Source organism: Streptomyces sp. NBC_00271 (assembly GCF_036178845.1).
In the GTDB taxonomy this organism is placed as follows: Bacteria; Actinomycetota; Actinomycetes; order Streptomycetales; family Streptomycetaceae; genus Streptomyces.
This window is the reverse complement of sequence record NZ_CP108070.1, coordinates 7,803,342-8,034,027: the sequence shown is the minus strand read 5'-3', so window position 1 is coordinate 8,034,027 and position 230,686 is coordinate 7,803,342. Positions and strand designations below refer to the sequence as shown.

At 70.3% G+C, this 230,686-nt stretch carries 191 protein-coding genes, 5 tRNA genes, 1 pseudogene and 2 riboswitches (2 of these 199 only partly in view); of the genes and pseudogenes, 79 read left to right on the top strand and 118 right to left on the bottom strand.

Going from position 1 to position 230,686, the window contains the following annotated elements; translation table 11 throughout:
* Both OG798_RS36580 and OG798_RS36575 read left to right on the top strand, forming a co-directional pair.
* Positions 1–2,558: the 3' portion of a BTAD domain-containing putative transcriptional regulator gene (locus OG798_RS36580; RefSeq protein WP_328758334.1), read on the top strand. It extends 520 nt beyond the left edge of the window; only the last 2,558 of its 3,078 coding nucleotides appear in the window; its start codon lies beyond the left edge, outside the window; its stop codon occupies positions 2,556–2,558.
* 82 nt (positions 2,559–2,640) lie between these two features.
* Complete coding sequence (locus OG798_RS36575; protein ID WP_328758333.1) at positions 2,641–3,897, top strand: FAD-dependent monooxygenase; 1,257 nt, start codon at positions 2,641–2,643, stop codon at positions 3,895–3,897.
* Between the two features lie 12 nt (positions 3,898–3,909).
* Here OG798_RS36575 and OG798_RS36570 read toward each other — a convergent pair whose 3' ends face one another.
* Entirely contained in the window at positions 3,910–4,875 is a 966-nt protein-coding gene (locus OG798_RS36570) for a thiamine-phosphate kinase (protein WP_095852412.1), read from the bottom strand.
* 206 nt (positions 4,876–5,081) lie between these two features.
* Between OG798_RS36570 and OG798_RS36565 the strand changes: the two genes are divergently transcribed.
* Together OG798_RS36565 and OG798_RS36560 are read left to right on the top strand one after the other, a co-directional pair.
* The gene (locus tag OG798_RS36565; RefSeq protein WP_028802415.1) at positions 5,082–5,315 is read left to right on the top strand and encodes an Lrp/AsnC family transcriptional regulator; all 234 of its coding nucleotides are present in this window, start codon (positions 5,082–5,084) and stop codon (positions 5,313–5,315) included.
* A 20-nt stretch (positions 5,316–5,335) separates the two neighbouring features.
* On the top strand, positions 5,336–5,830 hold the full coding sequence (locus OG798_RS36560) for a DUF3515 domain-containing protein (RefSeq protein ID WP_095852413.1): 495 nt from the start codon (positions 5,336–5,338) through the stop codon (positions 5,828–5,830).
* A gap of 57 nt (positions 5,831–5,887) precedes the next feature.
* On the opposite strand, the gene OG798_RS36555 is transcribed toward OG798_RS36560, so the two are convergent.
* The 3 genes from OG798_RS36555 to OG798_RS36545 form a co-directional block, all read right to left on the bottom strand.
* Positions 5,888–7,045 (bottom strand): D-alanine--D-alanine ligase family protein, encoded by a 1,158-nt coding sequence (locus tag OG798_RS36555; RefSeq protein ID WP_095852414.1) that lies wholly within the window; start codon positions 7,043–7,045, stop codon positions 5,888–5,890.
* 137 nt (positions 7,046–7,182) lie between these two features.
* Positions 7,183–8,193, bottom strand: coding sequence for an NAD(P)H-dependent glycerol-3-phosphate dehydrogenase (locus OG798_RS36550; RefSeq protein WP_095852415.1), 1,011 nt, complete (start codon positions 8,191–8,193; stop codon positions 7,183–7,185).
* On the bottom strand, positions 8,190–8,996 hold the full coding sequence (locus OG798_RS36545) for a lysophospholipid acyltransferase family protein (protein WP_067371014.1): 807 nt from the start codon (positions 8,994–8,996) through the stop codon (positions 8,190–8,192). Before OG798_RS36545 ends, OG798_RS36550 begins: the two co-directional genes overlap by 4 nt.
* A gap of 145 nt (positions 8,997–9,141) precedes the next feature.
* On the opposite strand from OG798_RS36545, the gene cofC reads away from it, so the two are divergent.
* Positions 9,142–9,789, top strand: a complete 648-nt coding sequence (gene cofC / locus OG798_RS36540) for a 2-phospho-L-lactate guanylyltransferase (protein WP_095852416.1) — start codon at positions 9,142–9,144, stop codon at positions 9,787–9,789.
* A gap of 92 nt (positions 9,790–9,881) precedes the next feature.
* Positions 9,882–10,085, top strand: coding sequence for a hypothetical protein (locus OG798_RS36535; RefSeq protein WP_054235398.1), 204 nt, complete (start codon positions 9,882–9,884; stop codon positions 10,083–10,085).
* Between the two features lie 91 nt (positions 10,086–10,176).
* Here the strand turns inward: OG798_RS36535 and OG798_RS36530 are convergent, their stop codons facing one another.
* From OG798_RS36530 to leuC, 4 genes are all read right to left on the bottom strand, one after another.
* Entirely contained in the window at positions 10,177–10,836 is a 660-nt protein-coding gene (locus OG798_RS36530) for an HU family DNA-binding protein (protein ID WP_095852417.1), read from the bottom strand.
* Positions 10,837–10,974: 138 nt separating this feature from the next.
* The gene (locus tag OG798_RS36525; protein ID WP_054235400.1) at positions 10,975–11,205 is read right to left on the bottom strand and encodes a hypothetical protein; all 231 of its coding nucleotides are present in this window, start codon (positions 11,203–11,205) and stop codon (positions 10,975–10,977) included.
* 277 nt (positions 11,206–11,482) lie between these two features.
* Positions 11,483–12,076 (bottom strand): 3-isopropylmalate dehydratase small subunit, encoded by a 594-nt coding sequence (gene leuD / locus OG798_RS36520; protein WP_095852419.1) that lies wholly within the window; start codon positions 12,074–12,076, stop codon positions 11,483–11,485.
* A gap of 6 nt (positions 12,077–12,082) precedes the next feature.
* Positions 12,083–13,516 carry a 3-isopropylmalate dehydratase large subunit gene (leuC, locus tag OG798_RS36515; RefSeq protein ID WP_095852420.1) on the bottom strand — a complete coding sequence of 478 codons (1,434 nt, stop codon included), beginning with the start codon at positions 13,514–13,516 and terminating at the stop codon, positions 12,083–12,085.
* Positions 13,517–13,705: 189 nt separating this feature from the next.
* On the opposite strand from leuC, the gene ndgR reads away from it, so the two are divergent.
* Both ndgR and OG798_RS36505 read left to right on the top strand, forming a co-directional pair.
* The gene (gene ndgR / locus OG798_RS36510) at positions 13,706–14,422 is read left to right on the top strand and encodes an IclR family transcriptional regulator NdgR (protein ID WP_015036427.1); all 717 of its coding nucleotides are present in this window, start codon (positions 13,706–13,708) and stop codon (positions 14,420–14,422) included.
* Positions 14,423–14,714: 292 nt separating this feature from the next.
* The gene (locus OG798_RS36505) at positions 14,715–15,359 is read left to right on the top strand and encodes a MerR family transcriptional regulator (RefSeq protein WP_095852421.1); all 645 of its coding nucleotides are present in this window, start codon (positions 14,715–14,717) and stop codon (positions 15,357–15,359) included.
* An 88-nt stretch (positions 15,360–15,447) separates the two neighbouring features.
* Here the strand turns inward: OG798_RS36505 and OG798_RS36500 are convergent.
* The 10 genes from OG798_RS36500 to OG798_RS36455 form a co-directional block, all read right to left on the bottom strand.
* Positions 15,448–15,520 (bottom strand) — tRNA-Glu (locus OG798_RS36500).
* Positions 15,521–15,549: 29 nt separating this feature from the next.
* Positions 15,550–15,621: transfer RNA gene (locus tag OG798_RS36495), tRNA-Gln, on the bottom strand.
* A 33-nt stretch (positions 15,622–15,654) separates the two neighbouring features.
* Positions 15,655–15,727, bottom strand: a tRNA-Glu gene (locus OG798_RS36490).
* Positions 15,728–15,789: 62 nt separating this feature from the next.
* Positions 15,790–15,862, bottom strand: a tRNA-Glu gene (locus OG798_RS36485).
* Positions 15,863–15,904: 42 nt separating this feature from the next.
* A tRNA-Gln gene (locus OG798_RS36480) sits at positions 15,905–15,976 on the bottom strand.
* An 89-nt stretch (positions 15,977–16,065) separates the two neighbouring features.
* A complete protein-coding gene (locus OG798_RS36475) occupies positions 16,066–16,797 on the bottom strand; it encodes an HAD family hydrolase (RefSeq protein ID WP_183127152.1) in 732 nt (243 codons plus the stop codon).
* Between the two features lie 36 nt (positions 16,798–16,833).
* Positions 16,834–19,071 (bottom strand): FlgD immunoglobulin-like domain containing protein, encoded by a 2,238-nt coding sequence (locus tag OG798_RS36470; protein ID WP_328758330.1) that lies wholly within the window; start codon positions 19,069–19,071, stop codon positions 16,834–16,836.
* 172 nt (positions 19,072–19,243) lie between these two features.
* Positions 19,244–20,719, bottom strand: a complete 1,476-nt coding sequence (gene gltX, locus OG798_RS36465) for a glutamate--tRNA ligase (RefSeq protein ID WP_097224675.1) — start codon at positions 20,717–20,719, stop codon at positions 19,244–19,246.
* Positions 20,712–21,500, bottom strand: coding sequence for a fumarylacetoacetate hydrolase family protein (locus tag OG798_RS36460; RefSeq protein WP_067370995.1), 789 nt, complete (start codon positions 21,498–21,500; stop codon positions 20,712–20,714). The genes gltX and OG798_RS36460 overlap by 8 nt, the downstream gene beginning before the upstream one ends.
* Before the next feature lie 387 nt (positions 21,501–21,887).
* Entirely contained in the window at positions 21,888–22,076 is a 189-nt protein-coding gene (locus OG798_RS36455) for a hypothetical protein (RefSeq protein ID WP_067370993.1), read from the bottom strand.
* Between the two features lie 598 nt (positions 22,077–22,674).
* Between OG798_RS36455 and OG798_RS36450 the strand changes: the two genes are divergently transcribed.
* From OG798_RS36450 to OG798_RS36415, 8 genes are all read left to right on the top strand, one after another.
* A complete protein-coding gene (locus tag OG798_RS36450; protein WP_328758329.1) occupies positions 22,675–26,424 on the top strand; it encodes a nitrate- and nitrite sensing domain-containing protein in 3,750 nt (1,249 codons plus the stop codon).
* A gap of 9 nt (positions 26,425–26,433) precedes the next feature.
* Positions 26,434–26,847 carry a roadblock/LC7 domain-containing protein gene (locus OG798_RS36445; protein WP_010984127.1) on the top strand — a complete coding sequence of 138 codons (414 nt, stop codon included), beginning with the start codon at positions 26,434–26,436 and terminating at the stop codon, positions 26,845–26,847.
* Between the two features lie 111 nt (positions 26,848–26,958).
* The gene (locus OG798_RS36440) at positions 26,959–27,357 is read left to right on the top strand and encodes a DUF742 domain-containing protein (protein WP_054235411.1); all 399 of its coding nucleotides are present in this window, start codon (positions 26,959–26,961) and stop codon (positions 27,355–27,357) included.
* Complete coding sequence (locus OG798_RS36435) at positions 27,338–27,913, top strand: GTP-binding protein (protein WP_054235412.1); 576 nt, start codon at positions 27,338–27,340, stop codon at positions 27,911–27,913. Before OG798_RS36440 ends, OG798_RS36435 begins: the two co-directional genes overlap by 20 nt.
* A gap of 350 nt (positions 27,914–28,263) precedes the next feature.
* Positions 28,264–31,488 carry a sensor histidine kinase gene (locus tag OG798_RS36430; protein WP_179857051.1) on the top strand — a complete coding sequence of 1,075 codons (3,225 nt, stop codon included), beginning with the start codon at positions 28,264–28,266 and terminating at the stop codon, positions 31,486–31,488.
* Positions 31,489–31,498: 10 nt separating this feature from the next.
* A complete protein-coding gene (locus tag OG798_RS36425; RefSeq protein ID WP_030948713.1) occupies positions 31,499–31,912 on the top strand; it encodes a roadblock/LC7 domain-containing protein in 414 nt (137 codons plus the stop codon).
* Between the two features lie 94 nt (positions 31,913–32,006).
* Positions 32,007–32,597: a DUF742 domain-containing protein gene (locus OG798_RS36420; protein ID WP_095852426.1), complete on the top strand. Its 591-nt coding sequence runs from the start codon at positions 32,007–32,009 to the stop codon at positions 32,595–32,597.
* Positions 32,578–33,159 (top strand): GTP-binding protein, encoded by a 582-nt coding sequence (locus OG798_RS36415; RefSeq protein ID WP_026248371.1) that lies wholly within the window; start codon positions 32,578–32,580, stop codon positions 33,157–33,159. Before OG798_RS36420 ends, OG798_RS36415 begins: the two co-directional genes overlap by 20 nt.
* Positions 33,160–33,330: 171 nt before the next feature.
* Here the strand turns inward: OG798_RS36415 and OG798_RS36410 are convergent, their stop codons facing one another.
* Both OG798_RS36410 and OG798_RS36405 read right to left on the bottom strand, forming a co-directional pair.
* On the bottom strand, positions 33,331–33,525 hold the full coding sequence (locus OG798_RS36410; RefSeq protein WP_067370986.1) for an acyl-CoA carboxylase subunit epsilon: 195 nt from the start codon (positions 33,523–33,525) through the stop codon (positions 33,331–33,333).
* A gap of 57 nt (positions 33,526–33,582) precedes the next feature.
* The gene (locus OG798_RS36405; protein ID WP_328758328.1) at positions 33,583–35,172 is read right to left on the bottom strand and encodes an acyl-CoA carboxylase subunit beta; all 1,590 of its coding nucleotides are present in this window, start codon (positions 35,170–35,172) and stop codon (positions 33,583–33,585) included.
* Positions 35,173–35,667: 495 nt separating this feature from the next.
* On the opposite strand from OG798_RS36405, the gene OG798_RS36400 reads away from it, so the two are divergent.
* Positions 35,668–36,282 carry a YceI family protein gene (locus tag OG798_RS36400; protein ID WP_095852427.1) on the top strand — a complete coding sequence of 205 codons (615 nt, stop codon included), beginning with the start codon at positions 35,668–35,670 and terminating at the stop codon, positions 36,280–36,282.
* Positions 36,283–36,391: 109 nt separating this feature from the next.
* Here OG798_RS36400 and OG798_RS36395 read toward each other — a convergent pair whose 3' ends face one another.
* The 4 genes from OG798_RS36395 to OG798_RS36380 form a co-directional block, all read right to left on the bottom strand.
* Positions 36,392–37,087 carry a response regulator gene (locus OG798_RS36395; protein ID WP_095852428.1) on the bottom strand — a complete coding sequence of 232 codons (696 nt, stop codon included), beginning with the start codon at positions 37,085–37,087 and terminating at the stop codon, positions 36,392–36,394.
* Entirely contained in the window at positions 37,084–38,478 is a 1,395-nt protein-coding gene (locus tag OG798_RS36390; RefSeq protein ID WP_328758327.1) for a sensor histidine kinase, read from the bottom strand. The genes OG798_RS36395 and OG798_RS36390 overlap by 4 nt, the downstream gene beginning before the upstream one ends.
* 145 nt (positions 38,479–38,623) lie before the next feature.
* Positions 38,624–39,472, bottom strand: coding sequence for an ABC transporter permease (locus OG798_RS36385; RefSeq protein WP_328758326.1), 849 nt, complete (start codon positions 39,470–39,472; stop codon positions 38,624–38,626).
* Positions 39,469–40,404 carry an ABC transporter ATP-binding protein gene (locus tag OG798_RS36380; RefSeq protein ID WP_095852431.1) on the bottom strand — a complete coding sequence of 312 codons (936 nt, stop codon included), beginning with the start codon at positions 40,402–40,404 and terminating at the stop codon, positions 39,469–39,471. The genes OG798_RS36385 and OG798_RS36380 overlap by 4 nt, the downstream gene beginning before the upstream one ends.
* 214 nt (positions 40,405–40,618) lie before the next feature.
* On the opposite strand from OG798_RS36380, the gene OG798_RS36375 reads away from it, so the two are divergent.
* A complete protein-coding gene (locus OG798_RS36375) occupies positions 40,619–41,278 on the top strand; it encodes a class I SAM-dependent methyltransferase (RefSeq protein ID WP_267062914.1) in 660 nt (219 codons plus the stop codon).
* Between the two features lie 79 nt (positions 41,279–41,357).
* Here OG798_RS36375 and OG798_RS36370 read toward each other — a convergent pair whose 3' ends face one another.
* The 4 genes from OG798_RS36370 to OG798_RS36355 are packed head-to-tail and all read right to left on the bottom strand — an operon-like array spanning position 41,358 to position 45,191.
* Positions 41,358–41,720 carry a DUF4180 domain-containing protein gene (locus tag OG798_RS36370; RefSeq protein WP_095857753.1) on the bottom strand — a complete coding sequence of 121 codons (363 nt, stop codon included), beginning with the start codon at positions 41,718–41,720 and terminating at the stop codon, positions 41,358–41,360.
* A 50-nt stretch (positions 41,721–41,770) separates the two neighbouring features.
* Entirely contained in the window at positions 41,771–42,703 is a 933-nt protein-coding gene (locus OG798_RS36365; RefSeq protein WP_328758325.1) for an ABC transporter permease, read from the bottom strand.
* The gene (locus OG798_RS36360) at positions 42,700–44,250 is read right to left on the bottom strand and encodes an ABC transporter permease subunit (RefSeq protein ID WP_328758323.1); all 1,551 of its coding nucleotides are present in this window, start codon (positions 44,248–44,250) and stop codon (positions 42,700–42,702) included. The genes OG798_RS36365 and OG798_RS36360 overlap by 4 nt, the downstream gene beginning before the upstream one ends.
* On the bottom strand, positions 44,247–45,191 hold the full coding sequence (locus tag OG798_RS36355) for an ABC transporter ATP-binding protein (protein ID WP_267062911.1): 945 nt from the start codon (positions 45,189–45,191) through the stop codon (positions 44,247–44,249). Before OG798_RS36355 ends, OG798_RS36360 begins: the two co-directional genes overlap by 4 nt.
* A gap of 158 nt (positions 45,192–45,349) precedes the next feature.
* Here OG798_RS36355 and OG798_RS36350 point away from each other — a divergent pair, with 158 nt between their 5' ends.
* The gene (locus tag OG798_RS36350; RefSeq protein WP_095852435.1) at positions 45,350–46,540 is read left to right on the top strand and encodes a sensor histidine kinase; all 1,191 of its coding nucleotides are present in this window, start codon (positions 45,350–45,352) and stop codon (positions 46,538–46,540) included.
* Positions 46,537–47,340 carry a response regulator transcription factor gene (locus tag OG798_RS36345; RefSeq protein ID WP_328758321.1) on the top strand — a complete coding sequence of 268 codons (804 nt, stop codon included), beginning with the start codon at positions 46,537–46,539 and terminating at the stop codon, positions 47,338–47,340. The genes OG798_RS36350 and OG798_RS36345 overlap by 4 nt, the downstream gene beginning before the upstream one ends.
* Here the strand turns inward: OG798_RS36345 and OG798_RS36340 are convergent, their stop codons facing one another.
* A complete protein-coding gene (locus OG798_RS36340) occupies positions 47,341–48,387 on the bottom strand; it encodes an FUSC family protein (protein ID WP_267062909.1) in 1,047 nt (348 codons plus the stop codon).
* Between the two features lie 59 nt (positions 48,388–48,446).
* Between OG798_RS36340 and OG798_RS36335 the strand changes: the two genes are divergently transcribed.
* Positions 48,447–48,902: a MarR family winged helix-turn-helix transcriptional regulator gene (locus OG798_RS36335; RefSeq protein ID WP_217568403.1), complete on the top strand. Its 456-nt coding sequence runs from the start codon at positions 48,447–48,449 to the stop codon at positions 48,900–48,902.
* Positions 48,903–48,994: 92 nt separating this feature from the next.
* On the opposite strand, the gene OG798_RS36330 is transcribed toward OG798_RS36335, so the two are convergent.
* Entirely contained in the window at positions 48,995–50,341 is a 1,347-nt protein-coding gene (locus OG798_RS36330; protein WP_267062908.1) for a hypothetical protein, read from the bottom strand.
* Positions 50,342–50,529: 188 nt separating this feature from the next.
* A complete protein-coding gene (locus OG798_RS36325; protein WP_267062907.1) occupies positions 50,530–53,547 on the bottom strand; it encodes a glycoside hydrolase family 3 protein in 3,018 nt (1,005 codons plus the stop codon).
* Positions 53,548–53,874: 327 nt separating this feature from the next.
* On the opposite strand from OG798_RS36325, the gene OG798_RS36320 reads away from it, so the two are divergent.
* Entirely contained in the window at positions 53,875–55,743 is a 1,869-nt protein-coding gene (locus tag OG798_RS36320; RefSeq protein ID WP_121414933.1) for a ricin-type beta-trefoil lectin domain protein, read from the top strand.
* Positions 55,744–55,997: 254 nt separating this feature from the next.
* Here the strand turns inward: OG798_RS36320 and cimA are convergent, their stop codons facing one another.
* From cimA to ureA, 6 genes are all read right to left on the bottom strand, one after another.
* Positions 55,998–57,602 carry a citramalate synthase gene (cimA, locus tag OG798_RS36315; protein ID WP_095857756.1) on the bottom strand — a complete coding sequence of 535 codons (1,605 nt, stop codon included), beginning with the start codon at positions 57,600–57,602 and terminating at the stop codon, positions 55,998–56,000.
* Positions 57,603–57,886: 284 nt separating this feature from the next.
* Positions 57,887–59,206: an MFS transporter gene (locus OG798_RS36310; protein WP_121414934.1), complete on the bottom strand. Its 1,320-nt coding sequence runs from the start codon at positions 59,204–59,206 to the stop codon at positions 57,887–57,889.
* A gap of 87 nt (positions 59,207–59,293) precedes the next feature.
* Positions 59,294–59,830 (bottom strand): TetR/AcrR family transcriptional regulator, encoded by a 537-nt coding sequence (locus tag OG798_RS36305; protein ID WP_097227439.1) that lies wholly within the window; start codon positions 59,828–59,830, stop codon positions 59,294–59,296.
* An 80-nt stretch (positions 59,831–59,910) separates the two neighbouring features.
* On the bottom strand, positions 59,911–60,948 hold the full coding sequence (locus tag OG798_RS36300) for an agmatine deiminase family protein (protein WP_328758320.1): 1,038 nt from the start codon (positions 60,946–60,948) through the stop codon (positions 59,911–59,913).
* A 14-nt stretch (positions 60,949–60,962) separates the two neighbouring features.
* Positions 60,963–62,639, bottom strand: a complete 1,677-nt coding sequence (locus OG798_RS36295) for an urease subunit alpha (RefSeq protein ID WP_095852443.1) — start codon at positions 62,637–62,639, stop codon at positions 60,963–60,965.
* The gene (ureA, locus tag OG798_RS36290) at positions 62,636–63,409 is read right to left on the bottom strand and encodes an urease subunit gamma (RefSeq protein ID WP_257038241.1); all 774 of its coding nucleotides are present in this window, start codon (positions 63,407–63,409) and stop codon (positions 62,636–62,638) included. The genes OG798_RS36295 and ureA overlap by 4 nt, the downstream gene beginning before the upstream one ends.
* A gap of 143 nt (positions 63,410–63,552) precedes the next feature.
* On the opposite strand from ureA, the gene OG798_RS36285 reads away from it, so the two are divergent.
* Positions 63,553–64,986, top strand: a complete 1,434-nt coding sequence (locus OG798_RS36285) for a cytosine permease (RefSeq protein ID WP_328758319.1) — start codon at positions 63,553–63,555, stop codon at positions 64,984–64,986.
* On the opposite strand, the gene OG798_RS36280 is transcribed toward OG798_RS36285, so the two are convergent.
* The 4 genes from OG798_RS36280 to OG798_RS36265 form a co-directional block, all read right to left on the bottom strand.
* Complete coding sequence (locus OG798_RS36280) at positions 64,933–66,165, bottom strand: KamA family radical SAM protein (RefSeq protein ID WP_267062901.1); 1,233 nt, start codon at positions 66,163–66,165, stop codon at positions 64,933–64,935. The genes OG798_RS36285 and OG798_RS36280 overlap by 54 nt on opposite strands.
* A gap of 164 nt (positions 66,166–66,329) precedes the next feature.
* The gene (locus OG798_RS36275; protein ID WP_328758318.1) at positions 66,330–67,400 is read right to left on the bottom strand and encodes a hypothetical protein; all 1,071 of its coding nucleotides are present in this window, start codon (positions 67,398–67,400) and stop codon (positions 66,330–66,332) included.
* 213 nt (positions 67,401–67,613) lie between these two features.
* Entirely contained in the window at positions 67,614–68,702 is a 1,089-nt protein-coding gene (locus OG798_RS36270; RefSeq protein WP_121414937.1) for a branched-chain amino acid aminotransferase, read from the bottom strand.
* A 265-nt stretch (positions 68,703–68,967) separates the two neighbouring features.
* A complete protein-coding gene (locus OG798_RS36265) occupies positions 68,968–70,011 on the bottom strand; it encodes a 3-isopropylmalate dehydrogenase (protein ID WP_054234560.1) in 1,044 nt (347 codons plus the stop codon).
* 142 nt (positions 70,012–70,153) lie between these two features.
* Here OG798_RS36265 and OG798_RS36260 point away from each other — a divergent pair, with 142 nt between their 5' ends.
* Positions 70,154–71,722, top strand: coding sequence for a purple acid phosphatase family protein (locus tag OG798_RS36260; RefSeq protein ID WP_328758317.1), 1,569 nt, complete (start codon positions 70,154–70,156; stop codon positions 71,720–71,722).
* Positions 71,723–71,831: 109 nt separating this feature from the next.
* Here the strand turns inward: OG798_RS36260 and OG798_RS36255 are convergent, their stop codons facing one another.
* Positions 71,832–71,960 (bottom strand): hypothetical protein, encoded by a 129-nt coding sequence (locus OG798_RS36255; protein WP_095852449.1) that lies wholly within the window; start codon positions 71,958–71,960, stop codon positions 71,832–71,834.
* A 207-nt stretch (positions 71,961–72,167) separates the two neighbouring features.
* Positions 72,168–73,610 (bottom strand): DHA2 family efflux MFS transporter permease subunit, encoded by a 1,443-nt coding sequence (locus OG798_RS36250; RefSeq protein WP_121414939.1) that lies wholly within the window; start codon positions 73,608–73,610, stop codon positions 72,168–72,170.
* A gap of 66 nt (positions 73,611–73,676) precedes the next feature.
* Between OG798_RS36250 and OG798_RS36245 the strand changes: the two genes are divergently transcribed.
* The 3 genes from OG798_RS36245 (at position 73,677) to OG798_RS36235 (ending at position 77,036) form a co-directional block, all read left to right on the top strand.
* Complete coding sequence (locus OG798_RS36245) at positions 73,677–74,633, top strand: LysR family transcriptional regulator (RefSeq protein ID WP_267062898.1); 957 nt, start codon at positions 73,677–73,679, stop codon at positions 74,631–74,633.
* 105 nt (positions 74,634–74,738) lie between these two features.
* Positions 74,739–76,673, top strand: a complete 1,935-nt coding sequence (locus OG798_RS36240) for a glycoside hydrolase family 97 protein (RefSeq protein WP_328758316.1) — start codon at positions 74,739–74,741, stop codon at positions 76,671–76,673.
* A 156-nt stretch (positions 76,674–76,829) separates the two neighbouring features.
* Entirely contained in the window at positions 76,830–77,036 is a 207-nt protein-coding gene (locus OG798_RS36235) for a DUF5988 family protein (RefSeq protein ID WP_054234564.1), read from the top strand.
* A gap of 31 nt (positions 77,037–77,067) precedes the next feature.
* Here OG798_RS36235 and OG798_RS36230 read toward each other — a convergent pair whose 3' ends face one another.
* The 3 genes from OG798_RS36230 to OG798_RS36220 all read right to left on the bottom strand — a co-directional run bounded on the left by OG798_RS36230 (position 77,068) and on the right by OG798_RS36220 (position 80,632).
* Positions 77,068–77,931: an alpha/beta fold hydrolase gene (locus OG798_RS36230; protein ID WP_328758315.1), complete on the bottom strand. Its 864-nt coding sequence runs from the start codon at positions 77,929–77,931 to the stop codon at positions 77,068–77,070.
* Between the two features lie 93 nt (positions 77,932–78,024).
* Positions 78,025–79,656: an L-glutamate gamma-semialdehyde dehydrogenase gene (gene pruA, locus OG798_RS36225; RefSeq protein ID WP_095852454.1), complete on the bottom strand. Its 1,632-nt coding sequence runs from the start codon at positions 79,654–79,656 to the stop codon at positions 78,025–78,027.
* 49 nt (positions 79,657–79,705) lie between these two features.
* On the bottom strand, positions 79,706–80,632 hold the full coding sequence (locus OG798_RS36220) for a proline dehydrogenase family protein (protein WP_095852455.1): 927 nt from the start codon (positions 80,630–80,632) through the stop codon (positions 79,706–79,708).
* Positions 80,633–80,795: 163 nt separating this feature from the next.
* Here OG798_RS36220 and OG798_RS36215 point away from each other — a divergent pair, with 163 nt between their 5' ends.
* Positions 80,796–82,079, top strand: coding sequence for a PucR family transcriptional regulator (locus OG798_RS36215; RefSeq protein ID WP_373561026.1), 1,284 nt, complete (start codon positions 80,796–80,798; stop codon positions 82,077–82,079).
* 406 nt (positions 82,080–82,485) lie between these two features.
* Here the strand turns inward: OG798_RS36215 and OG798_RS36210 are convergent, their stop codons facing one another.
* Positions 82,486–83,073, bottom strand: coding sequence for a TetR/AcrR family transcriptional regulator (locus OG798_RS36210; RefSeq protein ID WP_099943455.1), 588 nt, complete (start codon positions 83,071–83,073; stop codon positions 82,486–82,488).
* A 97-nt stretch (positions 83,074–83,170) separates the two neighbouring features.
* Here OG798_RS36210 and OG798_RS36205 point away from each other — a divergent pair, with 97 nt between their 5' ends.
* Together OG798_RS36205 and OG798_RS36200 are read left to right on the top strand one after the other, a co-directional pair.
* Complete coding sequence (locus OG798_RS36205; RefSeq protein WP_328758313.1) at positions 83,171–84,736, top strand: MFS transporter; 1,566 nt, start codon at positions 83,171–83,173, stop codon at positions 84,734–84,736.
* Between the two features lie 792 nt (positions 84,737–85,528).
* Positions 85,529–88,495, top strand: coding sequence for a helix-turn-helix transcriptional regulator (locus tag OG798_RS36200; protein ID WP_413253585.1), 2,967 nt, complete (start codon positions 85,529–85,531; stop codon positions 88,493–88,495).
* A gap of 83 nt (positions 88,496–88,578) precedes the next feature.
* On the opposite strand, the gene serA is transcribed toward OG798_RS36200, so the two are convergent.
* The 6 genes from serA to OG798_RS36170 form a co-directional block, all read right to left on the bottom strand.
* Entirely contained in the window at positions 88,579–90,168 is a 1,590-nt protein-coding gene (gene serA / locus OG798_RS36195; protein WP_267062894.1) for a phosphoglycerate dehydrogenase, read from the bottom strand.
* Positions 90,169–90,537: 369 nt separating this feature from the next.
* Positions 90,538–91,536, bottom strand: coding sequence for a ketol-acid reductoisomerase (gene ilvC / locus OG798_RS36190; protein WP_067370909.1), 999 nt, complete (start codon positions 91,534–91,536; stop codon positions 90,538–90,540).
* Between the two features lie 115 nt (positions 91,537–91,651).
* Positions 91,652–92,182 carry an acetolactate synthase small subunit gene (gene ilvN, locus OG798_RS36185; protein WP_054234575.1) on the bottom strand — a complete coding sequence of 177 codons (531 nt, stop codon included), beginning with the start codon at positions 92,180–92,182 and terminating at the stop codon, positions 91,652–91,654.
* Positions 92,183–92,209: 27 nt separating this feature from the next.
* The gene (locus OG798_RS36180; RefSeq protein WP_095852462.1) at positions 92,210–94,066 is read right to left on the bottom strand and encodes an acetolactate synthase large subunit; all 1,857 of its coding nucleotides are present in this window, start codon (positions 94,064–94,066) and stop codon (positions 92,210–92,212) included.
* A 226-nt stretch (positions 94,067–94,292) separates the two neighbouring features.
* Positions 94,293–97,496 (bottom strand): putative bifunctional diguanylate cyclase/phosphodiesterase, encoded by a 3,204-nt coding sequence (locus tag OG798_RS36175; protein ID WP_443053919.1) that lies wholly within the window; start codon positions 97,494–97,496, stop codon positions 94,293–94,295.
* A gap of 197 nt (positions 97,497–97,693) precedes the next feature.
* Positions 97,694–98,635, bottom strand: coding sequence for a 2-hydroxyacid dehydrogenase (locus OG798_RS36170; RefSeq protein ID WP_267062892.1), 942 nt, complete (start codon positions 98,633–98,635; stop codon positions 97,694–97,696).
* A 76-nt stretch (positions 98,636–98,711) separates the two neighbouring features.
* On the opposite strand from OG798_RS36170, the gene OG798_RS36165 reads away from it, so the two are divergent.
* Both OG798_RS36165 and OG798_RS36160 read left to right on the top strand, forming a co-directional pair.
* Complete coding sequence (locus OG798_RS36165; RefSeq protein WP_095852465.1) at positions 98,712–99,719, top strand: aldo/keto reductase; 1,008 nt, start codon at positions 98,712–98,714, stop codon at positions 99,717–99,719.
* Positions 99,720–99,836: 117 nt separating this feature from the next.
* On the top strand, positions 99,837–100,988 hold the full coding sequence (locus OG798_RS36160) for a PQQ-dependent sugar dehydrogenase (RefSeq protein ID WP_328758311.1): 1,152 nt from the start codon (positions 99,837–99,839) through the stop codon (positions 100,986–100,988).
* 10 nt (positions 100,989–100,998) lie between these two features.
* Here the strand turns inward: OG798_RS36160 and OG798_RS36155 are convergent, their stop codons facing one another.
* The 14 genes from OG798_RS36155 to OG798_RS36090 all read right to left on the bottom strand — a co-directional run bounded on the left by OG798_RS36155 (position 100,999) and on the right by OG798_RS36090 (position 117,269).
* Positions 100,999–101,235, bottom strand: a complete 237-nt coding sequence (locus OG798_RS36155) for a DUF6191 domain-containing protein (protein WP_095852467.1) — start codon at positions 101,233–101,235, stop codon at positions 100,999–101,001.
* A gap of 38 nt (positions 101,236–101,273) precedes the next feature.
* Positions 101,274–104,357 carry a helix-turn-helix transcriptional regulator gene (locus tag OG798_RS36150; protein ID WP_328758310.1) on the bottom strand — a complete coding sequence of 1,028 codons (3,084 nt, stop codon included), beginning with the start codon at positions 104,355–104,357 and terminating at the stop codon, positions 101,274–101,276.
* Between the two features lie 104 nt (positions 104,358–104,461).
* The gene (locus tag OG798_RS36145) at positions 104,462–104,659 is read right to left on the bottom strand and encodes a hypothetical protein (RefSeq protein WP_095852469.1); all 198 of its coding nucleotides are present in this window, start codon (positions 104,657–104,659) and stop codon (positions 104,462–104,464) included.
* A 198-nt stretch (positions 104,660–104,857) separates the two neighbouring features.
* Complete coding sequence (locus OG798_RS36140; RefSeq protein ID WP_261689956.1) at positions 104,858–105,472, bottom strand: hypothetical protein; 615 nt, start codon at positions 105,470–105,472, stop codon at positions 104,858–104,860.
* Between the two features lie 64 nt (positions 105,473–105,536).
* A complete protein-coding gene (locus OG798_RS36135) occupies positions 105,537–106,103 on the bottom strand; it encodes a GNAT family N-acetyltransferase (RefSeq protein ID WP_328758309.1) in 567 nt (188 codons plus the stop codon).
* A 300-nt stretch (positions 106,104–106,403) separates the two neighbouring features.
* Positions 106,404–107,921 (bottom strand): Asp-tRNA(Asn)/Glu-tRNA(Gln) amidotransferase subunit GatB, encoded by a 1,518-nt coding sequence (gene gatB / locus OG798_RS36130; RefSeq protein ID WP_097224703.1) that lies wholly within the window; start codon positions 107,919–107,921, stop codon positions 106,404–106,406.
* Positions 107,922–107,937: 16 nt separating this feature from the next.
* Positions 107,938–108,180: a hypothetical protein gene (locus OG798_RS36125; protein ID WP_054234587.1), complete on the bottom strand. Its 243-nt coding sequence runs from the start codon at positions 108,178–108,180 to the stop codon at positions 107,938–107,940.
* The gene (gatA, locus tag OG798_RS36120; protein WP_095852471.1) at positions 108,177–109,682 is read right to left on the bottom strand and encodes an Asp-tRNA(Asn)/Glu-tRNA(Gln) amidotransferase subunit GatA; all 1,506 of its coding nucleotides are present in this window, start codon (positions 109,680–109,682) and stop codon (positions 108,177–108,179) included. Before gatA ends, OG798_RS36125 begins: the two co-directional genes overlap by 4 nt.
* 5 nt (positions 109,683–109,687) lie before the next feature.
* The gene (gatC, locus tag OG798_RS36115) at positions 109,688–109,984 is read right to left on the bottom strand and encodes an Asp-tRNA(Asn)/Glu-tRNA(Gln) amidotransferase subunit GatC (RefSeq protein ID WP_010984178.1); all 297 of its coding nucleotides are present in this window, start codon (positions 109,982–109,984) and stop codon (positions 109,688–109,690) included.
* 329 nt (positions 109,985–110,313) lie between these two features.
* Positions 110,314–112,560 carry a putative bifunctional diguanylate cyclase/phosphodiesterase gene (locus tag OG798_RS36110; protein ID WP_267062889.1) on the bottom strand — a complete coding sequence of 749 codons (2,247 nt, stop codon included), beginning with the start codon at positions 112,558–112,560 and terminating at the stop codon, positions 110,314–110,316.
* 260 nt (positions 112,561–112,820) lie between these two features.
* Positions 112,821–115,016 (bottom strand): NAD-dependent DNA ligase LigA, encoded by a 2,196-nt coding sequence (gene ligA / locus OG798_RS36105; RefSeq protein ID WP_095852473.1) that lies wholly within the window; start codon positions 115,014–115,016, stop codon positions 112,821–112,823.
* Positions 115,017–115,031: 15 nt separating this feature from the next.
* On the bottom strand, positions 115,032–116,027 hold the full coding sequence (locus tag OG798_RS36100) for a methionine synthase (RefSeq protein WP_095852474.1): 996 nt from the start codon (positions 116,025–116,027) through the stop codon (positions 115,032–115,034).
* Positions 116,024–116,722 (bottom strand): SDR family oxidoreductase, encoded by a 699-nt coding sequence (locus OG798_RS36095; RefSeq protein WP_095852475.1) that lies wholly within the window; start codon positions 116,720–116,722, stop codon positions 116,024–116,026. Before OG798_RS36095 ends, OG798_RS36100 begins: the two co-directional genes overlap by 4 nt.
* A 7-nt stretch (positions 116,723–116,729) precedes the next feature.
* Positions 116,730–117,269, bottom strand: coding sequence for a TIGR00730 family Rossman fold protein (locus OG798_RS36090; protein WP_095852476.1), 540 nt, complete (start codon positions 117,267–117,269; stop codon positions 116,730–116,732).
* 50 nt (positions 117,270–117,319) lie between these two features.
* On the opposite strand from OG798_RS36090, the gene OG798_RS36085 reads away from it, so the two are divergent.
* Positions 117,320–117,643 (top strand): DUF427 domain-containing protein, encoded by a 324-nt coding sequence (locus OG798_RS36085; protein ID WP_095852477.1) that lies wholly within the window; start codon positions 117,320–117,322, stop codon positions 117,641–117,643.
* Between the two features lie 88 nt (positions 117,644–117,731).
* On the opposite strand, the gene mnmA is transcribed toward OG798_RS36085, so the two are convergent.
* Positions 117,732–118,859, bottom strand: a complete 1,128-nt coding sequence (mnmA, locus tag OG798_RS36080; protein ID WP_097224705.1) for a tRNA 2-thiouridine(34) synthase MnmA — start codon at positions 118,857–118,859, stop codon at positions 117,732–117,734.
* A 296-nt stretch (positions 118,860–119,155) separates the two neighbouring features.
* Between mnmA and OG798_RS36075 the strand changes: the two genes are divergently transcribed.
* Together OG798_RS36075 and OG798_RS36070 are read left to right on the top strand one after the other, a co-directional pair.
* The gene (locus tag OG798_RS36075; protein ID WP_095852479.1) at positions 119,156–119,854 is read left to right on the top strand and encodes an N-acetylmuramoyl-L-alanine amidase; all 699 of its coding nucleotides are present in this window, start codon (positions 119,156–119,158) and stop codon (positions 119,852–119,854) included.
* Between the two features lie 261 nt (positions 119,855–120,115).
* Positions 120,116–121,609, top strand: coding sequence for a multicopper oxidase family protein (locus OG798_RS36070; RefSeq protein ID WP_257016570.1), 1,494 nt, complete (start codon positions 120,116–120,118; stop codon positions 121,607–121,609).
* 39 nt (positions 121,610–121,648) lie between these two features.
* Here the strand turns inward: OG798_RS36070 and OG798_RS36065 are convergent, their stop codons facing one another.
* The 3 genes from OG798_RS36065 to OG798_RS36055 all read right to left on the bottom strand — a co-directional run bounded on the left by OG798_RS36065 (position 121,649) and on the right by OG798_RS36055 (position 123,447).
* Positions 121,649–122,818, bottom strand: a complete 1,170-nt coding sequence (locus OG798_RS36065) for a cysteine desulfurase family protein (protein WP_261689950.1) — start codon at positions 122,816–122,818, stop codon at positions 121,649–121,651.
* Between the two features lie 109 nt (positions 122,819–122,927).
* The gene (locus OG798_RS36060) at positions 122,928–123,257 is read right to left on the bottom strand and encodes a DUF4190 domain-containing protein (protein WP_267062887.1); all 330 of its coding nucleotides are present in this window, start codon (positions 123,255–123,257) and stop codon (positions 122,928–122,930) included.
* A gap of 22 nt (positions 123,258–123,279) precedes the next feature.
* The gene (locus tag OG798_RS36055) at positions 123,280–123,447 is read right to left on the bottom strand and encodes a hypothetical protein (RefSeq protein ID WP_095852481.1); all 168 of its coding nucleotides are present in this window, start codon (positions 123,445–123,447) and stop codon (positions 123,280–123,282) included.
* Between the two features lie 143 nt (positions 123,448–123,590).
* On the opposite strand from OG798_RS36055, the gene OG798_RS36050 reads away from it, so the two are divergent.
* Complete coding sequence (locus OG798_RS36050) at positions 123,591–124,217, top strand: TetR family transcriptional regulator (protein WP_095852482.1); 627 nt, start codon at positions 123,591–123,593, stop codon at positions 124,215–124,217.
* Positions 124,218–124,264: 47 nt separating this feature from the next.
* Here the strand turns inward: OG798_RS36050 and OG798_RS36045 are convergent, their stop codons facing one another.
* Together OG798_RS36045 and OG798_RS36040 are read right to left on the bottom strand one after the other, a co-directional pair.
* Positions 124,265–124,651, bottom strand: coding sequence for a hypothetical protein (locus tag OG798_RS36045; RefSeq protein WP_097224706.1), 387 nt, complete (start codon positions 124,649–124,651; stop codon positions 124,265–124,267).
* A gap of 125 nt (positions 124,652–124,776) precedes the next feature.
* Complete coding sequence (locus OG798_RS36040; RefSeq protein WP_121418303.1) at positions 124,777–125,760, bottom strand: helix-turn-helix transcriptional regulator; 984 nt, start codon at positions 125,758–125,760, stop codon at positions 124,777–124,779.
* Between the two features lie 203 nt (positions 125,761–125,963).
* Here OG798_RS36040 and OG798_RS36035 point away from each other — a divergent pair, with 203 nt between their 5' ends.
* Entirely contained in the window at positions 125,964–126,545 is a 582-nt protein-coding gene (locus OG798_RS36035; RefSeq protein ID WP_121414952.1) for a TIGR03086 family metal-binding protein, read from the top strand.
* Here the strand turns inward: OG798_RS36035 and OG798_RS36030 are convergent.
* The gene (locus OG798_RS36030; RefSeq protein ID WP_121414953.1) at positions 126,538–127,398 is read right to left on the bottom strand and encodes a thioesterase family protein; all 861 of its coding nucleotides are present in this window, start codon (positions 127,396–127,398) and stop codon (positions 126,538–126,540) included. The two genes, OG798_RS36035 and OG798_RS36030, sit on opposite strands and share 8 nt — an antisense overlap.
* A 215-nt stretch (positions 127,399–127,613) precedes the next feature.
* Between OG798_RS36030 and OG798_RS36025 the strand changes: the two genes are divergently transcribed.
* On the top strand, positions 127,614–128,843 hold the full coding sequence (locus OG798_RS36025; RefSeq protein ID WP_267062886.1) for an alpha/beta hydrolase: 1,230 nt from the start codon (positions 127,614–127,616) through the stop codon (positions 128,841–128,843).
* Here OG798_RS36025 and OG798_RS36020 read toward each other — a convergent pair.
* Both OG798_RS36020 and OG798_RS36015 read right to left on the bottom strand, forming a co-directional pair.
* Positions 128,743–129,408, bottom strand: a complete 666-nt coding sequence (locus OG798_RS36020) for a trimeric intracellular cation channel family protein (RefSeq protein WP_267062885.1) — start codon at positions 129,406–129,408, stop codon at positions 128,743–128,745. The genes OG798_RS36025 and OG798_RS36020 overlap by 101 nt on opposite strands.
* Positions 129,409–129,455: 47 nt before the next feature.
* Positions 129,456–130,847 (bottom strand): M1 family metallopeptidase, encoded by a 1,392-nt coding sequence (locus OG798_RS36015; RefSeq protein WP_267062884.1) that lies wholly within the window; start codon positions 130,845–130,847, stop codon positions 129,456–129,458.
* 347 nt (positions 130,848–131,194) lie between these two features.
* Here OG798_RS36015 and OG798_RS36010 point away from each other — a divergent pair, with 347 nt between their 5' ends.
* A complete protein-coding gene (locus tag OG798_RS36010; RefSeq protein ID WP_147474161.1) occupies positions 131,195–131,716 on the top strand; it encodes a hypothetical protein in 522 nt (173 codons plus the stop codon).
* A 94-nt stretch (positions 131,717–131,810) separates the two neighbouring features.
* On the opposite strand, the gene OG798_RS36005 is transcribed toward OG798_RS36010, so the two are convergent.
* The 8 genes from OG798_RS36005 to OG798_RS35970 form a co-directional block, all read right to left on the bottom strand.
* On the bottom strand, positions 131,811–133,157 hold the full coding sequence (locus OG798_RS36005) for an ABC transporter ATP-binding protein (protein ID WP_328758303.1): 1,347 nt from the start codon (positions 133,155–133,157) through the stop codon (positions 131,811–131,813).
* 23 nt (positions 133,158–133,180) lie between these two features.
* Positions 133,181–134,275 (bottom strand): ABC transporter ATP-binding protein, encoded by a 1,095-nt coding sequence (locus OG798_RS36000; RefSeq protein WP_095852489.1) that lies wholly within the window; start codon positions 134,273–134,275, stop codon positions 133,181–133,183.
* Entirely contained in the window at positions 134,272–135,270 is a 999-nt protein-coding gene (locus OG798_RS35995) for an ABC transporter permease (RefSeq protein ID WP_095852490.1), read from the bottom strand. Before OG798_RS35995 ends, OG798_RS36000 begins: the two co-directional genes overlap by 4 nt.
* Positions 135,271–135,381: 111 nt before the next feature.
* Entirely contained in the window at positions 135,382–137,181 is a 1,800-nt protein-coding gene (locus OG798_RS35990) for an ABC transporter substrate-binding protein (RefSeq protein ID WP_095852491.1), read from the bottom strand.
* A 70-nt stretch (positions 137,182–137,251) separates the two neighbouring features.
* Entirely contained in the window at positions 137,252–138,259 is a 1,008-nt protein-coding gene (locus tag OG798_RS35985; protein WP_095852492.1) for an ABC transporter permease, read from the bottom strand.
* A 344-nt stretch (positions 138,260–138,603) separates the two neighbouring features.
* Entirely contained in the window at positions 138,604–139,413 is an 810-nt protein-coding gene (locus tag OG798_RS35980) for an enhanced serine sensitivity protein SseB C-terminal domain-containing protein (protein ID WP_095857763.1), read from the bottom strand.
* A 224-nt stretch (positions 139,414–139,637) separates the two neighbouring features.
* Positions 139,638–140,441 (bottom strand): enhanced serine sensitivity protein SseB, encoded by an 804-nt coding sequence (locus OG798_RS35975; protein WP_328758302.1) that lies wholly within the window; start codon positions 140,439–140,441, stop codon positions 139,638–139,640.
* A gap of 156 nt (positions 140,442–140,597) precedes the next feature.
* Positions 140,598–141,278, bottom strand: coding sequence for an AAA family ATPase (locus OG798_RS35970; RefSeq protein ID WP_095857764.1), 681 nt, complete (start codon positions 141,276–141,278; stop codon positions 140,598–140,600).
* Between the two features lie 168 nt (positions 141,279–141,446).
* A riboswitch (glycine riboswitch) is annotated at positions 141,447–141,547 on the top strand.
* A riboswitch (glycine riboswitch) is annotated at positions 141,548–141,659 on the top strand. It abuts the riboswitch before it with no gap.
* A 34-nt stretch (positions 141,660–141,693) separates the two neighbouring features.
* On the opposite strand from OG798_RS35970, the gene gcvT reads away from it, so the two are divergent.
* The 13 genes from gcvT to OG798_RS35905 all read left to right on the top strand — a co-directional run bounded on the left by gcvT (position 141,694) and on the right by OG798_RS35905 (position 154,940).
* Positions 141,694–142,812, top strand: coding sequence for a glycine cleavage system aminomethyltransferase GcvT (gcvT, locus tag OG798_RS35965; protein ID WP_267062881.1), 1,119 nt, complete (start codon positions 141,694–141,696; stop codon positions 142,810–142,812).
* Between the two features lie 128 nt (positions 142,813–142,940).
* Positions 142,941–143,318 (top strand): glycine cleavage system protein GcvH, encoded by a 378-nt coding sequence (gcvH, locus tag OG798_RS35960; RefSeq protein WP_067370840.1) that lies wholly within the window; start codon positions 142,941–142,943, stop codon positions 143,316–143,318.
* A gap of 13 nt (positions 143,319–143,331) precedes the next feature.
* Entirely contained in the window at positions 143,332–144,609 is a 1,278-nt protein-coding gene (gene glyA, locus OG798_RS35955) for a serine hydroxymethyltransferase (protein ID WP_095852495.1), read from the top strand.
* Positions 144,610–144,766: 157 nt separating this feature from the next.
* Complete coding sequence (locus OG798_RS35950) at positions 144,767–146,134, top strand: L-serine ammonia-lyase (protein WP_095852496.1); 1,368 nt, start codon at positions 144,767–144,769, stop codon at positions 146,132–146,134.
* Positions 146,135–146,337: 203 nt separating this feature from the next.
* Positions 146,338–147,297, top strand: a complete 960-nt coding sequence (locus OG798_RS35945; protein WP_328758301.1) for a D-2-hydroxyacid dehydrogenase family protein — start codon at positions 146,338–146,340, stop codon at positions 147,295–147,297.
* 9 nt (positions 147,298–147,306) lie between these two features.
* The gene (locus tag OG798_RS35940) at positions 147,307–147,561 is read left to right on the top strand and encodes a hypothetical protein (protein WP_328758300.1); all 255 of its coding nucleotides are present in this window, start codon (positions 147,307–147,309) and stop codon (positions 147,559–147,561) included.
* Positions 147,562–147,967: 406 nt separating this feature from the next.
* Entirely contained in the window at positions 147,968–148,951 is a 984-nt protein-coding gene (locus OG798_RS35935; protein WP_328758299.1) for an arylsulfotransferase family protein, read from the top strand.
* A gap of 85 nt (positions 148,952–149,036) precedes the next feature.
* The gene (locus OG798_RS35930) at positions 149,037–149,891 is read left to right on the top strand and encodes a DAPG hydrolase family protein (RefSeq protein ID WP_328758297.1); all 855 of its coding nucleotides are present in this window, start codon (positions 149,037–149,039) and stop codon (positions 149,889–149,891) included.
* Positions 149,892–149,959: 68 nt separating this feature from the next.
* Positions 149,960–151,357 carry an FAD-binding oxidoreductase gene (locus OG798_RS35925; protein ID WP_328758295.1) on the top strand — a complete coding sequence of 466 codons (1,398 nt, stop codon included), beginning with the start codon at positions 149,960–149,962 and terminating at the stop codon, positions 151,355–151,357.
* Positions 151,358–151,487: 130 nt separating this feature from the next.
* Positions 151,488–153,044 carry an acylphosphatase gene (locus OG798_RS35920; protein ID WP_328758294.1) on the top strand — a complete coding sequence of 519 codons (1,557 nt, stop codon included), beginning with the start codon at positions 151,488–151,490 and terminating at the stop codon, positions 153,042–153,044.
* 246 nt (positions 153,045–153,290) lie between these two features.
* Complete coding sequence (locus tag OG798_RS35915; RefSeq protein ID WP_095852500.1) at positions 153,291–153,848, top strand: glycoside hydrolase family 25 protein; 558 nt, start codon at positions 153,291–153,293, stop codon at positions 153,846–153,848.
* 119 nt (positions 153,849–153,967) lie between these two features.
* Positions 153,968–154,321, top strand: coding sequence for a hypothetical protein (locus tag OG798_RS35910; protein ID WP_121414965.1), 354 nt, complete (start codon positions 153,968–153,970; stop codon positions 154,319–154,321).
* A gap of 73 nt (positions 154,322–154,394) precedes the next feature.
* Positions 154,395–154,940 carry an MOSC domain-containing protein gene (locus OG798_RS35905; protein WP_095852501.1) on the top strand — a complete coding sequence of 182 codons (546 nt, stop codon included), beginning with the start codon at positions 154,395–154,397 and terminating at the stop codon, positions 154,938–154,940.
* Between the two features lie 2 nt (positions 154,941–154,942).
* Here the strand turns inward: OG798_RS35905 and OG798_RS35900 are convergent, their stop codons facing one another.
* From OG798_RS35900 to OG798_RS35885, 4 genes and pseudogenes are all read right to left on the bottom strand, one after another.
* A complete protein-coding gene (locus OG798_RS35900; protein ID WP_328760119.1) occupies positions 154,943–155,614 on the bottom strand; it encodes an NADPH-dependent F420 reductase in 672 nt (223 codons plus the stop codon).
* 60 nt (positions 155,615–155,674) lie between these two features.
* Positions 155,675–156,097: pseudogene (locus tag OG798_RS35895) on the bottom strand (FCD domain-containing protein); the annotation flags it as partial.
* Positions 156,098–156,277: 180 nt separating this feature from the next.
* Positions 156,278–156,490 (bottom strand): EF-hand domain-containing protein, encoded by a 213-nt coding sequence (locus tag OG798_RS35890; protein ID WP_095852504.1) that lies wholly within the window; start codon positions 156,488–156,490, stop codon positions 156,278–156,280.
* Positions 156,491–156,538: 48 nt separating this feature from the next.
* Positions 156,539–157,453, bottom strand: a complete 915-nt coding sequence (locus OG798_RS35885; RefSeq protein WP_328758293.1) for a helix-turn-helix domain-containing protein — start codon at positions 157,451–157,453, stop codon at positions 156,539–156,541.
* A 49-nt stretch (positions 157,454–157,502) separates the two neighbouring features.
* On the opposite strand from OG798_RS35885, the gene OG798_RS35880 reads away from it, so the two are divergent.
* Positions 157,503–158,135 (top strand): GNAT family N-acetyltransferase, encoded by a 633-nt coding sequence (locus tag OG798_RS35880; protein WP_179436430.1) that lies wholly within the window; start codon positions 157,503–157,505, stop codon positions 158,133–158,135.
* 3 nt (positions 158,136–158,138) lie between these two features.
* On the opposite strand, the gene OG798_RS35875 is transcribed toward OG798_RS35880, so the two are convergent.
* From OG798_RS35875 to OG798_RS35845, 7 genes are all read right to left on the bottom strand, one after another.
* Positions 158,139–158,747: an ADP-ribosyltransferase gene (locus tag OG798_RS35875; RefSeq protein WP_095852507.1), complete on the bottom strand. Its 609-nt coding sequence runs from the start codon at positions 158,745–158,747 to the stop codon at positions 158,139–158,141.
* 90 nt (positions 158,748–158,837) lie between these two features.
* Complete coding sequence (locus tag OG798_RS35870; protein ID WP_121414967.1) at positions 158,838–160,028, bottom strand: YncE family protein; 1,191 nt, start codon at positions 160,026–160,028, stop codon at positions 158,838–158,840.
* Entirely contained in the window at positions 160,028–160,789 is a 762-nt protein-coding gene (locus OG798_RS35865) for a polysaccharide deacetylase family protein (RefSeq protein WP_328760118.1), read from the bottom strand. Before OG798_RS35865 ends, OG798_RS35870 begins: the two co-directional genes overlap by 1 nt.
* A 211-nt stretch (positions 160,790–161,000) precedes the next feature.
* A complete protein-coding gene (locus tag OG798_RS35860) occupies positions 161,001–161,504 on the bottom strand; it encodes an ATP-binding protein (protein ID WP_054234655.1) in 504 nt (167 codons plus the stop codon).
* A gap of 264 nt (positions 161,505–161,768) precedes the next feature.
* Positions 161,769–162,536: an enoyl-CoA hydratase/isomerase family protein gene (locus OG798_RS35855; RefSeq protein WP_095852509.1), complete on the bottom strand. Its 768-nt coding sequence runs from the start codon at positions 162,534–162,536 to the stop codon at positions 161,769–161,771.
* Between the two features lie 131 nt (positions 162,537–162,667).
* Positions 162,668–163,918, bottom strand: a complete 1,251-nt coding sequence (locus tag OG798_RS35850) for a L,D-transpeptidase (protein ID WP_121414968.1) — start codon at positions 163,916–163,918, stop codon at positions 162,668–162,670.
* 202 nt (positions 163,919–164,120) lie between these two features.
* Positions 164,121–165,338 carry a L,D-transpeptidase gene (locus OG798_RS35845; RefSeq protein ID WP_095852511.1) on the bottom strand — a complete coding sequence of 406 codons (1,218 nt, stop codon included), beginning with the start codon at positions 165,336–165,338 and terminating at the stop codon, positions 164,121–164,123.
* A 151-nt stretch (positions 165,339–165,489) separates the two neighbouring features.
* On the opposite strand from OG798_RS35845, the gene glgX reads away from it, so the two are divergent.
* Positions 165,490–167,757 (top strand): glycogen debranching protein GlgX, encoded by a 2,268-nt coding sequence (gene glgX / locus OG798_RS35840; protein WP_095852512.1) that lies wholly within the window; start codon positions 165,490–165,492, stop codon positions 167,755–167,757.
* Between the two features lie 49 nt (positions 167,758–167,806).
* Here the strand turns inward: glgX and OG798_RS35835 are convergent, their stop codons facing one another.
* From OG798_RS35835 to OG798_RS35820, 4 genes are read right to left on the bottom strand one after another with little or no spacing between them, the layout of a single operon-like run.
* Positions 167,807–168,460 carry a response regulator gene (locus OG798_RS35835; RefSeq protein WP_121414970.1) on the bottom strand — a complete coding sequence of 218 codons (654 nt, stop codon included), beginning with the start codon at positions 168,458–168,460 and terminating at the stop codon, positions 167,807–167,809.
* Positions 168,450–169,718 carry a sensor histidine kinase gene (locus tag OG798_RS35830; protein WP_328758292.1) on the bottom strand — a complete coding sequence of 423 codons (1,269 nt, stop codon included), beginning with the start codon at positions 169,716–169,718 and terminating at the stop codon, positions 168,450–168,452. The genes OG798_RS35835 and OG798_RS35830 overlap by 11 nt, the downstream gene beginning before the upstream one ends.
* Before the next feature lie 26 nt (positions 169,719–169,744).
* A complete protein-coding gene (locus OG798_RS35825) occupies positions 169,745–170,479 on the bottom strand; it encodes an ABC transporter permease (RefSeq protein WP_121414972.1) in 735 nt (244 codons plus the stop codon).
* Positions 170,476–171,378: an ABC transporter ATP-binding protein gene (locus OG798_RS35820; protein ID WP_328758291.1), complete on the bottom strand. Its 903-nt coding sequence runs from the start codon at positions 171,376–171,378 to the stop codon at positions 170,476–170,478. Before OG798_RS35820 ends, OG798_RS35825 begins: the two co-directional genes overlap by 4 nt.
* A gap of 191 nt (positions 171,379–171,569) precedes the next feature.
* On the opposite strand from OG798_RS35820, the gene OG798_RS35815 reads away from it, so the two are divergent.
* The 7 genes from OG798_RS35815 (at position 171,570) to OG798_RS35785 (ending at position 183,917) form a co-directional block, all read left to right on the top strand.
* Positions 171,570–173,375 carry an ABC transporter ATP-binding protein gene (locus tag OG798_RS35815; protein ID WP_328758290.1) on the top strand — a complete coding sequence of 602 codons (1,806 nt, stop codon included), beginning with the start codon at positions 171,570–171,572 and terminating at the stop codon, positions 173,373–173,375.
* Positions 173,372–175,291, top strand: a complete 1,920-nt coding sequence (locus OG798_RS35810; protein ID WP_121414975.1) for an ABC transporter ATP-binding protein — start codon at positions 173,372–173,374, stop codon at positions 175,289–175,291. The genes OG798_RS35815 and OG798_RS35810 overlap by 4 nt, the downstream gene beginning before the upstream one ends.
* A 60-nt stretch (positions 175,292–175,351) precedes the next feature.
* Complete coding sequence (locus tag OG798_RS35805) at positions 175,352–177,061, top strand: ABC transporter transmembrane domain-containing protein (RefSeq protein WP_267062870.1); 1,710 nt, start codon at positions 175,352–175,354, stop codon at positions 177,059–177,061.
* On the top strand, positions 177,058–178,797 hold the full coding sequence (locus tag OG798_RS35800; protein WP_121414977.1) for an ABC transporter ATP-binding protein: 1,740 nt from the start codon (positions 177,058–177,060) through the stop codon (positions 178,795–178,797). The genes OG798_RS35805 and OG798_RS35800 overlap by 4 nt, the downstream gene beginning before the upstream one ends.
* Positions 178,798–179,320: 523 nt before the next feature.
* Positions 179,321–181,357: a M4 family metallopeptidase gene (locus tag OG798_RS35795; protein WP_121414978.1), complete on the top strand. Its 2,037-nt coding sequence runs from the start codon at positions 179,321–179,323 to the stop codon at positions 181,355–181,357.
* A gap of 297 nt (positions 181,358–181,654) precedes the next feature.
* A complete protein-coding gene (locus tag OG798_RS35790) occupies positions 181,655–183,313 on the top strand; it encodes a M4 family metallopeptidase (protein WP_328758289.1) in 1,659 nt (552 codons plus the stop codon).
* A gap of 88 nt (positions 183,314–183,401) precedes the next feature.
* On the top strand, positions 183,402–183,917 hold the full coding sequence (locus tag OG798_RS35785; protein WP_095852523.1) for a DUF1990 family protein: 516 nt from the start codon (positions 183,402–183,404) through the stop codon (positions 183,915–183,917).
* A gap of 31 nt (positions 183,918–183,948) precedes the next feature.
* On the opposite strand, the gene glgP is transcribed toward OG798_RS35785, so the two are convergent.
* Positions 183,949–186,606 carry an alpha-glucan family phosphorylase gene (gene glgP / locus OG798_RS35780; RefSeq protein ID WP_328758288.1) on the bottom strand — a complete coding sequence of 886 codons (2,658 nt, stop codon included), beginning with the start codon at positions 186,604–186,606 and terminating at the stop codon, positions 183,949–183,951.
* A gap of 786 nt (positions 186,607–187,392) precedes the next feature.
* Between glgP and OG798_RS35775 the strand changes: the two genes are divergently transcribed.
* From OG798_RS35775 to glgB, 5 genes are all read left to right on the top strand, one after another.
* Positions 187,393–188,595 carry a S8 family peptidase gene (locus OG798_RS35775; protein ID WP_097224731.1) on the top strand — a complete coding sequence of 401 codons (1,203 nt, stop codon included), beginning with the start codon at positions 187,393–187,395 and terminating at the stop codon, positions 188,593–188,595.
* A 194-nt stretch (positions 188,596–188,789) separates the two neighbouring features.
* Positions 188,790–190,916 carry an alpha-1,4-glucan--maltose-1-phosphate maltosyltransferase gene (locus OG798_RS35770; protein ID WP_328758287.1) on the top strand — a complete coding sequence of 709 codons (2,127 nt, stop codon included), beginning with the start codon at positions 188,790–188,792 and terminating at the stop codon, positions 190,914–190,916.
* The gene (gene treS / locus OG798_RS35765; RefSeq protein WP_097224733.1) at positions 190,913–192,631 is read left to right on the top strand and encodes a maltose alpha-D-glucosyltransferase; all 1,719 of its coding nucleotides are present in this window, start codon (positions 190,913–190,915) and stop codon (positions 192,629–192,631) included. Before OG798_RS35770 ends, treS begins: the two co-directional genes overlap by 4 nt.
* Before the next feature lie 121 nt (positions 192,632–192,752).
* Positions 192,753–194,234 (top strand): maltokinase N-terminal cap-like domain-containing protein, encoded by a 1,482-nt coding sequence (locus OG798_RS35760; protein ID WP_328758286.1) that lies wholly within the window; start codon positions 192,753–192,755, stop codon positions 194,232–194,234.
* 36 nt (positions 194,235–194,270) lie between these two features.
* On the top strand, positions 194,271–196,769 hold the full coding sequence (glgB, locus tag OG798_RS35755) for a 1,4-alpha-glucan branching enzyme (RefSeq protein ID WP_328758285.1): 2,499 nt from the start codon (positions 194,271–194,273) through the stop codon (positions 196,767–196,769).
* Between the two features lie 64 nt (positions 196,770–196,833).
* Here the strand turns inward: glgB and OG798_RS35750 are convergent, their stop codons facing one another.
* The 4 genes from OG798_RS35750 to OG798_RS35735 form a co-directional block, all read right to left on the bottom strand.
* A complete protein-coding gene (locus OG798_RS35750; RefSeq protein WP_382138507.1) occupies positions 196,834–199,113 on the bottom strand; it encodes a HelD family protein in 2,280 nt (759 codons plus the stop codon).
* Positions 199,114–199,277: 164 nt separating this feature from the next.
* A complete protein-coding gene (locus OG798_RS35745) occupies positions 199,278–199,592 on the bottom strand; it encodes a thioredoxin family protein (protein ID WP_095857766.1) in 315 nt (104 codons plus the stop codon).
* A 14-nt stretch (positions 199,593–199,606) separates the two neighbouring features.
* Complete coding sequence (locus tag OG798_RS35740; RefSeq protein ID WP_054233164.1) at positions 199,607–200,035, bottom strand: MerR family transcriptional regulator; 429 nt, start codon at positions 200,033–200,035, stop codon at positions 199,607–199,609.
* Positions 200,036–200,063: 28 nt separating this feature from the next.
* Positions 200,064–200,579 carry an Lrp/AsnC family transcriptional regulator gene (locus OG798_RS35735; RefSeq protein ID WP_179436433.1) on the bottom strand — a complete coding sequence of 172 codons (516 nt, stop codon included), beginning with the start codon at positions 200,577–200,579 and terminating at the stop codon, positions 200,064–200,066.
* Between the two features lie 89 nt (positions 200,580–200,668).
* Between OG798_RS35735 and OG798_RS35730 the strand changes: the two genes are divergently transcribed.
* On the top strand, positions 200,669–201,574 hold the full coding sequence (locus tag OG798_RS35730) for an NAD-dependent epimerase/dehydratase family protein (RefSeq protein ID WP_328758283.1): 906 nt from the start codon (positions 200,669–200,671) through the stop codon (positions 201,572–201,574).
* A gap of 34 nt (positions 201,575–201,608) precedes the next feature.
* Here the strand turns inward: OG798_RS35730 and OG798_RS35725 are convergent, their stop codons facing one another.
* Positions 201,609–202,379: a DUF2127 domain-containing protein gene (locus OG798_RS35725; RefSeq protein ID WP_067369204.1), complete on the bottom strand. Its 771-nt coding sequence runs from the start codon at positions 202,377–202,379 to the stop codon at positions 201,609–201,611.
* A gap of 119 nt (positions 202,380–202,498) precedes the next feature.
* On the bottom strand, positions 202,499–204,196 hold the full coding sequence (locus tag OG798_RS35720; protein ID WP_267062863.1) for an MFS transporter: 1,698 nt from the start codon (positions 204,194–204,196) through the stop codon (positions 202,499–202,501).
* Between the two features lie 161 nt (positions 204,197–204,357).
* Here OG798_RS35720 and OG798_RS35715 point away from each other — a divergent pair, with 161 nt between their 5' ends.
* Positions 204,358–204,975 (top strand): TetR/AcrR family transcriptional regulator, encoded by a 618-nt coding sequence (locus OG798_RS35715; RefSeq protein WP_095852534.1) that lies wholly within the window; start codon positions 204,358–204,360, stop codon positions 204,973–204,975.
* A gap of 209 nt (positions 204,976–205,184) precedes the next feature.
* Here OG798_RS35715 and OG798_RS35710 read toward each other — a convergent pair whose 3' ends face one another.
* Positions 205,185–206,606 (bottom strand): cation:dicarboxylate symporter family transporter, encoded by a 1,422-nt coding sequence (locus tag OG798_RS35710; RefSeq protein ID WP_443053912.1) that lies wholly within the window; start codon positions 206,604–206,606, stop codon positions 205,185–205,187.
* 193 nt (positions 206,607–206,799) lie between these two features.
* On the opposite strand from OG798_RS35710, the gene OG798_RS35705 reads away from it, so the two are divergent.
* The 5 genes from OG798_RS35705 to OG798_RS35685 all read left to right on the top strand — a co-directional run bounded on the left by OG798_RS35705 (position 206,800) and on the right by OG798_RS35685 (position 212,472).
* Positions 206,800–208,518, top strand: a complete 1,719-nt coding sequence (locus OG798_RS35705; protein WP_267062862.1) for an ATP-binding protein — start codon at positions 206,800–206,802, stop codon at positions 208,516–208,518.
* Positions 208,515–209,195: a response regulator gene (locus OG798_RS35700; protein ID WP_054233170.1), complete on the top strand. Its 681-nt coding sequence runs from the start codon at positions 208,515–208,517 to the stop codon at positions 209,193–209,195. Before OG798_RS35705 ends, OG798_RS35700 begins: the two co-directional genes overlap by 4 nt.
* A gap of 199 nt (positions 209,196–209,394) precedes the next feature.
* A complete protein-coding gene (locus OG798_RS35695) occupies positions 209,395–210,765 on the top strand; it encodes an extracellular solute-binding protein (protein ID WP_121414986.1) in 1,371 nt (456 codons plus the stop codon).
* The gene (locus tag OG798_RS35690; protein ID WP_257038384.1) at positions 210,762–211,625 is read left to right on the top strand and encodes a carbohydrate ABC transporter permease; all 864 of its coding nucleotides are present in this window, start codon (positions 210,762–210,764) and stop codon (positions 211,623–211,625) included. Before OG798_RS35695 ends, OG798_RS35690 begins: the two co-directional genes overlap by 4 nt.
* Position 211,626: 1 nt before the next feature.
* Positions 211,627–212,472, top strand: a complete 846-nt coding sequence (locus OG798_RS35685) for a carbohydrate ABC transporter permease (RefSeq protein WP_095852538.1) — start codon at positions 211,627–211,629, stop codon at positions 212,470–212,472.
* 34 nt (positions 212,473–212,506) lie between these two features.
* Here OG798_RS35685 and OG798_RS35680 read toward each other — a convergent pair whose 3' ends face one another.
* Complete coding sequence (locus OG798_RS35680) at positions 212,507–212,983, bottom strand: GNAT family N-acetyltransferase (RefSeq protein ID WP_328758280.1); 477 nt, start codon at positions 212,981–212,983, stop codon at positions 212,507–212,509.
* A gap of 265 nt (positions 212,984–213,248) precedes the next feature.
* Between OG798_RS35680 and OG798_RS35675 the strand changes: the two genes are divergently transcribed.
* Positions 213,249–213,878 carry a helix-turn-helix domain-containing protein gene (locus OG798_RS35675; protein ID WP_095857768.1) on the top strand — a complete coding sequence of 210 codons (630 nt, stop codon included), beginning with the start codon at positions 213,249–213,251 and terminating at the stop codon, positions 213,876–213,878.
* A gap of 56 nt (positions 213,879–213,934) precedes the next feature.
* Here the strand turns inward: OG798_RS35675 and OG798_RS35670 are convergent, their stop codons facing one another.
* On the bottom strand, positions 213,935–214,960 hold the full coding sequence (locus OG798_RS35670) for an ATP-dependent 6-phosphofructokinase (RefSeq protein WP_054233176.1): 1,026 nt from the start codon (positions 214,958–214,960) through the stop codon (positions 213,935–213,937).
* 218 nt (positions 214,961–215,178) lie between these two features.
* On the opposite strand from OG798_RS35670, the gene pta reads away from it, so the two are divergent.
* The 3 genes from pta (at position 215,179) to pyk (ending at position 220,064) form a co-directional block, all read left to right on the top strand.
* Positions 215,179–217,257, top strand: coding sequence for a phosphate acetyltransferase (pta, locus tag OG798_RS35665; RefSeq protein ID WP_121414987.1), 2,079 nt, complete (start codon positions 215,179–215,181; stop codon positions 217,255–217,257).
* 35 nt (positions 217,258–217,292) lie between these two features.
* Positions 217,293–218,510: an acetate kinase gene (locus OG798_RS35660; protein ID WP_095857769.1), complete on the top strand. Its 1,218-nt coding sequence runs from the start codon at positions 217,293–217,295 to the stop codon at positions 218,508–218,510.
* Positions 218,511–218,630: 120 nt separating this feature from the next.
* The gene (gene pyk / locus OG798_RS35655) at positions 218,631–220,064 is read left to right on the top strand and encodes a pyruvate kinase (RefSeq protein WP_067369173.1); all 1,434 of its coding nucleotides are present in this window, start codon (positions 218,631–218,633) and stop codon (positions 220,062–220,064) included.
* An 82-nt stretch (positions 220,065–220,146) separates the two neighbouring features.
* On the opposite strand, the gene OG798_RS35650 is transcribed toward pyk, so the two are convergent.
* From OG798_RS35650 to OG798_RS35630, 5 genes are all read right to left on the bottom strand, one after another.
* Positions 220,147–220,695, bottom strand: coding sequence for a hypothetical protein (locus OG798_RS35650; protein WP_121414988.1), 549 nt, complete (start codon positions 220,693–220,695; stop codon positions 220,147–220,149).
* Between the two features lie 151 nt (positions 220,696–220,846).
* Complete coding sequence (locus tag OG798_RS35645; RefSeq protein WP_183127170.1) at positions 220,847–222,166, bottom strand: hypothetical protein; 1,320 nt, start codon at positions 222,164–222,166, stop codon at positions 220,847–220,849.
* On the bottom strand, positions 222,156–222,788 hold the full coding sequence (locus tag OG798_RS35640; RefSeq protein ID WP_097224743.1) for a DUF6114 domain-containing protein: 633 nt from the start codon (positions 222,786–222,788) through the stop codon (positions 222,156–222,158). The genes OG798_RS35645 and OG798_RS35640 overlap by 11 nt, the downstream gene beginning before the upstream one ends.
* A gap of 120 nt (positions 222,789–222,908) precedes the next feature.
* Positions 222,909–223,541, bottom strand: a complete 633-nt coding sequence (locus OG798_RS35635) for a DUF6230 family protein (RefSeq protein ID WP_095852544.1) — start codon at positions 223,539–223,541, stop codon at positions 222,909–222,911.
* Positions 223,542–224,199: 658 nt separating this feature from the next.
* Positions 224,200–225,177: a tetratricopeptide repeat protein gene (locus OG798_RS35630; RefSeq protein WP_328758279.1), complete on the bottom strand. Its 978-nt coding sequence runs from the start codon at positions 225,175–225,177 to the stop codon at positions 224,200–224,202.
* Positions 225,178–225,455: 278 nt separating this feature from the next.
* Here OG798_RS35630 and OG798_RS35625 point away from each other — a divergent pair, with 278 nt between their 5' ends.
* On the top strand, positions 225,456–226,082 hold the full coding sequence (locus tag OG798_RS35625) for a TetR/AcrR family transcriptional regulator (protein WP_095852546.1): 627 nt from the start codon (positions 225,456–225,458) through the stop codon (positions 226,080–226,082).
* A 233-nt stretch (positions 226,083–226,315) separates the two neighbouring features.
* Here OG798_RS35625 and OG798_RS35620 read toward each other — a convergent pair whose 3' ends face one another.
* The 4 genes from OG798_RS35620 to OG798_RS35605 all read right to left on the bottom strand — a co-directional run bounded on the left by OG798_RS35620 (position 226,316) and on the right by OG798_RS35605 (position 230,371).
* Positions 226,316–228,016, bottom strand: a complete 1,701-nt coding sequence (locus OG798_RS35620; protein ID WP_095852547.1) for an acyl-CoA mutase large subunit family protein — start codon at positions 228,014–228,016, stop codon at positions 226,316–226,318.
* A 74-nt stretch (positions 228,017–228,090) separates the two neighbouring features.
* Positions 228,091–228,429: a DUF3817 domain-containing protein gene (locus OG798_RS35615; RefSeq protein WP_095852548.1), complete on the bottom strand. Its 339-nt coding sequence runs from the start codon at positions 228,427–228,429 to the stop codon at positions 228,091–228,093.
* Between the two features lie 95 nt (positions 228,430–228,524).
* Positions 228,525–229,034, bottom strand: a complete 510-nt coding sequence (locus tag OG798_RS35610; protein WP_095852549.1) for a MarR family winged helix-turn-helix transcriptional regulator — start codon at positions 229,032–229,034, stop codon at positions 228,525–228,527.
* Between the two features lie 11 nt (positions 229,035–229,045).
* On the bottom strand, positions 229,046–230,371 hold the full coding sequence (locus tag OG798_RS35605; protein WP_095852550.1) for an MFS transporter: 1,326 nt from the start codon (positions 230,369–230,371) through the stop codon (positions 229,046–229,048).
* A 99-nt stretch (positions 230,372–230,470) separates the two neighbouring features.
* Here OG798_RS35605 and OG798_RS35600 point away from each other — a divergent pair, with 99 nt between their 5' ends.
* Positions 230,471–230,686: the 5' end (the start) of an ArsR/SmtB family transcription factor gene (locus OG798_RS35600; protein WP_267062856.1), read on the top strand. Its footprint extends 771 nt past the window's final position; only the first 216 of its 987 coding nucleotides appear in the window; the start codon lies at positions 230,471–230,473; its stop codon lies off the right edge, out of view.

Below are 230,686 nucleotides of genomic sequence, written 5' to 3'. Positions count from 1 at the left end.
TCCCGGAGCTGCGGGAACTACTCGCCGCGCATCCATTGAGCGAGCGGCTGTACGGACAGCTGATGCGGGCCCTGCACGCGAGCGGCCGGGCCGCCGAGGCACTGACGGTGTACGAGGAGGCGCGACGCACGCTCGCCGAGGAACTGGGCGCCGACCCCTCGCCCGATCTTTCCGCCCTCCACCTGGAACTGCTCCGGGACGCGGGCCCCGCCCACCGTCGGCTGCCCGCCCAGCTGACCCGCTTCGTCGGGCGCGACGACGAACTCGCACGCATCGGCGCTCTGCTCACCCAGGAGCGCCTGGTCACCCTCACCGGGCCGGGCGGAGCGGGCAAGACCCGCCTGGCGATCGAGCTCGCCCATGCGAACGCGGACGCGCGCGTCGACGCAAACGCTCGCGCAACCGATTGCGTAAACGCTTACGCACCCGTTTGCCTTGTCGAGCTCGCCCCTCTCACCGACCCCTCCCAGCTCCCCTACGCCCTGCTCACCGCCCTCGGTCTGCGTGAAGGTTTCCGCACCCCCTCGGGGGACACCACCGACCGCCTCCTCGCCGCCCTGGAGAACCGCGAGCTGCTGCTCGTCCTGGACAACTGCGAGCATCTGGTCGAGGACGTGGCATGGATCACGGGGCTGCTCCTCGGCGCCTGCCCGGGTGTGCGGATCCTCGCCACGAGCCGTGAGTCGCTGGGGATCACCGGTGAGGTGCTGTGCCCGGTGCCACCGCTGTCGGCGGAGCCGGCCGCGCGCCTGTTCCTGGACCGGGCGGGCGCCGTGCGCCCCGGCTTCGCGGGGCACGCGCGCGTGTCGGACATCTGCGCCGCCCTGGACGGGCTGCCGCTGGCGATCGAGCTGGCGGCGGCGCGGCTGCGGACGCTGACCCCGGACGAACTGGCCGACCGCCTCACCGAGCACGTCGGGGACGACCGCTTCCGGCTGCTGTCCCGGGGTGACCGCACCAAGGCACCCCGGCACCGCACCCTCCGTGCCGTCGTGGAGTGGAGCTGGGAGCTGCTGGACGAGGAGGAGCGGGAGCTGGCGCGACGGCTGACCGTGTTCTCCGGGGGCGCGACGGTCGAGGCGGTCGAGGCGGTGTGCGGGACGCCCTTTCCGGAAGGCCTGCTGGCCTCCCTGACGGAGAAGTCGTTCCTGGAGGTCACCGAGGGGCGCTACCGGATGCTGCAGACCATCCGCGCGTTCGGCGCCGAGCACCTCGTCCGCGCGGGCGAGCAGCAGCGGTTGCGGGACGCCCACGCCGCGTACTACCTGCGGCTGGCCGAACGGGCGGAGCCGCTCCTGCGCGGCGATGGCCAGTTGCCCTGGCTGGACCGGCTGACCGCCGAGCACGGCAACCTGGACGCGGCCTTGCGTCATCTCGTGCGCGCCGACCGGGAGAAGGCCCTGCGGCTGATGGCCGAGCTCTCCTGGTTCTGGCGGTTGCGCGGTCTCTACGGAGAGCAGGCGGCCACGGCCCGGGAACTGCTCGCGGCCGTGGGCGCCGAGCCGCCCGCGGGTCTCGCGGAGGAGTACGTCCTGTGCGTGATCAACGCGCTCTCGGGTGAGAGCGGCAATCCGGCCGACCAGCGGCGCCTGGCCCGTGTCGAGGAAATACTGGCCGGGATGAGCCGACCCCTGCGGCTGCCCTTCACCGTGGTGCTGTGGTCGGTGGCGGGCGGGCCGCGCCCCGCCGCGAACGACCGGGTGCGCGTGCAGGTCGGGAGCGACGCGTGGGGGCGGGCTCTTCTTGATGTCGGCCTCGGCTTCCAGGAGCAGTTCGCCGGGCGTCCGACGGCGTCCGAGGAGTCGTTCGCACGGTCTCTGGCGGGCTTTCGCGCGACCGGGGACCGCTGGGGCATGGCGAACTGCCTCGAACCGCTGGGCATGTTCGCCGACTGGCGCGGGGAACACCGGCGCGCTCTCGCACTGCTCGACGAAGGGCTCTCGTACGTCAGGGAGTTGGCCGCTCCCGAGGAGACCTCGGACCTCCTGCGCACCCGTGCGACCGTGCTGCTGCACCAGGGGGAACTGGTCGAGGCGAGGGAGCACTTCGGCCAGGCCCTGACGCTGGCCCGCACCGTGGGCCTCACCGACAAGGTGGCGGGTGCCCTGCGGGGCCTGGGCGACGCGGCTCGGCTCGCGGGAGACACCGGCCACGCGCGCGTGCGCTACGAAAGCGCCCTGGAGGCCTGCGCCGCCAACTGGTTCAGCATCGGGGAGACCGTGCGCATCCTCATCGGTCTTGGCCGCTCCGCGGCCACGGAGGGGCGCCTCGACGAGGCGCGTGACTGGGCCCGCCAGGCGGCCGGCCTCGCCGTCGAGAGTCCCGGAGTACTGGAACTCGCCGAGTCCGCGGAGGCGTTGGCCGCCCTCGCCGACTCCCCCGAGCGCGCCGCCGTCCTGCTGGGCGCCGCGGTCGGCCTGCGCGGGGCGGCACTGCGGGGCGACCCCGAAGCCGTACGCAATGAGCGGGGCATCCGCGAAAAGCTGTCCCCCGAAGCGTACGAAAAGGCCTTTGAGCAGGGGCGAGTGCTCGGGGCGGCGGCGCTCACCACCGACTAGGACGGCGGTGCCGACCGGCGGTCAGGCGCACGGTCAGCGAACGGTAGGAACACGGTCAGCGCCTCCCGCGAAGCTCCTGCCCATGACGACGAACCCGACACAGAACACGCCACGGAACACGGCGGAGAACCCGGCGCAGAACCCGGCGGGAAAACTCGCCCACCTCCACGTCCTCGTCTCCGGCGCCAGCGTCGCGGGTCCCGCCCTCGCCCTGAACCTGATTCGGTACGGCGCCCGCGTCACCGTCGTCGAGAAGGCACCCGACCTGCGGCCCGGCGGATTCGCGGTCGACTTCCGGGGGCACGTCCACCGGACCGTCCTGACCGCCATGGGCATCTGGGACGAGATCCACGCCCATCAGACACACATGGGCCGGCAGAGCGTCGTCGACGCCGACGGCACCCCGCGCGTGGACCTGCCGGCCGAGATGATGAGCGGCGACGTGGAGATCTTCCGCGGTGAGCTGGCGCGGATCATGTACGAACGCACCAAGGACAGGGTGGAGTACGTCTTCGGGGACTCGATCGCCACCCTCACCGAGACCCCGGAAGGCGTCGACGTGACCTTCGAGCGCGGCGTCCCGCGCCGCTTCGACCTCGTCGTGGGCGCCGACGGACTGCATTCCCTCACCCGTCGGCTCGTCTTCGGTGAGGAGTCCCGCCACCTGCGCTTCCTCGACCACTACGTGGCGGCCTTCGGCGTCCCCAACGACCTGGGGCTCGACCGCACCGGGCGGCTGTACAGCGAGCCGGGGCGGGCGGTGGCCGTCGGCAACTACGACGGCGACCCGGACCGGGCGGGCGCGCTGCTCGTCTTCCGGTCCGAGAAGCTGGAGTTCGACCGCCGTGACGTGGCCGCGCAGAAGCGGATCCTGGCGGAACGGTTCGCGGGGATGGGCTGGGAGACCCCGGGGGTCCTCAAGGCCCTGGAGCGGGCCGACGACCTGTACTTCGACGCGATCGCCCAGATCCATGTCGAACGGCTCACCCAGGGGCGCGTGGTGCTGCTCGGGGACGCCGGGTACGGGGCCACGATGGGCGGCATGGGCACCGGAGTGGCGATCGTGGGCGCGTACGTCCTGGCCGGCGAGCTGGCCCTCGCGGGCGGCGACCACCGCACCGCCTTCGCCGAGTACGAGACCCGCGTCCGGGACTTCGCCAAGGGCTGCCAGAAGATCTCGGGCAACGCGGGGCCGTTCTTCGCGCCGCCGACCGAGCGGCGGATCCGCAGCCGGGACCGCGCGTACCGGCTGCTCAGCTCCCGCCTCCTGGCGGGCTTCTTCAAGAAGCTCACCGAGAAGGCGGCCACCGGCATCAAACTCCGCGAATACCCCGCCTGACGGGATGGGCGGCTACGTCTCGATGTCCCCGAAGTGGTCCCAACCGCCCTTGCTGGTCCAGGGCGCGCCGTCCACCGTGACCTGGGGCAGCGCCGAGGGGTTGAGGACCTCGCCGATCACCTTCCAGCGCGCGGGCAGCTTCACGTCCGGCGGGAAGGCCGCCACGATCGCGTGGTCCTCCCCGCCGGTCAGCACCCACTGGATGGGGTCGACGCCGACGGCCTGGCCGATGTCGTTCATCTGGGAGGGGATGTCGATCGCGCCCGAACGGATGTCGATGCGCACCTTGCTCGCCTCGGCGATGTGACCCAGGTCGGCGATCAGCCCGTCGCTCACGTCGCACATCGCCGTCGCGCCGAGCCCGGCGGCGGCGGGGCCCGCGTGGTACGGCGGTTCGGGGCGGCGGTGGGCCTCGACGAAGGCGCGCGGTGAGCGGAAGCCGCGGGAGAGCACCGCGTGCCCGGCCGCGGACCAGCCCAGCCAGCCCGTCACGGCGATCACGTCGCCGGGCTGGGCGCCGCCCCGGGTGACCGGCTCGTGGTTGCGCAGATCGCCGAGCGCGGTGATCGAGATCATGATGGTGTCGCCGCGCACGACATCGCCGCCGACCACGGACGCGCCCGCGACCTGGCACTCGTCGCGCAGCCCGTCCATCATCTCGGAGGGCCAGGTGGCGGGGAGTTCGGCCGGGACGACGAGACCGAGCAGCAGCGCGGTCGGTACGGCGCCCATCGCGGCGATGTCCGCGAGGTTCTGCGCGGCCGCCTTGCGCCCGACGTCGTACGCCGTGGACCAGTCACGGCGGAAGTGCCGCCCCTCCAGGAGGATGTCGGTGCTCGCCACTACTCTGCGGTCGGGCGCGGCCACCACCGCGGCGTCGTCGCCGGGACCGACCCGGACCGCCGGGGTGGTGGTGAGACGCGAAGTGAGCTCCTTGATGAGCCCGAACTCCCCCAACTCGCCCACGGTGCCCTTCATGATCGTACTGCTCCCTCTGCCGCTACCGGTGCCCGGTCGCGAGCCGTCTCTGTACTCGGTACGGTCGAGTTGACCGTCAACTTGTGCAGTCCGTGCACCCCGGCGCGCAAGCCCCAGCCACCGCGGGTCTCCCCGTGGCGAGCGGCGACGCGATACCGTGGCGTTCCTTTTCCCCACATGATCCTCGTGGCCGCCCTGGAGGTTCCGTGGTACAGGCGTACATCCTGATCCAGACGGAGGTCGGCAAAGCGTCGACCGTCGCCGAGACGATCAGCAAGATCCCGGGGGTGATCCAGGCCGAGGACGTGACAGGACCGTACGACGTGATCGTGCGCGCCCAGGCCGACACGGTCGACGAACTCGGCCGCATGGTGGTCGCGAAAGTCCAGCAAGTGGACGGCATCACCCGTACCCTGACCTGCCCGGTGGTGCACCTCTAGCCCCCGTCTACCCTTGGCCGGTGAACTTCTCCCGTCACCGGCACACCGCTCTCTTCGGGCTGTCCGTTCTCGCCCTGTTGATCGCCGCCACAGGCTGCTCCTCAGCAGACGACGGCGGATCGGCCGCGGTTCCCAGCCCGGGGGCGAAGGTCACCGGGCTGTGTCAGAACCTGGACAAGGTGCTGCCGAAGAAGATCGACGGCCTCGACCGGAACGATCCCGAGCCCCGGTCCGCGCTGACCGCGGGCTGGGGAAGCCCGGCGATCATACTGCGCTGCGGTGTCGAACGACCCGCGAAGATGAGCGACCAGAACGCGCTCAGCGGCGAGGTGAACGGCGTCGGCTGGCTCATGGAGAAGCAGGACGACGGGTCGTACCGCTTCACCACGAGCCTGCGGCGCGCGTACGTCGAGGTCAGCGTGCCCAAGAAGTGGGTCCAGCGGGACGGGTCCAACGCGCTCGTCGACCTGGCCGCGCCCATCAAGAAGGCGATCCCCGAAGGGATCGCCGACTGACGTACACACGTGCGCGCGGGGGCGTGTGCCCTGGAGCGGAGCCCCGGTGCCCCGGGTCTACCGAAGCCCCGTCGGGCGGCGCAGCGCCGCCCCGATCAGGCGGTCCACCAACTCCGGGTAGGCCACGCCACTCGCCTCCCACATCTGCGGGTACATGGAGATGGGCGTGAAGCCCGGCATGGTGTTGATCTCGTTGATCACGAACTCGCCGTCCTCGGTGAGGAAGAAGTCCGCGCGCACCAGGCCCTCGCAGGAGGCGGCCTCGAACGCGTCGACCGCGAGCCGCTGGACCTCGGCGGTCTGCTCGGGGGTCAGCGGGGCGGGCACGAGACCGGGCGCCGAGTCGATGTACTTCGCCTCGAAGTCGTAGTACGCGTGCGACTGCACGGGCGGGATCTCGGCGGGCACGCTGGCGCGCGGACCGTCCTCGAACTCCAGCACCCCGCACTCGATCTCGCGGCCGCGCAGCAGCGCCTCCACGATGATCTTCGGATCGTGGCGCTGGGCCTCCTCGATCGCCTCGTCGAGGCCTTCGAGGGAGTCGACCTTGGTGATGCCGATCGAAGAGCCCGCGCGCGCGGGCTTGATGAACAGCGGCCAGCCGTGCTCACCCGCGAAGTCGATGATCTTCTTGCGGGCGGCGGACTCGTCACGCTCCCACTCACGGCGCCGGATCACCACGTACGGGCCGACGGACAGCCCGAAGGAGGTGAACACCCGCTTCATGTACTCCTTGTCCTGGCCGACGGCCGAGGCGAGCACACCCGCACCGACGTACGGGACTCCGGAGAGCTCCAGGAGGCCCTGGAGGGTGCCGTCCTCGCCGTAGGGGCCGTGCAGCACGGGGAAGACGACGTCGACCTCGCCCAGGGCCTTGGGGACCGATCCGGGCTCGCTGTAGACGACTTCGCGGTTGGCCGGGTCGACGGGGAGGATCACGCCGCCCTCGCTCGACTCGGCGAGCTGCTCCACGTCCGGCTGGCGCCGGTCGACGATGGCCATCCGGTCCGGTTCGTCGGCGGTGAGCGCCCAACGGCCGTCCCGGGTGATACCGATCGGCAGGACGTCGTACTTCGTCCGGTCGATGGCGCGCAGGACGGCGCCGGCCGTGACCACGGAGATCCCGTGTTCGGAGCTGCGGCCGCCGAAGACGACGGCCACGCGCGGCTTGCGAGGCGGCTGCTCAGGGCTCTGGGGGAGGTTCTCGGTGCTCATATCGCGTTGAGAGTACCCGTTGGTACGGCGCTGAGTCAGCGCCCCACCGCGGCCGTTGTCCAACGTCGCACGGGTGGTCGCTCAGCGTCGTACGAGCCGTTGCGGAGCGTAGATTCCCGGCGCCGCGGCGTCGCTCCTCAGCGGCGCTCGGCCTTGGCGCTGCGCCCCATCAGCTCCTTGACCGCGACGACCGGCGACTTGCCCTCGTGGACGATGCCGACGACCGTCTCGGTGATGGGCATGTCGACGCCGTGCCTGCGGGCCAGATCCAGCACCGACTCACAGGACTTGACGCCCTCGGCGGTCTGCTTGGTGACCGCGATGGTCTCCTGGAGAGTCATGCCCCTGCCGAGGTTGGTGCCGAAGGTGTGGTTGCGCGACAGCGGCGAGGAGCAGGTGGCCACCAGGTCGCCGAGGCCCGCGAGTCCGGAGAAGGTCAGCGGGTCGGCGCCCATGACGACGCCGAGTCGGGTGGTCTCGGCGAGTCCGCGCGTGATGAGCGAGCCCTTGGCGTTGTCGCCCAGGCCCATGCCGTCCGCGATGCCGACGGCGAGACCGATCACGTTCTTCACCGCGCCGCCCAGCTCGCAGCCCACCACGTCGGTGTTGGTGTACGGGCGGAAGTAAGGGTTGTGGCTGGCGGCCTGGAGGCGCTGGGCGACCGCTTCGGAGGTGCAGGCAACCACGGCGGCGGCCGGCATCCGGGCGGCGATCTCACGGGCCAGGTTCGGTCCGGTGACCACGGCGATACGGTCGGCGCCGACCTTGGCGACGTCCTCGATCACCTCGCTCATCCGCATCGCGGAGCCGAGTTCGACGCCCTTCATGAGGGAGACCAGGACCGTGTCGGGCTCCAGCAGCGGCGTCCACTCGGCGAGGTTCCCGCGCAGGGTCTGCGAAGGCACGGCGAGCACGGTGAAGTCGGCGTCACGCGCGGCCTCGGCGGCGTCGGTCGTCGCCCGCAGGTTCTCGGGGAGTTCGACGCCCGGCAGGTAGTCCGGGTTCGTACGTGTGGAGTTGACCGCCTCGACGAGCTCGGCGCGCCGCGCCCACAGGGTGACCTCGCACCCCGCGTCGGCGAGCACCATGCCGAAGGCCGTACCCCACGATCCGGTCCCGAAGACGGCCGCCTTGACCGGCTTGCTCACGTGCTCTGCCCCTCTTCCTGCTGTGCCTGTGCCTGCTGCTGGGCCTGTGCCCGCTCCTGAGCCTTCTCCTGGGCCCTGGTACGCCTGCGCTGTTCGATCCGTACCTGGCGCGGGTCGTAGGGCGTCTCAGGGGCCTTCTCGCCGCGGAGCTCCTCCAGCTGCGCGGTGATGGCGGCCATGATGACCTCGGTGGCCTCCTTCAGGAGGTCCGGGCTCATTTCCTTGTCGTAGAAACGCGACAGGTCCACCGGAGGGCCCGCGAGAACGTGGTGGGTCTTGCGCGGAAGAAGGTTGGGCTTCTTGGCGTACGGCGGCAGCAGTTCGTTGGCACCCCACTGGGCGACCGGAATCACCGGACACTTGGTCTGCAGGGCGACCCGGGCGGCACCGGTCTTGCCGGTCATCGGCCAGCCGTCGGGGTCGCGGGTGAGGGTGCCCTCGGGGTAGAACGCGACGCACTCGCCGCGCTCCACGGCGTCGATCGCGGCCCGGAACGCGCTCAGCGCGTCGGTGCTCTCGCGGTACACGGGGATCTGTCCGGTGCCGCGCATCGCGGCCCCCACGAATCCCTTCCTGAAAAGCCCGGCCTTGGCCAGGAAACGCGGAACACGCCCGGTGTTGTACTGATAGTGGGCATACGCGAACGGGTCCACATGCGAATTGTGGTTCACCGCGGTGATAAATCCGCCCTCAGCCGGAATGTTCTCCATTCCGCGCCAGTCCCGCTTGATCAGAACCACTAGTGGTGGTTTGCAGAGGACCGCTGCGAAGCGGTACCAGAAGCCGATTCTGCGGCGGGGCACGCGGACACCTTCCTCTTAGGGCCTGGGGGGCCGCACAAGTGTCGCCCCAGGCCGCCTGTCTGTCGAGAACACCGTACGCCCCGACGTCCGGACCGCCAGGGGTGCCGGGTCACAATGGGCGCGACAAGGGAGGAACGGAGCGCTCGTGCAGTGGACCTTGGTCATCCCCCTCAAAGCCTTGGCGCGGGCCAAGAGCAGGCTCTCGGACACCGCCGCCGACGCGGTGCGCCCCGGACTCGCCCTCGCCTTCGCGCAGGACACCGTGGCGGCCGCGCTGGCCTGCGCGGCGGTCGGCGATGTGGCGGTCGTCACGGACGACGCGCTGGCCGGGCGGGAGCTGGCCGCGCTGGGGGCGTGGATCGTGCCGGACGAGCCGGGCGGCGGTCTGAACGCCGCGCTGGCACACGGGACGGCGGCCGTACGCTCCCGAAGTCCCGAATGCGCCGTGGCCGCCCTGAACGCCGATCTGCCCGCGTTGCGTCCCCTGGAATTGGCCCGGGTACTCGACGCCGCCGCCGAATTCCCGCGTGCTTTTCTCTCCGATGCGGCCGCAATCGGCACCACTCTGCTGGCCGCATCTCCCGGCCGGGAATTGCGTCCCGCCTTCGGCACCGATTCCCGAGCCCGTCATCGCGCCTCGGGAGCCACGGAACTCCTCCTCACCGCGGTGGATTCCGTACGCCAGGACGTGGACACCGGCGACGATCTGCGCACGGCCCTCGCCCTGGGAGTGGGCCCGCGCACGGCCACACTGGCGGCGAAACTCCTGATCCCGGGCCAACCGGGCCCCTGAACGCGCCCCCTCGCCGCGTGAACCGGCGTTCGCCGAAGCCCGGTCCGCCGGACCCACCGGCGGCGCACACCGGCGCTGGATAGGCTTTCGGCATGCAGGCGACCGCGTACACGTACGACCCCGACACCCGTAGCGGACAGGTGCTGCTCGACGACGGCACGCCGGTGCCCTTCGACGGCGCGGCGTTCGACGCCGGCGGCCTCAGGCTGCTGCGCCCGGGACAGCGCGTGCGCATCGAGACCGAGGGCGACGGCGAGGCCCGCCGGATCACCCTGGTGACGCTCCAGACCTTCTGACCAGGCCCTCGCACCAGGTCCCGGACACGCCGCGGGCCGGGCTCCCCGTGGGAGTCCGGCCCGGCGCGTGGGTTGCCCTGCGCCCCTGCTTCTAGCGGGCGGTGGCCTTCTTGGCGGTGGTCTTGCGAGCCGCCGACTTCTTGGCGGGGGCCTTCTTGGCGGTCGCCTTCTTCGCCGGGGCCTTCTTGGCCGTCGCCTTCTTGGCGGTGGTCTTCTTCGCCGCGGTCTTCTTGGCGGTCGCCGTGGTCTTCTTGGCGGTCGTCTTCTTGGCGGTCGCCGTGGTCTTCTTCGCCGCGGTGGTGGTCTTCTTCGCGGCCGTCTTCTTCACGGCGGCGGTGGTCTTCTTCGCGGCCGTCGCCCTCTTGGCGGTGGTGGCCTTCTTGGCCGCGGCCTTCTTCACGGTCGCCGCGGCGCCGCCGGTCAGGCTGCCCTTGGGCGCCTTCTTGACCGCGACCTCGCCACCACGCGGGAGCTTCTTCGAGCCGCTCACCAGGTCCTTGAAGCCCTGACCGGCGCGGAAGCGCGGCACAGAGGTCTTCTTGACCCGAACACGCTCACCGGTCTGCGGGTTGCGGGCGTAACGAGCCGGACGGTCGACCTTCTCGAAGGAACCGAAGCCGGTGACCGAGACCCGGTCCCCGCCGACAACTGCACGGACGATCGCGTCCAGTACGGCGTCGACCGCGTCGGCGGCCTGCTGACGCCCGCCGACCTTGTCGGCAATCGCTTCTACGAGCTGCGCCTTGTTCACGTCTTCCCCTTCGGAGACATTGCCCGAACGAATGCGTTCAAGCTTTTTCGCACGTTAGGCAGATATATACCGCAAATCAAACACGAAACGGGCTAATCACCCTTGTGCCGCAACGAACTCGGGCTGTCGCGGAGTTCCTCAGCGATCCCCTTCGAGGAATCGACCCTCGTCGAGGTCGGTGGTGAACCGCTCCAGCCGCCTTGTCGCGTCGGCGAGATCGTGCTTGGCCACGGCCGTAATGACCAGCAGCTTCCGGGTCAGCGCCATCCGTACGCCCTCCGGGACTTGCAGTGCGCGCACTCTTGTGTGCGCTTCCTTCAGTTGGGCCGCGACTGCCGCATAGAGCTCGAGTTGGCCGTCGTGTTCCATGCACAGATTGTGCCATCTGGGGCGAGTTGTCGCCTGCCCAGGGGGTAACTGCCGCCCTTGGAGAGGGTCCTGAGCGTCGCGGAGCACCACGCCCCCAAGAGGCGCCTACCCAGGCAATCTCCCTTGTAACTAGGGGAGTTGAAGCCTCCCGGAGGGGCGCTTCGGGGGCGTCCGGGGGCAGACACAGCTGTACCCCCAACCGTCCACGATTGGGGGTACAGAGGGGTGTTGCGGTGGCTGAAATCAGCCCTGCCTCAGCCGCGAAGCGACCCGGGCGTCAGACCTGGAGCGTCTTCGGCTTGTACGACGGCCGCTTGGCCTCGTACTCCGCGATGTCGCCCTCGTTCTGGAGGGTGATGGAGATGTCGTCCAGCCCGTTCAGCAGCCGCCAGCGGGCGTTCTCGTCGAGCTCGAAGGCGGCGGTGATGCCCTCGGCGCGCACTTCGCGGGCCTCCAGGTCGACCGTGATCTCGGCCTCGGGGTCCTTCTCCGTCAGCTCCTGCAGCGCGTCCACGATCTTCTGCTCCAGAACCACCGTGAGCAGGCCGTTCTTGAGCGAGTTACCCCGGAAGATGTCCGCGAACCGGGACGAGATGACGGCCTTGAAACCGTAGTTCTGCAGCGCCCAGACGGCGTGCTCGCGCGAGGAGCCGGTGCCGAAGTCGGGGCCCGCGACCAGGACCGTGGCACCCTTGCGCTCGGGCTGGTTGAGGATGAAGGACGAGTCCTTGCGCCAGGCCTCGAACAGCCCGTCCTCGAAACCGTCCCTGGTCACCTTCTTGAGCCAGTGGGCAGGGATGATCTGGTCGGTGTCGACGTTGCTGCGGCGCAGCGGAACGGCCCGGCCGGTGTGCGTGATGAATGCTTCCATGACTTCTCAGACTCCAGCGGGCGTGCGGGCGGCAGACGAGTCGGCGAGATCGGCCGGGGAGGCCAGGTGGCCGAGTACGGCGGTGGCGGCGGCGACCTGCGGCGACACCAGGTGCGTACGGCCGCCCTTGCCCTGCCTGCCCTCGAAGTTGCGGTTCGAGGTGGACGCGGAGCGCTCACCGGGGGCCAGCTGGTCGGGGTTCATGCCCAGACACATCGAGCAGCCCGCGTGCCGCCATTCGGCGCCGGCCTCCTTGAAGACCACGTCCAGGCCCTCGGAGACGGCCTGCAGACCGACCCGCGCGGAACCGGGGACCACCAGCATCCGTACGCCGTCGGCGACTTTGCGGCCCCCGACGATCGCGGCGGCTGCGCGCAGGTCCTCGATGCGGCCGTTGGTGCAGGAACCTACGAAGACGGTGTCGACCTTGATGTCACGCAGCGGCTGTCCGGCGGTCAACCCCATGTACTCCAGGGCCTTTTCGGCGGCCATGCGCTCCGAAGCGTCTTCGTACGAAGCCGGGTCGGGGACGGACGCCGAAAGCGGCGCTCCCTGGCCGGGGTTGGTGCCCCAGGTGACGAACGGCGCCAGCGACGGGCCGTCGATGACCACCTCGGCGTCGAAGACCGCGTCCTCGTCCGTCTTCAGGGTCTTCCAGTACGCGACCGCCGCGTCCCACTCCTCGCCCTCGGGGGCGTGCGCACGGCCCTTGAGGTACGCGAAGGTGGTCTCGTCGGGGGCGATCATGCCCGCGCGGGCGCCGGCCTCGATCGACATGTTGCAGATGGTCATCCGGGCTTCCATCGAGAGCTTCTCGATGGCGGAGCCGCGGTATTCCAGGATGTAGCCCTGGCCGCCGCCCGTGCCGATCTTGGCGATGATCGCCAGGATCAGGTCCTTGGCGGTGACGCCGTCGGGCAGCTCGCCGTCGACCGTGATGGCCATGGTCTTGGGGCGGGCCAGCGGCAGCGTCTGGGTGGCCAGCACGTGCTCGACCTGCGAGGTGCCGATGCCGAACGCCAGCGCGCCGAAGGCGCCGTGCGTGGAGGTGTGGGAGTCGCCACAGACCACGGTGGTGCCGGGCTGGGTCAGACCCAGCTGCGGTCCCACCACGTGAACGACGCCCTGCTCGACGTCACCCAGCGAGTGCAGTCGTACACCGAACTCGGCGCAGTTCTTGCGCAGGGTCTCCAGCTGGGCCCGGGAGACCGGGTCCGCGATGGGCTTGTCGATGTCGAGGGTCGGGGTGTTGTGATCCTCGGTGGCGATGGTGAGGTCGAGACGGCGCACGGGACGCCCCGCCTGGCGGAGGCCGTCGAAGGCCTGCGGGCTGGTCACCTCGTGCAGCAGGTGCAGATCGATGAAGAGGAGGTCGGGCTCGCCCTCGGCGCGCCGGACGACATGGTCGTCCCAGACCTTCTCCGCGAGTGTCCTACCCATCGCTTTCCCTCCGGCCGGCCTGTGTGGCGCCGGCCCAACTAGAGATTTCCGGGGCGGCGGCGTCCGTACCCCTCGTCCGGACGCCCTCCACCGGGCCCGTTGGTCCGCGGGCCGCTGTGTCTACAAGGGTGGCGCGTTCCACCGAAAATTGAACTTGCGTTTCACAGAGTGAGACGCGAGTATCGTTGCATGGACAACAGTAGCGGCGTCGGCGTTCTGGACAAGGCAGCCCTTGTCCTGAGCGCTCTGGAGTCCGGTCCGGCCACCCTCGCGGGACTGGTCGCGGCGACCGGACTGGCACGACCCACGGCACATCGCCTCGCCGTGGCACTTGAACACCACCGCATGGTGGCGCGTGACATGCAGGGCCGGTTCATTCTCGGCCCCCGCCTCGCCGAGCTGGCCGCGGCCGCGGGCGAGGACCGACTCCTCGCGACGGCCGGCCCGGTGCTCACGCACCTGCGCGACGTCACGGGCGAGAGCGCCCAGCTCTACCGCCGCCAGGGCGACATGCGCATCTGCGTCGCCGCGGCCGAGCGCCTGTCCGGCCTTCGGGACACGGTCCCGGTCGGCTCGACGCTCACGATGAAGGCCGGTTCCTCGGCGCAGATCCTGATGGCCTGGGAGGAGCCGGAGCGTCTGCACCGCGGTCTCCAGGGAGCCCGCTTCACCGCCACGGCGCTCTCGGGCGTACGGCGCCGGGGCTGGGCCCAGTCGATCGGCGAGCGCGAGCCGGGCGTCGCGTCGGTCTCCGCGCCGGTGCGCGGACCTTCGAACCGCGTGGTCGCCGCCGTCTCGGTCTCCGGTCCGATCGAGCGCCTGACCCGACACCCTGGCCGTATGCACGCCCAGGCGGTCATCGACGCCGCCGCCCGCCTCTCCGAGGCCCTCCGCCGCACGGGCTGAGCGACACCTCCAGTACGACACCGGTCCAGCACGACACCGGGGGACGAGCCGGCCTCAACGCCGCGGCAGGCTCATCCCCCGAACACCTCCCCTCCCCTCCCCTCCTCTCCCCGCCAGAGGCGCGAGGAACTGCGCGACCATCCGCACACAACCCGCAGAGCGCACCGGTCCGCCGCCCGCCGCCCCCTCCTTGGACCCCCATACCGTCCGTCACGTCCGCTCCGTTGGCGAGCGGTGCTATCCGATGGCGCCATGCTTGGATAGTTGCGCCACCCAACGAAGGGCGCAAGAGATGCGACTGTCGGAGTTGAGCGAGCGGAGCGGGGTGTCCACCGCAACGATCAAGTACTACCTGCGGGAAGGGCTGTTGACTCCCGGGCGCCAGGTCAACACGACGACGGCGGACTACGACGAGAGCCATCTGCGCCGACTGCGGCTCGTCCGGGCGCTGATCCAGGTGGGCCGGGTGCCGGTGGCCACGGCCCGGGAGATTCTCGGGCACGTCGACGACGAGTCCCTGGGCCGGACGATCCGGCTGGGCGCGGCTCTGTGGGCGCTGCCGCAGGAGCCCGAACCGGACGATCAGGACCCGGCCGTCCGGTCCGCGCGCCGCGAGGTGGACCAACTGCTGGCGAACCTGGGCTGGGAGACCGCACGGGAGCTCGCGCCCCTCTCCCCCGTGCACCGTTCGCTGGTGGCGGCGGTGGCCACGCTGATCCGGCTCGGCTATTCCTGGGACGCCGAACTCCTCGCGCCGTACGCGGAGTTGATGCACCAGGTGGCGATGCGGGACCTGGACTACCTGGAGACGCACACGTCCGACGCGGAGCGGGTGGAGACCGCGGTCGCCTCGGCCGTGCTCTTCGAGCCGGTACTGCGGGCGCTGCACCGGCTGGCGCAGGAGCAGGAGTCGGCGCGGCGGTACGGCATCGAGTGAGCGGTCGTACGGGCCGGGCGCGTCGGCCGCGGGGCCGACCGGGAAACGCCTACGGGCCCCCACCGAAGTGGAGGCCCGTAGGACTCTGTACCCCCGACCGGATTCGAACCGGCGCTACCGCCTTGAGAGGGCGGCGTGCTAGGCCGCTACACAACGGGGGCCTTGGATCTTGCGTTTCCGCAGATCCGAGCTGGGCTACCAGGACTCGAACCTAGAATGACGGTACCAGAAACCGGAGTGTTGCCAATTACACCATAGCCCATGGTGGTTTAGACCATTAAATGGTTTAGACCAGTACCCCCGACCGGATTCGAACCGGCGCTACTGCCGTGAGAGGGCAGCGTGCTAGGCCGCTACACAACGGGGGCCCTAGCGATCCTGCATGAGAGGCAGCGGGTGCGACCCGGACTGCCTCCCTGGGAAGGATCTGTACCCCCGACCGGATTCGAACCGGCGCTACTGCCGTGAGAGGGCAGCGTGCTAGGCCGCTACACAACGGGGGCGTTGCGGAATTGATCTCCGCATGTGCAGATGAGCTCTGCGAGCTGGCCTACCAGGACTCGAACCTAGACTAACGGAACCAGAAACCGTCGTGCTGCCAATTACACCATAGGCCACTGAAACTCAATCCCTCGCGGGATCTTGTTTTAGCTAGCGCCTCCGAGTTCCGGCCTTTCGGCCCGCTCTCGGCGGCGCAGGAAGAACATTACCTGAAGGTGGACGACGCTCCAAAACGGGTATCGGCGCCGAGGATCGCGGGGAGTTCGGCCAGCGAGGCGATCCGGTGCGGACCCGTCGGCGGACCGCCTACGGCGGTGTGAGTGCCGTCCCGGTCGATCCAGACGGAGAGCAGGCCGGCCTCGGCGGCGCCCCGTCCGTCGATCTCCGGGTGGTCACCGACGTAGGCGACCCGATGCGGCGGCAGTTCCAGGGCTTCGCAGGCCGCGTGGAAGGCGGCCGCGGCGGGCTTGGAGACGCCGAGTTCGGCGGCGCACAGGATCGCCTCGAAGCGGTCGTGCACACCGAGGACCCGCAGCTTGCGGTCCTGCACGAGGAGGCTGGAGTTGGACAGGACCGCGTGCCGGTGGCTGGCGACGAGGCTGTCCAGGACGGGCAGGACGTCCGGGAAAAGGCTCCAGGCGGATTCGTAGTGTGTGATGTAACGGTCGAACCAGGCGTCGGCCTCGGTGTCGCTCAGCGGCTCCCCCAGGAACACCCGGACGCGTTCCCTGCGCTGGCCCTGCCAGTCCGTCTCACCCGCCGAGAACCGCGCCCACTGCACGTCGGTGACCTCGCGCCAGCGCGCGAGGTCCTGCTCGACGGACGCGCCGCCGAGCAGGCCCTCGGCCGCCAGATGGTTCCGCATGCCCGCCCGGTCCGCGGCCGTGTAGTCGAAGATCGTGTCGTCGATGTCCCAGACCACCGCGTCGATGCTCATGCACCGACCGTATCCCCGGGCGCGGGCGGCTGTCCCTCAGCCGGCCGTGGTCGTACCGGTGAGGGCCAGGGCCGGCCCCTGGCCGTCGCGCGGCTCGGCGGTCAGCTTCCAGGTGTAGGTGCCGGAAGGAACGAAGGTGCCGGAGTCCGTACGGGCGTCCCAGGCGGGGCGGACCGCGGCGGCGGTGGAGGCGCCGGTGAGGGTGCGCACGACGGTGCCGGAGGCGTTGCTCAGGGTCAGCCGCCAGGTCGAGGGCTTGTTCAGCTGCCACACGGGCCGCCAGGGGTTCGCGGTGGTGGGGCCGCCCGGCTGCGGGTCGGTCTGTGCCTCCATCTGGGCGAGCGCCGAGGTCGGCACGCCCGCCGTGACGATCGCCACCTGACGCCTGTCGGTGAGGTAGGCGACGTTGCCGCCGAACCGGTCGACCGCCCAGCGGCCGGTGCTGCCGCCGGTGTTCTGGTCCGCGGTGGGCAGCACGGCCACGGTCCGGGTGGTCGCCGTGCCGGTGTGGAAGTCGGTGAGCAGCAGCTCGTGCGTGGTGCGGTTCTCGCGGACGAGATAGCCGTCGGCGAGGCGGGCCTGCCCGGACGGAACGGTGATGGCGCGGTTCGTGGCACGGTCGTAGACGCCCGCGGGGCCGGCCGAGCCGCAGCTCCAGTACAGCCAGGCGTTGACGGCCTGGATCTCGCTGGGCGTGCAGGGGGCGCCGGTGTCGACGGTGGCGACGTTCCTCTTGGCCTTGAGGTCGTACGCCACGACGGTGCCCTGGGTGCTGCCGGGGGTCCACAGGCGCTGGCCCCAGACCGCGGCGGCGGTGCGGGTGCGGTCGAGCGCGGTCGCGCCGGCGGTGGCGCCGCGCGGGAAGTCGGCGACCCGCTGGCTGCCGGGGGTGCCGCCGTTGTAGAGGACGTAGCGCCCGGTGCCGGTGCCGATGCGGCCGCCCGCGTCGCCGGTGGGCTCGTTGGCGATGGTCGTCGCGTCGAGCCCGACGGCCAGGACGTGCTCCTCGCCCTGGGCGTCGGTCCACAGGTAGGCCACCCGGCCGTCGCCCAGTGCTTCGAGCTGCGGGCACGCGGCGTCGCCGCCGGGGCAGGTCGAGCCCTGGAGCAGCGGGCCGCGACGGGACTGCAGGCCGGTGGGCTTGCCGTCGGTGTCCAGCGGGATGCCGTAGAAGCCGTAGATGCCGCCGGTGTGCGTCGTGTTGCCGTACATCAGCAACTCGCCCCCGGCGAGCGTCATGCCGTCCAGCGAGGCCTGCCAGGCGGGCAGGTCGAGCGCCTTCTCGGTGGTGGCGGAGCCGTCCGCGGCGGGGGTGACCCGGTACACGTGCCAGTCGACGCTCGACGGTCCGGCGGTGGCGAGGGCGCCGCCGTCCGGGGTGGCCAGGAAGGAGCCCTTGGAGTTGGCGAGCAGTGTGCGGGCCGTGTTGTCGGTGAGTGAGACGGCCGTGAGTTCGGGGGTGGCGCCGCCGGGCAGGAACATCGCGTTGCCGGTGAGGAGTTGGTCGCCGACCACGGCCTGCGCCTCGCCCAGGAAGGACGCCGTGATGGTGCTGGGGGCGGTGCCGGGGGCGGAGTCCACGCGGATCGCCTTGGTGCCGTTGACCACCCAGCGGTCGTTGAAGACGATCCGGGGCGAGTTGCCGACGCCGGTGAGGTACGTACGGAAGGTCCCGTCCGCGAGGTCCACGAGCCCCACGTCGGTGGCGCCGTCGTGGGTGTAGACGACGGCGAGGCGGCGCACCGAGCCGCCGGTGACGAAGGTGCCGGTGAGCTGGGCGCCGTCGGGGAGCCCGGTCACCGGAAGATCGGTGGTGGTGCCGTCGGCGGCGGCGCGCAGCACGTGCGGGGCGCCCGCGGCGTCCTGGGTGAGCACGCTCCAGCCGGAGGCGGCCCGGTACGTCTGGCCGGACGGGACGGTGACCGTGGCGGTCACGCCGGTGGAGCGGTGCTGCTGGGTCACGGTGGCGCCGGAGACGCTGGTGATGACGTCGGTGCCGGTGGTCAGGTCGTCCGGGCCCGCGTGTGCGGGCGGTGTGACACCCGGGTAGTCGGCCCACTGGAGCGTTCCCGAGTTTTCGGGCAGCCGGTAGCGGAACCCGGAGGATCCCGCCCAGGTGTAGTCGATCTCGGTCGGCAGCGAGCTGCTCAGCGGGACGGTGGCCACGGGTGTGTCGACGCTCGGCGCGGCGTGCGCGGGCGCGGTGAGCACGGCGCACGACAGAGCCACGGCCCCGCTGAGGGCCACTGCGGCAAGTCTTCGTGAACGGGTCACGTTCCCCTCCCCTGAAACATGGTGCGCAGACGCATCATGAGCACGGGGGTCATACAACTGCCCTGCCAGAGCGGCAGTTGACAGGAATGGTGAACTCCGGGTGACGGGTCGGCGCACAGCAGGGGGGCGGCGTCCGAACCGGATACCGCCCCCCTTTGTGTACACCGTGTGCTTACGCGGCGAGCCGCTCCAGTGCGGCGTCGACGCGGGCCAGGGTCTTCTCCTTGCCCAGGATCTGCAGGGACTCGAAGAGCGGCAGGCCCACCGTGCGGCCGGTGACGGCGACGCGGACCGGTGCCTGGGCCTTGCCGAGCTTGAGGCCGTGCTCCTCACCGGCGGCCAGGACGGCCTCCTTGAGGGACTCCGGGGAGGACCAGTCGGCGGCGTCCAGCTTCTCGCGGGCCGTGCGGAGCAGGGCGTCGCTGCCCTCCTTCATGGCCTTCGTCCAGGAGGCCTCGTCGACGGCCGGCTCCGGCAGGAACAGGAAGTCGACGTTGTCCGTGATCTCGGAGAGGACCTTCATCCGCGACTGGGCGTGCGGGGCGATCGCCTGCCACTTCGCCTCGTCGAAGTCCTCCGGCGCCCAGGGGGCGAACGGGGCCCGCAGCCAGGGGGCGCAGCGCTCGGTGAAGTCCTTCACGTCGAGCAGGCGGATGTGGTCGGCGTTGATCGCCTCGCACTTCTTCAGGTCGAAGCGGGCCGGGTTCGGGTTCACGTCCGTGACGTCGAACGCGGCGACCATCTCGTCGATGGAGAAGATGTCGCGGTCCGCCGCGAGCGACCAGCCGAGCAGGGAGAGGTAGTTCAGCAGGCCCTCGGGGAGGAAACCGCGCTCCCTGTAGAGGTTGAGCGAGGACTCCGGGTCGCGCTTGGAGAGCTTCTTGTTGCCCTCGCCCATGACGTACGGCAGGTGGCCGAAGGCGGGGGTCTCCTTGGCCACGCCCAGCTCGATCAGCGCCTTGTAGAGGGCGATCTGCCGCGGGGTGGAGGAGAGCAGGTCCTCACCGCGCAGGACGTGGGTGATCTCCATCAGGGCGTCGTCGACCGGGTTGACCAGCGTGTAGAGCGGTGCGCCGTTCGCCCGGACGATGCCGTAGTCCGGAACGTTCTCCGGGAGGTAGGTGATCTCGCCGCGGACCAGGTCCGTGAAGGTGATCGCCTCGTCGGGCATCCGGAAGCGGACGATGGGCGTGCGGCCCTCGGCCACGTAGGCGGCCTTCTGCTCGTCGGTGAGGTCGCGGCAGTGGCCGTCGTAGCCGGAGGGCTTGCCGGCGGCGCGGGCGGCCTCGCGGCGGGCGTCCAGCTCCTCGGTGGAGCAGTAGCAGTGGTACGCGTGGCCGGCGTCCAGCAGCTTCTGGGCGACATCCTTGTAGATGTCCATGCGCTGCGACTGGCGGTACGGCGCGTGCGGGCCGCCGATCTCGGGGCCCTCGTCCCAGTCGAAGCCCAGCCAGCGCATCGAGTCGAGCAGCTGGTCGTACGACTCCTCGGAGTCGCGGGCCGCGTCGGTGTCCTCGATGCGGAAGACCAGGGTGCCTTCGTTGTGCCGGGCGAACGCCCAGTTGAACAGGGCGGTGCGGACCAGGCCCACGTGGGGGTTGCCGGTCGGGGACGGACAGAAACGTACGCGGACGTTCGCGTTAGCCACGCTTGATCACCTTGTTGGTGAGAGTGCCGATGCCTTCGATGGTGACGGCGACCTCGTCGCCGACGTTCAGGGGGCCGACCCCAGCCGGGGTGCCGGTGAGGATCACGTCGCCGGGGAGCAGCGTCATGGCCTCGGTGATGTTGACGATCAGGTCCTCGACGGAGTGGATCATCTCGCTGGTGCGGCCGAGCTGGCGCTGGGCGCCGTTCACCGTGCACTGGATCGTGATGCCCTCGGCGATCGCGGCGAGGTCGAGGTCCGTCTCCACCCAGGGGCCGAGCGGGCAGGAGTTGTCGAAGCCCTTGGCCCGGGCCCACTGCTTCTCGCGCTTCTGGACGTCACGCGCGGTGACGTCGTTGGCGCAGGTGTAACCGAGGATGACGTCCTTGACGCGCTCGCGCGGGACCTCGCGGCACATGCGGCCGATGACCACGGCGAGCTCGGCCTCGTGGTGCAGCTCGCTGGAGAAGGAGGGGTACTGGATCTCGTCGCCGGGGCCGATCACCGAGGTCGACGGTTTGAAGAAGGCGAAGGGGGCGTCGGGCACCTCGTTGCCGAGTTCCTTCGCGTGCTCCGCGTAGTTGCGGCCGAAGGCCACGACCTTGTTGGGGAGCACCGGCGGCAGCAGCCGCACCTTGCTCAGCGGGACCTTCGTACCGGAGAGCTCGAAGTCCGCGAACGGAATGCCCTTGATGATGTCGAGGACGAGCTCGTCCGGCTTGTCGCCCTCGACCGCGCCGAAAGCGACGTTGCCGTCGATGGAGAACCTGGCGATGCGCACGGGATCCTTGCGCCCCTCACTGAGCTGGCTGGAGTCTGACGCTCCAGGCTAACGCGGGGAGGAGGGCGAGCCTCGCGTATATCCGCCGGTGGGCCGCAAGCCGTGTGCGCCGGGCGGCTGTCCGTCGTGTGTGGCGGTTGGCTGTCCGCCGTGTGGGGCCGCCGTCGGCCACCAGCGCCGGGGGGCCGTCATCCACATGCCCCGCCGGCCATCGGTCGTAGGTGGCGGTCGGCCGCCGACCAGGTGTGCGGGGCGACCGTCGACCATGCGTGCCGTCCGCCGGCCGTCGACGCCGGGCGGCCCCTCAGCCGCCTGCGTCGCGCGGCCCTCGGCCATGCGCGGCGGCCGACCCCCGCCGCGGTGAGTCGGCGGCGCTCCGCGTGCGTACTACTCGGCGACGGCGGCCGTGACCGGGGCTTCCATCAGGATGGTGCGGCGGGGGTTGGCGGTCTGGGTGGGGAGGTCGACCGAGTGCTCCGGCTGCTCCGGCGTCTGCAGCGCGTCGGCGTCCTCGAGGTGCGCCAGCGTGGTGCGTCGCGGGTTGGCTATGTTGCGGAACATCATCGTCGTCTTCACTGTTGATCCAGACCTCGTCGTGGTGGGCGCCGCGGGAGGTCAAGGACCGCCTGGTCGGCACGGGTTGTCGGATTTGCCATCCCTGTAAAGCGTCAGGCTAAACATGCAATTCCCGGTCGGAGCCGTGAAGACCTCATGATCGCCATGTGAGTTTGCTCACTTACCAGCAGGCAAACCGGTCAATTCAGGCCGCCAACTCGCCGCGACGAAACGGACATTGCTCTACTGAACCGAACATTCCGCTCCTGATCATCGCGACTGGGACACCCCTCGCGCACCCATGGCTCGTAGGCATACGCCCCTTATGTACGAGATCACTTTCTACGTCTCGTAACGCATCCCTCACAAGGTGTCACGGTGGTCACAGCCTGGTACACGGGCCTTGTTGGAGATCCTGCACTGTGCTGGAATTCCACGGACCGCCGCGGGATCCAACCGGCGCACAGGGGGCGCGACTCAGCGCCGGGTGGCGGCGGGAAGGGGGAGCAGCGCCGGTCACTCACGACCACACCTGGGGGCGTATCTGCGCCCCTGAACGACGCCGACACCGTCCCGCCGTTTCCGCGGAGGGGCGCCTGGTCCAGAGGTTGCGACGCTAGTGCAGGGACGTTTCAAGAGGGATGGCAGCGCTTCGGCGGAGCCGGAGCCGCACGGCGGGACCGACCGCGGTTCCTCGCCCCAGCACGCCCAGAGCCCGGGACAATCAGAACTCGGCGGCGGTGAGCGCTCCGCGCGCCCCGGCGCGACGGCTCCCGATCAACCACCCGCGAAGCCGAAGGGTCCCCCCGGCCCCGGCTCCCGAATAGCTCTGCGCAACTGGCGCATCTCCACGCGTCTGGTGTCGCTGCTCGCGCTCCCGGTGGTCGCCGCGACCACCCTGGGTGCCCTGCGCATCAACCAGTCGATGGACGACATCCAGCAGCTCGACAACATGAAGCTGCTGACCGACATGACCCAGCAGGCGACCGAGCTCGCCGCCGCGCTCCAGAAGGAGCGCGACCAGTCGGCCGGCCCGCTCGCGCACGGCGCGAAGCCCAACGACATCACGGTCAAGGGCGTCCGCGACGCGACGGACGTCGCCAAGCAGCAGTTCATCCAGGGCACGCAGGAGATCGACACCGCCAGCGCGAACGGGCAGCTCACCGGTGTCCGTGACAGCCTCGTGGCCATCGCGGGCGAGCTGAACAAGCTGAGCACCATCCGCAACGGCGCTTACAGCGACGCCAAGAACTCCTCGCAGACGGTCGACGGGTACCACCGCCTCATCACTCAGCTGATCGGCCTCTCCCAGGACATGGCCGAGGCGACCAGCAACCCGGAGATGATCTCGCGCACCCGCGCCCTGTCGGCCTTCTCCTCCGCCAAGGAGTACGCCTCCGTCCAGCGCGCCGTCATCGCCGCCGCGCTGCCCGCGAGCAACACCACCTTCGGCCAGCTCTCCGAGAACGACCGGCTGTACGCGAACTCCGCGCAGGACAGTGAGGCCTCCGAGCGCACCAGCTTCGCGAGCATCTACGGCTCCGGAGCGGAAGACCTCACCAAGCCGATCGACCAGGGCAACCCGACGATCCAGGCCGCCGACGCGTACTCCAACCGCGTACTCGGCTCGACGGGCGGTCTGAACACCCAGGACAAGCGCTCGTACAAGGACTGGGTCGACGACGACACGGCCAAGATCGAGCAGATGTCGAAGATCGAGCTGACGCTGCTCAACCAGATGGAGCAGAAGGCCCGTGAGCTGAAGAACGCCTCCCAGCAGGAAGCGATCATCTCCGGTGCGCTGATCCTGCTGGTCCTCGGCGTCTCGCTGGTCGGCGCCTTCGTCGTGGCCCGCTCCATGATCCGCTCGCTGCGCCGGCTCCAGGACACCGCGACCAAGGTCGCCCAGGACCGTCTGCCCGAGCTGGTCAAGCAGCTCTCCGAGTCCGACCCGCAGGACGTCGACACCTCCGTCGAGTCCGTCGGTGTGCACTCCCGGGACGAGATCGGCCAGGTGGCCGCGGCCTTCGACGACGTGCACCGCGAGGCCGTACGACTGGCCGCCGAGCAGGCCCTCCTGCGAGGCAACGTCAACGCGATGTTCACCAACCTCTCGCGCCGCTCCCAGGGCCTCATCCAGCGTCAGCTCTCGCTCATCTCCGAGCTGGAGTCCCGCGAGGCCGACCCGGACCAGCTGTCCTCCCTCTTCAAGCTCGACCACCTCGCGACCCGCATGCGCCGTAACGGTGAGAACCTCCTCGTTCTCGCCGGTGAAGAGCCCGGCCGCCGCTGGACCCGCCCGGTCCCGCTGGTCGACGTGCTCCGCGCCGCCGCCTCCGAGGTGGAGCAGTACGAGCGCATCGAGCTGGCCTCGGTCCCGACGACGCAGGTCGCCGGCCGAGTCGTCAACGACCTCGTGCACCTGCTCGCCGAGCTCCTCGAGAACGCCACCTCGTTCTCCTCCCCGCAGACCAAGGTCAAGGTCACCGGTCACGCGCTGCCCGACGGCCGCGTGCTGATCGAGATCCACGACACCGGTATCGGCCTCTCCCCCGAGGACCTGGCCGCGATCAACGAGCGGCTCGCCTCGCCGCCCACCGTGGACGTCTCCGTCTCCCGCCGCATGGGTCTGTTCGTGGTCGGTCGTCTGTCGCAGCGGCACGGCATCCGCATCCAGCTGCGTCCGTCCGACTCCGGTGGCACCACCGCGCTCGTCATGCTCCCCGTCGACGTCGCCCAGGGCGGCAAGAAGGCGCCGGGCAAGCCGGGTCCCGGTGGTTCCGGTGGTCCGGTCGCCGCACAGGCCTCGGCCGGTGTCGCGGCGGCCCGCCGCGGCGGCCAGGGCGGCGGTCCGTCCCTCGGGGCGGGTGCCCCCGCCGCCGGTGGCGGTCTCCTCGGTGCCCAGCCGCAGCGCGGACAGGTCGGCGCCGGTCAGGGTCCGCGGGCCGCGCTCCCCGGCAGCAACCAGGGCGGTCGCCCGGGTGCCCCGGGTGGGGCGCGTGGACCGCAGGGTCCCGGCAACCAGGGCAGGCCGGCCCCGGCCGGTGCGGGCGCCTTCGGGCAGAGCCCGCAGGGCCTGCAGGCTGCCGGAACCGGTGCCTCCCAGGGCTTCGACTTCGGTGACAACAGCGGCCCCGCGGCCGCTCCTCCGCAGCAGCCCGCGGGCAACAAGGGCGGCGGCCGCCGCAGGCCGCAGCTGCCCGGACGTGGTGGTCCGCGTGCCGAGCTGCCCGGTGGCAGCCCGCAGCAGTCCCGGCCGAGCTGGAGCGACGACAACGCGCAGCCGCCGGTGCCGCGCGCGTCCCTCGACACCCCGCGCGGTCACGAGGAACCCGACTCCACTTCGCGCATGCCCCGGATCGACGACCGGCAGGACCCGGCCGCGACCTCGGAGATGCCGCGGATCGACGACCGCCAGGGTCCCGCGGCCACCTCGGGGTTCCCCCGTCCCGACTTCGACGCCCCGCGCCCCGGCATGAACGCGCCGCAGAACAACGGGCAGAACAACGGTCAGTTCGTCCGCCCCGACGTGTACGGCTCCTCGGGCACGGCTCCGGCCGCCCCGAACCCGTCCACCACGGGCCAGTTCGCCACCCCGGGCTACGGCGCCTCCTCGGACCCCTCGTCCACGGGCCAGTTCGCCACGCCCGGCTACGGCGCCTCCCAGGACCCGTCGTCCACCGGCCAGTTCGCTCGGCCGGGTTACGGCAACGGCCAGGACCCCTCGTCGACCGGCCAGTTCGCGACGCCCGGCTACGGCAACCGCCAGGACCCCTCGTCCACCGGCCAGTTCGAGCGCCCGGCGCCCCCGCAGCAGCGGCCCACGCGTCCGCAGGAGCCCGAGGCGCTGCCGCCGGCGACGGGACCCGGTGACGGACGTACGCCGCTGTACGACACGCTGGAGACCAACTGGTTCCACGGTCAGGCGAACGGCTCCCAGAACGGCTCCCCCAACGGAGCTCACAACGGCGCCCAGAACAACGGCGTCCACACCAACGGCTCGCAGCCCTCGCAGCAGCAGCCGCCACAGACCCCCACAGCACCACCGCAACGGCCGGCCGCCGCACCGGCTTCCGCCAACTGGCGCACCTCGCCGAACGACGACCTCGTCCGGCAGGCAGAACGCGTCCGTCAACCGTCGGCGGGCGGGGTCACCACCTCAGGCCTGCCGCGCCGCGTCCCGCGAGCCAACCTCGTCGCGGGTACGGCACAGCAGCAACAGCACCAAACTGGTCCGCAGGTCTCCCGTGCGCCTGATGACGTACGCGGCCGGCTGACCAATCTCCGTAGGGGCATTCAGCAGGGTCGACAGGCCGGTACCGGCCAGACCGGCAGCTTCCCCAGCCCCACTCACCAGCAGGAGCGTTAGTTGAGCCCGATGAGCCAGGCGGCACAGAACCTGAACTGGTTGATCACCAACTTTGTGGACAACACCCCCGGGGTGTCCCACACCGTCGTCGTGTCAGCCGACGGGCTCCTTCTGGCCATGTCCGAAGGATTCCCACGCGACCGCGCCGACCAGCTTGCGGCCGTCGCCTCCGGTCTGACCTCGTTGACCGCCGGGGCCTCCCGGATTTTCGAGGGCGGCACGGTGGCCCAGACGGTCGTCGAAATGGAGCGCGGCTTCCTCTTCCTCATGTCCGTCTCGGACGGCTCGTCCTTGGCGGTCCTCTCCCACCCGGAGTGCGACATCGGCCTTGTCGGCTACGAGATGGCGCTGCTCGTCGATCGGGCGGGTGCCGTACTCACGCCGGACCTGCGCGCTGAACTCCAGGGAAGTCTGCTCCACTAAAGGGCCCTGGTTCTAGAGACTGCACGAAATCACCGTCCGGCCGCCACAATCCCCCCACCGGCCCCAACAGACGGCACGAATGACCGACTTGCTGTCCCGCCCGGAGGATTCATGACCCCGCCCACCGCCTCTCATGATCCGTACGCACAGCCGTACGGGGACGAGGGCGACCAGCCGCTGGTACGTCCGTACGCGATGACCGGCGGCCGGACCCGGCCGCGGTACCAACTCGCCATCGAGGCACTGATCAGCACTACGGCCGACCCCGCGCAGTTGATGGGGCTGCTCCCCGAGCACCAGCGGATCTGCCACCTTTGCCGTGAGGTCAAGTCGGTGGCCGAGGTGTCGGCCCTCCTGTCCATGCCGCTCGGTGTGGCCAGGATCCTCGTCGCGGACCTCGCGGAGGCCGGACTCGTCGCCATTCACCAGCCTGGCGGCGATGAGAACAACGGCGGCGCGCCGGACGTGACTTTGCTCGAAAGGGTGCTCAGTGGACTTCGCAAGCTCTGACGGAGGTCGTACGACCACCTCCGCGAAGATCGTGGTGGCGGGCGGATTCGGCGTGGGCAAGACCACGTTCGTCGGCGCCGTCTCGGAGATCAACCCGCTGCGCACCGAGGCCGTCATGACGTCCGCGTCGGCCGGCATCGACGACCTCACCCACACCGGAGACAAGACGACGACCACCGTCGCCATGGACTTCGGCCGCATCACCCTGGACCAGGACCTGATCCTGTACCTCTTCGGTACGCCGGGTCAGGACCGCTTCTGGTTCATGTGGGACGACCTGGTCCGCGGCGCCATCGGTGCCGTCGTCCTGGTCGACACCCGCCGTCTCGCCGACTGCTTCCCCGCGGTCGACTACTTCGAGAACAGCGGCCTGCCGTTCGTCATCGCCCTCAACGGCTTCGACGGACATCAGCCCTACAACCCCGAAGAGGTGCGCGAGGCGCTCCAGATCGGACCGGACGCCCCGATCATCACGACGGACGCCCGGCACCGTGCGGACGCGAAGAGCGCGCTCATCACGCTGGTCGAGCACGCACTCATGGCACGTCTGCGCTAGCACTCAAGTCGACAGCTTCATACGACAGTTGTCGTAGGGACATTGGAGCCGGCTGTGTCGTTTGACACGGTCGGCCACAGTGTTCATAACGTTTCGACATGGAATTCGGTGGACACCGACACGCATCGCGGTCATTCGGTGTCGCTGCGCTCACAAAAGCCCCGTCTTTTGACGGGGCTCGCTCTTTATGACCGTTTTATCTAGGGGATACGTCACCCGGAACAAGCGGTTCCGAGTGTTTGGAAGGGCGCCGCCTGACGTGCTGGAATGCGCTGAACTGCCCAGTAGTCAAGGGCGCTGGAGACACCGCGGCACAACGTAGGTGCCGACGCCGAGAGGTTGTTGGTCGAGTGAGGCGAAGCAAGAACGGTCCCGAGCCGTTGGCACGGGGCAACTTCACCCCGCCGCCGCGCGGCGCGGCGCCCGCGCAGGTGCCCGTCCCGGAGCCCACGCCGGCGCCCCCGCCGAGCGGCGGTCGTATGTCCCCCCGTAACTGGCGCGTACCCACCAGGCTGAACGCGATCCTGCTCATACCTGTGATCGTCGGCCTCATCATGGGCGGCTTCCAGGTGAAGAACTCGATCGACACCTGGCAGGAGGCTCGCGACGCCGAAAAGGTCGCCAAGATCGTGGCGGCCGCCAGCGACTACGCCGAGGCTCTGCTCAACGAGCGCGACGTGTCCGCCAAGCCACTGCTCAAGAACGACCGGAACAACGCCGCGGTCAAGCAGGTCCGCGCGACCACCGACCAGATGGCCGACGCCTTCCACAAGGAAGTCGTCGGCATGCCGGCCAAGCAGGGTCTTGAGCGCCGGCTGAGCCTGGTGGTGAAGGCCGAGCCCCAGCTGGACCAGATCCGCAAACTCGCCTTCACCAAGTCCATGGACCCGGTGCAGACCGAAGAGGGCTACGTCACCGTCGAGCACCTGCTGATGGAGTTCTCGAACGAACTCGGCCTCGGCACGGGCAACATCACGAGCTACGGCCGTTCGGTGTACGCCATCGCGCTCGCCAAGGGCGCCGAGTCGCTGCAGCGCTCGATCGGCACCCACCTGATCGTCAAGCCCAGCACCGACACGAAGAACCACGCGCTGCAGGTCACCTCCTTCACCTCGTACGCGTACCTGGAGAACATCGCTCTCCAGGAGTACGTCTCCGGCGGCACCGAGCAGGACGAAGCCCGGCTCAAGCAGGTCATGGCGGAGAAGACCGCCGAGGGCAAGAGCCAGCTGGCTGCGGCCAAGAGCAAGACCGAGGCCGAGGGCGGGACCTTCGTGGCGCCGCCCGACATGAATGGGATGATCCAGGCGATCGCAAGCGGCGCCACGCCCACCCAGCTCGCCGCTCAGGGCATCACTTCTGAGACGTGGATGGCCGCCGCCACCCTCAAGTTCCAGGGCTACAGCCAGGTCGAGAAGGAACTCATCGACCGGGCCGTCAACGACGCCGGAAGCATCGCCTCCGACGCCCAGCGCCGGGCCTACATCAACGGCGCCATCGTCGTGATCGCCCTGCTCGCCGCCTTCATCCTGGCCGGACTCATGGCCCGCCAGATGAGCCGCGCGATGCGCCAGCTGCGCAACGCGGCCTTCGGGGTCGCCGAGCAGCGTCTGCCGATGCTGGTCGACCAGCTCTCGCGCACCGACCCGGGCCGCGTCGACACCCGTGTCACGCCCATCCCGATCACCACCACGGACGAGATCGGCGAAGTCGCCCGCGCCTTCGACCAGGTCCACCGCGAGGCCGTCCGGCTCGCCGCCGAGCAGGCCCTCCTGCGGGGCAACATCAACGCGATCTTCACCAACCTGTCGCGCCGCAACCAGTCCCTGATCGAGGGCCAGCTGACCCTCATCACCGACCTGGAGAACAACGAGGCCGACCCGGACCAGCTGGAGAACCTCTTCCGCCTGGACCACCTCGCGACCCGTATGCGCCGCAACGGCGAGAACCTCCTCGTCCTCGCCGGTGAGGAGCCGGGCCGCCGCTGGGACCAGCCGGTGCCCCTCGTGGACGTCCTGCGCGCCGCCTCCTCCGAGGTGGAGCAGTACGAGCGCATCGAGCTCTCCGGCGTCCCGGAGGCCGAGATCCACGGCCGCGCCGTGACCGACCTCGTGCACCTGCTCGCCGAGCTCCTGGAGAACGCCACCACGTTCTCCTCCCCGCAGACCAAGGTCCGCGTCACCGCGACCCGGCTGCCCGACGGCCGCATCATGGTCGAGATCCACGACAAGGGCATCGGCCTCACCGCCGAGGACTTCGCGGACATCAACCACAAGCTGGCCAACCCGCCGACCGTGGACGCCGCGATCTCGCAGCGCATGGGCCTGTTCGTGGTCGGCCGGCTGTCCGACCGGCACGGCATCCGCGTCCAGCTGCGCCCCTCCGGCGAGCAGGCCGGTACGACCTCGCTCGTCATGCTCCCCGACGCGATCACCCACGGTGGTGGCGGCGGCGAACAGCAGCTCCAGCGCGACGAGTTCACCGTCTCGCAGATCATCCCGGAGCCGCAGAGCTTCCAGCCGGAGCAGGCCTTCCAGTCCCAGGCCCAGCCGATGCGCACCGCCGCCGAACTCGGCTTCGACGACAGCCGCTACACGGAGGTCCCCGACGACATCCGGGAGCTGGACCCCGTCGGGCGCTCGCTGATGCGTGAGGAGCGCCGTGCGGCCCTGGAGGCCCAGGCACAGGGCCAGCCGGAGGCCATCGAGCCGCCGAGGTACCAGGAGGACTTCGAGGCCCCCCAGCCCGCGTACGACGACGCTCAGGCCTCCTTCGGCAACGGGCAGCCCGGGTACGACAACGGCCAGGGTGCCTACGAGGAGCAGCAGGCCTCGTACGACCAGCAGACGGGGTACGAGGAACCGCAGCAGGGGACGTACGACGAGACGTACTTCCCGTCGAACGGCGGCTACCCGGAACCCGCGTATGCGGAGCCGGTCCAGGAGGAGCACACGGGAGCCCGGAGTTCCGCTTCGGACACCTTCTCGGCCTTCGACGAGCCGTCCTACCAGGACGACTGGCCGCAGCAGGAGTCGTACCGGAACGGTTACCCGTCCGGGTACGCTCCCGAAGCGGAATCTTCGCAGGCCGCTGACGTGAGTGAGCAGGACCGCGTAGGCTTCAGCCGTCCGGGACCGACCTCCTCCGCCCCCCATGAGCTGACCGACGCCGGGCTGCCGCGCCGCGGATCCACCGCGAGCGGCACCAACGGCCAGCGGCCCGTGGACCAGGGCACCCAGGGGGTTCAGGCACCGCCCGCGGCCACCGCGAGCAATGGCGACGGCGACTGGCGTACGTCCAACGACAACCGCTGGCAGCGCGCCGAGCAGCTCAAGAAGCCCAAGGCGGGCGGGGTCACCTCGTCCGGTCTTCCCCGGCGGGTGCCCAAGGCCAATCTGGTCGAGGGAACCGCGGAAACGACCCCACAGGGCGGCCCTCAGGTCTCCCGCGCTCCCGAGGACATCCGGGGCAGGCTGAGCAACCTGCGCCGCGGCGTCCAGCAGGGACGCAATGCAGGTAGTGACACGAACGGCCAGGGCTTCGGTCCTGACAGCACCTACAACCAGGAGCGTTAGTGTGAGCCCGATGAGCCAGGCGGCGCAGAACCTCAACTGGTTGATCACCAACTTCGTGGACAACACCCCCGGGGTGTCCCACACGGTGGTGGTCTCCGCCGACGGACTCCTTCTGGCGATGTCCGAAGGCTTTCCCCGTGACCGCGCCGACCAGCTCGCGGCCGTCGCGTCCGGGCTGACCTCGTTGACCGCGGGCGCGTCCCGCATCTTCGAGGGCGGCAGCGTGAACCAGACAGTTGTGGAGATGGAGCGAGGATTCCTCTTCCTCATGTCCATTTCTGATGGTTCCTCGCTCGCGGTCCTTGCACATCCCGAAGCGGACATCGGTCTCATCGGGTACGAGATGGCCCTTCTGGTGGACCGTGCCGGTACGGTTCTGACCCCGGATCTTCGAGCGGAGCTCCAAGGGAGCCTTCTCAACTAACAGACAGACCGTGCGTTTTGGCGTCCCGGGGCCGTAAGGTTTCGGGACGCGGTCCCACAGTGATGGGTGCCCGGCACAGTCGGAGGAGGAGAAAGTGGCAACACCCCCAGGCGGTTCGTCTTCGGGCAACTGGTCGTACGGCCCCGGCCAGGGGCAGGGCCAGGGTGACGGTTCACAGAACCCGAACCGATTCAACTTCCCCTCCGCGCCCAGCCACCGGCGCCAGCAGCCGTACGCACCGCAGGGCCCCGGCCCCTCGCCGTACGACCAGCCGCCGGCGCCGCGCATCCAGCCTGTGCAGCCTCAGCGACGCACCCCCGAGGCGGCGCCCGCGGGATCGTCGAACAACCCTCTGGTGCGCCCGTACGCGATGACGGGCGGCCGCACCAGGCCCCGCTACCAGCTCGCCATCGAGGCACTGGTGCACACCACCGCACAACCGCACCAGATGCAGGGCCAGTTGCCCGAACATCAGCGGATCTGCAACCTCTGCCGGGAGATCAAGTCGGTGGCCGAAATCTCGGCGCTGCTGACGATCCCTCTCGGTGTGGCCAGGATTCTCGTCGCCGACTTGGCGGAGGCGGGCCTGGTCGCCATCCATCAGCCCGGCGGCGACGAGAACGCCGGCGGCCAGCCAGACGTGACTTTGCTCGAAAGGGTGCTCAGTGGACTTCGCAAGCTCTAGCGGAGGGCCTTCCCGCTCCACCACGTCCGCGAAGATCGTGGTGGCGGGCGGCTTCGGCGTGGGCAAGACCACGTTCGTCGGGGCCGTCTCGGAGATCAACCCGCTGCGTACCGAGGCCGTCATGACGTCCGCGTCCGCGGGCATCGACGACCTCACGCACACCGGAGACAAGACGACGACCACCGTCGCCATGGACTTCGGCCGCATCACCCTGGACCAGGACCTGATCCTGTACCTGTTCGGCACCCCCGGTCAGGACCGCTTCTGGTTCATGTGGGACGACCTGGTCCGCGGCGCCATCGGCGCGATCGTCCTGGTCGACACCCGCCGTCTCGCCGACTGCTTCCCCGCGGTCGACTACTTCGAGAACAGCGGCCTGCCGTTCGTCATCGCCCTCAACGGCTTCGACGGCAACCAGCCCTACAACCCGGACGAGGTCCGTGAAGCCCTTCAGATCGGCCCCGACACGCCGATCATCACGACGGACGCCCGGCACCGCGCCGACGCGAAGTCGGCGCTGATCACGCTGGTCGAGCACGCCCTGATGGCACGTCTGCGGTAGCGCTTCCGCGCGGCGAAGCAACAAGTAGGGGCCCTCTCCACTCGGTGGAGAGGGCCCCTACTTCTGCCCCCTACTTCTGCCCTGGGACAAAGACAGCCCCGGGACACGGACAAAGGGGAAGGGCCCGCTCTTCACAGAGCGGGCCCTTCCCCTTTGCTGAGGCGCCGGAGGCTAGCCGTGCCAGCTGTGCGGGGCGCGGAAGCCGGGCTCGCGCTCCAGGCGGCGCCAGCCGGCCTTCGCACGGCCACGGTGGGTGGGGGTGGTGTCCGGCTGGGCGGCGGCGCGGGCCAGGAGGATGGCCGTGATGGCGGCGACTTCCTCGGGCTCGGCGTGGCCCTTCTCGACGCGGATGTCAGGGGTGTCCATAGGTTTCAGTCTCCGTGAGAGAGGTTTCCGCGGCGGTACCGCGAAGGATCCGCAGGGTTACTGCGGGGGGTTGCCGTGCTTGCGGGAGGGCAGGTCCGCGTGCTTGGACTGCAGCATGGCCAGGGAGCGGATCAGCACCTCGCGGGTCTCCGCCGGGTCGATGACGTCGTCGACCAGGCCCCGCTCGGCCGCGTAGTAGGGGTGCATGAGTTCGGCCTTGTACTCCTTGACCATGCGTACGCGCATGGCCTCGGGGTCGGCGGCCTCGGCGATCTGCCGACGGAAGATGACGTTGGCCGCACCTTCCGCACCCATCACGGCAATCTCGTTGGTGGGCCAGGCGTAGGTGAGGTCGGCCCCGATGGACTGGCTGTCCATGACGATGTAGGCACCTCCGTACGCCTTGCGCAGGATGAGCGAGATCCGCGGCACCGTCGCGTTGCAGTACGCGTACAGCAGTTTGGCGCCGTGCCGGATGATCCCGCCGTGCTCCTGGTCGACCCCGGGCAGGAATCCGGGAACATCCAGGAGGGTGACGATCGGAATATTAAAAGCGTCACACATCTGGACAAAGCGCGCAGCTTTTTCGGAGGCCTCGATGTCCAGCACGCCCGCGAGGGACTGCGGCTGGTTGGCGACGATGCCCACCACCTGGCCGTCAAGGCGGGCCAGCGCGCAGATGATGTTGCGGGCCCAGCGCTCGTGGACCTCCAGGCAGTCGCCGTCGTCGACGATCTCCTCGATGACCTTCGTCATGTCGTACGGCCGGTTGCCGTCCGCCGGGACCAGGTCCAGGAGGACGTCCGAGCGGCGGTCCGCGGGGTCCTGCGAGGTCGCGTGCGGCGGGTTCTCGCGGTTGTTCTGCGGGAGCATCGACAGGAGGTAGCGCACCTCCGCGATGCAGGTCTCCTCGTCGTCGTACGCGAAGTGACAGACACCGGAGGTCTCCGCGTGGACGTCGGCGCCGCCGAGCCCGTTCTGGGTGATCTCCTCGCCGGTGACCGCCTTGACGACGTCGGGGCCGGTGATGAACATCTGCGAGGTCTCGCGGACCATGAACACGAAGTCCGTCAGCGCGGGACTGTAGGCGGCGCCGCCCGCGCACGGGCCGAGCATCACCGAGATCTGCGGGATGACGCCCGACGCCTTCGTGTTGCGCTGGAAGATGCCGCCGTAGCCGGCGAGCGCACTCACGCCCTCCTGGATGCGGGCGCCCGCACCGTCGTTGAGGGAGACCAGCGGCGCGCCGGCCGCGATGGCCATGTCCATGATCTTGTGGATCTTCGTGGCGTGCGCCTCGCCCAGCGCACCGCCGAAGATACGGAAGTCGTGCGCGTAGACGAAGACCGTACGGCCCTCCACCGTGCCCCAGCCGGTGACGACACCGTCGGTGTACGGCTTCCTGGCCTCCAGACCGAACCCGGTCGCCCGGTGCCGGCGCAACTGCTCGACCTCCTGGAAGCTGCCTTCGTCCAGCAGCAGGGCGATGCGCTCCCGGGCGGTCAGCTTGCCCTTGGCGTGCTGCGCCTCGGTCGCCTTCTCGCTGGGTCCTCGCAGCGCCGCCGCACGAATCGCGTGCAGTTCGGCCACGCGCCCGCGTGCGTCCGTGGGTTCGCCTGAGGGTGCGGCCTCATCCAAAACGGTCATGTAGCGACCATACGAAGTCGAACAAGAAAACCGGGCCGTCGACTCCGTACAGTCTCCGGCCCGTTTTCCTGGTACCCCTGAACAGAACCGCGACGGGATGCAGGCGATCTGACTGCTCAGAGGGCATCTGGCTTGTAGAGGTCACACAAAGCCGCGGGCTGAGAGTCCGCTCACATTCGTGAGGGGCCCATGCCATCCCTAGAGTGACACGGCGCCTTGCACGGCACCCGTTCGGCGTACACCGCACCGTCCGCCCGACCCCCGTCCAGGTGGAGCGAGGATACGCGGGCTGCCGCGGGAGAGCGGAGAGTGACCGCCGGGAAGCGGGTCGACGAAGCGCGACGTAACGTCGTAAACACATGGCGGATGATGTTGAAACTTGAACGGAATAGGTCTACTGTCTCCCTTGTTGGCCTCGTTGAATCTTCAACAAACTCTCTGCCGCGGCTTTCGGCTTCCCGACGAAACCGCGACCCGTCCCCCTAGGAGCACGTCATGGGCATCTTCGGCCGCAAGACCACCGACACCCCCGCCGCCGCGACCACCGCCCCCGCCGCTGTGAGCCCCGAACTCGCCGCGCTCACCGGCGAATACACGATCGACCCGTCCCACTCGGAGATCGGTTTCGTCGCCCGTCACGCCATGGTGACGAACGTCAAGGGCTACTTCCAGGACTTCGACGGCACCCTGCACCTGGACGGCACGGACCCGTCCAAGTCCACCGCCACGATCGACGTCAAGATGGAAAGCATCGAGACGGGCTCCGCGGACCGTGACGGCCACCTGAAGAGCTCCGACTTCTTCAAGATCGACGAGTTCCCGACCATGACCTTCCGCTCCACCAAGGCGGAGGCCCTCGGCGGCGACGACTACCGGATCACCGGCGACCTGTCGATCCTCGGCGTCACCAAGCCGCTCTCCATCGACCTGGAGTTCAACGGCTCCGCGAAGGACCCCTTCGGCAACGAGCGCGTCGGTTTCGAGGGCAAGGCGGAGATCCTGCGGTCCGAGTGGGGCCTCACCTGGAACGCGGCCCTGGAGACCGGTGGCGTCCTCGTCTCCGACAAGATCAAGCTGACCTTCGACATCTCGGCGATCAAGAAGGCCTGAGCCCTCGACTCACGCCGGTGTCCTGAGCGCGCCCGCCCTCTGACTCCCCCAGCGGGAGGGCGGGCGCTCGGCATGCCCGCGTACGCCACCCCGCCGCCCCGCCGCCTGGCTAGTCGGGTGGGTTCGGGTGGGCGAGGCCGAGGTCGTAGGCGAGGATGACCGCCTGGACGCGGTCGCGGGCTCCCACCTTCGCCAGGACCCGGCCGACATGGGTCTTCACGGTGGATTCCGCGACGACCAGGCGTTCGGCGATCTCGCTGTTGCTCCAGCCCTGGCCTATGGCGACGAAGATCTCGTACTCCCGTTCGGTGAGAGCGCGCACCCGGGGGTCGTCCGCCGTCCTTGGACCCGACGCACCCGGCCGACCGGACGCATTCCGGGGCAGGTGCTTGGCGTAGGCGTCCAGGAGGCGGCGGGTCAGTGCGGGGGCGATCACCGCGTCGCCCGCCGCGACCGCGCGGATACCGGCCAGCAGTTCCTCGGGGTGGGCGTCCTTGAGGAGGAATCCGCTGGCTCCCGCGCGCAGCGCCGCGTGGGCGTATTCGTCCAGATCGAACGTGGTCAGGATGAGGACGCGGGAGCGGTCACCGGAGGCGACCACGCGACGGGTGGCCTCGATGCCGTCCATGCCGGGCATCCGTACGTCCATGAGGATCACGTCCGGGCGCAGTTCGGCGGCCCTGCGGACGGCGTCGGCGCCGTGGGCCGCCTCGCCGACGACTTCGGTGTCGGGGGTGCTCTCCAGGAGCATCCGGAAGCCGAGGCGTTGCAGTGGCTGGTCGTCCACGATGAGCACGGTGGTCACACCGCACCTCCTGTGGCGGCCGGCGGGGTGACATCGGTCTCGGCCGGGGTCTCGGCCGGGGTCTCGGCCAGGGTCTCGGCCAGGGGGGTGAGGTCGAGGGTGGCCCGCACCGTCCATCCTCCGCCGGGGGCGGGTCCCGCGCTGACGGTCCCGCCGTAGAGGGCTGCGCGTTCTCTCATACCGGCGAGTCCGTGTCCTTCCACCTGTGGCGGCCCCGGACGGACCGTACCGCCACCCCGGCCGGTGTCGTGGACGTCGATGTGCAGCCGCGTGTCCTTGACACCGACCGCGAGCTCGACGCGGGTGTCGTGGCCCGCGTGCTTGAGGGCGTTGGTGAGTGCTTCCTGCACTATGCGGTACACCGTCAGCTGGACCCCGCGGTCCAGGGTGTCCAGCTCGCCGCCCGTGCGATAGACGACCTGGGGACCGGCGGCGCGGATCCGGGCGCACAGGGCGTCGATGTCCGCGATGCCCGGCTGGGGGCTGAGCTGGGGCGCGGCGGGGGTCTGGGTCTGCTCGCGCAGCACGCCGAGCATGCGGCGCAGTTCGCCCAGCGCCTGACGCCCGGTGTCACCGATGAGCAGCAGGGCCTGCTTGCCGCGTTCCGGTGCGATGTCGGTCGCGTACGCGCCACCGTCGGCGAGCGTGATGATGACGGAGAGGTTGTGGCCGACGATGTCGTGCATCTCGCGGGCCACCCGGGTGCGTTCGGCGGCGGCGGCGAGCTTGCTGCGCTGGTCGCGTTCGATCTCCAGGCGGGTCGCACGGTCGCGCAGGACGGCGAGCTGGGCGCGCCGGATCCGTACGGCCAGACCGAGCGCGACCGCCGCGGTGATCGTGCTGAACAGGAAGAACAGCGCGTCCAGGACGGACACGGCGGACGGCAGCCGCAGGGCGACCAGGCCGAGGGCGGCCGCGGTGACCGCGCAGGCGACGGGCAGCCGCCGGAGCTGTCCGTGCAGCACCAGGCTGTAGAGGGCGATCAGCAGGGCGACGTCGGCGCGCAGCCAGACTCCCAGCGCCACCTGCAGGAAGAGCACCGCGGCGATCACGGCGAAGGCGAGTGACGGCCTTCGCCGCCGCCACAGCAGCGGCAGGACCAGTCCGGCCTGCAGCGCGACGGTCACCGGCCAGGGGAGGTGGGTGACCTGGGTGTCGAAGGCGTGTCGTCGGCCGTCGTCGTCGTGCACCAGGTCCGGCACGCAGAACATCAGCGCCACGACCACGATCACACCCGTGTCCAGGACCCACGGATGGTTCCGGTCGCCCTGCTTGAGACGTCGGCCGAGCCGGGACAGTCCGCGGGCCAGGGGGTGGTTCCAGGGGAGCTCCGCCTCCGCCAGGGGCAGGTCGGAGGGTGCCCCCGGGTGGGCGGTGTCGTCGATGCTCATGGGGTCACTGGTCCGCGTTCATGGGTGTCACCTGTCCATTGTGTGTCCGTCCGCCTCCCCGTCCGCGTGTCTCTTGGGGTGTCTCTCCCTCAGACGTCAGACGTCAGACGTCAGATGTCAGGCGTCAGGCGTCAGGCGTCAGGCGTCAGGCGTCGGTGCGCAGGAGGCGGTAGGCGGCGCCCGCCAGGGCGAGCACGGTCCAGCCGAGGAAGACCAGGAGCCCGGCCGTGGGCGCGAGGGTCGTCGAGTCGTGGGTGAGCGCGAACATCGACTCACCCGCGTTGCTGGGCAGGTACGGGCTGATGTTGTCCTGCCACGAGGTGGGCAGCAGCGAGATCAGGCCGGGGATCAGCATCAGCGAGGCGACCAGGACCGATATGCCGCCGGCGACCGAGCGCAGCAGGGCGCCCAGGGCGGTGCCGATCACGCCGACCAGGCCCAGGTAGAGACCCGCGCCCAGCAGGCTGCGCACGACACCGGAGTGGGAGATCGTGAGGGCCGCCGGGGTGCCGGAGACGATCCCGCTGGTGATCATGAACGCGACGAAGACGCCGATGGTGGAGACGGCGAGGGCGACCAGGCCGAACACCGCCGACTTGGACCACAGCACCGGCAGGCGGCGCGGGACGGCGGCCAGCGTGGAGCGGATCATGCCGGTGGAGTACTCGCCGGCGGTGACCAGCACGCCCAGGACGCCGAGCGCCAGCTGGGCGAAGTTCGTGCCGAACACGGAGAGGCTGAGCGCGGTGGCCGTGGCGTCGTCCGGGCGCAGCCGCCCACCGGAGTTGATCTGGGACTTGTAGTGCGCGGCGGCGATCACGCCGAACGCGACCAGGAACAACAGGCCCAGACCGAGGGTGATCCAGGTGGAGCGCAGGGACCACAGCTTGGCCCACTCCGAGCGCAGCACGCGCCGACCGGTGACCTTGTACTCGGGACGTGCGGTCCGCGCCGGTGCGGGCGCGGAGCTGTCGGTGACGGTGATGGTGCTCATGCCGCCCTCCCGGGGGCCTCGACGGTGGCGGTGGCGTGGTACTCGACGGCGTCACGGGTCAGGTCCATGAAGGCCTGTTCCAGCGAGACGGTCCGGGAGCTGAGCTCGAACAGGGGGATGCCGTGCTCGGCGGCCTTGAGACCGATGGCCCGTGCGGACAGGCCCGTCACGTGCAGCTCCTCGGAGCCGACCGCGCCGGTGATCTCGACGCCGGGGCCGGCCAGCACCTCGCGCAGGCGGGCCGATTGGTCGGAGGCCACGGTCACGGTGTCGCCGCCGGCCTGCTGAACCAGCTCCTGCACCGTGGTGTCGGCGAGCAGGCGACCGCGGCCGACGACGATCAGGTGGTCGGCCACCAGCGCCATCTCGCTCATCAGGTGCGAGGAGACGAAGACCGTACGGCCGTCCGCCGCGAGTCCGGTCAGCAGGTTGCGGATCCACAGCACGCCCTCGGGGTCCAGTCCGTTGACCGGCTCGTCGAGCATGATGGTGGCCGGGTCGCCGAGGAGCGCGGCGGCGATACCCAGCCGCTGGCCCATGCCGAGGGAGAAGGCGCCCGCGCGCTTCTTGGCCACGGACTGCAGACCGGTCAGCTCGATGACCTCCGCCACCCGGCGGCGCGGAATGCCGTGGGTGTAGGCCTGCGCCATCAGGTGGTCGAACGCGGAGCGGCCGGGGTGGATCGACTTGGCCTCCAGCAGCGCGCCGACCTCCTGGAGCGGCGCGGTGTGCGCGGCGTAGTGCTTGCCGTTGACCGTCACGCTGCCGTCGGACGGCGCGTCCAGTCCGACGATCATGCGCATGGTGGTGGACTTGCCCGCGCCGTTCGGGCCCAGGAAGCCGGTGACCGTGCCGGGCCTGACGACGAAGTCGAGCCGGTCGACCGCCGTCTTCTCCCCGTACCGCTTCGTCAGCTGATGTGCCTCGATCATCGCTCTTTCCTCACGCTCGGGGGGCCTGACCCCGCCAGACTGCTCACTCGCCACGCTAGGGGCCCGCGGACCGGGATCCGTGGTACCCGGGAGCTCAATGAGGTGCGGCCCGTAGTACCGAGGTACGACGGGGCCCTGCGTGGGGGATGACGTCACCTCCCGCATACGCGCTGGTGGTTACGGAGGTCGAGGGCCCTCCCCTACAGTCGCCCGCGTGACTGATCTCGCCTACCTAGCCGCCGTCCGGGAGTCGTACGACAGGGTCGCCGCCGACTACGCCGAACAGGTCAAGACCCCGGCGCAGCTGGATCCGCTGTCGCGCGCGATGCTCGTCGCGTTCGCCGAGATGGTGCGGACGGCCGACGTCGGCGCCCTCGCGGACCTGGGGTGCGGGCCCGGCCTGGTGACGGCTCATCTCGCCGACCTGGGGGTGTCCGCCTTCGGCATCGACCTCTCGCCCGCGATGGTCGAGCTGGCCCGTCGGGCCCACCCGGGTCTGCGTTTCACCGTCGGGTCGATGACCGAGCTGCCCCTCGATGACGACGAGCTCGGCGGCATCCTCGCCTACTACTCCGTCCACCACACGCCACCGGAGTTGTTGCCCGTCGTGTTCGCCGAATTCCGTCGCACGCTCGCGCCCGGCGGCCGTCTGATGATCGCCGGTTATGTGGGAGCCGGAGAACGTCTGTGTCCGACGCAGGCGTACGGCGGCCATCCGGTGTCCTTCGAGTCCTACCTGTTGCCGCCGGACCGGGTCGCCGAGCTGTTGGAGCAGGCCGGGCTCGTCGTCACCGCGCGACTGGTGCAGGAGCCCGGCGAGGGGGCCAAGAGGACGGTCGCCACGTTCCTCGCCCGAAAGCCGGAGCGGTCATGAGCTCGCATGCCGACAACGCCACGGCCCAAAACACGCCCAGCCCTTCAGCCAGTGCCCCCAGCCACTGACCCTTCAGCCGTCAGCCCTTCAGGCGTTCCCGCAGTTCCTCGACATCGGTGAGGAACCAGGTCTGCCGCCCCCGGTTGCACTCACGGACGAAGTCCCGCAGCGCCGAACTGGCCTCCGTGTGACGGGAGATGTCGCCGAGGACGACGAGTGCCATCCGGTAGTTGGCGAACTTCTGGACGATGCCGCCGGCCACGCGGGTACGCAGCTGAAAGAACGCCTCGTCGAACCGCTCGACGGGAATGACCACCCACTGGGCGCCCTGGTAGGAGGCGTTGCCGATGAGATCCAGGACGTCGCCCTCGCCTCCGATGACCTCGCCCTCGGCGGCGCACATCATCACGGGTACGTCATGGATCGTCTGCAGGGTGCTCATGAGCATCGAGGTTAGGCATGAAGGCGTCCTGTGGGCCACGGATTTCCCGGCTACGCGTCCCGGCGTGTGAATATCGCGCCGCCCACCAGCAGCATCCCCAGCGCGTATGCCGCCAGCACCCCCAGCCCCGGCCAGGGGCCGATCGGCAGGCGGGCGAGGTCCTTCGTCGCGCGGATGGCGAGACCCGCCGGTATGGGCGCCCAGCGTTCGAGGCGGTCCTTCCAGGTGGGTGAGCCCAGGAGGTCCGACAGGAGCGGGACCACGTAGAGGACTCCCAGGCCCGTGGTGATCGCCGCCGCGCTGTCCCGGAGCAGGACCGCCAGCCCCAGGCCCAGGAAGGCTATGAGGATCAGGCAGAGGGTGGAGCCGACGGCGGCCCGGAGGGTGGGGGTGTCGGTGAGGGAGAGGAGGGGATAGCCCGCCTCGGGGGTGAAGCCGTTGGCCGGGAGGATCCAACGGGCCGTGGCGAGGGAGGCGAGGATCGCCGTACCGGCCGCGATGCCCGTCGCCGCGGCCAGCACCGCCGCCTTCGACGCCAGGACCGTCGCCCGGCGCGGGATCGCCGTCAGCGTCGTCCGTACCGTGCCCGTGCCGTACTCCGCTCCCATCGACAGGGCGCCCAGGACGAGGACGGTCGCCTGACCGAGCCACACACCCGTCAGGGCGAGCTTCACCGTGTCCTCGTGGCAGGCCGCGGCGCTCGCGCACTCCCGGGTGCTGACCGAGGACACCGCGGCCGTGCCCACCGCGAAGGTCAGGACCACCGTCGCGGCCAGCAGCAGCCAGCTGCTGGGCAGCGTGCGGAGTTTGGTCCACTCGGCGTGGAGTGCGCGAAGCGCGCGCTGTGTGCGGAGTGGAGGGCGGGCTCGGGGTGCGGGTCCTGTGGGGTGGGGTGAGGGCCCCGTGGGGTGGGGTGGGGGTCCTGCGGTGTGGGGTGCGGGTTCTGCGGGGTGGGCGCGGAGCGCCGGCCTCGCGCGCCTCATACGTCCCTCCTGCGCAGGCGCCAGGCCGCGAGGGCGAGCGCCACGGCCGCGTACGCACACAGCACGGCGAAGCCGCTCCACGGGGCCATGGGGTAACAGCCGCTCTCCGGGAGGCAGTTGTGCTGCACCTGGGGGTAGTACGTCTTGCCCTGCTGGACCGCGAAGGCGGCCGCCGGGGTCGCGCGCAGCAGCCAGTGCCCCACCGGGAGCGGGAGGGCGAAGGCGAGGATCTGCGGCAGGATCACGAGGACCACGACGGCCGTGATCACGCCAGCGCTGTTGCGGAGTATCGCTCCCAGGGCGAGGGCGAGGACCGCCACCAGGGACAGCAGTGCCGCACTGCCCACCACCGCGCGCAGGGCGGGTGAATCGAGGAGTGACAGGTCGGGGTAGGCGGGTGGCGCGAAGCCGTGGGAACGCATCGTGCTTTGGGCCAGGAGGAAGGCGATCGCCGTGGCCGGCAAGCTGATGGCGAAGGTGACGCCTCCGATCACCAGGGCCTTCGCGGTGAGGACCCGAACCCGGCGCGGGGTCGCCATGAACGTCGTACGGATCATGCCGCGCTTGTACTCCGTCGTGATGAACAGGGCCCCCAGGGCGACCATGAAGAGGACGGCCACGAAGACGCCCTGGAAGCTCATCTGGACCATGTCGCCGCCGGTCTCGTCGGGGGCGATGTCGCCCTGACCGGTGAGCGTGTAGACACCGGTCGCGGAGACGGTGGTGGTGCCCGGCTCGGGGCGGGCGGGGCCGGATTGCGGTGTGTTCGGGTCGTTCGGATCGGGGGCGCCCACGTCCGTGCTCGTCCAGGCGGCCGAGCCGGTCGCGGTGGCGCCGCTCAGGGCCAGGTGGTCGAAGGTCGCCCCGGCGGTCGCGCTACCGGCCGTCACCGACGTGCCGCCGAACGAGCGGCGCAGATTGTTGTGCAGCGGTGTGGCGACGAACAGGCCCGCCTGTGCCGTGTTCGGCAGCTCCGGCAGGGTGACCGAACCGACCTTCGTCCAGTGGGCGCCGTCGGAGGACTCGTATCCGGTAAGGCGGGTGCCCGAGCGGGTCATGCGCAGCCAGTGCGGGGCCGTGCCGGAGGCGGCACTGCCCGCCTTGTCGTGCGTGAAGTTCCACTGGAGGCGGACGCCGTGGTCGGGGGTGAGCATCAGGGCCGCGTACGGGCTGCCGGCCTTCGTGCTCGCCTTGACCAGCACGCCGGCCTTCGCCCACGGCTCCGGGTCCCGGCCGCCGCCGCCCTTCAGGTCGGACACGCGGACCGTCACGCCGCCGTCCGCCGGGAGGGACTGGTGGACGTAGTGGAAGCTGTCGTTGACGCGGGTGCCGTCGGGCCCGACGGTGAGCGGGTGCTCGTTGGAATCGTCGACGGAGCCGCTCGCGGCGAGCTGGGAGATGGCGACCGTGACCGCGGCCGCCACGACGAGCGCCAGCACCCACACGCGTACCGTCCAGAACTTGCTCCATTCCGCGCGCAACAGGCGCGCGAATCCCTCGCGGGCGGGCTTGAGCGGGGAACGGTAGGGAGTGAAGGTCGAGGTCATCGGGTCACCTCGCCGTCCGTCAGGTTCGGAGTCGACGTGAACTCCGCCGCGTCCCTGGTGAGCTCCATGTACGCCTCCTCCAACGAGGCCCGGTGCGCGCCGACCTCGGCGAAGGGGACGCCGGCCGCGGCGAGCAGCGCGACGATCCGCTCCGCGGGCAGACCGGTGACCGTGAGGGTGTCGGCGCTGGTGACCGCGACCGTGCCGCCCTCCCGGGTGAGCAGCTCCATCGCCTCCGTGCGGGCGCCCGTGCGCAGGGCCACGCGGTCGCCGGACGCGGCGGCGAGCAGGGTGGCGACGGAGGTGTCCGCGATGAGGCGGCCGCGGCCGACGACCAGCAGGTGGTGAGCGGTGTCCTCCAGCTCGCTCATGAGGTGGCTGGAGACCAGGACGGCGCGGCCCTCCCCGGCCAGTCGGCGCAGCAGGCCGCGGATCCACTGGATGCCCTCGGGATCAAGGCCGTTGACCGGTTCGTCGAGCAGGAGCACCGGAGGGTCTCCGAGCAACGCGGCCGCTATGCCCAGGCGTTGGCGCATACCGAGTGAGTAGCCGCCCGCGCGGCGGCGGGCGGCCTGGTCCATGCCCACCTGTTCGAGCACCTCGTCGACCCGGCGCAGGGACAGCCCGTGCGAGTGCGCCAGCCAGCGCAGATGGTCGCGTCCGCGCCGGCTGGGGTGCAGGGCGGCCGCGTCGAGGAGCGCGCCGACCTCCAACAGCGGTGACCGCAGGGCGTGGTAGGGACGGCCGCCGATGAGCGCGCGCCCCTCGTCGGGAGTGTCCAGTCCGAGCACGGCCCGCATGGTGGTGGACTTGCCCGCCCCGTTCGGACCCACGAAACCGGTGACCTGTCCCGGCCGGACGGTGAAGGTGAGTCCGTCGACCGCGACGGTCCGCCCGAACCGCTTGCGCAGGTCCTGGACTTCGATCGTTGCATCGCTCATGCCAGCGAGATTAGGGACGGGCGGGCCTCGACGTCGTCCCGCCACGGAGCCGTCTTCGGCACCCCTGTCACGAGGGACGGATCGTCGGCCGGGTCCCCCGCGTGAGGGACAAACCCCAGGGTGACGCGCCGCGGCGCGTCCGACGGCACAATGGCGGCATGGGCGAGGACACGGCGCGACACGGCGAAGGAATCGCGGGGGTGCGGAAGTTGCTGCGGCACTTCCCCGCCTCCGTGACCTACCCGGTTGCCCTCGCGCTCCTCGCCTGCGCCGAGGTCCTGATCCGACTCGGGGGCCTGCGCGAGAACCTGTCGCTCGCCCTGCTGCTCGGGGTCTGCACCACCCTTCCGCTCACCTTCGTGCTCGGCACCGACCGGGTCCTGCCGGCGCGGGCCGGGGCCGCCGTGGCCGTGACCTCGGCGGGCGTGCTGGCGCTGGCGCCGTTCCGCACCCTCACGCTGGCGGGGGTGGCGGCCCAGCTGGCCTCGGTGTACTGGCTGGGACGGGCGGGGGCGCCCCGGCTCAGCGGAATACTCGTCGTGCCGTACGTCGTGCTGGCACTCGTCAGTCAGGACGACCTCACCACCCGGGTGATGGCCGTGCTGGTGGCCACGCTCGCCTCGGCGGCGGCCGCGACGGGCATCACGCATCACGTCCGCAGCGCCGCGCTGGCCCACAGCGCGACGGAGCGGGCCTTCGCGGACACGCTCCTCGCCCACGCCGCGCGGGGTGAACGGGCGCGCATCGCAAGAGAGTTGCACGACGTGGTCGCGCACCACATCTCGATGATCGCCGTGCAGGCCGAGACGGCCCGGCTGACCACGGCAGGGCTCCCGGCCGACGGCGCCACCCGGCTGCTCGCCATCGGGGACACCGCGCGGACCGCGCTGACGGAGATGCGGCGCCTGCTGGGGGTGCTGCGGGAGGACGCCGACACGGGGGTCAACCGGCGTCCGCAGCCGGGGCTGCGCCAGCTCCTGGAGCTCGTCGACGAGTCCCGGGACGCCTCCGGCTCCCGTACGCGGCTGATCGTCAGCGGGCCGGTCGCCCCGCTCGACCCGGGCATCGAGGTCACCGCGTACCGGATCGTGCAGGAGGCCCTCACCAATGCCCGCCGGCATGCTCCGGGTGCCGCCGTCGATGTCGAACTTCGTTACGCGGAGGACGACTTGGCGATCCGTGTGCGCGACAACGGGCCGGGGCCCGCGTCCCCGACCGCCGGGCACGGTCTGCTCGGCATGCGCGAGCGGGCCGCCACGGTCGGCGGCACCCTGCGCACCGGGCCGGCACGCGGTGGTGGCTTCCTGGTCGAGGCGCGGCTGCCGGTGCGGGCGGAGGCTCTCGTATGACGACCGCCGTAGAGGCCTCGGAAGCCGAAGGACGGGTCCCTGCCGTGCGGATCGTGGTGGCCGACGACCACGAGGTGGTGCGCGCCGGGTACGCCGGACTTCTCGCCACCCAGGCGGACTTCACCGTCGTCGGCACGGCGCGCGACGGCGCCGAGGCGGTGCGGGTCTGCCGGGAGGAGCGTCCCGACGTGATCTTCATGGACGTACGGATGCCGGTCATGGACGGGATCCAGGCCACCGCCGAGCTGATGGGGCCGGAGGCCGGGGACGCACCGCGCGTACTCATCCTCACCACCTTCGATCTGGATGAGCATGTGTATGACGCGCTCGCGGCCGGGGCGAGCGGGTTCCTGCTGAAGGACGTGACGGCGGAGCGGCTGTTCGAGGCGGTACGGGTCGTGGCCGCCGGGGAGGCGCTGCTCGCGCCCGTCATCACCCGGCGGCTGATCGCCGAGTTCGCCCGACTCAAGCCCAGGGCGCCGACGGGGACGGCGCTCGGCATGCTCACCCCGCGCGAGACGGAGGTGTTGCGTCTGCTGGCGGAAGGGCTGTCCAACCCGGAGATCGCCGCGCGGCTTCAGGTGGGCGAGGAGACGGTGAAGACCCATGTCAGCCGGGTGCTGTCCAAGCTGGGGCTGCGCGACCGTACGCAGGCGGTCGTGACGGCGTACGAGACGGGGCTGGTCGTGCCGCGTGCGGCGGCTCCGGAGGCGTTCGGGCGGCAGGATCCGCGGGGGGAGGACGGGCGCGGGATGAGACCGAGCGGGGAGGGACTGCGTGGGCATGGGCCGCGGGGGTAGTCAGGCGGGGCTGGGGGCCGGTGTGCGGCGGCGTGGGATCGGCAGAACGCAGCAGGCCGACGCGATCGCCAGGACCGCGCCGACCGCGATCGCCTCGAGACGGGTGGGCAGCAGGTCCTGCGCGTCCTGGCCGAAGTAGCCGAGGAGGAGGGAGAGGGCGGTGGTCATGCCGGCGGCCCAGTAGGCGTGGTTCAGCGGACGTAGCCACAGGGCGACGGCCAGGACAGCGAAGATCAGGACGACGGAGGTCCGGCCGGTGATGCCGGCGGCGGCCACCGCGGTGGCGAGCAGTGTGCCGGCGCAGGCGCCGACCAGGCGCTCGGCTCCCTTGCGTATGACGTCGGCGCGACCGCGGTTGCCACTCGCGACCACATACACGGTCAGGACCATCCACGGCCAGTGGTGGTCGAAGAGGATCCGTCCGAGGGTGAAGGCAGCGGCGATGGCGACGGCCATCTGCCACGCCATGCGGGTGCTGGGGACGGGGCGCAGTCGGGAGGCTCGTCGGGGGCGGTCGGGTTCCGGGTCGGGGTGCCAGGGGCCGAGGCGGTCGGCGGACATCTGGACCAGCCAGACGCAGCCGCAGGCCAGCAGCCCGATCACCGCCGACCAGCCCCAGTTCACCAGCGCGTTCTGGGCCCCGGGCGGCAGCGCGGGGCCGGGGACGACGAGCAGGGCGACCAGTGGCAACGTCATCAGCGTGCCTGCCTTCGTCGCGGCCGGGCCGAAGCGGCGGATCCAGATCGGCAGGGAGATGGCGAGGGTGAACACCGCGGCGCCGACTGCGTAATGGTCGGCGATCAGGTGGCCGAGCAAGGTCGCCGCGCCGGCCAGGGCGGGCAGCAGGACGCAGGCCATGAGGCGACCGCGGGCGTCGGCGGTCCGTTGGGTGCGGGCCAGGGTGAGGGTCAGCGCGACCGCGAGGACGAGGACGTCCGTGTGCAGTGCGGCGGTGTCCTCCAGCCACAGGGCGAGGGAGTAGGAGAGCAGCACGGCCGTCATGGTCAGCGCCGCTTCGTAAGCATTGCGTATGTGTTTGACGGGCATGATGCTGATGGTATGGGGATTCGGGTGGCCATTAGTAAGTTTTCGCTTACGATATGTGGATGGATCATCTCTCCTACGCGGCCCAGGTCCGGCGTGGTGTCGTCAGGCTCAATCGGCGGCTGCGGCAGGAGCGGGGCGAGGGCAGCCTCAGTCCGAATCAGCTGGGGGTGCTGGGGCACTTGCGTCGGCACGGGGCGGCGACGCCCGGCGAGGTCGCGGCGGCCGAGCGGCAGCGGCCGCAGTCGTTGACGCGGGTCTTCGCCGAGCTGGAGTCGGACGGGCTGATCGCGCGGACGGCCGACAGCGCGGACCGGCGTCAGTCGGTGCTGACGCTCACCGCGGAGGGGCTGCGGGCGCTGGAGCGGGACATGGCTGAGCGGGATGCCTGGCTGGCGGCGGCGCTCGGCACGTTGAACGAGACCGAACGTGAGGTGTTGCGACTGGCGGGGGCGCTGATGGACCGCCTTGCGGATACCGAGCCTCGGGGGACTTCGTCCGGGACGGCCGCGCTGTAGAAGGCCTTGGCCGGGACTGCTGTGCGCTTCAGATCTGTCGGGGACGGCTGCGCATCAGATCTGTCGACTGCTGCGTTTCAGAGACCTTCGCTTCAGAAGCCACTGCCGAAGTCTCCTCCTCCGCCGCCGAAGTCGCCGCCACCGCCGTCCCCGAAACCGCCGCCGAAGTCGCCGGGGTCGAAGTCGGAGCCGGAGACATCACCGCCGCTGTAACCGCCGAAGTCTCCGTAACCGGAGCCGTAGTCGGACGCGTAGGAGGGGGTGGCCATCACGCTGCCGAGCAGGGTGCCGACGAGGAGGCCGGGGAGCAGGCCGCCACCGAAGTAGCCGCCCGCCCAGGGGCCGTAGGCCGGGCCGGCGTCCCAGTACGGGCGGCGGCCGTAGTCGGTGTCGACCTCGCGGACCGCCGGGGCGCGGCCGTCCGCCAGACGGGCCTGGTCCGCCGCGCAGACCGGGACCTCGCGGGGAGCGCCGCCTGCCGGGGTCCAGGTCGCGTCGGCGACCGACGGGCCGTGTCGGGGGTCGAAGAAGCAGGGGGCGCGGCGTTCGGGCAGGGGCCTGCCCTCGCGACGGGCGGACAGGAGCGCGAGGGAGAAGCGGCCGTCCTCCAGGGACTGGGTGACGGCGCGTACGTCCTCCGGGCGGCGGGCCGCTGCCATGGACGACTTCGCCTGTTCGTAGGCGTCGAGCGCGCGTTCGTAGTCGGCGCGCATCGCGTCGTCGGCGCCGGCCTCGGCGGGGTGGAAGTCGAGCCGGTCGAGTTCCTCGCCGAACGCGGTGATGTCCTCGTCGACGACCACGCGGAGCTTGTCCAGTGCTTCCTGTTGTTCCTGCTCTTTGCGGCGGCGGTTGCGGCGTACGAGGGTGTAGGCGCCCGCGCCGCCGGCCACGGCTACCGCGGCCACCGCGATGAGGGCGCTGGTGGAGACGCCGTTTCCGTCGGTCGTGCCCCAGCTCTTGGGGGCCGAGCCGTTGATGTTGGCCAGGGCGCGGTCCGTGAAGTTGTTCAGCTGGGTCTTCGTGGGTTCGCCCTGGACGCTGGTGACGAGGTTCTGGACGGCGGTGCGGGGCATGACGGCGGTGTCGGCGCGGGCGTCGAAGCGGGTGCCCAGTCTGATGGCGTACAGGCCTGTGACGCCGGTGTCGGTGCGGAGGTTCTGGAAGAGGTTCTGGGTGGGGAAGTCCGCGGGGAGGACGGCCACGAAGACGGGCTTGTTCGCGTTCTTGATCTTCTTGGCCAGGGTGTCGGCGTCCGCCTTGGAGAGCTGCGCGGAGGCCGCTGGGTCCACGTAGACGGGGCTCTCGCGGAGGGCTGCCGCCACTGTTCCCACGTCTGTGGTCGCGCGGGCGGGGGGTGCGGTGAGAGTGAGCACCGTGAGGGCGGCGAGTGTCAGCGCGATCAGCAGTCCGGGGAGTCCTCGGATCAGTGCGGCCTTCATATCTCCGAAGCTACCTGAACGTGCGCAAAATTGGGCATCGAGGCTGGTGGGGGTGGTGGGGGTGGGGTGGTCCTAGGGGGGTCTCGCCCCCGCCGTCCCTACCCTCCCCGCATCCTCAGCCGGAGGGGCGGCGGGGGAGGGAGAGGCTTGCCCCCCGGCCCCGCCGCATCAGCCTCTGGCCGTTTCCGTCACCTGGCTCGGTAGGCCTCCAGGAGTTTTGTCAGTGCCTGGGTGTAGTGGGCGGTCAGGAGTAGGTGGTCGGCTTCCGCGAAGGGCTTGGCGAGGGCTGGGGTGATGGTTGAGCCCGTGCTCTGCTGGACCAGGAGGCGGGCCTTGGTGACCGCGGCGCGGCCCAGTCGCGCCGAGCCGGTTCGGTCCGCTGTCCGGGCGAGGAGGGTGAGGGCCTTGAGTGTGGCCTCGCCGCCCCCGGGGGCCTTCGTGAGTGTGGTCAGGCCCCAGCCGTAGGGGAACTGGGGATCGTAGGACGCGTCGCCGACGTTGATGGGGAGTTGGGTCTGCGACTTGGGCCAGGTGACGGGGAGCTGGCCGGTGAAGGCGCGCTTGCCGTACAGCACGTCCGCCACGCCGTCGCCCTCCGTGCCGGGCAGCCACGAGGCCACCAGGGCGTCGATCTCACCCAGCCGGTCACCGATGAGCTGTGGGCGGCCCGAGACGATCAGGACCGCGCACTTCATGGCCGCGCACACCTTGTCCACGGCGGCCTGGTCGGCGGGGGTGAGAGCGAGGTCGTTGCCGTTGCCCACATCGCCGACGCCCTCCGCGTAGGGGGTCTCGCCCACGACGACCACACCCACGTCGTAGCCGGACGTCGGTGCCGAGGCGTCCTTCGAGTAGGTGACGTCACCGCCGGCGTTCCGCATGCCCTGCAGGATCGTCGTACCGTCCGTGTGCTTCCCGGACGCGCCCTGCCAGGTGATCGTCCAGCCGCCGGTCTGGTTGCCGAGGTCGTCGGCGTTCGAACCGGCCACATACACCTTCTGGGACTTCTTCAGGGGCAGGACGCCGGCCGCGTTCTTCAGGAGGACCTGGGACTTGGCCGCCGCCTCGCGGGCGACCGCCCGGTGGCCGGCGGAGCCGATCTGTGCCGCGCCGCTCGTGTCCGCGTACGGCTTCTCGAAGAGGCCGAGTTTGAACTTCTGGGTGAGGATGCGGGACACGGCGTCGTTCACCCGCGCCTCGCTGACGCGGCCCGCCCGTACCTCGTCGACCAGCGTCGTACGGAAGTCCTTGTAGGCGTACGGAACCATGATCATGTCCAGGCCCGCGTTGATCGACGTACGGACGTCGGACGCGTAGTCGCCGGGGATCTGGTCGATGGCGGCCCAGTCGCTGATGACGAATCCGTCGAAGCCCATGCGGTCCTTGAGCACGCCGTTGATCATGTCCGCGCGGGCGTGCATCTTCACCGGGCCCTGGCCGTCGCCGAGGATGTCGAGGGAGGAGTAGGACGGCATGACCGAGCCGATGCCACGGTCGACCGCCGTCTGGTACGGCGCCAGGTGGACGGCCTCCAACTGCTGCCGGGTGACCTTCGTGACGCCTTGGTCGATGGTGTACGAGCCCGTCGTGGACGAGCCGTACTCCGTGCCGCCGTCGCCGACGAAGTGCTTGGCGGTGGCCAGGACCTTGTTGTTGTCCTTCAGGTCCTTGCCGTTCGCGGCGCCCTGGAGGCCCTGGATCATCGTCTCCATGGACTCGACGAGCGCGGGGTCCTCGCCGAAGGACTCGTAGGAGCGGCCCCAGCGTTCGTCGCGGGTGACGCAGAGGCAGGGGGCGAAGTCCCAGGGGATGCCGGTGGCGCGCACCTCGGCCGCCGTCACGGAACCGGTCCGCTCGGCCAGCTGGGGATCACGGGTCGCGCCGATGCCGATGTTGTGCGGCATGATCGTCGCGCCGGTGAGGTTGTTGTGGCCGTGCACCGCGTCCACGCCGTAGATCAGCGGGATCTGGAACCGTGTCGCCTGCGCCCGGAGCTGGAAGGCGTCGATCATCTTCGCCCAGGCCTCGGGGGTGTTGGGCGTCGGGGTCGAGCCGCCACCGGACAGGAGCGAGCCGAGGTCGTACGTCGCGATGTCGCCCTGCGCGGTGAGCGCGCCGCGCTCGGCCTGGGTCATCTGCCCGGCCTTCTCCTCCAGGGACATGCGGGACACGAGGTCGGCGACCCGCTTCTTCACGGGCAGTTTCGGGTCCAGGTACGGCAGGCCGTGAGCGTCGATGACGATCTGCGGGGTCTCGGCGGGAGCCTTCGCGCCGGTGACCGTGAGCTTCAGGGGGATCGTCTCGGCGGGTTCGGCGGACTTGTCGCGCAGTGTCGGGACCTGAATGGTGCGGGTGGTGCCGGAGGTGGTGCCCGCCGGGAAGGTGATCTCGCCCTTGACCGGTGTGTAGTCCTTGCCGGGCTCGGCGGTGCCGCCCGCGCTCTCGTAGGCGACGGTCACGGGCTCGTCGATCGGGGCGGCTCCGGTGGTGGCGACGGAGAGCTTCACCGTCGCCGTCGCTCCCTCCTTCACCGGGTGGACGGCGGAGTCGGCGGTGACGGAGGCCCGCAGGGACTGGTCGGCCTTGCCGTACAACTCGACGTCGTCCATGGCGAACCGGCCATGGACGCCGACCGGGAGCGTGAGGGCGTACCCCCACATCTGGGTGAGGCCGAGGACCTGGTCGATGCCGCCGACGGGCTGGTAGTCCGTGCGATAGGTGAAGTCGGTGAAGGGGATCTCGATCTGCTTCCAGCCGGTGAAGTCGTCGGTGAAGGACGTCGTCCACAGCTCGGAGGCCTCGCCGTTGGCACCGCCGTCCTTGATCTCGAAGGCGACCTTCTTGGCGTTGTTCTGGCCGTCCCACCAGAAGCGGATGCCCTTGTGGGCCGACCAGTCGTGGGCCGGCTGGTCGAAGGCGAAGTCGTGGGTGAAGCCGCCGTAGCCGCTGATGTCGTAGGTGCCGGTGAGGGCCTTGGTGCCCTCGGGGGCGTCGGTGCGGGTGGTCAGGGCGAGCGCGGGCGGGTCGTCCGCGTCACCGCCCCAGGTGAACAGGCCCCCGGCGGGGGGATTGGCGAAGGGGACCTCGCCCTCGAAGCGGTCGACGGGGACGGGGGCCGGTTCGTCGGCCGTGGCCGCTCCGGCCGACAGGAGCGGCAGCAGCCCCGTGAGCAAAGCGGCGGAGGCGAGCAGGGCGGTTCTTCGCATGGACCTTCCCTCGACTCTACGTAGTCCCTGTAATACCTGGTGATCCCTGGTGATCCCTGACTGAATGCCGGGCTGGACGCCTGACTGGATGCCGGGCGGCGTCTCTTCCGGTTGGTCTCTTACGACTTAGATCACGGCGTGAGTTAACTGGCGTCCCGGGAGGCCGTCAAGACTTCACGTCAGAACCGGTACACGGGCAATGTGCGGCCGGATCAGGGCAGTTGTTCTTTCACGCTCTGAACGCGAGACCCCTTGACGTGGGCCCGAAGCCGTCATTTACTCACGGCTCGCACGCCCCCTCCCCCACACCCAGAAGGGCGACGCGTCATGAGGAGATCCACTCGGGCGGTCCGTTTTCTTCTCGCCGGACTGCTCACCACCGCCGGACTGACCGCCGTCACGGCGGCGCCCGCGCACGCCGCGGGCGAACCCGTCACGGCCTGGCTGACCACGACGGACGACGACGGCGGACGCCATGTCGTACGCGGGCTGCAGGCCCAGACGCCGTTCGCCTTCCAGTCCGGTACCGGTGGCAGCGGCGAGAACATCACCGTCGACGAGAACACCCGCTACCAGACCTTCACGGGCGGCGGCGCGTCCTTCACCGACACCGCGGCCTGGCTGATGAACAGCAGCGGGGCGCTGTCGGCGGCCACCCGGGACGCGACGATGCGCAAGCTGTTCTCGCCGACCGAGGGCATCGGGCTCTCGTTCCTGCGCAATCCGATGGGCGCGTCCGACCTCGCCCGGTACGGGTACACGTACGACGACGTGCCGGCCGGGCAGAGCGATCCGTCCCTCTCGTCGTTCTCGATCGCGCACGATCTGGCCGACGTGGTGCCGCTGACCAGGCAGGCGCTCCAGCTGAACCCCTCGCTGACCGTGATGGCCTCGCCGTGGACGGCGCCCGCCTGGATGAAGGACAGCGGGCAGCTCAACGGGGGCTGGCTGAAGTCGGAGGACTACGGGGCGTACGCCTCGTACTTCGTCAAGTACCTCCAGGCGTACCGGGACCAGGGGGTGCCGGTCTCCTACGTCACCGCGCAGAACGAGCCGACGTGCTGCTCGGGGTATCCGTCGATGAGCTGGAACGCGTCGGGGCTCGCGTACTTCACGAAGAGTGAGCTGCTGCCGAAGCTGCAGGCCGCGGGGCTGTCCACGAAGGTGCTGGCGCACGACTGGAACTGGGACGTGTACGACTCGTACGCCGCCCAGACCGTCGACGACGCGGCCGTGCGCGCGCATCCGAACTTCGGGGGGATCGCCTGGCACGGGTACGGCGGGGACGTGGGCAAACAGACGAGCGTGCACAACCAGTACCCGGGGGTGGACGCCTTCGGGACCGAGCACTCCGGTGGCACCTGGATCGCCAACCAGCAGCGCGAGGACATGCTCAACATCGTCGACTACACGCGGAACTGGGCGAAGTCGGTGACGAAGTGGTCGCTGGCCGTCGATCAGAACCGGGGGCCACACAACGGGGGGTGCGGGACGTGCTCCGGGCTGATCACCGTCCACAACGGGGACGGGGCAAGTGGGCAGGTCGACTACACGATCGAGTACTACACGATGGGGCAGTTGACGAAGTTCGTGCGGCCGGGGGCGCAGCGGGTGGCCTCTACGGCGAGTGCGTCCGTGCCGAACGTGGCGTGGCGCAATCCTGACGGTTCCAAGGCGCTGATCGCCTACAACGACTCCTCGTCCGCGAAGACCGTGACCATCAACTGGGGCTCGCAGCACGCGACGTACTCGCTGCCGGGGAAGACGTCCGCGACGTTCACCTGGGCCGGGACGCAGGCCGGTGGGGGTGGACAGACCGGGGCGTTCGTGGGGCTCGCGGGCAAGTGCCTTGATGTGGCCGGGGGGTCGTCGGCGAACGGTACGGCGGTTCAGTTGTACGACTGCAATGGCTCGGACGCGCAGCGGTGGACTGTGGCGGGGGACGGGTCGGTCCAGGCGCTGGGCAAGTGCCTCGACGTCACGTCGGCGTCCACGGCTGATGGGGCGAAGGTGCAGCTCTACGACTGCAATGGAACGGGGGCGCAGCGGTGGTCGTACAACGGGGCGACGGGTGACGTGGTCAATTCGGCGGCGGGTAAGTGTCTGGATGTGACGGGCAATTCGGGGGTGAATGGGGCTCGGGCGCAGATCTGGTCCTGCACGGGGGCGGCCAACCAGAAGTGGGCGCTGCGCTGACGGGGCTCGCCCTCTTTTCTCGCCCCCGCCGCCCCTACCCGTCCCATCCCCCGGGGGCTCCGCCCCTTCAACCCCGTCAGGGGCGCTGCGCCCCCTGGACCCCCGCATCGCCCGAAGGGCTCGTCCTCAAACGCCGGACGGGCTGAAAGATGCGCGCAGCGCCGCCTCAGGGGCGCGGGGAACTGCGCGACCAGCCCCCGCCCACCCGCAGACAAACGAATCGGGTGGGCGGGGAGCTGAGCGGGCGCGGGCGGCTACTCCGCCGGTTCTACGCCTGCGCGCAGCAGGCCGTACGTGTACGCGTCCTCCAGTGCCTGCCAGGACGCCGCGATCACGTTCTCCGCCACGCCCACCGTGGACCACTCCCCCGCGCCGTCGGACGTGGAGATGAGGACGCGGGTGGTGGACTGGGTGCCGTGCTTGCCTTCGAGGATGCGGACCTTGTAGTCCACGAGCTCCAGCTTGGCGAGCTGGGGGTAGATCTTTTCGAGGGCGACCCGCAGGGCGCGGTCGAGGGCGTTCACCGGACCGTTGCCCTCCGCCGTGGCGACGATGCGCTCGCCCTTGGCGAAGAGTTTGACGGTGGCTTCGTTGGCGTGGGTGCCGTCGGGACGGTCCTCGACGATCGCGCGCCAGGACTCGACCTGGAAGTACGTGCGGGCCCGTCCCTCCGCCTCCTCGCGAAGCAGGAGTTCGAAGGAGGCGTCCGCCGCCTCGTACGTGTAGCCCTTGAGTTCGCGTTCCTTGACGCGCTCCACGACGCGGCCCACCAGCTCGCGGTCGTCGCCGAGGTCGATGCCGAGTTCCTTGCCCTTGAGCTCGATCGACGCGCGGCCCGCCATGTCGGAGACCAGCATCCGCATGGTGTTGCCGACCTGCTCGGGGTCGATGTGCTGGTAGAGATCCGGGTCGACCTTGATCGCGGAAGCGTGCAGGCCCGCCTTGTGGGCGAAGGCCGAGACGCCGACGTACGGCTGGTGCGTGGAGGGGGTGAGGTTGACGACCTCGGCGATCGCGTGCGAGATGCGGGTCATCTCGCGCAGGGCGCCGTCGGGGAGGACCTTCTTGCCGTACTTCAGTTCCAGGGCGGCCACGACCGGGAACAGGTTCGAGTTGCCGACCCGTTCGCCGTAGCCGTTCGCGGTGCACTGGACGTGGGTCGCGCCCGCGTCGACGGCGGCCAGGGTGTTGGCGACCGCGCAACCCGTGTCGTCCTGCGCGTGCATGCCGAGCCGGGCGCCGGTGTCGGCGAGGACCGTGGCGACGACCGCCTGGACCTGGGCGGGGAGCATGCCGCCGTTGGTGTCGCAGAGGATGACGACGTCGGCGCCCGCCTCCCAGGCCGCGCGGACGACCGCCTTCGCGTACTCGGGGTTCGCGCGGTAGCCGTCGAAGAAGTGCTCGCAGTCGACGAAGACCCGGCGGCCTTGCGCGCACAGGTGGGAGACCGTGTCGCGGACCATCTCCAGGTTTTCGTCGAGGGTGGTGCGCAGTGCGAGTTCGACGTGGCGGTCGTGGGACTTGGCGACCAGGGTGATCACCTGGGCGCCGGAGTCGAGAAGGGCCTTGACCTGCGGGTCCTCGCTCGCCTTGCCGCCCGCGCGGCGGGTGGCGCCGAACGCGACCAGCTCGGCGTGCTTGAAGTCGATCTCCTGCTGGGCGCGGGCGAAGAACTCGGTGTCGCGCGGGTTGGCGCCGGGCCAGCCGCCCTCGATGAAGCCCACGCCGAAGTCGTCCAGGTGCCGTGCGATGGCCAGCTTGTCCGCCACGGTGAGGTTGATGCCCTCACGCTGCGCGCCGTCGCGCAGGGTCGTGTCGAAGACGTGGAAAGAATCGTCGAGCTCGCTGGTTTCGGTCATGGTGTTCGGCTCCTGATGTTGGATCTCGGTCTGTACCGGAATGACCGGCTCCACCGTCCTCCAATGATCCCTCGCGCTCCCTTCCCGGCTTGAGGTGGGCCAGGAAAACGAAAAACCTCTCGCGGGTGCGAGAGGTCTGCGCGCGGGTCGAGGACGACGATGTCCGCCCGTACGTGGTGGTACGTGGCGGTCACTGCGGACCGGCGCGCCTGCTGCCAATAATCATGGCGAACGAGAGCACGGGGGCAGTCTGGCACATACCGCCCCCGTGCTCACGGGTTGTCTCAGGATGCGAGCCGCGCCTTGGGCTCCGAGGAGGGTTCCCGGCCGGTGCCGACCCGGTTGAGATCCAGGTCGCGGGTCTCCCGCATGGTGACGTAGACCACCAGCGACACCGCCGCGCACCCCGCCACGTACCAGGAGAAGCCGGACTCGATGCCCGCGTCCTTGAACCACAGGGCGACGTATTCGGCCGTACCGCCGAAGAGGGCGTTGGCGATGGCGTACGGGAGGGCGACACCCAGCGCGCGGACGCCGGTCGGGAACAGCTCCGCCTTCACACAGGCGTTGATGGAGGTGTAGCCGGTGACCACCACCAGGGCCAGCAGGGCCAGGCCGAGGGCGGGCCAGAAGCTGCCCACGTGCCCCAGCATCGTCATGATCGGGACCGTCAGCAGCGTCGAGCCCACCGCGAAGGTGATGAGCAGCGGCCGGCGACCGACACGGTCGGAGAGGCGTCCCGCGAGCGGCTGGAGACAGGCGAAGACGATCAGCGCGGTGAAGGAGACGAGGGTCGCGGTCTCCTTGGGCAGGCCCGCCGAGTTGGAGAGGTACTTCGTCAGGTAGGTGGTGTACGTGTAGTAGGCGACCGTGCCGCCCATCGTGAGCGCGATGACCAGGAAGGCCTCCCTCCGGTGCTGCCACAGCGCGCGCATCGTGCCCCGCTCCTCGCCGGACGCGGCCTCCTCGTACACCTCGGTCTCCAGCATCGTGCGCCGCAGATAGAAGACGACGGCGGCGCCGAGCGCGCCCACGATGAAGGGGATGCGCCAGCCCCAGCTGTGCAGCGCGTCGTCGGACAGGGTGCGCTGGAGGATGATCTGCAGGCCGAGGCCGAGGATCTGCCCTGCGGTCATCGACACGTACTGGAAGCTGGAGGCGAATCCGCGCCGCTCGGGGGCGGAGGCCTCGGTGAGGTAGGTGGCGCTGGCCGCGTACTCGCCGCCCACCGAGAGCCCTTGCAGCAGGCGGGCGACGAGCAGGACGACGGCGCCGCCGTAGCCCGCCACCGCGTAGGTCGGTGCGAAGGCGATGAGGAGCGCCGACAGCGACATCAGGGTGACGGTCAGCGTCAGGGCGGTCTTGCGGCCTCTGCGGTCGGCGATCCGGCCGAGCAGCCAGCCGCCGACCGGGCGCATGAAGAAGCCGACCGCGAAGATGCCCGCGGTGTTCATGAGCTGGGCGGTGGGGTTGTCGTCGGGGAAGAAGGCTCCGGCGAAGTAGGTGGCGAAGCTCGCGTACACGAACCAGTCGAACCACTCCACCATGTTGCCCGCCGAGCCGACCCAGATCTTCTTCCAGTGCTCTCGTCCCGTGAGTGCCATGAGCCGTAACGTGCCCGCTGATCACTGCCGAGACAAGGGCGCCTCACGTTTTGTTCATTGCGTTCATCACGTTCGGCCGAGTGACGGTCAGCTCAGGGATTCGTCCAGAAACTCCCTTACGTGGCGCAGGATCCGCTCTCTGTCCGTGCCGCGCAGTCCGATCGCCACATGGATGGAGAAGCCGTCGAGCAGGGCCCGCAGCCGGGCGGCGCAGCGGTCCGGGTCGACGGGCCGGAACTCGCCGCGCGAGACACCCTCGGCGATCAGCGCGACCAGGTCGCGGTGCCAGGCGCCCTCGATGGCGACCTGCCGCTCGCGGGCGGCGTCGTCGGCGTTCTGCGAGCGGTTCCAGACCTCCAGCCAGAGCGTCCAGTGCGGGTCGCGGTGGCCGTCGGGGACGTACAGGTCGACGTACGCGTCGAGCCGCTCACGGGCGGTGCCCCGGGCGGCGAGCAACCGGCCGCGCTCGGCGCCGAGCCGCCCCTCGCTCCACTCCAGGGTCTGCAACAGCAGCTCGTCCTTGGAGTGGAAGTAGTAGAGGAGATGACCGCTGCTCATGCCGACCTCGCGGCCGAGCGCCGCCATGGTGAGCTTCTCCAGACCACGCTCGGCGATCATGTCCATGGCGGCGGCCAGCACGTCCTCGCGCGGAGGCGCGTTCTTCCTCCGCGGCGTGCTGTCCCCTGCCACGTGCGACTCCTGGTTCAGATCCTCGGCTGCTGCTGGGTGATGCAGTGGATGCCACCGCCTCCGGCAAAGATCGTACGTGCGTCCACCAGTGTCACCGTCCGCTCGGGGAAGAGCCGTCGGAAGATGCCGGCCGCGAGCTCGTCGCGCGGGTCGTCGAAGCCGCACAGGACCACGCCGCCGTTGCAGAGGTAGTGGTTGATGTAGGAGTAGTCGGCCCAGTGACCGTCGGCCTCCAGGATCGTCGGGGCCTGGACCTCGACGACCTCCAGGCGGCGCCCGCGCGCGTCGGTCGCGGCCTTGAGCAGGCCGATGACCTCCTTGGTCACCTCGTGGTCGGGGTGCGCCGGGTCCGGCTGGGAGTGCGCGACCACGACTCCGGGGCGGGCGAAGGCGGCCACGATGTCGACATGGCCGAGCGTGCCGAAGCCGTACGGGGGGTAGTCGCCGGTCAGCCCGCGCGGCAGCCAGATCGCCTTGCGGGTGCCCAGGTGGGCGTGGATCTCCGCCTCCACCTGCTCGCGCGTCCAGTCGGGGTTGCGCTCGGCGCCGAGCTGCACGGTCTCGGTCAGGAGCACGGTTCCCTCGCCGTCGACGTGGATCGCACCGCCCTCGTTGACCAGCTTCGAGGCGTACGTCTTCGCCCCCGCGAGGTCCGCGACATACGCGCCGATCTTGGCGTCGTGCTCCCAGCGGGCCCAGTCCTGCTCGCCCCAGCCGTTGAACGTCCAGTCCACGGCGGCCAGTTCGCCCTTCCCGTTGGTGAGGAAGGTGGGGCCGATGTCACGCATCCAGGCGTCGTCGAGTTCGCGTTCGACGGTGTCGACGTCCGGGCCGAACAGCGCCCGGGCCGCCTGCGACTGGCCCGGCCCGCACACGACCGTCACCGGTTCGAACCGGCGGATCGCGCGCGCCACCGCCGCCCAGGCCTCGCGCGCCTCGGCGAGGTCGCCGGGGTTGTCGAAGGTGGGGTTGGGGCCCGGCCACGCCATCCAGGTGCGCTCGTGCGGGGTCCACTCGGCGGGCATCCGGAAACCGTCGGCGGCAGGGGTCATGACGTGCACCTTCATCACAGGAAGTAGAGGCGGTTGAGGGAGACCGAATCGGCGGGCTCGGAGCGCAGCGGGTCGCCGTCGAGGGTGACCAGGCCGGTGCGCTGGTCGACGTCGACGGATCCGGTACGGGAGTTGAGGCGCAGGTCGGCGGGGCCGATCCCGCGGGTGCCGCGCACGGCGACCCGGCGCCGGCGCGTCGGCATGAGGTCGTTGCCCTGGTCGAGCGCGGCCTGGGCGACGAAGGCGACCGAGATCTCGGCGGGCGTCGCGCCGTGCGCCCCGAACTGCGGTCCCAGGACGAGGGGTTCGCAGGTGTCGGTGGCGGCGTTCGGGTCGCCGACGACGCCGTACGCCGGGAAGCCGGACTTGAGGACGAGTTGCGGCTTGGCGCCGAAGAACTCCGGGCGCCACAGGACGATGTCGGCGAGCTTGCCGACCTCGATCGAGCCGACCTCGTGGGCGAGCCCGTGCGCGATGGCCGGGTTGATGGTGAGCTTGGCCATGTAGCGCAGGACGCGCTCGTTGTCGTGGTCCACGTCCGCCGGGGCGCCGCGCTCGGCCTTCATCTTTCCGGCCATCGCGAAGGTGCGGCGTACGGTCTCGCCCGCGCGTCCCATGCCTTGCGCGTCCGAGGAGGTGATCCCGATCGCGCCCAGGTCGTGCAGCACGTCCTCGGCGCCCATGGTCCCGGCGCGGATCCGGTCGCGGGCCATGGCCGCGTCGCCGGGCAGGTCGGTCTTCAGGTCGTGGACGGAGACGATCATGCCGTAGTGCTCGGCGACCGCGTCCCGGCCGAAAGGCAGGGTGGGGTTGGTGGACGAGCCGATGACGTTCGGGACCCCCGCCATCTTCAGGACGTTCGGCACGTGACCGCCGCCGCAGCCCTCGATGTGGAAGGCGTGGATGGTCCGGCCTTCGAGGACGCGCAGGGTGTCCTCGACCGACAGGCATTCGTTCAGCCCGTCGCTGTGCAGGGCGACCTGGACGTCGTGCTCCTCAGCGACGCGCAGCGCGGTGTCGAGGGCGCGGGTGTGGGCGCCCATGTCCTCGTGCACCTTGAAGCCGCTCGCGCCGCCCTCGGCCAGGGCCTCGACGAGGGGGGCGGCGTCAGAGGACGAACCCCGGCCCAGGAAGCCGATGTTGACCGGCCAGGCGTCGAAGGCGTTGAAGGCGTGGCGCAGCGCCCAGGGCGAGTTGACTCCGACGCCCCACACCGGCCCGAACTCCTGGCCGATGATCGTGGTGACGCCGGAGGCGAGCGAGGCCTCCATGATGCGCGGCGACAGCAGGTGCACATGGGTGTCGACGGCTCCGGCGGTGGCGATCAGTCCCTCGCCCGAGACGATCGACGTCCCCGTACCCACCACCACGTCGACCCCGTCGAGGGTGTCGGGGTTCCCGGCCCGCCCGATCGAGCAGATCCGCCCCTCGCGGATGCCGATGGAGACCTTGCGGATCCCCTGGGCCGCGTCGATCACCACGACGTTGCTGATGACGACGTCGCAGGTCTCGCGGACGGCGGCGGCCTTGAGGTGCAGTCCGTCGCGGGCGGTCTTGCCGAAGCCGGCGAGGAACTCGTCGCCGTAGCGCTGGGCGTCGGACTCGACGCGGATGGTCAGCCCTGAGTCACCGAGGCGGACGCGGTCGCCGGCGCGGGGGCCGTGGGTGGCTGCGTACTCGTAAGGATTCATCGCGGCTCAGCTCCCTGAATTTCCCCGGTCTCCCCGGAGTCCCCACCGTCTCCGGCGTCCCCGCCGTCTTCGGCACCCTCGGCGTCCCCGGCATCCCCGGCTCCGAGGTATCCGCAGGCGGCGGCCCTGCGCAGGGCCTCTTCCCTGGCCCCGGGCGCGTCCAGGGGCCCGTCGACCAGTCCCGCGAAGCCGATGGCGATCCGCTCACCGCCGATGGGCAGCAGCCCGACCTCGATGCTCTCCCCCGGCCCGAAGCGCACGGAGGACCCGGCGGGGACCGCGAGCCGCATCCCGTAGGCCGCCGCCCGCGGGAAGTCGAGCCGCGGGTTGGTCTCGAAGAAGTGGAAGTGCGAGGTGACGGAGACGGGCACGGTCGCGGTGTTGGTGACCGTCAGCCGGACGACCGCGGCGGGCTCGGCGTGCGCCGGCCCCGGCAGCAGCGCGCCCGGCGCCCGCTCCCCCAGCCCGCCCCCGAGGGGGTCGCTGACGACCGCGAGCCGGGACCCGTCGTCGAAGACGGCCTCGACGTGCACCTCGGTGACGACGTCGGCGACGCCCGGCAGGACGTCGTCCGGGCCGAGCACCGCCCGGGCCGCCGCGATCGCCTCGGCGAGCCGACGCCCGTCCCGGGCCGCCTCGCACACGGTGTCCGCGATGAGGGCGGTCGCCTCGGGAACGTTCAGCCTGAGGCCCCGGGCCCGGCGGGCACGGGCCAGCTCGGCGGCCCCGAAGAGCAGCAGCCGGTCACGTTCCGTGGGGGTCAGTCTCATGTCCGGGCACCTCCTTGCCTTCCTCGATTTAGAGCACCACTCTAAACGCGAGATTCATGGAAAGGAAACATTGACATCCGGTATTCGGTCACAGACATTGAACGTCGCTCTAACTCTCAGGCGGCCGTCGAAGGAGACCAGCCATGCCGATCGAACAGCGCGGAGTCGACACCATCCCCGACGAGGAACGGACCAGCGGGCCGGGGGACCTCGTCTCGATCCTGCTGGGGTCGAACCTCTGTCTGGGCGTGATCATCTTCGGCTGGCTGCCACCCTCCTTCGGGCTCGACTGGTGGTCGTCGGTGAGCGCGATCGTGGCGGGCACGGTGATCGGCACGGCGCTCACCGCGCCGCTCGCGCTGGTCTCCCTGCGCACGGCGACGAACCTCTCCACCTCCTCCGGCGCCCAGTTCGGCGTGCGCGGGCGCCTGGTCGGCTCGGTCGTCGGGCTGCTGCTCGCCCTCGGCTACACCGCGCTGACCGTCTGGATCGGCGGCGATGTGATGGTGAGCGTGCTCGGCCGCCTGTTCGGGCTGCCGGCGAACGGGCTGTCGTACGCCGCCGTGTACGCCGTCCTCGCCGCCGCCACCGTCGCGGGCGCGGTGTACGGCTACCGCGTGCTGCTCGCGATGTCCCGGGTCCTCGCGGTCGGCATGACCGCGCTCCTCGCGCTCGGTGTGCTCGCCTACGCGCCGCACTTCACCACCGCCGCGCTCCCGGAGACCGGCGGCTATCTGCTGGGCTCGTTCTGGCCGACCTGGCTGCTGGCGGCGATCGCGGCGGGCCTGTCAGGACCGATCGCGTTCATCACCCTGCTCGGCGACTACACGCGCTACATCTCCCCGTCCCGGCACTCCTCCCGTACGGTTCTGCACGCCACCTGGCTGGGCCTGATCGCCGGGCTGCTGGTCCCGCAGCTCTTCGGCACCTTCACGGCGTACGCCGCCCGCGCGGCCCTCGACTACGCGGGGCCGCTGGTCTCCGCCTCCCCCACCTGGTACCTGGTCCCGCTGCTGCTCGCCGCCTCCGCGGGGTCGGTCGGCAACGCGGGCCTGATGCTGTACTCCATGGGCCTGGACCTGGACGCGATCCTGCCGAAGGCCTCGCGCGCCCGGGCCACCCTCACGGTCGCCGTCGTCGCCACCGTCTGTGTCTTCGTCGGCCACTACGCCTGGAACGCGCAGTCCGCGATGACGTCCTTCGTCCTTCTCCTGACCGCCATCGGCACCCCGTGGGCGGTCATCACCCTCATCGGCTTCGCCCGCTGCCGCGGAATCTACGACCCGGACGCCCTCCAGGTCTTCAACCGCCGCTCCCGGGGCGGGATCTACTGGTACCGCGCCGGCTGGAACGTCCAGGCGACGGTCTCCTGGGCGCTGGGCGCGTTCGCCGGCCTCCTGGCCGTCTCCCTCCCGTCGTACCAGGGACCGCTGCTGTCCCTCACCGGTGGAGTGGACTGCAGCTTCGTCCTGTCGGGCCTGGTCGGCGGCCTCGCCTATGTGGCCCTCCCACCGAAGCGGGCGTCACACCGGGTCGAGGCCGGGCAGGAACTGGCTCGCGCCGAAAGCGGGCTTTAGGTCGCTGAACCAGGTGGCGTTCTCGTCGTACGCGGCGAAGAACGGGCGGCCCACCAGCTCCGGGTCGCGAGCCTGGATGAGGTGGAGCACGAAGACCTTCTCACCAGCCACCTCCGTGATCCCGTCCACGCACACCTTGCCCGGCATCGCCGACATGACCGGGCCGCGCACGGTCCGCGCGAGTCCGGACACCTGGGCGTAGGCGTCACGGAAGATCTGGTGACTCCGGGCGAGCGGCACCCCGAAGTAGCCCTGCGGGCCGGTGTCCCGCTCCACGAACTGGTAGTACGGCACCGCCCCCAGCGCGGTCGTCTCGTTCCACAGCGCGGCCCACGCCTCGGCACGGTCGTTGATGCCCCTGACCAGCGGCCCCTGGCAGCGGATCACGGCACCCGTGTCACGCACCCGGCGCATCGCCTCCCGCACCACCGGGGGCCCAAGCTCCTGGGGATGGGTGAAGTGGGCCATCAGCGCGAGGTGGCGGCCGCTCGCGACGACCTTCTCGAACAGGCGCAGCACGTCGTCGGCGTCGCGGTCGGTGAGGAAACGGTACGGCCAGAAGGCGAGCGACTTGGTGCCGATGCGGATCGACTGGACCGACTCGATCTCCAGGAGCGGTTCGACGTAGCGGCGCAGCACCTCGGTGCTCATCACCATCGGGTCGCCGCCCGTGATGAGCGCGCTGGTGACCTCCGGGTGGGCGCGCAGATAGGCGGATGTGGTGGCGATGTCGTCGGTGGCGATGCGCAGGTCGGACTCGCCGACGAACTGGGGCCAGCGGAAGCAGTACGTGCAGTAGGCGTGGCAGGTCTGGCCCTGGCGCGGGAAGATCAGCACCGTCTCCGGGTACTTGTGCTGGAGGCCGGTGAGGCGCCGCCCCTCGTGCACGGGGACGTTGGCGTCGAGCTGGCCGGAGGGATGCGGGTTGAGCTTCATCCGGATCTCGTGGGCCGCGCGCAGCACGTCGGCCTTCGGGGCGTCCCGCGCCAGCAGTTCCGCCATCTGCTTGAGGTCGGGCTCGGGCAGCATCTCGGCCTGCGGGAACGTCAGCCGGAAGATCGGGTCGTCGGGCACGGCCGACCAGTCGATCAACTCGTCGACCACGTAGGAGTTCGTACGGAACGGCAGGACGGCCGCCACGGCCCGCAGGGCGAGTCGCTCGGCGGGCGGCAGGGACACGCGCCTCAGCAGGCCGTCCAGGTCACGGGGCGTGAAGGCGCGAAAGCGGGGGCTCGGGTGCGAAGACCGGGAGCTGGTGTCCGGAGACCGGAGGCTCAGGTGCGCGGAGCCGGGTCTCGCGGGCTGAGCGGGGTGGAGCGCTGAACTCATGTGTGCCGCGGCCTCTATTCCCTGACCAGGACCAACGGCCGCAACTCGACAAAGGCGCCCGCCGACGCATCGTACTTCTCCGCGAAGCGCTGCATGAGCAGCCCGTGCAGCTCGCTCTCGTCGTCCACGACGATCAGCTCGTGCGCGCCGGCGGCGGTCAAGGCCTCGCTGTAGGCGGAGAGTTGGTCGAGGCGGTGGCGGGCCATGTACGACACGAGGTCGTGTCCGGCAACGTACAGGCAGTCGTCCACGTAGACGAAGCGACAGCTGAACGCCCGGCGGCCGTCGGTCGCGTCGACCAGGGTCAGCGGCAGATGGGTGAATCGCTCCATCGGCTTGCTCTGCTGCCACAGTTCGTCGAAGCGTTGTTCGACGAAGGTGCCGAGCGGGGAGTGGACGGCGACCTCCAGCTGGACTCCCTCGCCGGAGAGACGCCCGACGGTCAGGAAGGAGACCAGGGAGCGCTCGTCCCAGCGGTAGAGGGTCACACCGGGCGAGGTGGAGCAGAGGCGCACTTCGAGGAGCTGACGGGAGTTCTCGTCGAGCCGGAGCGCGAACCGGTCCAGCGTGCGCAGGTTGCGCATGATGTCGCGGCGGATGTCGGCGCTCTGCTCGCCCAGTTCACGGCCGCGCAGGATGACCGCGAGGGAGTCGGGGTCGAGGAGGAGGATCTGCACGCGGGCGCCGTGCTCGGTGGCCGCCTTGATGCCGCGGAAGAGGCGCTCGGAGAACTGCGGGCCGAACACGTTGGAGAAGGTGTCGAGGACCTTCACGTTCGAGGTCGAGCCGTAGACCTGGGCGCTGAACCACTCGTAGTCCAGCCGAGTGTGTTCGCGGACCCGGCCCTCCTGGGCGCGGCTGATCAGCGGGCCGATCACGAAGACGGTGACGACGACGCCGACGATGTCGGTGCCGAGGTTGAGGGTGAGGTTCTCCTCGTAGTTGTCCATCCGCGAGCTGCTCCACAGGAGGAGGGCTGCGACGGCGGCGAGCAGGACGAGGACGGTGAGGCTCTGGGGGCGACGTGGGGTGCGTAAGGTGCGCAGCAGCCAGCGCAGTCGTGGTATCGGCGACCCTGCGCTCACCTGCGCTCCCTCCGTGGCCGTGCGGGCACACAGGAGGGCGGCACGCTCCCCCCGTGGAATCTGTGGATACCCGTGTCGCGGAGCCGCTACGCGTCGAACGAACCGCCGGTCCCCGCACTCCTGTTGGGGAGAGAGGGACCGGCGGGAGTCGTGGGTTGCCGTGGACCGACGGGCGCGCGGGGCGTGCCGGGCGCGAGGGTCGCGAGGGTCGTCCTAACCCAGCGGGTGCATCCAGCCGTGCTTGTCCTCGCTGGTGCCGCGCTGGATGTCGAGGAGCGCCTCGCGCAGCTTCATGGTGACCTCGCCGGGCTCGCCGCCGGACTGCTGCCACTCGGTGCCGGTGCGCTTGACCGTGCCGACGGGGGTGATGACCGCGGCCGTGCCGCAGGCGAAGACCTCCGTCAGGCTGCCGTTCTCCGCGTCGCGCTGCCACTGGTCGATGGAGACGCGGCCCTCCTCGGAGGTGTAGCCGAGGTCGCGGGCGACGGTGAGGAGGGAGTCGCGGGTGACGCCCTCCAGGATGGAGCCGGTGAGGGAGGGGGTGATGATCCTGTCCCCGTACACGAAGTACAGGTTCATGCCGCCGAGCTCCTCGATCCACTTGTGCTCGACCGCGTCGAGGTAGCAGACCTGGGCGCAGCCCTGCTCGGCGGCCTCGGCCTGGGCGAGGAGGGAGGCCGCGTAGTTGCCGCCGGTCTTGGCGTCGCCCATGCCGCCGGGGACGGCGCGGACGTGGTCCTCGGAGACCCAGATGGAGACGGGCTTGACGCCGCCGGGGAAGTAGGCGCCGGCCGGGGAGGCGATGACCAGGAAGAGGTACTCGTTGGCGGGCTTCACACCCAGGCCGACCTCGGTCGCGATCATGAACGGGCGCAGGTAGAGGGATTCTTCGCCGCCGTGCGCCGGGACCCAGGCGCAGTCCTGCTGGACCAGCACGTCACAGGCCTCGATGAACGTCTCCACGGGCAGCTCCGGCATGCCGAGCCGACGGGCGGAGGCCTGGAAGCGCCGGGCGTTCTTGTCCGGGCGGAAGGTGGCGACGGAGCCGTCGGGCTGGCGGTAGGCCTTGAGGCCCTCGAAGATCTCCTGCGCGTAGTGCAGGGTCATGTTCGCGGGGTCGAGGGAGAGCGGGCCGTACGGGACGAGCTGGCCGTCGTGCCAGCCGCGGCCCTCGGTCCACTTGATCGTCACCATGTGGTCGGTGAAGTGGCGGCCGAACCCGGGGTTGGCGAGGATCGCCTCGCGCTCCGCCGCGGAGCGGGGCTGCGAAGAGGGCTTGAGCTCGATCGTGGGCGTCGTCATGTGGTTGTCCTTCACCGGTTGTGTGTGACGGGCCGCGCTCACGCCTGTACTGCCAGTGGCCAGTACTAGGACGTCCGAGCATTCCCTCATTCCCGCGGCTCCGCGTTCGATTATCGCGCGCGCGAAGCCTTGGACGAAACGGGGTGAACACGGCCCAGGGGTTGCCCAGGGGTTGTTGATGGTGGCACCCGGCGAGGGCATAGGAAAAGCCGCCGGGTGCGGATGCGACCCGGCGGCTCCTACGAAAGGTAAGTGGCGCGGCGGGTCAGCCGGCTACTCGTACGGCGAGCGCGTCGCCGATTTCCTCGGTGCTGCGGGCGGGCTTGCCCACGCGCTCGGCGAGGTCGGCCGAGACGGCGTCCTCGATGCGGGCGGCCTCGGCCTCGTAGCCGAGGTGGCGCAGCAGGAGGGCGACGGACAGGACGGTGGCACTGGGGTCGGCCTTGCCCTGGCCCGCGATGTCGGGCGCCGAGCCGTGCACGGGCTCGAACATCGAGGGGAACTCGCCGGAGGGGTTGATGTTCCCGCTCGCGGCGACGCCGATGCCGCCGGAGACGGCCGCGGCGAGGTCGGTGATGATGTCGCCGAAGAGGTTGTCGGTGACGATCACGTCGAAGCGCGCGGGGTCCGTGACGAGGTAGATCGTCGCCGCGTCCACGTGGATGTAGTCCGTAGTGACCTCGGGGAACTCCTCGGCCACCTTGTTGAAGACGTTCGTCCAGAGGTGACCCGCGAAGGTCAGCACGTTGTTCTTGTGGACCAGCGTGAGCTTCTTGCGCGGGCGGGCCTGGGCGCGGGCGAAGGCGTCACGGACGACACGCTCGACACCGAAGGCCGTGTTGACGGAGACCTCGGTGGCGACCTCGTGCTCGGTGCCCTTGCGGATCGTGCCGCCGTTGCCCGTGTACGGGCCCTCGGTACCCTCGCGGACCACGACGAAGTCGATCTCCGGCTGGCCGGCCAGCGGGGTGGCGACACCCGGAAGGAGCTTCGACGGACGCAGGTTGACGTGGTGGTCGAAGGCGAAGCGGAGCTTGAGCAGGAAGCCGCGCTCCAGGACGCCCGACGGGACCGAGGGGTCACCGATCGCGCCGAGCAGGATCGCGTCGTGCTGCTTGAGGGCGTCGAGGTCGGCCTCGGTGAGGGTCTCACCGGTGGCGTGGTAGCGCTTGGCCCCGAAGTCGAACTCCTTGGTCTCCAGCTTCACATCCTGCGGAAGGACGGCGGAGAGCACCTTCAGCCCCTGGGCCACGACCTCCTGGCCGATGCCGTCACCGGGGATCACTGCGAGATTGATGCTGCGAGACATGAAGGCACCGTACTCCGTGTCCCATGGAATGACACGAGGTGTCCGCCATCCGGACATCCTCGGGGTGTCGCAAACCGTTTCGTCGACGCGCGTTCACCCGTACGTATGGCGGGCGTTGGGACGTGCTGGGAAGTTCACCAGCATGGACATTCCCGACTTGGGCATTCCGCGGCAGCTCGCGAGCCGGATGAGCATGGCGGAGCAGTACGAGTACCTGCGTACGAAGCTCACGCGGCGCCGCGCCCTGGTGTCGGCGGGTGCGTTCGCGGGCGGCGGGCTGCTGGCCGGCTGCTCGTCCCCGTCGGGGACGGTGACGCGCGGCTCCGCCCCGAGCACGAGCGTCACCGGGCAGGTGCACGGTTCCGTCGTCACCCCCTTCGGCCGCCACCTCGCCTTCGGCGCCGACCCGAAGACCCAGATGCGGGTCTCCTGGCAGGTGCCGCTCGCGGTCCGCAGGCCGTATCTGCGGGTGGGCACGCATCCCGGACAGCTGAGCCTGAAGGTCGGGGCCGAGGTCCGCGCCCTGCACACGCCGGGGGTCACGGGCGTGCGGCTGGCACTGGACCAGTACTACGTGCACGCGGCCCTGGACGGTCTGCGGCCCGGCACGACGTACTACTACGGCGTCGGCCACGACGGCTTCGACCCGGCCTCACCGGCGCACAGGTCGACCGTCGGCTCCTTCCGCACGGCACCCGCGAACCCGGAGAAGTTCGCGTTCACCGCCTTCGGTGACCAGGGCGTCAGCTCGGCCGCGCTCGCCAACGACAAGGTGCTGCTGCGCCAGAAGCCCGCCTTCCACCTCCACGCGGGTGACATCTGCTACGCGGACGGGACCGGGCGCGGCAAGACGTCGGACGGGTTCGACCCCGGGTACTGGGACCTGTTCCTCAAGCAGACCGAGCCGGTGGCGAAGTCGGTGCCGTGGATGGTGACGACCGGCAACCACGACATGGAGGCCTGGTACTCGCCGGACGGCTACGGCGGCCAGGCGGCCCGCTTCTCCCTCCCGGACAGCGGCTTCGACCCGCGGACGGCACCGAGCGTCTACTCCTTCACGTACGGCAACGTCGGCGTCGTGGCACTGGACGCGAACGACGTGTCGTACGAGATTCCCGCCAACCAGGGCTACACGGGCGGGAAGCAGACGAAGTGGCTGGACAGGAAGCTGGGCGAGCTGCGCTCCTCGGCGGCGGTGGACTTCATCGTGGTCTTCTTCCACCACTGCGCCTATTCGACATCCGCGCACGCCTCCGACGGCGGGGTGCGCGCGGCGTGGCTGCCGCTGTTCGCCAAGCACCAGGTGGATCTGGTGATCAACGGGCACAACCACGTGTACGAGCGGACGGACGCCGTCAAGATGGGTGCGGTGGGCCGTGCGGTGCCGGTGGGCGGCTCGACGGACCCGACGCGGGACGGGATCGTCTACGTCACCGCGGGCGGCGGCGGCAAGGATCTGTACGGCTTCCCGTCGGGCGTGAAGGACAGCTACGAGGGGCACGTCGGCCGCCACGAGTCCGTGAGCAGCTTCCACTGGACCAAGTCGCAGGACCAGCAGCGGGAGACGGTGGAGTGGTCCCGGGTGCGGTACGCCGGCTTCTCCTTCCTCTCGGTGGAGGCGGAGGCGGGCACGACGCCCCGGCTCAAGGTGTCGGCGCTCGCGGAGAGCGGCAGGCGCATCGACCACTTCGAGGTGCGGCGCGGTCACTGAGCACACGGCGGCGGCTGAGCACTCCGAGGTGCGGCGCGGGGCGTGAACCCCCGCGCCGCACCCCGTGCGGGTGCGGCTCCCGGTATGAGGGTGGTGTGGTGCGGGCGGGTCAGTGACCCGTCTCGCCGCCGTTGTCCCTGCGGTCGAGGGCGCGCTGGAGGGCGGCGGCCGCGTTCTTGCGGTCGGACTCGCTGCTGCGGGACACGTGGCGGACTCGGCGGACGGTCGTCTCGGCCATGATGAATCGACTCCTTGCCTCCGGAAAGCGGCCCTGAACGGACCACCGGAAGTGCGATGAGGGAGGGATACGAGACGCCGGGGGCGGGGGAGCGGTGCCGCAGGGGTTGCCTGCCAGGGGCTCCGGCTCACGACCGCCATTCGCTTGGTCTAGCGAGACGTTCGGCTCCTACAAAACTAAGCGAGGAAGGGGCATCTGTCTCCACAGTTACTCGGACTTCCTACTATCTGAGACGGTGGATTGGGTCACACGGCCCTGAGCTGGGACAACAGTGCGCGCGGCATCGCCCGCCGCCGGGTGCAGCCGCAGGGCGCCCGCCGTCGCGACGAGGCACAGCACGCCGAGCACCACGAACGCGACGGCATACGCCGAGCGCGTCCCGTCCGTGAGCGCCGCGCCCCCGCGCAGCGCGAGGGCGGTGACGGCCACGCCCAGCCCCGCGGCCAGTTGGTGGGAGGTCGCGAAGAGGGCGTTGGCGTCGCGCAGCCGCTCCGGCGGGGTCTCGCTGAAGGCGATGGTCGCGTAGCCGCTGAGACCGACCGAACGGGCGACACCGGAGAGCACCGCGACGACCGCGATCACCGCGACCGGCGTCCCCCGCGTGAACAGCGCGCAGGCCGCGGTGGTGACCGCGAGCCCGAGCGTGGAGACGATCAGCAGCGGACGGAAGCCGAAGCGGTTGATCAGATACGTGGTCGCGGGCTTGACCCCGATGTTCCCGACGAAGACGAACAGCACCACCGCGCCCGACTTCACCGCGCTCCAGCCGAACACCTCCTGGAAGAGCAGCGGAAGGAGGAAGGGCAGGGCGGCGACGACCGCCATGTAGAGCGAGCCGTCGAGCGCCGACGCGCGGAAGGACTGGACGTCCAGGGTGCGCAGGTTGACCAGCGGGTGCGGGGTGCGCAGCAGATGCCGTACGGCCGCGGTGAGCGCCACGGCGGCGATCGCGCCGGCCGCCACCGTCCGCGCCGGAGCACCTCCGGTCGGGGCGGAGAGCAGGTGCGCGGTCCAGGTCAGGGCGGCCAGACCGGTACAGGTGAGCAGGGTGCCGACGAGATCCAGCGGGGGTGTCTCGTCCCGCGGGGCCGGCGCGATCAGGCGGCGCGCGACGAGCAGGGCGACCGCGCCGAGGGGCACGTTCAGCAGGAAGATCCAGTGCCAGGAGGCGTACGTGGTGATCAGGCCCCCGAGCAGGGGCGCGAGCACCGGGGCGACGAGGCCGGGCCACACGATGTACGCGACCATGCGCGGCAGTTCCCGCTTGGCGGTGCCGGTCAGGACGACCAGCCGGCCGACCGGCACCATCATGGCGCCGCCGACGCCCTGCAGCACACGGGTGCCGACGAGCACGCCGAGGTTCGGGGCGAACGCGCAGGCCAGGGAGGCGAGGGTGAAGACCGTGATCGCGGTGAGGAAGACCCGGCGTGGGCCGAAGCGGGCGGTGAGCCAGCCGGAGAGGGGGATGAGGACGGCGAGGGTGACCAGGTAGGCGGTGATGACCAGGCCCACGGACGTGGGGGCGGTGTGCAGGTCCCGGGCTATCTGTGGAGCAGCGGTCGACACGATCGTGCCGTCGAGCATCTCCATGAAGAAGCAGCCCGCGACGAGGAGCGCGGTCGCGGTGCCGCGCGGGTGAGAATCCGTCATGGGTCCAGGTTCGGGGCGCCCATTGCTGCACACAAGGTCCGATTGCTTCACGTAGCCTTGCGTCCCATGCAGCATTCAGCGCATGCGTCGTCCGGGTCCGGGCTGACCGCTCCCCTCCCCGACATGAACCTCCTGCCCGCCCTCGACGCCCTGCTGCGCGCGGGCAGCGTGGCGGGGGCGGCGGCCGAACTGAACGTCTCCCCCTCGGCGATGAGCCGCACCCTGGGCCGGCTGCGCCGGGTGGTCGGCGACCCGCTCCTCGTCCCGTCGGGGCGGGGGCTGACCCTGACGCCCCGCGCGCGGGAGATGCAGCCTCAGGTGCAGGCCGCGCTGGCGGGCGCGGTGGCGGCGCTGCGACCACCGGCCGATGTCGAACTCTCCTCCGTGCGAAGGGAGTTCAGAATCCGCGCCAACGACGGGGCCGCCCTGTCCCTCGGCGCCCCGCTGCTGGAACTGGTGGCCCGGGAGGCACCCGGCGTACGGCTGCGGCTGCTGCCCGAGGGCGAGGAGGACCCGGCGGATCTGCGCACCCATGTCGACCTGGACGTGGGCGAGTTGCCGGACCCGCTGCCGCACGACGTGCGCGCCTCGACGCTGCAGGAACACCGGATGGTGGCGGTGGCGCGGGCCGGCGCGGAGTTCGCGGGCGAGCCGCTGACGCCGGAGCGGTTCGCCGCGCTGGCGCACATCACGGTGACACGGCGCGGCCGGACGCACAGCGTGGTGGACGAACACCTCGCCGGGCTCGGCCTGCGCCGCGACGTCCTGGCGACGGCCCCCACCTACGGCGCGGCCTGCTTCTTCGTCCTGCGCACCGACGCCCTGGCGCTCGTCCCGGCGGAGGTCGCGAGGGAGGCGGCGCGCTGGATGCCGCTGGCGGTGCTGGAGGTTCCGCTGGACCTGCCGGGGTTCTCGTCGGGCCAGGCATGGCACGTACGACTGGACACGGATCCGGCGCACCGGTGGCTGCGGGGGGCACTGGCGCGGGTGGCGGAGGAGGTCGGGCGCGCCGCCGAAAATTGATCCTATCTCTAATGCCGTCGGACGCCTTGACAGGCTCATTGCGCACCTTCACTCTCACAATCATCGGATGACTACAGGAGATGACTGCGAGAAGGAGGGTTCCTGATGTCGGTCCAGTTACGGGCCCGCACCATCGTGTTGACGCTCTGTTCCACCCTGCTCGCCACGGCGGTGGCGGCGCTCCCCGCCCGCGCCGAGGCCACGGCGCGGGCCGCCTGGGAGGTGAAGGGGCCGCACGGCTCACCCACGGCGGTCGTCGCGCTCGATCGGACCGACGGACATCCCACGCTCGCCGTGAGACGCGAGGGCAGAACGGTCCTGGAGCCCTCCCCCCTCGGCCTGGTCACCGAACAGACCGACTTCTCCCGGGGGTTGACCCTCACCGGACGCTCCGAACACACGATCACCGAGCGCTACACGAGCCCGACCGGCAAATCCCGCGACCGTGTCGCCCGCATGACCGAGGCCCGCTTCCGCTTCCGCACCGCCGACGGCGCCCGGCTCGACCTGGTGACACGGGTCGCCCGTGACGGCGTCGCCTACCGCTACGTCCTGCCGCGGAACCACGGCAACGTACTGCGCGAGGCCTCCGCCTTCACCCTGCCCACCGGCGCGAACGCCCTCCTCGGCGGCTACCGCGCCGACAACGAGCTCCGCTTCACCCGCTACGACTCCGCGGCGGCGGCGCCGGCGGGCGCGTACATGATGCAGGGCCTGTTCAGGACGGACGGGGGCAACGGTGCCGCCGCCGACGGCGACTACGCCCTGCTCGCCGAGTCGGACGTCAACGGCACCTACGCGGGGGCCCACCTGACGCACAGCGCGGACTCGTCGACGTACGGGCTGAGTCTGTGGAACGACGAGCCGATCCTGACGACCGGCCCGCTCACCACCCCCTGGCGCGCGCTCGTCACCGGTGATCTCGCGACCGTCACCGAGTCGACCTTCGTGGACGACCTCGCCCCGGCGTCCCGGGTCCGCGACACGTCCTGGATCAAGCCGGGCCCGGCGCTGTGGACCTGGCTGGCGGGCGGCAAAGAGGCGGGGCAGAGCCTGGCCGCGCAGGAGAAGTACGTGGACTACGCGGCCGAGCGCGGTTGGCCGTACGAAGTGGTGGACGCGGGCTGGTACTTCAAGACCGGCGAGTGGGAGGTGATCGATCCGCAGTGGCAGACGGACAGCTGGATGCCGGAGCTGGTGCGCTATGCGGCGGCCAAGGGCGTGGGCATCCACGTCTGGCTGCACTACAGCCTGCTGACCGATCCCGTCGAGCGCGAGAAGTGGCTCTCCACGCTGGCGCGTTGGGGCATCAAGGGCGTGAAGATCGATTTCATGGACTCCGAGTCCCAGGAGCGGATGCGCTGGTACGACGACGTGCTGGAGTCCACGGCCCGCCACCACCTCATGGTGAACTTCCACGGCTCCACGATCCCCAAGGGCATCCAGCGCACCTGGCCGCAGGTCATGTCGATGGAGGGCGTCGGCGGCGAGGAGAAGCGCAACAACACGGCGGAGCAGCTGGCCTCGCTCCCCTTCACCCGCAATGTCATCGGCTCCATGGACTTCACCCCGGGCGCCTTCCACCGCCCGTACCGCCCGAACGTCGCCTCGGACGCGGGTGAGCTGGGCCTGAGCGTCCTGTACGAGTCCGGGATCCAGAACCTCTCCGGCACCCCGGAGTCGTACGACGCGCGGCCCGAGGCCCGCCGCTATCTGGAGCAGCTTCCCGCCCGCTGGGAGGAGACCCGGCTGCTGACCGGCGATCCGGGCCGCTCGGCGGTCCTCGCCCGGCGCGCCGCCGACGGCCGGTGGTTCATCGGCGGCACGTTCACGGGCGCGGCCCGCACGGTCGACCTACCGCTGCGGCTGGGCGCGGGCCGCTGGCTGGTGGAGACCCTGACGGACGGTCCGTCGGGCCTGGTGCGCGAGACGCACCTCGTCCGGGGCGGCGGCACGCTGGCCGTACCCGTCGTGGCGGACGGCGGCTTCGCGGCGCTCGCCTGTCGCGCGCACGAAGGCCGTACGACCTGCGAGAACTGACCCCCCGAAGCGACCCACCGCTCCCCTGGCCCCGAACGGGGTCGGGGGAGCCGTCCGTGCCCGGCGACCGCCGAAGGCCAAGAAGTGGATCGCCCACACGACTGATCCTCCGCGCGGCATGCGACATCGGGCTCCGGCATGGGGAACGGTGACGTCATGAGCGACACGACCAAAGCACTGCTCGAGGGCGGCCCGGACGATCTGCCCGAGCGGATCGTCCCGGTCCCGCCTCCTGGAACGGACGTGAAGATCGAGTTGCGCGGTGGATACGAACACTTCAGGGCGACCCCACGACAGGCGGACACGCCGGAGGGCAGGCTGCCCGTGTACGAGTGGTGGGAGCGGACGGAGTTCGCCGGCTGACGCCACCTCCGCCACGGCGAGGGACGGCGGATCACCGCAACGCTGCCGTCACCGCCTCCCGAAAGCCCCTCGGGTCCTCGACCCACGGCAGGTGCCCGGCCTCCGGCAGGATCACCCGGCGCACCCGGGGCAGCGCCCTCTCCAGTGAGTCGACCGCCGAGCGCGGCCGGATGTCGAGCGCCCCGTCGACGACGACCACGGGCAGGTCGAGCTGTCGGCAGGCGGCGTACAGCTCCGGGGTGCCCCAGGACCTTCTCCGCTCGGCGTTGAACGCCTTGTTGCACTCGGTGTTGATGTCGAACCAGCGCTCGGCCATCCGCCCGGCCTGCTCCAGGTCCCGCTCGCGGTCCACGAACTCGGCGGACCACTGCAGCACCGCACGCTCCCGTTCCGCCGCCTCGGAGCGCTCCGGACGGTCCGTCAACTCGCGCCAGCGGGCCAGGCGTTCGGGGCGCTCGCCGAGCCGGGCGACGAGGTTCGCCTTGAAGCCGTCGAACCAGTCGGAGTCGGGTCCGATCCCCGTACCGCTCACATAGACCAGCGCGCTCACCCGCTCGGGATGGGCCAGCGCATAGCTCAGCGCCAGCTGCGCGCCCCACGAATGGCCGAGCAGCGTCATCCGCTCCAGCCCGAAGTGCCGCCGTACGGCCTCCAGGTCGGCGACGAACCGCTCGCTCGTCCAGGGCCCGGCGCACGGCCCCGACCGTCCGCAACCGCGCTGGTCCCAGCGGTGCACGGCGGCCCGGTCCGTCAGTGATCCGGCCACGTCCTCGAACATGTCCCACAGACCGGGGCCGCCGTGGCACAGCACGAGCGGGGGGCCTTCACCCGACTGCTGCGCCCACAGACGTACGCCGTCGTCGGTCTCGACCGTCTCACTTCGCGTCCGGGCCATGGGGAAATTCTGCCCGCAGGCGCCCGGACATGGAGACGGGCCGGGAAGCCTGCTCGGAGGTCGGGCTTCCCGGCCCGGGTTCAGAAGGGCTGATCAGCCCATGTGCGGGTACGTGTAGTCGGTCGGCGGGACCAGGGTCTCCTTGATGGCGCGGGTCAGCGTCCAGCGCATCAGGTTCTGCGGGGCGCCCGCCTTGTCGTTGGTGCCGGAGGAACGGCCGCCGCCGAAGGGCTGCTGGCCGACGACGGCGCCGGTCGACTTGTCGTTGATGTAGAAGTTGCCCGCCGCGTAACGGAGCTTCTCCATCGTGTACGCGGCCGCCGCGCGGTCGCCGGAGATGACCGCGCCGGTGAGCGCGTAGTCGGACGCCGACTCCATCTGGGTCAGCATCTCGTCGTACTTGTCGTCCTCGTAGACGTGGACGGCGAGGAAGGGGCCGAAGTACTCGGTCGTGAAGACCTCGTTCTCCGGGTCCGAGCACTCGACGACGGTCGGGCGCACGAAGTAGCCGACGGAGTCGTCGTACGAGCCGCCCGCGACGATCGTGCAGGTCGGGTCGGCCTTCGCGCGGTCGATGGCCGCCTTGTTCTTGGCGAACGAGCGCTCGTCGATGACCGCGCCGATGAAGTTCGACAGGTCGGTGACGTCACCCATGGTCAGGTAGTCGACCTCGGCCGCGAACTCCTCCTTGAAACCGGAGTTCCAGATGGAGGCCGGGACGTAGGCGCGGGAGCTCGCCGAGCACTTCTGGCCCTGGTACTCGAAGGAACCGCGGGTCAGAGCGGTCTTGAGGACCGCGCGGTCCGCCGACGGGTGGGCGACCACGAAGTCCTTGCCGCCGGTCTCGCCGACCAGACGCGGGTAGGAGCGGTACTTCTCGATGTTGTTGCCGACCGTCTTCCACAAGTACTGGAAGGTCTTGGTCGAGCCGGTGAAGTGGATGCCGGCGAGGTCGCGGTGCTCCAGGGCGACCTTGGAGACCTCGATGCCGTCACCGGTGACGAGGTTGATGACACCCTTGGGCAGGCCCGCCTCCTCCAGGAGCTGCATCAGCAGCACGGCGGCGTGGGTCTGCGTCGGGGACGGCTTCCACACGACGACGTTGCCCATGAGCGCCGGAGCGGTGGGCAGGTTGCCCGCGATCGCCGTGAAGTTGAAGGGCGTGATCGCGTAGACGAAGCCCTCCAGCGGACGGTGGTCCATGCGGTTCCACACGCCCGGGGAGTTCGCCGGCGGCTGCTCGGCGAGGATCTGGCGGGCGTAGTGGACGTTGAAGCGCCAGAAGTCGACGAGCTCGCAGGGGCAGTCGATCTCGGCCTGCTGGGCGGTCTTCGACTGGCCGAGCATGGTGGAGGCGGCCAGCGTCTCGCGCCAGGGGCCGGCCAGCAGCTCGGCGGCGCGCAGGATGATCGCGGCGCGGTCGTCGAAGGACATCGCGCGCCAGGCGGGCGCGGCGGCGAGGGCCGCGTCGATGGCGTCCTGCGCGTCCTGCTGGGTGGCGTGCGCGCCGGTGCCGATGACGGCCTTGTGGTTGTGCGGCTGCACGACCTCGAAGCGCTCACCGCCGCCGAGCCGCTTCTCGCCGCCGATGGTCATCGGCAGCTCGATCGGGTTCTCCGCCAGCTCCTTGAGCTTGGCCTCCAGGCGGGCGCGCTCGGGCGAACCGGGGGCGTAGCCGTGCACCGGCTCGTTGACGGGGGTGGGGACCTGGGTCACAGCGTCCATGGTGTCCGTAACTCCTTTATGAGCGGGTGGTTCGGGCTCGGCCCGTGGATCAGCCCTTGGTCAGAATCGAGCGGGCGAAAAACAGCAGGTTGGCCGGCTTCTCGGCGAGGCGGCGCATGAAGTAGCCGTACCAGTCGGTGCCGTACGCGGTGTAGACCCGCATCCGGTGGCCCTCGGCGGCGAGCCGCAGGTGCTCCTCGCTCCGGATGCCGTACAGCATCTGGAACTCGTACTCGTCCAGCTTGCGCCCGGCCTTGCGCGCCAGCTCCTGCGCGATGGAGATGAGGCGCGGGTCGTGGGACCCGATCATCGGGTACCCCTCGCCCTCCATCAGGACGCGCAGGACGCGGACGTACGCCTTGTCGGTCTCGGCCTTGTCCTGGTACGCGACCTCGGCGGGCTCCTTGTAGGCGCCCTTCACCAGGCGGACGCGGCTGCCGCTCGCGGCGAGGCGGCGGGCGTCGGCCTCGGTGCGGTACAGGTAGGCCTGGATGACGCAGCCGGTCTGCGGGAAGTCCTTCCGCAGCTCCTCGTGGATGGCGAACATCGAGTCGAGGGTGGTGTGGTCCTCGGCGTCCAGGGTGACGGTGGTACCGATGGCGGCGGCTGCCTCGACGACGGGGCGCACGTTGGCGAGGGCCAGCTCGTGGCCGCCCTCCAGCGCTTGCCCGAACATCGACAGCTTGATCGACATCTCGGCCTTGGTGCCGAGGTCCAGCACCTTCAGATGCTCGATGAGCTCCAGGTACGCGTCCCGGGCGGCGAAGGCCTGCTCGCGGGTGGTGATGTCCTCGCCGACGACGTCGAGGGTGACCTCCAGGCCCTTGGCGACGGCGTCCTGAACGACCGGAACGACCTGGTCGACGCTCTCACCGGCGATGAAGCGGGCGACCACCTGCTTGGTGCCGGGGGCCGCCGACACGAAGCGACGCATCCGGTCGCTGCGCGACGCGGCGAGAATCACGGGACCCAGCACGGGGCACCTCCACAACAAGGCGAGCAGAAGGCCGTATCCCGACCATTCGGGTACGGCACGGAGAACCACCGTGAAACCTAAGGATCCCTCCGATCCTGAGCCATCGACAGCTGTCACGCATCCGTGCCCTGGATCTCAGACAGATGTATGAAGGGCTGCGGAATTGCGGGAGAATGCCCGGGTGAGCGACGAACACAGGGATCACAAAGAGCCCCGGGAACACCGGGAGCACCGAGATCACCGTGGCGACCACGGCGGCTACCAGGAGCTGGTCGACGAGATCTCGGCGCTCCTCGGCGTGCCCGCGACGCTGGAGAACCGGGACTTCGAGCTGATCGCCTTCGGCGCCTACGACAGCGAGGGCGAGCTCGACGCGTCGGCCCTGGACCCCGTACGGACCCGCTCGATCCTCACCCGTCGCTCCACGGCGGCGGTCCGCACCTGGTTCGAGGGCTTCGGCATCACGCGCGCGACGGCCCCCGTGCACATCCCGCCCACCCCGGAGGCGGGCGTGTACCGGGGCCGGATCTGTCTGCCGGTACGCCATCGGGGTGTCGTCCTCGGCTACGTCTGGCTGCTGGAGGACGACCCCGGCCCGTCCGAGGCACAGCTCTCCGCGGCGATGGAGGTCGCCGCCCGCATCGGCGACCTGCTCGCGGACGAGGCACAGGCGGGCGCGGACCTCACCCGCGAGCTGCGGGCGGTCCTCACCGCCGAGCGCGGCTGGCAGCGGGACATGGCGGTGGCCGAGCTGCGCACCGCCCTCGGCCCGCGCGGCGACGGCCTGCACGCGGTGGTGTGCGTCGCCCCCTGGCCCTCCGCCGACCCGGACGACGCCCCTTCGGTCCGTACGGTGCCGGGCGCGACCGCGCTGTGCACGGTGCCGTGGGGGGCCACCGGCCAGAGCCTCGCCCTTCTCGTACGGCTGCGCTCGGCGGACGTACTGACTCCGGCACGCACGGCGGCGACACGCTTCGTACGGGAGGCGGACGGGGAGCGCGGGGGCGGGCAGGGAACGGCGAAGGGTGCCGGGACGACCGTGGCCGCCGGAGTCGCCGGCGCCCGGGTGGGCCTCGCCGAGCTGGGGGCGGCCTGGCAGGAGGCGTCCGCCGCCGCCCGCGCGGTCCTCGCGGAGCCCCGCCTCGGCCCGGTCGCCGAGTGGGCCTCCATCGGCCCGTTCCGTCTCCTCACGGCCCTCCCTCCGGAGGCGGCCCACGACCCCGCCGTCCGCACCCTCCTCTCCCCCGCGCACCGCGAACTCGCCCGCACCGCCGAGGTGTTCCTGGACTGCGCGGGCCAGGCGGGGCGCACGGCGGCGGAGTTGGGCATCCACCGGCAGACCCTCTACTACCGGCTGTCCCGCGTCGAGCAGCTGACCGGCCTCGACCTGGACGACGGCGAGGACCGCCTGCTGCTGCACATGGCGTTGAAGGGGGCGCGACTGTGACGCCCACGCACGGCGATCAGCCGTACGGTGTGCCGTCGAAACGCCCGCCGCGGGCTCGGGCGACGGTGCGCTGCGCAGGGGGCCCTGCGCCGGTCCTAGGAAAGGTCCTCGATCCTGGGGCAGGTCCTGGCCGGCCATGAGCCGTCCGGGTCGACGAGCCCCGGCGAGCAGGTCGCCGATCGTCGCGATGCCCTCCGTGATCGCGCGTTCCCCCACGTCACCGAAGCCCAGGACGAGTTGGGGCGGCGCCGTCGCCCGGTTCGAGCGACAGGCGCTCATCCCGTACAGGCCGACGGACCGTGCGCGCGCGTACTGATGCTGGTGGCGCTGATCCCGGCATACCGCGATGCGCGAGCCGATCGCGGGTCCGGCGCCACGCCGACCGGAGTCGTGGGCGGGTGACGCCTCAGTCCCGCGAGCCGGTCGCCCCCTCGATCACCCGTCGCAGCCCCTCCGTGAGGTCGTCGGCCGTGGAGGCGCTCGCCGGGTCGAAGAGCCACTGCACCATCAGACCGTTGAGCAGCGCCTGGTAGAAGCCGCCGAGGGACTGGACGGTGCGTTCGTCGAGCGTCTCCTCGTCCAGGCCCGTGAGCATCGCGACGAGCCCGGACCGTCCCTCGATCTGCGCCTTCGCCATGAGGTCCCGCAGCTGCGGCACCCGCTCCCCCTGCGTCACGATCTCCATGCTGGCCGCCCACACGGGCTTGAAGTCCTCGAAGGACTCCAGCATCCGCGCCCACACGTCATGGAACCGCTCCACGGAACCCCCGGGCGCGCCCTCGTGCTCCTGGTGCGGGGCGAACTTCTCGCCCCACTCCTGCACCAGTTCCACGAAGGCCTGCGTCAGCAGCGCGTCCTTCGACCCGTAGTGGTAGCCGATGGACGCCAGGTTCGTCCCGGACTCCTTCACGATGTCGCGCGCCGTGGTGCGCACGAACCCCTTCTCCAGCAGGCAGCGCTTGGCGCCTTCGAGCAGATCCTCACGGTGTCCCATGCCGATCAGCGTACCCCCGATACAGACAACCGTCCCAGACGACCGTTTTAAACAATCGTACTAGACAAGCGTTTAAGACGTCCGTACAGTCCCTGTCATGACGAACTCGAAGCACTCGACGAGCACCACCCCCGCACCCGGCGGAGGCCTCGCCGGCCGCCGCGAATGGACCGCCCTCAGCGTCCTGATGCTTCCGCTGCTCCTGGTCTCGATGGATGTCTCGGTCCTCTACTTCGCGATCCCCGCGATCAGCGCGGACCTGGAGCCGAGCGGTACCCAGCAGCTGTGGATCTTCGACATCTACGCGTTCGTGCTCGCCGGACTGCTGATGACGATGGGCTCGCTCGGCGACCGCATAGGCCGCCGCAAGCTCCTTCTCTTCGGCGCCGCCGCCTTCGGCACGGCCTCGGTCATGGCCGCCTACGCCGACAGCGCCGAGATGCTGATCGCGGCCCGCGCGGTCCTCGGCATCGGTGGCGCCACCCTCATGCCGTCGACGATGGCGATCATCCGCACGATGTTCACCGACCCCGGGCAGCGCGCGAAGGCGATCGGTCTGTGGTCCGGCGTCATGACCGGCGGTATCGCGCTCGGTTCGGTGATGAGCGGGGTCCTCGTCGAGTACTTCTGGTGGGGCTCGGTCTTCCTCGTCAACCTGCCCGCGATGGTGCTGCTGCTGGTCCTCGGCCCGATCCTGCTCCCCGAGTCCAGGAACCCGGAACCGGGCCGTTTCGACCTGCTCAGCGTGCCGCTGTCGATGGCCGCCGTGCTGCCCGTCATCTACGGCGTGAAGGAAATCCCGTCCGAGGGATGGAAGTTGGAGTACGGCGCCTCGATCGTCGTCGGTCTCGTCTTCGCCGCGCTCTTCGTCCAGCGGCAGCGCACCGCCAAGTCCCCGCTGATCTCACCCGAGTTGTTCCGGGGCCGGGGCTTCGCGCCCGCCGTCGTGCTCAACCTGGTCTCCGCGTTCGGGATGATGGGGTCGGCGTACTTCACCACTCAGTACATGCAGTCGGTCCTCGGCAAGAGCTCCATGGAGGCCGCCCTGTGGTCACTGCTGCCGACGGTCCTGGTCGGGGTCGCCGCGCCGGTCGCCGCGCAGCTGGTGCAGAAGGGCGTCCACCGCGCCCACGTCGTCTCCGGCGGCTTCGTCCTCGGCGCGTGCGGCTACGGGCTGCTGGCCCTCACCGGGACCGACTCGATGTGGCTGGTCCTCGCCGGGGCCGGAGTCCTCGCCTCGGGGATCGTCACCGTGATGTCCCAGATGATGGATCTGGCGCTGGGCACCGTCCCCGTCGGCAACGCGGGCGCCGCGGCCTCGCTGCTGGAGACGGGTGCCGAGTTCGGCGGGGCGCTCGGTATGGCGGTCCTCGGGTCCATCGGTACGGCCGTCTACCGCCACGAGATTCCGTCCGGCGCCCCGGCGCCGGCCCAGGAGACCCTGGGCGGCGCGCTGGCGGTCGCCCATCAGTTGCCGGGCGGCGCGGGCGATGCGCTGGTGCGGGCCGCGCGGGAGGCGTTCACCAGTGGGATGCAGGCGGCGGCGATCGCGGGGGCGGTGTTGTTGCTGGGGGCGGCGGGGGTGGCGGCTGCGACGTTGCGGCGCGTGCGGGTGCGCGAAGTCGGGGCCGAGGCCCCGCACCCTGAACAGGCGCCCGCCTGACGGCCGTTCACCAGGGCTACGCCCTTGGAACCCCGGCAGTGCGCTCCGACTACGGGGGGCGGGGTCCGATCACGCAGCTCCCCGCCCCTCGGGCGGGCTGCAACCCCGGACCCCCGCCCTCCCAGAGTGCTTTACCTGCGGGCCGGTGGGGGCCGACCGCGCAGTTCCCCGCGCCCCTCGAGCCGGGCTGTGCCCCGGATCCCCGACCTTCCGGAGTGCTGTGCCTGCGGGCGGTGGGGGCTGAGCGCGCAGTTCCCCGCGCCCCTCAAGCGGGGCTATGCCCCGAAACCCCGCCCACCCGAAGTACCTTGCCTGCAGGCCGGTGGGGGGCCGGTCGCGCAGTTCCCCGCGCCCCTCGGACGGGGCTGCGCCCCGAAACCCCGCCCACCCGAGGTACCTTGCCTGCAGGCCGGTGGGGGCCGGTCGCGCAGTTCCCCGCGCCCCTCGGACGGGGCTACGCCCCGAAACCCCACCCGCCCGAAGTGCCTTGCCTGCGGGCCCGTGGGGCTGAGCGCGCAGTTCCCCGCGCCCCTAAAAGCCCGGCCCCGGCCCACGCCATCCAGCCGGTCCGGCGTTTGAGGACCAGGCCGAAGGCCGATACCCCACCCACCCCGCTCAACCCACCCACCCCGGACCCACACCACCCAGCCCGTCCGGCGTTTGAGGACGAGGCCGTTCAGGCCGATAGCGGGGGTCTGGGGGCGCAGCCTCCGGGGATGGGACGGGTAGGGGCGGCGGGGGCGAGGACAAAAGGGCGGGGCCGTGTCGGTGGGGCGTGTCAGGATGGGCGGCGTGGCACAGACATCCGGTACGCCGTTCATCGGCCGGGACGACGAACTCGCGCGGCTCACCGGCGTGCTGGACCGCGCCCGCGCAGGCACCCCCCGCGCCGTCGTCCTCTCCGGAGACGCCGGCGTCGGCAAGACCCGCGTCCTGACGGAGGCCGCCGCACACGCCACGCGCACCGGCATGACGGTGCTCACCGGCCACTGCGTGGACCTCGGCGACGTGGGCCTGCCCTATCTGCCGTTCACGGAGATCCTCGGCGTGCTCGGCGGAGACGAGCGGTTCGCCGCCGCCCTCGCGGCCCACCCGGCGGTCGACCGCCTGCTGGGCTCCGGCAGCGGGACGGACACGGACTCCGGCAGCCGACTGCGACTCTTCGAGGGCGTGGCCGGCCTGCTGGCGGACGCCGCCGACATCACCCCCCTCCTCCTGGTCCTCGAAGACCTCCACTGGGCGGACCAGTCGTCGAGGGACCTCCTGCGCTTCCTCCTCAGCCGAGGCGTCCTGCAGAATCCGACCCCCGGCTCCCCCACCCACCACCTCGCCCTCTTCGCCTCGTACCGCTCGGACGACCTGCACCGCCGCCACCCCCTGCGCCCCCTGCTCGCCGAACTGGCCCGGCTGCCCTCCGTGGACCGGCTCGAACTGCGCCCCATGGCCGACGCCGAAGTGGCCCGCCTCGTGCGCGCCCTGCGCACGGACGCCCTCTCCGACACCACCGTCCGCCGCATCGTCGACCGCGCCGAGGGCAACGCCTTCTACGCGGAGGAGCTGCTCGCCGCGCTCCCGGGCGACCTCGACCCGGCGGCGCCCGCCATGCCGAGCGGCCTCGCCGACCTCCTCCTCATCCGGATCGAGCAACTCTCCGACACCGCCCAGCAGGTACTGCGCACGGCCGCGGTCGCCGGGCGGCGCGTCGAGCACGACCTGCTTCGTGACGCCGTACAACTGCCGGAGGACGAGCTGGAGTCGGCGCTGCGGGAGGCCGTAGGACGGCAGCTGCTGGTCCCCGGCGACGACGCCACGTACTCCTTCCGGCACGCCCTCGCCCGTGAGGCCGTCTACACCGATCTGCTGCCCGGCGAGCGGGTCCGGCTGCACGGCGCGTTCGCCAAACTCCTCGCCGGTCGCGGTCACACGGCGAAGAGCGCGGCCGAGCGCGCCCACCACTCGCGGGAGAGCCACGATCTCGCGGACGCGCTGACCGCCTCACTGGAAGCCGCCGACCACGCCCAGCGGGTCGGCGCGCCCGCCGAGGAGCTGCACCACGTGGAGGCCGCGCTCGAACTGTGGCCCGCCGTGGACCCCGGCGCCCGCCCCCGCACCGGCGACCCGGTCACGCTCACCCTGCGCGCCTCCGCCGCCGCCGCGCACGCCGGGGAGACCCACCGGGCGGTCTCCCTCACCCGCGCCGCACTCGCCAGGGCGGGGTCGGACGCGGACTCGGAGCTCGCCGCCCGCGTCCGCTACACCCTCGCGGGCAATCTGATGCGCGTCGACAGTCTGAAGGCCGCCTTCACCTACAGCAGCGAGGCACTGGCCATGATCCCGGCCGAGCCCCCGTCGCACACCTGGGTGTGGGCGGCGGCCACCCATGTCATGGCCGCGCGGTACATGGGCCACGACGAGGACGCGGAGCGCGTCGCCCGGCAGGCGCTGCGCACCGCCGAGGAGCTCCGACTCGCCGACGCCCAGGCCGACTTGATCATCTCCCTGGTCGGTCTGGAGGACCACAACCGGCGTACGGCCGAGGGCCGGGAGCGGCTTCGGCAGGCCCGTGACCTGGCCCGGCACGCCGGCAATGTCTCCATCGAGATGCGCGCCCTGTTCAACCTCGCCATCGGGGCCTACGAATCCGGGGCCCTGGACGAGTGCCTGACCTGGCTCGCCGAGGGACTCGAGTGGGCGAACCGCTCCGGCCTCGTCTCCTCCCCGTACGCGCTGGAGCTGCGCTACCTGCAGTCCCTGATCCTCTACACCCTGGGCCGCTGGGACGAGTGCGCGCGGGCGGCCGCCGTCGATGCCGAACGGCTGCCACCGGCCGGCGGCTTCGCCGTCGGGCCCGCGTTGTACGTCGCCCTGGCGCGCGGCGAGGAAGGAGCCGCCGAGCGGGCCCACGCGCTGCTCGACGGACCCTTCGACTGGATGGCCACGCTCGTGGCGGGCATCGTGCTGACCGACGCCGCCGCCCTGCGCGGCGACCCCGAGGGCGCCGTGACCTCCGTGCGGACGACACTCGCGGCACTCAGCGAAGGCTCCGGCAGCGGGCGGCCCGACATCGGTGTGCGGCTCGCGGCGCTGGCTCTGTCGGCGGTCGCGGACGCCGCCGTCGAGCTGCGTCTGACCGGCGGCGGGGCGGGCGCCCGGCACTGGGCGGACCTCGCGACCGAGCTGGTGGAGGTGGCCCGGCGCACGGCCGCGAAGGGGGAGGACGGCACGCGGCAGGGACCGGAGGGGCTGGCCTGGCTCGCCCGCGCCGAGGCGGAGTGGCTGCGCGCGCACTCGGGTCCCGAGGTGGCCGCCTGGGAGAAGGCGGTCGCCGCGTTCGACTACGGCGATCCCTATGAACTGGCCCGCTGCGAAAGACGGTTGGCCGAGGCGCTGCTCGTGGCGGACCGTCGGGAAGAGGCCGCCGAGCGGGCCCGCGCGGCGCGCGACACCGCCGACCGGCTCGGCGCCGTACCGCTGCGCGAGGAGCTGGACACCCTGATCCGGCGCGGTCGGCTCGCCGACTCACCGTCCGCCGCGGACCGTGTCCCGGCGCTGACCGCCCGCGAGAGCGATGTCCTGAGGCTGCTGGCGCGCGGCCGCACCAACCGTCAGATCGGTGAGGAGCTGTTCATCACGGGCAAGACGGCGAGCGTGCACGTCTCCAACATCCTCGCCAAGCTGGGCGCCTCGGGCCGTACCGAGGCCGTGGCCATCGCCTACCGGGAGGGGCTGGTCGAGCCGCCCCGGGACTCCCGCGCCTGACTGACCCCGCACATGGCCGGGGCCCGGTCACCTCAGGTGACCGGGCCCCGGCCCGCGTACTGCGCCCGCGTACCGCGAGAGGGTCAGACGAGGTTCACCGAGCGCGCCGAGGTGGCGCCGATCTCCTCGGCCACATCGCTCAGCACGTTCTGCGAGACCGTGTCGTCGACGGTGAGGACCGCTAGGGCCTCGCCGCCCGCGGCGGCACGCGCGACCTGCATGCCGGCGATGTTGATGCCCGCCTCGCCGAGGATGCGGCCGACGGTGCCGACGACACCGGGACGGTCCTCGTAGCTCAGCACGACCATGTGGGCGGCGAGCGCGAGGTCCACGTCGTACTCGCCGACGGCGACGATCTTCTGCAGGTGCTTGGGGCCGGCCAGCGTGCCGGAGACCGAGATCTCCTGGCCGTCGCCGAGCGTGCCGCGCACGGTGACCACGTTGCGGTGGTCGGGGGACTCCGAGCTCGTGGTCAGACGGACCTCGACGCCGCGCTCCTGCGCGAACAGCGGGGCGTTGACGTAGGACACCGTCTCGTCGACGACGTCCTCGAACACACCCTTGAGCGCGGAGAGTTCGAGCACCTTGACGTCGTGCTGGGTGATCTCGCCGTACACCTCGACGTCGAGGCGGACCGCGACCTCGCCCGCGAGGGCGGTGAAGATGCGGCCGAGCTTCTCGGCGAGCGGCAGACCGGGCTTGACGTCCTCGGCGATGACACCGCCCTGCACGTTCACCGCGTCCGGGACGAGCTCACCGGCGAGCGCAAGGCGCACCGAGCGGGCGACGGAGACGCCGGCCTTCTCCTGCGCCTCGTCCGTGGAGGCGCCGAGGTGCGGGGTGCAGACGACCTGGTCGAGCTCGAAGAGCGGGGAGTCCGTGCAGGGCTCCTTCGCGTACACGTCGAGGCCGGCGCCGGCGACGCGGCCCTCCTTGAGCGCCGAGAACAGCGCCTCCTCGTCGACGATCCCGCCGCGCGCGGCGTTGACGATCCGCACCGACGGCTTGACCTTGTGCAGCGCCTCGTCGCCGATGAGACCGACCGTCTCGGGGGTCTTGGGCAGGTGCACGGTGATGAAGTCCGAGACCTCGAGCAGCTCGTCGAGGGAGAGGACCTTGACGCCCATCTGCGCGGCCCGGGCAGGCTGGACGTAGGGGTCGTAGGCGACGACCTTCATGCCGAACGCGGACATGCGCTGGGCGACCAGCGCGCCGATGCGGCCGAGGCCGACGACACCGAGGGTCTTCTCGGCGAGCTCGACTCCGGTGTACTTCGAGCGCTTCCACTCGCCGTTCTTCAGCGCAGAGTTGGCCTGCGGGATGTGGCGCGCGGTGGCGAGGAGGAGGCCGCAGGCCAGCTCGGCCGCGGTCACGATGTTCGAGGTGGGGGCGTTGACGACCATCACGCCGGCCTTGGTGGCGGCGGAGACGTCGACGTTGTCCAGGCCGACGCCGGCTCGTGCGACGACCTTGAGCTTCTTCGCGGCGGCGACGGCCTCCGCGTCGACCTTGGTGGCCGAACGGATCAGGATCGCGTCGACGTCGGCGATCGCGGGCAGCAGCTCGGCGCGGTCCGCGCCGTTCGCGTGCCGGATCTCGAAGTCCGGGCCCAGGGCGTCGACGGTCGCGGGCGACAGCTCTTCAGCGATGAGTACGACAGGTTTCGAGCTCACGTGAGTCCTCACAGGTCCAATGCGGACGGCCGTCCCGACGGCCGCATGCGGTGGAGGGTTGTAACGGCCCCGGGGAAGTGTAGGTGCGTTCCCGCGTCGTTCGGTGCGGCGACAGTGCGTGCCGGGCGGCGTGGGGGCGTGCCTACATTTCTTCGGGGTCGCTCGAGCCGCGTGGAAGACGCACGACGCTGTGGGCCTGACGCGTATGTTGTGCAGCAGTGTAGTGCCGCTACGGGGGCCTTCTTGCGCCTCCGTGGAAGGATCACCCGTCCGTGGCTGGACGGGGTGGACAACGTCGCGCTCGCGGGCGTTACCCAGGGTTGGCCGAAGGGGCCGGAGCGGATGCTCCGGCCCCTTCGGCCGTACGGCTTACGCCTCGTCGTTGACCCACGACATGAGCTTCCGGAGCTCCTTGCCGGTGGTCTCCAGGAGGCTGTTCTCGTCCTGCGTCTTGTACTCGTTGTACTTCTTCAGGCCGGAGTGGTACTCCTCCATCCAGTTCTTGGCGAAGGTGCCGTCCTGGATCTCCGCGAGGACCTTCTTCATCTCGGCCTTGGTGGCGTCCGTGATGATCCGCGGGCCGGTGACGTAGTCGCCCCACTCGGCGGTCTCGGAGACCGACCAGCGCATCTTCTCCAGGCCGCCCTCGTACATGAGGTCGACGATGAGCTTCAGCTCGTGGAGGCACTCGAAGTACGCGATCTCCGGCTGGTAGCCGGCCTCGGTCAGCGTCTCGAAGCCCGCCTTGACCAGCGCCGCGGTGCCACCGCAGAGAACGGCCTGCTCACCGAACAGGTCGGTCTCGGTCTCCTCCGTGAAGGTCGTCTTGATGACGCCCGCGCGGGTGCCTCCGATGCCCTTGGCGTAGGACAGGGCGAGCGGGAAGGCGCTGCCCGTGGAGTCCTGCTCGACGGCCGCGATGCAGGGAACGCCGCGACCCTCCTCGTACTGGCGGCGCACCAGGTGGCCCGGGCCCTTGGGGGCGACCATGGCGACGTCGACACCGGCCGGGGGCTTGATGAAGCCGAAGCGGATGTTCAGACCGTGGCCGAAGAACAGCGCGTCGCCGTCCTTCAGGTTGTCCTTGATGGACTCCTCGTAGACCTGGGCCTGGATCGGGTCCGGCACCAGGATCATGATGACGTCGGCCTCGGCCGCGGCCTCCGACGGCGTCACCACGCGCAGGCCCTGCTCCTCGGCCTTGGCCTTGGACTTGGAGCCCTCGTGCAGACCGACGCGGACGTCGACACCCGAGTCGCGCAGCGACAGCGCGTGGGCGTGGCCCTGGCTGCCGTAGCCGATGACCGCGACCTTGCGGCCCTGGATGATGGACAGGTCGGCGTCGTCGTCATAGAACAGCTCGGCCACTGGGGTTCTCCTTGGTGTGCGGTGTTGCGTCCCACCGTACGGCGGGCGGGGGAAGGGAAGTTTTCGGGTCTCGGTATACGGGCGGTCGGTGATCGCCGACCGCCCCTACCAAGGATCAGGCTGATCGGTCGAGCGCGCGCAGCGAGCGGTCCGTGATCGAACGCGCCCCGCGTCCGATCGCGATCGTGCCGGACTGGACGAGCTCCTTGATGCCGAACGGCTCCAGCATCTTGAGCATGGCCTCCAGCTTGTCGCTGCCGCCGGTGGCCTCGATGGTGACGGCCTCCGGAGAGACGTCCACGGTCTTGGCGCGGAACAGCTGGACGATCTCGACGATCTGGGAGCGCGTCTCGTTGTCGGCGCGCACCTTCACCAGAACGAGTTCGCGCTGCACCGCCGAGCCGGGTTCCAGTTCGACGATCTTCAGCACGTTGACGAGCTTGTTGAGCTGCTTGGTGACCTGTTCGAGCGGCAGCGCCTCGATCACGTTCACCACGATGGTGATGCGCGAGATGTCGGGGTGCTCGGTGACACCGACGGCGAGCGAGTCGATGTTGAAGCCGCGGCGGGAGAACAGGGCGGTGATCCGGGCGAGGACACCCGGCTTGTTCTCGACGAGGACGGAGAGGGTGTGCTTGGTGCTCATGGTGGTGGACTCGGCTCTCTCTCGGTCTCAGTCGTCTTCGTTGTCGCCGAAGTCGGGGCGGACGTCCCGGGCGGCCATGATCTCGTCGTTCGAGGTGCCGGCGGCGACCATCGGCCACACCATGGCGTCCTCGTGCACGATGAAGTCGACCACGACGGGGCGGTCGTTGATCGAGTTCGCCTCCGCGATGACCTTGTCGAGGTCCTCGGGGGACTCGCAGCGGATCGCGTAGCAGCCCATGGCCTCCGACAGCTTCACGAAGTCGGGGACGCGGGTGCCGGCGCTCGGCTGCTTGCCGTCCGCGTCCGGGCCGGAGTGCAGCACGGTGTTGGAGTAGCGCTGGTTGTAGAAGAGGGTCTGCCACTGGCGGACCATCCCGAGGGCGCCGTTGTTGATGATGGCGACCTTGATCGGGATGTTGTTCAGGGCGCAGGTGGTGAGCTCCTGATTGGTCATCTGGAAGCAGCCGTCACCGTCGATCGCCCAGACCGTCCTGCCCGGCTGACCGGCCTTGGCGCCCATCGCGGCCGGGACCGCGTAGCCCATCGTTCCGGCGCCGCCGGAGTTCAGCCAGGTCGCGGGCTGCTCGTACTGGACGTAGTGCGCGGCCCACATCTGGTGCTGGCCGACGCCCGCCGCGAAGATGGTGCCCTCGGGGGCGAGCTGTCCGATGCGCTCGATGACCTGCTGCGGGGACAGGGAGCCGTTGTCCGGCTGCTCGTAGCCCAGCGGGTAGGTCTCGCGCCAGCGGCTGAGGTCCTTCCACCAGGCGGCGTAGTCGCCGGCGTGGCCCTCGCTGTGCTCCTTCTGCACGGCCTGGACCAGGTCGGCGATGACCTCGCGGGCGTCACCGACGATCGGCACGTCCGCGGCGCGGTTCTTGCCGATCTCGGCCGGGTCGATGTCGGCGTGGACGATCTTGGCGTACGGGGCGAAGCTGTCCAGCTTGCCGGTGACGCGGTCGTCGAAGCGGGCTCCGAGGGCGACGATCAGGTCGGCCTTCTGCAGCGCGGTGACGGCGGTGACCGCACCGTGCATGCCCGGCATTCCCACGTGCAGCGGGTGGCTGTCGGGGAATGCGCCGAGCGCCATCAGGGTGGTGGTGACGGGCGCTCCGGTGAGTTCTGCGAGGACCTTCAGCTCGGCGGTGGCCTTGGCCTTGAGGACGCCGCCGCCGACGTAGAGGACGGGCCGCTTGGCCTGGGTGATCAGCTTGGCGGCCTCGCGGATCTGCTTGGCGTGCGGCTTGGTCACCGGGCGGTAGCCGGGCAGGTCCTGGGTGGGCGGCCACTGGAAGACGGTCTGCGCCTGGAGGGCGTCCTTGGCGATGTCGACGAGGACGGGACCCGGGCGGCCGGTGGAGGCGATGTGGAAGGCCTCCGCGATCGTCCTCGGGATGTCCTCGGCCTTGGTCACCAGGAAGTTGTGCTTGGTGATCGGCATGGTGATGCCGACGATGTCCGCCTCCTGGAAGGCGTCCGTGCCGATCGCCTTGGACGCGACCTGCCCGGTGATCGCCACGAGCGGCACCGAGTCCATGTGCGCGTCCGCGATCGGCGTCACCAGGTTGGTGGCACCCGGGCCGCTGGTCGCCATGCAGACGCCGACCTTGCCGGTGGCCTGCGCGTAACCGGTGGCCGCGTGACCCGCGCCCTGCTCGTGCCGCACGAGCACGTGCCGCACACGCGTGGAGTCCATCAGCGGGTCGTACGCCGGAAGGATCGCGCCGCCGGGAATGCCGAATACCGTCTCGGCCCCGACCTCCTCAAGCGAGCGGATGAGGGACTGCGCTCCCGTGACGTGCTCGGGGGCGGACTGCTGTCCTCCGGAACGGGGCCGCGGCTGCGGGTGATGGGCCCCGGTGGCCTGCTCGGTCATCGGCATTCTCTTCTCGATGCTGAGGGTTTTTGCGAGTTTTGTGCGGTGTACGACTGGTGCCTGTGCAACAAAAAACCCCTCGTGCCGTGAGGCAAGCGAGGGGAGCGCGCCGGGTGCGGTCGCTGGGTGTTCCGGGTCCGTCCGGTGGCCACCAGCTTCAGCCGACGCGCTTTCCAAGTACGAGAATTCGGGTGCGCATGGCATTGACCCTCCCCCCGGCACGCACTGACTGTCAAGTGGGTGGGACGGGAGTCTCATTATGTGAGCGGAGGGCCGTACCGCCTCCGAAGACTGCGGGCACACCACTCGTATACACCCCCGCGCCGCCGCCCGCGAACGCGGGCTCGGCCGGGCCGTGCGGCACCGGATAGTGGCCGCAGGACAGCGCTCTGCGCAGCCGGTACTCGTCGAGCGGGCCGGAGAAGGCCATGCCCTGTCCGTGCGTGCAGCCCATCGCGCGCAGGGCGACGACCTGCTCGGGCAGGTCCACACCGTCGGCCACGGACTGCAGCCCGAGGTCGGTGGCGATCCGCAGCAGCCCGCTGGTGATCTTGTGCAGCCGGGCGGACTCGACGACACCCTCGACGAGGCCCCGGTCGAGCTTCAGTACGTCGACGGGCAGCCTTCTGAGCGTCGTGATGGCCGCGTAACCACTGCCGAATCCGTCCAGGGCGATCCGGATGCCGAGCCGCCGCAGCGTGTTCAGCCGCCGCTCCAGCTCGTCCAGGGAGACCCGGGGGTCGGTGTCGGCCAGCTCGACGATCAGGGAGCCGGAGGCGAGCCCGTGCCGGGTCAGCAGGGCCTCCACGGAGCCGAGAGGCATCGAGCGGTCCAGCAGGCGCCGGGCGCTCATCCGCACGGCGACGGGCACCGTGACACCCGCGGCGGCCCGCTCGGCGGCCTGCTCGACGGCTTCCTCGAGCATCCATCGGCCCAGCTCGGCGGTCTTGTCGCTGTCCTCGGCGACGCGCAGGAACTCCGCCGGCGTGAAGAGCACCCCTTGGGAGGAACGCCAGCGGGCCTGGGCGGTGACCGTCACGATCCGGCCATTGCCGAGGCAGACGACGGGCTGGTGGAGCAGTGCGAACTCGCCGTCCTGGAGTGCGGAGCGCAGCCGGGTGGCCAGCTCCGCCTTCCGTACGACGTCCTGCTGCATCTGGGGCGCGTACAGCTCGACGCGGCCCTTTCCGGCCGCCTTGGCCCGGTACATCGCGAGGTCGGCGTTGCGCAGCAACTCGCCCGCCCCCAGGCCCGGTTCGGCGAAGCCGACGCCGATGGACGCGGCGACGCGGACATCGTTGCCGCCGATGGCGTACGGCTGGGAGAGCTTGATCCGCAGCCGGTCGGCGAGCTCCAGGATCTGCTGTTCGCGCGCGTTCCGGTCGCGGCTGCCGTCGCCCACGATGAGCGCCGCGAACTCGTCGCCGCCGAGGCGGGCGGCGGTGTCGCCCTGCCGCACCGAGTCCTGGAGTCTGCGGGCGGCCTGGACGAGGAGCTCATCGCCGGCCTGGTGCCCGATCGTGTCGTTGACGGCCTTGAAGCCGTCGAGGTCGATGAAGAGGACGGCCGTGCCGCGCAGCGCGGCGCCGCGGTCGGTGGAGCGACGGCCGGACAGGGCCTGCTGGACGCGCCGGGTGAACAGCGCGCGGTTGGGCAGGTCGGTGAGCGGATCGTGTTCGGCGTTGTGCTGGAGCTGCGCCTGGAGCCGGACCCGCTCGGTCACGTCACGGCTGTTGAAGATGAGGCCGCCGTGGTGTCGGTTGACGGTGGACTCCACATTGAGCCAACCGTCGTCGCCGGACTTGAAGCGGCACTCGATGCGGGTGGTGGGCTCCTCCAGGTGGCTGGCGGCCAGGAAGCGGCGCACCTCGTGCATCACGCAGCCGAGGTCCTCGGGGTGGATGAGGGAGGCGAGCTCGGAGCCGACGAGGTCCTCGGCGTTGCGGCCGTAGACCCCGGCGGCGGCCGGGCTGACGTACCGCAGGATGCCGTTCGGTGCGGCGATCATGATGACGTCGCTGGAGCCCTGCACCAGGGAGCGGAAGTGGTTCTCCTGCTGGGCCAGCTCCTGGGTGAGGGTGATGTTGTCGAGCAGCATGATGCCCTGGCGCACCACGAGGGCGAGTACGACGAGGCCGGCCGTGATGAGCACGACGCGGTCGACGCTGCGGCCGTTCAGGACGTTGTAGAGAATGCCCAGCGTGCACACGGCGGCGGCCAGGTAGGGCGTGAGTGCGGCCAGCGATCCGGCGATCGGACGGGTGATCGGGTACCGGTTGTGGCCACCGTCCTGAGGCCCCTGAGGCCCCTGAGGCCCCTGAGGCCCTTGAGGCCCTTGAGATCCCTGGGTGATCCCCGGTCCGCCCTGGCGGGGCCCCGGGATGTGCTCGTGCGCCACGCGCGCGTGCCCGTCCCTACGGGGCTCCTCCGTGCTGTGACCGTCGGCGGTCGACTGCCCGAGCCGGGGACCGACCCACGGGGCGTACGCGAGGAGCAGTGACCCGGCGAACCAGCCCGCGTCGAGGAGCTGCCCGGAGTGGTAGTTGTTGTGCAGGAGGGGCGAGGTGAACAGGGCGTCGCACATCACGGTCAGGGCGAGCGCGCCGATCGCGGTGTTCACCGCCGAGCGGTTCACCGACGAGCGCCTGAAGTGCAGCGCGAGCACCATGCTGACCAGGGCGATGTCCAGCAGCGGGTACGCCAGCGAGAGCGCGGTGTGCGCGACGCTCGGCCCGTCGAACTTCGCCGCCTGGGCGAGCGCGAGGCTCCAGGACAGCGTGAGCAGGGAACCGCCGATCAGCCAGGAGTCGAGCGCCAGGCAGACCCAACCTGCCTTGGTCACGGGCCTCTTGGCTAGCACGAGCAGTCCTACGATGGCGGGCGGAGCGAAACAGAGGAAGAAGAGATCGGCGTAGCTGGGACTCGGGACCTGGCGGTCGAGGACGACCTCGTACCACCCCCACACTCCGTTGCCCAGCGAGGCCATGGTGGAGGAGAGCGCGAACAGCAGCCATGCGGGTCGAAAGCGGCTGCGGCGGCTGCGGGCGTAGAGGAAGCAGGAGACCGCGGCGGTGCCCGCGGCGGCGCTCAGCCCGAAGTCGCCCATGAACAGCGCGAGGCTCGCGGAGCCCCAGCCGAGCGCGGACCCGAAGGCGTAGCCCGCGCACACCAGGGCCAGCACGAGTTGCGGAATCAGGCCCGTTCCACCGCCGTACGACGGCCGACGGGACAGCAGCGCCCCGGGGGAACTCACCGGGCCCACCCGGTCCGGGCGGGGTCCCGCTGGCCCGTGTGCGCTGGGTGCGCATGCCTTCTGCGGCCGCTGTGCCCGCGGTGGTGATGGCCACCGTGACCACCATGGACGCCGTGGCCGCGTCTGCGCGCGGCCGCGCGCCAGGGTCGTCGGCGGCCCCGCCGCGTCGGATCGTTGGTCCATAGGCCGTGCATCGCCCGTCGCCCCCCTCGCAGTCCGAATGTCCATCCCCGGCGCCGAACGGTGCGCGGCGCAGCCCCTGTCGGGACGATACACCAGTCTCGTCACTCAGGGACATAGTGCCTCTACGCTCCGTGACGATCAGAGGCGGCGCGGACACCGCCCGCATTCGCCGGACTGCGGAGGGTGCCCGAAGTCGGCTACGCGCCCGTCGTAAGGAGCACGTTGCCCAGGGGTTCCCGGTTCACGAAACGATTCAACTGCGCGGTCAGAAGCCGCTTGGCGCGCGGCAGGAACGCGGAGGTGGGGCCGCCGACATGGGGGCTGATGAGCACGCCGGGCGCCTGCCACAAGGGATGCCCCTGGGGCAGCGGTTCCGGATCGGTGACGTCGAGGGCCGCGGTGAGGCGCCCGCTGTCCAGCTCGGCGAGGAGCGCCTTGGTGTCGACGACGGGCCCGCGGGCGACGTTCACCAGCAGTGCGCCGTCCTTCATCCGGGCCAGGAACTCGGCGTTCACCAGGCCCCGTGTGCTGTCGGTGAGGGGCGTGGAGAGCACCACGATGTCGGCCTCGGGGAGCAGTGCGGGCAGTTCCGTGAGTGGGTGCACCGGACCGCGCGCCGTGGTGCGCTCGGAGCGCGCGACGCGCGCCACCCGCGCTACCTCGAAGGGCGTGAGCCGGTCCTCGATCGCGGATCCGATCGAGCCGTAACCCACGATCAGTACGGACTTGTCGGCCAGCGCCGGATGGAATCCGGAGTGCCACTCCCCCTTGTCCTGCGCCCGTACGAAGCCGGGGACGCCCCGCAGCGAGGCGAGGATCAGCGTGAGCGCCAGCTCGGCGGTGCTCGCCTCGTGCACTCCGCGTGCGTTGCACAACTGCACGCCCGGGGGCAGGGACCGCACGCTCTGCAGGACGTGGTCGACCCCGGCGGAGAGCGTCTGCACGACGCGCAGGGAGGTCATTTCGGCCAGCGGCCGCTGCCCGACGCCGGGCGCCTTCATATAGGGGACGACGTAGAACTCGCAGTCGGCGGGATCCGCGGGAAACTCCTGGTCGCCGTCCCAGAAGCGGTAGCTCAGGCCCTCGGGGAGGCCCTCGATCTCGTCGGCGTGAAAGGGAAGCCACACATCGGAAGTCATGCTCAGGAGGCTATGCCAGGGGCCCGGTCGCGCAGAGGTTAGGTTGGGGTGCCGGAAGAAGGAGGGGCAGGGCCAGGTGGAGCGCAGGACGATCGGCGCGGCAACGCTCGATGTGGGGGCGATCGGGCTCGGGTGCATGCCGATGAGCTGGGCGTACACCGGTTCGCGACAGCGCGGTGAGGAGTCGCTGCGCGCGGTGCACGCGGCGCTCGACCAGGGGTCGACGCTCCTCGACACGGCCGACATGTACGGGCCCTTCACCAACGAGCTGCTGCTGGGGCGGGTGCTGAAGGAGCGGCGCTCCGAGGCCTTCGTGTCGACGAAGGTGGGGCTGCTGGTGGGCGAGCAGCACATCGTGGCCAATGGGCGCCCCGGCTATGTGAGGCGGGCGTGCGACGCTTCGCTGCGCCGCCTCCAGACCGATGTGATCGACCTGTACCAACTGCACCGCGCGGACCCGGAGGTTCCGGTCGAGGAGACGTGGGGCGCGATGGCCGACCTGGTGTCGGCCGGAAAGGTGCGCTCGCTCGGGCTGTGCGCGGTGGGCGCCCGATCCGCCCGTCGTGCGGGGGCGCGGCTGCACGACGGAACGATCCGGCAACTGGAGCGGGTGCAGCAGGTCTTCCCGGTGAGCGCGGTGGAGGCGGAGCTGTCGGTGTGGTCGACGGAGGCGCTGGACACGCTGCTGCCGTGGTGCGCGGCGCGCGGGGTGGGCTTCCTGGCGGCGATGCCCCTCGGTAACGGCTTCCTGACCGGCACGCTCACCCCCGGCGAGGGGTTCGAACCCGATGACCTGCGCGCCCGCCACCCCCGCTTCACGGCCGAGATGATGGCCGCGAACCAGCCCATCGTCGTCGGGCTGCGGCGCATCGCCCGGCGCCACGGCCTGCTCGGGAACACGGTCACCCCGGCCCAGGTGGCGCTGGCCTGGGTGCTGGCCCAGGGACGGCACGTGGTCCCGGTGCCGGGGACCAAGCGGGAGCGGTGGGTCACGGAGAACGCCGGGGCGGCGGGGCTGCGGCTGACGGCGGAGGACCTGGCGGAGGTGGCGGCGCTGCCGGGGGCGCGGGGGTCCTGGGACTGAGGCCGCCCCGCTCCGGAGGGACCGGGTGTTCCGGTTCGGGAACCCCTGGGACTCGCGCGGTGTATGAACAGTAGGACCGCCGCGTCGAAGGGACCTCTGATCGTGCAACGTCGAGTGATGAAGGCCGTGTTGGCCGCGGCAGCGCTGGTGGTGACGGCCGGCTGTTCCTCCGGTGGCGGAGGAGGGGCGCCGATCGGCGGCCCGATCCCGTCGTCGAGCGGTTCGGGGACAGCGTCGTCGTCCGCCCCGCGGGCCACCGAGACGGCCGCGCCCGCCAAGGGTTCGGTGAAGGTGGTGCGCACCGTCACCGAGGGCCTCAAGTCGCCCTGGGGCCTGGCGCCGCTGCCGGAGGGTGGCCTGCTGGTGTCCTCGCGGGACGAGGGGACGATCACACGGGTCGACGAGAAGACCGGCAAGAAGACCGAACTGGGCCAGGTGCCCGGCGTGGCACCCGCCGGCGAGGGCGGCCTCCTCGGCATCGCGCTCTCCCCCGCGTACGCCTCCGACCACATGATCTACGCGTACTTCACGACGGCCTCGGACAACCGCATCGTCCGCATGCTGTACGACGAGAAGAAGCCGTCCGGGGAGCAGCTCGGGGCGCCGGACACGATCTTCAAGGGCATTCCCAAGGGGATGATCCACAACGGTGGGCGGATCGCCTTCGGTCCCGACCGGATGCTGTACGCGGGGGCGGGCGAGACGGGTGACCGGGGGCAGGCCCAGGACACGAAGGCGCTCGGCGGCAAGATCCTGCGGATGACGCCGGACGGCGACCCGGCGCCCGGCAACCCCTTCGACAACTCGGTGATCTACTCGTACGGGCATCGCAATGTGCAGGGCCTCGCCTGGGACGACAAGCAGCGGCTGTGGGCGTCCGAGTTCGGCCAGGACACCTGGGACGAGCTGAACCAGATCAAGCCGGGCGACAACTACGGCTGGCCGGTGGTCGAGGGCAAGAACGACGACCCGAAGTACCACAACCCGGTCGCCCAGTGGCACACGGACCAGGCCTCCCCGAGCGGTATCGCCTACGCCGAGGGCTCCATCTGGATGGCGGGGCTGCGCGGCCAACGGCTGTGGCGCATCCCGTTGAAGGGCACGGAGGCCGCCGCCGCCCCGCAGGCCTTCCTGAAGGGCGAGTACGGCCGGCTGCGCACGGTGGTCCCGGCGGGCGGCGACAAGCTCTGGCTCGTGACGAACGAGACGGACGGCCGCGGCAGCCCCGGCAAGGGCGACGACAGGATTCTGGAGCTGGAGGTGAAGTAGGCGTCCGGCCTCAGGACTCGTCCGGCTGCGACACGGGTTCCTCCCCCGTGTCGCCCTGCCCGCCCTCCTGCTCCTGGTCCCGCTCCTGCTTGGGCAGCCGTACGACCACCTTGCCGGAGGTCAGGTCTATGGGACCGCGGCCCGGGTCACCGTCGTTCAGGTCCACGCGGCTCAGTTCGAGTCGCTTGCGTTCGTCGTCGGTGTGCTTACGGCCTGGTGCGAAGAGCTCCTCGAACATGTTGAACACGGCGCCTCCCTCGGCCCGGGTCCCCGCCAGCGTATGCCTCAGCCCGCCGTCCGGGCAGTGGGGGCCTCCTGGGGGAACAGACGCAGCCGGTGCGCCAGCGCCGCCGCCTCCCCCCGGCCCGAGACGTCCAGCTTGGCCAGGATGTTCGAGACGTGGACGCTGGCGGTCTTCGGGGAGATGAAGAGTTCCTCGGCGATCTGGCGGTTGCTGTAGCCGGCGGCGACCAGGCGCAGGACGTCGCGCTCACGGCTGGTGAGGCCGAGGGCCTCGGCCGGGTCGGCGGGAGCCGGGGCCGACGGCTCGGGGGCGCGGCCCAGGGCGAGGCGGGCCCGCTGGGCGAGGAGCGCGACGGTGTCGGCGAGCGGGCGGGCGCCGAGGTGGCCGGCCGCCGCCCCGGCCAGCCGCAGAAGCTCCGTGGCACGGGCCCGGTCGTCCTCGTCGGCGCCCGCGATCAGCAGGGACTCGGCGAGACGGTGCCGGACACGGGCGAGGTCGTAGGGGCGCTCCAGCGGTTCGAAGGCGGTGACCGCTTCGGACCACTCGTGCGGGTCGGCCGTGCCCTCGGCGCGGCGGAGCTCGGCGCGTACCCACTGTTCGTGGGCGAGCCAGACGGGTGCTCCGGTGGCCAGGGACTTGGCGGCCTCGCGCAGCCGCTCCAGGGTCCCGGCGCGGCCCGCCTCGGCGACGGGCAGTCCGCGGGCGTCGGCCTCCGCGGTGGCGGCGGCGAGCAGCAGCGGCCAGCCGTAGCGCTGGGTGCCGGGCGGGAAGCCCGCGTCCAGGACGTCCTCCACGGCGGCGCGGGCGTCGAGGAGGCGTCCCTCTCCGGCGGCGATGCCGATCGCGGTGCGGACCAGGGGCAGCGAGTGCTGCGGCATGGGGTCGTGGGTCCCGAAGTGGGCGCGAGCGGAGGCGAGTTGACGTGCCGCTTCGGCGAGGTCGCCGCGGGCGAGCGCGAGGTCCGCGAGGCGCATGGCACCGCTGCCGGACGGTTTGCCGCTGAGCCCGACACCCAGCGCGTTGCGCGCGGCCTCTACGGCCTCGTCCCACTGGCCGAGCGCGTAGAGCGACTCCGAGAGGTTGCCCCACACCCAGGCCTCGGTGTCCAACAGCCCGGATTTGCGGGCGAGTTCGACGCCCTCGCGCAGGACAGTGACCGCTTCCCGGGAGCGGCCGACGGACTCCAGGTGTGAGGGCAGGTTGATGTGGACGCGTCCCGTGACCATGGAGGGGGCGTGCCGGAGCACCCGCTCCTTGACCTCGTACATCTCCGCGATGCCCGTCTCCACGTCGCCCGCGTCGACCATGAGGCCGCCGAGCGTGAGCCGGGCGTTCAGCTCGATGTCCCGGGCGCCCACCATGCGCGCGTACTCCACGGCGCGCTCGGCGGCCGAGAGGGCACCGGGACCCGGTTCGTGCAGCATGCACCAGGCGGCGACCATGGAGAGCACCTCGGCGTGCACCTCCGACGGCGGCAGGCCGCGCACCAGGTCCCGGGCGGTGGCGAGCTCCGTCCAGCCGTCCCCGCGGGCCTGTGCCTGCACCAGGCGGGAGCGCTGGATCCAGAACCAGGCGGCACGGAGGGGGTCGTCCTCGTCCTCCAGGACGCGCAACGCCCGCTTGGTGATCTTCAGGGCGCGCTCGCGCTCCCCGCACAGCCGGCCCGCGACGGCGGCCTCGGCCATCAGGTCGAGGTAGCGCAGAGGGGTGGTGGCCGGGTCGCAGCCACAGGGTGGGAAGACCTCCACGTAGTCGATGGGGCGCAGCTCGTCCCGTACGGCTTCGGGGGTGGCCTCCCACAGCTCCATCGCGCGCTCCAGGAGCCTGAGTTGCTCGGAGTGGGCGTGCCGGCGGCGGGCCTCGACGGAGGCGTCGAGGACGGCGGGGAGGGCCTTGGCGGCGTCGTGCGCGTGGTACCAGTAACTGGCCAGGCGGGTGGCGCGCTCGTCGGCCGGGACGAGCGTGGGGTCGGCCTCCAGGGCTTCGGCGTAGCGGCGGTTGAAACGGGAGCGCTCACCGGGGAGCAGGTCGTCGCTGACGGCCTCGCGGACCAGGGAGTGGCGGAAGCGGTAGCCGTCGCCGCCGGGTGAGGCGTGCAGGATGTTGGCGCCGACGGCGACGCGCAGCGCCTCGATGAGGTCGTCCTCGGCGAGCCGGGCGACGGCGGCGAGCAGCGGGTACTCGACGGCGGAGCCGCCCTCGGCGACGATCCGGGCGACGCGCTGGGCGCTCTCGGGGAGGCCTTCGACGCGGACGAGGAGCAGGTCGCGCAGGGAGTCGGTGAGCCCGGTGCGGCAGCCCTGGTGGGCGGCGACGGCGAGTTCCTCGACGAAGAACGCGTTGCCGTCGGAGCGTTCGAAGATGTCGTCGACCTGGGCGGGGTCGGGTTCGTGGGCGAGGATGCCGGCGATCTGACGGCCGACCTCGGCGCGGCTGAAGCGGCCGAGTTCGATGCGGCGGACCGTGCGGAGGCGGTCGAGTTCGGCCAGCAGGGGGCGCAGGGGGTGGCGGCGGTGGATGTCGTCGGCGCGGTAGGTGGCGATGACGACGAGGCGGCCGCTGCGCAGGGTGCGGAAGAGGTAGGCCAGCAGGTGGCGGGTGGAGGCGTCGGCCCAGTGCAGGTCCTCGAGGGCGACGACGACGGTGCGGTCGGCGGCGACGCGCTCCAGGAGGCGGGCGGTGAGCTCGAAGAGGCGGGCCATGCCCTCCTCGTCCGGCCGGCCGCCGCGGCCGGTCTCGCCCAGCTCGGGCAGCAGCCGGGCCAGCTCGTCCTCCTGTCCGGCGGCCGCGGCGGCGAGCTCGTCGGGGAGCAGTCGGCGCAGGGCGCGCAGGGCGGTGGAGAACGGGGCGAAGGGCAGTCCGTCGGCGCCGATCTCCACACAGCCGCCGCTCACGAAGACGGCGCCCTCGCGGACGGCCGCGGTGGCGAACTCCTCGAGCAGGCGGGTCTTCCCGACCCCGGCCTCACCGCCGAGCAGCAACGCCTGCGGCTCTCCCCCGGTGCTGAACGCCTGGGAGGTACCCCCGGCGACAGTACGGGCGAGCGCGTCGTGCAGGACGCCGAGTTCGTCGGTGCGACCGACGAACACCGGGCTGACGGACCTGGATTCCACAGGCCCGAGCATCGCACAGGGGTCTGACAGTGCGGCACTGGTTATCGAGCGGGCGACCGCCGCCCCGCTCGCTGGGAGGCGGCCGACCCCCGTACGGCCGCCCCCCGCCCCCGCGCTCATGCGGCGCGGGCGAACCGGTGCCGGCGGGGACGCGGGCTATGCGCCTGCCCCTCCGGGTCGTTCTGCCCGGACTCGCGCGCGGCGGCGCGGCGGGCGGCGCGACGGCCACGGAGGGCTTCCTGCGCCTGACGGTGGTTCTGTGCCTCGCGGATCAGCTCGTTGGAGCGCATCTGCTGGAGCTCGTACTCGAACATGTCGTGTCCCTCGTGAGGAGTCGGTTTCGTCATCGCTTTCCGCGATGCCTCAACCTTCGTCTCCCAGGGGGGTGCGTCACATCGGGAGAGTTCCGCATCTTGCGCACGCGAAGGGCCTTAGAGCGGCCGTAAGTGACTTACGGCGGCTCTAAGGCCCCTCAGAGGTACGGAGATCCAGCCGTGGTTTCAGGCGTGGTTTCAGCTGGTGGACGGCAGTCCGAGAATGATGTCGGAGTACTTGGCGACGGCGAGGACCAGGCCGATGACGCCGAGCGAGACGCCCGCCCAGGCGACCGACTTGATCCAGGCGGCCTGCGGCTTGCCGGGGGCCCCGAAGGCGGGCCGGACCAGGACCACGACGCCGACGATCAACGCGGCCAGCGCAAAGAGGCCGCCGACCAGCGCGGTGGTCGCCCACGCATCGCCGTAAACCTCCTTGACCTGCTTGGCGACGCTCGCGGTCGAGGAGGTCCCCAGCTGGCCGACGAGGGTCTCGCGGGCGGCGGCCACGGTGGCGACCCAGCTGCCGGTGAGGGACACGACGCCAAGGCCGGCGGAGACGACGGCGGCGGCGCCCTGGCCGACGCCGGGGGTGCCCTTCTCGGCCTCGGGGGTGTCCTCGCCCTCCAGGGCCTCGGCGTCGAGGTCGTCCTGGTCCTCGGCGTCCTCGGCGTCCTCGGCTTCGGCGTTGCCGGTCTCCTCGACCTCGGCGTCCGGCGCCTCGTCGGTCTTGGTGGCGTTCACGGTCTCCTCGTCGCTCTTTGCCTCGGTGCCGTTCGCGTCCACGGCTTCGTCAACTGTCTTGGTTCCCATGACCCGCACCGTACGGACGGAGTCTGAGAAGTCTCTTAATGATCGTTGCGAGCGACGACCGAGATCATCGTCGCTCACGCGCGCGTGCCGCCCGCCACTCGGGCGCGAGCACCGACCAGACCTCCATGTCGAGGCGTACTCCCCGGTGGGGGTAGCTCTCCCGCAGCACCGCGTCCCGGGTCATCCCGAGCCGCCGGGCGCCGTTCACGCTCGGCACGTTCGCGGAGGCGGCGATCCACTCCACACGGTGGATCCCGCGCTCCTCGACCGCCCAGTCGATGAGGATCCGCATCGCCCGGGTGACCAGACCGCGTCCGGTGCCGGCCGGTTCCAGCCAGCAGCCGACCTCGCAGTTGCCGTGCTCGGCGTCGAAGTTCAGGAAGAGCACCCCGCCGACGAGCTTCCCCTCCAGCCACAGGCCGTGCAGGGATCCGGTGTCGGCGGCGCGCATGTCGGCGTACCGCTGGAGTGTCTCCCGCGCGGAGGGCACGTCCGTGGCCTTGGACCCGAAGGGGATGTACTGCCCGATGAACTCCCTCCCCCGGTCCAGGTGCGCGAGGAACTCCTCCGCCTGCCAGGGCTCCAGGGGTCGCAGTTCCGCACCGTCGTCACCCAGGGATATCGCGTACATCCTGCTGCCGCTCCTTTTCCTGTACGACCTCCAGTACGTCCACCTGGGCGTCCGTCGCAGCGGTCGGCGTCTCTGATTGGCTGAGCGATCCTATGCCAGACATGGTGTCCGGCATGGGTTCCGCCCATCGTGGAGGGGGGTCCGGTCCGCCGCGTCTTCGGGACGGCGTGGGTGTTGCGCGCGGCACGGACCAGGAGGCGACGAATCACTACGGATGCCTGACCACCAGGGGGCCCGCGGGCATGCCTGAGGGGATGCATCGGTTCCGATGCATCCCCTCAGGTGGGTACTTACGGGTACTCAGCCCTCGCTGACGCCCAGCTTCTCCAGGATGAGTTCCTTGACGCGGGCCGCGTCGGCCTGGCCACGGGTGGCCTTCATGACCGCGCCGACCAGGGCGCCGACCGCGGCCACCTTGCCGCCGCGGATCTTGTCTGCGACGCCCGGGTTGCCGGCGATGGCCTCGTCGACGGCGGCGGTCAGCGCGCCCTCGTCCGAGACGACCTTCAGACCGCGCTTGTCGACGACCTCGTCCGGGGTGCCCTCGCCCGCGAGCACGCCCTCGATGACCTGGCGGGCGAGCTTGTCGTTCAGGTCTCCGGCGGCGACGAGCTGTGCCACCCGGGCGACCTGCGCCGGAGTGATGGGCAGGTCCTCCAGGGCCTTGCCCGACTCGTTGGCGCTGCGCGCCAGTTCACCCATCCACCACTTACGTGCGGACGCCGCGTCCGCCCCGGCCTCGATCGTGGCGACGATCGGGTCGATGGCACCGGCGTTCAGGATCGACTGCATGTCGTGCGCCGAGACACCCCACTCCTCACGGAGGCGGTTGCGACGCGCGAGCGGCTGCTCGGGCAGGCCCGCGCGCAGCTCCTCGACCCACTCGCGGGACGGGGCGACGGGGACGAGGTCGGGCTCCGGGAAGTACCGGTAGTCCTCGGCCTCCTCCTTCACGCGGCCCGAGGTCGTGGACCCGGTGTCCTCGTGGAAGTGGCGGGTCTCCTGGATGATCGTGCCGCCGCTGTTGAGGACCGCGGCGTGCCGCTGGATCTCGAAGCGGGCCGCACGCTCCACGGAGCGCAGCGAGTTGACGTTCTTCGTCTCGGAGCGCGTGCCGAACTTCTCGCGGCCGTGCGGGCGCAGCGACAGGTTCACGTCGCAGCGCATCTGGCCCTGCTCCATGCGGGCCTCGGAGACGCCGAGCGCCTTGATGAGCTCGCGCAGCTCGGCGACGTACGCCTTGGCGACCTCGGGAGCGCGCTCGCCCGCACCCTCGATCGGCTTGGTGACGATCTCGATGAGGGGGATGCCCGCGCGGTTGTAGTCGAGCAGGGAGTGCGAGGCGCCGTGGATTCGGCCGGTGGCGCCGCCGACGTGCAGCGACTTGCCGGTGTCCTCCTCCATGTGGGCGCGCTCGATCTCCACGCGGAAGACCTCGCCGTCCTCCAGCTGTACGTCGAGGTAGCCGTTGAAGGCGATCGGCTCGTCGTACTGGGAGGTCTGGAAGTTCTTCGGCATGTCCGGATAGAAGTAGTTCTTCCGGGCGAAGCGGCACCACTCGGCGATCTCGCAGTGCAGCGCGAGGCCGATCTTGATGGCGGACTCGACGCCGGTCGCGTTGACGACGGGCAGCGAGCCGGGCATGCCGAGGCAGGTCGGGCAGGTCTGCGAGTTGGGCGCGGCGCCCAGCTCGGTGGAACACCCGCAGAACATCTTGGTCTTGGTACCGAGCTCGACATGGACTTCGAGGCCCATGACGGGGTCGTACGTCGCGAGAGCGTCCTCGTACGACACCAGCTCGTCGGTCGTGGTGGTCACGGTGAAAACTTCCCTCTCAGCCCAGCAGGACGTCGTCGTCGCCCAGGCGCCTGAGCTCCCGGTAGAGGATGGCGAGGCCGGTGACGATGGCGGCGGCGGACACGGCCGCGTCGATGAGGCGCAGCGTGTCGTGCTCCGTACGGGCCTTCTTGGCCTGCTTGGCGACGCCGATCGCTCCGAACGCGGTGCTCGCGATGGACAGGTACGTGCCGGACTTGGACTTCTTGAAGCCCTTGGCCTTGGTCAGAGCCTTACTCACAACGACGGAGCCTCCTCGAGCAGCGGGTGGCCCCACTTTTCCACGAAGGCTGCCTCGACGGCGGCGCCGACCTTGTACAGCCGGTCGTCCTTCATCGCGGGGGCGATGATCTGCAGACCGACCGGGAGGTTGTCCTCGGGGGCGAGACCGCAGGGCAGCGACATGGCGGCGTTGCCCGCCAGGTTGGTCGGGATGGTGCACAGGTCCGCGAGGTACATCGCCATCGGGTCGTCGGCGCGCTCGCCGATCGGGAAGGCGGTGGTGGGCGTCGTCGGGGAGACGATGACGTCGACCTTCTCGAACGACTTCTCGAAGTCGCGCGTGATGAGCGTACGGACCTTCTGGGCGCTGCCGTAGTACGCGTCGTAGTAGCCGGAGCTGAGCGCGTACGTGCCGAGCATGATGCGGCGCTTGACCTCGGGGCCGAAGCCCGCCTCACGGGTGAGGGAGGTGACCTCCTCGGCCGACTTCGTGCCGTCGTCGCCGACCCTGAGGCCGTAGCGCATGGCGTCGAAGCGGGCGAGGTTCGACGAGCACTCGGACGGGGCGATGAGGTAGTACGCCGCCAGCGCCAGGTCGAAGGACGGGCAGTCCAGCTCGACGATCTCGGCGCCGAGCTCCTTGAGCAGGGCGACGGCCTCGTCGAAGCGCTGCACGACACCGGCCTGGTAGCCCTCGCCGCGGAACTGCTTGACGACGCCCACGCGCATCCCGGCGACCGAGCCGTTGCGGGCGGCCTCGACGACCGGCGGGACCGGGGCGTCGATGGAGGTGGAGTCGAGCGGGTCGTGGCCCGCGATGACCTCGTGCAGCAGTGCGGCGTCCAGGACCGTACGGGCGCAGGGACCGCCCTGGTCGAGGGAGGACGAGAACGCGACCATGCCGTACCGCGACACCCCGCCGTACGTCGGCTTGACGCCGACCGTGCCGGTGACGGCGGCGGGCTGGCGGATGGAGCCGCCCGTGTCCGTGCCGATGGCGAGGGGCGCCTCGAACGAGGCGAGCGCGGCGCTCGACCCGCCGCCGGAGCCGCCGGGGATACGGGTGAGGTCCCAGGGGTTGCCGGTGGGGCCGTACGCGCTGTTCTCGGTGGAGGACCCCATGGCGAACTCGTCCATGTTGGTCTTGCCGAGGATGACGACGTCGGCGGCCTTCAGCTTCTTGGTGAGGGTCGCGTCGTACGGCGGGATCCAGCCCTCGAGGATCTTGGAACCGACGGTGGTCGGGATCCCCTCGGTGGTGAAGATGTCCTTGAGCGCGAGCGGCACACCGGCGAGGGGGCCGAGCTTCTCGCCCCGCTCCCGCTTGGCGTCGACGGCGCGGGCCTGCGCGAGGGCACCCTCGCGGTCGACGTGCAGGAAGGCGTGCACCTTCTCGTCGACGGCCTCGATCCGGGCGAGGTGGGCCTCGGTGACCGCGACGGCCGTGAGCTCGCCCGCGGCGATCTTCGCGGCGATCTCGGCCGCCGTCAGCTTGATGATGTTGACGTTGGTGTCCGTCATGGTGATTAGTCCTCCCCCAGGATCTGCGGCACCTTGAAACGCTGCTGCTCCTGGGCCGGGGCGCCGGAGAGCGCCTGCTCGGGGGTGAGCGACGGACGGACCTCGTCCGCGCGCATGACGTTCGTCAGCGGCAGCGGGTGAGAGGTCGGCGGTACGTCTTGGTCGGCGACCTCGCTGACGCGGGCGACCGCGCCGATGATGTCGTCGAGCTGGCCGGCGAAGTGGTCGAGTTCTTCGGCCTTCAGCTCCAGACGCGCCAGCCGTGCGAGGTGGGCGACCTCCTCGCGCGTGATGCCAGGCATGCAGCGATCCTCTGGGTGAGAGTGTGTGGTTTGGCCCAATCCTATGGGTCCGGGGCCGATGCCCGCGCCCGGGTTTGCCTCAGCCCCCTTTCCCACCCGCACCACCCGTGACGGTTCGCGTACGAGATGGAAGTCGCCGGTGGGGGTTCCTCGCCGTCGGCGCCGCCCCACCCGGGGACTGGCATCACCGACCGGAACCCGCGGGCCGTCCGTGGCTGAGCGCCCAGTTCCCCGCGCCCCTGACGGGGCGCGAACGCCGACGGTGGGCAAGCCGCACGGAGGTCCGCTTGTCCAGTGACCGTAAAGGGTGGTGCGCGGGTGGGAGAGAACTACTCCGCGGCCGGCAGCGCGGCACGCGGCCGCTGCCAGCCGCGCGACCCCCGCGCCAGCAGCCACGCCGTCGCCTCCTCCGGAGGCATCGCCGCCGCGACCAGCCACCCCTGCACCGCGTCACACCCGAGATCCCGCAGGCGCTCCCACGTCTCGTCGTCCTCGACACCCTCCGCCACGACGAGCAGCCCCAGCGAATGCGCGAGATCGACGGTGCAGCGCACGATCTCCGCGTCCTCGTTGTCCACGGCGAGCCGCGCGACGAAGGACCGGTCGATCTTCAGCTCGCTCACCGGCAGCCGCCGCAGATGCACCAGCGAGGAGTACCCCGTACCGAAGTCGTCCAGCGACATCTTCACGCCGTGCCCGGTCAGTCCGGCCAGCGTGTCCGCGGCCCGCTGCGGGTCCTCGAGGAGCACATGCTCCGTTATCTCCAGCTGCAACGCCCCCGCGGGGACCCCGTGCCGGGCGAGCCGCGCGGCGACCGAGCCCGCGAAACCGGGGGTGTGGACGTCCCGCGGGGACACGTTCACCGCGACCGGTACGCGCAGTCCCTGCGCCCGCCACCGCGCGACCTGCGCGAGCGCCGTCTCCAGCACGTACTCGGTGAGGTGCGGCATCAGTCCGGACGACTCGGCGATCGCGATGAACTCGTCCGGCGGCACCTTCCCCCGCTCGGGATGCACCCATCGGACCAGCGCCTCGAGCCCGGCCACCTGTCCGTCGAAGCGGACCTTGGGCTGGTAGTGCAGTTCGACGTCACCGGCGTCCAGCGCCCGACGCAGATCCCCCAGCAGACCGAGCCGGTCCGGTGTGTTCGAGTCCCGCTTGGACTCGTAGACCTCCACCCCCGTACGGTCCCGCTTGGCCTGGTACATCGCCACGTCCGCCCGCCGCAGCAGCCCCTCCGCGTCCAGCGCGTGGTCGGGAAAGACGGCGAGCCCGGCGCTGGCCTCCAGGACGAGGGTGAGTCCGTCGAGGTCGAGCGGCGAGCCGAGGGCGGCCACGAGATTGCGGGCGACCCGCGTGGCCGACGTGGTGGAGTCGGCGACGGGGAGTAACACGGCGAACTCGTCCCCGCCGAGCCGCGCGGCCTCCGCCCCGCGCGGCAGCGCCAGCCGCAGCCGGTCGGCTATCTGAAGGAGCAGCCGGTCCCCGGCGAGGTGCCCCAACGTGTCATTCACGGAGCGGAAACGGTCGAGGTCGATCAGCATCAGGGCGGAACGCGCGCCTATGCGCTCGGCATCGTCCAGAGCCGTCCAGGTCCGTTCGAGCAGCCACTGGCGGTTGGGCAGCCCGGTCAGCGGGTCGCGCAGTTGCTCCTCGGCCCGGACGCGGGCGATCCACAGGGTGGAGTCGAGGGCGATGAGGGGGATCGAGAACAGCGGCAGCAGCATCGGCTGGGCGATCGCGACCACGCAGATCAGCGGCGCGATACCGAGCAGCGCGACGGCGACCAGGCCCTGCCTGACCAGCGCCGTGCGGGTGGCGGTCGGCAGTCCGCCGGTGCCCGGCGCATGCAGGTACCAGAGCAGGACGCGGGTGACCGCGAGATAGGCGGTCGCGACCAGCACCACCTCGGGTGCGGCGTAGAAGTTCCAGCTCTCCGGGTTCCAGGGCGCCTCCACGGACGGCACCCGCCCGAACATGGCGAGGACCAGCGCTCCGGCGCCGATGCCGAGGATGTCGACCGCGCCGTGCAACACCCCCTGGCGCCAGCGGCCTCGGCGCGCGGCGCCGACCAGCACGACGACGGTCAGGCTGACCATCCCGGCGGCCACCCAGCCGTACAGCAGCAGGACCGCGAGGGTGAGCGCGGCGCCGGAGCCCGTGCCGCCCCACCAGCGGGCGCGGCCGAGGGCGACCAGATGGCCGACGATGATGCCGGTCAGTACCGCCAGCGACCAGCCGACCGCGCCGGACGGGAAGAGGGCGTGGTGGCCGCCGAACGCCCGGTAGAAGCCGCCGCCGAGGACGAACGCGGCCGCCCCGACGACCGCGGCGGGCAGTGTGGGCCAGGAGAGGTGCCGTTCGGGTTCGTGACCGGACAGGCCTCCGCCGCGCCCCGCGGCGAGCCTGCCGGCCCCCGGGGCGGGGGCGGCTACGGTGAGGGGTGGTGCGGAGCCCTGCCCGCCCGTGCCGGGGCGCTCCGACGGACGCCCCGTCCGGAGGCCGGCCATCCACGCGCCGGTCATCCGGCGCAGGCGCAGCCGTGAGTCCGGGGCGGCGCTCTCGGTCGGTTCCATTCCCGTCCCTCTCACAGCCGGCGGTGCCCACGCCACGCGGCCCGTTGCCGGCGACAACTGCCAACGGCACCGCGTCTGAAAACCCTTCCCCAGGCTCTTGCGGAGCAGGGGATGCCCCAACCGCAGCTGGGCACGGCAGGCGCACACCTCAACAGTAGGCCGCAGAAGCCTTCTACGGGCAGCGGTCGACGACGGTTGCCCGAATGCGACCCGGCCACCCGTATGCATCTGATATGCGCCGAACGGGTGGCCTTCAACCGCTACTCCTCGGTCGGAAGGGCGACTTCCGCGGCGGCCTCCGGTCCCTGTTCGAGCAGGACGGCGAAGCCCTCCTCGTTCAGAACCGGCACTTTGAGCTGCATCGCCTTGTCGTACTTGGATCCTGGGTTGTCGCCCACCACCACGAAAGACGTCTTCTTCGAGACCGAACCGGTCACCTTCGCTCCCCGGCTCTGCAGGGCCTCCTTCGCGCCGTCCCGCGTGTGGTGTTCGAGCGTGCCGGTGACGACGACGGTGAGTCCTTCGAGCGGCCGGGGGCCCTCGTCCTCACCGGAACGCTCGTCCTCCATACGGACGCCCGCCGCCCGCCACTTGCGGAGGATCTCGCGGTGCCAGTCCTCCGCGAACCACTCCTTGAGCGAGGCGGCGATGATCGGGCCGACTCCCTCGGTGGTGGCGAGCTCCTCCTCGGTGGCCTGCTCGATGCGGTCGATGGAGCGGAACTCGCGCGCCAGCGCCTCCGCCGCGACCGGCCCGACATGACGGATCGACAGGCCGGTCAGGATCCGGGCGAGCGGGCGCTCCTTGGCCGCCGCGATGTTGTCCAGCATCGCGATCGCGTTCTTCTTGGGTTCGCCCTGCTGGTTGGCGAAGACCGTGGCGATCTTCTCCTCGCCGGTCTTCGGGTCGCGCTTGGGCAGGCCGCTGTCCTGGTCGAGGACGTACGCCTTGATGGGCAGCAGCTGCTCGATGGTGAGGTCGAAGAGGTCTCCCTCGTCGGCCAACGGCGGTTCGGCCGGCTCCAGCGGCTTGGTGAGGGCCGCCGCCGCCACGTACCCGAAGTGCTCGATGTCGAGTGCCTTGCGGCCCGCGAGGTAGAAGAGCCGCTCACGCAACTGGGCCGGGCACGAGCGCGCGTTCGGGCAGCGCAGGTCGACGTCGCCCTCCTTCATGGGCCGCAGCGGCGTCCCGCACTCGGGGCACTCGGCCGGCATCACGAACTCCCGCTCGCTGCCGTCCCGTAGATCCACCACCGGCCCGAGGATCTCCGGGATGACGTCACCGGCCTTGCGCAGCACGACCGTGTCCCCGATGAGGACGCCCTTGGCCTTCACCACGTCCTGGTTGTGCAAAGTGGCGAACTCGACCTCGGAGCCGGCCACCGTGACCGGCTCGACCTGCGCGTACGGCGTGACGCGGCCCGTGCGGCCGACGCCGACCCGGATGTTGACGAGCTTGGTGTTGACCTCTTCGGGCGCGTACTTCCAGGCGATGGCCCAGCGCGGCGCGCGCGAGGTGGAGCCCAGGCGGCCCTGCAGCGGGATCTCGTCGAGCTTGACGACGACTCCGTCGATCTCGTGCTCCACGGAGTGCCGGTTCTCGCCGTAGTACGCGATGAACTCCCGTACGCCGTCGAGGTCGTCGACCACCTTCGCGTACCGCGTGGTCGGCAGGCCCCAGGAGTGCAGCAGCGTGTACGCCTCCGAGAGGCGGGAGAGGCCCTCGAAGCCCTCCAGGGCGCCGATTCCGTGGACCACCATGTGCAGGGGGCGACTCGCGGTGACCCTGGGGTCCTTCTGGCGCAGTGAACCCGCCGCCGCGTTGCGCGGGTTGGCGAAGGGCTTGTCGCCGGCCTCCACCAGGCGGGCGTTGAGCTCCTCGAACTTCTCCATCGGGAAGTAGACCTCGCCGCGGATCTCCACCAGATCCGGGACGTGGTCGCCCTTGAGTCGGTCCGGGATCTCCGCGATCGTGCGCACATTGGGCGTGATGTCCTCGCCCGTGCGGCCGTCGCCACGGGTCGCGGCGCGGGTGAGGCGGCCGTGCTCGTAGGTCAGGTTGACCGCGAGGCCGTCCACCTTCAGCTCGCACAGGAAGTGGTGGTCCGAGGTGCCCACGTCCTTGGCGACGCGCTCGGCCCAGGCCGCCAGCTCCAGGTCGCTGAAGGCGTTGTCCAGCGAGAGCATGCGCGAGCGGTGCTGGACGGAGGTGAACTCGGTCGCGTACGCGCCCGCGACCTTCTGGGTCGGGGAGTCGGGGGTGCGCAGCTCGGGATACCGCTCCTCCAGGGCCTCCAGCGAGCGCAGCAACTGGTCGAACTCCGCGTCGCTGACGACCGGCTGGTCCTTCACGTAGTACCGGAAGCGGTGCTCCTCGATCTGCTCAGCGAGCTGCGCGTGCTGCTCCCGTGCCTCGGCGGGCAGGGAATGGGGCTGTGCGTCCTTGTCGCCGGCCACCGTGTTGTCCTCCCGTTACTCTGGGTTGTCCGCGAGGGATCTCGCCGCCCGGGCGCAGTGGGCGAGTGCCCGGCGTGCGTACTCCGGGGAAGCGCCCGCGAGTCCGCACGACGGAGTGACCGTGACCGCCTCCGCGAGAAGACCCGGATGCAGCCCCAGCCTGCGCCACAGCGTCCTGACACCCATGACGCTACCGGCAGGGTCTGACAATGGTCCGTCCGTGCCCGGCACGACACCGGCGAAGAGCCGGGTGCCGCCCTCCACCGCCTCGCCGATGGCATCGTCGTCACGCTCGGTGAGCAACGAGAAGTCGAACGAGATGGCCGCGGCCCCTGTCCTGCGCAGCAGCGCGAACGGTACGTCGGGTGCGCACGAGTGCACCACGACCGGGCCGTCGGTGTGCACCCCGACGACGTCCCGCAGTGTCGCCTCCACGCGTTGCCGGTCGACGGCGCGGTGGGTGCGGTAGCCACTGGCGGACTTCACCTGGCCGCGCAGCACCGCGATGAGCGAGGGCTCGTCGAGCTGCAGCACGATCTGGGCGCCGGGCACCCGGCGGCGTACCTCGTCGAGGTGCGTGCGCAGCCCCTCGGCGAGCGATCCGGCGAGGTCCCGGCAGGCGCCGAGGTCGGAGAGCGCCGCCTCGCCGCCCCGCAGCTCCAGCGCGGCGGCCAGCGTCCAGGGGCCGACGGCCTGTACCTTGAGCGGCCCCTCGTAGCCCTGGGTGAACTCCTCCAGCGCGTCGAGGTCTTCGCCGAGCCAGGATCTGGCCCGCTTGGTGTCGCGCCCCGGCCGGTCTCCGATCCGCCAGCCGCTGGGCTCCACGCGCGCGTAAAGCTCGACCAGCATCCCGGCGGTCCGTCCGATCATGTCCGCGCCGGGCCCCCGGGCGGGCAGTTCGGGCAGGAACGGGAAGTCGTCGAAGGACCCGGTCACGGTCTTGGCGGCCTCGCGGGCGTCGTCGCCCGGCATGGAGCCGACCCCGGTGGCGGGGCCCCAGGTGAAGTTCATCGTCCCGGCCGCACGGTCAGGTCGTTGACCTCCGCGTCGCGCGGCAGGTCGACGGCCACCAGGATCGTCGTCGCGACGGACTCCGGGTCGATCCACTTCGAGGCGTCGTACTCCTTGCCCTCCTGCTGGTGGACCTTCGCCTGCATGGGGCTCGCCGTCCTGCCGGGGTAGACGGATGTGACCCGGACGCCGTTCGCGTGCTCCTCGTGGCGCAGGGAGTCCGCGAGGGCCTTCAGGCCGTGCTTGGAGGCGGCGTACGCGGACCAGTCGGCGTGCGCGGCGAGGCCGGCGCCGGAGTTCACGAACACGACGTGGCCCTGGGCGACGCGGAGTTGCGGCAGGAAGTGGCGGGTCAGCTCGGCGGGGGCGATCAGGTTGACGTTGAGCTGGTGACGCCAGGACTTGGGGGTCAGCTCCCCGACGGGGCCGAGGTCGACCACGCCCGCGATGTGCAGGAGCGAGTCGACGCGCTCGGGCAGGGACTGGTGCGAGAACGCCCAGGAGAGCTTGTCCGGGTCCGCCAGGTCGCCGACCAGGGTCCGGGCCCCGGGGAACTCGGCCGCCAGTTCCTTCGCGCGGCCCGCGTCGCGTGCGTGGAGCACGAGGTCGTCCCCGCGCGCGTGCAGACGGCGGGCGACGGCCGCGCCGATGCCGGAGCCCGCCCCGGTGATCACATGTGTAGCCATGGACGCCATGCTCGCATCACCGGGTGCCCACGCTCTCCTCCAGGTAGGCCAGCGCGCCCACCGGCTCCTCGGCGAAGAACACCAGGTCGGTGAGCGGGCACGGCAGGAAGCCCTCGGCCTCCATGCGGCGGAACTGCTCCTTCAGGCCGTCGTAGAAGCCCGCCGTGTTGAGTAGGACGACCGGCTTCTCGGTCTTCCCGTGCTTCTTCAGCTCCAGGATCTCGGTCGCCTCGTCGAGGGTCCCGGTGCCGCCCACCATGATCACGACGGCGTCGGCCTTGGCCAGGAGCAGCGCCTTGCGCTCGGCGAGGTCCCGGGCGATCACCATCTCGTCGGCCCCCGCCCGCGCCGTGGCCGCCAGGAAGTCCACGGAGACCCCCAGCAGCCGTCCGCCCGCCTCCTGCACCCCGTCGGCGACCACCTTCATCAGCCCGACGTCGGAGCCGCCCCACACCAGCGAGTGGCCGCCCTTGCCGAGGAGCTCGGCGAACTCCCGGGCGGGACGGGTGTAGCGGTCGTCGAGGTCGGCGGCGGAGAGGAAGACGCAGATATTCATGTGCCTACGGTACGAGGGAAGAACCCGCGTCCCACGCGCGCTGTACGGGTATGGCCAATGGACACACGATCACCATCGAACAGGGCACGGAGCGGGTACGCGTCGTGCACGGCGACCAGGTGCTGGCTCAGAGCGACCGGCCCCTGGTGCTGCGCGAGACCGGCTGTCCCGTGCGCTACTACCTACCGGCCGAGGACGTCCGCCTCGACCTGCTGACGACCTCCGACACCCACACGCACTGCCCCTTCAAGGGCGACGCGTCCTACTGGTCCCTGCCCGACGCCCCCGACCTCGTCTGGTCCTACCCCGACCCCAAGCCGGACGTCGCCCGCATCAAGGACCACTTCTGCTTCTACGAAGTCGAAGTGGCGTAACCGCACCGGCGCCACGCCGACGGCCCGGGTGTTCCCGGGCCGCTTCGGTGGTCAGCGGGGTCGCCGTCCTCGAAGGGCCCGGAAAGCCCTAGACGCCCGCCGTCGCGCGCGTGGTCGTCGCGATCGTCGCCGAGCCCACCACGCGCGTGCCGTCGTACAGGACGATCGCCTGGCCGGGGGCGACGCCGCGGACCGGCTCGGTGAACGTGACCTCGAGTTCGCCGTCGACCAGCTCTGCCGCGACCTGCGTCTCGCCTCCGTGGGCGCGGAGTTGGGCGGTGTAGGTGCCCGGGCCGGTGGGGGCGGCGCCGCACCAGCGGGGCTTGATGGCGGTCAGCCCGCTGACATCGAGGGATGCCGCCGGACCCACGGTCACCGTGTTGTTCACCGGCGAGATGTCCAGGACGTAGCGCGGCTTGCCGTCCGCGGCCGGGGTGCCGATGCGCAGCCCCTTGCGCTGCCCGATCGTGAAGCCGAACGCGCCCTCGTGGGAGCCGATGACCGACCCGGACTCGTCGACGATGTCGCCCTCCGCCTTGCCCAGGCGGTTCGCCAGGAAGCCCTGGGTGTCGCCGTCGGCGATGAAGCAGATGTCGTGCGAGTCGGGCTTCTTGGCGACGGCCAGGCCCCGGAGCTCCGCCTCCGCGCGGATCTCGTCCTTCGTCGTGACCGTGTCACCCAGCGGGAACAGCGCGTGGGCGAGCTGGCGGTCGTCGAGGACCCCGAGGACGTACGACTGGTCCTTGGCCATGTCCGAGGCCCGGTGCAGCTCGCGCGTGCCGTCCTCGTTCACGATCACCTTGGCGTAGTGGCCCGTGCAGACCGCGTCGAAGCCGAGCGCGAGCGCCTTGTCGAGCAGGGCGGCGAACTTGATCTTCTCGTTGCAGCGCAGACACGGGTTGGGGGTGCGTCCGGCCTCGTACTCGGCGATGAAGTCCTCGACCACGTCCTCGCGGAAGCGCTCGGCGAGGTCCCACACGTAGAACGGGATGCCGATGACGTCCGCGGCGCGGCGGGCGTCGCGCGAGTCCTCGATGGTGCAACAGCCTCGCGCGCCCGTGCGGAACGATTGCGGGTTGGCGGAGAGCGCGAGGTGCACGCCCGTCACGTCGTGACCGGCTTCGGCCGCGCGGGCGGCGGCGACGGCGGAGTCCACGCCGCCGGACATGGCGGCGAGGACGCGGAGGGGGCGGGGGCGCTGCGAGGTCTCAGTCATAGCCCCTCCAGAGTACGGGGCCGCGGGAACCGAAGCCCGCGGGTATCCGTTGACGATCGCAACGGAGCCCGCTGCGGGACGGGCGGGCACGAAGGACGGGGGCGGACGCCATGAGCGGGGCCGCGGAGAACACCGAGAACACAGGCGACACAGGGAACACAGGCGACTCGGGAACCACCGAAGCCACAGGAAGCGTGGGAACCAGGGAGATCGCAGCCGGCACAGGGACCACGGAAGCCACGGGGGCCGCGGGGATCACTGGAGCCGGGGAATCCATCGGGAGCAGCGGGGGCGGCGTGGGCGCGAACGGGACCAAGGGGCGTGCCCGCCGGGACCGTGACCGGCGGATCGGACGGCGGACGCTGCTGATCGGTGGCGCCGCGGCCGCCGTGGGCACGGCGGTGCTCGCGCGCGGTGAGCTCGGCCACCTGTGGTGGCGGCTGCCCGGCGTCGAAAAGCCCCGGGTGGCGGGAGCCGTCGACTTCCGGGGTGCGCAGTGGGTGGCCGCCTCGTCGGCGAACTGGCGGCGGGCGGACCGGCCCGACGACTATGGGATAGACCGGGTCGTCATCCACGTCACCCAGGGCAGCTACCGAAGCGCCGTGAAGGTCTTCCAGGACCCGGCACACGGCGCGGCCGCGCACTACATCGTGCGCAAGGACGGACACATCACGCAGATGATCCGCGAGCTGGACGTGGCCTTCCACGCGGGCAACCGGGGGTACAACGAGCGGAGCGTCGGCATCGAGCACGAGGGCTTCGTGGAGCGCGCCTCGTCGTTCACGGACGCCATGTACGCGGCCTCGGCGCGGCTGACGGCCGGGATCTGCGGGCGGTACGGCATTCCCGTGGACCGTGCGCACATCATCGGACACGTCGAGGTACCGGGCACCGACCACACGGACCCCGGGCGGTACTGGGACTGGGACCGGTACATACGGCTGGTACGGCAGGCCCGTACCGCGGCGGAGCCGGCGCGCACAGCTGGGGCGTAGCCACCAGAGAGCGCTTTCGGTGCGCGCTCACAGACAGCGGCGCACAGGGCTCAAGTCACCTAATCGTGATGCTGTGAGGCGTCGACGGGACGCGCGTGTCCCTTGCGTCCCGTGCTGCCGATGTGACCAGCGACACGTCAACTCTCGCTGTTTCCGCGGGAGTTGATCCTGACTTTAAGTCATCGGATTTCACAGCGACGACGGCGTTCTCCTAACTCCGGCCCAGTCTTCACATAGTCCTTAGGCCGAGAGTCCACCGCTATGACTCACACCACGGGCAAGACCCCGGGCAAGTCCACGGGCAAGGGCATGCACCGCCGCAAGTTCCTCGGCGGGATGGCCGGAGCGGGCATCGCGGCGGTAACCGCCGGCGGCACGGCCATCGCCTTACTGACGAACGCGACACAGAACAAGGCGCACGCCGCGGGCACCACGCTGACCATCCCCGACCTCCTGGAGGGGACCACCACGGACGGCACCACGACGTTCACCCTGGAGGCGAAGACCGGCACCAGCGAGGTGCTCAGCGGAGTGACCAGCACGACCGCGGGCTACAACCAGTCGTTCCTCGGCCCCACTATGAAGTGGACGTCGGGCGACACCGTCCTGCTGAACATCACCAACAGCCTCACCGAGGACACCACCGTCCACTTCCACGGCGCGCACGTCCCGCCCAGCATGGACGGCGGTCCGCAGAACTCCTTCGCCGCGGGGAAGACCTGGTCGCCCACCTTCACGGTCAAGGACGAGGCGAAGACGCTCTGGTACCACCCGCACGCCCTGGGCACCACGGCGGAGCAGGCCACCCACGGCCTCGCGGGCATGATCATCGTCGAGGACGACTCGGACGCGTCCGCGGCCCTGCCCAGCACCTACGGCACCGACGACATCCCGATCATCCTGCAGTGTCTGGCCACGGACAGCGCGGGAGACATCAAGTACAACCTGACCGGCTACCTCAGCAACGGCCTGAGCTTCCCCCTGCTGTGCAACGGCACGAACGTCGACGACACCACGCTCTCCTTCACCGCCACCAAGAAGCGCACCCGCTTCCGGCTGCTCAACGCCTCGCCGTCCGACATCATCACCATCCAGCGCAGCGACGGCGCGACGCTCACCCAGATCGCCACCGACCAGGGCTATCTGACCGAGGCCACCGAGGTGGCATCGATCCGGCTGGTGGCGGGCGCGCGGGCCGAGTTCGTCATGGAGCTCAGCGACGCGGTGACGTTGGAGGCCGTGGTGACGACGGGCTGGGTGCGCGGCGGCAGCGGGACGTACGAGTTCCTGACCGTCACCCCCGACGCCTCGGACACTCCGGCGACCCTGCCCACCCTCAACACCATCACCCGCTACGACACCAGCGACTTCACCGCCCGCACGATCACGCTCGGCCAGAGCGGCGCAACGATGACGATCAACGGCTCCGCCGGGACGAGCATGTCCTCGATGGCGATGATCAGCACCACCCTGGGTGCCGAGGAGGTGTGGACGGTCAAGAACAGCACGCAGCTTGAACACTCGTTCCATCTGCATGATGTGCCGTTCCAGCTGATCTCCATCAACGGGGAGGATCCGACGGGCGTCCAGCTGGGCTGGTACGACACGTTCGAGGTGGTCGGCGGCGGCTCCATCGAGATCGCGATGAAGTTCACCGACTTCTCGGACGACACCTATATGTACATGCTCCACTGCCATCTGCTGCAACACGAGGACGAGGGCATGATGGCCTCCCTCATGGTGACGGACAGCTAGGGCGACAGCGCCGGTACGAGGTGAGCGAGCGCGGTGGTGTCAGGTCAGGCCTGCCGACCGTGCCCGCTCCACCGCCGGGCCGATCGCCTTGGCCACCGCCTCGACGTCCGCTTCCGTGGAGGTGTGGCCGAGGGAGAAGCGCAGGGTGCCGCGGGCCAGGTCGGGGTCGGCGCCGGTGGCCAGCAGGACATGGCTGGGCTGGGCGACGCCCGCCGTGCACGCGGAGCCCGTGGAGCACTCGATGCCCTGGGCGTCCAGCAGAAGCAGCAGGGAGTCGCCCTCGCAGCCCGGGAACGTGAAGTGCGCGTTGGCGGGCAGCCGGCCCCCGGTCGCGGGGTCACCGCCGAGGATCGCGTCGGGCACGGCGGCGCGTACGGCGTCGACCAGGTCGTCGCGCAGGGCGCCGATCTCGCGGGCGAACCACTCGCGCTGCTCGGCGGCGAGCCGCCCGGCGACCGCGAACGAGGCGATGGCGGGTACGTCGAGGGTGCCGGAGCGCACATGCCGCTCCTGGCCACCGCCGTGCAGCACGGGTACGGGCGTGTACTCGCGGCCCAGCAACAGGGCGCCGATGCCGTACGGGCCGCCGATCTTGTGGCCGGAGACGGTCATCGCGGCGAGGCCGGAGGCGCTGAAGTCGACGGGCACCTGGCCGAAGGCCTGGACCGCGTCGGCGTGCAGTGGGATCCCGAACTCGGCCGTGACGTCGGCCAGTTCGCGGACCGCCATCACCGTGCCGATCTCGTTGTTGGCCCACATGACGGTGACGAGGGCGACGTCGTCGGGGTTTCGGGCGATGGCCTCGCGCAGGACGTCCGGGTGGACGCGGCCGTAGGAGTCGACGGGCAGGTACTCGACCGTGGCGCCCTCGTGTTCGCCGAGCCAGTGGACGGCGTCGAGGACGGCGTGGTGTTCGACCGGGCTCGCGAGGACCCGGGTGCGGGCCGGGTCGGCGTCGCGGCGGGCCCAGTACAGGCCCTTCACGGCGAGGTTGTCGGCCTCGGTGCCGCCGGAGGTGAAGACGACCTCGCTGGGGCGGGCGCCGAGGGCCTCCGCCAGGGTTTCCCGGGCTTCCTCGACCGTCCGTCGGGCGCGGCGGCCGGCGGCGTGGAGGGAGGAGGCGTTGCCCGTGACGCTCAGTTGGGCGGTCAGCGCCTCTACCGCCTCGGGGAGCATCGGTGTGGTCGCGGCGTGGTCGAGGTAAGCCATGATGGGCCCGATTCTACGGGCCGTCCGTCCGCGGCCTCGGCCCCCGTCCGGGCAGCCGTCCGTCCGCCCCTCGTTCCGCCGTGGATCGAGCGCCTCGTTCGGCGACGGCTCAGAAGTTCCAGGACACCGTGCTGTCGAACTGCATGAACGCCACCAGCACCAGCAGATCGGCGATGCCGAGGCCCAGGCCGAGGAAGGCGCGGCCACGGCGGGCGGTGCCGCGCCAGAGGGCGACGGAGGCCAGGGCGATGGCGATCGGGCCCAGGAAGACGTTCAGGACCAGCAGGCCGAGGAGGCCGAGGATGAAGGAGGCGACGGCCATGCCGTCGGCGTCCTTGGTGCCGGTCGCGCGGGTGGGCGCGTCAGGCGCGGTCGCGGTCGGCTTGGTCGCGGCGGGCTTGGTCGCGGTGGCGAGGTGGGTTCGCTCGGTGAGTTCCATGACGTGAGTCAGCTCCCAACGATCAGTTGGTGGAGGTGTGGCGCCGACGGGCGTTGCGCTCGCGGACCGCGAAGACGGCCAGCCAGACGCCGATGACGACCGCGGCGACGAGGGTGACGGGCAGCGGGGCGTGGGCTACGGAGCCCATCACGACACCCAGCAGCAGGAGGGCGGCGACGAGGAACAGCATGAGGTGCCTCTCGACGGTGAACCCCGATTGTTTCGGGGACTTGACGACTCAGTGAACGGTTGTAGTAACACTTGTTCACTGAATCAGAGTCTAGCGCGTCGCCCGGCTTTTCAATTACAGAGAACAGTTGTTAACTGCATGGTATGAGTCACACTCTCGGCATCCGGCAGGCCCAGAAGCAGAAGACCCGTCAGGCACTCCTGGACGCGGCGTTGGAACTGCTGGAGGAGCAGAGCCTGAGCAGCCTGGGTCTGCGCGAGGTCACCCGCGCCGTCGGAGTCGCACCGACCGCCTTCTACCGGCACTTCCGCTCGACGGAGGACCTCGGCGTGGCGCTGGTCGAGGAGGCGCTCGGCAGTCTGCACCCGATGATCGGGGACACGGTCTCCGCGGCCGGCGACAGCGCCGGACGCATCGAGCGCGCGGTCGACCTGATCGCCCACCATGTCGAATCCCATCCCGCGCACGTCCGTTTCATCGCGCGCGAGCGGCACGGCGGCGTCCAGCGGGTGCGTCGGGCGATCAGGGAACAACTGGAGCGGTTCGCCGAGGAGGTGAAGGTCGAGCTGGCCAAGCACCCCGAGTCGGAGGGGTGGAGCGACGACGACCTGCTGATGCTCGCGGCGCTGTACGTCGACCAGATGCTGATGACGGCCTCGCTCTATCTGGAGGCACTGGAGGCGTCCGAGGAGGAGCGGGAGCGGGTGACCCGTGTCGCGACCCGCCAGATGCGGCTGATCGCCATCGGCCGCCGCAACTGGCTGGGGTGACGCACCCACACTTCGAGTACGCCACCCCTGAGAGAACCGGGACGGGCTCAGCCCTGTGCGGCCTGCCCACTGGGCTGCCCGCTCGGCTGCCCCCCGCCGCCCGGGCCGCCGCCGCAGCCGCCCTGACCGCCACCCGGACCGCCGCCCTGGCCACCACCCGGACCGCCGGACGGCATGCCCGAGGGACCGCCGGAGGGCATCTTGCCGGTGGGCATGTTCGACGGTGTCCCGGAGGGCGAGCCCGTGGGCATCCCGGAGCGCCCGCCGCTCGGCCTGCCCGACGGACCTCCGCTCGGCATTCCGGAGGGCTGCTGACAGTTCTGGCTCGTGTTGCCGCTGTTCGAGGACGACGAGTCGCCCGAGCCGCAGGCCGCCAGCAACGGCGAGAGCGCCAGCAGGGCGACGGCGGGGACGAGTCGGGCACGACGGTTCATGAGGTAACTCCCAGTCAAGTCACGTGGACCGGTTTATGAAGGCCGGATGAGTGCGGGATGAGCGGTGGACAGAGGACCAGATCCACGTAGGGCCGCGCTGTGCCGAACCTGTGGTTACCTGTGGGTCAACTTCCCTCGTGCGGGGCGCGATCCCCGCCGTACACCGCACCGATCGCGGCCGCCGCCCGGGCCAGTTCCGCCCGCGCCTCCGGCGGCGACAGCACCTCCACCGTGTCCACGAAGGCCAGCAGCGTGCGGACCTCGCGGACGACGCCGTACGACAGGTGCGCGAGGACCCACTCGCTCTCGCCGTCGTCCTCCGGAAGCGCCGTGAGGGAGGCCGCGTTGAGCCTGAGGAACATGTCGAGGCGGGAACGCCGTACCCGAACTGTGACATCGAGACCGTCCGGCCGCTCCTCGACCTGGCGCCGCAACACCTCCCAGACGTCGCCGAGTTCGACGCCCGGGCGCCGCTTCACGGGATCGCCCAGGAGCGTCGCCGAGCGCACCCGGTCGGCCCGGAACAGCCGCGGCTGCCCGCGCCGGTCGGCCACGAGGTACCAGACGCCCGCCTTGGACACGAGCCCGTACGGGTCGACGGTGTAGGTGCTGGGCTCGGCGTGCCCGCCGTGTCGGTAGCTGAGCCGCAGCCTGCGGTCGGCGAAGACCGCGTCCTGGAGCACCTCCAGGTCCACGGCCCGCTGGGGACCGCCCTTCCAGCGCGTCGCGTCGACGAGGATCCGGCGGCTGGTCACCTCGGCGGCCGGACGGTGCGGCGCCGGCAGCGCCGCCATCACCTTGCGCAGCGCGGAACCGAGCGCCGCGTCCAGGCCGAGCGCGGCGTGCGCGCCCTGCGCGGCCAGGATGAACAGCGCGCGGGACTCGTCGGCGGTCAGTCCCGTGACGTCCGTACGGAATCCGGCGAGCAGTTCGATGCCGCCGTGCCGCCCGCGCTCGGCGTACACCGGGACGCCCGAGGCCGAAAGGGCCTCGATGTCGCGGTAGATGGTGCGCACCGACACCTCGAGCCGGTCGGCGAGTTCGTGCGCGGGGACGCGGCCGCGGGTCTGCAGCAGCAGAAGGATCGAGAGCAGGCGGTCGGACTTCACGCGCACCAGGATCGCGCACCGCGGATCACGTCCGCCGATGCCCGCGGACGCTCGTCCGAAGCCCGTCATAAAAGCTGACGGAAACTGTCAAGTTATCCGGCGAACCTGAGGCGCAACGGCACGACAACGCAACGCCGATACCAACACGCGCCACCGCCACCGCCACATCTACGCCGTCTCACCTACGCCGACAGAGGTCCGCCATGAACATCGACCCCCGCCCCCTCTACACCCGCGCCACCGAGCAGATCGCCGCTCTGGTCGCGACGGTTCGCCCGGAGCAGCTCGCCGGTCCCACCCCGTGCGCCGAGTTCGACGTACGGACCCTGCTGTCGCACATCGCGGGCGGCACCCGCCGGATCGCCGTGGTCGGCGCGGGCGGCGACGGAATGGCCGTACGACCGTTCCTCGACGGCGTCGAGGACGACCGCTGGAGCGCGGCGTACGACGAGGTCAGGACGGAGGTCCAGAAGTCTTGGGCGGACGACGCGCGCCTGGACGCGCTCGTCACCGTGCCGTGGGGTGAGGCCCCCGGACGTATCGCGCTGTCGGGCTATGTGATGGAGGCCGTCACCCACACGTGGGACCTCTCCGAGTCCCTCGGACGGCCGCTCGCACTCGATCCGGAGCTGGCCGAGTTCGCGCTCGGGATCGCCCGGCGCGTACTGCCGGACGAGCGGCGCGACGACGAGGAGCTGCCGTTCGACTCGGCGGTGCCGGCCCCCAAAGGGGCCGACGCCTATGGACGGCTCGCGGCCTACCTGGGCCGGCGACCGCTCAGCTGAGCCGGACCCGGGCGAGCTGTCGGGACTGCGCGACCAGCCGGTCCGCGCTGTCCCACACCTCGGCGTCCTCCTCCAGGAAGCCGCCGGCGAGGTTGCGGGTGGTGATCGACACCCGCAGCGGGCCCGGCGCCGGACGGCAGCGCACATGGACCGTCAGTTCGACCGTCGGCACCCAGCCGGAGATGCCGAGCTCGAAGGCGGTGGGCGGCAGCGCGTCCACCGCGAGGAGCAGCGAGAGGGGGTCGGGGTCACGGCCGTCGGCGAGCCCGAACCAGGAGCGCATCTCGCCCTTCCCGGACGGCGCCCCCAGGGCCCAGCCGAGGGTCGCGGGGTCGAGCTTGAGCATCAGCCGCTCGGTGATGGCGGAGCTGCCGTCGACGGGCGCCGGTCCGTCCTCCGGCCCGAAGCAGTGCTCCATGGGCGGGATCGCGGGAGGTGTCGCCGTGGTGCGGACGTCGTCGGGCAGGGCGTCGAGATCGCCGTACGAGGCGAGTACGCGGATCCGTTCGACCTCGCGGCCCTCGTCGTCGTACTGGAAGAGCGAGGCCTGACCGGTCGACAGGGTCCGCCCCGTCCGTACGACGTCCGTTCGGACCACCGCCGGGCCGGGTTGCGACGCGGTCAGGTAGTGGGCGGAAACGGTGAACGGGTCGCTGTGCGGCAGGGCGTGGGAGAGGGCGCGGCCCAGGACGGCGAGCAGATAGCCGCCGTTGACGGCGCTGATGATGGTCCACCCGGCGGACAGGTCGATGTCGTAGACGCCGGGTTCGCGCAGGGTGACCGCGGTGTCGCGGTCGAACTCGCTGTCACCGATCGCGGCGCGCGCGGCCTGTGCGGTAGCTGCTTCTGACATGCCTGAACGGTACAACAGCTCATTACTAAGCGGTAGCTTTTACCGTTTCGGGCATGTGAACCCCGTCACCCGAGCGTGAGGTTTCGGCAATTTCTTGGCAAGTGTCCGAACTCTTCCGTGAACCAACGGCATCGGATCCCCCTCTCCAAGGACATAGAACCCGATGCAGCTGCAGACCGTTGATCCAGCCCATCACAGGAAGAGCCGCACACACCGTGAGCCTCACCGGAACGCCGTTCCTTCTCACCGCCATCGTCCTGGTCGCGGTCGCCCTGATCCTTCCCCTCGTGCTGTGGTCGCGCATTCCCGGCCCCAAGGTGCTGCGCAGCGCGGCTCGGATGGTGATGCTGCTGTTCGCCCAGGGCACCGCGGTCACCCTCGTCTTCGTGCTCGTGAACAACGCCAACAGCTTGTACGACAACTGGTCCGACCTCCTCGGCACGGGCAACCACGTGCAGGCGGCCGCCAACCTCGGGCGCGACGGCACCGGCGGTATCTCGCTGCGGCAGCTCCCGAAGGTCCACCAGACCTTCACGCAGGCCGACGGCCCCGGCATGACCAAGGCGGGCGGGGTGAAGGTCACCCAGCTGCACGGCCAGGTGTCGGGCGTGGACGCGGAGGTCTACGTATGGCTGCCGCCGCAGTACAACGAGCCCGCCTACCGCAACCGGAAGTTCCCCGTCGTGGAGGTGCTGCCCGGCTATCCGGGCTCCGCGAAGGCGTGGTTCGGTGCGCTGAAGGTGCATGAGCAGCTGCTGCCGCTGATGCAAGACGGTCAGATCGCGCCGTTCATCCTGGTGGCGCCGCGCATGAATCTCCTGGCCAAGGTGGACACCGGTTGCGCGAACATCCCCGGCAAGGTGAACGCCGACAGCTGGCTCAGCATCGACGTGCCGAAGATGGTGATGGACAACTTCCGGGCGAAGTCCGCGCCGGACGGCTGGGGCGTGGCCGGCTACTCGGCGGGGGCGCACTGCGCGGCCAAGCTCGCGGTCGCTCACCCCGACCGCTACCGGGCCGCGGTGAGCCTGTCCGGATACAACGACCCGATCGGCGAACGCAACTCGCTCACGGCGCGGAGCCTGACGCTGCGCCGGGAGAACAATCCCTACCTGCTGCTCAAGTCCTACCGCACCCCGCCCCGCGTCTCCCTCTACATCTCCGGCGAGGCCCAAGACGGCTACGAGGCGGGCGCCGCGCTCCAGTCGATCGCGAAGCCGCCGACGATCGTGCAGGTGGTGCTGCTGCCGCGGAGCGCCGGCGGCCACAACGCGGCCCTGTGGCGGCCGCAGGTCCCGGAGATCTTCCGCTGGCTGACCCAGCAGATCGGGCCAGGTGCCCAGGCTAAGGTGTCCCCGACTCCGTCGCCGTCGACCGGCGGTGCCAAGCACGCGGCGCTCGCCAGTGGTACCGCATCGCAAGCAACCGCAGGACGAAAGCGGTGACGGCCGCGAGGCCGCTGGTGAACGGGGACAGCGCGTCGTAGCGGATGCACAGGACGACCATCGTGGCGCCGACGATCGCTGGGACCGCGTACAGATCGCGGTCCCAGCGCAGCAGTGAGGGCACCTCGTTGGCGAGGACGTCGCGCAGCACACCGCCGCCCACCGCGGTGGCCAGGCCCAGGGCGGCGGACGGGGTCAGGCCGAGGCCGTACTCGTACGCCTTTGTGGTGCCCGCGACGCAGAACAGGCCGAGTCCGGCCGCGTCGAAGACGTTGACCGCGACCTGGATGCGCTCCACCTCCGGGTGGAGGAAGAACACCAGCAGGGCGGCGAGCAGCGGGGTGCTGAAGTAGCCGAGGTCGGTGAACGCGGCCGGGGGTACGGCCCCGATGACCATGTCGCGGAACAGCCCTCCGCCCAGTGCGGTGACCTCGGCGAGGACGGCGATGCCGAAGACGTCGAAGTTCTTGCGGACGGCCAGCAGGGCGCCGGAGATCGCGAAGACGAAGATCCCCACGAGGTCGAGCACATGCTGGACGGAGGGGGTGAACAGTTCCTGAAGCACCCGGACATTCTCACCCGTCGCGGGGCTCCCACCTTACAAAGAAAGGCTCACAGGGTTGGTTTCCCTGTGGTGAACAGCCAGGTCTGGAAAAGGTCGTCGAGCTGTCGTCCCGAGATCCTCTCGGCGAGGTGGATGAAGTCGGCGGTGTCGGCGTTGCCGTACTTGTGGAGCTTCGTCCAGGCGGGCAGCAGTTTGAAGAACGCGGTGTCGCCGATGCGCTCGCGCAGCATCTGGAGGGTCATCGCGCCGCGCTGGTAGACCGCCGAGGCGAACATGGTGTCGCGCTGCGGGTCGGCGACGACGGTTCCCCAGAAGGCGGACTCCGCGGGCCGCGCGTTGTACCCGGCGAGGAACGAGTCGTGCGCCGAGCGGACCCCCTTGTGCTCCGACCACAACCACTGGGCGTAGGTCGCGAAGCCCTCGTTCAGCCAGATGTCCTTCCAGCGCTCCACCGACACGGAGTCGCCGAACCACTGGTGGGCCAGCTCGTGCACGATGGTCGACTCCGAGCGCACGGCGGAGTACGCGGGCTTCGACTGCACCTCCAGCGAGAACCCCGCCTGCGGCATGTCGTCGACGATCGCGCCGGTCTCCTCGAAGGGGTAGGGCCCGAAGACCTGCGACCAGTAGTCGGTGGCCTCGGCCGTCACGGCGTACACGTCGACGCTGTTGCTGGCCGCGAGCACCGGGTCGATGGCCACGTAGATCGGCGTCCCGGCCGGAGTCGTCCCCGTCTTCACGTCGAACTTCCCGATGGTCGCGGTCGCGAGGTAGGTCGCCATCGGCCTGCTCTCGCGCCAGTGCGCCACCGTGCTGTCGCCCTTGTCGTACGTCGATATCAGCCGCCCGTTGGAGACGCCCGTCAGGCCCTTGGGTGCCTTGATCCGGATGTCGTAGGTGGCCTTGTCGGAGGGGTGGTCGCTGGAGGGGAACCAGGTGGAGGCGGCGTTGGGCTCGCAGGCGACGAAGACTCCGTCGGCGGTCTTCATCCACCCGTAGTCGGAGCCGAAGACGATGGGACCGTTGAGGGCTTCGGGGACGCCGCCGTAGGTGACGGTGACGGTGAAGGTCCTGCCCTTGCGGATCGCCCCGTGCGGGGTGATGTGGATCTCGTCGCCGTCACGGGTGAAGTCGGCGCGTCTGCCGTTCACTTCGACGCGCGTGACCTCCAATCTCTGGAGATCGAGGTCGAAGGACGAGAGGGACTGGGTGGCGCGGGCCGTGAGCGTCGTACGGCCGTCCAGACGGTCGGTGTCCGGGTCGTACGCCACGTTCAGGTCGTAGTGGCGGGCGTCGAAGCCGCCGTTGCCGAGCTGGGGGAAGTAGGAGTCGCCGATGCCGTCGGCGCCCGGGGTCGGGGCGGAGGAGGCGGCGATGACGAGGAAGGAGGCCGCCGCGGTCGCGAGGGCCCCTAAACGTGCCGAACGGGAGAGTGCCATGAGCGTCCCTTTCGTACGTGTTCCGATCGTTCCCGATCAGTTGGACACGCGAGACTCTGCACTCTTCCATTCGGGCATGTTCATGACTTTACCCAATCGTCATGGCCTACCCGTCGGTTGACTCCTGACGATCGGCTTCCGGTCCCCCCGAACGGGCGGAAACAGTCCCCCATTTGACCGCACGAAGACCCTGCCGTTCCCGATTCTTTACCGCGCAAAGCGGCAGGCTCAATTGTTGCTCAACTCCACGGGATGTGATTGACCGGCCTCGGTCAACTTCATACGCTCATTCCAGCTTGACGGGCTCCGCCGAAACGGAGGCCGGACCACTTGCATGGGGGAAATTCATGCGTAAGAGAACCAAGCTGGCCACATTCGTCGTCGCCGGAGTAATGCCGCTCGTCGCGGGCGCGGCGCCGGCCTCGGCGGTCGTCACTCCGAAAAGGTCGTGCCCGGTCGATTACGGGGTCCTGATCACCTCGCACTCGGCCTATCGGATTCCCGCCTCGGGGGCGTACTTCAAGGACGGTCCGGGTGGCACCATCACCGCCTCCGTCACCAGGGCGTCCACCATCACGTACAGCGTCTCCGCCTCCCTGGAGGTGAGCGCGAGCTACCTGTTCGCCTCGGCCAAGGCGTCGGTGAGCGGCAGCATCACCAAGTCCGTGGCGATCACGACCGGCCACACGTACTCGCACAACATCCGCTCCAACAAGTACGGGAACCTGCAGTACGGCTCCAACGGCTTCAAGGTCGGATGGGAGTCGAACCGCACGAACCCGAACTGCTCGGTGACGACGCTCGCGAGGGGCACGGCCAAGCTTCCGGCAACTTCGGTCGGCTGGCACTACTGGGAAACCAGTTCCTGATAATTCTTCAAAACAAATGCCCCGGTAACCATTTCTCTGGTTACCGGGGCATGCGTTTCGGTGAATTCACACCGACCTGTTCACTTCGACCTGTTCACTTCTGGCTGCCGGTTCCCGACTCCTCCGACGAGTCCGACTCGTCGACGGCGACCGTTTCGGAGACCTCCTCGGCGGCGGCCTCTTCGGGGGCGGCCTCTTCGGGGGCGGCCTCCTCGGCGGGCTCGGTGGTCGTCTCCGCGGCAGGCTCCGCAGCGGACTCCGCAGTCTCCTCCGTGGTGTCCAGTTCCGCGGCCACCGCCGCCGACGTCTCCGCCGACTCGGCCAGCACCTCGTCGGCCACGAGCGCCGCGGCCTCCTTCGCCGCGGACAGCAGCACCGTGTCCTGCGGCGCCTGGTCCTCGAAGTTCTCCGGGTGGTGGCAGGCGACCTGCTGGCCGGGCTTCAGCTCCAGGAGCGGCGGCTCGGTCGTCTTGCAGATCTCCGTGGCCTTCCAGCACCGCGTGTGGAAGCGGCAGCCGCTCGGCGGCGCGATCGGCGAAGGCACGTCACCCTTGAGCAGGATGCGCTCGCTCTTCACGTTCCGGCGCTTGGGGTCCGGAATCGGCACCGCGGACATCAGCGCCTTGGTGTACGGGTGCATCGGCGCCTTGTAGAGCGAGTCGCGGTCGGCGAGCTCCACGATCTTGCCGAGGTACATCACCGCGATCCGGTCCGAGACGTGCCGGACCACCGACAGGTCGTGCGCGATGATCACGTACGTCAGGCCGAGCTCCTGCTGAAGGTCGTCGAGGAGGTTGACGACCTGCGCCTGGATCGACACGTCGAGCGCCGAGACCGGCTCGTCCGCCACGACCAGCTTCGGGTTGAGCGCGAGCGCGCGAGCGATGCCGATGCGCTGGCGCTGGCCGCCGGAGAACTCGTGCGGATAGCGGTTGTAGTGCTCGGGGTTGAGGCCGACGACCGACAGCAGCCGCTGGACCTCCTTCTTGACACCGCCCTCGGGGGTCACGCCCTGCAGCTTGAACGGGGCACTGATGATCGTGCCGACCGTGTGGCGGGGGTTGAGTGACGAGTACGGGTCCTGGAAGATCATCTGGACGTCACGGCGCATCGGACGCATACCGTTCACACCGAGGTGCGTGATGTCCTTGCCCTGGAACTCGACCTTGCCCGCGGTCGGTTCGAGCAGCCGCGTGATGAGCCGGCCCATCGTGGACTTGCCGCAGCCGGACTCGCCCACGACGCCCAGGGTCTCCCCGGAGCGCACCTCGAAGTCGAGGCCGTCGACGGCGCGCACGGCACCGACCTGACGCTGCAGCAGGCCCTTGCGGATGGGGAAGTGCTTCTGCAGTCCGGTCACCTTCAGCAGGACGTCACCGGGAGCGGCGTCCTTGGTGAGGGTGGCGCCGCCTTCGTCCTGTGCCTGTGCGGGAATGGTCACTTCCGCGTCCTTGGCTTTCTCGCTCACAGCTTCGGCGCAATCTCTTCGGTCCAGATGCGTTCCCGCTGCTCCTGGGTCATGTGGCAGGCGGCCCAGTGCCGTCCGCCGACCTCGGTCAGCTCGGGGCGGACCGTGCGGGTCACGTTGTCCTTGGGAACGTCCGCGTACGGGCAGCGCGGGTTGAAGGCGCAGCCGGACGGGAGGTTGATCAGCGAGGGCGGGGAGCCCTTGACGGGGATGAGGCGTTCGGTCTGCTCACGGTCCAGGCGCGGCATCGAGCCGAGCAGCCCCCAGGTGTAGGGGTGCCGGGGCTCGTAGAACACCTTCTCGGCCGGACCGCGCTCGATGCAACGGCCGCCGTACATCACCAGGATGTCGTCGGAGAGCTCCGCGACGACGCCCAGGTCGTGGGTGATGATGATGACCGCGGAGCCGAACTCCTTCTGCAGGTCTCGCATCAGGTCGAGGATCTGCGCCTGGACGGTCACGTCCAGGGCGGTCGTCGGCTCGTCCGCGATGAGCAGCTCGGGGTTGTTGACCAGCGACATCGCGATCATCGCGCGCTGGCGCATACCGCCGGAGAACTCGTGCGGGTAGCTGTCGACGCGCTTGTCCGGCTGCGGGATGCCCACCCGGTCGAGCATCTCGACCGCGCGGCGCTTCGCCGTCTTCTTGTCCACGTTGTGGTGGATGCGGTACGCCTCCACGATCTGCTGACCGATCGTGTAGTACGGGTGCAGCGCCGACAGCGGATCCTGGAAGATCATCGCCATCTCGCGGCCACGCAGCTTGCGTACGTAGTCCGGGTCGGCGGACAGCAGTTCGGTGCCGTTCAGCCAGATCTCGCCCGAGATCTGCGCCTTGCGCTTGCCGTACTGGCCGGCCGTGTGCAGGCCCATGATGCCGAGCGAGGTCACCGACTTGCCGGAGCCGGACTCGCCCACGATCCCGAGGGTCTTGCCCTTCTCCAGCTGGAAGCTGAGCCCGTCGACGGACTTGACCAGGCCGTCGTCGGTCGGGAAGTGCACCTTGAGGTCGCGTACTTCGAGGAAGGCGGAGGGCGCGGGCGAGTCCTTGACGGGCTCGGCCACCGCTCCGCTCTTGCTGAGTTCGGTCATGAGAGCCTCACTCGGGGGTCGATCACGGCGTACAGGACGTCCACCACGAGGTTGGCGAGAAGCACCGCGAGAGAAGTGATCAGGGTGACGCCCAGGATGATGGGCAGGTCCTGGTTCCGGATGGCGTCGAGCACCGCGCGGCCGAGGCCGGGCAGGTTGAACGTCGACTCCGTCAGGATCGCGCCGCCGATGAGGGCGCCGAGGTCCATGCCCAGCATGGTGAGGATGGGGGTCATCGTGGAGCGCATGGCGTGCTTGCCGATGACGACCTGCTCCTTGAGGCCCTTGGCACGTGCCGTGCGGATGTAGTCCTCGCCCAGGATCTCCAGCATGGTGGCGCGGGTGATCCGGGCGTACATCGCCGCGTAGAGGAACGCGAGGGTGATCCAGGGCAGGATCATGCCGCCGAACCAGCCGCTGATGCTCTGGTCGAAGGGCACGTACTGCGCGTTGATCCATTTCAGGCCGAAGGCGAAGATCGCCAGGCTGAGCAGACCGGTGAAGTAGATGGGGAGGGAGACACCCGCCAGGGCGACGACCATCGCACCGCGGTCCCAGATGGTGCCCCGCTTGAGCGCGGAGAGCACACCGGCCGCGACACCGAAGACCAGCCACAGCACGGCGGCACCGAGCGCGAGTCCCAGGGTCACCGGGAAGCGGTCGGTGAGCACCGGCCAGACGGCCTGCTCGCTGCGGAAGGAATAACCGAAGCAGGGTGCGGCGCAGTGCGTGACGTCGCCACCGCCCGAGTAGGTGCGTCCGGCGAAGATGCCCTTGAAGAACTCCCAGACCTGGGAGTAGATCGGGTCGCTCAGGCCCAGCTTCTGCCGTACGGCCTCGACAGCGGCCGGGTCGGCCTGCTTGCCCACGAAGCTCGAGGCGATGTCCACGCCCGCCCACTTGGGGACGAGGAAGAAGATGCCGAAGACCACCATGACGATGACCACGAGCATCACTGCGGCGGCGAACAGCCGCCTGATGAGGTAAGCGAGCACAGCTTACGGCCCGCCGCGGGGCCGCGGGCCACCGGAGGTCATCCGATGGCCCGCGACCACGCCGCGCCGGCCTTCACCTGCCTTTCGTGCCTGTACGGCGGGTGTGCCGGTTTACTTCTTCGGGTTCTTCAGGCCGAGGTTGACGAAGTCGTACGTACCGCTGTAGTTGTCCGTCGTGTAGACGTTCGCGAGGTTGTCGCCACGCCAGTTGATGAACTTCTCGAAGGTGAAGGGCAGGTAGTACGCGCCCTCCATGACCTTGTGGTTGATCTCGGTCGAGAGCTTGGTCTTGCCCGCTTCGTCCAGCGTGGTGACGTACTGGTCGAACAGACCGTCGATGGTCTTGTCGTTGATCAGGGCGAAGTTGTTGTTACCGCTCGGCGCGATGTACTTGCTGTCCCACAGCGGCAGACCGAAGCCCTGGACGGTCGGGAAGTCCGGACCCCAGCCCATGATGATGATGCCGTAGCCCTTCTTCTTCACGTTCTCGGGGCTACCGATGATGCCGGTGGTCTGCGAACCGTCGAACTGGTCGATCTGCGCGGTGATGCCGACCTTCTTCAGCGACGCCTGCAGCGACTGGGCCGTGGCCACCTCGACCGGCTTGTTGTTGCGCACCGCGATGGTGGTGGAGAAGCCGTTCGGCTTGCCGCACGCCTTCAGCGCCGCCTTGGCCTTCTCGACGTTGCCGTTCTTGTCGGCGCCGGAGATGTTGTACGGGTCGTACTTCTGGCCCTCGGCACCCGGGACGGACGGCGGGAGCATGTTGGTGCCGATGTCACCACCGGCGACCGGGCCACCGCGCGCGGTCTGCAGCGAGACGTGGTCCGCGCCGAGGATCACGGCCTTGCGGCACTCGACGTTGTCGAACGGCTTCACGCTCTGCGGGAAGGCCGCGTAACGGATGTAACCCGAGATCGGGTTGTCCAGGTTGGCCTTGTGCTCCTTCAGGGCGGTGGTGCGGCCCTGCGGGGACATGCCGGTCTGGTTGATGTCCAGGTCCAGGTCACCGTTGAGCAGACGCTGGTCCAGCTGGTTGGCGTCAGAGAAGAACTGGACGGTGATCTTGTCCGGGTACGCCTTGCGGACCGGGTCCGAGGACTGCTTCCAGTTCGTGTTGCGCACCAGCGTCAGGTTCTTGCCCGGGCTGTACGACTCGAACTTGTACGGGCCGGAGGAGAACGGCTTCAGGCTGTACTTGGACTTGGTGTCCATGTCCTGGCGGACCGGGGAGGCCGAGACCAGACCCAGCACCTCCTGGAAGTCCGAGTTGGCCTTGGGGAGGTGGAAGACGATCGTCTTGTCGTCCGGCGTGGTGATCGCCTTCAGGCCGAGCTTGTCCGCGGACGTGTCCTTGTAGGGACCCTTGTACTCGCCCTTGGGGTCGAGGAAGTCCTTGAGGTACGTCGGGCCGCCGGACAGCACGTCCTGCGCCCACACGCGCTCGATGCCGTACTTCACGTCCTTGGACGTGATCGGCTTGCCGTCCTCCCACGTGACGCCGTCACGCAGGGTGTACGTGTAGGTCTTGCCGTCGTCGGTGACCTTGGCGAGACCGGTGGCGAGGTCCGGGGTCAGCTCGGCGCCGGCCTTGCCCGGCTCCGCCTTGCCCGTGACCAGCTGGCGGCTGTAGTAGCGGGCGAAGTCCCACATGAAGCCGTAGTAGCCACGCGTGGTGTCCCACGAGTCCGCGTCCTGGGCACCGCCGAACCGCAGCGTGCCGCCCTTCTTGACCAGGGAGGCCTGGGCGACCTTGTTGTTGGCGGCGTCGAAGCCGGCGGCGCCGGTCTTCGAACCGTTGTTGTCGTCGCTGCCTCCACCGCCGCACGCCGCCGTGGTCAGCAGTGCGGCGACCGCAGCAGCGGCGGCAAACGCCTGCTTACGCCGCCCTGAGGTGCGTTGGGTAGTCACGATCTCGGATCCTCCGGATTTGATGAGAGACCCCGTGTCGATGCCACGGGACGCTTGGGGTGTGGCAGGTTCAGCGGGAGGCCTTCGGGTCCAGCGCGTCCCGCACGCCGTCGCCGAAAAGGTTGAAGGCAAGGACGGTGATGAAGATCGCCACACCAGGGACCACCATGTACATGGGGTCGGACTCGTAGTAGTCGATCGCGCTCGACAGCATCTGTCCCCAGGACGAGGTGGGCGGCTTGACGCCCACACCCAGGAAGCTGAGTGCCGCCTCGGTGAGGATGTTCGTGGGGATCATCATCGTCGTGTAGACGATGATCGGTGCGACCAGGTTGGGCAGCAGTTCCTTGAACAGGATGTAGAAGCGCCCGGCGCCCAGCGATCGCGCGGCCTCGACGTACTCGCGCTCACGCATCGAGAGCGTCTGGCCGCGCACCACGCGTCCGATGTAGGGCCAGCCGAAGAAGCCGATGACCAGGATCATCACGAACACACGCACGTTGGAGCCGGACAGGCCCAGCATGTCGTTCGGCATCACCGAGACCAGGGCGATCGTGAACAGGAGTTGCGGGAAGGCCAGCAGGCCGTCCATCACGCGGCTGATGAGCGAGTCCACCCAGCCTCCGAAGAAGCCTGCCAGGATGCCGAGCACGGTGCCGAGGACGACCGCGACGACGGCGGAGAGGAAGCCCACCAGGAGCGAGACGCGGGCACCGTAGAGGATGCGGGCGAGGATGTCGCGGCCGTTGACGGGCTCGACGCCCAGCAGGTGGTCACCGCTGATGCCGCCCAATGACCCCGTGGGGGTGCCGAACAGAGGGTCGATCAGCTTCTCGTTGAAGGTGTCCGGGTCCTGACCGAGCAGGTGGGTGATCACTGGCGCCAGCAGGGCGATCACGATGAGGACGAGCACGACGATGCCGCCGGTCAGGGCGAGCTTGTCCCTCTTCAGGCGCTCCCAGGCGATCCGGCCCAGGGAACGTCCCTGCACGACCTTCTCGCCGGCGGTGGCAGCCGCCGCTTCTTCGGCCGCACTCGGGGCCGCTTCCGCGGTCGGCTCGTGCAATGGTGCCGTCATCTGGCAGGGACCCCTCTCAACCGGCGGTAGCCGGCCCACACGTGCCGCTTGTAGCGGCGTGATCAGTCCGTCGTACACAGGGGGTTAAACCCCCTGGAGCGGGAGTCTTCAACGCCTCGGCGATCTGTAGCCAGACTTGACGGTGAATGGATGCGTAAACGTGATGCTGTCAGGGGGGTTCCGTTATCCGGACGGCGGGTAACGGGGGTCGGACACGGGGCAGTTGGGACACCGGAGGTTAATACGGGCATTACCCGGACGTTCCCTTGTCATCTACGCGCGAAGAAATGCAGAGCCGCAGTGAAGGACCCGCGCCGATCCTTCACGATTCGCCGGACCGCGGATCAGTATCCGCCGGGTGCCGGTGGATAGCCGTACCCACCCGCCATCGGAGCCTGCGCGGGGGCCGCGGGGGCCGCGTGGGCCTCGCGGTCGTAGAACGGCCGCGCGTTGGCGCGCAGCCACAGCGCCACCGGGTCGTACTCGTCCGACATCGCGACGGTCGACACGGGCAGCCCGTCCGGAACCGCGCCGATGGACTGCTGCATCATCGCCCGCACCGAGTCGACGGCGGGCGGCGAAGTGTCGTAGACGTCCAGCCCGATGGCCAGATACGGCGCCCCGAGCGCCGGCTGCACCCAGGCGCGGCGCAGCGAGCGCACGGCGGTGGTGCGATGCGCGTTCTGTGTGAGCAGGGCGTAGAACTGCGGAATCTCGATGCCGGGTTCGGACAGTCGCAGCGGACCGGCGGGCTGGCGCTCCAGACCCGCCGCGATTCTGCGCAGATCGAGCCACGGGATGCCGACCCCGCCGCCCGGGGCGTGCGGATTGAGCCAGAGCCCGAAGTGGTCGGGGTAGAGGGTGCGGGCCACGTCGAGACCGTCGACGACCTCGTACGACCGGTTCCAGCCGCTGGCCGAGAGTTCCTGGGCGGAGGTGACGCACGGCGCGTAACCGAAGCCCTCCACCTCCATGTTCCCGTACTGGGCGTCCGGGGAGCCGGCCTGGCCGTGCCAGAGCAGCATCCACACCTGGCCGGACGACGGGGTCGCGAGCGCGCGAAGGAGCGCCTCGTAGGCGTCGTAACGCCCGGGCGTCACCTGGCGCAGCATGTGCTCGACCTGACCGGCCGCGGCCGTGCCCGACGCGCTCACCTTCAACCGCCCCTTCGCGAAGAAATCATGACGTCGACCAACACCTCGGCCGAACCCCGGCCGAGCCATGAAACCAGCTTAAGCGGCGAATGCGCTCCGCTGGGGGAGCCGTTGAGAGCTCGGGGCCCGTTGTAGTCCGGAGGCTGCGGGTCGCTCGTGGCTGGGCGCGCCCACGCGGCGGAGCCGCACCATGGTCACAGCCTCGCGCCCCTGACGGGGCGCTTCTACTGGCCTTGCTGATAAAAGGGCCTCACTTGGGCTCGCATCCAGTCGGCCACCGGGTCCTGGGCGACGTCGAGGAGGACCAGGTTCACCGGCCACTTGACCGCGACGCGGGCGAGGGCGCGGGAGAGGGCGTCCATGGGGAGCGTCCGGAGGTCTCCCTCCCACACGGAGAGTTCGACCCCGACGAACATGACCGGGTCGTCGCCCTCGATGCTGGCCAGACACCGGCGGGCGGTCAGGACGACTCCCGTCGCCGCGAACTCGGCCGAGGCGGCGGCGAGGAAGTCCACCGGGTCGTCCTGCCAGTCGGGCTCGTAGAGTTTCACCCGGCCACCGCTCGTGGGCCCGTCCAGCGGGGTGCGCCCGGTCCGGCACAGCTCGGCGACCGCGAGGGGCGGCAGCGGCACGCCGACCCTCCCGTCCGGGTTGATCGCGATGCCGACCTGCGGGGGCAGCCCGCGGGCGAACTCGACCGCGGGCGCGATCGTGTACGACAGATGGCTGCCGGCGACCTGGCGGAACTGCTCCTCGGAGCTGAAGACCGGCACGTACGCCTGGCCCTCGATCTCCAGGGTGGGCAGGTCGAGGGATCCCGCGTGCGGTCCGCCGCCGTTGGGCAGCGGCACCCAGACGAAGCTGCGGCCGAGGACCTCGACGATGCGGCCGCCGGCCGAGGGCACTCCGAGGGACGCGGAGAGCACCTCCTCCAGTTCGTTGCCCGGCCAGCCGCCGTGCGAGTGGGGGTGCGGGCCGGGTTGCGGGTACGCCGGTACCGAGAAGTCCGGGAAGTCGGGGATGTCCATCTGTCTACCTGTCTACCGCCTGCGGTGAACCACTGTTCTGGTGTTCTGGCTGGAAAGGTTAGTGGGCCGGTACGACTTCCCGACCGCTCCCGGCCGCTCTCGACCGCTCTCGGCCACCCCCTGCCGTTTCTCAGTCACCGAAGTCCCTGCCGTTCCTCAGTCACCGAAGCCGATCCGCCGCAGTACGTCCGCCGCGTCCCGGTCGAGGAGCACCGCCGAGCCGCAGCCCTCCGGCAGGTCGCCCCGCTCGACGGAGCGCAGCAGCCGGGCGACCGCGCCCCGGTGACGGGCGAACGCGTACCGCGACACGCCCCGGCCGCGCTCGCGCTGGCCCTCCAGCGCCGTGCCGGGCGTGACGTCGAGCAGCAGCAGGTGGAGGGTGCCGCCGCGGCGCCGGGCCTCGCGGGCGAGCCAGCCGCGCACCCAGGCCTGCGAACCGCAGTCGTGCACGACGAGCCCTGCGCCGGAGCGCAGGGCGCGACGCAGGCCCGCGTAGTGCGCGAGGCGGACGAGGGGCCGGTAGACGGCGTACGGCAGCCGGCCGCCCGTCCGCTCGTCCCAGCGGTCCCGGGTGTCCTGGGAGTCGATGCGCGGGCCCTCGACGGCGCGGCGCATCAGGGTCGACTTGCCGCTGCCCGGCAACCCGGTGACCACGACGACGTCGGCCGCCGCGAAGTGCAGACCGTGCGGAGAGTGTCCCGCGCGCGCTCTGAGGTCGCGGACGACGGCCGTCGGCAGCGCTCCGCACGTCTCCCGGGTCCCTGCCGGGACACCGGGCTGCTCGGGCAGCGCGAGGCCCGAGGTCGTGGCGTACGCCGTGGTCCTGTTCACCGTGATCGTCCTCCCCTTGGGTGTGGAGTCCCATCCCCGTCGAGTGTAAAGAGAAGGTAATGCGCGGTGTCTCTCGTTTCCGTACGCGGACTGCCACAGGCCGGTTACAGATGCGGACTGCCGTGATCGGACGGCGCGTGCGATGATGTGCCCGCCAACTGCATACCGGCCGCTTGAATCCGCGCGGGAGAGTTCCGGGAACCTTCGGGTACCCGGGCGCCGAAGGAGCAAGTCCCTCCCTTGAATCTCTCAGGCCCCGTTACCGCGCGGGCGAGGCACATCTGAAAAGCGGGCCGCTGTCCAGTGGCTCCACCCAAGGTGCAAGTCAGGACCTCCGTTCGCGGGGTCGTGATGAACCTCTCAGGTTCCGATGACAGATGGGGAGGAACGACCTCGCCGTCATGCCTTGGGAGCCCCACCGATGAGCAGTAACGCACCCCGTCTCACCGCGCTCGATGCCGTGCATCGCTCGCTCGGCGCGACGATGACCGACTTCGCGGGCTGGGACATGCCCCTGCGCTACGGCTCCGAGCGCGACGAGCACCTCGCCGTGCGCACCCGGGCCGGTCTCTTCGACCTGTCGCACATGGGCGAGATCACGGTCACCGGACCGCAGGCCGCCGCCCTGCTCAACCACGCGCTGGTCGGCAACATCGCCTCCGTCGGCGTCGGCCGCGCCCGCTACACGATGATCTGCCGGGAGGACGGCGGCATCCTGGACGACCTGATCGTCTACCGGCTGGCCGAGAACGAGTACATGGTCGTCGCGAACGCCTCCAACGCCCAGGTGGTGCTGGACGCGCTGACCGAGCGCGCCGCCGGCTTCGACGCCCTCGTGCGCGACGACCGCGACGCGTACGCGCTGATCGCCGTGCAGGGCCCCGAGTCCCCCGGCATCCTCAAGTCGCTCACCGACGCCGACCTGGACGGGCTGAAGTACTACGCGGGCCTGCCGGGCACCGTCGCGGGCGTCCCGGCGCTGATCGCCCGCACGGGCTACACGGGCGAGGACGGCTTCGAGCTGTTCGTGGCCCCGTCCGACGCCGAGAAGCTGTGGCAGGCGCTGACGGACGCGGGCGCGCCCGTCGGGCTCGTCCCCTGCGGCCTCTCCTGCCGCGACACGCTGCGCCTGGAGGCGGGCATGCCGCTGTACGGGCATGAGCTGACCACCTCGCTCACCCCCTTCGACGCGGGGCTCGGTCGCGTCGTGAAGTTCGAGAAGGAGGGGGACTTCGTGGGGCGTGCCGCGCTCCAGGAGGCCGCCACCCGCGCCGAGGAGAACCCCCCGCGGGTACTCGTCGGGCTTGTCGCCGAGGGCCGCCGCGTGCCGCGCGCCGGATACCCGGTCGTCGCCGACGGCAAGGTGATCGGCGAGGTCACCTCCGGCGCGCCCTCCCCGACGCTGGGCAAGCCGATCGCGATGGCGTACGTCGACGCCGCGCACGCCGCTCCGGGCACGGCCGGGGTCGGCGTGGACATCCGGGGCAGCCATGAGCCGTACGAGGTCGTGGCGCTGCCGTTCTACAAGCGCCAGAAGTAGCTTCGGGGCCGAAAGGGCCCCGTCCAGCGCGCCCACGTGACGCACGCCTCTGTGTCACGTCTCGTATCCCAAGACCACTCGGTCATCCCGTTCATCCGCACTCCCCCGCGTACAGGAGAATTCAGGCCATGAGCAACCCCCAGCAGCTGCGCTACAGCAAGGAGCACGAGTGGCTGTCGGTCGCCGAGGACGGCGTCTCGACAGTCGGCATCACCGAGTTCGCGGCCAACGCGCTCGGCGATGTCGTCTACGCCCAGCTTCCCGCGGTCGGTGACACGGTGACCGCGGGCGAGACCTGCGGCGAGCTGGAGTCGACCAAGTCGGTCAGCGATCTGTACGCGCCGGTCACCGGCGAGGTCGTGGAGGCCAACCAGGACGTGGTCGACGACCCGTCGCTGGTGAACTCCGCCCCCTTCGAGGGCGGCTGGCTGTTCAAGGTACGCGTCACGGACGAGCCGGCCGACCTGCTCTCCGCCGACGAGTACACCGAGTTCTCCGGCTCCTAAGGACTTCTGACTGATGTCGCTTCTGAACACGCCCCTGCACGAGCTGGACCCGGACGTCGCCGCCGCCGTCGACGCCGAGCTGCACCGCCAGCAGTCCACCCTGGAGATGATCGCCTCGGAGAACTTCGCTCCGGTCGCGGTCATGGAGGCCCAGGGCTCGGTCCTGACCAACAAGTACGCCGAGGGCTACCCGGGCCGCCGCTACTACGGCGGCTGCGAGCACGTCGACGTCGTCGAGCAGATCGCCATCGACCGCGTCAAGGCGCTCTTCGGCGCCGAGCACGCGAACGTGCAGCCCCACTCGGGCGCCCAGGCCAACGCGGCGGCCATGTTCGCGCTGCTGAAGCCGGGCGACACGATCATGGGTCTGAACCTCGCGCACGGCGGGCACCTCACCCACGGCATGAAGATCAACTTCTCCGGCAAGCTGTACAACGTGGTCGCGTACCACGTGAACGACGAGACCGGTCAGGTCGACATGGACGAGGTCGAGCGCCTCGCCAAGGAGTCCAGGCCGCAGCTGATCGTGGCGGGCTGGTCGGCCTACCCGCGTCAGCTGGACTTCGCCGCGTTCCGCCGGATCGCGGACGAGGTCGGCGCGTACCTGATGGTCGACATGGCGCACTTCGCGGGTCTCGTGGCCGCGGGCCTGCACCCGAACCCGGTGCCGCACGCCCACGTGGTCACGACCACGACCCACAAGACGCTGGGCGGCCCGCGCGGTGGCGTGATCCTGTCCACCGCCGAGCTGGCGAAGAAGATCAACTCCGCGGTCTTCCCCGGCCAGCAGGGCGGTCCGCTGGAGCACGTGATCGCCGCGAAGGCCGTCTCCTTCAAGGTCGCCGCCTCCGACGACTTCAAGGAGCGCCAGCAGCGCACGCTGGACGGCGCGCGGATCCTGGCCGAGCGCCTGGTCCAGGACGACGTCAAGGCCGTGGGCGTGGACGTCCTGTCCGGCGGCACGGACGTGCACCTGGTCCTGGTCGACCTGCGCAACTCCGAGCTGGACGGTCAGCAGGCCGAGGACCGTCTCCACGAGGTCGGCATCACGGTCAACCGGAACGCCATCCCGAACGACCCGCGGCCCCCGATGGTCACGTCCGGCCTGCGCATCGGCACGCCCGCCCTCGCCACCCGCGGCTTCCAGGCCGAGGACTTCACCGAGGTCGCGGACATCATCGCCGAGACGCTGAAGGCGCCCTCTCCCTTCGGGGCGGCCGACGCGGAGTCCCTCAAGTCCCGGGTCTCCGCCCTGGCCGACAAGCACCCGCTGTACCCCGGCCTGAAGTAGTACCGCCCGAAGCAGTACAGAAACAGTTCCTGCGAAACTTCACTTTCGTACAGAAATTCGCACGGAACGTACGATTCACCGGGACGCCGCGCACACTGGAAGCGGAGCTGTGCGCGGCGCCCGCCCCCATGCACCACCCCTGTTGTGAGGAGTCCCCGTGGCCATCTCGGTCTTCGACCTGTTCTCGATCGGCATAGGCCCATCGAGCTCCCACACGGTGGGCCCGATGCGTGCGGCGCGCATGTTCGCCCGCCGGCTGCGCAACGAGGAGCTGTTGGATTCCGTGGCCTCCGTCCGGGCGGAGCTGTACGGCTCCCTGGGCGCCACCGGCCACGGCCACGGCACCCCCAAGGCGGTGCTGCTGGGCCTGGAGGGCGCCTCGCCGCGCACCGTGGACGTGGAGGGCGCCGACGAGCGCGTGGAGCAAATCAAGTCGTCGGGCCGCCTCTCGCTCCTCGGCACGCACGAGATCGCCTTCTCCTTCGCCGACGACCTGGTCCTGCACCGCCGCAAGGCCCTGCCGTACCACGCGAACGGCATGACGGTCTTCGCGTACGACGCCTCCGGCACACTCGTCCTGGAGAAGACGTACTACTCGGTCGGCGGCGGCTTCGTGGTCGACGAGGACGCGGTGGGCGAGGACCGCATCAAGCTCGACGACACGGTGCTCAAGTACCCGTTCCGCACGGGCGACGAGCTCCTGCGGCTGACGAAGGAGACCGGCCTGTCGATCTCCGCCCTGATGCTGGAGAACGAGCGGGCCTGGCGCACCGAGGAGGAGATCCGCGAGGGTCTGCTCGCCATCTGGCGTGTGATGCAGGCGTGCGTCTCCCGGGGCATGTCCCGTGAGGGCATCCTGCCGGGCGGGCTCAAGGTCCGCCGCCGTGCCGCCGTCTCGGCCCGCCAGCTGCGGGCGGAGGGCGACCCGTTGGCGCACGCGATGGAGTGGATCACTCTCTACGCCATGGCGGTGAACGAGGAGAACGCGGCGGGCGGCCGGGTGGTCACGGCCCCCACGAACGGCGCCGCGGGCATCATCCCGGCGGTCCTCCACTACTACATCAACTTCATCCCGGGCGCGGACGAGGACGGCGTCGTGCGCTTCCTGCTGGCCGCCGGCGCCATCGGGATGCTCTTCAAGGAGAACGCCTCCATCTCCGGCGCCGAGGTCGGCTGCCAGGGCGAGGTCGGCTCGGCCTGCTCGATGGCCGCGGGCGCCCTCGCCGAGGTCCTCGGCGGCAGCCCCGAGCAGGTCGAGAACGCCGCCGAGATCGGCATGGAACACAACCTCGGCCTCACCTGCGACCCGGTCGGCGGCCTCGTCCAGATCCCCTGCATCGAGCGCAACGGCATGGCGGCGGTCAAGGCGGTCACCGCCGCCCGCATGGCCATGCGCGGCGACGGCTCCCACAAGGTCTCCCTCGACAAGGTCATCAAGACCATGAAGGAGACGGGCGCGGACATGAGCGTCAAGTACAAGGAGACGGCGCGGGGCGGGCTGGCGGTGAACATCATCGAGTGCTGAGGGGCGGAAGGGCCCTGACCTGCAGATTCGTAGCACGTACGTAACGTCGGATGCCCCTCGGGCGCGGCCGCCCGGCGGCTCGTCACAACAAACCCCTCCGTTCTCCGGTGCCATGATCGACCGGGGCAGGATCGTGCTGCCGGGCGCCCCCGGACCGGGCGCGTGCCCGCGCCCCGACAGCGAGAACACCTGGGAGAAATGACGTGCAATTCCGCTGCGCCGTACTCGACGACTTCCAGAACGTGGCGAGCACATGTGCCGACTGGTCGACGCTGAGCGATCGGGTCGAGGTCGTCTCCTTCGCCGAGCACTTCGCCACCGAGGACGAACTCGCCTCCGCCCTCGCCGACTTCGACTTCGTGGTCACCCTGCGCGAGCGGGTGCCTTTCCCGGACTCGCTGCTGAACCGGCTGCCCCGCCTGAAACTGCTGATCGCCTCCGGCATGCGCAACTCGGTGATCGACTACGCGGCCGCGAAGGCGGGCGGCGTCACCGTGTGCGGCACCCAGAGCTCCTCGACGCCGCCGGTCGAACTCACCTGGGCCCTGCTGCTCGGACTCGCCCGCGGCATCGTCCAGGAGAACAACGCTCTGCGCGACGGCGGCCCCTGGCAGTCCACCCTCGGCGCCGACCTGCACGGCCGCACGCTCGGCCTGCTCGGACTCGGCAAGATCGGCAGCCGGGTGGCCCGGATCGGACTCGCCTTCGGCATGGAGGTCACCGCCTGGAGCCAGCACCTCACCAAGGAACGCGCGGACGAGGCCGGTGTCGAGCTCGCCTCCTCCAAGGAGGAGTTGGTGACAAGCAGCGACTTCATCTCCGTCCACCTCGCGCTGAGCGACCGCACCCGGGGCCTGCTCGGCGCCGCCGAGCTCGCCCTGCTCAAGCCCACCGCCTACCTGATCAACACCTCGCGGGCCGCGATCGTCGACCAGGACGCCCTGCTCGCGGCGCTGCACGAGGGCCGTATCGCCGGCGCCGGCGTCGACGTCTTCGACGTCGAACCGCTGCCGGGCAACCACCCGATGCGCACCGCACCGCGGCTGCTCGCCACCCCGCATCTCGGCTATGTGTCCCGCGCCAACTACGCGCGCTACTACGGCCAGGCCGTGGAGGACATCCAGGCCTACCTCGACGGCGACCCGGTCCGGGTCCTCGGCTGACGTGCCGTCGTGAGACCCGGCGGCCGTGCGGCCGCCGGGGCCTTCCTTCCCCTGCGCGGTCTCGCCGCCCGACGGCATCCCCACGCACGCCCCGACGGTGGCCTGGACTTCGACTTCAACATCGCCCGCACGTTCGCCTCCCTGGACTTCGTGAGCTCCGGCCACTCAGCCCCCGCTGCTGCCCAAGTACGCCCGCCCACCGGGTCGTCGGAAGGCCGGCTCGTCATCACCCCGTCGCGATGGAGCCGCCGCAGGTCCGGGTGAGGCCGCACCTGCCGAACGGCCTACCTGAGTCGCCTTCAGCGGGCGCGGGCCCCTCGTGCTGCATACCGTCTCCAGAGGAACAGCTCCCGGTCTTGATCGTCATGGGTCGAGGGGTGAACCGAACAAGACGTTCGAGGACGAGCGGCACCGCCATCGGAGAAGGGTTCCGGGTGCCAAGGAGGTCGGCCATGGTGACGCGAGAGCCGCGGATCCGCCGGACACGGAGAAGAACCCATCGCACCGTCGGAGCCTGCGCGCTCGCTGCGGGGTGGTCTTCGCGCACTGCGTGCCGTCGGCCACGGCCAGTCCCCAAGAGGGCCCGCCCCGCCGGTGCGCGACGAAACCCTTCCCTCCATCGGAAAGTACTCCACCCCCGATCCTGCCGGGCAGCGACGTGTGGAGTTTCGTGTCCGAACCGGGCCTTCACCCCATGCGGGTGACCGTGACCGCGAACAAACCGGGAACGGCTCACGGAGACATCTTTGTCGCCCCGTTCAGCGCGGACCAGATGGTCGGCCAGACGGGGGCACTGGCCAACGACGGCTCGGGGGATCCGGTCTGGTTCCGCCCCCTGCCTTCCACGAACCTCCAGAACGCCGACTTCAGGGTCTTCGCGCACCACGGCTACTACCCGGACGAGCACGAATTCACCCTGACTCGCAGAGGCACCGCCCTGTTCATCGCCTCAAAGCCGGTGCCCATGGATCTCACGCCCTATGGGGGTCCGAAGAACGGAGCCATCGAGAACATCGAGATCCAGGAGGTCGACCTCGCCACGGGAAGACTCCTCTACTCATGGAACGCGCTGGACCACATCGACCCCGCCGATTCCGAGGAGGCAGCCTCCAGCGCATCGTCGTCCGACGGAGTGTGGGACGCCTTTCACATCAACTCCGTCGACGAGGGCCCCGACGGCCGACTGCTGATCTCGTCCCGGAACATGTGGGCGATCTACAACGTCACCAAGAAATCCGGGAAGATCCGCTATCAGATCGGGGGAAAGAAAAGCGACTTCACCTTCGGCCCGAACGCGGGCTTCTACTGGCAGCACGATGCCCGATTCCAGCCAGGAAACCGGATCAGCATGTTCGACGACGGCTGCTGCGACCTGCCCGACGGCGCCCCCGAACAGCGTTCGCACGGCCTGATCCTCAACCTTGATTTCCCCAGCCACAAGGCGACGGCGGTCAAGACCCACTACCACCAGCCGCCATTGGAGTCACCAACTCAGGGAAACACCCAGGCCCTCTCCAACGGCAACGAATTCATCGGGTGGGGCCTTCCGGAACAAATGGATCGGCACGCCCTACTACCCACCGAGTGCGGCGGCACGGTCCGACGGCGGGCACAGCGTCGTCCACGCCTCCTGGAACGGCTCGACGCAGACTGAAGCATGGCAGGTACTCGCCGGATCCGACCCCCATTCCCTGTCGGTCGTCGTCAGACACGCCCCACGGTCCGGATTCAGTCGCAACATGACTGAAGTGAGAGAACCGCGCCCGGACCCCACCCGCCGACCCCACCTGGGAATGCGCCCCGGCGAACTCGCCGGCAAATGGTACGCAAAGTACTGGAACCCGGTGATGGCACCCATGCCGGAGCACATCAAAGAGGCGATCGGTCTCGGCCCACAGCCGCCCCCTTTGTGCCTGAGCCCGGATGACGCGGCAACGCTGAGCGACACCGGCTATGGGGAGTTCGAGAACGGATACAGCCTCTTCGGCGACGGATCCATGCACATCGCCACACTGACCCGCATGCCGAGAGTGTCTCCGGCCATGGTGGACTGGTGGTTCTGGTGGCATGCCACGGAGACCCAACGGTACAAGCTGTGGTATCCGCGTGCCCACCTGTACACGGAATGGTCTCGAGGCACGGTGGACCAGAGTGCTCCCTACCGCGACAGGTATATCGGGGGTACGTCGTTCGTCGACGAGTACGTCGGCAGTTCGCTCGGCGAGCTCGCTATCCGGTTTGTCCCTCCCGACACGCTGGGATTCAGCGATGACAGCGTCGATCCGGACGAAGCCACCGCGATCTGCGCCAGGATCGGGTTGTCCCGCGTTCCGCTCGACTGGGGCCACCTGGTCCACTACGTACGCCGGGTGAAGGGCGGCGCCGAGATGCGTTCGCGCTTTTGGATGGGCGGGAAATACGTCGCCCCTCGCGCAGGAGCCTCCCTGACCGACGAACTCGAAACAGTCGCGGAAGGTCTGCGGCGTCTCGGGGACGGGCACGCCCGCGCCATGGTCGTACATTGCTCGCAGGAGATGAACCATCTCGCGGCGTTTCTCCCGGATATTTTCGACGAGTTCCAACGATCCGAATAGGCTCGCCGGCCGGCAGGGCCTGTTCTGCCGTTCGTTCCGGTGCACGAAGATTCCTGAAAGGAGAGGGCATGTCGACCCGGATCGAGGGCAGGGTGTTGCGTCGCGGTGACTACCGTTACGAGAGTCGGCGCCGTGAGGCGTGCTGGCACGCGGGGGTGCCGGACCGCTACCCAGAGGTGATCGTGCTGGCGAACAACGAGGACGATGTCGTCGCAGCGGTGCAGCTCGCCAGGGCGGAGGGCCTGCAGATCGCGGTGCGGTCAGGTGGCCACAGCTGGTCCGGGTCGCACCTGCGTGACGGCACGGTGCTCATCGACCTGTCGAACCTGCGGCACGTGGCGGTCGACAGGGAGGCGATGACCGGCACCGCCCAGCCCGGAATCAAGGGGTTCGAGCTCAATGCGATGGTGGCCGAGCAGAACCTGTACTTTCCCACCGGCCACTGCACGGGTGTCTCCATCGGCGGGTACCTGCTGCAAGGCGGGTTCGGCTGGGCCGGCCGGGACTACGGACCGGCGTGCATGTCGGTGACCGGTATCGACGTGGTCACGGCGAGCGGCGAACGGATCCACGCCGACGAGACCCAGAACGCCGACCTGTTCTGGGCAGCCCGCGGCGCCGGTCCCGGCTTCTTCGCCGTTGTGACCAGGTTCTACGTCAAGCTGTACCCGCGCATGCGGGTCACGATGAACAGCGGCTACTTCTGGCCGGCCTCGGCCGCACCAGACGTCTACCGGTTCGTCCACGAGATCGGCCGTCAGACCCCGACCGAGATCAATCTCCTGTGCTGCCGCGACCCGATGACGGACGGCGAGCCTCTCATCTCGCTCAACGCGACGGCCTTCACCGATACGGAGGACGAGGCCAGGGACCAACTGTCGCTCTACGAGTCCTGTCCCGCACGCCCTCACGTGCTCACGACTCGGCTCAACGAGGTGACGGACACCGCAACCCTCAGCCGATACGGCACTGATCCACATTACGACGAGACCAAGCGCTATCTGGCCGACAGCATGTGGACCCATGCCTCCTTCGACGACCTGTGGCCCAACTTCGAGGCCATGCTGAAGACCTGGCCGCCGGCGCCGTCGCACCTGCTGGTGTTCAACTGGGGAGGATACGAGCGACAGCCCGAACGTCCGTCGATGGCGTACTCGGTGGAAGACGAGCTGTACTACGGGCTGTATGCGGCCTGGACCGATCCGGTCGACAGCCAGACTTACACGAACTGGGTGACCAACCACATGCGAGCGTGGGAGCCGTATGCCAGCGGGATCCAACTGGCTGACGAGAACCTGGTCAACCGCCCGTATCGCTTCGTGACCGACGAGAACCTCCTGCGGCTCGACGCCCTCCGCGCCAGATGGGACCCCGACGGGCTGTTCGTGTCCTGGCTGGGTCGGCCTGAACTGCCTACCGGTGCCGCGCATACCGAGAAGAGCCCGGTAGCCGGCCGGAGCGAATGATCGGAGCGGAGGCCACAACCCGCCGGCCAAGCTCGGCACCCCGGATTCAGCCCTCCGGGTCACCGAATCCATCGCCCCGGGACAATGGTCAGTACGGCAATCGGAGAAGATGCGACGTCACTGCTTGTTCATGAGGAGGGGGGACGCCACGGGACTTGTTCGTGAGGCATGGCTCATCCAGGTCACCGGGGTGGTGCAGGGTGTCGGGTACCGGCCGTTCGTGTACCGTCTCGCCACCAGCGTGCGCCTCTCCGGCTGGGTGCTCAATGACACCCTCGGCGTGTTGATCGAAGCCTGCGGTCCTGAGTCCGCGCTCCGCGATTTCGTCGTCGCACTCACGGAGCGAGCTCCTCCGCTGGCCAGCGTGGACACCGTTCGGGTGCGGCGCCGACGGCGCGCCGAGGACGCCGAGGCCGATCGCGGCTTCGAGGTGCGCTCCAGCCGTCATGTGCCCGGGGCGTCCGCCGTGACGACCGCTCCTCCCGACGCCCATGTCTGCGCGCAGTGCCTGCGAGAGACCCTCGATCCGGCGGATCGCCGCTACCGCTACCCGTTCACCAACTGCACCGACTGTGGACCCCGCTACTCGTTGATCCGTTCGCTTCCCTACGACCGGTCCCGCACCACCATGACGGCGTTCACGATGTGCGAGCCGTGCGCCACGGAGTACGCGGACCCGGGAGACCGCCGCTACCACGCCCAACCCAACGCCTGCCCCGACTGCGGTCCCGCCCTCTCCCTGCACGGACCGGGCGGACAACTCGCCGAGCGCGAAGCGGCGCTCGCGGGCGCCGTCGAAGCGCTGGCCGCCGGACGCGTCGTTGCGGTGAAGGGCCTCGGCGGCTTCCATCTCGCCGTGAACGCCCGGGACGGCGAGGCGGTGGCTCGGCTACGACGGCGCAAGGGCCGCGCCGCGAAGCCGTTCGCCATCCTGGTCCGCGACCTCACGGCCGCGTCGGAAGTGGCCTCCTACGGACCGGACGAGGCAACGTTGCTGACCTCTCCGGCCCGCCCCGTCGTCCTGCTGCGCAAACGGCCCGGAGCCCGTTGGGTCAAAGCGGTGGCGCTCACCGTGCTGTCGGGCGTCCCCGTCGCGGCCACGGGCGGCAGTGACGGCACCGTACGGCTCTGGGACCTCACCACCGCGAGCCCGCTCGGCGCACCCCTGGCACCGCACAAGGGTGCCGTCACCTCCCTTGCCCTGGAGTCCGACGAGCAGGGCCTCGGTCGCCTTGCCTCGGGCGGAGAGGACCACGCCGTCGCACTCTGGGCCGTGGCGCTCGACGGCAGCTGTACGTCAGTTCCGCATGCCCTCGAACACCGCGGACCGGTGTCGGATGTACTCCTGCTGCGGACGGGGACGGGACTCCTGGGCGCGTCCGCCGACGCCCGCGGGATCGTGAAGCTCTGGGACGCGGCCACGGGACTCCCCTGGGAGGGAGCCGGGCCCGAGCCGTACCCCGCGGCGATCAACTCACTCGCCGCGGGTCGGCTGTACGGCCGCCGAGTCCTGATCAGCGCTGCTCGCCACAGCCTGCTCCGCATCTGGGATCTCGACGCCTGCCATCCGGCCGCGGTGCTTCACCTGCCCGGCCCGGCATCCCGCATCTGCCCCCTGGAGGGCGAGGGCCTCGCCGTCGCCCTCGGCCGCGATGTCGTCGCCCTCAGGCAGCCGCCCGGCGCTTGAGAATGAGGGGCGGGGGGCTTGAGCGGTCGACAAGCGCGGTCGAGCACTTCCCTGCTCTCCAGAAGAAATTCCAAGACGGTGAGCACCGGCCGCGGGTGCCCTCGGCGGCGGTGGCGGAGGTTCCGCGTCCGGGCCGGTGTTCGAGGGTGTGGTGGGGGAAGCGGGGGCATTTGACAAGTAGTCGGTCCCCGCACGTATCAGGCAGGACGGTACGTGTACATCCCCCCACGCACGGAGGAGTCGCCCATGCTGCGCGGCATCGACGTAAGCGCCTACCAGTCGTCCGCTTTCTCCACCGACGGCCTCTCGTTCGTCTTCGTCAAGGCGACGGAGGGCCGTACGTACGTCAATCCGAAACTCACCGCACAGGTGAAGACGGCCCGGGACGCCGGGTGCGTGGTCGGGTTCTACCACTTCCTGTGGCCCGGCGACATCACCGCCCAGGCCGAGTACTTCGTCGGCAAGGCCCCCGAGAAGGCCGGGGACCTGCTCGCCGTCGACTGGGAGGCCACCGGTGACGGCACGCACGCGAGCAACGCCGAGAAGGACCGTTTCATCCGGAAGGTGAAGCAGCTTCGGCCGAACCACCGGGTCCTCCTCTACACCAACCGCAACTACTGGCTCACCGTCGACACCACCTCGTACGCCGGAGACGGGCTGTGGATCGCCGACTACGTGACCGCGGGCAAGCCCCGCATCAAGGCCTCGTGGCGATTCCACCAGTACACCGACGAGCCCCTGGACAGGGACGTCGCGAACTTCGGCAGCAAGGCCGCGCTCAAGGAGTGGGCGACGGGAGACTGACAGAGGGATGACGGGCCGGCAGCCGCCCCTTGTGGAACGGACGGAAACCTCGTGGCCGCCGGGCTCATGGCCCCGGTATCGTCCGGGCTCCCCCGTACCCCCCTTCGAAAGCGGTGCGCATGTCCAGCCAGCCGGCGACCACGACCCTGTGGCGCCCCACCGGTCCCAAGGAACTGGACCTGGTCCGGCGGTCGGGGTGGCGCGCCTGGCCGCCCAGGCTGCCCGAGCAGCCGATCTTCTATCCGGTGCTCAACGAGGACTACGCGATCAGGATCGCGCGGGACTGGAACGTGAAGCACGACGGTGCCGGCTACGTCACGCGCTTCGAGGTCGAGTCGGACTTCCTGAGCCGGTACCCCGTCCAGCAGGTCGGCGGGCGGACCATCCTCGAGTTGTGGGTGCCGGCCGAGGAACTCGACGAGTTCAACGCCCACATCGTCGGAGAGATCCGGCTGACCCATGAGTTCTCCTGACGATCACGCTCCGACGCGTACGCTCTGACCCGCGGCTCGGTGGGAGCTGCCGGAGAGAGGGGAGCTCTCGCTGATGGGCGGGGCGGTCACAGCGGTCAGCAGTAACGGGACGTATTCCTTCACCAAGCCGAACCGGGAGAGCATCACGCTGCTCGCCGGGCTCGGGGTGGAGGGTGATGTGCACGCGGGAACCACCGTGAAGCACCGGTTCCGGATGGCGAAGGACCCGTCGCAGGTGAACCTGCGGCAGGTGCACCTCATGCACGAGGAGCTGTTCGACGAGCTGCGCGAGAGCGGCTTCACCGTCGCTCCCGGGGAGCTCGGGGAGAACGTCACCACCCGGGGTGTCGATCTGCTGGGGCTGCCGGTGGGCACGCTGCTGCGTCTCGGGGACGAGGCCGTCGTGGAGATCACCGGTCTGCGCAATCCCTGCGCGCAGATCGACGACTTCCAGAAGGGGCTGCTCAAGCAGGTCGTCGGGAGGGACGAGGACGGCGGCGGCGTCGTCTACAAGTCCGGGGTCATGAGCGTCGTACGGGAAGGCGGTGTGGTGCGGCCCGGGGACCCCGTCGAGGTCGAGTTGCCGGTCGGGCCGCACCGTCCGCTGCGGACTGTCTGACGTTACGCGCGGAAGTCCGCGGAGCGCTCCCGGGGCGCCTCCGCCAGCGCCTTGGTCACCTCGTCGACGCCCTTCTGGAGGCCGTAGACCGGGGTGCCGGGCTGCTGGCGCCAGGACTCGTCGAGGCCGCCCGTGTCGACCGTGTCGAAGCCGAGTTCGTCGATGAGCTCACGTACGACCCGCTTGGCGGCCTCGTCGTCACCGGCCACCGGCAGCGCCAGTCGGTCGGGGGCGCCGGCCGGGCGGTGCCGGTCCAGGATGTCCTGGGCGTACGTGCCGTTGAACGCCTTGACGACGGTGTGGCCGATCTGCCGGGCCGTCCAGCCGCTCTCGGTCAGGCCCTCGTCCTCGATCGCGGCGATCCTGCCGTCGCGCTGCTGGGGGTAGTAGTTGCCGGTGTCGATGACGGCGACGCCCTCGGCGGCCTGGTCCACAAGTCCGTGCGGCAGGTTCGGGACCGCCTTCAGGGGAACCGTGACGACGACGACCTCGGCGTCGCGCGCCGCGTCCTCGACCTTGACGGGGGTCGCCCCGGTTTCCTCGGCGAGTGCGGTGAGGGTCCCCGGACCGCGGGAGTTCGCGACCGAGACGTCGTGTCCGAGGGCGGTGAGCCGTCGGGTGAGATTGCCGCCGATGTTGCCCGCTCCGATGATGCCGATCTTCATGATGGACAGGCCCTTCCGGGGTTGACGCCACTGGACTGACGGTGACCGTCAACCGTGGTGCACGCGGGCCTATTCCGGGACGTACGGCGTTCGGGTGACGGGCCGCCGCAACAGGGCGAGGGTCTCCTCCAGCTCCTCTCGGAGGACCGTCCCCGCCGTGTCCGCGTCCCCGTCCGCGACGGCCCGTACCAGCGCCGCGTGGGCGTCGTCGCCCGTGTGGGGGTCGTGCTCCCACATCCCCACCAGGTCCAGCATCTCGATCAGGCCCTCCCGCAGGGCGGGCACGAACTCCCCGAAGAGGTCGGTGAGTACGGGGTTGCGCGCGGCGGCGACCACGGCCGCGTGCAGCGCGATGTCGGCGTCGACGAAGGCCGCGGCCTCCAGGACGGTGACGTCCTCCGGTGTGTGACGGGCGGCCGCGAGGCGGGCCGCCCGCACCTCCGCCAGGATCCGCACCTCGTGGACGTCCGTCACCGCGGCGCGGCACAGCTTCTGCACCCTTCAGGTCGGCGACCGGTTCGGCGACTACGAGGGCACCGGCAACGGCCCCCTCGTCATCGCGTACGCCTTCATGGTGCACGCCGGCGCACCACGCGCACGGCATGACGAAGGGGCGCCCGCCGGATGGTCGGCGGGCGCCCCTGTGTCCGGGTCACCTGGTCAGGGCCCGGGTCACTTGTTCAGGTGGGTCCAGAACTCGTCGAACGAGAGGACCTTGTCCCCGTTGAGGTCGCGGGTGGCGATGATGGCCTCCGCCACCGAGTCGGTGACGTTCCAGTCGCCGCCCTGGGCGAGGGCGCTCTTGAACTCGGCCGCGGTGATGAAACCGTCACCGTCCGTATCGATCCGCTCGAACTGCTTGCGTGCTTCCTCGATGTCCGCCACCGATCCGCCCCTTCGTAGTGCATTACCGCTGTATTGACGGAGGTCAGATTAACGGTCCGCGCCGGCCCTCAGTGCGGCGACCACCCAGCCGAACTCCGCACGGTGCGCGGACGGGGTCCCCGCGCCCTTCACCGTGGACAGCAACTCCCGGTACCGGGCGAGCCGGTCGTTGGACGCCGACTCCATGCGTGCGAGTACGGCGGCCGGGTCGCCGTCCCCCAGCACCTCCCGCAGGAGCGCCGCCGCCTCCGGCGACTCGGGGGCGATTCCCCGGGCGCGGGCCTCGGTCGCCAACTGGAGCATGCGCATGGGGAACCACAAGGATCGCCCGGCTGCCGCGGCGTGGTCCTGGTCGGCCGCGTTGAACTCGACCACCGTGCGCATCTGCGCCCGGAACTCCGGATCCTGGACCATCTCCGCCAGCTCCACCCAGGCGTCCACCTGCTCGCGGGTCGGCTCCTGAGGCAGGTCCACCGCGGTGGAGCGCATCCGCTCCTGGATGGCCGGATCCACGGAGTCGAGCCCGTGGAACAGCTCCTCCACGAACTCCTCCATGATCCGTTTCCGTTCGGCGGCCGACAGCCGCGCCAGCTTGTTCATGAGCGTCATCTCCTCCGCGGTCGAACCGCGTCGCGCCACGGACGACAGCACCGCCCTCGTCACCTTCAGCGAGCTGATCTGCGCGTCCAGCGCCGTCACATGGGCGGCGGCCACCTCCGCGACCGTCGTCTCGCCGGCCAGCACCTTGCGTACGTCGTCAAGACCGAGGCCCAGTTCGCGCAGGGTGCGGATCAGTTCGAGGCGGGCCACGGACGCGGCGTCGTACAGCCGGTAGCCGCCCGAGGAGCGGGCCACCGGGGGCAGGGCGCCCTCGTCCGACCAGTAGCGGATGGTGCGCACGGTCAGTCCGGTGGCCCGGGCCAGCTCGCCGATGGTGAGAAGTCCGGTGCCGTCGTCGATCATGTCTGCGAGTCTGGGCCTTCCAGTGGGTGGAGACTCAAGGAGCACGGTGGTGGAGACTCTTCGGGACATTCTCGACGCGGCCGCACAGGGCGTCTTCCCACCGCCGGACGGTCGTACGACCGTCGTGGCGCAGGCGTCCCACCGGGACGCGGGGGTGCTCGCCTTCACCGCGCACGCGGTGGTCTTCACGGACGAGGATCCGCGGTGGGTGTACGACACGCTGGCCGCCGTGCCGTGCGACGCCCTCGCCGCGCCGATGAACGCGCGGTTCCTGGCGGCCTTCCTCGAGCGGACGGGGCGTACGTCCGAGACCATCGACGCGATGCTGGTGGGCTCTCCCCTGCCGGGCGAGCCGGCGGTCCCGCTGAAGGAGATCACGGACGGCGACCATCCGCGGATCGTGTACGCCCGTAGGCGCCGTGCCGACGTGCGCGCGTGGACGACGGAGGGCGGTGTGCTGGTGCTGGGGCGAGGAATCGCGGGGCGGCTCGAGGTCTCCGTCGAGGTGGACGAAGGAGTACGGCACCGGGGGCTGGGCCGGGCCCTGGTGACGGCGGCCCGGCAGCTCGCCCCGGAGCCGCTGTGGGCGCAGGTCGCGCCGGGGAACGCCCGCAGCATGCGGACGTTCCAGGCGGCCGGTTATCGTCCCGTGGGCTCGGAGGCGCTGTTCATCGCCGGATAGGCGTCAGTGCCAGGGCTCGTAGTACGGGTTGCTCTCGCAGTCGCTCATGATCTCGGTCTTGGTCTTCTTGTCGACCGGGCAGACGCCGATGATGTACTGGCGCGCGATACCGCCGGGGAAGGCGACCTCGACCTGGTCGGCCCACTTGTGGGTGTCACCGATGGTCTTGTTGACGTCGACGCCGCCGGGCGCGTCGATGTAGTAGTTGAAGCCGGACTTGTACCAGGTCTTGTACAGGTCGTGGTCGTACGTCGTCGACACGTACGGCGAGGGCTGGTTGACCAGGACGTACTGCTCGATGTCGTACTGCCCGTTGATGACGTCCTTGGGGTGGAAGCCCTGCTCGAAGACGGTGGCGGGGCCCCTGCTGTCGCTGCGGTACAGCGTGCCGCAGGTCTTGCGCCAGACCGGCTCGGGGGTGATGCGGTCGATCTGCACGCGGTGGTCGGCGGCGGCCTTGACCGGGTCGTAGAACTGGGGACAGGTGGGCGCGACGGCCTTGGCGAGCGGGGCGGTGGGGGTCGCGGGGAGCGTCGCGGCGGAGGTCGCGAAGACGGCCGAGAGGGAGACGACGACGGCGGCGGCCCGCCGCCGCAGGCGAGTTGCGATCATGGGGAGCACGATCTCGGTTCTGCGGCGGCGGGCCGGGGATCTTCACCCGTACGGCGGCGTGTCACCGCCTTAGGGTCGACCGGGCGCGGATCAGCGGAAGATGCCGGTGTGGCCGAGCGAGTAGCGGCCCGGCTGCGGGTAGACGGCCAGGCCGTGCGGGCCGCTGCCGACCGGGATGCGGGCCAGCTGGACGCCGGTGCGGGTGTCGATGGCGTACACCTCGGAGTTGTAGCGACCCGACAGCCACAGGACCTTGCCGTCGGCGGAGACGCCGCCCATGTCGGGGCTGCCGCCGTGGGGCAGGCGCCACTTCTTGGTCAGACTGTTCTGGGTGAAGTCGAAGACGGAGATGGTGCCCTCGCCCCGGTTGGAGATGTACATCTCGCGCGAGTCACGGCTGACGTACAGCCCGTGGCAGCCCTTGCCGGTCGGGAGGAAGGACGGCCTCGTGAACTTGTCCCCGTCGAGGATCCACACGCCGTTGGCCACCATGTCGGCGATGTAGTACCGCTTGCCGTCGGGCGAGATCTTGACGTCCTGCGGCATGGCACCGCGGAAGGGCAGCTTCTCCTGGGCGACCACCTTCATCCGCGCGGTGTCGACCTTCAGCAGCTCGCCGCTGAACTCGCAGGAGACGATGAAGTAGCGGCCGTCGGGGGAGAAGTCGGCGTGGTTGACGCCGTAGCAGCTGACCGGCTCGGTCTTCACACGCTTCATGGTGTGCGCGTCGCGGAAGACCAGCTCGCGGTCGAGGGAGGCCATGACGATCGCGTACTTGCCGTCGGGCGTGAAGTACAGGTTGTACGGGTCGTGCACGTCGACGGTCTTGCCCGCCTTGCCGGTCCTCGGGTCGATGGGGGTGAGGGTGTTGCCCCGGTCGTTGTTGACCCAGAGCGTCTTCATGTCCCAGGAGGGGACGACGTGCTGGGGCTGGGCGCCGACCCGGATCGTCTCGATGACCTCGTACGTCTTCGGGTCGATCACGGAGACCGTGTTGGAGTTGGTGTTGGGGACGTACACGCGGGACGGGAAGTCCTTGACGACCGGCGAGAGCTTGTTCGGCCGGTCGGCGGCGTAGACGTCCCTCGGGTCTAGCACGGGCGGCATGCCGGGCAGGCCGTCGGGCTGCTTCGGCTGGGCCGGTTTGACGGCGGCCTGGGTGCCGACGGCCTCGTGCGCGGTGTTCTTGGACTCGGCGTCGCAGCCCGGAAGTACGGCGAGTGCGGCGAGTACCGCGCCCGCGAGCAGGGCGCGCTTCGTGAGGTTCCGGTTACGGTGCATCAGCTCAGCAGCTCCGTGGTGGTGACCGCGCGCAGACCGCGGCGGCCGAGTTCTTCCAGGACGGCGGGGAGCGCGGCGACCGTGTCCGCGTACCCGAAGTGCAGGCTCACCACGGATCCGTCGCGGACCCCGCCGATGACCTGGCGGGTGACGGCGGGGGCGCCCGGCGAGGTGTAGTCGAGCGAGTCGACGTCGTAGGAGAGGACGTGCGGGTAGCCCACGCGGCGGGCCACGCCCGCCACGAGGGCGGAGGCGGTCGGGGTGCGGGAGGGCCTGAACCAGGTGCCGATGGACCCGGTCAGCCGCCGCAGCCGGTCCGCGCAGCCCCGGATCTCGGCCTCCGCGTCCGCCTCGGACATCGCGTTGATGGCGAGGTGGCGCAGGGTGTGGTTGCCGAGGTCGTGGCCGCCGTCGAGGATGCGGCGGGCGAGGTCGGGGTGCTCGTCGAGCCAACTGCCCACCGCGAGCACGGTGACCCGGGCGCCGGCCTTCTCCGCCTCGCCGAGCAGTGTCTTGGCGACGGCCGGGTCGCCCTGGCCGTGGAAGGTGAGGGCGACCCGCGGGCGGTCGCGGGGGCCGTGGGTGATCTCGGCGGGCTGCTGCGGGAAGCGGCGGGGCGCGGGCGCGGCGGCGGGCTTGGCGGAGAGGTTCGCGGAGGGAGAGACGGCCGCGCGGGACACGGCGACCGGGCGGGCGACGACGCCGGTCGTGGAACACCCCGCGGCGAGAGTCCCGGCGGCGAGCGCGATACCCGACCGCAGCGCCGCACGCCGATCCGGAACCGTGCGGGGGTCCGGCGCCGCACGCGCGACGCTTCCGTCGGGGCTGCCTTCGGAGCTTCCGTCGGGGGACGGCTGAGGGGGACGAGCGGGCGTGATCACCCGACCATTTAAGGGTGTGATGGTAAGAAAACGTGCGATTGGTCCGATTAGCGACAGTGCGGGTCGCGGCGCGGGCCCCGGGGGCGAGCGGTCAACGGTCGGCGACGCGCATCTCGAACCAGGTGGTCTTGCCGCGGGGCAGGAGGTCGACTCCCCAGCGGTCGGAGAGCTTGTCGACGAGAAAGAGACCGCGACCGCTCAGGTCCATCTCCTGGACCGGCATCAGACAGGGAAGGCCGCGGGAGGGGTCACGGACCTCGACGCGGATCCAGCCCCGGCGGCGGCGCATGCGAAGTCCGAAGACGCGGGCGCCCGTGTGCCGTACGGCATTGCCGACGAGTTCGGACACCAGTAACACGGCGTCCTCGGTCATCTTCGGGGAGAGTCCCCAGTGCCGCAGGACGATGACCTGGGTGAGCCGCCGGGCGGTGGCGGCGGACTCGGGGCGGGACGGCAGCGGGACCTCGCCCTCCGTCGGATTGCCGAACAACTCGAGCGCCTTGAGCGCCCGCTCGTCCTCGACCGCAGGCGACCAGCGCGCCGCGGTCGCACTCCCGTGCCGCCGCGGCTGTTCGATACCCTCCAGCCCCGCCATGCCCCCCATCATGGCCGCCCAGAGCCCGCTTCGGGGCCGTTCCGGAGGAATACGCCCCCCGGAACCGCCCATTCCACACCATCCTATCGGCATATGCCCCCGGCAGTTCGGTGCTCGTCACGGCCCATCTGACCTGCCGGAATGCCCCAGTTGGCGGCAATCGCCAGTCGCCCCCGACAAGGCAGGCTTAAGGTTCCTTTAAGGCTGACATAAACCAGCCCTTCGGGGGACACCGGATAAGACATCGCGTCAACTGCAAGGGGATCAGAGGAACTTCGCCTTCCCCGGCCCCTCCTCCACGAAGCTGCGCATGCCGCGCTCGCGGTCCTCGGTCGCGAACAGCCCCGCGAACCAGTTCCGTTCAATCGCGAGCCCCGTCTCGAGATCGGTCTCCAGACCCGCGTCGACGGACTCCTTGGCGGCGCGCAGCGCGAGCGCGGGACCCTGCGCCAGCTTCGCGGCCCACGCGTGTGCCTGGGCGTACACCTCGTCGGCCGGGACGACCCGGTCCACCAGACCGAGCGACAGCGCCTCGTCGGCCTTCACCATCCGCCCCGTGAAGATGAGGTCCTTCGCCTTGGAGGGGCCGATCAGGCGGGACAGGCGCTGGGTGCCGCCGGCGCCCGGGATCAGGCCCAGCAGGATCTCCGGCTGGCCGAGCTTGGCGTTGTCCGCGGCGATACGGAAGTCCGCGCAGAGTGCCAACTCGCAGCCACCGCCCAGCGCGTACCCGGTGACGGCGGCGACGACCGGCTTGGGGATGCGGGCCACGGCGCTGAAGGAGTCCTGCAGACCACGGGACCGCACGACCATCGCCGCGTGGTCCATGGCCTGCATCTCCTTGATGTCCGCGCCCGCCGCGAACACCTTCTCGCCGCCGTAGATGACCACGGCGCGCACGTCCTCGCGGCGAGTGGCCTCCTCGGCGAGCTCCTTGAGCCGGTTCTGCGTGGCGACGTCCAGCGCGTTCATGGGCGGGCGGTCCAGGCGGAGGGTGCCGACGCCTTCGGCCACTTCGAGATGCACAGTCATGAGGGCACCGTATCGGGGGGTCTGGGGGGTTGTCCCCCGGGGCAGATGCGGCACGGGGACTAACGACAACGGGCCCGGTGTACTCGGTCACAAAGGTGACCGGGCACAGCGGGCCCGTCGAGGCGAAACGGTCAGGCGGTCCAGGCCGACCAGGACATGTTCCAGCCGTTGAGGCCGTTGTCCGGGGCGACCGTCTTGTCGTGGGAGTTCTTCACGATCACCACGTCACCGGTGATGGAGTGGTCGAAGAACCAGGCGGCGGGGGCACTGCGGTCGCCGCCGCCGCGCACGTCGCGCAGGCCCACGCAGCCATGGCTGGCGTTGTAGTTGCCGAAGGCGTCGCCGCCCCAGTAGTTGCCGTGGATGAAGGTGCCGGAGTCGGTCAGGCGCTGGGCGTCGGGCACGTCCTTGATGTCGTACTCGCCGCCGTAGCCGACCGTCTCACCGTTCATACGGGTCACCCGAAGCTGCTCGCTGATGACCATCTGGCCGTTCCAGGTCTCGTAGCCCGGCTTGCCCGTGGTGATCGAGATGGTCTTGATGACCTTGCCGTCGCGCTTGACGACCATCTTGTGGGTCTTGGCGTCGACCGTGGAGACCTGGCTGCGGCCGATCGTGAAGGACACGGTCTTGGCCTGCTTGCCGTAGACCCCGGGCCGGCCCTCGACACCGTCGAGGTTGAGGGTGACGGTGACCTTCGTACCGGCCTTCCAGTACTGCTCGGGGCGGAAGTCGAGGCGGTCGTTGCCGAACCAGTGGCCCTGGACGTCGACGGCCGGCTCGGTCTTGATCTTGATGGCCTTCTCGACGGCGTCCGGGTGCGTGATGCCCCGGGTGAAGCGGACCGAGAAGGGCATGCCGACGCCGACCTTGGAACCGTCCTCGGGCGTGAACATACCGACGAAGGTGTTCTTCGGGGTCAGCGTGGTGAAGGCGGACTCCTCGGCGGCCTCACGGCCGTCGGCGTCCTTGGCCACCGCGTGGACCTTGTACTTGGTGGCGGAGGCGAGGTGGGTCGAGGGCGTCCAGGTGGCGCCCCCGCCGGTTATCGCGCCGTCGACCGCGTTGCCCTTGCCGTCCTTGACCGTGACCTCGGTCAGCTTGCCCTTGGCCGCGGAGACCTTGAGGGCCCCGCTGGTGGCCACGCCGTTCGTGCCGTTCTTCGGGGCGATGGTCACCACGGCCTGCGAGACCTTGGTGTCGGCCTTGGTGGAGCTGCCCGTGCTCTTGTCCTTGCCGTTCCCGGACCCGGAGTCCGAGTCCCCTCCCCCGCCGCACGCGGTCACGGCGAGCAGCAGCGCGCCCAGCAGCAGCGCCAGGATCCCCTTGCTCCCCCGTGCCCGCGTTCCAACCGACGCCCCCGATATCGGTCGCCCGTTCAAGTCTGTTCTCCCCTCGCACGGCCTGATCAGGCCCGCACCCCAGCGCGTCGCCGCGCGTATCGCGCTAATTAATCACACGGCTCTGAGAGATGGCTCCCCGGGATTGTCACCGTTCAGTCCCAAGTTCGACCGTGTGGGGGCGCGCTGGAGTCCCCTGCCCTACGACACGTACGTACCCCTTTGACCGGGCTGCTTCGCCGGGCTACTTCACCGCGCTGCCCGCCTTCCACTCCTTCCAGGCCATGTTCCAGCCTCCGAGGCCGTTGTCGGGAGCGACTTTCTTGTCGTCGCTGTTGACGACCTCGATGACGTCGCCGATGAGACTGCGGTCGTAGAACCAGCCCGCGGGGGTGTCGGAGCCGCCGCCCTTGACGTCCTGGATACCGACGCAGCCGTGGCTGACGTTGCTGTTGCCGAAGACGCCCGGGGCCCAGTAGTTGCCGTGCACGAAGGTCCCGGAGTCGGTGAGGCGCATCGCGTGCGGGACGTCCGGGATGTCGTACTCGCCGCCGAAGCCGACCGTGCGGCTATTCATCCGGGTCACGTCCAGCATCTCCATGACGACCATCTTCCCGTTGTACGTCGTCTTCTTGGGGGCGCCCGCCGTGATCGGCACCGTGGCGAGGAGGTCGCCGTCGCGGCGTACCTCCATGGTGTGCGCGGCGGCGTCGACCAGCGAGACCTGGCTGCGTCCGATGGTGAACGAGAAGGTCCTGTACTGGAGTCCGTAGACGCCCTTCGCCCCCTCGACGTCGCGCAGTCGCAGCCCGACGGTGACCTTCGTGCCCGGTTTCCAGTACTTCTCGGGCCGGAAGTCGAGACGGCTCTTGCCGAACCAGTGCGGGCGGACCTCCACCGCGGGGCTGGCCTCGATGTGGATCGCGCGCTCGACGGCGGACCGGTTCTCGATCTCCCGGTTGAACGCGAGGGAGACGATCATGCCGGTGCCTACGGTGGAGCGGTTCTCCGGCGTCACGTATCCGATGAACCGCTCCTCGGGGACGTACGTCGTGAACGTCGTGTGCCGCGCCGAGCGCCGCCCCTGCCCGTCGAGGGCCACCACGTCCACGGTGTACTTGGCGGCGAGCGCGAGCCGCGGGTCGTCGGGGGCCCAGGTCAGGCCGTCGGCGGCGATGCGCCCGGGCACCGCGGACTCCTGCGCGTCCTGGTCCTTGACGACCTGCACGGACTCCAGGCGCCCGTCGGGCACCCGCACCCGCAGCGCCTGTCGCGGGCGTACGCCCTTGCTGTTGTCGTCGGGAGAGATCCGGATGACGTCCTCGGCGGCGGGGGGTTTGCCGAGCACCTCCTCCATCCCGTGCGAGGTGCAGCCGGCGGCTCCGGCGAGCAGGCCGGCCCAGGTCAGTACGGCGGCCAGTGCGGCCCCTGCGTGCCGCGCGCGTGTCTGTTCGTGCTTCACAGCGGGCCCAACGAGTGTGCACCTCTGGGGAAACGTGAGTGCGAGCCAAGCGCTGGGCAGAACAGTGGGGAGGACGACGCGAAGGGGAGCCGCGGCCGGGACGCCGCACGCTCCTCTTCGGGCCGTCCACCGAGCCGCAGGAGGCTGAACGGTGTCGAGCGCAGCCGAGCAGGAGGCAGTGCCGGAGGGGCGGGCCACGGGCGAGAAGCTGCCCGCGCAGTCGTCCCCCGTGCTGAACGGCGCCCAGCGGGCGCCGTCGCCCGCCGTGTCCGTGTGGCCGGGCGCCCCGACGCCGCTCGGGGCGCGCTTCCGCGTCGGCCCCGACGGCGCGGCGGGCACCAACTTCGCCCTGTGGGCGGGCGGGGCGGAGGCCGTCGACCTCTGTCTCTTCGACGAGCGGGACGGCGAGGTCCACGAGACGCGCGTGCCGCTCACCGAGCTGACCCACGAGATCTGGCACGGCTTCGTCCCCGGCGTGCTGCCCGGCCGCCGCTACGGCTACCGCGTGCACGGCCGCTGGGACCCGTGGACCGGCGCCCGCTGGAACCCGGCGAAGCTGCTCCTCGACCCGTACGCCCGCGCGGTGGACGGCGACTTCAGTCTGCCGCCCGAGGTGTACGGGCATGTCCGGGACTGGCCCCAGCAGCAGGTCGCGGACACCGTGCGCGACGACCGGGACTCGGCGCCGTACGTCCCCAAGGGCGTCGTCGTCCACGATGACGACGACTGGTCGGACGACCACCGCCCGAAGACCCCGTGGGCGGACTCGGTGATCTACGAGCTGCACGTCCGCGGCTTCACACGGCTGCACCCCGGGATCCCGGAGGAACTGCGCGGGACCTACGCCGGGCTCGCCCACCCGGCGGCGATCGAGCACCTGGTGGGGCTGGGCGTCACGGCCGTGGAACTCCTGCCCGTCCATCAGTTCGCCCACGAGGACCACCTCCTGCGGCGCGGAATGAAGAACTACTGGGGCTACAACTCGATCGGCTACTTCGCCCCGCACGCGGGCTACGCGTCCTCCGGGACGACGGGACAGCAGGTCGGCGAGTTCAAGCGGATGGTGCGGGCGCTGCACGCGGCCGGTATCGAGGTGATCCTCGACGTGGTCTACAACCACACGGCGGAGGCCGGCGAGCTGGGCCCGATGCTGTCCCTGCGCGGCATCGACAACCGGGGTTATTACCGGCTCCAGTCGGACGCCCGCCGGTACGCCGACTACACGGGCTGCGGCAACACGCTGCACGTGGTGCAGCCGCACGTCCTGCGCCTGATCACGGACTCGCTGCGGTACTGGGTGACGGAGATGGGGGTGGACGGTTTCCGCTTCGACCTGGCGGCGGCGCTGGCCCGCTCGATGCACGACGTCGACATGCTCTCCCCCTTCCTCGCGGTCATCGCCCAGGACCCGGTCCTGCGTCGGGTGAAGCTGATCGCCGAACCGTGGGACGTCGGTTCCGGCGGCTACCAGGTGGGCGCCTTCCCACCCCTGTGGACGGAGTGGAACGACCGCTATCGCAACGCGGTCCGGGACTTCTGGCGGGGCGCGCTGCCGGACGTACGGGACCTGGGGTACCGCCTCTCGGGGTCGAGCGACCTGTACGCGTGGGGCGGGCGGCGCCCCTACGCCTCGGTGAACTTCGTGACCGCCCACGACGGCTTCACACTGCGCGACCTCGTCTCCTACGAGCGCAAGCACAACGAGGCCAACGGGGAGGGGAACCGGGACGGCACGAACGACAACCGGGCCTGGAACTGCGGGGCGGAGGGGGAGACGGACGAGGAGCGGGTACGGGGGTTGCGGCGGCGCCAGCTGCGGAACCTGCTGACGACGTTGTTGCTGTCCACCGGGGTGCCGATGCTCGTCGCGGGGGACGAGTTCGGGCGCACCCAGCGCGGCAACAACAACGCGTACTGCCAGGACAACGAGATCAGCTGGGTCGACTGGAGCCTGCTCGACGAACCGGGCTGGCGTGCCCTGTACGACCTCACCTCCCGTCTGATCGCGCTGCGGCACCGGCATCCCGTGCTGCGGCGCCGCGCGTTCTTCTCCGGGCGGGCCCATTCCGTGGACGGGTTGCGGGACCTGGCGTGGTTCACCCCGCGCGGGACGGAGATGACGGAACGGGACTGGTACGCGCCCGCCGCGACGCTGGGGATGTACCTCTCCGGCCGGGACATCCCCGGACGCGACGCCAGGGGAGCGCCGGTCGTGGACGACAGCTTCCTCGCGGTGCTGCACGCCGGGGACCGTCCGGTGAGCTTCGTCCTGCCGGGGCCTCCGTGGGCCTCGCGCTACGAACTCGTGGTCGACACCTCGACGGAGGAGCAGGCGCGCGCGCCGGGCGTGATCCACCGGGCGGGCGGCACGGTCACCGTGCCGGCGCGGGCGGTGCTGCTGCTACGGGTGGTGGGCTGAGGCTTCCAGGGGCGCGGGCATTCGGGAGCAAGCCCCGCCTCAGGTGGCGTCAGCCCAGGATGCCCCGGTCGTAGGCGACCGCCACCGCCGCCGCGCGGTCGTTGACGCCCAGCTTGGCGTACAGGTGGGTGAGGTGGGTCTTGACCGTGGCCTCGCTGATGAACAGGACGCGGGCGATCTCACGGTTCGAGGTGCCCTTGGCCACCAGGGCCAACACCTCGCGCTCGCGGGCCGAGAGGGGGTCCTGGGTCGAGGCGGGCGCGCGGACCGCCGAGACCAGCCGGGATGCGACCGCCGGGGAGAGCACCGTACGGCCCTGCGCTGCCGCGCGGACGGCGGTGAAGAGCTCCTCCCGCGGGGCGTCCTTCAGCAGATAGCCCGTCGCGCCCGCCTCGATCGCGGGGAGGGTGTCGGAGTCGGTGTCGTAGGTGGTGAGGACGAGCACCTTGGCGCGGGCGCCGCGGCGGGTGAGTTCCGCGATGGCCTCGACGCCGTTGCCGCCGGGCATGCGGAGGTCCATCAGGACGACGTCCGGGTCGAGCGAGGCGGTGAGGGCGACGGCCTCGACGCCGTTCGCGGCCTCGCCGAGGACCGTGAATCCCGGCGCTGACTCGAACATGCCGCGCAGACCGTCCCGTACGACGGGATGGTCGTCGACGATCAGCAGGGTGATCACAGCGTCATCGGTCACGTCATCGGTCATCGCGGACCAACGGTACGCGAGCCGAGACCGCCGTGCCGTGCCCCGGCTCGGCCTCGACGGTGAGGGTGCCTGCGACGCGTTCGGCGCGGGCGCGCATGCCGTCGAGGCCGAAACCGCCGGCGCGCGTGCGCTCGGGAAGCGCGAGCGGGTCGAAGCCCTGTCCGTCGTCGCGGATGTCGAGGATGACCTCGTCAACCAGGAAGGAGAGGGTGACGCCGAGGCGGGTGGCGTGCGCGTGCCGGGCGGCGTTGGACAGGGCCTCCTGGACGATCCGCAGGAGGGTCGCCGCGATCTCCTCGTGGAGTTGCTCCGCCGTGCCCGTCACGGTGAACTCGGCACGTATGCCGGTTCGTTCGGCCCATTCGGCCACCGTCTTCTTCAGCGCCTCCGGCAGACCGTCGTCCGCCAGCGCCACCGGAGCCAGGTTGTGCACGGAGCGGCGGGCCTCGCCGAGGCTGTGTCTGGCGAGCCCGGAGGCGCGTTCGAGGTGGGTGCGGGCGGTGGTCAAGTCGGTCGCGCCGGCCACGACCTGGAGCTGGGCGATGATGCCCGTCAGGCCCTGGGCGATCGTGTCGTGGATCTCGGCGGCCAGCCGGCGGCGTTCGTCGGCGACGCCCGCTTCCCTCGCCTGGACGAGGAGTTGTGCGTGCAGGGCGGCGTTCTCGTCGAGGGCCTGTTGCAGGGCGGCGTTGGTGCGTTCGAGTGCGGTGATGGTCTCGGTGCGCTCGTGGGAGCGCCGCGTCTCCTGCTCCTGCAGATGGGCGACCACCATCTGCAGGCCGGAGTTGGCGACCAGGAGCGCGGCGAAGAGGATCCACTGGACACCGCTCCCGAACGGCAGCCCACCGGCCTGCGCACCGGCCACGGTGACCGCGCTCGCGAACAGTCCGAGCCGCTGCCGCCGGATGCCCCGGATCAGCTCGTCGGCGTCCATGTATCCGGCTGCGGCGTAGAACGCGAAGAACGGGTTGAGCCAGCTGAGGGCGAAGGCGAGGGCCCAGCGGACGCCGTAGTACGCCGTTCCCGCCCGGGACGGGATCCGGCCACGGCCGGGACGGCGGGAACGGGTGCCGTGCCACCACAGCTGGAGGGCGACCGCGGCGGCGACCAGGGTCCAGCCGGCGTACCACTTGGCGGAACGGTCCGTCAGGCCGGTGGAGGCGACCGCGAGGACGACACTCATGCCGAGCAGCCCGTACGGCCCCCACATGTGCAGCTGCTCCCAGCGCCGATCGATCTGCCGGTCCCTGGCGGTCATCTCCCCAGTCTGCACGGCCGCCTCCCCTACTCCCAGCGGAACCAGCGCGAGGCACCGGCCGTCAGCAGCACCGTCCAGGCCGCCAGCACTCCCAGGTGCGCCCAGCCCGGCCAGTCGCCCGCCGCCGCCCGGTTCAGGGCCTGCGCGGCGGCGCCGAACGGGGTGTAGCCGACGACTCGAGCGAGTCCGTCCGGCATGGCCTGCACCGGCAGCCACACGCCCGCGCAGAACATCATCGGGAAGAACACCGCCGACCCGATCGCGCCCGCGATCTTCGTCGTCCGGGACAGCGCGGAGACCACGGCGCCGAGCGCGAGCGCGGCCAGGATCGCGAGGAGCAGGGCGAGGAGATAGCCGTACGGCTGCTCGGGCAGTCGTACGTCGAAGGCGAGTCGGCCCACCGCGAGCGCGCACAGGGCCGAGACGAGCGCCGCCGCGCCGTAGACCAGCATCTGCGCGGACAGCAGGGCGGACGGGCGTACCGGAGTGGTGGACATGCGGCGCAGGATGCCGCGCTCGCGGTAGCCGGTGATGTTCTGCGGCATCGCCTGCAGCGCGCCGACGATCATGCCGAGGAGTACGGCGACCGGGACGTACACGTCGACCGTGCGCAGGCCGCCCAGGTCGGCGTGGTGTTGGCGGAAGGACGGGATGGAACCCAGGATCACCAGCAGCAGGGTGGGGAACGCCAGGATCCAGAAGAGGGCGCCCGGTTCGCGGCGGAAGAGACGCAACTCGGTGCGCAGGACCGCGGTGTTCATGAGGTGACCTCCGTCAGGTCCAGGAACGCGTCGTCCAACGTGGCGTCGGTGACGCGGAGTTGGCGGGCGGTGATGTGGCCCCGGGCGAGCAGGGTGATGACCGCGTTGACGGTCTCGTCGGTGCCGGACAGCGTGATCCTGCCGTCCTTGTGCTCGACCGACGCGAGCGCGGGCAGCGCGTTCAGGTCACCCTCGTCCAGCGGCGCGGACGGCGTGAAGCTGATGACGGTGGAGCCCGCCGAGCGCCGGATCAGGCCTGACGGGGTGTCCAGGGCGGCCACCCGGCCCTTGTCGATCACGGCGACCCGGTCGCACAGGCGCTGCGCCTCCTCCATGAAGTGCGTGACGAGCAGGACGGTGACCCCGCTCGCCCGGACGTCCTCGATGAGCTGCCAGGTGTCGCGGCGGGCGCGCGGGTCGAGCCCGGTGGTCAGTTCGTCGAGGACGACGACCCGGGGGTTGCCGATGAGCGCGAGCGCGATGAACAGGCGCTGTTTCTGGCCTCCGGAGAGCTTCGCGAAGCGGGTGGTGAGCTTGGCGGTCAGGCCGAGGCGTTCGGCGAGGGGCCGCCAGTCGGCGGGGTGCCGATAGAAGGCCGCGTACAGCTCCAGGGCCTCGCGGACGGTGAGCTTGGCCTGGAGCTCGCTCTCCTGGAGCTGGGCGCCGAGGACGCGGGCGACCTGTTCGTGGTCGGCGACGGGGTCGAGCCCGGTGACCCGGACGCGGCCCGCGTCGGGGATCCGCAGGCCCTCGACGCACTCGACGGTGGTGGTCTTGCCGGCGCCGTTCGGGCCGAGGATCCCGAAGATCTCGCCCTCCTCGACGGCGAAGGAGACACCGTCGACGACGGGCCGACCGCCGTAGGACTTGCGCAGTCCGGTGACTTCGATGACTGACATGTCCCGAGGATCCCGGCGGGACGGGAGCGGGCACATCGTCCATCACGCTCGAAGCGGCATCAGCCGATCGGTTGATGCGGCGATACGACCGAGCCCCAGGCCCGGGGCACCGGACCCGGATCCGTGGAACGATTCAGGTCGGGCCAAAACTCGGTGGGCTCTGTCAGTGCCGAACCGTAGGCTCGATCCTGATGTCCACTCCAGATGCGGTGACCCCGGGCCGAGCCGACCATTCGACCGTACGCAGCCTGCTGCGCCTGTGGCCGTACGTGCGGCCGGTGCGCACGCGGCTGTTCAGTGCCGCCTTCGTCGCGGTCCTCGCCTCCTGTACGGGGCTGGTGTTCCCGCTCGTCCTGAAGTGGATGGTGGACGGTCCGGTGGCCGAGCACGACGTGGCGGGCATCTGGCTCGGCGCGCTGTATCTGCTGCTGCTCGGTATCGCGGAGGCGGTGCTGTTCGGGCTGCGGCGGTGGCTGGTGGCGCGGCCCCTGTCGGGGGTCGAGGCCGACATGCGGGCGGATCTGTACCGGCATCTGCAGCGGCTCCCGGTCGCCTTCCACGACCGCTGGGCCTCCGGTCAGCTGCTGTCCCGGGGCACCACGGACCTGATGCTGGTGCGCCAGTTCCTCGCCTTCCCCCTGACGTTCCTGCTGGTCAACTCTGTGACGATCCTCGTCGGCGTCATGATCATGCTGGCCCAGGAGTGGACCCTCGGTCTGGTGCTGCTCGCTCCCGCGGTGCCTCTGATGGCGGTCTGCTGGCTCTTCGAGCGGCACTACTCGCTGGTGGCGCGGCGGGCCCAGGACCAGGTGGGCGATCTGACGACGGTCGTCGAGGAGAGCGTGCTCGGCATCCGCATCATCAAGGGCTTCGGGCGCCACCGCAGCCAGGCCCTCGCCTTTCGCGAGCTGTCCCGCACCCTGCGCGGCACGGAGCTGGCCAAGGCCCGCCTCCTCGCCGCCATCCTGGCGGTCATCGTCACCCTCCCCGAACTCGCCATCGGCGCCGCCCTCGTGCTCGGCACGGTCCAGGTCGCCGACGGCCGACTGTCCGCCGGCACGCTGGTGGCGTTCCTGTCCACGGCGCTGGCGCTGCGCTGGCCCGTCGAGTCCATCGGCTTCCTCCTCGCGATGAGCCAGGAGGCGGCGACGGCGACGGAGCGGTACTTCGAGGTGATGGACGAGCAGCCGGAGTCCACCGGGACATCCGCGGTCGCCGCCAGTACGTCCGCGGTCGCCAACGGGAAGGGCGAGGGCGGACTCCGCTTCCACGGCGTCCAGTTCCGCTATCCCGACGCCCCGGCGGACGCGCCCCCCGTCCTCGACCGCATCGATCTGCACATCCGTCCGGGTGAGTCGATGGCCCTGGTCGGCGCGACCGGCACCGGGAAGACCACCCTCACCGCCCTCGTCCCACGGCTGCACGAGGTGACGGCCGGGCGGATCACACTGGACGGCGAGGACATCACGGCGATGCCCCGCGAGGAGCTTCGCGCGCGCGTGGCCGTGGCCTTCGAGGAGCCCACCCTCTTCTCGGCCGGCGTCGGGGAGAACGTGCTCATGGGCGCCCCGGACACCGCGGGCGAAGCGGACCTGGACCGTGCCCTCGCCGTCGCCCAGGCCGACTTCGCGCACGCGCTCCCGCAGGGCACGCGGACCCAGGTCGGCGAGCAGGGCCTGAGCCTGTCCGGCGGCCAGCGCCAGCGTCTCGCGCTCGCGCGGGCCGTCGTGGGCCGCCCCGGCTTCCTCGTCCTCGACGACCCCCTGTCGGCGCTGGACGTCCACACGGAGGCCGCGGTCGAGGCCGCGCTGCGCCGCGTACTGGCGGAGACGACCGCGCTGATCGTGGCGCACCGCCCGTCCACGGTCCTGCTCGCCGACCGCGTGGCCCTGCTCTCCGGCGGCCGTATCACCGCGGTCGGCACCCACCACGAACTGCTGCGCAGCAACGCCGAGTACGCCCATCTGATGTCAGGTGACGAGGAGGCCGACCGATGACGGCGCCCACGACGACCGCGCCGAACAAGGAACCGGACCGGGAACCGGGCAAGGAAGCGGGCACGGAACCCGACGGTGGGGAGCCCGGCAAGGACCGTCCGGACGCGCGGGAGTCCCACAAGCACCAGGACCCCTTCGACCGCGACGCCCTGCCCACTCCCCCGGGCGCCACCGCCGCGCTGCTGCGCTCCCTCCTCACCCCGCTCAAGGCCCGCGTGGTGGTGACGATGGTGCTGCTCCTGCTCCAGCAGGCCGCCATCCAGGCGGGCCCGCTGATCGTCGCGTACGCCATCGACCGCGCCGTACCGGCGTTCCGCGCGCACGACCACGGCCCGCTGATCGCGGTGGGTGTCGGCTATCTGCTGTGCGCGCTGGCCGCCGGCGGACTCCAGTACGCCTTCACCCAGGCGTCCGCCCGCGTCAACCAGGACGTGCTGCTCGACCTGCGCGGCCGGATCTTCCGCCACGCGCAGGCGCTCAGCATCGACTTCCACGAGCGCTACACCTCGGGCCGGCTGATCTCCCGCTCCACGACGGACGTCGAGTCGCTGCGCGAACTGCTCAGCGAGGGTCTGCAGGAGCTCATCACGGTGATCCTGTCCTTCGTCTACATCTCGGCGATGCTGCTCTGGCTGGATCTGGGCCTGGGCGCGGTGGCGGTGGCGTCCTTCGTGCCGCTCTACCTTCTCGTACGGCAGTACCGGCGCCGCGCGGGCCGTATCTACCGTCTCCGCTCGACCGCGATCGCCGCGGTCATCGTGAAGTTCGCGGAGACGATGAACGGGATCCGGCCGGTGCGCGCGTTCCGCCGCGAGGAGGCCAACGACGCCGAGTTCCGGGTGCTCAACAAGCGCCACGAGCGCACCAACGGCGACGCCCTGCTGGAGATGGCCCGCTATGTCGTCGGCTCCCGACTGGTCGCCAACACGGCGGTCGCGGGGATCGTGCTGTGGGGCGCGTACCGGGTGGCCGGGGGTTCGCTGGCGCTGGGCGTGCTGGCCGCCTCGGTGCTGTATCTACGCCGCCTGTACGACCCGATCGACCGGCTGGGCATGTTCCTCAACGCCTACCAGTCCGCGGCGGCCTCGCTGGAGAAGATCGCGGGCCTGCTGGCCCAGACGCCGTCCGTGCCGGAGCCGGCCGAACCGAGGCGGCTGCCCGCGCTCGCCTCCGCGCAGCCGGGCCGCGAGGTCGTCTTCGAGGACGTACGCTTCGCCTACCGCACCGGCGGCGAGGTGCTGCCCACCTTCTCGCTCACGCTCCCCGCGGGGCAGACGGTGGCCGTGGTCGGCTCGACGGGCGCGGGCAAGTCGACGCTCGCCAAGCTGCTGGCCCGCTTCTACGACCCGACGGACGGCCGGGTCCTGCTCGACGGCGTCGACCTGCGCGAGCTGTCCGTGCCCGAACTGCGGCGCGGGGTGGTGATGGTGACCCAGGAGGCCTTCCTGTTCTCCGGCACGGTCGCCGAGAACATCGCCATCGGCCGCTCCGACGCGAGCCGCGAGGAGATCGAGCGGGCCGCCAAGGCGATCGGCGCCCACGACTTCATCAGCGCGCTGCCCGAGGGCTACGACACGGACGTACGCAAACGGGGCGGCCGTATCTCCGCCGGACAGCGCCAACTCGTCGCCTTCGCACGGGCGTTGCTCGCCGACCCGGCCGTTCTCATCCTCGACGAGGCCACCAGTTCCCTCGACATCCCGGGGGAACGGGCGGTGCAGCGCGCCATGTCGACGGTCCTGCGCGGCCGGACGGCGGTGGTCATCGCCCACCGCCTGTCCACGGTGGAGATCGCCGACCGGGTGCTGGTGATGGAGCACGGGCGGGTGGTCGAGGACGGCAGTCCGGCCGAACTCGTCGCGTCCACCGGCAGGTTCGCGGACCTGCACCAGGCGTGGCGCGACAGTCTCGTATAGCGGACGGCGAGCGACTCGTACGGCGGACGGCGGACGGTAAGTGAAAGGCATGGGGGCTGGATGATCGACGCGCACGAGGACCCGGGGACGCCCGACTGTCGGGGCGGGTGGCGGTATCTGTGGTGGCTGGTCACCCGGCAGTCGGGGCGCAGCGCGGCCGGCGCGCTGCTCGCCACGGTCTGGATGACGCTCCTGGCGCTGCCGCCGTATCTGCTGTCCCGTGCGATCGACGACGGCCTGGAGCCGGGCGACCGGGGCGCGCTGTTCGGCTGGACGGCCGCCGTGCTGGGCATCGGCGTGTTCAACGCCTGGCTGGGCATCATGCGGCACCGCACCATGACCAAGGTCCGGATGGACGCCAACTTCCGCACGGTCAAGGTCGTGGTCGGGCAGTCGGCGCGGCTGGGTGCCGCGCTGGGCCGCCAGGTCGGCGCCGGGGAGGTCGTCACGATCGGCGTCGGTGACGTCCAGACGATCAGCCAGTCGCTGACCGTCGTCGGTCCCGGCGTCGCCGCGATCGTCACCTACGGCGTGGTGGCCGCGCTGCTGATGTCGGTCTCGCTCCAGCTCTCGGTGGTGATACTCCTCGGGGTGCCGCTGACCGCCGGGTTCGTCGGCCCGCTGATGGGTCGGCTGCAGGGCGCGGAGACCGAGTACCGCGAGCGGCAGGGCGTGCTGACCGCGCGGATCGGCGATCTCGCGGGCGGCCTGCGCGTCCTCAACGGCCTGGGCGGCAAGGGGCTGTTCGCGGACACCTTCCGCCGCGACTCGCAGCAGCTGCGGACGCAGGGGTACCGGGTCGGGGCGGCGACCAGCTGGATCCAGGCACTGGGCACGGGGCTGCCGACCCTCTTCCTCGCCGTCGTGACCTGGCTCGCGGCCCGGCTGGCGGCCCAGGGGGAGATCACCATCGGCCAGTTGGTGTCCGTGTACGGCTATGCCGCGGTCCTCGTGGCGCCGGTGTACTTCTTCATCGAGAGCGGCTACCAGCTCAGCCGGGCCGTCGTCGCCGCCCGACGTGTCGTACGGTTCCTGTCCCTGGAGCCCGTCGCCGACCACCCCGACGCCCGGGACGCGCCCGCCTCCCCGGCGGTGCTGCACGATCTGGACTCCGGGGTACGGGTGCTGCCGGGGCGGCTCACCGCGCTGGTCGGAGCGGATCCCGTGGAGTCCGAGGCCGTCGTCGACCGCCTCGGCCGGTACGCGGAGTCGGCGGTCACGTGGGGTGGCGTACGGCTCGACGAGATCGCCCTGGCGCAGGTGCGCGAGCGGATCCTGGTCGCGGACAACGAGGCCGACCTGTTCGCGGGCACCCTGCGCGAGCTGGTCTCCGGCCGCCGGGAGCACGACGAGGAGACGATCGCCCGGGCGGTGCGCGCGGCGGCGGCGGACGACATCGTGCTCGGTCTCCCCGACGGTCTCGACTCGGACGTCGCCGCCCAGGGCCGCAACCTCTCCGGCGGCCAGCGACAGCGCGTACGCCTGGTGCGGGCGCTGCTCGCCGACCCCGAGGTACTGCTCGCCGTCGAACCCACCTCGGCGCTCGACGCGCACACCGAGGCGGCCGTGGCGGCCCGGCTGCGGGCCGCACGCTCGGGCCGTACGACCGTCGTCACCAGCACCTCGCCGCTGATGCTCGACCAGGTGGACACGGTGCACTTCCTGGTCGACGGAAAGGTCGCGGCGAGCGGCAGCCATCACGAACTCCTCGACGGGGAGCCGGGATACCGGGCACTGGTGGCCCGCGACACGGAAGAGGTCCTGCGATGAGCGCGCATCTGCCGGTCGCCGAACCCGCCGAGGTGCGCCGGGCGGCACTGCGGCTGATCCGGGCGGACGGGCGGGCCTTCGCTGCCGTGCTCGGCCTCAACGTGCTGGCCGCCGCGGCCGGTCTGGTCGGGCCCTGGCTGCTCGGGCGGATCATCGACGACGTACGGGCCGGGGACGGTGTGGACGTCGTGGACCGGCTGGCGTCGGTCATCCTGGTGTGCTCACTGGCGCAGCTGCTGCTGGCGCGGTGGGCCCGGTACGTGGGGCACCGCTTCGGGGAGCGGACGCTGGCCCGGGTGCGGGAGCAGTTCGTGGAGCGGGCGCTGAGTCTGCCCGCCTCGGTCGTGGAGCGGGCCGGCACCGGTGACCTGACCGCGCGCGGCACCGCCGATGTCACCGTGGTGGGCAACACCCTGCGCGACGCCGGGCCCGAACTGCTCATCTCCTGCGCCCAGGCGTTGTTCATCCTCGGCGCGGTCTTTGCCATCGCCCCGCTGCTCGGCGCCTGCGGGGTGCTCGGGCTCGTCGGCATCTGGTTCGCCCTGCGCTGGTATCTGCGCCGTGCGCGCACCGCGTATCTCGCCGAGGGCACCGCCACCTCGGACGTCGCCGAGATCCTCGCGGCCACCGCCTCCGGTGCCCGTACGGTGGAGGCGTTCGGGCTGCAGCGCGGCCGGATCACCGCGAGCCGTCGGACGCTGGAGACGTCCCGCCTCCGGCGGATGCGGACCCTGTTCCTGCGCAGCGTGTTCTTCCCGGCCGTGGAGGTGTCGTACGTCGTTCCCGTGGTCGCCGTCCTGCTGGTGGGCGGTGCCCTGCACGCGAGGGGGGCGATGAGCCTGGGTGCGGTGGTGGCCGCGACCTTGTATCTGCGCCAGCTCGGGGAGCCGCTCGACCAGATCCTGATGCAGGTCGAGCAGCTCCAGAGCAGCGGCGCCTCGTTCGCCCGCGTCGAGGGGCTGGCCCGCGCGCCACGGGCCGTACCGTCGGGCTCGCCCACCCCGGTCGACGACCGGATCGACGTGACGGAGGTCCGCTACTCCTACGACCGCGGGGGCGAGGTGCTGCGCGGAGTCGACCTGACCGTGCGGCCCGGGGAACGGCTGGCCGTCGTCGGGCCCTCCGGTGCCGGGAAGACCACTCTGAGCCGACTGCTCGCGGGCATCGACGCGCCGCGGTCCGGGTCGGTGACGGTGGGGGGCGTACCGATCGCCGACCTCGATCCCGAGCAGCTGCGCCGGCAGGTCGTCCTCGTCACCCAGGAGCACCACGTGTTCCTGGGCACCGTTCGCGACAACCTGCTGATCGCCGAACCCGCCGCCGATGACACGGCGTTGTGGGCGGCGCTGGCCGCCGTCGGCGCCGACGGCTGGGTCCGGGAGCTGCCGGACGGCCTGGACACCGAGCTCGGCACCGGCGGCCGCCGGACGGACGGGTCGCGGGCCCAGCAGCTCGCCCTGGCCCGGGTGGTGCTGGCCGACCCGCACACCCTCATCCTCGACGAGGCGACGGCCCTGCTCGATCCGACGACCGCGCGCCACACCGAGCGTGCGCTCGCCGCCGTACTGGAGGGGCGCACCGTGATCGCCATCGCGCACCGGCTGCACACCGCGCACGACGCGGACCGGGTCGCCGTGATGGAGGACGGCCTGCTCACCGAACTCGGCACGCATGACGAGCTGGTGGCGGCCGAGGGGGCGTACGCGGCACTTTGGCGGACGTGGCACGGGGACTAGGGCGGGGTTGAGCAGGGACTACAGCGGGGGCCTGAGCGGGGCCAAGGCCGGGCCCTGAGCGGAGGCTGAGCAGGGCCAGGGCGGAGGCCTGAGCGGGGGCTGAGCAGGGCCAGGGCGGAGGCCTGAGCGGGGGTCAGGGCCGGGCGCGTCGGGGCTTGTCCGGCTGCTCTGGGCGCGGTGCGGCACGGTGGTCGCGCCTTGCCGGGCCACCGACCGGACACACTCCGGCGAACAGTCCGCATGCCGAACATGAACACCCGGACAACGGACGAATTCCGGCCAAGTTCCTGACGCGGTCCTGACAGAAAGCGAAATCTCCTGCCACTCTTCCCACGGCAACTTCACAGCAACCTCACAGCGCCGTCGCTGTGTCGCGGCCGTGGGCCTTCGGCAACTGGTCCCGCGTTCCACCCTGTTCTGCCCTGTTCCACCTGTTCTGCCCTGTTCTGCCCGGACGGGTACCCACCCCGACCGGATCCCCACTGGCCGCGCGAACCGTGGCCACGCAGAAGGAGTCAGTGTGTTGAGCAGCAGTTCCTCCCACAGACGCACCTCCCACACCACCCAGCGCCGTGTCGCGGCCGTCGCCCTCGTCGGCGTCTCCGCCCTGCTGGCCGCGGCCGTCCAGTCGGGCGCCGCGAGCGCGGCCCCCGAGAAATCCTCCCTCGGCAAGATCAACCGTGGTTCTCTCGCCATCCAGCTCACGCCTTCGCAGCGCGCGGAGCTGATACGCGACGCGGACTCCGCCAAGGCGGCCACCGCCAAGGACCTGGGCCTCGGGGCCAAGGAGAAGCTCGTCGCCCGCGACGTCATCAAGGACGCGGACGGCACGGTCCACACCCGCTACGAACGCACGTACGCGGGACTCCCGGTCCTCGGCGGCGACCTCGTGGTCGACACCACCAAGGCAGGGAAGACCGAGCGGGTCGTCAAGGCGACGCGGGCCACCCTCGAGGTCGCCTCGCTCACGCCCGCCATCGCCGCCTCCAAGGCGGAGAAGCAGGCCCTCTCCGTCGCCAAGGCCGACGGTTCGAAGAAGACCGACGCCGACCGGGCGCCCCGCAAGGTGATCTGGGCGGCGGACGGCAAACCGACCCTCGCGTACGAGACGGTCGTCGGCGGCTTCCAGGACGACGGCACCCCGAACCAGTTGCACGTCATCACCGACGCGGCCACCGGCAAGAAGCTCTACGAGTACCAGGGCATCGAGACCGGTATCGGCAACACCCAGTACAGCGGCCAGGTGACGCTGACGACCACGCAGTCGGGCTCCAACTACACGCTCACCGACGGCGCGCGCGGCGGCCACAAGACGTACAACCTCAACCGCGGTACGTCCGGCACCGGCACCCTGTTCTCGCAGACCAGCGACACCTGGGGCAACGGCACCACGTCGAACGCCGCGACCGCGGGCGCCGACGCGCACTACGGCGCCGCCGAGACCTGGGACTTCTACAAGAACACCTTCGGCCGCAGCGGCATCAAGAACAACGGCGTGGGTGCGTACTCCCGGGTCCACTACGGCAACGCGTACATCAACGCGTTCTGGGACGACGGCTGCTTCTGCATGACGTACGGCGACGGGGCCGGCAACGCGGACCCGCTGACCGCCATCGACGTGGCGGGCCACGAGATGAGCCACGGCGTCACCTCCAACACCGCGGGTCTCAACTACTCCGGTGAGTCCGGCGGCCTGAACGAGGCGACCTCGGACATCTTCGGCACCGGCGTCGAGTTCTACGCCAACAACGCCTCCGACCCCGGTGACTACCTCATCGGCGAGAAGATCGACATCAACGGCGACGGCACCCCGCTGCGCTACATGGACAAGCCCAGCAAGGACGGCGGCTCGGCGGACAACTGGTCCTCCAGCGTGGGCGGTCTCGACGTCCACTACTCGTCCGGTGTCGCCAACCACTTCTTCTACCTGCTGAGCGAGGGCAGCGGCGCCAAGGTCATCAACGGCGTCAGCTACAACTCGCCGACCGCCGACGGCCTTCCGGTCACCGGCATCGGCCGGGACAAGGCCCTGCAGATCTGGTACCGGGCGCTCACCACCAAGTTCACCTCGACCACCAACTACGCGGCGGCCCGCACCGGCACGCTCGCGGCGACGGGCGAGCTGTACGGCACGACGAGCGCCGAGTACACGGCGGTGCAGAACGCCTGGGCGGCCGTGAAGGTCGGCTCGCGTCCGGGCGGTGGCGGCGGTACGTCGTTCGAGAACACCGGCGACGTATCGATTCCGGACAACGGAGCGGCCGTGACGTCGTCGATCGCGGTCACCGGCCGTACCGGCAACGCCCCGTCGAACCTTCTGGTCGACGTGAACATCGTGCACACCTGGCGCGGCGACCTGGTCGTGGATCTGCTGGCCCCGGACGGCACGGTGTACCCCCTGAAGGCCTTCAGCTCCTCCGACTCGGCGGACAACGTCCAGGAGACCTACACGGTCAACGCGTCCTCCGAAGTCGCCAACGGCACTTGGAAGTTGAGGGTGCAGGACAAGGCCGCGCAGGACACCGGCTACATCAACAGCTGGAAGCTGACGTTCCCGTAGACCGCGTCTGAACACACGGCACCGAGAGGGCGCCGCCCCGGGGGTCGAACCCCGGGGCGGCGCCCTCTTTGCCGTGCCATGACTCTGCTTTTGTTGCCGATTGACCAAGATCGAGATCCGCGTAACGAACAGCGATCTTCACTCAACGGACGCTTTTCGGCCAAGATTCCATTGTCCTCCTGACATGTACGCGTCCTTGATGTCACTCTTCCACCGCACGGCTCACTCGCACCGCAACTTCGCACCTTCCGTACGGCCACCCCACGCCGTCCGGTCGCCCCCACAAGAGGAGATTGCGTGACCCCCCTCTACGCGCGTCACAAGCGCACCACTCTGGCCATCGCGACCGCTGTCGCTGCCGGAGCCCTGCTCGCCACCGGTCTGACCACCGGTGCCTCCGCCCAGACCGACTCGGCCGCCGCCAAGGCGAAGCTCCCCGGCTCCACGGTCCTGCTCTCCGCCGCCGCGCGCACGAGCCTGATCCAGCAGGCCGACGCGGCCGCGCCCGAGACCGCCCAGCAGATAGGCCTCGGCGCCAAGGAGAAGCTCGTCGTCAGAGACGTCCTCAAGGACGCGGACGGCACCGTGCACACCCGCTACGAGCGCACGTACAACGGCCTTCCGGTCCTCGGCGGCGACCTGGTCGTCCACGAGTCCAAGGCCGGCAAGACCGAGGGCGTCACCAAGGCCGTGAAGACGGCCATCAAGGTCGCCTCCCTCAAGCCGCAGGTCACCACCGCGAAGGCCGAGAAGCAGGCTCTCACCGCCGCGAAGGCCGCCGGCTCGGAGAAGACCACGGCCGACCGCGCCCCCCGCAAGGTGATCTGGGCCGCCACCGGCAAGCCCACCCTCGCCTACGAGACGGTCGTCGGCGGTCTCCAGGACGACGGCACCCCGAACGAGCTGCACGTCATCACCGACGCGGCCACCGGCAAGAAGCTCTACGAGTACCAGGGCATCGAGACCGGCACCGGCAAGACCCTCTACTCGGGCACGGTCACCCTCAACACCACCCTGTCGGGCTCGACGTACCAGCTGACCGACGGCACCCGCGGCGGCCACAAGACGTACAACAAGTCGCACACCACCACCTCCTCCGCGGGCACCCTGTTCACCGACGCGGACGACACCTGGGGCACCGGCGCGGCCTCCAGCTCCACCACCGACCAGACCGCGGCCGCCGACGCCGCCTACGGCGCTCAGGTGACGTGGGACTTCTACAAGAACACGTTCGGCCGCAGCGGCATCAAGAACAACGGCGTCGCCGCCTACTCGCGCGTCCACTACGGCAGCGCGTACGTCAACGCGTTCTGGGACGACAGCTGCTTCTGCATGACCTACGGCGACGGGTCGGGCAACACCCACCCGCTCACCTCGATCGACGTGGCCGGCCACGAGATGAGCCACGGCGTCACCGCCAACACGGCCGGTCTGAACTACTCGGGCGAGTCCGGCGGTCTGAACGAGGCGACCTCGGACATCTTCGGCACCGGCGTCGAGTTCTACGCCAACAACGCCTCCGACCCCGGTGACTACCTCATCGGCGAGAAGATCAACATCAACGGCGACGGCACCCCGCTGCGCTACATGGACAAGCCCAGCAAGGACGGCGGCTCGGCGGACAACTGGTCCTCCAGCGTGGGCGGTCTCGACGTCCACTACTCGTCCGGTGTCGCCAACCACTTCTTCTACCTGCTGAGCGAGGGCAGCGGCGCCAAGACCATCAACGGCGTCAGCTACAACTCGCCCACGTACAACGGCGCGGCCGTCACCGGCATCGGCCGGGACAAGGCCCTGCAGATCTGGTACAAGGCGCTGACGACGTACTTCACGTCAACGACGAACTACAAGTCGGCCCGCACGGGGACGCTCTCCGCGGCGTCCGCCCTGTACGGCTCGACCAGCACCGAGTACAAGGCGGTGGCCGCGGCCTGGACCGCGGTCAACGTGAGCTAGTGCCCACGGGGTCCTCGAGACCCACTTAGGCGCCTTGGGCGGTACCCGGAGAGAAGGCACCTCCGGGTACCGCCCTACGCTGTCCCCCATGGTCTCCCCGGACAACCCCTTCACATACGAGGACGTGGGCGCGACGCGCGACGGCCGCTGCCCGCCGGGGTTCCACCCCCTGCATCTGCGCACCCGCGTCGGCGAGGGCGAGGCCGTCTTCCGCGCCGCGTCCGAAGCGGTGATGACCTGGGGGATGCACCGCGCGATGGGCGTGGGCATGACCACCACCGCCGACAAGGCGGCCCCCGGAGTCGACGTCACCGTCGGACTCGGCCCGCTCAAAGCCCCCTGCCGTGTGGTCTGGACGGTCGAGGAGTACCGCCGGGTCGGCTGGGCCTACGGCACCCTGCCCGGCCACCCCGAGCACGGCGAGGAGGCCTTCGTGGTCGACCGCACGGGCGACGGCACGGTCTGGCTGACCGTGACCGCCTTCAGCCGTGCGGCCAAGTGGTACACCCGTGCGGGCGGACCGGCGACCCGGGGGCTCCAGCACGCCTATGCGCGGCGCTGCGGGGCGGTACTGCGCCGGCTGTGCGCGGGGTTCGAACCGTAGGCCCGCCGCCGGCCTTGCGCTTTCGCCTCGCTCAGCGCATCAGGACCCCGGCCTCCTCCCCCACCTCCTCCGAAGGCATCGTCACCAGGCCCAGCTCGGCGCCGGACGCGAGCAGTCGGTGCGTGGGGAGAATACGGACCGTGTAGCCGAACGGGCCGGTGCGGTCGAGGGAGAGCGGACCCTCGTACACCCAGCGCCCTTCCAGGTCAGGACCGCCCGCCGGTTTCAGCGGGACGCAGCTCGCGTCCGCGATGCGGTCCTGCGAGTCGACACGGCCCGAGACCGCCTGGACCTCGACGTCGTCCGGGACGAGGTCGGCCAGCGCCACCCGCACGCGCAGGGAGAGGGTGGTGCCCAGTTCGGCGGTCGTGGTGGCGGCGGAGGCCTCCAGATGGTCCACCGTGACCCGGGGCCAGGCCGCCCGGACGCGGGACTTCCAGGCGGCCAGTTCGCGGGCCGTCTCCGGGGCCAGGGCGCGGTGGGCGCGGGCCGCGGGGGCGTACAGGCGCTCCACGTACTCGCGCACCATCCGGCCCGCCAGGACCTTCGGGCCGAGATGGGTCAGCGTCTGGCGGACCATCTCGATCCACCGGTCGGGCAGACCGTGCTGGCCCCGCTCGTAGAAGCGGGGCGCCACACGCTGTTCCAGCAGCTCGTAGAGGGCCGCCGCCTCCAGGTCGTCGCGGCGGTCGTCGTCCGTCGCCGTGCCGTCCGCCGTCGGGATCGCCCAGCCGAAGTCCGGCTGGAACCACTCGTCCCACCAGCCGTCCAGGACGGAGAGGTTCAGACAGCCGTTGAGCGCCGCCTTCATCCCGGACGTGCCGCAGGCCTCCAGCGGGCGGAGCGGGTTGTTCAGCCAGATGTCGCAGCCCGGGTACAGCTTCTGCGCCATCGCCATCCCGTAGTCCGGGAGGAAGACGATCCGGTGGCGCACACGCGGGTCGTCCGCGAACCGGACCAGTTCCTGCACGAGTCGCTTGCCGCCGTCGTCGGCGGGGTGCGCCTTGCCCGCGACCACGATCTGGATCGGGCGTTCGGCGTGCAGGAGGAGGTCCATCAGACGGTCGCGGTCGCGCAGCATCAGGGTCAGACGTTTGTAGGAAGGGACGCGGCGCGCGAAGCCGATCGTGAGGACGTCCGGGTCCAGCACCCCGTCGATCCAGCCGAGTTCGGCCGTTCCGGCGCCGCGCTGGCGCCAGGAGGCTTGCAGACGTTCCCTCACCTCGAGGACCAGTTGTTCGCGCAGCACCCGGCGCAGGTCCCAGATCTCCTGGTCGGCGATGTCCGCCACCGCGTCCCAGCGGTCCGAGCCGCCGACCGTCATCGCGTCCTCGGTGCGCTGGGCGCCGATCTGGCGGGCGCCGAGACGGAAGACCTCCGGTGCCACCCAGGTCGGTGCGTGCACGCCGTTGGTGACCGAGGTGATCGGGACCTCGTCCGGGTCGAAACCCGGCCACAGCCCGGAGAACATCTCGCGGCTGACGTGACCGTGGAGCAGCGACACCCCGTTGGCCCGCTGGCCGAGCCTGAGCCCCATCACGGCCATGTTGAAGAGGTTCGGCTCACCGCCCGGGTAGGTCTCCATGCCGAGGCCGAGGATGCGCTCGACGTCGATACGGGGGAGTTCGGCGTCCGGGCCGAAGTGGTGGGCGACCAGTTCGCGGTCGAAGCGGTCGATGCCGGCGGGGACGGGGGTGTGGGTGGTGAAGACGGTACCGGCGCGGACGGATTCGAGAGCGGCCTCGAAGTCCAACCCGCCGTTGCCGCCGTCCCCGTCGTGCCCGTCGTGCCCCTCGGCGAGTTCGGCGATGCGTTCCAGGCCGAGGAAGCCCGCGTGGCCCTCGTTGGTGTGGAACACCTCGGGCTGGGCGTGGCCGGTCAGCCGGCAGTACGTCCGTACGGCGCGCACCCCGCCGATGCCGAGCAGCATCTCCTGAAGCAGCCGGTGCTCGCTGCCGCCGCCGTACAGCCGGTCGGTCACCCCGCGTTCGCCGAGGTCGTTCTCCTCGACGTCGGAGTCGAGCATGAGGAGGGGGACGCGACCGACCTGGGCCAGCCAGATGCGGGCGCGCAGGGCGCGGGCGCCGGGGAGGGCGAGGGTGACCTGGGCCGGGGTGCCGTCGGATTCACGCAGGGGTACGAGAGGGAGTTCGTTGGGGTCGAGGACGGGATAGTGCTCCTGCTGCCAGCCGTCTCGGGAGAGGGACTGGCGGAAGTAGCCGTGCCGGTAGAGGAGTCCTACGCCGATGAGGGGTACGCCGAGGTCGCTGGCGGCCTTGAGGTGGTCGCCGGCGAGGATGCCGAGGCCGCCGGAGTACTGGGGCAGGGCCGCGGCGATGCCGAACTCGGGTGAGAAGTAGGCGATGGCCGCGGGGAGGTCGGGAATCTGGGTCTGGGTCTGATACCAGCGTTCGCCGGTCACGTAGTCGCGCAGGTCGTCGGCGACGGCGGCGAGGCGGCGCAGGAAGCGGCGGTCCTCGGCGAGTTCCGCGAGGCGGTGGGGAGGGACGCTGCCGAGCAGGCGTACGGGGTCGCCGTCGGAGGCGGTCCAGCGTTCGGGGTCGACGGACTGGAAGAGGTCGCGGGTCTCGGCGTGCCAGGACCAGCGCAGGTTGCGGGCGAGGTCACTGAGCGGGTGAAGGGCGTCGGGCAGTACGGGGCGAACGGTGAATCTGCGGATTGCCTTCACAAGTTCCACCTTCACAAAAGACGTATGCGGCGGGATGTACGTCACCGACGACGGTAGCGGCGAGGGTGTTTCCACGACACGGCGCATCGATGAACTCCGGCGTCGTGGGTGGCGGGCGCGTGGGTGGGTCGGGGGCGTGGGTGGGTCGGGGGCGTGGGGGTGTGTCGAGCCCGTCGCCGCCGGATCAGACGTGGGCCGGGCAAGCGAGCCGCTGCTCGATCCGAACGTAAGCGACGGGCTTACGACCCACCCCCACGCCCCCTTCGGCAGTCCGCCGACCGCGGGTGAGTGGAACACGAGGTCAGGGCGTGGGGATGCCGGGCGGGGCGCATCCCCCGCTTCAGGGGCGCGGGGAACTGCGCGACCAGCCCCCACCGGCCGTCAGCCGAACGAATCACCCGGGCGGGGGATGCGGGGCGCAGCCCCGCTCCAGGGGCGCGGGGAACTGCGCGACCAGCCCCCACCGGCCGTCAGCCGAACGGATCACCCGAGCGGGGGATGCGGGGCGCAGCCCCGCTCCAGGGGCGCGGGGAACTGCGCGAACGGCCCCCACCGGCCCGCAGCCGACGGACTCGGCCGAGGGCGTCGACAAGAGGAACCGTCGACCGGGAATCGACGCGACCATTCCGCCCCACCCCCGGAGGGTATGGCCGATTCCGCCCGCATCGGCGACCTTGTGGTGCTTCACACCACACGAGAGGCTGCCAAGTGGCGTACGCGCGACCCCGGTCGCACACCGGTCGGTCCCGGTCGGCGTACGCCGACTTGAGGAGGGGAACTCACGTCATGGCACAGACGAGACAGCGGCGTCTGCGCTGGGCAGGATGCCTCACCGCGGTCACGACGACCGCGGTGCTTTCGGCCATCACCCTGCCCGCGCACGCCGCCCCGGAGGGGCGGATACTCGGCGCCGGCGAACCCGGTTCCGTCAGCGGTAGTTACATCGTGACGCTCAAGGGGGGTACGAAGGCTCCGTCGTCGGCGGGTAAGGGCATCGCCGAGAAGTACGGAGCGCGAATCAGCCATACGTACGGCACGGCGCTCAACGGGTACGCGGTTCAGGTGGGCGAGAAGCAGGCGCGGCGGCTCGCGGCGGACTCCCGTGTGGCCTCCGTCGTCCAGGACACCCGGGTGGCACTCGACCACGTCGAGAAGAACCCGCCGTCCTGGGGGCTGGACCGGATCGACCAGCCCGCTCTGCCGCTCGACAAGGGCTACACGTGGCCGGAGTCGGCGGGCGCGGGCGTGACGGCGTACGTCATCGACACGGGGATCCGGATCACGCACAAGGACTTCGGGGGGCGGGCCGGTTACGGCTGGGACTTCGTGGACAACGACAAGGCGGCGGGGGACGGGAACGGACACGGGACGCATGTCGCCGGGACCATCGCGGGGACGACCTACGGTGTGGCGAAGAAGGCCAAGGTCGTGTCCGTGCGGGTGCTCGACAACGCCGGGGCCGGCACGACCGCGCAGGTCATCGCCGGTATCGACTGGGTGACCCGGCACGCGCACAAGCCCGCGGTCGCCAATCTGAGCCTGGGCGGCCACGCGAACGCCCAGTTGGACGCCGCCGTACGCAACTCCATCGCCTCCGGAGTGACGTACTCGGTCGCGGCGGGCAACGACGGACTGGCCGCCGGGCTGTACTCCCCCGCCCGGGTCAAGGAGGCGCTGACGGTCGGGGCGAGTGACCGGGCCGATGCCCGGGCGAGCTTCTCCAACTTCGGCGCGGCGCTGGACCTGTTCGCGCCCGGCGTGGCGATCACGTCGGCGTCGTACGCGAGCGACACCGGGAAGGCGACCTTCTCCGGTACGTCGATGGCGAGCCCGCATGTCGCGGGCGCGGCGGCGCTCTATCTCGCCGGTCACCCGAAGGCGACCCCGGCCCAGGTGGGCAAAGCGTTGGTCGGGCGGGCGGTGTACGGGAAGGTCGGCGGCGCGGGACTCGGTTCGCCGAACAGGCTTCTGCAAGTCACCCGTTCCTAGGGAACCGCCGCAGCAGGCACCGGCCTCGCCCGTCGGACGAGGCCGGTCTTGTGTGGAGACTTACGCGTAAGTAGTTAGCAACCTGCCGGATTGCTCACCCGAATAGGGTGGGAAGGCTCCCCCGGTACGCCCCGCAGGCCCCACCTCCCCACACCGTCATCCGCCCACCCACGTTGACGCGGACAGGAGCGGTCATGCCCGCCACGCACCACACGTCGCCACCCCCGACGACCACCTCCGACACACCCCCCATACGCAAGGTCGACGCCGTCCCCCGCGCCCCGGAGCAACCCTCCGAACAGGCAGTCGAAGGCGGCGAGAGCGTCGGACGCATTCCCGTCGTCGACGTTCGGCCCCTCGTCCTGCAAGGCCGCCGCCCCGCCAAGGCGGTTGTCGGCGAGGTCTTCGAAGTCACGGCCACCGTCTTCCGTGAAGGCCACGACGCCGTCGCCGCGAACGTCGTCCTGCGCGATCCGGAGGGCCGCACCGGCCCCTGGACCCCGATGCGCGAACTCGCCCCCGGCACCGACCGCTGGGGCGCCACCGTCCGTGCCGGGACGACCGGCCACTGGACGTACACCGTGGAGGCCTGGAGCGATCCGGTCTCCACCTGGCGCCATCACGCGGGGATCAAGATCCCTGCGGGCATCGACACGGAACTGGTCCTGGAGGAGGGCGCCCGGCTGTACGAGCGTGCTGCCGCCGGAGTGCCGAAGAGCAAGGGCAGAAGGGATGTCGTCCTCGCCGCGGCGGACGCGCTGCGGGACACCGGCCGTTCCTCGGCGGCCCGGCTCGCCGCCGCCCGTACCCCTGAAGTGGACAGGGTCCTTGACCGTCATCCGCTGCGTGAGCTGGTCAGCAGCTCGGAGCCGTTGCCCCTGCTGGTGGAGCGCGAGCGGGCGCTGTACGGCTCCTGGTACGAGTTCTTCCCGCGTTCGGAGAGCGGACATCTCGATCCGCCGGTGCACGGCACGTTCCGCAGCGCCGCCGAGCGACTGCCCGCCATCGCGCGGATGGGCTTCGACGTCGTGTATCTGCCGCCGATTCATCCGATCGGGACCACTTATCGCAAGGGGCCCAACAACACGCTCTCGGCGGGGGCCTACGACGTCGGTGTGCCGTGGGCGATCGGCTCCCCGGAGGGCGGGCACGACGCCATTCATCCGGACCTCGGCACGATCGACGACTTCGACGCCTTCGTGAGGCGGGCGGAGCGGGAGGGGCTGGAGATCGCGCTCGACTTCGCGCTCCAGTGCTCGCCGGATCATCCGTGGGTGCAGAAGCATCCCGAGTGGTTCCACCACCGGGCGGACGGGTCGATCGCGTACGCGGAGAATCCGCCGAAGAAGTACCAGGACATCTATCCGATCGCCTTCGACCAGGACATGCCGGGGCTGGTCCAGGAGACGCTGCGGGTGCTGCGGTACTGGATGAGCCACGGCGTGCGGATCTTCCGCGTCGACAACCCGCACACCAAGCCGGTCGTCTTCTGGGAGCGGGTCATCGCGGACGTCAACCGCACAGACCCGGATGTGATCTTCCTGGCCGAGGCGTTCACCCGGCCCGCGATGATGCGCACGCTGGGGGCGGTCGGCTTCCAGCAGTCGTACACCTACTTCACCTGGCGCAACACGAAGGAGGAGCTCACCGACTACCTCAGTGAGCTGTCGGGGGAGGCGGCCGCCTACATGCGGCCCAATTTCTTCGTGAACACCCCGGACATCCTGCACGAGTTCCTTCAGCACGGCGGGCGGCCGGCCTTCGAACTGCGTGCGGTGCTCGCCGCGACGCTGTCTCCGACCTGGGGCGTCTACAGCGGATTCGAGCTCTGTGAGAGCACCCCCCTGCGTGCGGGCAGCGAAGAGTACCTGAACTCCGAGAAGTACCAACTGCGTCCGCGGGATTGGGAGTCGGCGGAGCGGGAGGGTCGTAGCATCGCGCCATTGCTGAGGGCGCTCAACGCCGTCCGCCGGCGCAGTCCGGCATTGCGCCAGTTGCGCGACCTCCACTTCCACCACACGGACAAGGACGCGGTGATCGCCTACTCGAAGTCGGTCACGGACGGGAGCGGATCGAACACGGTTGTGGTGGTGGTCAACCTCGACCCCCACCACACCCAGGAGGCGACGGTCTCGTTGGACATGCCGCAACTCGGCCTGGACTGGCACGAGTCCGTGCCGGTGCGCGACGAGCTCACCGGCGAGACCTACAACTGGGGCAGGGCCAACTATGTGCGTCTTGAGCCAGGGCATAGCCCCGCGCACATTCTCACCGTCCTGCGACCGTCCTCACCGCAGATCGGAGGGTCACCCACCACATGATCGTCAACGAGCCCGTCCCGGACACTTTCGAGGACACCCCGGCCAGGGACCGCGACCCCGACTGGTTCAAACGCGCCGTCTTCTACGAAGTCCTGGTCCGCTCCTTCCAGGACAGCAACGGCGACGGCATCGGCGACCTCAAGGGCCTCACCGCGAAACTCGACTACCTGCAATGGCTGGGCATCGACTGCCTGTGGCTGCCCCCGTTCTTCAAATCACCCCTCAGGGACGGCGGCTACGACGTCTCCGACTACACCGCCGTCCTGCCCGAATTCGGTGACCTCGCCGACTTCGTCGAATTCGTCGACGCCGCCCACCAGCGCGGCATGCGCGTCATCATCGACTTCGTCATGAACCACACCAGCGACCAGCACCCGTGGTTCCAGGAGTCCCGCACCAACCCCGACGGACCCTACGGCGACTACTACGTCTGGGCCGACGACGACAAACAGTACGAGGACGCCCGGATCATCTTCGTCGACACCGAGGCCTCCAACTGGACCTTCGACCCGGTCCGCAAGCAGTACTTCTGGCACCGCTTCTTCTCCCACCAGCCCGACCTCAACTACGAGAACCCCGCCGTCCAGGAAGAGATCATCTCCGCGCTGCGGTTCTGGCTGGACCTGGGCATCGACGGGTTCCGGCTGGACGCGGTGCCGTACCTGTACCAGGTCGAGGGAACGAACTGCGAAAACCTTCCGGCAACCCATGAGTTCCTGAAGCGGGTCCGCAAGGAGATCGACACGCACTATCCGGACACGGTGTTGCTGGCGGAGGCGAACCAGTGGCCCGAGGACGTCGTCGACTACTTCGGCGACTTCCCCTCCGGCGGCGACGAGTGCCACATGGCCTTCCACTTCCCCGTCATGCCGCGGATCTTCATGGCGGTCCGCAGGGAATCCCGGTACCCGGTCTCGGAAATCCTGTCGAAGACCCCCGCGATCCCCTCCGGCTGCCAGTGGGGCATCTTCCTGCGCAACCACGACGAGCTCACCCTCGAAATGGTCACCGACGAAGAACGCGACTACATGTACGCGGAGTACGCCAAGGACCCGCGGATGCGCGCCAACATCGGCATCAGGCGGCGGCTCGCCCCCCTGCTCGACAACGACCGCAACCAGATCGAACTGTTCACCGCCCTGCTGCTGTCCCTGCCCGGCTCACCGATCCTCTACTACGGCGACGAGATCGGGATGGGCGACAACATCTGGCTCGGCGACCGCGACGCGGTGCGCACCCCGATGCAGTGGACACCCGACCGCAACGCGGGCTTCTCCTCGTCGGATCCCGGCCGGCTGTTCCTGCCCACGATCATGGACCCGGTCTACGGCTACCAGGTGACGAACGTCGAGGCCTCCATGTCCTCACCCTCGTCCCTGCTGCACTGGACCCGCCGCATGATCGAGATCCGCAAGCAGAACCAGGCCTTCGGCCTCGGCTCCTACACGGAACTCCAGTCCTCCAACCCCGCGGTCATCGCGTTCCTGCGCGAAGCCCCCTCGACCGAGGGCAAAGAGGACGACCTCGTCCTGTGCGTGCACAACTTCTCCCGCTTCGCCCAGCCCACCGAACTGGACCTGCGGGCCTTCAACGGCCGCCACCCGGTCGAACTCATCGGCGGGGTGCGATTCCCGGCCATCGGAGAGCTGCCGTACTTGCTCACCCTCGCGGGTCACGGCTTCTACTGGTTCCGGCTCCGCAAGGACGCCGTCTGATCCAAGGCCAGACTCCAGAACCCGGTCGGCGGGGCGGTTTCCTCCGTCCCGCCCTGGGCACGCATCAGTAACACCCCGACTCCCCCGGTCTCCCGGGCCCCTGGGGAAAGGACGCGACGTCATGTCGGAAGCCGCAATCCACTCTGTCACGGCCCCCGTCGCACGCCCCGAGTTGCTCGCGTCGCTCGATCCGCTCCTACGGGAATGGCTGCCGCGGCAGCGCTGGTTCGCGGGCAAGGGGCGTCCGGTGACCGGGTTCTCCCTGGTGACGGCCAACGAACTGCTGCCCTCGACGGCTCAGCTGGGCCTGCTCCACCTGCTGGTCCGGGCGCACCAGCCGCTCACCCCCGCCCAGGGAGCCGACACCCGGCCCGGCGACTGCTACCAACTGCTCATCGGCGTACGCGAGGCACTCCCGCCGCACCTCGCGCCCGCGCTGATCGGACACGTGGAGGAGGGACCGCTGGCGGGACACACGGTCTACGAGGCACTGCACGACCCGCGCCCCGCCGACGTACTCCTGGAGGCCCTGCGCACCCGGGCCCGCGTCGGCGAGCTGCGCTTCGAACGCGACCGACGCCAGGAGATACGGGGCGATCTGATACCGCGCCTGATCACCGCGGAACAGTCCAACTCGTCCCTGGTCTTCGGAGATACGTTCATCCTGAAGCTGCTGCGCCGCATAGTCCCGGGGGTGAACCCCGATCTGGAGCTGCCCCTGTCGCTCGCCCGGGAGGGCTGCCCCCGGGTGCCGGCGCCGACGGCGTGGATGGCCGCCGACCTGGACGATGAGACGTACGTCCTGGGAGTGCTGCAACCCTATGTCCAGGGCGCGGTGGACGGCTGGGAGCTGGCGCTGAGCGAACTGGCCAAGGAGAGCGAACCGGCCGAGGAGAGCGAACCGGCCAAGGACGGCTGTCGCGGCGGCGAAGGCTTCTCCGGGGAGGCGCGGGCGCTGGGCCGGGCCACCGCCGAGGTGCACACGGCCCTCGCCCGGGCCCTGCCCACGGTCACCCTGGGGCACGTGCAGATGGAACGGCTCGTCGACGGCATGACCGAGCGACTGGCCGCGGCGGCGCAGGCGGTGCCCGCGCTGCGACCGTACGCCGCCGGTCTGCGCACCGCCTTCGAGGCGCTGGCCGACCTGGCCTCCGAGGGGCAGACCTGGACGGCCCAGCGCATACACGGGGATCTGCACCTCGGCCAATGCCTGCGCGCACCCTCCGGGGAGTGGTCGCTCATAGACTTCGAGGGCGAGCCCTCGAAACCGCTCGCCGAGCGCCGTATGCCCCAGCCGCCCCTGCGGGACATTGCGGGGATGCTCCGCTCCTTCGACTACGCGGCCCACGCCGTCCCCGGGTCCCTCGGCTCCGCTCGCGCAGGGGCCGTCCCGCCGGTGCCCGACTGGGCCGACATCTGCCGGGCCGCGTACTGCGCCGGCTACGCGGAGGTCGCCGGCCACGACCCGCGCGCCGATCCCGTACTCCTGCGCGCCTACGAAACGGACAAGGCGATCTACGAAGTCCTGTACGAGGCCCGGCACCGGCCCGACTGGCTGCCGGTCCCGATGGCGGCGATACGCCGACTCGCCGCATCCCCCTGACCTTCCCCACCTCACCCCGCCGAGGAGGCCCTGCCCGTGACGCCCCGCCCCCCGTCCGACGACAGTCCGAAGAAGAACGGTGCCAAAAAGCCGGCGGCCGCCAAGAAGGCGGCGGTGAAGAAAGCGACGGTCAAGAAGGCCGCCGTCCAGAAGGCCACTGCTCAGAAGGCCGCTGCTCAGAAGCCTGCCGGGAGCAAGGCCGCGAAGGATGCGAAGGTCTCGGCGGTCTCCGAGGTCTCGAAGAAGGGGGTCGGGGCGAGGGTTCCCGAACCGCGCGCTGCCGAGCCGAAGGGCGCCGAGCCCGTGGTCGGGGTTTTTGAGCCCGCCGTCGCCGACAGCGCTCCCGTCTTCGCCGGGCTCGAACCCGGTGACCGCGAACGGCTGCTCTCCGGCACGCACCACGATCCGCACGGGGTGCTCGGCGCCCATCCGGTGCCCGGCGGTGTGGCCTTCCTGGCCTTCCGTCCGTACGCGCTCGGGGTGACCGTGGTGACGGACGACCTGCGGGCCGAGCTGCACGACGACGGGGACGGGTTCTTCTCGGCGCTGGTGCCGCTGCGCGCGGTCCCGGAGGCGTACCGGCTGCTCGTCGCGTACGAGGGGACGGTTCAGGACACCGAGGACGCGTACCGCTTCCTGCCCGCGCTCGGGGAGTTCGATCTCCATCTGCTCGGCGAGGGACGCCACGAGGAGCTGTGGCGGGCCCTGGGTGCGGAGCCGATGGTGCACCAGGGGGTGACCGGCACCCGTTTCACGGTCTGGGCGCCGAACGCGCGCGGTGTCCGTCTCGCCGGCACCTTCAACTTCTGGGACGGCACCGGGTATCCGATGCGGTCGCTCGGCTCCTCGGGGGTGTGGGAGCTGTTCGTGCCGGCGATCGGCGAGGGCGAGCTCTACAAGTTCGAGATCACCCGCCCGGACGGCTCCCGCACTCTGCGGGCCGACCCGATGGCCCGGCGGACCGAGGTCCCGCCGCGCACGTCGTCGATCGTGCACGCCTCGCACCACGTGTGGACGGACGAGGAGTGGATGGCGGGGCGGGGGGCCCGTCCGGTGCACGAGGCACCGCTGTCCGTCTACGAGGTCCACCTCCCCTCGTGGCGTCCGGGCCTGACCTACCGCCAACTGGCCGAGCAACTGCCCGCCTACGTCCGCGACCTGGGCTTCACCCATGTCGAACTCATGCCGGTCGCCGAGCACCCCTTCGGCGGCTCCTGGGGCTACCAGGTCACCGGCTTCTACGCCCCCACCGCACGACTGGGCACCCCCGACGACTTCAAACACCTCGTCGACGCCCTGCACCGGGCCGGCATCGGCGTCCTCATGGACTGGGTACCGGCCCACTTCCCCCGCGACGCCTGGGCCCTCGCCGAATTCGACGGACGCCCCCTCTACGAACACGCGGACCCGAAGCGGGCCGCCCACCCCGACTGGGGCACCCTCGAGTTCGACTACGGACGCCGCGAGGTACGCAACTTCCTCGTCGCCAACGCCGTGTACTGGTGCGAGGAGTTCCACATCGACGGACTGCGCGTCGACGCCGTCGCCTCGATGCTCTACCTCGACTACTCACGCGAACCCGGACAGTGGACCCCCAACGAACACGGCGGCCGGGAGAACCTCGACGCCGTCGCCTTCCTCCAGGAGATGAACGCCACCGTCTACCGCCGCGCACCCGGCGTCGTGACGATCGCCGAGGAGTCCACGGCCTGGGACGGCGTCACCCGGGCCACCCATCACACCGGGCCCGGCGGGTTCGGGGGGCTGGGGTTCGGGCTGAAGTGGAACATGGGGTGGATGCACGACTCGCTGAGCTACGTGCAGCACGAGCCGGTCCATCGCAAGTACCACCACAACGAGATGACGTTCTCGATGGTGTACGCCTACAGCGAGAACTACGTCCTGCCCATCTCCCACGACGAGGTCGTCCACGGCAAACGCTCACTCGTGTCGAAGATGCCCGGCGACTGGTGGCAGCAACGCGCCACCACCCGCGCCTACCTCGGCTTCATGTGGGCCCACCCCGGCAAACAACTCCTCTTCATGGGCCAGGAATTCGCCCAGGGCGCCGAATGGTCCGAAGCCCACGGCCCCGACTGGTGGCTCCTGGACCCCGCCTACCCCGCCGAACCCGACCACCGCGGCGTACGCGACCTCGTCCGCGACCTCAACACCGTCTACCGCCACGAACCCGCCCTCTGGCAACGCGACACCGACCCCGCCGGCTTCACCTGGATCGCCGGCGACGCCGCCGACGACAACGTCCTCGCCTTCCTCCGCCACGACGCCGACGGCACCCCCCTGCTCGCCGTCTCCCACTTCTCCCCCGTCGTCCGCCACGACTACCGCCTCGGCATCCCCGAAGACATCCCCGCCTGGCACGAAGTCCTCAACACCGACGCCGCCCGCTACGGCGGCAGCGACGTCCACAACCCCCACCCCGTCAAACCCGAGCCCCACCCCGCCCACGCCCACCCCACCAGCCTCCGCCTGACCCTGCCTCCCCTGGCCACGATCTGGCTCCGCCCCGCCTGACGGCTTCAGCGGCCACGACGAGGGGCGGGGCAAAGGAGCGTGAACTCCTCGCCCCGCCCGGTGGTCAGACCGTCGCCGCCCGCAGCGCCTGAGGCAGCTCGCCCTCGTACACGATCCCGAGCGCCTGCGTCGCCCGCGTCAGCGCCACGTACAGGTCGCTCGTGCCGTACCGCGCCGGTTCGACCACGAGGACGGAGTCGAATTCCAGCCCCTTGGCCTGACGGGGGTCGAGGAGGACGACCGTCCGGGTCAGGTCGGGCTCCTCCCCCGCCGTCACGTCCTCCAGCCGGGCCGCGAGCGAGGTGTGCAGTTCGCGGGGTGCGATCACCGCGAGCCGTCCCTCGGCGGGGGTCAGCTCGGCGACGGCCTTCGCGACGGTGCCGGGCAGATCGTCCCCGGCGGCACGTGCCCACGGCCGTACGCCCGTCGAGCGCACCGAACGCGGCGGTTCGAAGTCCGGGTGCCGCGCGCGCAGGACGCCCGCCGCCACGTCCATGATCTCGGACGGGGTGCGGTAGTTGACGGCGAGGCGCTTGTGCTCCCAGCGGTCCTCGACGTAGGGGCTGAGGATCTCCGACCAGGAGCCCACTCCGGCCGCCTCCGCGGTCTGCGCGGGGTCGCCGACCAGGGTCATCGAGCGGGTCGGGCTGCGCCGCATCAGCAGGCGCCAGGCCATCGGCGAGAGCTCCTGCGCCTCGTCGACGATGATGTGGCCGAACGCCCAGGTCCGGTCGGCCGCCGCGCGTTCGGCGGCGCTGCGGTGGTCGTCCTCCTCGTGCCGCTCGGCCATCCGCTCGGCGTCGATGATGTTGTGCGCGGACAGGACCTCGGAGTCCTCCTCGTCCTTGTCCTCGAACTCGTAGGTGCGGGAGGCGTAGGACACGTCCAGCACGCCCTGCGCGTACGCCACCTGGGCGCGGCGTTCCTGGTCGGCGAGGGCGCGGGCCACGCGGTCGTCCTCACCGAGCAGTTCGGCCGCCTCGTCGAGGAGGGGGACGTCGGCGGTGGTCCAGGCCCCGGTGACCGGGCGGCGGATCGCGGCCGCGTCCTCGTCCGGGACGTATCCCTCGGGGTCCGCGAGGAAGTCGGCGACCAGGCGCTGCGGGGTCAGCCGCGGCCACAGCTGGTCGATGGCCGACCAGACCTCGGGGTTCTCGGCGAGGTCGTCGCGGATCTGGGTGATGTCGCTCGGGTCGAGCAGGTTCGAACCGTCGAAGGGATCGGTGCCGATGCGCTCGGCCAGCATGTCGGTGAGCGTGTTGAGGATGTGGCCCTCGAAGTACTCGCGGGCCACGTTGTGCGGCAGCTGCGCCTCACGGGTGCGCTCGCGGGCGACCTGGACGAGCCCGGCGTCGAGCATCAGGATGTCCCGGTCGTGCTCGATCGCGATGACCGGGTCGGGCAGCGACTGGCGGCTTCGGACCACGGCGGCGAGCACCTCGGCCATGTCGGCGCGGCCCTTCACCGCGGCGGCCCGCGGGGCGTCGGTGGCGGTCGCGCGGACGCCGGGGAACAGTTCGCCGACGGTCGCGAGCAACACGCCCGTCTCGCCGAGCGAGGGCAGTACCTCGCCGATGTAGCCGAGGAAGGCGGGGTTCGGTCCGACGATCAGGACGGCGCGCTTCGCCAGCAGTTCCCGGTACTCGTACAGCAGGTACGCGGCCCTGTGCAGCGCCACGGCCGTCTTTCCGGTGCCGGGGCCGCCCTCGACGACCAGCACGCCCTTGTGCGGGGCGCGGATGATCCGGTCCTGTTCGGCCTGGATGGTCTGCACGATGTCGCTCATGCGGCCGGTGCGCGCCGAGTTCAGCGCGGCCAGCAGTACGGCGTCGCCGGTCGGGTCCTCGTGGCCGGTGCGCTCGTGGTCGCCGAGGTCGAGGATCTCGTCGTGCAGGTCGGTCACCCGGCGGCCGTCGGTGGTGATGTGCCGGCGGCGGCGCAGGTCCATCGGCGTGTGACCGGTGGCGAGGTAGAAGGGGCGGGCGACCGGGGCCCGCCAGTCGATGAGGATGGGGGTGTGCTCGGTGTCGTCGGCGCGGACGCCGATACGGCCGATGTGATGGGTGACGCCGGAGGTGAGGTCGATCCGGCCGAAGCAGAGCGATCCGTCCACGGCGTTCAGTGCGGCGAGCAAGCCCGAACGCTCGGCGACGAGCACGTCCCGTTCGAGCCTGGCCTGCATGGGTGTGTTGCCCTGCGCGAGCGCGTCGCCGACGGAGGCCTCGGTGTCGCCCCGCAGCACGTCCACGCGTGCGTACAACCCGTCGATGAATTCCTGCTCGTGCCGCAATTCATCGTCGGGAAATCCTGTGGTGCCCTCTGCGTTTGCGCCCCTGTTTGACAATTCCGCTCCCGGCCGGATATACTGTGCCCAGTGAACTTCTCCGCGACTCAATTCTCCTGAAGTCGCGAATCATTCAATATACGCAGCGAAATCCCCCGAGCGCAATTGCTCAGGGGATTTTTTAGTTCTGCTGTATATCGGCGAGGTCGGAGCACGCCGGACGGTCAGAGCACGTCGGACAGCTCCTCCAGCAGCCGGCGCTTCGGCCGGGCGCCCACCATCGACTTCACCGGCTCGCCCCCGCGGAACACCATGAACGTGGGCATCGACAGCACCCGGTAGGCGTTCGTCGTCAGCGGGTTGGTGTCCACGTCCAGCTGGACCACCTTGAGCCGCTCGCCCTCCTCGGCCGCCAGGGCACTGAGCACCGGCCCCATCTGCCGGCACGGCGGGCACCAGTCGGCCGTGAACTCCACCAGCACCGGGAGCTCGGCGCCGATCACCTCCGTCTCGAAGTCCGCGTCCGTCACCGAAGCCACGCCTGCCACCTTGATCACCGTGTCCGCCCTTCCAGTTCGCATACGGGTTCCGGGCCGCCCGGAACCTCCGCCTCGGCCGCCAGCTCGTCACGCGCCCGCTCGGCCCGCGCCAGCTGCGCGCCGACCTCGGCCCGTACGGCCTGCAACTCGTCGATCAGCGAGTCGAGCTCGCCCAGCTTGCGCCGGTAGACCGCGAGCGAGGCCGGACAGGAGTCGCCCTCCGGGTGCCCCGCCCGCAGACACTCCACGAAGGGCCGGGTCTCCTCCAGGTCGAACCCGAAGTCCTGCAGCGTCCTGATCTGCCGCAGCAGCCGCAGGTCGTGCTCGTCGTACGTCCGGTACCCGTTCTCGCCCCGCCGCGCGGGCAGCAGCCCCCGCGACTCGTAGTACCGAAGAGTCCGCGTGGTGGTCCCGGCCCGCGCCGCCAGCTCGCCGATTCGCATGCCCCGACGGTATTCCTTGACGCCGACGTCAACGCAAGGGCAGCAGTGGCTTTCGCGGCACCGGTGAAGACAGGACGATCGAGGTCGTCGTGCGCCCCAGTGCGGAGGTCTGTTCCAGGACGTCCTCCAGGTGGAGTGTGTCCGCGACGGCGACCTTGAGGATCCAGCAGTCCTCGCCGACGACGTGGTGGACCTCGATGATCTCCGGGCGGGAGATCAGCTCCAGGGTCCTGGGGTGGCGCAGGGTGTAGCCGCCGTGCGGGTCGACGCGGACGAAGGCCTGGATGCCGTAGCCGAGGAGGGGCGGTGAGACATGGGCGCCGTAGCCGGTGACGGCTCCCGAGGACTCCAGCCGGCGCACGCGCTCGGCGACGGCCGCCGGGCTCAGCCGGACGCGCCGGCCCAGCTCGCTGAGCCTGATCCGGCCGTCGCTCTGCAGCAGTTCCAGGATCTGCCGGTCCACCGCGTCGAAGGCCACCGACGTTTCGTCGGCGCCGGCGCGCGGTTGCCGTGGTTCCTTCGGTGCAGCGGTCGGATCTCCCATGTCTCCCCCTTCAGACGTGACGCGTACGCCGGGAGAATTATGACCACGGAAGCCCGGTGGGTGCGGGAAGTGCGAGGGGGAGGAACGCCGTGCGCGAGATAGGTGTCATTGGCGGAAACCGCTATTTCGGAAAGCGGCTGATCGCCCGGCTGCTGGCCGCCGGAGACCACGTCACCGTCATCAATCGCGGTTCCTCCGCACCACCCGCCGGGTCGGTCCATCTCGTCGCGGACCGCAATGACGGGAATTCCCTGGAGAAGGCGCTGGGTTCACGAACCTTCGATGTGGTGGTCGACCAGGTCTGCTACACACCGCGTCAGGCAGAGATCGCCCGACGGGTCTTCGCGGGACGCACCCGGCGGTACGTCATGACCTCCACCGTCGAGGTGTACGAGTACGAGGACTCGGCGGATCCCGTACGGGAGGACGCCGTGGACCCTCATGCCGTGCCCGTCGACCTCGCACTCCCCTGGGACGAGCCGGAGTTCCTCGAGGGTCACTACGGGGAGGGCAAGCGCCAGGCCGAGGCGGTGTTCGCGGCCGACCCCTCGTTCCCGTACGCGGCCGTCCGGGTGGCCCACGTCCTGGGCGGGGACGACGACTTCACCGGCCGCCTCCAGCACTACGCGGAGCGCATCCGCACGGGCGAGGCGATCGCCGTACCGCCCGTGAACCGCCCGGCGACGTACATCCACGTCGAGGAGATCGCCGACTTCCTGTTCTGGGCGGCGGGCGAGGACTTCACGGGCCCGGTCAACGCGGCCTCCCACGGGCCGCTGACCACGCGGGAGCTGTGCGAGGCGATCGCCGCGCACCTCCCGGACGGCAAGACCCTCCTGCGGCCCGTCGAGGTCGGCGCGGTCTCCCCCTTCTCCTTCAGCCGTTCCTACGGCATGGACAACTCCCGGGCCACCCTGCTCGGGTTCACCTTCGGCGACGCACGGACGTGGCTGCCGCGCGCCGTGGCCGAGACCCTGGGCTCCGACCGCCCGTAGACGATCCTCGCCGGCGCCGTGCGGTGCGGGGGCGTCAGGCGTGCGCGGCCACGCCCGCCGACTCCTCGACCTCCAGCAGAGACGCGCTGTGCCGCTCCTCCTCGAACGCCTTGCGTCCGCCGCGCAGTCCGAAGAGGCGTTTGGCGAGGGCGATGTAGAGGACGGCGAGGATGTTGAGGACCAGGGTGGCGATCTTCAAGTAGCTGACGTGCTCGGTGAGTTCGTAGATCTCCAGGGGCAGGAAGGCGGCGGTGGCGACCACCGTCAGGTACTCCGCCCAGCGCTTGGCGTACCAGAGGCCGCCCGCCTCGACGAGTTCGATCAGCGCGTACGCCAGCAGCAGCGCGGCCACCAGGGCCAGCGTGGAGTGTTTGTAGCCGAAGGACTTCTGGATGGTGCCGACGACCGGCGAGTGGTCGAGGTCGTAGTGGAAGTGCTTGAAGACCGGCCGGAAGACGTCGAGGTTCTCGTCGAAGAGCCGGCGCACCGAGTCCTGGCTGTTGCTGAACTTCCACACCGCGGCCGCGACCAGCACGATGAACACCCCGCGCACGGCCCGCTCGATCGCCAGGAAGCGCAGGATGAACAGATCACGCAGCACCTTGCCGCGCGGCACCAGGGGTGCGTCCTGCGCGGGGCCCGAGCCATGGGGTTCGCCCAGCACGAAGTCGCCGCAGCGCAGACAGCGCCAGGCCTCGCCGAGGCTCGTCTCGGCGCGCAGCCGCCGGCGCAGTTCCGGCTCGCCGGGCGCGTACGTCACATGACCTTTGCGCGCGCACGTCCGCCGGTCCCAGTCGATCTTCATACTCCGTGTCCTCCGCAGAACATGCCGTGCCGTGCCGGTCAGTCCGGCACGGCACGGTAGTGCATGTTCTACGAGACGGAGGCCCGAGGGTCACGGTTCCGAGGCGGGCGAGGATGCGCTCAACGCGTCGCCGCGCCGGTGAGTTCCGGCTGTTCCTCCGCCGCCTGCTCCGGGGTCTCCCCCGGGTGCGCGCCGCCCTTCCGGGGCAGCAGGAAGGCGACCAGCACGGTCCCCACGCCCAGGATCACCGCGCCGATCAGGCTGGTGTGCGCCACCGCGTCCGAGAAGGACGAACCGACGGCGTCCGCCATCCGCTGTGCCCCGTGGGCGAGTTGGTCGGCCTGCGCCTTCAGCTGCGCGGCCTTCTCGGTGTTCCCGGCGTGCCCCGCTCGCGCGGCCTGCTCACCGAGCTGCCGGGCCTTGTCACCGATGCCCTGGGCGACCGCGTAGCCCGCGCCGACCGAGTCCTGCGCCGTGGACAGGGCGCCCGCCGGAAGCTTGCTGCCCGCGGTGGCGTCCGAGAGGTGCGCGGAGTACGAACTCGCCAGCACGGAACCGAGGATCGCGATGCCGAGCGAGCCGCCGAGCTCCAGCGAGGTGTCGTTGACGGCTCCGCCGACGCCGAGTTCGGCCTCGGGGAACGCGCCCATGATGGCGTCCGTGCAGGGCGAGAGCGCGAGCCCGATCGCCAGGCCCAGGATGGTGAGGGGCAGCACGAGATCGCCGTACGAGGATGCCGCGTCGACCCGCGTGAGCAGCGCGAGCGCCGCCGTGCCGCCGACCATGCCCGCGGTCACCGTGATCTTCATGCCGATGCGCGGGGTGAGGTATCCGGTGAGCGCCGAGCCGACGAACACGGCCCCGGCGAGCGGCAGCATCCGCACCCCGGTGTCCAGCGCGTCGTAGCCGAGGACGAACTGGAGGTGCTGGGTGAGGTAGTAGAAGGCGCCGAAGACGGCCAGGAAGAAGAGGGCGACGGCGAGGTTGGAGCCCGCGAACCGGCGGTGGGCGAAGCGGCGTACGTCGACGACCGGGCGCGGGTGGCGCAGCTCCCACACCACGAAGGCCACCAGGCCGGCGCCCGCGACGACCGCGGCGGTCACGGCTTTGACGCCCCATCCGAAGTGCGGCCCCTCGATGATCATGTAGACCAGCGAGCCGATCCAGACCACGGACAGCAGGCCGCCGACGTGGTCGATGCGGTGGTGGTGCGCGGCCCTGGACGGCGGTACGAGGACGAGGGCGCCGACGATCGCGAGCGCGGCGATGGGGACGTTGATCAGGAACGTGGACGACCAGCCGTGGTGCTCCAGCAGCGCACCGGCGACCAGTGGCCCGGCCGCGATGGCGAGTCCGGCGGTGGCGGTCCACAAGGTGATCGCCTTCGCCCGCTCCTCGCGCGGGAAGGTCGCGGCGAGCAGGGAGAGCGTCGCGGGCATGATCAGGGCGGCGCCGACGCCCATCACGGCACGGGCCGCGATGACCCCGGTGGAGCTGTCGACGAGCGAGCCCGCGACCGCGCCCCCGCCGAACACGACGAGCCCCAGGAGGAGCGCGCCGCGCCGGCTGTACTTGTCGCCGATCGCGCCGAGCAGCAGCATCAGCGCGGCGTACGGGACGGTGTAGCCGTCGATGACCCACTGCAGGTCCGCGCTGGACAGGCCCAGGTCCTGGGTCATGTCCGGGGCCGCGACGGTGAGGGCGGTGTTCGCCATCACGATGATCAGCAGGCTCAGGCAGAGCACCAGCAGCGCCCACCAGCGCCGGGCGTAGGGCCGGTCCATCCCCTCGACCGGTTCGTTCATGACGAGACGCATGACTACGGTCGCCCCTTCTCTTCGCTCCATTTGCACAGTGGCGTGCAGTTGCACAACCATGTGCAATGTATCGAGGTGCACAACGCTGTGCAAATCAAGGAGGTGGAGCCCTTGTGGAGGGCACGAGTGATCACCTCGCGCGGATCCGGGGGGCGTGCAGAATGGCAGCCATGACCACGGGTAGTGCCAGCCGCGCGGATGCGAACCGCCGCCGCATCCTCGACGTCGCGCTCGCCGAGCTGCTGCGCGACCCCGACGCGTCCATGGACCAGATCGCACGGGCCGCGGGCGTCGTACGGCGCACGGTGTACGGGCACTTCCCCAGCCGCGAGGTGCTGATCAGCACGTTGACCGACGGCGCGGTGGAGGCGGTGGCCGCGGCGCACGCGGCGGGCCGGGAGAGCGGACGGGACCCGGCGGAATCCCTGGTCCGCTCGACGCTCGCCGTCTGGGAGATCGCCGACCGATACCGGCTGCTGGTCGCCCTCGCCCAGCGCAGCGTCACGGTCCAGGGCATCCGCGAGCGACTCACGCCGGTGCGCGAGGCCTGCGCGGAGCTGCTGCGGCGTGGCCTCGACCAGGGCGTGTTCGAGTCTCCGCTGCCGGCGCCCGCACTGGCGTACGTCCACGAGCAGATGCTGTTCGCCCTCATGGAGGCGGTGAACGACGGCCTGCTGGCACCGGAAGAGGCGGGCCGCTCCGCCGCGATCACCATGCTGACCGCGGCGGGCGTACCCGCCTCCAGAGCCACCGAACTGGTGACCAAGCTGAGCGATTGAGCTCGTCCGACACATACACCGAGCGGCCAGGTCTACGGGGGGAGAACCTGGCCGCCCGGCGGCTTGGGGGGACTTATGAGCCCCGCAGGTGGGGCGCCCCGTCAGGGGCGCGGGGCTGTGTCATCATGCGGCTCCGCCGCGTGGGCGCGACAAGCCACGATCCACACGCGGCCTCAGAACGACCCGCAACCCCTCTTCCAGCGGAGCGCTTACGCCTTGGCCAGCTCCTTCTCGCCGCCCTGCTCCGGCACCTCCGGGGCGACGTCGATCGCGTCGTCCTCGTCGCTGTCCAGCAGAGTCTTCTCGTCGAACGGCAGCTCCCCGGCGAGCACCCGGTTCACCCGCTCCTTGTCGACCTCACCGGTCCACGTACCGATGAGCAGCGTGGCGACCGCGTTGCCCGCGAAGTTGGTGACCGCACGCGCCTCGCTCATGAACCGGTCGATACCGATGATCAGACCGACACCGTCCACCAGCGCGGGCTTGTGCGACTGCAGACCACTGGCCAGGACGGCGATACCGGAGCCGGAGACACCCGCCGCGCCCTTGGAGGCGACCATCATGAAGAGCAGCAGACCGATCTGCTGGCCGATGCTCATCGGCTGGTCCATCGCGTCGGCGATGAACAGCGAGGCCATGGTCAGGTAGATCATCGTGCCGTCGAGGTTGAAGGAGTAGCCGGTCGGCACGGTGATGCCGACGACCGGGCGGCTGACGCCCAGGTGCTCCATCTTGGCGATGAGCCGCGGCAGCGCGGACTCGGACGACGAGGTCGAGACGATCAGCAGGAACTCCCGGCCGAGGTACTTCAGCAGCTGGAAGAGGCTGACCTTGGCGACGAGCTTCGTCAGGGTGCCGAGCACGATGACGATGAAGAGCGCACAGGTGATGTAGAAGCCGAGCATGATCGTGCCCAGCGCCTTCAGCGCGTCCATACCGGTCTCGCCGATGACGGCCGCCATGGCACCGAAGGCACCGACGGGCGCGGCCCACATGATCATGCCGAGGATCCGGAAGACCAGCTTCTGGATGTGCTCGACACCCTTCAGCACCGGCTGCCCCGCACGGCCCATGGCCTGCAGCGCGAAGCCCACGAGGAGGGCGATCAGCAGGGTCTGGAGCACCTGGCCCTCGGTGAAGGCCGACACGAAGGTGGTCGGGATGATCCCGAGGATGAAGTCGACGGGGCCCTCGGCGGCGGCCTGGGCCTGTGTGTGCCCGACGCCCTTCACGGCCTCGGTCAGGTGCATCCCGCTGCCCGGGTGGATGATGTTGCCGACGACCAGGCCGATGGCCAGCGCCACGAAGGACATACAGATGAAGTAGCCGAGCGCGAGACCGCCGACCTTGCCGACCTTGGCGGCCTTGCGTACCGAGCCGACGCCGAGCACGATCGTGCAGAAGATGATCGGGGAGATCATCATCTTGATCAGGCTCACGAAGCCCGTGCCGATCGGCTTGAGCTCCTTGGCGAAGTCCGGCGCGGCGAACCCGACGGCGATGCCGAGCACAACCGCGATGATCACCGCGATGTACAGATAGTGGGTGCGGTCCCGCTTGGCGGCGGGTGCGGCAGGTGCCGTTTGGGTGCTGGCCACGGCTGCCCTCCTTGACGACGTCATCGGCATCATCCGGCGTGCGGCTCACGTCCGGCGGAACCCGGAGTGCGGCCTGCTCCGGCGGGATCCCGCGGTGCGGCTCACTCAGGGGGATCCCGGGGTGCGGCTCACTCCGGGGGATGCGGTGACTATCTCCCGCCCTGTGAGGGCGGTCACCCTTCCGTTCATTTAGTTCACGCTTATATGGAGAGGCAGACTGAACGACATGCGCTTCCTCCCCGTCCCGCGACCCCGCAGCCTGGCCGGCCAGCTCTTCGCCATGCAGGCCGTGCTCATCGCGGTGCTCGTCGCGGGGTACGCGCTGTTCAGTTACGTCAGCGACCGCAGCCAGGCCGAGGACGCGGCGGGCCGCCAGGCCATGGCCGTGGCCCGTTCGATCGCCGACGCACCCTCCGTCCGGGACGCCATCCGCACCACGAACCCCACCAAGGACCTCCAGCCGTACGCGCTCCAGGTACAACGGGACACCGGCGTGGACTTCGTGACGATCATGAACCCGCAGGGCATCCGCTGGACCCACCCCGACGAGACGCTGATCGGCAAGCACTTCCTCGGGCACATCGGGCCCGCCCTGCACGGCAAGTCCTTCACGGAGACGTACACGGGCAGCCTCGGGGCGTCCGTCCGTGCCGTCACCCCGATCCTCGACAACGGCCACATCGTCGGCCTGGTCAGCGCGGGCATCAAGGTCGAGGCGATCACCCAGCGCGTACAGGAACAGGTGACCGCCCTCATCGGCGTCGCGGGCAGCGCACTCGTGCTCGGCGGCATCGGCACCTACGTCATCAACGCCCGGCTGCGCCGCTCCACGCACGGCATGAACGCGGCCGAGCTGAGCCGGATGCACGACTACCACCAGGCCGCGCTGCACGCCGTGCGCGAGGGGCTGCTGATGCTGGACGGGCAGTACAGGGTGGCGCTGATGAACGACGGCGGGCGGGAGCTGCTGGGGGTGACGGACGAGGTCGTCGGACACTCCGTGGCCGAACTCGGGCTGCCCGCACCGCTCACGGGCGCCCTGCTGTCGGCGGAGCCGCGGGTGGACGAGGTGCATCTGACGGCGTCGCGCGTGCTGGTCGTGAACACCTCCCCGGTGTCCGGCGGCGAGCGGCGCGGCACGGTGGTCACCCTGCGCGATGTGACCGAACTCCAGTCTCTGATGGGCGAGTTGGACTCCGAGCGCGGCTTCACCCAGGCGCTGCGTTCGCAGGCGCACGAGGCCGCGAACCGGCTGCACACGGTGGTCTCGCTGATCGAGCTCGGGCGCGCCGAGGAGGCCGTCGAGTTCGCCACCGCCGAGCTCGAACTCGCCCAGACGCTCACCGACGAGGTGATCTCGGCGGTCAGCGAACCGGTCCTCGCCGCCCTGCTGCTGGGCAAGGCGGCCCAGGCGAACGAGCGGGGAGTGGAGCTGGTGGTGTCGGAGGAGAGCGGTATCGACGACGGGCTGCTCCAGACCGACCTGCCGGCCCGTGACCTGGTCACCGTGCTGGGCAATCTGATCGACAACGCGATGGACGCGGCGCAGGGGACGGTGGGGGCACGGGTGACCGTCACGGCTTTCACGGACGACTCCGGCCTGGTCCTGCGGGTCGCCGACACGGGCGCGGGAGTCGACCCCGCCCACACGGAGGCGGTCTTCCAACGCGGCTGGTCCACCAAGCCGGCGGGGCCCGGCGGCCGGGGCCTCGGACTGGCCCTCGTACGCCAGGCGGTGAGCCGGCACCACGGCACGCTGACGGTGGCGGAGGCGCCCGGGGGCGGGGCGGAGTTCGAGGCGCGGCTGCCGTTGCCTACGGTGGCCCCGGGCGCCCCTGCCGCACCCGTGCCGGAGGCCGCCGAAGAACCGGCCCCGGCCACCGCCGAAAGGGCCGCCGCCGAGCCCGAGTCCGCCCAGCACGCCCTGCCTGGAGGCGACGTATGACCGCCGACCCCATCCGCGTACTCGTCGTCGAGGACGACCCGGTCGCCGCCGACGCGCACGTCATGTACGTGGGCCGGGTGCCCGGCTTCACCGCTGTCGGCAAGGCGCACACGGGCGCGGAGGCGCGGCGCGCGCTGGACCGTACGCCGGTGGACCTGCTGCTGCTCGACCTGCACCTGCCGGACGTGCACGGCCTGCAGCTCGCCCGCTCCCTGCGTGCCGCCGGCTATCACGCGGACGTGATCGCGGTGACGTCCGCGCGGGATCTCGCGGTCGTACGGGAAGGGGTCTCGCTCGGGGTCGTCCAGTACGTCCTGAAGCCCTTCACCTTCGCCACCCTGCGCGACCGCCTCGTGCGGTACGCCGAGTTCCACGCGGCGGTGGGCGAGGCGAGCGGCCAGGACGAGGTGGACCGCGCCCTGGCCACCCTGCGCGCCCCCGGCCCTGCCGCCCTCCCCAAGGGCCTCAGCGCGCCGACGCTGGAGCGGGTCACCCGGACGCTGCGGGACAGCGCCGAGGGCCTGACGGCGGCCGGGGTCGCGGAGTCGGTCGGCATCTCCCGGATCACGGCCCGGCGCTATCTGGAGCACCTGGTGGAGGCGGGACGGGCGGCGCGTGCTCCGCAGTACGGGCAGGTGGGGCGGCCGGAGTTGCAGTACCGGTGGGTCAAGGGCTGATCGCGCGGGGCGCCGGCCGTCCGGCAGGACATGCGACCCGGTGGGACTTATGTCCCCCTGGGACATCACACGCGGCCCCGTCTCCGCGAGCCCCGCAAGGTCACGAGCCGCTGCAAGGTCATTGACGTGGACTAGTCCACGCTCTTACGTTCACCGGGCAGACAACTCGGCCACCAATGACGTCGGCCAGTAGGAGGTCGTGCCCGTGCGCCCCACCGCCGCCCCGCTACTCCTCGCCACTCTGCTCACCGCGACCGCGCTCAGCGCCTGCGGATCGGGCTCCGGAAGCGATCCGGACACCGTGAAGGTCTCCTTCAAGCAATCCACGGACAACTCGATCCGCGTCATGGACACCTACTTGGGGGAGATGAAGAAGGAGTTCGAGAAGGCCAACCCCGGCAAGAAGGTCGAACTCGTCCCGATCAAGGCCCCGGACTCCGAGTACTACACCAAGCTCCAGCAGATGCTGAGATCCCCCAAGACGGCCCCGGACCTGGTCTACGAGGACACCTTCCTCATCAACTCGGACATCACTAGCGGGTACTTGAAGCCCCTGGACCCCTACCTCGACAAGTGGCCCGACTGGAACCAGTTCGTCGACACGGCGCAGTCGGCCGCGAAGGCGCAGGACGGGAAGACGTACGGCGTCCCGGACGGCACGGACACCCGGGGCCTCTGGTTCGACAAGGACATCTTCAAGAAGGCGGGCCTGCCCGCCGACTGGCAGCCGAAGACGTGGGACGAGGTGCTGGCCGCCGCACGCACCATCAAGGCGAAGGTCCCCGGCGTCACCCCGCTCAACGTCTACACGGGCAAGCCGGCGGGCGAGGCGGCCACCATGCAGGGCTTCGAGATGCTGCTGTACGGGACGGGTGACGGCACGTCGGACCCGCTGTACGACACGGCGTCGAAGAAGTGGATCGCGGGCAGTCGGGCCTTCAAGGACGCGCTCACCTTCGTGCACACGGTCTACAAGGAGAAGCTGGGCCCCGATGTCTCGGACGCCCTGGACCCGAACTTCCCCACGACCGTCCGCGGCGAACTGATGCCCAAGGGCAAGCTCGGCATCAACCTGGACGGCAGCTGGCTGCCGCAGGACTGGCTGAAGGGCGCGGGGCACGAGTGGCCCGAGTGGTCGCAGAAACTCGGCCTCGCGTACATGCCGACGCAGACCGGCCAGGCTCCCGGCAAGGTGAGCATGTCCGGCGGCTGGACCTGGTCGATCCCCGCCAAGGCGTCCAACCCGGACCTCGCCTTCAAGTTCATCGAGACGATGCAGACCAAGGCGAACGCGCAGAAGTGGTACATCGCCAACTCCGGCATCGCGGTGCGCAAGGACGTGGCCTCCGACCCCGGGTACGTGAAGGCGCAGCCCGGCATCAAGTTCTTCACGGACCTGGTCGCGAGCACGCACTACCGCCCCGCGTACCCGGCCTATCCCAAGGTCTCGACGGCCATCCAGGAGGCCATGGAGGGCGTGACGACGGGTGACAGCTCGGTCGACAAGGCGGCGAGCGGGTACGACGAGGAGCTGAAGACGGCCACCGACAACCAGGTGATCAGGAAGTGAGGCTGCGCCGCACCCTGACCCGCGCCCTGCCCCTGACCCCCGCCGTCGCCCTCCTGCTCCTCTTCCTGGCGGGCCCGATCGCGTACTGCGCGTACATCGCCTTCACCGACCTCCAGCTCACCGGCCAGGCGCACTCGTCCTTCGTCGGCCTCGAGAACTTCCGGACGGCGTTCAAGGACGACGCGTTCCTGAACGCGGTCTGGCTGACGCTGGTGTTCACGGTCCTGTCGTCACTGGTCGGCCAGAACACGCTGGGCCTGGCGCTGGCTTCGCTGATGCAGCGGGCGTCGAAGCCGGTGCGGACGGTCGTGGGCGGGATCGTGATCACGGCGTGGGTGCTGCCGGAGGTGGTGGCCGGGTTCCTGTTGTACGCGTTCTTCCGACGGGAAGGCACGCTGAACGCGATCCTGGACTGGCTCCACCTGCCCACCCAGAACTGGCTGTTCACGCTGCCGATCCTGGCGGTGTCGTTCGCGAACGTCTGGCGGGGGACGGCCTTTTCCATGCTGGTGTACTCGGCGGCCCTGAACGAGATACCGAAGGAGATCACCGAGGCGGCGGAGGTGGACGGGGCGGGTGGCTGGCGCCGTATGTGGCACATCACGCTGCCGATGATCCGCCGCTCCATCGGCACGAACCTGATGCTCAACACCCTTCAGACGCTGTCGGTGTTCGGGCTGATCTGGGTGATGACGAGGGGCGGCCCGGGGAACAGGAGCCAGACGCTGCCGCTCTTCATGTACGAGCAGGCCTTCCAGAAGAGCATGATCGGATACGGCACCGCGGTGGCGCTGCTTCTGCTGGTGGTCGGCTCGCTGTTCTCGCTGGTGTACATGCGGCTGCTGCGGACGGAGGTGTGACATGCCGGTCCGTACGAGACTGAGGTCCCGCCGCACCGGCCGCCGGCTGGCCGCCGACGCGGGCCTGCTGGTGGTGGCCGCCGCCTTCGTCCTCCCCCTGGCCTGGGTGATCCTGTCCGCCCTCGACCCGCACGCGGGCCTCAGGGTGCAGGTCCCGGACGGTCTCACGCTGGACAACTTCGACGCGGTCCTGAAACCGGACATCACCTACACACCGCTGCTCAACAGCCTGATCCTGTGCGGGGGCGGGACGCTGCTCACGGTGGTGTGCGCGGCGCTGGCCGCGTATCCGCTGTCGCGGTTCCGCTCGCGACTGAACCGTCCCTTCCTCCTGACGATCCTCTTCGCGACGTGCCTGCCGATCACGGCGATCATGGTCCCGGTGTACGCCTTGTTCGTACGGGTGAACCTCATCGACACCGTGCAGGGCACGATCTTCTTCTTCGCCGCCTCCCAACTCCCCTTCGCCATCTGGCTGATGAAGAACTTCATGGACGGCGTGCCGAAGGAACTGGAGGAGGCGGCGTGGACGGACGGGGCGTCGTCGCTGCAGTCCCTGGTACGGATCGTGCTGCCGCTGATGGGCCCGGGGGTGGCGGTGGTGACGGTCTTCTCGTTCGTGATGATGTGGGGGAACTTCTTCGTCCCGTTCATGCTCCTGCTGACCCCGGACCAGATGCCGGCGTCCGTGAGCATCAACGACTTCTTCGGAAACCGGGGAACGGTGGTCTACGGACAGCTGGCCGCGTTCTCGGTCATCTACTCGACGCCGGTGATCCTGCTGTACGTACTCGTGGCCCGGCGATTGGGCGGGGGCTTCGCTTTGGGCGGCGCGGTCAAGGGGTGACGGCTGCGCCTGCCCCACCCGCCGAGGCCAAGGCCTACTCCTCCTCCAACTCCAGCACCCCCACCGTCTGCCCGCCGCTCGTCTCTCCGGTCAGTTTGAATCCCAGCCCGAGATAGAAGCCCTCCGGGCCGGTCTCGCCGGGGTGCCAGGTGACCGTGAGACGGGTGCCGCCCCGGCGCCTGATCTCGGCGGCCACGGCCTCGACCGCGAAGCGGCCGTATCCCCTGCCCTGTTCCCCGGCCGCGATGTTCAGACGCCACAGCCCGGAGCGGAGGTCGGTGCCCGCCTCGTCTCCGTCCCAGTTGATGTCGAAGAAGGCCATCAGAAACCCGACGGTCCGCTCCCCGTCCATGATGAGGCGGGGCCAGGCGAGACCGGGATGCACATACGCCTCGGCCAGCGACTTCACGACGGGCGCGACCAGGTGCTCCTGATCGGGGCGGACCTTCAGTCCGATCGCGGTGTCGAAATTGCCAGGGGTGATCTTCTCGAGGCGTGGTGCGGTCGTCATGTCCTCACCCTAGGTGACCGGATCAACCGATTTTTCGACGCACCCTTCGAGGCGCGGCCCCGGCCCCGAAACCCCGGGAGGATCCCACGGGAAGGGGCGGTGAGGGCAGAGCCGTATGTTCGTACGATCCGTGATTGTGTCCGAACAGACCGTAGTCACCACCGCCCCGGCCCCATATTTTGTGCGCGTGCAGCGACCGCAGGCCCATCAGCCCACCCCGCCCTTCAACGCTCCGGCCGCCCGCAGACTGCGGACCGCCCTCGGCATGGGCCCCGAGCACGTCGCGTACGGGATGAGAGCCTCGTACGGGCTGCCGTACGTCACCCCCGACCTCGTCCTGGCCTGGGAGAGAGGGACGACCACCCCCAGTGGGCCCGAACTCACCGCGCTCGCAGGCGTGTTGTGGTGTTCTCCGGGTGAACTCATCGGCGCGCCACGGACGTTGCGCGAGCACCGCGTGTCACGGGGGCTGGCCCAGGAGGACGTCGCCCGTACCGTCGGCCTCGAACTCCTCGCCTACCAGCGGATGGAGGAGGCCGACGAGTGGCGCGGCAACGACCGGCAGTCGGTCGCCCTCGCCGACACCCTCGAACTGTCGCTGCGGGACTTCATCACCGTCACGGGACGCGACGGCAAGCTGGCCGAGCTGTTGCGCAGCGCGGTGACCACGCGCTGGCAGGCGTACGTCCGTCCGGTCGGAAAGATGATCCCGCTGGACCGGCGCCTCCTGGAGGACGTCCTCCAGGAGATGTACACGGAGTACCAGGGGCAGATGGTGGTCACACTCAGCTGGAGCGGCGGATCGGCCGCCGCCGACGCCGACGACTCCGGCCGTGACTTCCTCGACCGGATCGTCGATCACTTCTGGGCGATGGTCCAGAGAGCCACGTACTGAGTCCGCTCGAACCGAGCTCGTACGACCCGAGCCCGTAGGACCCGAGCCCGTAGGACCTAGAAGACCGACTCCGCCTCGTCCATCCGGTCCTTCGGCACCGTCTTCAGCTCCGTGACCGCCTCCGCCAGCGGCACCATCAGCACGTCCGTCCCCCGCAGCGCCGTCATCCGCCCGAAGTCACCCCGGTGCGCCGCCTCCACCGCGTGCCAGCCGAACCGCGTGGCGAGCACCCGGTCGTACGCGGTCGGGGTGCCGCCCCGCTGCACATGGCCGAGGATGACCGGCTTGGCCTCCTTGCCGAGGCGCCGCTCCAGCTCGTACGCCAGCGCCGTACCGATGCCCTGGAAGCGCTCGTGGCCGAACTGGTCTATGGCGCCGTGGCCGTAGTCCATGGTGCCCTCGACGGGGTGGGCGCCCTCGGCGACGCAGATGACCGCGAACTTCTTGCCGCGGGCGAAGCGCTCCTCGACCATCGCCATCACGTCGGACGGGTCGAAGGGGCGCTCGGGCAGGCAGATGCCGTGGGCGCCGGCCGCCATGCCGGACTCCAGGGCGATCCAGCCCGCGTGCCGGCCCATGACCTCGACGACCATCACGCGCTGGTGGGACTCGGCCGTGGTCTTCAGGCGGTCCATGGCCTCCGTGGCCACACCCACCGCCGTGTCGAAGCCGAAGGTCCGGTCGGTCGACGAGATGTCGTTGTCGATCGTCTTGGGGACACCGACCACCGGCAGCCCCGCGTCCGACAGCATCCGGGCGGCCGTCAGCGTGCCCTCGCCGCCGATCGGGATCAGCACGTCGATGCCGAACTCGCGGGCCATGTCCTGCGCGTTCTCGCAGGCCTCGCGGAGCCGGTCGCGCTGCAGTCGCGAGGAGCCGAGAATCGTGCCGCCGCGGGCGAGGATGCCGCTGACCGCGTTGAGGTCGAGGGTGCGGTAGCGGCCGTCGAGCAAGCCCGCGTAGCCGTCCTCGAAGCCGATGACCTCGTCCCCGAAATTGGTGACCGCTCGGTGCACGACCGACCGGATCACGGCGTTCAGGCCCGGGCAGTCGCCGCCTGCGGTGAGAACTCCGATACGCATCGTGCTGTGTCTCCTGCTCGCTGCTGGTACGTGTGAGCCGCTCCGATTGTTTCATGAGACGCAGGGCACCGACGATTCCCTCCTTCCCACCAGGACGTTTGTCCTGGCGGGCGCCTTAGCTACCCTCAGAGGTATTGTCAAGAGGGTTCCGCTCACCCCAGTGGGCCATTTTCCCGAGCCCCGAAACCACCCAGCGCCACGACGGATGGAGAGCACGCGTGACCCGCAGCGTCTACGTGACCGGGATCGACCGCGGCGACGGCCGCCAGGTCGTCGAGCTGGGGGTCATGGAGCTCCTGACTCGCCAGGTCGACCGGGTGGGCGTCTTCCGTCCACTCGTCCACGACGGCCCGGACCGGCTCTTCGAGCTGCTGCGCGCCCGCTACCGGCTGACCCAGGACCCGGCGAGCGTGTACGGCATGGACTATCACGAGGCGTCCACGCTCCAGGCCGAGCAGGGCGCGGACGAACTGGTCTCCTCCCTCGTCGACCGGTTCCACCTCGTCGCCCGCGACTACGAAGTCGTCCTCGTCCTGGGCACCGACTTCGCCGACACCCAGTTCCCGGACGAGCTGGCGCTGAACGCGCGGCTCGCGAACGAGTTCGGCGCCTCCGTGATCCCCGTGGTCGGCGGACGCGGGCAGACCGCCGAGTCCGTGCGCGCCGAGACGCGCAACGCCTACCGCGCGTACGACGGTCTGGGCTGTGACGTCCTCGCCATGGTCGTGAACCGGGTGGCCCCGGCCGACCGCGCCGAGATCAGCGAGCGGATCGACCACCGTCTGCCCGTCCCCTGTTACGTGCTGCCCGACGAACCCGCCCTCTCCGCGCCCACCGTCGCGCAGATCACCCACGCCCTCGGCGGCAAGGTGCTCCTCGGCGACGACGCGGGCCTCGCCCGGGACGCGCTCGACTTCGTCTTCGGCGGCGCCATGCTGCCGAACTTCCTGAACGCCCTGACCCCGGGATGCCTCGTGGTCACCCCGGGCGACCGCGCCGACCTGGTCGTCGGCTCGCTCGCCGCGCACAGCGCAGGCACCCCGCCCATAGCCGGCGTGCTCCTCACCCTGAACGAGCGGCCCAGCGACGAGGTCCTCACCCTCGCCGCCCGCCTCGCCCCCGGCACCCCGGTGATCTCGGTGGCCGGCAACTCCTTCCCCACCGCGGCCGAACTCTTCTCCCTGGAGGGGAAGTTGAACGCCGCGACCCCGCGCAAGGCGGAGACCGCCCTCGGTCTCTTCGAGCGGTACGTCGACACCAGTGATCTCCTCAGGCGCGTCTCCGCTCCGAGCAGCGACCGCCTCACCCCGATGATGTTCGAGCACAAGCTCCTCGAACAGGCCCGCTCCGACAAGCGCCGCGTCGTGCTCCCCGAGGGCACCGAGGCCCGCGTCCTGCACGCCGCGGAGGTGCTGCTGCGCCGGGGGGTGTGCGACCTGACGCTGCTCGGTCCGGTCGACCAGATCCGCAAGAAGGCCGCCGACCTCGGCATCGACCTGGGCGGCAGCCAGTTGATCGACCCGGTCACCTCCGAGCTGCGCGAGCGCTTCGCCGAGAAGTACGCCGCCCTGCGCGCCCACAGGGGCGTCACCGTCGAGCTGGCCTACGACGTCGTCGCCGACGTGAACTACTTCGGGACGCTGATGGTGCAGGAGGGGCTCGCCGACGGCATGGTCTCCGGCTCCGTGCACTCCACCGCCGCGACCATCCGGCCCGCCTTCGAGATCATCAAGACCAAGCCGGACACCAAGATCGTCTCGTCCGTCTTCTTCATGTGCCTCGCCGACAAGGTCCTGGTCTACGGCGACTGCGCGGTGAACCCCGACCCGAACGCCGAGCAGCTCTGCGACATCGCCATCCAGTCGGCCGTCACGGCCGAACAGTTCGGCGTCGAGCCCCGGATCGCGATGCTGTCGTACTCGACGGGGACGTCCGGGTCGGGCGCCGACGTCGACAAGGTGCGCGAGGCCACCGACCTGGTGCGGCTGCGCCGCGACGACCTGAAGATCGAGGGGCCGATCCAGTACGACGCCGCGGTCGAGCCGACCGTCGCGGCGACCAAGCTGCCGGACTCGGAGGTCGCCGGGCAGGCGTCCGTGCTGATCTTCCCCGACCTGAACACCGGCAACAACACCTACAAGGCCGTACAGCGCTCGGCCGGCGCGATCGCCGTCGGCCCGGTCCTGCAGGGCCTGCGCAAGCCCGTCAACGACCTGTCCCGCGGGGCGCTGGTACAGGACATTGTCAACACGGTCGTGATCACGGCGATCCAGGCCCAGACTTCGAGCAGGGCATGACCACCACCATCCTCGACCCAGAAGGCACCCCCGCAGTGACCGCCACCCGCGTCCTCGTCCTCAACTCCGGCTCCTCGTCGGTGAAGTACCAGCTGCTCGACATGAGCGACAGCAGCCGTCTCGCCATGGGCCTCGTCGAGCGCATCGGCGAGGGCACCTCCCGGCTCAAGCACACGGCGCTCACCACGGGCGAGACCCGCGAGACGGTCGGTCCCATCGCCGACCACGCCGCCGCGCTCAAGGCCGTCGCGGAGGAGCTGGCCAAGGACGGCCTCGGCCTGGACTCCCCCGAGCTGGCCGCGATCGGCCACCGGGTGGTGCACGGCGGGCAGCGGTTCACCGCGCCCACCGTCATAGACGAGGCCGTGCTCGACGAGATCGAGCGGCTGATCCCGGTCGCCCCGCTGCACAACCCGGCGAACCTGATCGGTATCCGTACGGCCCAGGCGCTGCGCCCCGACCTGCCCCAGGTCGCCGTCTTCGACACCGCGTTCCACACGACGATGCCGGAGTCGGCGGCGCGCTACGCGATCGACGTGAAGACCGCCGACGAGTACCGCATCCGGCGCTACGGCTTCCACGGCACCTCGCACGCGTATGTGTCCCGGGCGACGGCCGAGCTCCTGGGCAAGGCCCCCGAGGACGTGAACGTCATCGTGCTGCACCTGGGCAACGGCGCGTCCGCCTCCGCCGTACGGGGCGGCCGCTGCGTGGACACCTCCATGGGGCTCACGCCGCTGGAGGGACTGGTCATGGGCACGCGGTCGGGCGACGTGGATCCCGCGGTCATCTTCCATTTGATGCGTGTTGGCGGGATGTCCACGGACGAGATCGACACTTTGCTGAACAAGAAGAGCGGCCTGATCGGTCTGTGCGGCGACAACGACATGCGGGAGATCCGTCGCCGTGTCGACGAGGGTGACGAGCAGGCGCGGCTCGCCTTCGACATCTACATCCACCGCCTGAAGAAGTACATCGGCGCCTACTACGCGGTACTGGGCCGGGTGGACGCGATCGCCTTCACCGCCGGCGTGGGCGAGAACGCCGCTCCGGTGCGCGAGGCGGCGGTGGCCGGCCTGGAGGAACTCGGCCTGGCGGTCGACGCCGACCTGAACGCGGCTCGAGGGGACGGGCCCAGACTCGTCTCCCCCGAGGGCGCACGGGTCGCGGTCGCCGTGGTGCCGACCGACGAGGAACTGGAGATCGCCACGCAGACCTACGCACTCGTGGGCGCGTCCCACGACCTCATCTGAGCGGCACCACGCCACCTCGAACGGGGGGCAGGTGCCACCTCAGCTGAGCGGCAGCGCGCCCCTTTGTATCTTCCGCCAGACGGAATATTCCGTAGCGAAACAAACCGATAGGATCGCCCTATGCGCCGTTCGAAAATCGTCTGTACTCTCGGCCCCGCGGTCGACTCCCACGAGCAGCTCGTCGCGCTGATCGAAGCCGGCATGAACGTGGCCCGCTTCAACTTCAGCCACGGCACACAGGCCGAGCACCAGAGCCGCTACGACCGGGTCCGGGCCGCCGCGGCCGAGACCGGCAAGGCCATCGGTGTCCTCGCCGACCTGCAGGGCCCGAAGATCCGTCTGGAGACCTTCGCCGAGGGACCCGTCGAGCTGGTGCGCGGTGACGAGTTCACCATCACCACCGAGGACGTGCCCGGCGACAAGCACATCTGCGGCACGACCTACAAGGGCCTGCCCGGTGACGTCTCCAAGGGCGACCCGATCCTCATCAACGACGGCAACGTCGAGCTGAAGGTCGTCGAGGTCGACGGTTCCCGCGTCAAGACGGTCGTCATCGAGGGCGGTGTGATCTCGGACCACAAGGGCATCAACCTGCCCGGTACGGCCGTGAACGTGCCGGCGCTGTCCGAGAAGGACGTCGAGGACCTGCGCTTCGCGCTGCGGATGGGCTGCGACATGGTCGCCCTGTCCTTCGTGCGTGACGCCAACGACGTGAACGACGTGCACAAGGTGATGGACGAGGAGGGCCGCCGGGTCCCCGTCATCGCCAAGGTCGAGAAGCCGCAGGCGGTCGAGAACATGGAGGCCGTCGTCGCGGCGTTCGACGCCGTCATGGTGGCCCGTGGCGACCTGGCCGTCGAGTACCCGCTCGAGAAGGTCCCGATGGTGCAGAAGCGCCTCGTGGAGCTGTGCCGCCGCAACGCCAAGCCGGTGATCGTCGCGACCCAGATGATGGAGTCGATGATCACCAACTCCCGCCCGACCCGCGCCGAGGCCTCCGACGTCGCCAACGCGATCCTCGACGGCGCCGACGCGGTCATGCTCTCGGCCGAGTCCAGCGTGGGCGCGTACCCGATCGAGACGGTCAAGACGATGTCGAAGATCGTCGTGGCGGCGGAGGAGGAGCTCCTCTCCAAGGGTCTGCAGCCCCTGGTCCCCGGCAAGAAGCCGCGCACGCAGGGTGGTTCGGTCGCCCGTGCCGCCTGCGAGATCGCCGACTTCCTCGGCGGCAAGGGTCTGGTCGCCTTCACCAAGTCCGGTGACACCGCCCGCCGGCTCTCCCGCTATCGCGCGGCCCAGCCGATCCTGGCCTTCACCACCGACGAGGGCACCCGCAACCAGCTCGCGCTGAGCTGGGGCGTCGAGTCGCACGTCGTGCCGTTCGTGAAGAGCACCGACGAGATGGTCGACCTCGTCGACCACGAGCTCCAGAAGCTCAAGCGGTTCAACGACGGCGACATCGTCGTGATGACCGCCGGCTCGCCCCCCGGCGTCCCCGGCACCACCAACATGGTCCGGGTGCACCACCTGGGCGAGAGCGGCCGCACCGCCTGACCCGCGGCCCCCGTGCCCGTACGCCACTGAGGGCGCCTCCTGGGACAGGGGGCGCCCTCAGTGTTCGATGATCACGGGCGGTTCACGGCAGCGCGCCGGCCAACCGCTGATACGCCTCGAACTCGCTCCACCGCGGATGATCCGCAAGGAGCGGGGCCAGGGCGCGCGGGGGCGCGAGCAGCTGTCGGATCATCCGGAGCGCACGCATCTGCGCATGCTCCAGCTCACGCCACCGCGGGGCGAGCTCGGCTGCCTCCTCCGGGCTCATCGGCATGGCGTCCAGCGCTCGTTCGAGCACGGGTCCGGGATCGAACAGGGGGACATCCGCACGCGGCCCCACCTTCTCCAGCAGCCAGGACCTGAGCCACAGGTCGCGCAACAGCCATTCGTTGCGCTGCGTGCCGGTCGCACGCTCGGCGGCCGCCAGCAGGGCCGGCCACGCCTCGGCGATCGCCCGCCACTGCTCGTCGCTCACCCCGGCCGGGTCCGCCTGGATGCGGGCGGTGAACTGCTGGGCCGCGGCCATCCATTGGCTCACGTCCCCAGAGGCGTCGTCCGTACCCGCCGGCGACCAACGACGCGCGTGCGCGTCCAGGTCGAGCCGGTCCAGCCCGTCGAAGAGGCCACTCATCAGAACATCACCCCCGCCGCCGCGCGCGCTTCCCCGCCGAGCTGTTCCGCTCCGCTCCGTTCAGGGCTGTGGCCCGGTTCCTCCGCTCGTGCGGAGGAACCGGGCCACAGCCCTGTGCGGCTCCCGAACGGGTCTTGGTCGCAACCGGCCGTCAGCCGGTCACGTACTGGTGGAGCCCGGGGATGGTCAGCGTGCCACCGAACTGGCCGGCCTGGACGACCTTCACCTTCGTGAAGTAGATCAGCGGGATGTTCAGCGGCGGCGGGTTGTCCGGGCTGAACGTGATCGGGATCAGGCCGAGCAGGTTGCCGGAGATGCTCTCGGTGTACATCACCGTCTTGCCGTTACGGATGGTGGACGTCGTACCGCTGCCGGCCTGCACGTGGTACGTCTTGCCGGACTGCTTGTCGTTCACCGTCTGGTGCAGGTCGCCGATGTCGGTGCCGTCGGAGATGACGTACTTCAGGACCTTCTTGACGGTGCCGTTGGCGGTCTTCACCTTCACGATGCCCTGGTAGTCCGCGCCCTTGAGGAGCAGCGAACTGGCGTTCAGGTACCAGGGGTCGTCGGGCAGGGTCACCGGGTTGTCGACGCCGCCTTCGGCGTCGGTGGCGACCGGGCAGTTCGCCGCGTCGGTGGTGGAGCTCGCGGACGGGCTGGGGGACGAGGTGACCGCGTCGGTCGCGTCCTTGACCGCCTTGGTGGTGTCCTCGGCCGCCTTGGTCGCCGTGTCGGTCGTGTCCTTCACGGTGTTCTTGACCGTGTCGGCGACCTTGCCGGTGGTGTCCTTGATCGTGTCGGACGTGGTCTTGTCGCCGGTGTCCTTGGTCGCGCTCGCCGAGGCGGACGCGGAAGCGGACGGCGTGGGGCTCGCGGTGGCGCTCGACGTGGAGTCGCTGCCGCCGGTGAGGATGCCCGTGATCGCGTCGCCGATGGTGCCCAGCAGGTCGCCCCCGCTGCTCGCGGACGCCGACGGGGTCGCCGCCGAAGTGCTGCCACCGCCACTGCTCTGCGCCGACTTGCTCGCGGACGGCGTCGGCGTGGACCCGGCCTTGTCGTCGGAACCTGAATCCGACGAAGAGGTCTTGTCCGGCGACGAGGACGTGCTGGCCGAGGGGGTCGGCTCCGGCTTGTCGGCGGACGCGGAGGCGCTCGCCGAGGAAGAGGAGGAGGCCGAAGCGGACGGAGTCGGGCTGGCCGACGTGTCCTTGCCGTCCACGGCCTCGACGCACTTCTGGTACTCGTCGGCGGTCAGGCTCTTGGCGGGCGAGTGGTCGTCGGCCCGGGCGAGTGTCGGCGTGAACCCCATCCCCATGAGGACCGCGGTCGGCATCGCCGCGATGGCGACGGCCTTGCCCGCGGGCACATGGAACCTGGTGAACAGCGGCTTCCTCGGGGCCGCGTGGCGCGGCCCGGATCTCACCCGGGACTCCTCCACCTCGGTCCCGCGGGTCACCTCGTCAGCCGGCACTGTGCCTCCCGTTCGCCCCGTGAGCGGAGCTCATTCCTGACAGGTCCTTCGGCTCGCCCGACTCGTCGGCGACCGCGGGGCCCGCGCTGTCGGCACCGTGCTGGATGCCCTTGGACTCCGGGCTCTGCGGCAGGTGCGGGGTATTCGGGGTGTTCGGGGTGGTGTCGGGGGCGCCCGGGGCGCCGCCCTCGCTCTTGTGCACCGGCGCGCGCTGCTCCTCGCCGGGCTCTCCAGGAACCCAGGAGACCGCCATCGCGCCGCCGGTCATGGCGAAGAGGAAGCCGATGAGGAAGCCACCGAGGTTGGACACCGGGATGGAGACCAGCGCGAGCAGGATCGCCGCGACCCCGGCGAAGGTCCGTACGTGCTTCTGGAACCAGAGACTGATGCCCAGGACCCAGAGCAGCACGCCGATGATCAGGGAGCCGGCGCCGGCGGTGGTGGACATCGCCAGCGTCAGATGGCCGATCTGGAGGTTCGCATACGGGAAGTAGGCGATGGGGAAGCCGCCGAGCAGGATGAACAAGCCGGCCCAGAACGGGCGATCGCCCCTCCAGGTACGGAAGTTCCGCCGGAAGACTTGGAGATAGTGCTCGCTCTGCCCGGGTGACTCGGCGCTCATGGAAACGGCTCCCTGGAACGGCTTTACTGTGTGGCGTACGCGCTTGAGTAGTTCACGTACTGCGGAAAAAGGTGGGGCGGGCGGGGCAGCTGCCGGCTCCCCCGCCCGCCCCTGGAGTGCCTAGTAGCACTCCTTGACGCCCTTGGACAGCGACATCTTCAGGCCGCTGAGCTTGAACGTACCGGCGGTGGTCGCCCACGCCGTCTGCTTCACATCGGTCAGGTCGGCCGATTCGGCCTGCTGGGCGAATCCGTAAGGGTTCGCCTGGTCACCCTTGGAGATGCCGGGACCCTTGCTGGCGTCCTTGGCCGCAACACCGATGTCGATGTTGTGGAACACCGCGTCAGCCTGCAGGTCCTCGACGTCGATGTACAGGTTCTCGGCCTGGACCGGAGTGCCACCGCCGCCCGCCTTCAGGACCAGACTGACCGATCCGAGCAGCGGGATGTTCGGGGTGACCACGGACTGGCACATGTTGGTGATCGACGCGGACTTGAACGCCGAGACCGCGACGGGGTGAGCCGTCTTCTGACCGTCGAGGGTGTACCCCGAGTCGATGGCTCCGTACTGCGAGAAGCCTTCTCCGTGGAGCGAGTCCGCCGTCACCTTGAACGACTGACCCGACACACTGAACGATGCGGCGAGAGCGCCCTGCGCGAGGGCGACACCTATCGCTGCCGTGGCGGCCACGCTGGGCACCATCACGACCGCGAACCGCTTCCATCTGGTCCCGCCACGCACCTGGGACTCCATATTTCCTCCTTCTCGGACGTACATCTCCTGGCCCTGACTGCCCCATGTCGGCGGCTCAGCCGGGCAGGGATGGGAGAAGTGCTACGTCCTCGGGAAGGAGAGCGCCCGTACTCGTCGAGCGCCAACTGCGCCCGACATCACCGGCGATCACCCCCGAGCGACAACCACTGGTCGCGCCTGACACACATCACGCACAACCTGCTGGACAGGCTCCGCCGAACGGCAGAGACCCCCCTGTCCAAGGGCCGGCGCCACTGCCGCCGCCCCTACTCGGTGGGGACCCAGAAAACCCCTTGACCCGATTGGCTGTCGGGGTAGGGGGAATGGACCGAGCGTCGCCGATCGTGGTGCATTCTGGCCGCCCGCACAAGGGGGTTCGTTACTGGCTAGTAACGGCCGGATAACCGAACAACGACCCGGCGGTATCGGTCGGCAACTCTGGGTTGCCCCGAGGGGGACACCAAAACAGTTGATCCGCGGACAGAATCCGACAGATCAACGCCCCCGACTTACTCCCAGTAACAGCGGCCGCGTTTACCAAGTTTTGGTAAAGCGCGGCCACCTGCCGCTCTCTCGGCCAATCTTTCACCTGGGCATCACACGCCCCGGCGTTTAGGAACAGGTCAGCACACCGGGCGGAGCCGGGTCCGGGAGCCGATCAGAACAGCGCCCGCGCCAGCGCCCGGCGCGCCGCGATCACCCGCGGATCGTCGCCACCCACGACCTCGAAGAGCTCCAACAGCCTCAGCCGTACGGCATCCCGGTCGTCGCCCGCCGTGCGCTGCACCGTGTCGATGAGCCGCCCGAACGCGTCTTCGACGTGCCCGCCCACCAGGTCGAGGTCCGCGGCCGCGATCTGCGCCGCTACGTCCTTGGGCTTCTCGGCGGCGTCCTTGCGCACCTGGAGCGGGTCGGCACCCTGCACACGCTGCAGCAACTCGGCCTGCGCGAGGCCGAGCCTGGCCTCCGTGTTGCCCGGGTCGTCGCTCAGCACGTTCTTGTAGGCCTGTACCGCGCCGCCGAAGTCACCCGCGTCCAGGGCCTGCACAGCGGCCTCCAGGAGTGCGTCGTAGGGCCCTGCCGGCGCCTCGTGCACCTCCGGGGCGCTGCCGGGATCGGCGTCGGGGTCGACCGTCAGGCCGGTCAGGCCGAAGCGCTGCTCGGCGACCTCGACGAGCTGGTCGAGGGTCCCGCGGATCTGCGCCTCCGCGGCCGCACCCTGGAAGAGCGGCAGAGCCTGCCCCGCCACGACGGCGAACACGGCCGGGATCCCCTGGATCCCGAACTGCTGCATCAACATCTGGTTGGCGTCGACATCGATCTTGGCAAGGACGAACCGTCCGTTGTACTCGACGGCAAGCCGTTCGAGCACCGGGCTCAACTGCTTGCAGGGCTCGCACCACTCGGCCCAGAAGTCGATGACGACCGGAACCTCGGTGGACCGCTGAAGGACTTCGCGCTCGAATCCCGCCTCGTCGACATCGATGACGAGGCCGGCGGGAGAGACGGCCCCGCCTCCGTCGCCCTGCCTGGCGGCTTCGGCGCGCGCCTGCTCCGCCTTCGCCTTGGCCTCCTGGGCCGCCTTCACCGCGGCGAGGTCGACGACTCCGCTCATGGACATGTTCCGTGGCTGCATGAGTACATCCTCCCCCTTCCTCGCGCACGTGTGAAAAGCGCTGTGAAAGCCGGGCCGCTTTACGACGCGACCCGACTCGATCCGTGCTGTCGGGCGCCGGGTCCCCACCTGACGCCCATGGTTGTCGCCCGTCCACGAGTCACCATGTACGAGCTTTCGCTACGGCTCGTAGCGTAACTGTCCCGTGGGTCCCCTGTCCGCCATACCCCGGTGATCTCCCTCACGACTTCACACAACCGCCTGATTTGGCCGGCCGGGGCGGCGGATAAGGTCCTGACATGCAGAGTCGCGCCACCACCCCCCGCACGGGACGCCCGCGCAGCGCTGCCGCGGACGCCGCGATCCTGCAGGCGACGCGGGCGGCGCTGGTCGAACTGGGCTGGTCCAAGCTGACGTTGGGGGACGTGGCGACCCGGGCCGGGGTCGCCAAGACGACCCTCTACCGTCGCTGGGCGGGCAAGAACGAGCTCGTGGTCGACGCGGTGGCCGTCCTCTTCGACGAACTGGAACTCCCCGACCGCGGGAGCCTCGCCGCCGACATCGAGGGCGTGGTGCTTCAGTTCGCGGCGCTCCTGAACCGGCCCGAGACCGCGACGGCCCTGATGGCGGTGGTGGCCGAGTCGACCCGTGACGAGCCGCTGCGCGAACGCATCCGCACGTCCATCGTCGACCGCCAGAAGCGGCTCGTCGTGGAGGGGCGCGCCCGGGCCACCGCGCGCGGCGAACTCCCTCCGGAGTCCGACCCCGAGGCCGCCGCGCGTACGGCGGACCTCATCTTCGACGTGGTCGCGGGGGCGGTGGTGCATCGCACTCTCGTCAGCGGGGAGCCCGCGGACGAGGAGTGGGTCCGAGCATTCACCCAGGTCCTCCTCCTGGGCCTGACAGCCACACCCCCCACCCCCTGAACAGCCGAGCGGACAAGACACCTGGCCAACCGGGGTACCCGGGGCGCAGCCCCGTCTTAGGGGCGCGGGGAACTGCGCGCCCAGCCCCCACCGGCCCGCAGCCAAACGAACCGGGCGGGCGCGGGATCCGGGGCGCAGCCCCGGCCCCAGGGGCGCGGGGAACTGCGCGACCAGCCCCCACGCACCCGCGGACAAAGAAGGACGCCCGGGGTCCGGGGCGCAGCCCCGGCGGGTCAGAAGCCCGCCGGTTCCGTGTACACCCCCCACTCGTCCCGGAGCACGTCACAGATCTCGCCGAGCGTAGCCTCGGCCCGCACCGCCTCCAGCATGGGCACGATCATGTTCGACCCGTCCCGCGCAGCGGCAAGCATCGCGTCCAGCGAGGCCCGTACGCGCGCGTCGTCGCGCCCACCCCGCCGCACTCCCAACTCCCGTACCTGCTCCCGCTCCACTTCGTGACTGACCCGCAGGATCTCCAGATCCCCGGTCACGGACCCGTGATGGACGTTCACGCCCACGACCCGCTTGTCACCCTTCTCCAACGCCCGCTGGTACTGGAACGCCGACTCGGCGATCTCCCCGGTGAACCAGCCGTCCTCGATGCCCCGAAGGATGCCGGAGGTGATGGGACCGATCGGGTGCTGCCCGTCGGGATGCGCCCGCAGCCCCCGCTCCTTGATCTGCTCGAAGATCTTCTCCGCGTCGGCCTCGATCCGGTCGGTGAGCTGCTCGACGTACCAGGAACCGCCCAGCGGGTCGGCGACGTTGGCGACGCCCGTCTCCTCCATCAGTACCTGCTGCGTCCGCAGGGCGATCTCGGCGGCCTGCTCGGACGGCAGCGCGAGCGTCTCGTCCAGCGCGTTGGTGTGGAGGGAGTTCGTGCCGCCCAGAACGGCCGCGAGCGCCTCCACCGCCGTACGCACGACGTTGTTGTACGGCTGCTGCGCCGTCAGCGAGACACCCGCGGTCTGCGTGTGGAAGCGCAGCCACTGCGCCTTGTCCGACTTCGCCCCGTACACGTCCCGCATCCACCGCGCCCAGATCCGCCGCGCCGCCCGGAACTTGGCGATCTCTTCGAAGAAGTCGAGGTGCGCGTCGAAGAAGAAGGAGAGGCCGGGGGCGAAGACGTCCACGTCGAGGCCGCGCGAGAGCCCCAGCTCGACGTAGCCGAACCCGTCCGCCAGCGTGTACGCCAGCTCCTGCGCGGCCGTGGAGCCGGCCTCCCGGATGTGGTAGCCGGAGACGGACAGCGGCTTGTACGCGGGGATCTTCGCGGCGCAGTGCTCCATCAGGTCGCCGATGAGGCGCAGGTGCGGCTCGGGCTGGAAGAGCCACTCCTTCTGGGCGATGTACTCCTTGAAGATGTCGGTCTGGAGGGTGCCGTTCAGGACGGACGGGTCGATCCCCTGCCGTTCCGCCGCGACCAGGTACATGCAGAAGACGGGTACGGCCGGTCCGCTGATGGTCATCGACGTCGTGACGTCACCCAGCGGGATGTCCTTGAACAGGACCTCCATGTCGGCCGCCGAGTCGATCGCGACCCCGCAGTGCCCGACCTCGCCGAGGGAGCGCGGATCGTCGGAGTCGCGCCCCATGAGCGTCGGCATGTCGAAGGCGACCGACAGTCCGCCGCCGCCCGCGGCAAGGATCATCTTGTAGCGCTCGTTCGTCTGCTCCGCGTTCCCGAACCCGGCGAACTGGCGGATCGTCCACGTACGCCCTCGGTAGCCGGTCGGGTACAGGCCGCGGGTGAACGGGTACTCGCCGGGCCAGCCGATCCGCTCGAAGCCGTCGTACCTGTCCCCCGGCCGTGGCCCGTACACCGGCTCCACCGGATCACCGGAGAGCGTGGTGAAGTCGGCCTCACGCTTGCGCGAGGTGTCGTACCGGGCCTGCCAGCGTCGGCGGCCCTCTTCGATGGCGTCAGCGTCCATGCTTCGAATTTACTAGGACGTCCTACTAAATGTCGATGGCAAACCGCCACGGACCACTCCCGTGGCGGCAGGGGTTACGCCTTGACGACCGCCGGAGAGTCCTCCGCGATCTTCGACTCCAGCTCCTGGGTGACCTTCCGCTCCACGAAGAACGCGGCCGTCGGAATGGTCCCCGCGAGCAGCACCCACAGCTGCTTGCCCACCGGCCACTTCGCCTTGGCGCCCAGGTCGAAGGCGAAGACCAGGTAGACGACGTACAGCCAGCCGTGCGCGATGGCGACGACGCGGGTGAAGTCCACGGCACCGTTCATGTCGAGCACGTACTTGGCGATCACACCGAGGGTCAGCAGGACCAGCAGCACACCGGTGACGTAGGCCATCACGCGGTAGCGGGTCAGCACGCTCTTCTTCATGGGGATGAGCGTAACGACCCCATTTGCGCGATCTACGAGCACCCCTGCCCCGGCGCGCCCCTGTACCTCCGCTCGTCCCTTTCTCTGTCCCTCGTCTATTCCTCGTCGAAGTCGCTCGCGGCGATGCGCAGGGGCCGCAGCATCGCGAAGATCTCCGCGCACTCCTCGGAGTCGTAGGCCCCGAGCCCGAAGTCCATCGCCATCAGGTCGCGGGTCGCCGCGTCGCAGACCTCACGGCCCTTCTCGGTGATGGAGGCGAGCGTGCCGCGCCCGTCGTTGGGGTTGGGCCGCTTGTCGACGAGCCCGGACTTCACCAGCCGGTCCACGGTGTTCGTGACGGAGGTCGGGTGCACCATGAGGCGCTCGCCGATCTTGGACATCGGGAGCTCGCCGGCCTTGGAGAAGGTGAGCAGGACCAGTGCCTCGTAGCGCGCGAAGGTGAGTCCGTACGGCTTGACGACCGCGTCGACCTCGGCGAGCAGGATCTGGTGCGCGCGCATGATCGAGGTGATCGCGGCCATGGACGGCACGGATCCCCAGCGCTGCTTCCAGAGTTCGTCGGCACGGGCGATGGGATCGAAGGCAAGGCTGAGCGGCTTCGGCACGGCATAAGACCTTACCCGCCGGTCATATGCTGGTCAGCCCCGTCTCGCCTTTCGGTCCCGGACCCCTCTACGACGGGGGTCGCGGCCCCTTCCGTACGCCGCGCCTCCACCGCCAGCAGTACGCAGCAGACGGTGCCCAGCACCCCCGCGCCCGCGACGGTCGCCCGCACTCCGGCGAACTCCGCCGCCACCCCCGACAGCGCCATCCCCACCCCCTGGACGGTCATCAGACCGGCGGTGTTCAGCGTCATCGCCCGCCCTCGCAGCTCCTCGGGCACGGCCCGCACGAACCACTGGTCCAGGCCGAGCGAGTACGCGGATCCGGTGCCCGCGAGCAGCAGCAGGGCCAGCGACCAGCCGAGGTCCGGCCGCAGGACGTAACCGACGTACGGCAGCAGGGTGACGCAGACGAGCGGGAGGGCGAGCCGGGTGCGGGTGGCGGGCCTCAGCCTCGAACCCGCGTACAGCTCCCCCGCGATCGTGCCGACCGGCAGGGCGCACATCAGCAGGCCGAGCCCGGCCGATCCGGCGCCGAGCCCGTCGGCGTAGGGCGCGGCCAGCGCCTCCGGCGCGACGGCGAACATCGGCGGCACCCAGAACAGCAGGAGCAGGGCCCGTACACGCCGGTCGGCGAGGATCCTGCGGGTTCCGTGGAGCGAGTCCCGCACCAGCGCGCCTTCGTGACGGGCCCGCGCGGGCCGTCGCCGGGTGCCGAAGCGCAGCACCGCGGCGGAGGTCAGGAAGGTGCACACCGTGATGAGCAGCGCGCCGCGCGGTGACACGACGGTGAGCAGCACGCCGCCGAGCCCGAACCCGGCGAGCAGCGCGCCCTGCGAGACGATGCGCAGCAAGGAGCGGCCCAGTACGAACAGGTCGCCGTCGCCGAGGACGTCGGTCAGCGTCGCCGTCCGCGCCCCCTGGAAGAGCGGTGAGACGACGGCGAGCGCGCAGCGCATGGCCAGCAGTACGGCGATGGGCGCGCCCGGCACCACCATGACGGCCACGCAGCCCGCGCACACCAGGTCGCACACCACGAGGACCCGGCGGGCCGGGAAGCGGTCCGCGGCGCCGGCGAGGAGGGTGCCGCCGACGAGGTACGGGAGGAAGCCGAGGGCGAACGTCAGGGCGCTCATCAGGGGCGAGCCCGTCAGGTCGTAGACCAGGACGGACAGGGCGAGCTCGCTGACCACCAGCCCGAGCAGCGAGAACGCGTGGGCGGCGAAGACGGCGCGGAACTCCCGTACGGCGAAGACCCGGCCGTAGCCCGTGGCTTCGGGCGCGTTCGGTGGGGTGGTCGGTGGGTCGGGGAGCGTCGTTGTGGCCTTCGTCTCCGCCATGTCTGCTTCCGGCATGGGCAACAGCGTGCTCACCCGTCGGGGCCGACCCGTAGAGTTTCGGCTCCAGCCGAATCTTCAGGCTTCAGGGGGTGCCTTTCCTTGCCTTCCCTTCTGCACTTCGGGGAGGACGACCTCCTCAACTGCCGTTTCGCGGTGTCGCCCCTGTGGGAGACGCAGGAGGCGGTCCGCACGCTCAACCGTCCCGCGCGGCACGGCTACCACGCGCACTGGCTGCGCCGTATCCGCGCGGCCGCCGCCGGACTCGACCTCGCGCCGCTGTGGCTGCTGATGCCGCAGCGCGGCTACTGCCCCGAC

Excerpts from the sequence above, each read along its gene's own strand:
- OG798_RS36575 (WP_328758333.1), top strand. The coding sequence starts at position 2,641 with ATGACGACGAACCCGACACAGAACACGCCACGGAACACGGCGGAGAAC.
- OG798_RS36570 (WP_095852412.1), bottom strand. The coding sequence starts at position 4,875 with ATGAAGGGCACCGTGGGCGAGTTGGGGGAGTTCGGGCTCATCAAGGAG.
- OG798_RS36555 (WP_095852414.1), bottom strand. The coding sequence starts at position 7,045 with ATGAGCACCGAGAACCTCCCCCAGAGCCCTGAGCAGCCGCCTCGCAAG.
- OG798_RS36535 (WP_054235398.1), top strand. The coding sequence starts at position 9,882 with ATGCAGGCGACCGCGTACACGTACGACCCCGACACCCGTAGCGGACAG.
- OG798_RS36525 (WP_054235400.1), bottom strand. The coding sequence starts at position 11,205 with ATGGAACACGACGGCCAACTCGAGCTCTATGCGGCAGTCGCGGCCCAA.
- leuD (WP_095852419.1), bottom strand. The coding sequence starts at position 12,076 with ATGGAAGCATTCATCACGCACACCGGCCGGGCCGTTCCGCTGCGCCGC.
- leuC (WP_095852420.1), bottom strand. The coding sequence starts at position 13,516 with ATGGGTAGGACACTCGCGGAGAAGGTCTGGGACGACCATGTCGTCCGG.
- ndgR (WP_015036427.1), top strand. The coding sequence starts at position 13,706 with ATGGACAACAGTAGCGGCGTCGGCGTTCTGGACAAGGCAGCCCTTGTC.
- OG798_RS36505 (WP_095852421.1), top strand. The coding sequence starts at position 14,715 with ATGCGACTGTCGGAGTTGAGCGAGCGGAGCGGGGTGTCCACCGCAACG.
- OG798_RS36475 (WP_183127152.1), bottom strand. The coding sequence starts at position 16,797 with ATGAGCATCGACGCGGTGGTCTGGGACATCGACGACACGATCTTCGAC.
- OG798_RS36445 (WP_010984127.1), top strand. The coding sequence starts at position 26,434 with ATGAGCCAGGCGGCACAGAACCTGAACTGGTTGATCACCAACTTTGTG.
- OG798_RS36440 (WP_054235411.1), top strand. The coding sequence starts at position 26,959 with ATGACCCCGCCCACCGCCTCTCATGATCCGTACGCACAGCCGTACGGG.
- OG798_RS36425 (WP_030948713.1), top strand. The coding sequence starts at position 31,499 with ATGAGCCAGGCGGCGCAGAACCTCAACTGGTTGATCACCAACTTCGTG.
- OG798_RS36410 (WP_067370986.1), bottom strand. The coding sequence starts at position 33,525 with ATGGACACCCCTGACATCCGCGTCGAGAAGGGCCACGCCGAGCCCGAG.
- OG798_RS36405 (WP_328758328.1), bottom strand. The coding sequence starts at position 35,172 with ATGACCGTTTTGGATGAGGCCGCACCCTCAGGCGAACCCACGGACGCA.
- OG798_RS36400 (WP_095852427.1), top strand. The coding sequence starts at position 35,668 with ATGGGCATCTTCGGCCGCAAGACCACCGACACCCCCGCCGCCGCGACC.
- OG798_RS36390 (WP_328758327.1), bottom strand. The coding sequence starts at position 38,478 with ATGAGCATCGACGACACCGCCCACCCGGGGGCACCCTCCGACCTGCCC.
- OG798_RS36385 (WP_328758326.1), bottom strand. The coding sequence starts at position 39,472 with ATGAGCACCATCACCGTCACCGACAGCTCCGCGCCCGCACCGGCGCGG.
- OG798_RS36380 (WP_095852431.1), bottom strand. The coding sequence starts at position 40,404 with ATGATCGAGGCACATCAGCTGACGAAGCGGTACGGGGAGAAGACGGCG.
- OG798_RS36370 (WP_095857753.1), bottom strand. The coding sequence starts at position 41,720 with ATGAGCACCCTGCAGACGATCCATGACGTACCCGTGATGATGTGCGCC.
- OG798_RS36365 (WP_328758325.1), bottom strand. The coding sequence starts at position 42,703 with ATGAGGCGCGCGAGGCCGGCGCTCCGCGCCCACCCCGCAGAACCCGCA.
- OG798_RS36360 (WP_328758323.1), bottom strand. The coding sequence starts at position 44,250 with ATGACCTCGACCTTCACTCCCTACCGTTCCCCGCTCAAGCCCGCCCGC.
- OG798_RS36355 (WP_267062911.1), bottom strand. The coding sequence starts at position 45,191 with ATGAGCGATGCAACGATCGAAGTCCAGGACCTGCGCAAGCGGTTCGGG.
- OG798_RS36350 (WP_095852435.1), top strand. The coding sequence starts at position 45,350 with ATGGGCGAGGACACGGCGCGACACGGCGAAGGAATCGCGGGGGTGCGG.
- OG798_RS36345 (WP_328758321.1), top strand. The coding sequence starts at position 46,537 with ATGACGACCGCCGTAGAGGCCTCGGAAGCCGAAGGACGGGTCCCTGCC.
- OG798_RS36340 (WP_267062909.1), bottom strand. The coding sequence starts at position 48,387 with ATGCCCGTCAAACACATACGCAATGCTTACGAAGCGGCGCTGACCATG.
- OG798_RS36335 (WP_217568403.1), top strand. The coding sequence starts at position 48,447 with ATGGATCATCTCTCCTACGCGGCCCAGGTCCGGCGTGGTGTCGTCAGG.
- OG798_RS36330 (WP_267062908.1), bottom strand. The coding sequence starts at position 50,341 with ATGAAGGCCGCACTGATCCGAGGACTCCCCGGACTGCTGATCGCGCTG.
- OG798_RS36325 (WP_267062907.1), bottom strand. The coding sequence starts at position 53,547 with ATGCGAAGAACCGCCCTGCTCGCCTCCGCCGCTTTGCTCACGGGGCTG.
- OG798_RS36320 (WP_121414933.1), top strand. The coding sequence starts at position 53,875 with ATGAGGAGATCCACTCGGGCGGTCCGTTTTCTTCTCGCCGGACTGCTC.
- cimA (WP_095857756.1), bottom strand. The coding sequence starts at position 57,602 with ATGACCGAAACCAGCGAGCTCGACGATTCTTTCCACGTCTTCGACACG.
- OG798_RS36310 (WP_121414934.1), bottom strand. The coding sequence starts at position 59,206 with ATGGCACTCACGGGACGAGAGCACTGGAAGAAGATCTGGGTCGGCTCG.
- OG798_RS36305 (WP_097227439.1), bottom strand. The coding sequence starts at position 59,830 with ATGGACATGATCGCCGAGCGTGGTCTGGAGAAGCTCACCATGGCGGCG.
- OG798_RS36300 (WP_328758320.1), bottom strand. The coding sequence starts at position 60,948 with ATGACCCCTGCCGCCGACGGTTTCCGGATGCCCGCCGAGTGGACCCCG.
- OG798_RS36295 (WP_095852443.1), bottom strand. The coding sequence starts at position 62,639 with ATGAATCCTTACGAGTACGCAGCCACCCACGGCCCCCGCGCCGGCGAC.
- ureA (WP_257038241.1), bottom strand. The coding sequence starts at position 63,409 with ATGAGACTGACCCCCACGGAACGTGACCGGCTGCTGCTCTTCGGGGCC.
- OG798_RS36285 (WP_328758319.1), top strand. The coding sequence starts at position 63,553 with ATGCCGATCGAACAGCGCGGAGTCGACACCATCCCCGACGAGGAACGG.
- OG798_RS36270 (WP_121414937.1), bottom strand. The coding sequence starts at position 68,702 with ATGACGACGCCCACGATCGAGCTCAAGCCCTCTTCGCAGCCCCGCTCC.
- OG798_RS36265 (WP_054234560.1), bottom strand. The coding sequence starts at position 70,011 with ATGTCTCGCAGCATCAATCTCGCAGTGATCCCCGGTGACGGCATCGGC.
- OG798_RS36260 (WP_328758317.1), top strand. The coding sequence starts at position 70,154 with ATGGACATTCCCGACTTGGGCATTCCGCGGCAGCTCGCGAGCCGGATG.
- OG798_RS36255 (WP_095852449.1), bottom strand. The coding sequence starts at position 71,960 with ATGGCCGAGACGACCGTCCGCCGAGTCCGCCACGTGTCCCGCAGCAGC.
- OG798_RS36250 (WP_121414939.1), bottom strand. The coding sequence starts at position 73,610 with ATGACGGATTCTCACCCGCGCGGCACCGCGACCGCGCTCCTCGTCGCG.
- OG798_RS36245 (WP_267062898.1), top strand. The coding sequence starts at position 73,677 with ATGCAGCATTCAGCGCATGCGTCGTCCGGGTCCGGGCTGACCGCTCCC.
- OG798_RS36240 (WP_328758316.1), top strand. The coding sequence starts at position 74,739 with ATGTCGGTCCAGTTACGGGCCCGCACCATCGTGTTGACGCTCTGTTCC.
- OG798_RS36235 (WP_054234564.1), top strand. The coding sequence starts at position 76,830 with ATGAGCGACACGACCAAAGCACTGCTCGAGGGCGGCCCGGACGATCTG.
- OG798_RS36230 (WP_328758315.1), bottom strand. The coding sequence starts at position 77,931 with ATGGCCCGGACGCGAAGTGAGACGGTCGAGACCGACGACGGCGTACGT.
- pruA (WP_095852454.1), bottom strand. The coding sequence starts at position 79,656 with ATGGACGCTGTGACCCAGGTCCCCACCCCCGTCAACGAGCCGGTGCAC.
- OG798_RS36210 (WP_099943455.1), bottom strand. The coding sequence starts at position 83,073 with ATGGGACACCGTGAGGATCTGCTCGAAGGCGCCAAGCGCTGCCTGCTG.
- OG798_RS36205 (WP_328758313.1), top strand. The coding sequence starts at position 83,171 with ATGACGAACTCGAAGCACTCGACGAGCACCACCCCCGCACCCGGCGGA.
- ilvN (WP_054234575.1), bottom strand. The coding sequence starts at position 92,182 with ATGAGCACCAAGCACACCCTCTCCGTCCTCGTCGAGAACAAGCCGGGT.
- OG798_RS36180 (WP_095852462.1), bottom strand. The coding sequence starts at position 94,066 with ATGCCGATGACCGAGCAGGCCACCGGGGCCCATCACCCGCAGCCGCGG.
- OG798_RS36175 (WP_443053919.1), bottom strand. The coding sequence starts at position 97,496 with ATGGACCAACGATCCGACGCGGCGGGGCCGCCGACGACCCTGGCGCGC.
- OG798_RS36170 (WP_267062892.1), bottom strand. The coding sequence starts at position 98,635 with ATGACTTCCGATGTGTGGCTTCCCTTTCACGCCGACGAGATCGAGGGC.
- OG798_RS36160 (WP_328758311.1), top strand. The coding sequence starts at position 99,837 with ATGAAGGCCGTGTTGGCCGCGGCAGCGCTGGTGGTGACGGCCGGCTGT.
- OG798_RS36150 (WP_328758310.1), bottom strand. The coding sequence starts at position 104,357 with ATGCTCGGGCCTGTGGAATCCAGGTCCGTCAGCCCGGTGTTCGTCGGT.
- OG798_RS36145 (WP_095852469.1), bottom strand. The coding sequence starts at position 104,659 with ATGTTCGAGTACGAGCTCCAGCAGATGCGCTCCAACGAGCTGATCCGC.
- OG798_RS36140 (WP_261689956.1), bottom strand. The coding sequence starts at position 105,472 with ATGGGAACCAAGACAGTTGACGAAGCCGTGGACGCGAACGGCACCGAG.
- OG798_RS36135 (WP_328758309.1), bottom strand. The coding sequence starts at position 106,103 with ATGTACGCGATATCCCTGGGTGACGACGGTGCGGAACTGCGACCCCTG.
- gatA (WP_095852471.1), bottom strand. The coding sequence starts at position 109,682 with ATGACGGACACCAACGTCAACATCATCAAGCTGACGGCGGCCGAGATC.
- gatC (WP_010984178.1), bottom strand. The coding sequence starts at position 109,984 with ATGCCTGGCATCACGCGCGAGGAGGTCGCCCACCTCGCACGGCTGGCG.
- OG798_RS36110 (WP_267062889.1), bottom strand. The coding sequence starts at position 112,560 with ATGGAACCGACCGAGAGCGCCGCCCCGGACTCACGGCTGCGCCTGCGC.
- OG798_RS36100 (WP_095852474.1), bottom strand. The coding sequence starts at position 116,027 with ATGAACTTCACCTGGGGCCCCGCCACCGGGGTCGGCTCCATGCCGGGC.
- OG798_RS36095 (WP_095852475.1), bottom strand. The coding sequence starts at position 116,722 with ATGGCGTCCATGGCTACACATGTGATCACCGGGGCGGGCTCCGGCATC.
- OG798_RS36090 (WP_095852476.1), bottom strand. The coding sequence starts at position 117,269 with ATGAATATCTGCGTCTTCCTCTCCGCCGCCGACCTCGACGACCGCTAC.
- OG798_RS36085 (WP_095852477.1), top strand. The coding sequence starts at position 117,320 with ATGGCCAATGGACACACGATCACCATCGAACAGGGCACGGAGCGGGTA.
- mnmA (WP_097224705.1), bottom strand. The coding sequence starts at position 118,859 with ATGACTGAGACCTCGCAGCGCCCCCGCCCCCTCCGCGTCCTCGCCGCC.
- OG798_RS36070 (WP_257016570.1), top strand. The coding sequence starts at position 120,116 with ATGACTCACACCACGGGCAAGACCCCGGGCAAGTCCACGGGCAAGGGC.
- OG798_RS36065 (WP_261689950.1), bottom strand. The coding sequence starts at position 122,818 with ATGGCTTACCTCGACCACGCCGCGACCACACCGATGCTCCCCGAGGCG.
- OG798_RS36060 (WP_267062887.1), bottom strand. The coding sequence starts at position 123,257 with ATGGAACTCACCGAGCGAACCCACCTCGCCACCGCGACCAAGCCCGCC.
- OG798_RS36055 (WP_095852481.1), bottom strand. The coding sequence starts at position 123,447 with ATGCTGTTCCTCGTCGCCGCCCTCCTGCTGCTGGGTGTCGTGATGGGC.
- OG798_RS36050 (WP_095852482.1), top strand. The coding sequence starts at position 123,591 with ATGAGTCACACTCTCGGCATCCGGCAGGCCCAGAAGCAGAAGACCCGT.
- OG798_RS36045 (WP_097224706.1), bottom strand. The coding sequence starts at position 124,651 with ATGAACCGTCGTGCCCGACTCGTCCCCGCCGTCGCCCTGCTGGCGCTC.
- OG798_RS36035 (WP_121414952.1), top strand. The coding sequence starts at position 125,964 with ATGAACATCGACCCCCGCCCCCTCTACACCCGCGCCACCGAGCAGATC.
- OG798_RS36030 (WP_121414953.1), bottom strand. The coding sequence starts at position 127,398 with ATGTCAGAAGCAGCTACCGCACAGGCCGCGCGCGCCGCGATCGGTGAC.
- OG798_RS36015 (WP_267062884.1), bottom strand. The coding sequence starts at position 130,847 with ATGGCACTCTCCCGTTCGGCACGTTTAGGGGCCCTCGCGACCGCGGCG.
- OG798_RS36010 (WP_147474161.1), top strand. The coding sequence starts at position 131,195 with ATGCGTAAGAGAACCAAGCTGGCCACATTCGTCGTCGCCGGAGTAATG.
- OG798_RS36000 (WP_095852489.1), bottom strand. The coding sequence starts at position 134,275 with ATGACCGAACTCAGCAAGAGCGGAGCGGTGGCCGAGCCCGTCAAGGAC.
- OG798_RS35985 (WP_095852492.1), bottom strand. The coding sequence starts at position 138,259 with ATGACGGCACCATTGCACGAGCCGACCGCGGAAGCGGCCCCGAGTGCG.
- OG798_RS35975 (WP_328758302.1), bottom strand. The coding sequence starts at position 140,441 with ATGGACATCCCCGACTTCCCGGACTTCTCGGTACCGGCGTACCCGCAA.
- gcvT (WP_267062881.1), top strand. The coding sequence starts at position 141,694 with ATGAGCAGTAACGCACCCCGTCTCACCGCGCTCGATGCCGTGCATCGC.
- gcvH (WP_067370840.1), top strand. The coding sequence starts at position 142,941 with ATGAGCAACCCCCAGCAGCTGCGCTACAGCAAGGAGCACGAGTGGCTG.
- glyA (WP_095852495.1), top strand. The coding sequence starts at position 143,332 with ATGTCGCTTCTGAACACGCCCCTGCACGAGCTGGACCCGGACGTCGCC.
- OG798_RS35930 (WP_328758297.1), top strand. The coding sequence starts at position 149,037 with ATGACTGAAGTGAGAGAACCGCGCCCGGACCCCACCCGCCGACCCCAC.
- OG798_RS35925 (WP_328758295.1), top strand. The coding sequence starts at position 149,960 with ATGTCGACCCGGATCGAGGGCAGGGTGTTGCGTCGCGGTGACTACCGT.
- OG798_RS35920 (WP_328758294.1), top strand. The coding sequence starts at position 151,488 with ATGAGGAGGGGGGACGCCACGGGACTTGTTCGTGAGGCATGGCTCATC.
- OG798_RS35915 (WP_095852500.1), top strand. The coding sequence starts at position 153,291 with ATGCTGCGCGGCATCGACGTAAGCGCCTACCAGTCGTCCGCTTTCTCC.
- OG798_RS35910 (WP_121414965.1), top strand. The coding sequence starts at position 153,968 with ATGTCCAGCCAGCCGGCGACCACGACCCTGTGGCGCCCCACCGGTCCC.
- OG798_RS35905 (WP_095852501.1), top strand. The coding sequence starts at position 154,395 with ATGGGCGGGGCGGTCACAGCGGTCAGCAGTAACGGGACGTATTCCTTC.
- OG798_RS35885 (WP_328758293.1), bottom strand. The coding sequence starts at position 157,453 with ATGATCGACGACGGCACCGGACTTCTCACCATCGGCGAGCTGGCCCGG.
- OG798_RS35875 (WP_095852507.1), bottom strand. The coding sequence starts at position 158,747 with ATGATCGCAACTCGCCTGCGGCGGCGGGCCGCCGCCGTCGTCGTCTCC.
- OG798_RS35870 (WP_121414967.1), bottom strand. The coding sequence starts at position 160,028 with ATGCACCGTAACCGGAACCTCACGAAGCGCGCCCTGCTCGCGGGCGCG.
- OG798_RS35860 (WP_054234655.1), bottom strand. The coding sequence starts at position 161,504 with ATGGCGGGGCTGGAGGGTATCGAACAGCCGCGGCGGCACGGGAGTGCG.
- OG798_RS35855 (WP_095852509.1), bottom strand. The coding sequence starts at position 162,536 with ATGACTGTGCATCTCGAAGTGGCCGAAGGCGTCGGCACCCTCCGCCTG.
- OG798_RS35835 (WP_121414970.1), bottom strand. The coding sequence starts at position 168,460 with ATGACCGATGACGTGACCGATGACGCTGTGATCACCCTGCTGATCGTC.
- OG798_RS35830 (WP_328758292.1), bottom strand. The coding sequence starts at position 169,718 with ATGACCGCCAGGGACCGGCAGATCGATCGGCGCTGGGAGCAGCTGCAC.
- OG798_RS35825 (WP_121414972.1), bottom strand. The coding sequence starts at position 170,479 with ATGAACACCGCGGTCCTGCGCACCGAGTTGCGTCTCTTCCGCCGCGAA.
- OG798_RS35820 (WP_328758291.1), bottom strand. The coding sequence starts at position 171,378 with ATGTCAGTCATCGAAGTCACCGGACTGCGCAAGTCCTACGGCGGTCGG.
- OG798_RS35815 (WP_328758290.1), top strand. The coding sequence starts at position 171,570 with ATGTCCACTCCAGATGCGGTGACCCCGGGCCGAGCCGACCATTCGACC.
- OG798_RS35810 (WP_121414975.1), top strand. The coding sequence starts at position 173,372 with ATGACGGCGCCCACGACGACCGCGCCGAACAAGGAACCGGACCGGGAA.
- OG798_RS35805 (WP_267062870.1), top strand. The coding sequence starts at position 175,352 with ATGATCGACGCGCACGAGGACCCGGGGACGCCCGACTGTCGGGGCGGG.
- OG798_RS35800 (WP_121414977.1), top strand. The coding sequence starts at position 177,058 with ATGAGCGCGCATCTGCCGGTCGCCGAACCCGCCGAGGTGCGCCGGGCG.
- OG798_RS35785 (WP_095852523.1), top strand. The coding sequence starts at position 183,402 with ATGGTCTCCCCGGACAACCCCTTCACATACGAGGACGTGGGCGCGACG.
- OG798_RS35775 (WP_097224731.1), top strand. The coding sequence starts at position 187,393 with ATGGCACAGACGAGACAGCGGCGTCTGCGCTGGGCAGGATGCCTCACC.
- OG798_RS35770 (WP_328758287.1), top strand. The coding sequence starts at position 188,790 with ATGCCCGCCACGCACCACACGTCGCCACCCCCGACGACCACCTCCGAC.
- treS (WP_097224733.1), top strand. The coding sequence starts at position 190,913 with ATGATCGTCAACGAGCCCGTCCCGGACACTTTCGAGGACACCCCGGCC.
- OG798_RS35760 (WP_328758286.1), top strand. The coding sequence starts at position 192,753 with ATGTCGGAAGCCGCAATCCACTCTGTCACGGCCCCCGTCGCACGCCCC.
- OG798_RS35740 (WP_054233164.1), bottom strand. The coding sequence starts at position 200,035 with ATGCGAATCGGCGAGCTGGCGGCGCGGGCCGGGACCACCACGCGGACT.
- OG798_RS35735 (WP_179436433.1), bottom strand. The coding sequence starts at position 200,579 with ATGGGAGATCCGACCGCTGCACCGAAGGAACCACGGCAACCGCGCGCC.
- OG798_RS35725 (WP_067369204.1), bottom strand. The coding sequence starts at position 202,379 with ATGAAGATCGACTGGGACCGGCGGACGTGCGCGCGCAAAGGTCATGTG.
- OG798_RS35720 (WP_267062863.1), bottom strand. The coding sequence starts at position 204,196 with ATGCGTCTCGTCATGAACGAACCGGTCGAGGGGATGGACCGGCCCTAC.
- OG798_RS35715 (WP_095852534.1), top strand. The coding sequence starts at position 204,358 with ATGGCAGCCATGACCACGGGTAGTGCCAGCCGCGCGGATGCGAACCGC.
- OG798_RS35710 (WP_443053912.1), bottom strand. The coding sequence starts at position 206,606 with ATGATGCCGATGACGTCGTCAAGGAGGGCAGCCGTGGCCAGCACCCAA.
- OG798_RS35705 (WP_267062862.1), top strand. The coding sequence starts at position 206,800 with ATGCGCTTCCTCCCCGTCCCGCGACCCCGCAGCCTGGCCGGCCAGCTC.
- OG798_RS35700 (WP_054233170.1), top strand. The coding sequence starts at position 208,515 with ATGACCGCCGACCCCATCCGCGTACTCGTCGTCGAGGACGACCCGGTC.
- OG798_RS35685 (WP_095852538.1), top strand. The coding sequence starts at position 211,627 with ATGCCGGTCCGTACGAGACTGAGGTCCCGCCGCACCGGCCGCCGGCTG.
- OG798_RS35680 (WP_328758280.1), bottom strand. The coding sequence starts at position 212,983 with ATGACGACCGCACCACGCCTCGAGAAGATCACCCCTGGCAATTTCGAC.
- OG798_RS35675 (WP_095857768.1), top strand. The coding sequence starts at position 213,249 with ATGGGCCCCGAGCACGTCGCGTACGGGATGAGAGCCTCGTACGGGCTG.
- OG798_RS35670 (WP_054233176.1), bottom strand. The coding sequence starts at position 214,960 with ATGCGTATCGGAGTTCTCACCGCAGGCGGCGACTGCCCGGGCCTGAAC.
- pyk (WP_067369173.1), top strand. The coding sequence starts at position 218,631 with ATGCGCCGTTCGAAAATCGTCTGTACTCTCGGCCCCGCGGTCGACTCC.
- OG798_RS35650 (WP_121414988.1), bottom strand. The coding sequence starts at position 220,695 with ATGAGTGGCCTCTTCGACGGGCTGGACCGGCTCGACCTGGACGCGCAC.
- OG798_RS35640 (WP_097224743.1), bottom strand. The coding sequence starts at position 222,788 with ATGAGCGCCGAGTCACCCGGGCAGAGCGAGCACTATCTCCAAGTCTTC.
- OG798_RS35635 (WP_095852544.1), bottom strand. The coding sequence starts at position 223,541 with ATGGAGTCCCAGGTGCGTGGCGGGACCAGATGGAAGCGGTTCGCGGTC.
- OG798_RS35630 (WP_328758279.1), bottom strand. The coding sequence starts at position 225,177 with ATGCAGCCACGGAACATGTCCATGAGCGGAGTCGTCGACCTCGCCGCG.
- OG798_RS35625 (WP_095852546.1), top strand. The coding sequence starts at position 225,456 with ATGCAGAGTCGCGCCACCACCCCCCGCACGGGACGCCCGCGCAGCGCT.
- OG798_RS35620 (WP_095852547.1), bottom strand. The coding sequence starts at position 228,016 with ATGGACGCTGACGCCATCGAAGAGGGCCGCCGACGCTGGCAGGCCCGG.
- OG798_RS35615 (WP_095852548.1), bottom strand. The coding sequence starts at position 228,429 with ATGAAGAAGAGCGTGCTGACCCGCTACCGCGTGATGGCCTACGTCACC.
- OG798_RS35605 (WP_095852550.1), bottom strand. The coding sequence starts at position 230,371 with ATGGCGGAGACGAAGGCCACAACGACGCTCCCCGACCCACCGACCACC.